This is a genomic window from Geobacter sp. AOG2 (assembly GCF_019972295.1).
Classification (GTDB): domain Bacteria; phylum Desulfobacterota; class Desulfuromonadia; order Geobacterales; family Pseudopelobacteraceae; genus Oryzomonas.
In genome coordinates this window covers 3,291,247-3,521,932 of the sequence record NZ_BLJA01000001.1, presented here as the reverse complement: position 1 = coordinate 3,521,932, position 230,686 = coordinate 3,291,247, and the positions used below count along the sequence as shown (strand labels likewise).

At 59.6% G+C, this 230,686-nt stretch carries 217 protein-coding genes, 1 tRNA gene, 1 other RNA gene and 1 riboswitch (2 of these 220 running past the window's edge); of the genes, 91 read left to right on the top strand and 128 right to left on the bottom strand.

All coding sequences use genetic code 11. The annotated features are described in order from the left end of the window. From waaC to LDN12_RS15895, 31 genes are all read right to left on the bottom strand, one after another. A protein-coding gene (waaC, locus tag LDN12_RS16045; RefSeq protein WP_223923661.1) for a lipopolysaccharide heptosyltransferase I crosses the window boundary here: on the bottom strand, positions 1–780 show its 5' portion. It extends 276 nt beyond the left edge of the window; only the first 780 of its 1,056 coding nucleotides appear in the window; its start codon is at positions 778–780; the stop codon falls past the left edge of the window. Further along, positions 777–1,919 (bottom strand): non-hydrolyzing UDP-N-acetylglucosamine 2-epimerase, encoded by a 1,143-nt coding sequence (gene wecB, locus LDN12_RS16040; protein ID WP_223923660.1) that lies wholly within the window; start codon positions 1,917–1,919, stop codon positions 777–779. The genes waaC and wecB overlap by 4 nt, the downstream gene beginning before the upstream one ends. A gap of 13 nt (positions 1,920–1,932) precedes the next feature. Beyond that, positions 1,933–3,096, bottom strand: a complete 1,164-nt coding sequence (locus LDN12_RS16035; RefSeq protein ID WP_223923659.1) for a glycosyltransferase family 1 protein — start codon at positions 3,094–3,096, stop codon at positions 1,933–1,935. Continuing rightward, on the bottom strand, positions 3,093–4,199 hold the full coding sequence (locus LDN12_RS16030) for a glycosyltransferase family 1 protein (protein ID WP_223923658.1): 1,107 nt from the start codon (positions 4,197–4,199) through the stop codon (positions 3,093–3,095). Before LDN12_RS16030 ends, LDN12_RS16035 begins: the two co-directional genes overlap by 4 nt. A 17-nt stretch (positions 4,200–4,216) precedes the next feature. Next, entirely contained in the window at positions 4,217–4,948 is a 732-nt protein-coding gene (locus LDN12_RS16025) for a bifunctional 2-polyprenyl-6-hydroxyphenol methylase/3-demethylubiquinol 3-O-methyltransferase UbiG (protein WP_223923657.1), read from the bottom strand. Continuing rightward, complete coding sequence (locus tag LDN12_RS16020) at positions 4,945–6,258, bottom strand: glycosyltransferase family 4 protein (protein WP_223923656.1); 1,314 nt, start codon at positions 6,256–6,258, stop codon at positions 4,945–4,947. Before LDN12_RS16020 ends, LDN12_RS16025 begins: the two co-directional genes overlap by 4 nt. Next, positions 6,255–7,370 carry a putative lipopolysaccharide heptosyltransferase III gene (gene rfaQ / locus LDN12_RS16015; RefSeq protein ID WP_223923655.1) on the bottom strand — a complete coding sequence of 372 codons (1,116 nt, stop codon included), beginning with the start codon at positions 7,368–7,370 and terminating at the stop codon, positions 6,255–6,257. The genes LDN12_RS16020 and rfaQ overlap by 4 nt, the downstream gene beginning before the upstream one ends. A 185-nt stretch (positions 7,371–7,555) precedes the next feature. Continuing rightward, entirely contained in the window at positions 7,556–8,326 is a 771-nt protein-coding gene (locus tag LDN12_RS16010; protein WP_223923654.1) for a glycosyltransferase family 2 protein, read from the bottom strand. A 2-nt stretch (positions 8,327–8,328) separates the two neighbouring features. Then, positions 8,329–9,405 carry a hypothetical protein gene (locus LDN12_RS16005; RefSeq protein WP_223923653.1) on the bottom strand — a complete coding sequence of 359 codons (1,077 nt, stop codon included), beginning with the start codon at positions 9,403–9,405 and terminating at the stop codon, positions 8,329–8,331. Then, a complete protein-coding gene (gene waaF, locus LDN12_RS16000) occupies positions 9,398–10,450 on the bottom strand; it encodes a lipopolysaccharide heptosyltransferase II (RefSeq protein ID WP_223923652.1) in 1,053 nt (350 codons plus the stop codon). The genes LDN12_RS16005 and waaF overlap by 8 nt, the downstream gene beginning before the upstream one ends. Then, complete coding sequence (locus LDN12_RS15995; protein WP_223923651.1) at positions 10,447–10,641, bottom strand: Trm112 family protein; 195 nt, start codon at positions 10,639–10,641, stop codon at positions 10,447–10,449. The genes waaF and LDN12_RS15995 overlap by 4 nt, the downstream gene beginning before the upstream one ends. A 47-nt stretch (positions 10,642–10,688) precedes the next feature. Further along, entirely contained in the window at positions 10,689–11,768 is a 1,080-nt protein-coding gene (gene lpxK / locus LDN12_RS15990) for a tetraacyldisaccharide 4'-kinase (RefSeq protein ID WP_374045092.1), read from the bottom strand. A 79-nt stretch (positions 11,769–11,847) separates the two neighbouring features. Then, positions 11,848–13,467 (bottom strand): hypothetical protein, encoded by a 1,620-nt coding sequence (locus tag LDN12_RS15985; RefSeq protein ID WP_223923650.1) that lies wholly within the window; start codon positions 13,465–13,467, stop codon positions 11,848–11,850. Between the two features lie 183 nt (positions 13,468–13,650). Next, positions 13,651–14,961, bottom strand: coding sequence for a 3-deoxy-D-manno-octulosonic acid transferase (locus tag LDN12_RS15980; protein ID WP_308464322.1), 1,311 nt, complete (start codon positions 14,959–14,961; stop codon positions 13,651–13,653). Then, positions 14,949–15,635, bottom strand: a complete 687-nt coding sequence (locus tag LDN12_RS15975) for a methane monooxygenase/ammonia monooxygenase subunit C (RefSeq protein ID WP_223923649.1) — start codon at positions 15,633–15,635, stop codon at positions 14,949–14,951. The genes LDN12_RS15980 and LDN12_RS15975 overlap by 13 nt, the downstream gene beginning before the upstream one ends. Continuing rightward, complete coding sequence (locus LDN12_RS15970; protein WP_223923648.1) at positions 15,629–16,546, bottom strand: lysophospholipid acyltransferase family protein; 918 nt, start codon at positions 16,544–16,546, stop codon at positions 15,629–15,631. Before LDN12_RS15970 ends, LDN12_RS15975 begins: the two co-directional genes overlap by 7 nt. Continuing rightward, positions 16,543–18,294 carry an ABC transporter ATP-binding protein gene (locus LDN12_RS15965; RefSeq protein WP_223923647.1) on the bottom strand — a complete coding sequence of 584 codons (1,752 nt, stop codon included), beginning with the start codon at positions 18,292–18,294 and terminating at the stop codon, positions 16,543–16,545. The genes LDN12_RS15970 and LDN12_RS15965 overlap by 4 nt, the downstream gene beginning before the upstream one ends. After that, entirely contained in the window at positions 18,291–19,445 is a 1,155-nt protein-coding gene (gene lpxB / locus LDN12_RS15960) for a lipid-A-disaccharide synthase (RefSeq protein WP_223924090.1), read from the bottom strand. Before lpxB ends, LDN12_RS15965 begins: the two co-directional genes overlap by 4 nt. Positions 19,446–19,499: 54 nt before the next feature. Further along, positions 19,500–20,594: a DegT/DnrJ/EryC1/StrS aminotransferase family protein gene (locus tag LDN12_RS15955; protein ID WP_223923646.1), complete on the bottom strand. Its 1,095-nt coding sequence runs from the start codon at positions 20,592–20,594 to the stop codon at positions 19,500–19,502. Next, positions 20,591–21,535: a Gfo/Idh/MocA family protein gene (locus tag LDN12_RS15950; protein ID WP_223923645.1), complete on the bottom strand. Its 945-nt coding sequence runs from the start codon at positions 21,533–21,535 to the stop codon at positions 20,591–20,593. Before LDN12_RS15950 ends, LDN12_RS15955 begins: the two co-directional genes overlap by 4 nt. Then, positions 21,532–22,311 (bottom strand): acyl-ACP--UDP-N-acetylglucosamine O-acyltransferase, encoded by a 780-nt coding sequence (gene lpxA, locus LDN12_RS15945; protein ID WP_223923644.1) that lies wholly within the window; start codon positions 22,309–22,311, stop codon positions 21,532–21,534. Before lpxA ends, LDN12_RS15950 begins: the two co-directional genes overlap by 4 nt. Before the next feature lie 166 nt (positions 22,312–22,477). Then, positions 22,478–22,921, bottom strand: coding sequence for a 3-hydroxyacyl-ACP dehydratase FabZ (gene fabZ / locus LDN12_RS15940; protein WP_223923643.1), 444 nt, complete (start codon positions 22,919–22,921; stop codon positions 22,478–22,480). A gap of 152 nt (positions 22,922–23,073) precedes the next feature. Next, positions 23,074–24,117: a UDP-3-O-(3-hydroxymyristoyl)glucosamine N-acyltransferase gene (gene lpxD, locus LDN12_RS15935; protein ID WP_223923642.1), complete on the bottom strand. Its 1,044-nt coding sequence runs from the start codon at positions 24,115–24,117 to the stop codon at positions 23,074–23,076. A 36-nt stretch (positions 24,118–24,153) separates the two neighbouring features. Beyond that, positions 24,154–24,672, bottom strand: coding sequence for an OmpH family outer membrane protein (locus tag LDN12_RS15930; protein ID WP_223923641.1), 519 nt, complete (start codon positions 24,670–24,672; stop codon positions 24,154–24,156). A 35-nt stretch (positions 24,673–24,707) separates the two neighbouring features. Then, positions 24,708–27,020 (bottom strand): outer membrane protein assembly factor BamA, encoded by a 2,313-nt coding sequence (gene bamA / locus LDN12_RS15925; RefSeq protein WP_308464321.1) that lies wholly within the window; start codon positions 27,018–27,020, stop codon positions 24,708–24,710. Positions 27,021–27,034: 14 nt separating this feature from the next. Next, the gene (locus tag LDN12_RS15920; RefSeq protein ID WP_223923640.1) at positions 27,035–27,715 is read right to left on the bottom strand and encodes an ABC transporter ATP-binding protein; all 681 of its coding nucleotides are present in this window, start codon (positions 27,713–27,715) and stop codon (positions 27,035–27,037) included. Positions 27,716–27,766: 51 nt separating this feature from the next. Next, on the bottom strand, positions 27,767–29,029 hold the full coding sequence (locus tag LDN12_RS15915; RefSeq protein ID WP_223923639.1) for a lipoprotein-releasing ABC transporter permease subunit: 1,263 nt from the start codon (positions 29,027–29,029) through the stop codon (positions 27,767–27,769). Between the two features lie 3 nt (positions 29,030–29,032). Beyond that, positions 29,033–30,511, bottom strand: coding sequence for a lysine--tRNA ligase (gene lysS, locus LDN12_RS15910; RefSeq protein WP_223923638.1), 1,479 nt, complete (start codon positions 30,509–30,511; stop codon positions 29,033–29,035). A 129-nt stretch (positions 30,512–30,640) separates the two neighbouring features. Beyond that, positions 30,641–33,109 carry an Rne/Rng family ribonuclease gene (locus tag LDN12_RS15905; RefSeq protein WP_223923637.1) on the bottom strand — a complete coding sequence of 823 codons (2,469 nt, stop codon included), beginning with the start codon at positions 33,107–33,109 and terminating at the stop codon, positions 30,641–30,643. A gap of 174 nt (positions 33,110–33,283) precedes the next feature. Then, positions 33,284–33,757 (bottom strand): ferritin family protein, encoded by a 474-nt coding sequence (locus LDN12_RS15900; protein WP_223923636.1) that lies wholly within the window; start codon positions 33,755–33,757, stop codon positions 33,284–33,286. A 203-nt stretch (positions 33,758–33,960) separates the two neighbouring features. Then, on the bottom strand, positions 33,961–34,473 hold the full coding sequence (locus tag LDN12_RS15895; protein WP_223923635.1) for a peptidylprolyl isomerase: 513 nt from the start codon (positions 34,471–34,473) through the stop codon (positions 33,961–33,963). Between the two features lie 796 nt (positions 34,474–35,269). Between LDN12_RS15895 and prmC the strand changes: the two genes are divergently transcribed. The 3 genes from prmC to LDN12_RS15880 are packed head-to-tail and all read left to right on the top strand — an operon-like array spanning position 35,270 to position 37,983. Then, the gene (prmC, locus tag LDN12_RS15890; RefSeq protein WP_223923634.1) at positions 35,270–36,133 is read left to right on the top strand and encodes a peptide chain release factor N(5)-glutamine methyltransferase; all 864 of its coding nucleotides are present in this window, start codon (positions 35,270–35,272) and stop codon (positions 36,131–36,133) included. After that, positions 36,130–36,681: a hypoxanthine-guanine phosphoribosyltransferase gene (locus tag LDN12_RS15885; RefSeq protein ID WP_223923633.1), complete on the top strand. Its 552-nt coding sequence runs from the start codon at positions 36,130–36,132 to the stop codon at positions 36,679–36,681. Before prmC ends, LDN12_RS15885 begins: the two co-directional genes overlap by 4 nt. After that, the gene (locus LDN12_RS15880) at positions 36,682–37,983 is read left to right on the top strand and encodes an NCS2 family permease (RefSeq protein WP_223923632.1); all 1,302 of its coding nucleotides are present in this window, start codon (positions 36,682–36,684) and stop codon (positions 37,981–37,983) included. Between the two features lie 260 nt (positions 37,984–38,243). On the opposite strand, the gene LDN12_RS15875 is transcribed toward LDN12_RS15880, so the two are convergent. Together LDN12_RS15875 and LDN12_RS15870 are read right to left on the bottom strand one after the other, a co-directional pair. Next, the gene (locus LDN12_RS15875; RefSeq protein WP_223923631.1) at positions 38,244–38,831 is read right to left on the bottom strand and encodes a YceI family protein; all 588 of its coding nucleotides are present in this window, start codon (positions 38,829–38,831) and stop codon (positions 38,244–38,246) included. A 157-nt stretch (positions 38,832–38,988) separates the two neighbouring features. Then, complete coding sequence (locus LDN12_RS15870; protein WP_223923630.1) at positions 38,989–39,453, bottom strand: peroxiredoxin; 465 nt, start codon at positions 39,451–39,453, stop codon at positions 38,989–38,991. 180 nt (positions 39,454–39,633) lie between these two features. Between LDN12_RS15870 and LDN12_RS15865 the strand changes: the two genes are divergently transcribed. Next, entirely contained in the window at positions 39,634–40,038 is a 405-nt protein-coding gene (locus tag LDN12_RS15865) for a 4Fe-4S binding protein (protein WP_223923629.1), read from the top strand. 245 nt (positions 40,039–40,283) lie between these two features. Here the strand turns inward: LDN12_RS15865 and LDN12_RS15860 are convergent, their stop codons facing one another. Then, the gene (locus LDN12_RS15860) at positions 40,284–40,877 is read right to left on the bottom strand and encodes a hypothetical protein (RefSeq protein WP_223923628.1); all 594 of its coding nucleotides are present in this window, start codon (positions 40,875–40,877) and stop codon (positions 40,284–40,286) included. Positions 40,878–41,146: 269 nt separating this feature from the next. On the opposite strand from LDN12_RS15860, the gene LDN12_RS15855 reads away from it, so the two are divergent. After that, positions 41,147–41,641 carry a ferritin family protein gene (locus LDN12_RS15855; protein ID WP_223923627.1) on the top strand — a complete coding sequence of 165 codons (495 nt, stop codon included), beginning with the start codon at positions 41,147–41,149 and terminating at the stop codon, positions 41,639–41,641. Between the two features lie 246 nt (positions 41,642–41,887). Here the strand turns inward: LDN12_RS15855 and LDN12_RS15850 are convergent, their stop codons facing one another. From LDN12_RS15850 to LDN12_RS15820, 7 genes are all read right to left on the bottom strand, one after another. Next, a complete protein-coding gene (locus LDN12_RS15850) occupies positions 41,888–42,817 on the bottom strand; it encodes a cation diffusion facilitator family transporter (RefSeq protein WP_223923626.1) in 930 nt (309 codons plus the stop codon). 91 nt (positions 42,818–42,908) lie between these two features. After that, on the bottom strand, positions 42,909–43,667 hold the full coding sequence (locus LDN12_RS15845) for a TerC family protein (RefSeq protein WP_223923625.1): 759 nt from the start codon (positions 43,665–43,667) through the stop codon (positions 42,909–42,911). 25 nt (positions 43,668–43,692) lie between these two features. Continuing rightward, the gene (locus tag LDN12_RS15840) at positions 43,693–43,905 is read right to left on the bottom strand and encodes a ribbon-helix-helix protein, CopG family (RefSeq protein ID WP_223923624.1); all 213 of its coding nucleotides are present in this window, start codon (positions 43,903–43,905) and stop codon (positions 43,693–43,695) included. Next, positions 43,889–44,788: a zinc metalloprotease HtpX gene (gene htpX, locus LDN12_RS15835; RefSeq protein ID WP_223923623.1), complete on the bottom strand. Its 900-nt coding sequence runs from the start codon at positions 44,786–44,788 to the stop codon at positions 43,889–43,891. The genes LDN12_RS15840 and htpX overlap by 17 nt, the downstream gene beginning before the upstream one ends. A 233-nt stretch (positions 44,789–45,021) precedes the next feature. Beyond that, on the bottom strand, positions 45,022–45,870 hold the full coding sequence (ccsB, locus tag LDN12_RS15830; RefSeq protein WP_223923622.1) for a c-type cytochrome biogenesis protein CcsB: 849 nt from the start codon (positions 45,868–45,870) through the stop codon (positions 45,022–45,024). After that, the gene (locus tag LDN12_RS15825; RefSeq protein WP_223923621.1) at positions 45,870–47,249 is read right to left on the bottom strand and encodes a cytochrome c biogenesis protein ResB; all 1,380 of its coding nucleotides are present in this window, start codon (positions 47,247–47,249) and stop codon (positions 45,870–45,872) included. The genes ccsB and LDN12_RS15825 overlap by 1 nt, the downstream gene beginning before the upstream one ends. A 138-nt stretch (positions 47,250–47,387) precedes the next feature. Continuing rightward, a complete protein-coding gene (locus tag LDN12_RS15820; protein WP_223923620.1) occupies positions 47,388–47,735 on the bottom strand; it encodes a hypothetical protein in 348 nt (115 codons plus the stop codon). Between the two features lie 277 nt (positions 47,736–48,012). On the opposite strand from LDN12_RS15820, the gene LDN12_RS15815 reads away from it, so the two are divergent. From LDN12_RS15815 to sppA, 10 genes are all read left to right on the top strand, one after another. After that, entirely contained in the window at positions 48,013–48,429 is a 417-nt protein-coding gene (locus tag LDN12_RS15815) for a heavy-metal-associated domain-containing protein (RefSeq protein ID WP_223923619.1), read from the top strand. Positions 48,430–48,626: 197 nt separating this feature from the next. Continuing rightward, positions 48,627–49,715, top strand: coding sequence for a nitrogen regulation protein NR(II) (locus LDN12_RS15810; protein WP_223923618.1), 1,089 nt, complete (start codon positions 48,627–48,629; stop codon positions 49,713–49,715). A 61-nt stretch (positions 49,716–49,776) separates the two neighbouring features. Next, positions 49,777–50,016 carry a hypothetical protein gene (locus LDN12_RS15805; RefSeq protein ID WP_223923617.1) on the top strand — a complete coding sequence of 80 codons (240 nt, stop codon included), beginning with the start codon at positions 49,777–49,779 and terminating at the stop codon, positions 50,014–50,016. Between the two features lie 58 nt (positions 50,017–50,074). Then, positions 50,075–51,439 carry a sigma-54 dependent transcriptional regulator gene (locus tag LDN12_RS15800; RefSeq protein ID WP_223923616.1) on the top strand — a complete coding sequence of 455 codons (1,365 nt, stop codon included), beginning with the start codon at positions 50,075–50,077 and terminating at the stop codon, positions 51,437–51,439. A 348-nt stretch (positions 51,440–51,787) separates the two neighbouring features. Beyond that, positions 51,788–53,068: a TolC family protein gene (locus LDN12_RS15795; RefSeq protein WP_223923615.1), complete on the top strand. Its 1,281-nt coding sequence runs from the start codon at positions 51,788–51,790 to the stop codon at positions 53,066–53,068. Between the two features lie 74 nt (positions 53,069–53,142). Continuing rightward, positions 53,143–54,546, top strand: coding sequence for an efflux RND transporter periplasmic adaptor subunit (locus LDN12_RS15790; protein WP_223923614.1), 1,404 nt, complete (start codon positions 53,143–53,145; stop codon positions 54,544–54,546). A gap of 165 nt (positions 54,547–54,711) precedes the next feature. Then, on the top strand, positions 54,712–57,849 hold the full coding sequence (locus LDN12_RS15785; RefSeq protein ID WP_223923613.1) for an efflux RND transporter permease subunit: 3,138 nt from the start codon (positions 54,712–54,714) through the stop codon (positions 57,847–57,849). Between the two features lie 199 nt (positions 57,850–58,048). Next, positions 58,049–58,528 carry a hypothetical protein gene (locus LDN12_RS15780; RefSeq protein ID WP_223923612.1) on the top strand — a complete coding sequence of 160 codons (480 nt, stop codon included), beginning with the start codon at positions 58,049–58,051 and terminating at the stop codon, positions 58,526–58,528. 90 nt (positions 58,529–58,618) lie between these two features. Beyond that, positions 58,619–59,473 carry a GerMN domain-containing protein gene (locus LDN12_RS15775; protein ID WP_223923611.1) on the top strand — a complete coding sequence of 285 codons (855 nt, stop codon included), beginning with the start codon at positions 58,619–58,621 and terminating at the stop codon, positions 59,471–59,473. 138 nt (positions 59,474–59,611) lie between these two features. Continuing rightward, on the top strand, positions 59,612–60,565 hold the full coding sequence (sppA, locus tag LDN12_RS15770; protein WP_223923610.1) for a signal peptide peptidase SppA: 954 nt from the start codon (positions 59,612–59,614) through the stop codon (positions 60,563–60,565). Between the two features lie 186 nt (positions 60,566–60,751). Here sppA and LDN12_RS15765 read toward each other — a convergent pair whose 3' ends face one another. From LDN12_RS15765 to LDN12_RS15755, 3 genes are all read right to left on the bottom strand, one after another. After that, complete coding sequence (locus tag LDN12_RS15765) at positions 60,752–61,432, bottom strand: type 1 glutamine amidotransferase (RefSeq protein WP_223923609.1); 681 nt, start codon at positions 61,430–61,432, stop codon at positions 60,752–60,754. 155 nt (positions 61,433–61,587) lie between these two features. Then, positions 61,588–62,400: a polysaccharide deacetylase family protein gene (locus LDN12_RS15760; RefSeq protein ID WP_223923608.1), complete on the bottom strand. Its 813-nt coding sequence runs from the start codon at positions 62,398–62,400 to the stop codon at positions 61,588–61,590. Positions 62,401–62,417: 17 nt separating this feature from the next. After that, positions 62,418–63,575 carry a Na+/H+ antiporter NhaA gene (locus tag LDN12_RS15755; RefSeq protein ID WP_374045091.1) on the bottom strand — a complete coding sequence of 386 codons (1,158 nt, stop codon included), beginning with the start codon at positions 63,573–63,575 and terminating at the stop codon, positions 62,418–62,420. Positions 63,576–63,793: 218 nt separating this feature from the next. On the opposite strand from LDN12_RS15755, the gene LDN12_RS15750 reads away from it, so the two are divergent. The 3 genes from LDN12_RS15750 to LDN12_RS15740 are packed head-to-tail and all read left to right on the top strand — an operon-like array spanning position 63,794 to position 65,719. Then, on the top strand, positions 63,794–65,092 hold the full coding sequence (locus tag LDN12_RS15750) for a radical SAM protein (protein WP_223924087.1): 1,299 nt from the start codon (positions 63,794–63,796) through the stop codon (positions 65,090–65,092). Positions 65,093–65,137: 45 nt separating this feature from the next. Continuing rightward, the gene (locus tag LDN12_RS15745; protein ID WP_223923607.1) at positions 65,138–65,416 is read left to right on the top strand and encodes a type II toxin-antitoxin system RelE/ParE family toxin; all 279 of its coding nucleotides are present in this window, start codon (positions 65,138–65,140) and stop codon (positions 65,414–65,416) included. 12 nt (positions 65,417–65,428) lie between these two features. After that, positions 65,429–65,719 (top strand): HigA family addiction module antitoxin, encoded by a 291-nt coding sequence (locus tag LDN12_RS15740; protein WP_223923606.1) that lies wholly within the window; start codon positions 65,429–65,431, stop codon positions 65,717–65,719. Between the two features lie 129 nt (positions 65,720–65,848). On the opposite strand, the gene LDN12_RS15735 is transcribed toward LDN12_RS15740, so the two are convergent. Next, positions 65,849–66,247: a type II toxin-antitoxin system VapC family toxin gene (locus LDN12_RS15735; protein WP_223923605.1), complete on the bottom strand. Its 399-nt coding sequence runs from the start codon at positions 66,245–66,247 to the stop codon at positions 65,849–65,851. Beyond that, on the bottom strand, positions 66,247–66,513 hold the full coding sequence (locus LDN12_RS15730; RefSeq protein WP_223923604.1) for an AbrB/MazE/SpoVT family DNA-binding domain-containing protein: 267 nt from the start codon (positions 66,511–66,513) through the stop codon (positions 66,247–66,249). The genes LDN12_RS15735 and LDN12_RS15730 overlap by 1 nt, the downstream gene beginning before the upstream one ends. Positions 66,514–66,735: 222 nt before the next feature. On the opposite strand from LDN12_RS15730, the gene LDN12_RS15725 reads away from it, so the two are divergent. Further along, positions 66,736–68,394, top strand: a complete 1,659-nt coding sequence (locus LDN12_RS15725; RefSeq protein WP_223923603.1) for a hypothetical protein — start codon at positions 66,736–66,738, stop codon at positions 68,392–68,394. Positions 68,395–68,538: 144 nt separating this feature from the next. Here LDN12_RS15725 and LDN12_RS15720 read toward each other — a convergent pair whose 3' ends face one another. From LDN12_RS15720 to LDN12_RS15685, 8 genes are all read right to left on the bottom strand, one after another. Continuing rightward, a complete protein-coding gene (locus LDN12_RS15720; RefSeq protein WP_223923602.1) occupies positions 68,539–68,922 on the bottom strand; it encodes a hypothetical protein in 384 nt (127 codons plus the stop codon). Positions 68,923–69,123: 201 nt separating this feature from the next. Continuing rightward, a complete protein-coding gene (phoU, locus tag LDN12_RS15715; protein WP_223923601.1) occupies positions 69,124–69,795 on the bottom strand; it encodes a phosphate signaling complex protein PhoU in 672 nt (223 codons plus the stop codon). Positions 69,796–69,883: 88 nt separating this feature from the next. Then, a complete protein-coding gene (gene pstB / locus LDN12_RS15710) occupies positions 69,884–70,642 on the bottom strand; it encodes a phosphate ABC transporter ATP-binding protein PstB (RefSeq protein ID WP_223923600.1) in 759 nt (252 codons plus the stop codon). An 11-nt stretch (positions 70,643–70,653) separates the two neighbouring features. Then, positions 70,654–71,496 (bottom strand): phosphate ABC transporter permease PstA, encoded by an 843-nt coding sequence (gene pstA, locus LDN12_RS15705; protein WP_274382224.1) that lies wholly within the window; start codon positions 71,494–71,496, stop codon positions 70,654–70,656. Then, positions 71,493–72,428, bottom strand: a complete 936-nt coding sequence (gene pstC / locus LDN12_RS15700) for a phosphate ABC transporter permease subunit PstC (protein ID WP_223923599.1) — start codon at positions 72,426–72,428, stop codon at positions 71,493–71,495. The genes pstA and pstC overlap by 4 nt, the downstream gene beginning before the upstream one ends. A 464-nt stretch (positions 72,429–72,892) precedes the next feature. Beyond that, positions 72,893–73,924: a phosphate ABC transporter substrate-binding protein PstS gene (gene pstS, locus LDN12_RS15695; RefSeq protein WP_223923598.1), complete on the bottom strand. Its 1,032-nt coding sequence runs from the start codon at positions 73,922–73,924 to the stop codon at positions 72,893–72,895. Between the two features lie 106 nt (positions 73,925–74,030). Continuing rightward, on the bottom strand, positions 74,031–75,794 hold the full coding sequence (locus LDN12_RS15690; RefSeq protein ID WP_223923597.1) for an ATP-binding protein: 1,764 nt from the start codon (positions 75,792–75,794) through the stop codon (positions 74,031–74,033). A gap of 2 nt (positions 75,795–75,796) precedes the next feature. Further along, complete coding sequence (locus LDN12_RS15685; RefSeq protein WP_223923596.1) at positions 75,797–76,480, bottom strand: response regulator transcription factor; 684 nt, start codon at positions 76,478–76,480, stop codon at positions 75,797–75,799. Between the two features lie 372 nt (positions 76,481–76,852). Here LDN12_RS15685 and LDN12_RS15680 point away from each other — a divergent pair, with 372 nt between their 5' ends. From LDN12_RS15680 to LDN12_RS15645, 8 genes are all read left to right on the top strand, one after another. After that, the gene (locus tag LDN12_RS15680; RefSeq protein WP_223923595.1) at positions 76,853–77,437 is read left to right on the top strand and encodes a 4Fe-4S dicluster domain-containing protein; all 585 of its coding nucleotides are present in this window, start codon (positions 76,853–76,855) and stop codon (positions 77,435–77,437) included. Next, positions 77,434–78,321, top strand: a complete 888-nt coding sequence (locus LDN12_RS15675) for a CoB--CoM heterodisulfide reductase iron-sulfur subunit B family protein (RefSeq protein ID WP_223923594.1) — start codon at positions 77,434–77,436, stop codon at positions 78,319–78,321. Before LDN12_RS15680 ends, LDN12_RS15675 begins: the two co-directional genes overlap by 4 nt. Positions 78,322–78,503: 182 nt before the next feature. Then, the gene (locus LDN12_RS15670) at positions 78,504–80,501 is read left to right on the top strand and encodes a CoB--CoM heterodisulfide reductase iron-sulfur subunit A family protein (protein WP_223923593.1); all 1,998 of its coding nucleotides are present in this window, start codon (positions 78,504–78,506) and stop codon (positions 80,499–80,501) included. 192 nt (positions 80,502–80,693) lie between these two features. Then, complete coding sequence (locus LDN12_RS15665) at positions 80,694–81,191, top strand: hydrogenase iron-sulfur subunit (RefSeq protein ID WP_223923592.1); 498 nt, start codon at positions 80,694–80,696, stop codon at positions 81,189–81,191. A 177-nt stretch (positions 81,192–81,368) separates the two neighbouring features. Then, positions 81,369–82,289 (top strand): 4Fe-4S dicluster domain-containing protein, encoded by a 921-nt coding sequence (locus LDN12_RS15660; protein WP_223923591.1) that lies wholly within the window; start codon positions 81,369–81,371, stop codon positions 82,287–82,289. 174 nt (positions 82,290–82,463) lie between these two features. Then, complete coding sequence (locus tag LDN12_RS15655) at positions 82,464–83,468, top strand: 4Fe-4S dicluster domain-containing protein (RefSeq protein WP_223923590.1); 1,005 nt, start codon at positions 82,464–82,466, stop codon at positions 83,466–83,468. 180 nt (positions 83,469–83,648) lie between these two features. Next, positions 83,649–84,017 (top strand): hypothetical protein, encoded by a 369-nt coding sequence (locus LDN12_RS15650; RefSeq protein ID WP_223923589.1) that lies wholly within the window; start codon positions 83,649–83,651, stop codon positions 84,015–84,017. Between the two features lie 115 nt (positions 84,018–84,132). Then, entirely contained in the window at positions 84,133–84,978 is an 846-nt protein-coding gene (locus LDN12_RS15645) for an FAD/NAD(P)-binding protein (protein WP_223923588.1), read from the top strand. Positions 84,979–85,022: 44 nt separating this feature from the next. Here the strand turns inward: LDN12_RS15645 and LDN12_RS15640 are convergent, their stop codons facing one another. From LDN12_RS15640 to LDN12_RS15615, 6 genes are all read right to left on the bottom strand, one after another. Continuing rightward, positions 85,023–85,331 carry a hypothetical protein gene (locus LDN12_RS15640; RefSeq protein ID WP_223923587.1) on the bottom strand — a complete coding sequence of 103 codons (309 nt, stop codon included), beginning with the start codon at positions 85,329–85,331 and terminating at the stop codon, positions 85,023–85,025. A 292-nt stretch (positions 85,332–85,623) separates the two neighbouring features. Then, positions 85,624–86,130 carry a thioredoxin fold domain-containing protein gene (locus LDN12_RS15635; protein WP_223923586.1) on the bottom strand — a complete coding sequence of 169 codons (507 nt, stop codon included), beginning with the start codon at positions 86,128–86,130 and terminating at the stop codon, positions 85,624–85,626. After that, positions 86,127–87,314, bottom strand: coding sequence for a hybrid sensor histidine kinase/response regulator (locus LDN12_RS15630; protein ID WP_223923585.1), 1,188 nt, complete (start codon positions 87,312–87,314; stop codon positions 86,127–86,129). Before LDN12_RS15630 ends, LDN12_RS15635 begins: the two co-directional genes overlap by 4 nt. After that, entirely contained in the window at positions 87,314–88,033 is a 720-nt protein-coding gene (gene ispD, locus LDN12_RS15625) for a 2-C-methyl-D-erythritol 4-phosphate cytidylyltransferase (RefSeq protein WP_223923584.1), read from the bottom strand. The genes LDN12_RS15630 and ispD overlap by 1 nt, the downstream gene beginning before the upstream one ends. Continuing rightward, a complete protein-coding gene (gene selA / locus LDN12_RS15620; protein ID WP_223923583.1) occupies positions 88,030–89,439 on the bottom strand; it encodes an L-seryl-tRNA(Sec) selenium transferase in 1,410 nt (469 codons plus the stop codon). The genes ispD and selA overlap by 4 nt, the downstream gene beginning before the upstream one ends. A gap of 205 nt (positions 89,440–89,644) precedes the next feature. After that, entirely contained in the window at positions 89,645–90,334 is a 690-nt protein-coding gene (locus LDN12_RS15615) for a GntR family transcriptional regulator (RefSeq protein ID WP_223923582.1), read from the bottom strand. 329 nt (positions 90,335–90,663) lie between these two features. On the opposite strand from LDN12_RS15615, the gene LDN12_RS15610 reads away from it, so the two are divergent. Genes LDN12_RS15610 through galE form a run of 3 tightly spaced genes read left to right on the top strand, consistent with a single transcriptional unit; the run spans position 90,664 to position 93,475 of the window. After that, positions 90,664–91,719: a TrkA family potassium uptake protein gene (locus LDN12_RS15610; protein WP_223923581.1), complete on the top strand. Its 1,056-nt coding sequence runs from the start codon at positions 90,664–90,666 to the stop codon at positions 91,717–91,719. Then, on the top strand, positions 91,709–92,476 hold the full coding sequence (locus LDN12_RS15605; protein ID WP_223923580.1) for a sugar phosphate isomerase/epimerase: 768 nt from the start codon (positions 91,709–91,711) through the stop codon (positions 92,474–92,476). Before LDN12_RS15610 ends, LDN12_RS15605 begins: the two co-directional genes overlap by 11 nt. 9 nt (positions 92,477–92,485) lie before the next feature. Beyond that, positions 92,486–93,475 (top strand): UDP-glucose 4-epimerase GalE, encoded by a 990-nt coding sequence (gene galE / locus LDN12_RS15600; protein ID WP_223923579.1) that lies wholly within the window; start codon positions 92,486–92,488, stop codon positions 93,473–93,475. A 39-nt stretch (positions 93,476–93,514) separates the two neighbouring features. Here galE and LDN12_RS15595 read toward each other — a convergent pair whose 3' ends face one another. From LDN12_RS15595 to arsB, 12 genes are all read right to left on the bottom strand, one after another. Next, positions 93,515–95,182 (bottom strand): FAD-dependent oxidoreductase, encoded by a 1,668-nt coding sequence (locus tag LDN12_RS15595; protein ID WP_223923578.1) that lies wholly within the window; start codon positions 95,180–95,182, stop codon positions 93,515–93,517. 32 nt (positions 95,183–95,214) lie between these two features. Continuing rightward, positions 95,215–95,499, bottom strand: a complete 285-nt coding sequence (locus LDN12_RS15590; protein ID WP_223923577.1) for a DUF134 domain-containing protein — start codon at positions 95,497–95,499, stop codon at positions 95,215–95,217. Between the two features lie 26 nt (positions 95,500–95,525). After that, positions 95,526–95,906 (bottom strand): NifB/NifX family molybdenum-iron cluster-binding protein, encoded by a 381-nt coding sequence (locus LDN12_RS15585; RefSeq protein WP_223923576.1) that lies wholly within the window; start codon positions 95,904–95,906, stop codon positions 95,526–95,528. Positions 95,907–96,061: 155 nt separating this feature from the next. Then, complete coding sequence (locus tag LDN12_RS15580; RefSeq protein WP_223923575.1) at positions 96,062–96,748, bottom strand: cytochrome c biogenesis CcdA family protein; 687 nt, start codon at positions 96,746–96,748, stop codon at positions 96,062–96,064. After that, entirely contained in the window at positions 96,745–97,125 is a 381-nt protein-coding gene (locus LDN12_RS15575) for a co-chaperone YbbN (RefSeq protein ID WP_223923574.1), read from the bottom strand. The genes LDN12_RS15580 and LDN12_RS15575 overlap by 4 nt, the downstream gene beginning before the upstream one ends. Next, positions 97,125–97,352, bottom strand: a complete 228-nt coding sequence (locus tag LDN12_RS15570; RefSeq protein ID WP_223923573.1) for a thioredoxin family protein — start codon at positions 97,350–97,352, stop codon at positions 97,125–97,127. The genes LDN12_RS15575 and LDN12_RS15570 overlap by 1 nt, the downstream gene beginning before the upstream one ends. Before the next feature lie 14 nt (positions 97,353–97,366). Beyond that, positions 97,367–98,320: a permease gene (locus LDN12_RS15565; RefSeq protein ID WP_223923572.1), complete on the bottom strand. Its 954-nt coding sequence runs from the start codon at positions 98,318–98,320 to the stop codon at positions 97,367–97,369. 51 nt (positions 98,321–98,371) lie between these two features. Beyond that, positions 98,372–98,683, bottom strand: coding sequence for a metalloregulator ArsR/SmtB family transcription factor (locus LDN12_RS15560; protein ID WP_223923571.1), 312 nt, complete (start codon positions 98,681–98,683; stop codon positions 98,372–98,374). Positions 98,684–98,832: 149 nt separating this feature from the next. Further along, the gene (locus LDN12_RS15555; RefSeq protein ID WP_223923570.1) at positions 98,833–99,180 is read right to left on the bottom strand and encodes a DUF190 domain-containing protein; all 348 of its coding nucleotides are present in this window, start codon (positions 99,178–99,180) and stop codon (positions 98,833–98,835) included. Between the two features lie 11 nt (positions 99,181–99,191). Then, entirely contained in the window at positions 99,192–99,569 is a 378-nt protein-coding gene (gene crcB, locus LDN12_RS15550; RefSeq protein WP_223923569.1) for a fluoride efflux transporter CrcB, read from the bottom strand. A 184-nt stretch (positions 99,570–99,753) separates the two neighbouring features. Further along, a riboswitch (Fluoride riboswitch) is annotated at positions 99,754–99,815 on the bottom strand. A gap of 37 nt (positions 99,816–99,852) precedes the next feature. Next, entirely contained in the window at positions 99,853–100,290 is a 438-nt protein-coding gene (locus tag LDN12_RS15545; protein ID WP_223923568.1) for an arsenate reductase ArsC, read from the bottom strand. Positions 100,291–100,373: 83 nt separating this feature from the next. Beyond that, positions 100,374–101,441 (bottom strand): ACR3 family arsenite efflux transporter, encoded by a 1,068-nt coding sequence (gene arsB / locus LDN12_RS15540; RefSeq protein WP_223923567.1) that lies wholly within the window; start codon positions 101,439–101,441, stop codon positions 100,374–100,376. 118 nt (positions 101,442–101,559) lie between these two features. On the opposite strand from arsB, the gene LDN12_RS15535 reads away from it, so the two are divergent. The 4 genes from LDN12_RS15535 to mutM all read left to right on the top strand — a co-directional run bounded on the left by LDN12_RS15535 (position 101,560) and on the right by mutM (position 104,402). Then, the gene (locus LDN12_RS15535) at positions 101,560–102,027 is read left to right on the top strand and encodes a MarR family winged helix-turn-helix transcriptional regulator (protein ID WP_223923566.1); all 468 of its coding nucleotides are present in this window, start codon (positions 101,560–101,562) and stop codon (positions 102,025–102,027) included. Between the two features lie 14 nt (positions 102,028–102,041). After that, complete coding sequence (gene hgcA, locus LDN12_RS15530) at positions 102,042–103,193, top strand: mercury methylation corrinoid protein HgcA (protein ID WP_274382230.1); 1,152 nt, start codon at positions 102,042–102,044, stop codon at positions 103,191–103,193. A gap of 17 nt (positions 103,194–103,210) precedes the next feature. Further along, positions 103,211–103,501, top strand: a complete 291-nt coding sequence (hgcB, locus tag LDN12_RS15525; RefSeq protein ID WP_223923564.1) for a mercury methylation ferredoxin HgcB — start codon at positions 103,211–103,213, stop codon at positions 103,499–103,501. 97 nt (positions 103,502–103,598) lie between these two features. After that, a complete protein-coding gene (mutM, locus tag LDN12_RS15520) occupies positions 103,599–104,402 on the top strand; it encodes a bifunctional DNA-formamidopyrimidine glycosylase/DNA-(apurinic or apyrimidinic site) lyase (protein WP_223923563.1) in 804 nt (267 codons plus the stop codon). An 85-nt stretch (positions 104,403–104,487) separates the two neighbouring features. Here the strand turns inward: mutM and LDN12_RS15515 are convergent, their stop codons facing one another. Together LDN12_RS15515 and LDN12_RS15510 are read right to left on the bottom strand one after the other, a co-directional pair. Continuing rightward, on the bottom strand, positions 104,488–106,068 hold the full coding sequence (locus tag LDN12_RS15515; RefSeq protein ID WP_223923562.1) for a GH3 auxin-responsive promoter family protein: 1,581 nt from the start codon (positions 106,066–106,068) through the stop codon (positions 104,488–104,490). Then, complete coding sequence (locus LDN12_RS15510; protein WP_223923561.1) at positions 106,069–107,148, bottom strand: alpha/beta hydrolase; 1,080 nt, start codon at positions 107,146–107,148, stop codon at positions 106,069–106,071. It abuts the gene before it with no gap. 486 nt (positions 107,149–107,634) lie between these two features. On the opposite strand from LDN12_RS15510, the gene LDN12_RS15505 reads away from it, so the two are divergent. After that, the gene (locus tag LDN12_RS15505; protein ID WP_223923560.1) at positions 107,635–110,610 is read left to right on the top strand and encodes an EAL domain-containing protein; all 2,976 of its coding nucleotides are present in this window, start codon (positions 107,635–107,637) and stop codon (positions 110,608–110,610) included. A 96-nt stretch (positions 110,611–110,706) separates the two neighbouring features. Here LDN12_RS15505 and LDN12_RS15500 read toward each other — a convergent pair whose 3' ends face one another. After that, positions 110,707–113,106, bottom strand: coding sequence for a glycosyltransferase (locus LDN12_RS15500; RefSeq protein ID WP_223923559.1), 2,400 nt, complete (start codon positions 113,104–113,106; stop codon positions 110,707–110,709). A gap of 488 nt (positions 113,107–113,594) precedes the next feature. Here LDN12_RS15500 and LDN12_RS15495 point away from each other — a divergent pair, with 488 nt between their 5' ends. From LDN12_RS15495 to LDN12_RS15460, 8 genes are read left to right on the top strand one after another with little or no spacing between them, the layout of a single operon-like run. Further along, the gene (locus tag LDN12_RS15495) at positions 113,595–113,906 is read left to right on the top strand and encodes a DUF2325 domain-containing protein (RefSeq protein ID WP_223923558.1); all 312 of its coding nucleotides are present in this window, start codon (positions 113,595–113,597) and stop codon (positions 113,904–113,906) included. Continuing rightward, positions 113,899–114,750, top strand: coding sequence for a transporter (locus LDN12_RS15490; protein ID WP_223923557.1), 852 nt, complete (start codon positions 113,899–113,901; stop codon positions 114,748–114,750). The genes LDN12_RS15495 and LDN12_RS15490 overlap by 8 nt, the downstream gene beginning before the upstream one ends. Positions 114,751–114,771: 21 nt before the next feature. Then, positions 114,772–115,029 carry a FeoA family protein gene (locus tag LDN12_RS15485; RefSeq protein ID WP_374045090.1) on the top strand — a complete coding sequence of 86 codons (258 nt, stop codon included), beginning with the start codon at positions 114,772–114,774 and terminating at the stop codon, positions 115,027–115,029. Positions 115,030–115,032: 3 nt separating this feature from the next. Then, a complete protein-coding gene (locus tag LDN12_RS15480; RefSeq protein ID WP_223923555.1) occupies positions 115,033–115,263 on the top strand; it encodes a FeoA family protein in 231 nt (76 codons plus the stop codon). Continuing rightward, entirely contained in the window at positions 115,260–117,473 is a 2,214-nt protein-coding gene (gene feoB, locus LDN12_RS15475; protein WP_223923554.1) for a ferrous iron transport protein B, read from the top strand. Before LDN12_RS15480 ends, feoB begins: the two co-directional genes overlap by 4 nt. Before the next feature lies 1 nt (position 117,474). Further along, positions 117,475–117,603: a FeoB-associated Cys-rich membrane protein gene (locus LDN12_RS15470; protein ID WP_223923553.1), complete on the top strand. Its 129-nt coding sequence runs from the start codon at positions 117,475–117,477 to the stop codon at positions 117,601–117,603. 11 nt (positions 117,604–117,614) lie between these two features. Further along, the gene (locus LDN12_RS15465; protein WP_223923552.1) at positions 117,615–117,989 is read left to right on the top strand and encodes a Fur family transcriptional regulator; all 375 of its coding nucleotides are present in this window, start codon (positions 117,615–117,617) and stop codon (positions 117,987–117,989) included. A gap of 18 nt (positions 117,990–118,007) precedes the next feature. Beyond that, positions 118,008–118,571 (top strand): bifunctional 2-polyprenyl-6-hydroxyphenol methylase/3-demethylubiquinol 3-O-methyltransferase UbiG, encoded by a 564-nt coding sequence (locus LDN12_RS15460; RefSeq protein WP_223923551.1) that lies wholly within the window; start codon positions 118,008–118,010, stop codon positions 118,569–118,571. A 56-nt stretch (positions 118,572–118,627) separates the two neighbouring features. Here the strand turns inward: LDN12_RS15460 and LDN12_RS15455 are convergent, their stop codons facing one another. The 6 genes from LDN12_RS15455 to LDN12_RS15430 form a co-directional block, all read right to left on the bottom strand. Further along, a complete protein-coding gene (locus tag LDN12_RS15455; protein WP_223923550.1) occupies positions 118,628–119,671 on the bottom strand; it encodes a cytochrome-c peroxidase in 1,044 nt (347 codons plus the stop codon). Positions 119,672–119,757: 86 nt separating this feature from the next. Then, positions 119,758–120,330: a rubrerythrin gene (gene rbr / locus LDN12_RS15450; protein ID WP_223923549.1), complete on the bottom strand. Its 573-nt coding sequence runs from the start codon at positions 120,328–120,330 to the stop codon at positions 119,758–119,760. 110 nt (positions 120,331–120,440) lie between these two features. After that, positions 120,441–120,812, bottom strand: coding sequence for a Fur family transcriptional regulator (locus LDN12_RS15445; protein ID WP_223924085.1), 372 nt, complete (start codon positions 120,810–120,812; stop codon positions 120,441–120,443). Between the two features lie 182 nt (positions 120,813–120,994). Further along, a complete protein-coding gene (locus tag LDN12_RS15440) occupies positions 120,995–123,142 on the bottom strand; it encodes a hypothetical protein (protein ID WP_223923548.1) in 2,148 nt (715 codons plus the stop codon). Next, positions 123,123–123,995 (bottom strand): diacylglycerol kinase family protein, encoded by an 873-nt coding sequence (locus LDN12_RS15435; RefSeq protein WP_223923547.1) that lies wholly within the window; start codon positions 123,993–123,995, stop codon positions 123,123–123,125. The genes LDN12_RS15440 and LDN12_RS15435 overlap by 20 nt, the downstream gene beginning before the upstream one ends. Before the next feature lie 330 nt (positions 123,996–124,325). Beyond that, positions 124,326–124,508: a hypothetical protein gene (locus LDN12_RS15430; RefSeq protein ID WP_223923546.1), complete on the bottom strand. Its 183-nt coding sequence runs from the start codon at positions 124,506–124,508 to the stop codon at positions 124,326–124,328. A 238-nt stretch (positions 124,509–124,746) separates the two neighbouring features. On the opposite strand from LDN12_RS15430, the gene LDN12_RS15425 reads away from it, so the two are divergent. The 3 genes from LDN12_RS15425 (at position 124,747) to LDN12_RS15415 (ending at position 128,363) form a co-directional block, all read left to right on the top strand. Further along, on the top strand, positions 124,747–124,947 hold the full coding sequence (locus LDN12_RS15425; RefSeq protein WP_223923545.1) for a hypothetical protein: 201 nt from the start codon (positions 124,747–124,749) through the stop codon (positions 124,945–124,947). A 237-nt stretch (positions 124,948–125,184) separates the two neighbouring features. Continuing rightward, a complete protein-coding gene (gene ercA / locus LDN12_RS15420) occupies positions 125,185–126,351 on the top strand; it encodes an alcohol dehydrogenase-like regulatory protein ErcA (RefSeq protein ID WP_374045065.1) in 1,167 nt (388 codons plus the stop codon). Next, the gene (locus LDN12_RS15415; RefSeq protein ID WP_223923543.1) at positions 126,351–128,363 is read left to right on the top strand and encodes a PAS domain-containing sensor histidine kinase; all 2,013 of its coding nucleotides are present in this window, start codon (positions 126,351–126,353) and stop codon (positions 128,361–128,363) included. The genes ercA and LDN12_RS15415 overlap by 1 nt, the downstream gene beginning before the upstream one ends. On the opposite strand, the gene LDN12_RS15410 is transcribed toward LDN12_RS15415, so the two are convergent. From LDN12_RS15410 to miaA, 4 genes are read right to left on the bottom strand one after another with little or no spacing between them, the layout of a single operon-like run. Beyond that, on the bottom strand, positions 128,344–129,678 hold the full coding sequence (locus tag LDN12_RS15410; RefSeq protein ID WP_223923542.1) for a DUF512 domain-containing protein: 1,335 nt from the start codon (positions 129,676–129,678) through the stop codon (positions 128,344–128,346). The genes LDN12_RS15415 and LDN12_RS15410 overlap by 20 nt on opposite strands. After that, positions 129,678–130,751, bottom strand: coding sequence for an AI-2E family transporter (locus tag LDN12_RS15405; protein ID WP_223923541.1), 1,074 nt, complete (start codon positions 130,749–130,751; stop codon positions 129,678–129,680). Before LDN12_RS15405 ends, LDN12_RS15410 begins: the two co-directional genes overlap by 1 nt. 57 nt (positions 130,752–130,808) lie before the next feature. After that, the gene (gene hfq, locus LDN12_RS15400; RefSeq protein ID WP_223923540.1) at positions 130,809–131,033 is read right to left on the bottom strand and encodes an RNA chaperone Hfq; all 225 of its coding nucleotides are present in this window, start codon (positions 131,031–131,033) and stop codon (positions 130,809–130,811) included. Between the two features lie 17 nt (positions 131,034–131,050). Further along, positions 131,051–131,980 carry a tRNA (adenosine(37)-N6)-dimethylallyltransferase MiaA gene (miaA, locus tag LDN12_RS15395; protein ID WP_223923539.1) on the bottom strand — a complete coding sequence of 310 codons (930 nt, stop codon included), beginning with the start codon at positions 131,978–131,980 and terminating at the stop codon, positions 131,051–131,053. A 205-nt stretch (positions 131,981–132,185) separates the two neighbouring features. Between miaA and LDN12_RS15390 the strand changes: the two genes are divergently transcribed. Beyond that, positions 132,186–133,811, top strand: a complete 1,626-nt coding sequence (locus tag LDN12_RS15390) for a methyl-accepting chemotaxis protein (protein ID WP_223923538.1) — start codon at positions 132,186–132,188, stop codon at positions 133,809–133,811. A gap of 129 nt (positions 133,812–133,940) precedes the next feature. Here the strand turns inward: LDN12_RS15390 and mutL are convergent, their stop codons facing one another. The 4 genes from mutL to prmA form a co-directional block, all read right to left on the bottom strand. Further along, positions 133,941–135,776 (bottom strand): DNA mismatch repair endonuclease MutL, encoded by a 1,836-nt coding sequence (mutL, locus tag LDN12_RS15385; protein ID WP_223923537.1) that lies wholly within the window; start codon positions 135,774–135,776, stop codon positions 133,941–133,943. A 279-nt stretch (positions 135,777–136,055) separates the two neighbouring features. Next, a complete protein-coding gene (locus LDN12_RS15380) occupies positions 136,056–136,622 on the bottom strand; it encodes a hypothetical protein (RefSeq protein ID WP_223923536.1) in 567 nt (188 codons plus the stop codon). Between the two features lie 61 nt (positions 136,623–136,683). Continuing rightward, positions 136,684–137,436, bottom strand: coding sequence for a 16S rRNA (uracil(1498)-N(3))-methyltransferase (locus LDN12_RS15375; protein ID WP_223923535.1), 753 nt, complete (start codon positions 137,434–137,436; stop codon positions 136,684–136,686). Further along, positions 137,433–138,365 carry a 50S ribosomal protein L11 methyltransferase gene (prmA, locus tag LDN12_RS15370; protein WP_223923534.1) on the bottom strand — a complete coding sequence of 311 codons (933 nt, stop codon included), beginning with the start codon at positions 138,363–138,365 and terminating at the stop codon, positions 137,433–137,435. The genes LDN12_RS15375 and prmA overlap by 4 nt, the downstream gene beginning before the upstream one ends. Positions 138,366–138,571: 206 nt before the next feature. Between prmA and glmU the strand changes: the two genes are divergently transcribed. From glmU to arsS, 16 genes are all read left to right on the top strand, one after another. Further along, positions 138,572–139,945 (top strand): bifunctional UDP-N-acetylglucosamine diphosphorylase/glucosamine-1-phosphate N-acetyltransferase GlmU, encoded by a 1,374-nt coding sequence (gene glmU, locus LDN12_RS15365; RefSeq protein WP_223923533.1) that lies wholly within the window; start codon positions 138,572–138,574, stop codon positions 139,943–139,945. Between the two features lie 39 nt (positions 139,946–139,984). Further along, a complete protein-coding gene (locus tag LDN12_RS15360; protein WP_223923532.1) occupies positions 139,985–142,102 on the top strand; it encodes a bifunctional diguanylate cyclase/phosphodiesterase in 2,118 nt (705 codons plus the stop codon). 3 nt (positions 142,103–142,105) lie between these two features. Further along, a complete protein-coding gene (gene uvrA / locus LDN12_RS15355) occupies positions 142,106–144,967 on the top strand; it encodes an excinuclease ABC subunit UvrA (RefSeq protein ID WP_223923531.1) in 2,862 nt (953 codons plus the stop codon). 209 nt (positions 144,968–145,176) lie between these two features. Next, positions 145,177–146,094: an ROK family protein gene (locus tag LDN12_RS15350; protein ID WP_223923530.1), complete on the top strand. Its 918-nt coding sequence runs from the start codon at positions 145,177–145,179 to the stop codon at positions 146,092–146,094. Between the two features lie 228 nt (positions 146,095–146,322). Beyond that, positions 146,323–146,889, top strand: a complete 567-nt coding sequence (gene msrA / locus LDN12_RS15345; RefSeq protein WP_223924084.1) for a peptide-methionine (S)-S-oxide reductase MsrA — start codon at positions 146,323–146,325, stop codon at positions 146,887–146,889. A gap of 140 nt (positions 146,890–147,029) precedes the next feature. Then, positions 147,030–147,581 carry a peptide-methionine (R)-S-oxide reductase MsrB gene (gene msrB / locus LDN12_RS15340; RefSeq protein ID WP_223923529.1) on the top strand — a complete coding sequence of 184 codons (552 nt, stop codon included), beginning with the start codon at positions 147,030–147,032 and terminating at the stop codon, positions 147,579–147,581. Then, positions 147,578–149,107: a mercuric reductase gene (locus LDN12_RS15335; protein ID WP_223923528.1), complete on the top strand. Its 1,530-nt coding sequence runs from the start codon at positions 147,578–147,580 to the stop codon at positions 149,105–149,107. Before msrB ends, LDN12_RS15335 begins: the two co-directional genes overlap by 4 nt. Before the next feature lie 173 nt (positions 149,108–149,280). Beyond that, a complete protein-coding gene (locus tag LDN12_RS15330) occupies positions 149,281–149,709 on the top strand; it encodes a thioesterase family protein (protein ID WP_223923527.1) in 429 nt (142 codons plus the stop codon). Between the two features lie 5 nt (positions 149,710–149,714). Continuing rightward, positions 149,715–150,407 carry a TVP38/TMEM64 family protein gene (locus LDN12_RS15325; protein WP_223923526.1) on the top strand — a complete coding sequence of 231 codons (693 nt, stop codon included), beginning with the start codon at positions 149,715–149,717 and terminating at the stop codon, positions 150,405–150,407. 307 nt (positions 150,408–150,714) lie between these two features. Next, positions 150,715–153,447 carry an N-6 DNA methylase gene (locus tag LDN12_RS15320; protein WP_223923525.1) on the top strand — a complete coding sequence of 911 codons (2,733 nt, stop codon included), beginning with the start codon at positions 150,715–150,717 and terminating at the stop codon, positions 153,445–153,447. Then, on the top strand, positions 153,438–154,856 hold the full coding sequence (locus LDN12_RS15315) for a restriction endonuclease subunit S (protein WP_223923524.1): 1,419 nt from the start codon (positions 153,438–153,440) through the stop codon (positions 154,854–154,856). Before LDN12_RS15320 ends, LDN12_RS15315 begins: the two co-directional genes overlap by 10 nt. Positions 154,857–154,981: 125 nt before the next feature. Then, positions 154,982–155,893: a restriction endonuclease gene (locus LDN12_RS15310; protein WP_223923523.1), complete on the top strand. Its 912-nt coding sequence runs from the start codon at positions 154,982–154,984 to the stop codon at positions 155,891–155,893. 762 nt (positions 155,894–156,655) lie between these two features. Next, positions 156,656–156,985, top strand: coding sequence for a hypothetical protein (locus LDN12_RS15305; protein WP_223923522.1), 330 nt, complete (start codon positions 156,656–156,658; stop codon positions 156,983–156,985). A gap of 379 nt (positions 156,986–157,364) precedes the next feature. Next, positions 157,365–159,167 (top strand): PAS domain S-box protein, encoded by a 1,803-nt coding sequence (locus LDN12_RS15300; protein ID WP_223923521.1) that lies wholly within the window; start codon positions 157,365–157,367, stop codon positions 159,165–159,167. A gap of 34 nt (positions 159,168–159,201) precedes the next feature. Further along, positions 159,202–159,534, top strand: coding sequence for an arsenosugar biosynthesis-associated peroxidase-like protein (locus LDN12_RS15295; RefSeq protein ID WP_223923520.1), 333 nt, complete (start codon positions 159,202–159,204; stop codon positions 159,532–159,534). A gap of 66 nt (positions 159,535–159,600) precedes the next feature. Continuing rightward, positions 159,601–160,539, top strand: a complete 939-nt coding sequence (gene arsS / locus LDN12_RS15290; protein WP_223923519.1) for an arsenosugar biosynthesis radical SAM (seleno)protein ArsS — start codon at positions 159,601–159,603, stop codon at positions 160,537–160,539. 44 nt (positions 160,540–160,583) lie between these two features. On the opposite strand, the gene LDN12_RS15285 is transcribed toward arsS, so the two are convergent. Then, the gene (locus tag LDN12_RS15285) at positions 160,584–161,327 is read right to left on the bottom strand and encodes a hypothetical protein (protein ID WP_223923518.1); all 744 of its coding nucleotides are present in this window, start codon (positions 161,325–161,327) and stop codon (positions 160,584–160,586) included. 214 nt (positions 161,328–161,541) lie between these two features. On the opposite strand from LDN12_RS15285, the gene LDN12_RS15280 reads away from it, so the two are divergent. The 3 genes from LDN12_RS15280 to LDN12_RS15270 are packed head-to-tail and all read left to right on the top strand — an operon-like array spanning position 161,542 to position 163,955. Further along, positions 161,542–161,967 (top strand): MarR family winged helix-turn-helix transcriptional regulator, encoded by a 426-nt coding sequence (locus tag LDN12_RS15280; RefSeq protein ID WP_223923517.1) that lies wholly within the window; start codon positions 161,542–161,544, stop codon positions 161,965–161,967. Beyond that, positions 161,960–163,528, top strand: coding sequence for an MDR family MFS transporter (locus LDN12_RS15275; protein WP_223923516.1), 1,569 nt, complete (start codon positions 161,960–161,962; stop codon positions 163,526–163,528). Before LDN12_RS15280 ends, LDN12_RS15275 begins: the two co-directional genes overlap by 8 nt. Continuing rightward, entirely contained in the window at positions 163,521–163,955 is a 435-nt protein-coding gene (locus tag LDN12_RS15270) for a universal stress protein (RefSeq protein ID WP_223923515.1), read from the top strand. The genes LDN12_RS15275 and LDN12_RS15270 overlap by 8 nt, the downstream gene beginning before the upstream one ends. Positions 163,956–163,991: 36 nt before the next feature. Here the strand turns inward: LDN12_RS15270 and LDN12_RS15265 are convergent, their stop codons facing one another. From LDN12_RS15265 to LDN12_RS15235, 7 genes are all read right to left on the bottom strand, one after another. Further along, positions 163,992–164,330, bottom strand: coding sequence for a PilZ domain-containing protein (locus LDN12_RS15265; RefSeq protein ID WP_223923514.1), 339 nt, complete (start codon positions 164,328–164,330; stop codon positions 163,992–163,994). A 193-nt stretch (positions 164,331–164,523) separates the two neighbouring features. Further along, a complete protein-coding gene (locus LDN12_RS15260; protein WP_223923513.1) occupies positions 164,524–165,447 on the bottom strand; it encodes a hypothetical protein in 924 nt (307 codons plus the stop codon). Between the two features lie 185 nt (positions 165,448–165,632). After that, entirely contained in the window at positions 165,633–166,832 is a 1,200-nt protein-coding gene (locus LDN12_RS15255; RefSeq protein WP_223923512.1) for an MFS transporter, read from the bottom strand. Positions 166,833–167,052: 220 nt separating this feature from the next. Beyond that, entirely contained in the window at positions 167,053–168,072 is a 1,020-nt protein-coding gene (locus LDN12_RS15250) for an alpha/beta fold hydrolase (protein WP_223923511.1), read from the bottom strand. An 87-nt stretch (positions 168,073–168,159) separates the two neighbouring features. Beyond that, the gene (gene glmS, locus LDN12_RS15245; protein ID WP_223923510.1) at positions 168,160–169,989 is read right to left on the bottom strand and encodes a glutamine--fructose-6-phosphate transaminase (isomerizing); all 1,830 of its coding nucleotides are present in this window, start codon (positions 169,987–169,989) and stop codon (positions 168,160–168,162) included. 19 nt (positions 169,990–170,008) lie between these two features. Beyond that, positions 170,009–170,512: a response regulator gene (locus LDN12_RS15240; RefSeq protein WP_223923509.1), complete on the bottom strand. Its 504-nt coding sequence runs from the start codon at positions 170,510–170,512 to the stop codon at positions 170,009–170,011. A 1-nt stretch (position 170,513) separates the two neighbouring features. Further along, positions 170,514–172,736: an ATP-binding protein gene (locus LDN12_RS15235; RefSeq protein ID WP_223923508.1), complete on the bottom strand. Its 2,223-nt coding sequence runs from the start codon at positions 172,734–172,736 to the stop codon at positions 170,514–170,516. Positions 172,737–172,901: 165 nt separating this feature from the next. On the opposite strand from LDN12_RS15235, the gene LDN12_RS15230 reads away from it, so the two are divergent. After that, positions 172,902–173,966, top strand: coding sequence for a hypothetical protein (locus LDN12_RS15230; RefSeq protein ID WP_223923507.1), 1,065 nt, complete (start codon positions 172,902–172,904; stop codon positions 173,964–173,966). 155 nt (positions 173,967–174,121) lie between these two features. Here the strand turns inward: LDN12_RS15230 and LDN12_RS18015 are convergent, their stop codons facing one another. The 10 genes from LDN12_RS18015 to LDN12_RS15185 all read right to left on the bottom strand — a co-directional run bounded on the left by LDN12_RS18015 (position 174,122) and on the right by LDN12_RS15185 (position 182,686). Continuing rightward, positions 174,122–174,319 (bottom strand): GSU3473 family protein, encoded by a 198-nt coding sequence (locus LDN12_RS18015; protein WP_374045064.1) that lies wholly within the window; start codon positions 174,317–174,319, stop codon positions 174,122–174,124. A gap of 129 nt (positions 174,320–174,448) precedes the next feature. Then, positions 174,449–175,009, bottom strand: a complete 561-nt coding sequence (locus LDN12_RS15225; protein WP_223923506.1) for a nitroreductase family protein — start codon at positions 175,007–175,009, stop codon at positions 174,449–174,451. A 258-nt stretch (positions 175,010–175,267) separates the two neighbouring features. Continuing rightward, positions 175,268–176,008 (bottom strand): tetratricopeptide repeat protein, encoded by a 741-nt coding sequence (locus tag LDN12_RS15220; RefSeq protein ID WP_223923505.1) that lies wholly within the window; start codon positions 176,006–176,008, stop codon positions 175,268–175,270. A gap of 41 nt (positions 176,009–176,049) precedes the next feature. Next, entirely contained in the window at positions 176,050–177,522 is a 1,473-nt protein-coding gene (locus LDN12_RS15215; RefSeq protein WP_374045063.1) for a transglycosylase SLT domain-containing protein, read from the bottom strand. A gap of 377 nt (positions 177,523–177,899) precedes the next feature. Next, positions 177,900–178,214 (bottom strand): YtxH domain-containing protein, encoded by a 315-nt coding sequence (locus LDN12_RS15210; RefSeq protein ID WP_223923504.1) that lies wholly within the window; start codon positions 178,212–178,214, stop codon positions 177,900–177,902. A 2-nt stretch (positions 178,215–178,216) separates the two neighbouring features. Next, complete coding sequence (locus LDN12_RS15205; RefSeq protein WP_223923503.1) at positions 178,217–178,612, bottom strand: DUF948 domain-containing protein; 396 nt, start codon at positions 178,610–178,612, stop codon at positions 178,217–178,219. 78 nt (positions 178,613–178,690) lie between these two features. Then, positions 178,691–179,644, bottom strand: a complete 954-nt coding sequence (locus tag LDN12_RS15200) for a hypothetical protein (protein ID WP_223923502.1) — start codon at positions 179,642–179,644, stop codon at positions 178,691–178,693. Between the two features lie 213 nt (positions 179,645–179,857). Beyond that, positions 179,858–180,427: a D-sedoheptulose 7-phosphate isomerase gene (gmhA, locus tag LDN12_RS15195; protein ID WP_223923501.1), complete on the bottom strand. Its 570-nt coding sequence runs from the start codon at positions 180,425–180,427 to the stop codon at positions 179,858–179,860. A 3-nt stretch (positions 180,428–180,430) separates the two neighbouring features. After that, positions 180,431–181,513 carry a glycosyltransferase family 2 protein gene (locus LDN12_RS15190; protein WP_223923500.1) on the bottom strand — a complete coding sequence of 361 codons (1,083 nt, stop codon included), beginning with the start codon at positions 181,511–181,513 and terminating at the stop codon, positions 180,431–180,433. 129 nt (positions 181,514–181,642) lie between these two features. Further along, complete coding sequence (locus LDN12_RS15185) at positions 181,643–182,686, bottom strand: rod shape-determining protein (protein ID WP_223923499.1); 1,044 nt, start codon at positions 182,684–182,686, stop codon at positions 181,643–181,645. A gap of 264 nt (positions 182,687–182,950) precedes the next feature. Between LDN12_RS15185 and ileS the strand changes: the two genes are divergently transcribed. Beyond that, positions 182,951–185,725, top strand: a complete 2,775-nt coding sequence (ileS, locus tag LDN12_RS15180; protein WP_223923498.1) for an isoleucine--tRNA ligase — start codon at positions 182,951–182,953, stop codon at positions 185,723–185,725. 218 nt (positions 185,726–185,943) lie between these two features. After that, positions 185,944–186,426 (top strand): signal peptidase II, encoded by a 483-nt coding sequence (lspA, locus tag LDN12_RS15175; protein WP_223923497.1) that lies wholly within the window; start codon positions 185,944–185,946, stop codon positions 186,424–186,426. A 43-nt stretch (positions 186,427–186,469) separates the two neighbouring features. Here the strand turns inward: lspA and LDN12_RS15170 are convergent, their stop codons facing one another. The 9 genes from LDN12_RS15170 to LDN12_RS15130 form a co-directional block, all read right to left on the bottom strand. Further along, positions 186,470–186,874: a hypothetical protein gene (locus LDN12_RS15170; RefSeq protein ID WP_223923496.1), complete on the bottom strand. Its 405-nt coding sequence runs from the start codon at positions 186,872–186,874 to the stop codon at positions 186,470–186,472. A gap of 197 nt (positions 186,875–187,071) precedes the next feature. Further along, on the bottom strand, positions 187,072–188,241 hold the full coding sequence (locus LDN12_RS15165) for a VWA-like domain-containing protein (RefSeq protein WP_374045062.1): 1,170 nt from the start codon (positions 188,239–188,241) through the stop codon (positions 187,072–187,074). 121 nt (positions 188,242–188,362) lie between these two features. After that, a complete protein-coding gene (locus LDN12_RS15160; protein ID WP_223923494.1) occupies positions 188,363–189,622 on the bottom strand; it encodes an amidohydrolase family protein in 1,260 nt (419 codons plus the stop codon). 169 nt (positions 189,623–189,791) lie between these two features. Next, the gene (gene panD, locus LDN12_RS15155; protein ID WP_223923493.1) at positions 189,792–190,187 is read right to left on the bottom strand and encodes an aspartate 1-decarboxylase; all 396 of its coding nucleotides are present in this window, start codon (positions 190,185–190,187) and stop codon (positions 189,792–189,794) included. 2 nt (positions 190,188–190,189) lie between these two features. After that, positions 190,190–191,041: a pantoate--beta-alanine ligase gene (gene panC, locus LDN12_RS15150; RefSeq protein ID WP_223923492.1), complete on the bottom strand. Its 852-nt coding sequence runs from the start codon at positions 191,039–191,041 to the stop codon at positions 190,190–190,192. A gap of 182 nt (positions 191,042–191,223) precedes the next feature. Beyond that, the gene (gene panB, locus LDN12_RS15145; protein ID WP_223923491.1) at positions 191,224–192,024 is read right to left on the bottom strand and encodes a 3-methyl-2-oxobutanoate hydroxymethyltransferase; all 801 of its coding nucleotides are present in this window, start codon (positions 192,022–192,024) and stop codon (positions 191,224–191,226) included. Positions 192,025–192,272: 248 nt separating this feature from the next. Further along, complete coding sequence (locus LDN12_RS15140) at positions 192,273–194,261, bottom strand: methyl-accepting chemotaxis protein (protein ID WP_223923490.1); 1,989 nt, start codon at positions 194,259–194,261, stop codon at positions 192,273–192,275. Between the two features lie 12 nt (positions 194,262–194,273). Continuing rightward, positions 194,274–194,651 (bottom strand): PilZ domain-containing protein, encoded by a 378-nt coding sequence (locus LDN12_RS15135; RefSeq protein ID WP_223923489.1) that lies wholly within the window; start codon positions 194,649–194,651, stop codon positions 194,274–194,276. A gap of 92 nt (positions 194,652–194,743) precedes the next feature. After that, positions 194,744–196,024 carry a class II fructose-bisphosphate aldolase gene (locus LDN12_RS15130; RefSeq protein WP_223923488.1) on the bottom strand — a complete coding sequence of 427 codons (1,281 nt, stop codon included), beginning with the start codon at positions 196,022–196,024 and terminating at the stop codon, positions 194,744–194,746. Between the two features lie 202 nt (positions 196,025–196,226). On the opposite strand from LDN12_RS15130, the gene mnmH reads away from it, so the two are divergent. Beyond that, positions 196,227–197,270 (top strand): tRNA 2-selenouridine(34) synthase MnmH, encoded by a 1,044-nt coding sequence (gene mnmH / locus LDN12_RS15125; protein ID WP_223923487.1) that lies wholly within the window; start codon positions 196,227–196,229, stop codon positions 197,268–197,270. A 15-nt stretch (positions 197,271–197,285) separates the two neighbouring features. Here mnmH and gluQRS read toward each other — a convergent pair whose 3' ends face one another. Beyond that, positions 197,286–198,215: a tRNA glutamyl-Q(34) synthetase GluQRS gene (gene gluQRS / locus LDN12_RS15120; RefSeq protein ID WP_223923486.1), complete on the bottom strand. Its 930-nt coding sequence runs from the start codon at positions 198,213–198,215 to the stop codon at positions 197,286–197,288. A gap of 299 nt (positions 198,216–198,514) precedes the next feature. On the opposite strand from gluQRS, the gene LDN12_RS15115 reads away from it, so the two are divergent. Beyond that, complete coding sequence (locus LDN12_RS15115) at positions 198,515–199,525, top strand: GlxA family transcriptional regulator (protein WP_223923485.1); 1,011 nt, start codon at positions 198,515–198,517, stop codon at positions 199,523–199,525. A gap of 18 nt (positions 199,526–199,543) precedes the next feature. After that, the gene (locus LDN12_RS15110; RefSeq protein WP_223923484.1) at positions 199,544–200,344 is read left to right on the top strand and encodes a DJ-1/PfpI family protein; all 801 of its coding nucleotides are present in this window, start codon (positions 199,544–199,546) and stop codon (positions 200,342–200,344) included. 101 nt (positions 200,345–200,445) lie between these two features. Here the strand turns inward: LDN12_RS15110 and LDN12_RS15105 are convergent, their stop codons facing one another. The 10 genes from LDN12_RS15105 to LDN12_RS15060 all read right to left on the bottom strand — a co-directional run bounded on the left by LDN12_RS15105 (position 200,446) and on the right by LDN12_RS15060 (position 211,424). Continuing rightward, complete coding sequence (locus tag LDN12_RS15105) at positions 200,446–201,204, bottom strand: substrate-binding domain-containing protein (RefSeq protein ID WP_223923483.1); 759 nt, start codon at positions 201,202–201,204, stop codon at positions 200,446–200,448. A gap of 48 nt (positions 201,205–201,252) precedes the next feature. After that, complete coding sequence (locus LDN12_RS15100; RefSeq protein WP_223923482.1) at positions 201,253–201,552, bottom strand: c(7)-type cytochrome triheme domain-containing protein; 300 nt, start codon at positions 201,550–201,552, stop codon at positions 201,253–201,255. A gap of 88 nt (positions 201,553–201,640) precedes the next feature. After that, on the bottom strand, positions 201,641–202,861 hold the full coding sequence (locus LDN12_RS15095; RefSeq protein WP_223923481.1) for an alpha-hydroxy-acid oxidizing protein: 1,221 nt from the start codon (positions 202,859–202,861) through the stop codon (positions 201,641–201,643). Positions 202,862–203,068: 207 nt separating this feature from the next. Continuing rightward, positions 203,069–203,839 (bottom strand): LytTR family DNA-binding domain-containing protein, encoded by a 771-nt coding sequence (locus tag LDN12_RS15090; RefSeq protein WP_223923480.1) that lies wholly within the window; start codon positions 203,837–203,839, stop codon positions 203,069–203,071. Continuing rightward, a complete protein-coding gene (locus LDN12_RS15085; RefSeq protein ID WP_223923479.1) occupies positions 203,836–205,551 on the bottom strand; it encodes a sensor histidine kinase in 1,716 nt (571 codons plus the stop codon). The genes LDN12_RS15090 and LDN12_RS15085 overlap by 4 nt, the downstream gene beginning before the upstream one ends. 172 nt (positions 205,552–205,723) lie before the next feature. After that, positions 205,724–206,980 carry a uracil-xanthine permease family protein gene (locus tag LDN12_RS15080; protein WP_223923478.1) on the bottom strand — a complete coding sequence of 419 codons (1,257 nt, stop codon included), beginning with the start codon at positions 206,978–206,980 and terminating at the stop codon, positions 205,724–205,726. Positions 206,981–207,026: 46 nt separating this feature from the next. Next, on the bottom strand, positions 207,027–207,656 hold the full coding sequence (gene upp / locus LDN12_RS15075; protein WP_223923477.1) for a uracil phosphoribosyltransferase: 630 nt from the start codon (positions 207,654–207,656) through the stop codon (positions 207,027–207,029). Positions 207,657–207,744: 88 nt separating this feature from the next. Further along, on the bottom strand, positions 207,745–208,059 hold the full coding sequence (locus tag LDN12_RS15070) for a pyrimidine/purine nucleoside phosphorylase (protein WP_223923476.1): 315 nt from the start codon (positions 208,057–208,059) through the stop codon (positions 207,745–207,747). A 131-nt stretch (positions 208,060–208,190) separates the two neighbouring features. Continuing rightward, on the bottom strand, positions 208,191–208,580 hold the full coding sequence (locus LDN12_RS15065; RefSeq protein ID WP_223923475.1) for a hypothetical protein: 390 nt from the start codon (positions 208,578–208,580) through the stop codon (positions 208,191–208,193). A 171-nt stretch (positions 208,581–208,751) separates the two neighbouring features. Further along, the gene (locus LDN12_RS15060) at positions 208,752–211,424 is read right to left on the bottom strand and encodes a CBS domain-containing protein (protein WP_223923474.1); all 2,673 of its coding nucleotides are present in this window, start codon (positions 211,422–211,424) and stop codon (positions 208,752–208,754) included. A gap of 271 nt (positions 211,425–211,695) precedes the next feature. Between LDN12_RS15060 and queF the strand changes: the two genes are divergently transcribed. Together queF and LDN12_RS15050 are read left to right on the top strand one after the other, a co-directional pair. Then, the gene (gene queF / locus LDN12_RS15055) at positions 211,696–212,127 is read left to right on the top strand and encodes a preQ(1) synthase (protein ID WP_223923473.1); all 432 of its coding nucleotides are present in this window, start codon (positions 211,696–211,698) and stop codon (positions 212,125–212,127) included. Positions 212,128–212,327: 200 nt separating this feature from the next. Beyond that, positions 212,328–212,891, top strand: a complete 564-nt coding sequence (locus tag LDN12_RS15050) for an elongation factor P (protein WP_223923472.1) — start codon at positions 212,328–212,330, stop codon at positions 212,889–212,891. Positions 212,892–212,962: 71 nt separating this feature from the next. Here LDN12_RS15050 and LDN12_RS15045 read toward each other — a convergent pair whose 3' ends face one another. After that, positions 212,963–213,766: a triphosphoribosyl-dephospho-CoA synthase gene (locus LDN12_RS15045; protein WP_223924082.1), complete on the bottom strand. Its 804-nt coding sequence runs from the start codon at positions 213,764–213,766 to the stop codon at positions 212,963–212,965. A gap of 262 nt (positions 213,767–214,028) precedes the next feature. Here LDN12_RS15045 and LDN12_RS15040 point away from each other — a divergent pair. The 17 genes from LDN12_RS15040 to murC form a co-directional block, all read left to right on the top strand. Next, positions 214,029–214,105: transfer RNA gene (locus LDN12_RS15040), tRNA-Ile, on the top strand. Between the two features lie 118 nt (positions 214,106–214,223). Beyond that, complete coding sequence (locus tag LDN12_RS15035; protein WP_223923471.1) at positions 214,224–215,342, top strand: Nif3-like dinuclear metal center hexameric protein; 1,119 nt, start codon at positions 214,224–214,226, stop codon at positions 215,340–215,342. 40 nt (positions 215,343–215,382) lie between these two features. Further along, the gene (locus LDN12_RS15030) at positions 215,383–216,102 is read left to right on the top strand and encodes a zinc ribbon domain-containing protein (RefSeq protein WP_223923470.1); all 720 of its coding nucleotides are present in this window, start codon (positions 215,383–215,385) and stop codon (positions 216,100–216,102) included. 62 nt (positions 216,103–216,164) lie between these two features. Continuing rightward, positions 216,165–216,531, top strand: an RNA gene (gene rnpB / locus LDN12_RS15025) — RNase P RNA component class A. 21 nt (positions 216,532–216,552) lie between these two features. Continuing rightward, a complete protein-coding gene (locus LDN12_RS15020; RefSeq protein ID WP_223923469.1) occupies positions 216,553–217,086 on the top strand; it encodes a hypothetical protein in 534 nt (177 codons plus the stop codon). A 25-nt stretch (positions 217,087–217,111) separates the two neighbouring features. Then, complete coding sequence (locus LDN12_RS15015; RefSeq protein ID WP_223923468.1) at positions 217,112–217,456, top strand: hypothetical protein; 345 nt, start codon at positions 217,112–217,114, stop codon at positions 217,454–217,456. A gap of 155 nt (positions 217,457–217,611) precedes the next feature. After that, positions 217,612–218,109, top strand: a complete 498-nt coding sequence (gene mraZ, locus LDN12_RS15010) for a division/cell wall cluster transcriptional repressor MraZ (protein WP_223923467.1) — start codon at positions 217,612–217,614, stop codon at positions 218,107–218,109. After that, a complete protein-coding gene (gene rsmH, locus LDN12_RS15005; RefSeq protein ID WP_223923466.1) occupies positions 218,110–219,063 on the top strand; it encodes a 16S rRNA (cytosine(1402)-N(4))-methyltransferase RsmH in 954 nt (317 codons plus the stop codon). 77 nt (positions 219,064–219,140) lie between these two features. After that, positions 219,141–219,482: a cell division protein FtsL gene (ftsL, locus tag LDN12_RS15000; RefSeq protein ID WP_223923465.1), complete on the top strand. Its 342-nt coding sequence runs from the start codon at positions 219,141–219,143 to the stop codon at positions 219,480–219,482. After that, the gene (locus tag LDN12_RS14995; protein WP_223923464.1) at positions 219,479–221,449 is read left to right on the top strand and encodes a penicillin-binding protein; all 1,971 of its coding nucleotides are present in this window, start codon (positions 219,479–219,481) and stop codon (positions 221,447–221,449) included. The genes ftsL and LDN12_RS14995 overlap by 4 nt, the downstream gene beginning before the upstream one ends. Before the next feature lie 51 nt (positions 221,450–221,500). Continuing rightward, the gene (locus tag LDN12_RS14990; RefSeq protein ID WP_223923463.1) at positions 221,501–223,030 is read left to right on the top strand and encodes a UDP-N-acetylmuramoyl-L-alanyl-D-glutamate--2,6-diaminopimelate ligase; all 1,530 of its coding nucleotides are present in this window, start codon (positions 221,501–221,503) and stop codon (positions 223,028–223,030) included. Further along, positions 223,031–224,425 carry a UDP-N-acetylmuramoyl-tripeptide--D-alanyl-D-alanine ligase gene (murF, locus tag LDN12_RS14985; protein ID WP_223923462.1) on the top strand — a complete coding sequence of 465 codons (1,395 nt, stop codon included), beginning with the start codon at positions 223,031–223,033 and terminating at the stop codon, positions 224,423–224,425. 3 nt (positions 224,426–224,428) lie between these two features. Next, the gene (gene mraY, locus LDN12_RS14980; RefSeq protein ID WP_223923461.1) at positions 224,429–225,505 is read left to right on the top strand and encodes a phospho-N-acetylmuramoyl-pentapeptide-transferase; all 1,077 of its coding nucleotides are present in this window, start codon (positions 224,429–224,431) and stop codon (positions 225,503–225,505) included. A gap of 191 nt (positions 225,506–225,696) precedes the next feature. Continuing rightward, positions 225,697–227,037 carry a UDP-N-acetylmuramoyl-L-alanine--D-glutamate ligase gene (gene murD / locus LDN12_RS14975; protein ID WP_223923460.1) on the top strand — a complete coding sequence of 447 codons (1,341 nt, stop codon included), beginning with the start codon at positions 225,697–225,699 and terminating at the stop codon, positions 227,035–227,037. Position 227,038: 1 nt separating this feature from the next. After that, positions 227,039–228,163 (top strand): putative lipid II flippase FtsW, encoded by a 1,125-nt coding sequence (gene ftsW / locus LDN12_RS14970; protein WP_223923459.1) that lies wholly within the window; start codon positions 227,039–227,041, stop codon positions 228,161–228,163. Continuing rightward, complete coding sequence (gene murG / locus LDN12_RS14965) at positions 228,160–229,275, top strand: undecaprenyldiphospho-muramoylpentapeptide beta-N-acetylglucosaminyltransferase (RefSeq protein ID WP_223923458.1); 1,116 nt, start codon at positions 228,160–228,162, stop codon at positions 229,273–229,275. Before ftsW ends, murG begins: the two co-directional genes overlap by 4 nt. Before the next feature lie 121 nt (positions 229,276–229,396). After that, a protein-coding gene (gene murC / locus LDN12_RS14960; protein ID WP_223923457.1) for a UDP-N-acetylmuramate--L-alanine ligase crosses the window boundary here: on the top strand, positions 229,397–230,686 show its 5' portion. The gene runs 87 nt beyond the window's last position; the window shows 1,290 of its 1,377 coding nt (coding positions 1–1,290); it begins with the start codon at positions 229,397–229,399; its stop codon lies beyond the right edge, outside the window.

Sequence of the window (230,686 nt, the reverse complement as noted above, 5' to 3'; positions counted from 1 at the left end):
CGGGATGAGTTCCCTGATGCGCAGCCAGGGGAGAAGCCGCACCGCAGCGCCCACCTCGCGGATGATCCGCTCCCCAATGGCCTTCTCGTCGGGGCTGCCCCAGTTTATCAGGATGGTCGCACCGGGGTACCGGGCCACAATCCGGCGCGCCAGCTCCGTCCATCCCTCGGGATGCCACAGCTTGCTGCTCCAGGTGGTCCCGACCTGAAAAAGAATGACCAACCCCTCCGGCAACTCTGCACGGTAGCGTTCCGCAGCCGCCTCATCCTCAGGGGAGGAGAAGATGGCACCCGCCAGTTCCATGCCTCGGTAATCCCGGTCGAACGGGACGCTGACCACGCGCAGATAGCGGTCGGTAACGTTGCGGTCGCAGTCCCGGAACGGGATGCGGCGTGTGGTGAAAAGGGCGTTCGCCTTTTCCTGCAACACCTCCCTGGTGAAGCCAATCCGTTCGCGGGCGCCGCTAAGCCAGGCGATAAGGCCACTCTTCAGGTTACCCTGAATGTCGAACACCAAGTCGTAGGGGCGCTCGCGCAACCCCTTCCGCAGCTCCTTCAGGTCGCTGCGGGTCTCCGCGGAAAAGGGGGCCTTGCGCCATTTCTTCGTCCTGACGGCGAAGATGCGCCGCAGGCCGGGGTTATGCTCCAGCACCGGAAGAAATTGTTCTTCGGCTACCCAATCAATTTCGATGCCGGGTGACACCTGATGCAGGTAATCTATGACCGGCAAGGCGTGGATGACATCACCGAGGGAAGATGTTTTTATGATCAGGACGTTCAATTATCGCCACCCATGCCGTGGAGGATGTCCGCGATCCTGCCTGCCGCAACGCCGTCGCCGTACGGGTTATGAGCCCGGCTCATCATGCGGTAGTCATGGTCATTGTTGAGGAGGCGAGCTGTCTCCGACACGATCCTCTCCCGGTCGGTGCCGACCAGCACGACCGTCCCGGCGGCCACCGCCTCCGGGCGTTCGGTGGTGTCCCTCATGACCAGCACCGGCTTGCCCAGGGAGGGTGCCTCTTCCTGCACGCCCCCGGAGTCGGTGATGATGAGGTGGGACCGATTCATGAGGTAGACGAACGGGAGGTAGTCCACCGGCTCGATGAGATGGATGTTGCCGAGTGCATGGGTGCCGAGCAGGCGTTTGACCGGTTCCTGGACATTGGGGTTGAGGTGGACCGGATAGAGGATCTCCACGTCGGTGAACGCGGTTGCAATATCCGCCAGTGCCCGGCAGATATTCTCAAATCCTTCACCGAAGTTCTCCCGACGATGGCCGGTCACCAGGATCAGGCGCTTGGCCGGGTCGAGGAAGTCGAAACGTTCGGCACAGGTGCCCCGGAGTCCGGGATCGGTGTCGATGCGCTCCACAACGGAAAGCAAGGCATCCACGACCGTGTTGCCGGTGACGTGGATCGCCCCATCCGCCACCCCTTCCCGCAGCAGGTTACGCCGGGCGGCCTCGGTGGGGGCAAAATGCACATCGGCCAGGACTCCGCTTACCCGGCGATTGATCTCCTCCGGGAAAGGGGCGAATTTGTTGTGGGTACGCAGGCCGGCCTCCACGTGGCCGACCGGGATGCGACAGTAATAGGCCGCCAGGGCCGCCGCCATGGTTGTAGTGGTATCGCCATGCACCAGCACCATGTCGGGACGCTCGGCAGCCAGGACAGATTTCAACCCCTGCAGCACGTTACCGGTGATGTCGAACAGGTCCTGCCCCGGCCGCATGATGTCCAGATCATAATCGGGACGGATGTCGAACAGATTAAGCACCTGGTCGAGCATCCCGCGGTGCTGGGCGGTGACGCAGACCAGACTTTGAAACCGGCCGGGATGGCGTTCCAGTTCCTTAACCACCGGCGCCATCTTGATCGCCTCGGGGCGGGTGCCGAATATGGAGAGGATTTTTTTCATGGTTGCTACCGCCTCATCCTCGTGTCAGTTTGTCGCGCAGGGTGGCTGCAAGGACACTGATCTCAAGCTGTTCCCTCCCCTTCAGTAAAGCCTGCCGCTGGAGCATATACTCATTAACGGGGGGATTGTCAAGAATCCCCCTGACGACCCGTTTGATATCCTCGTAACTGTCGCAGAGATATCCGATATTGCCCATCTTTTCAAAATACGAGACAAAAAAGGGATTCCTGAGCGCAATAAGCGGTTTGAGGTACGAAAAGGCATCGAACAGCGCCCCGCTTGCGGTAAGAGTGTAGGCATCCGCGCCGTGGAGAAATACCGCGTAGTCAATCTGCCGGGCGTGGAAGGCAAAATCGTCCGCCGAAAGGGGGGCATCCGGCGACGGGACCGTTACCGCCGTCCCGAGCAACTTGCGCAGTTTCTTGTCAATGACCGGACCTACGCAGATAAAGCGCGACTTCCAAGAGCGAGATGATGCCGCCACCTCATTTGCCAGCCGCAGGAAGGCATCGGACCCCTTAGCCTTGCGGATAACCCCCAGAGAACCGAAAGTAACGGTCCGATTCGCGAACGGTTCATGTCCGTAGGGTTGGACGAACCGGTACGGAAGGTCGATACTCGCCACATGGGGTGCCATGGTTGGAAAACGCGCTACAAGTTCGCGCTCGATGGAATCCCCCATCAGGATATAGGTCAGTTGCGGAGAATTTTGCTGCAAAAACCACGTGCGGAAGGTGTTCCGGTTCTTCCAGGGGAACAGAGAGGGGCGTTTCAGAATCGACGCCAGGACCCCGTGCAGCACCGCCGCGCACCTGATCCGCGGGAATCGTGGGATCAACAGCTTGATGGCGCGCAGCGTTTCGTCGCTGATGCAGGTGAACAGCACCAATGAGGCCCCCCGCTGCTCCGCGGTCTCAAAGAGGGTGGCGACCACCGAGAATTCGTGCTTGAAACGCTCGGGACCCGACGATTTGCGCGCGGGCAGGGACAACGATTCAAAGGCGATTCCCGCCCTGGTACCGATGATGGGGTCTGATGCGACACAGCCGATGTGTCCCTGATCTGCCAGGAACAGAATCTCCTGGTCAGGAAAGGCCTCGGCAAAGACCGACAGCATCGCTGCATTGACAAGCGCATGTTCAAAACCATGACAGACCGGTTCGCATGCAATGATCATGGCGTCCCTTTCAACTTCCTGTATCCATCGATTTCGCGGAGAAATGTGGCTGCGGTCTTCTCCCAGGAGAATTTTACAGCTTGCCGCCGTCCCTTCTCCCTCAGGGAACAGCGGAGAGCTTCATCATCCTGAACAACCACCAGCGCCTCACCAAACCCCCTGCTGTCGCACGGATCGACATACAGGGCAGCATCTCCACATACTTCCGGTATAGAGGTGCAGGCGGTGGTGATCACCGGACAGCCGACGTGCATCGCCTCCAATGGCGGCAGGCCAAAACCTTCGAAACGTGATGGATAAACCAGGGCCAGGGCATTACGGAGCAAAATGGCCAATTCAGGATCAGGAACATATCCCAGTTCTCGAACAGCCCCGGTTTGTGTCCCCTCATCAATCAGTAATTTCAGCTCATCGGAAAAATAATGGGCCTTTCCGGCCAGCAGCAGCCTGCACCTGAGTTTCTGCAGGCGGTGCAACTCCAGGAAGACTTTAAGCAGTTCTACAATTCCCTTGCGACGATCATACCCGCCAAGGTAAAGAAAATACGGGGGCTCGGAAGCGCTCTTCGTCTCTAACGCATCACCTGTGGAATCAAGGGTCGGGCCGAAATAGTTCACAACCGGCTCACTGTTCAACGTAAACTGGGCCATGAGCTGCCGCTTCGAATACGCCGAATCGGTAAAGAGTATCTGGGATCGTGCGATATCCTGCTGCTTATCGCGGCGATAGCGCAGCTCATCCTGGTCATTCTTAAAGCTACCCGGCATCTCCAGGGGAAGGATGTCGTGTATGGTTGTGGCGATGGTGCAGCCGTGCAAACCTTCCGGTACGCAGCCGTTCCAGGGGAAGTGCACCACCGTCGCCCCCTGGCGCGCCACCTGCCGGGGAAGGGTGGATAACCGCCAGCGGCTGGAGGAAAAGAACCTTCCGCAGCGCATCATGCATATCCCCGGCGGGGCAATGCCCGCCAATGGCTTGCGGTGCAGGCCTGTTATGGTCGCCTCCGGCCTCTGGGCAAGACATTCCCGATAGAGCATCAGGGATGTCTTGGCAATGCCGGTGAAGGGCAATTCCAGCACCGTGGCATCAAAAAGGATTTTCATGTCTCATATTCCCGTGGTCATTCGTCCGGTCGGACCTTGTGGGCCACGACGAAGTAGTTGCGCGGCAACAGACGGCCCCATCGCTCGAACCCGGTGGCGCAAAACAGTTTCTTGCTCAGATTGAAAAGCTTCCTGCTTACGAAACCACGAATCCCTTTTGTCAGAATCTTGCCCGTCGACTCTTCAACCTGCATCCTTGTGCCAAAAAACCACGTATGGGCAATGAAGTAGTGCGGCTGGGTCGGCAGGAATACAAGCGGTTGAAGCCCTGCTTCCCGGAGCAGTCGCCGGAGCCCCGCCTCATCGAATTCGCGCACATGACCGTAGGGATCATTCTTCATATAGTTGGGATTGATCCGCTTCAGCCACTGCTCGGAACCCTTAGTCGGCACGGTGACGACCATACGCCCCCTTGGGGCCAGATGGTCCACCAAACCGGTGAGGATTGCCTCTGCATTGGAGAGGTGTTCAAATACCTCCTGGCATAGGATCAGGTCGTACTGGCCGGAAAGCGCTCCAAGAGCGGCCGGCTCCAGCGAAAAAAGTAGCCCCTCCGCCGTCAGCCCTTCCTTGCGGCATTCCTCCGCCTGCCAGGCGATAACATCTGGGTTGCAGTCTATGTACGTCACCGAGCCGGCGCCGGTGACGTGGGCGGCAATGCGGCCGAAGGCGTTGTAACCGGGCCCGACATCCAGCAAGCGGCTGGCACGAAAACCGGCGAGGTGCTGCCGCAACAATGAATCAATCACGAATGATTCCTGCTTTCTCGAACCAGCGCGGAGACACCTGCTGTCGGTTCGGATTGTTGAACGATACCGTCCCCGATACTGATTAGTCTGTCGACCGCCCACTCGACCTCAAAACCGCCGCCGGCCGCCGGTTCCAAACAATTGGCGGACCAGCGGTCGGCCAGAGTGGTGATCGCCCCCTTGACGTCTTCGGAGTCGTCGGCCTTGACGGCTGTATGCCCGAGTTGCGACATCATCCGGCAAAGCTCGGGATTCTTGTGAACCAGCGCTAGAATCGGACGGCCGGTAAAAAAGTACTCGTACGTTTTCGACGGAATGGTCTCGGCCGAGAACTCTTCCGTATTCTGGATCAGGAGCAAAACATCACACCGTTTCATGGCGACAAGCGAGTCGGATCGGGAAATCCGCCCATGGTAGCGGACAACACCCTGGACCGGAAACGCTTCGATCAGCCGCAACGACAAGCGGTCGCACGTCCCAAAGACATCCAGCCTAACAATATTCCCAAGGTATGGGCGTTCCGCAAGCACCTCCCCGAGCGCTTCAAGGAACACCTTGAGATTGCGGGAACCGCCGAGGGAGCCGAAGTGGGCGAAGCGGCAGAAATCCCCCTTTTCATAAGCGACCTGCGGCATGGCGGCCGGGTTCGAGCCGGGATAAACGCACCACCCCCGCTTGCCGAGGCCGGTTCTTTCGTCCGCCCGTTTCCGCGCTTCGTCGGTCAGGAAGATGACGGCATCGGCCCGAGTGCAGACAAAGCGCTCCAACCAGGAAAATATCTTGAAAGCCCGCTTGCTGCGCAGCCAGTCTCCATGCACCAGCGGGTCCTGAAACTCGGCAATCCAGGGTATGCCGTGGCGACGGGCGATGACGGCCGCTGCGAGATGAGCGCTGGCCGGCCCGCCGGTAGAATAGATCACGTGGGGCCGATGCCGGTAGCAAAGTCGGCTACCGCTCCATATCGCCAGGGGAAACCACGACCACTGGCTATCCAGGTCGATGAGCAACTTCTCCAGCAGATAAAACGGCAGGAGCAGCAGGTTCAGCGTTCCCAAAACAGGTTTCAGCCACCGCATTCTCCGCTGTAGATGACGCAACTCAAAACGGATGCCCGATGGGCCGAGCGACGGCACCCGCACCGTGGTCGTATCCAGCAGAGGCTTGCCGCATATGCCGGTTAAAAGAAGCGGCCTGATTCCCTGTTTGCGAAGCAGGGGGAGACGATCATCAATATGTTGCGAGCAAGCCATTCCGTCAATACCGGCAAAGTAGGACAGCACGAGCCACTGTTTTGCCAAGGCATCACTCACCGGCCTTCTCCCTGGCTCGGGCCGAGCAACTCCGCTACCGAGGCCAGAACCTCATCGGTCCCGATCTCGAGCAGACACGGGCTTTCCCCCCCCTGATCGTCGCATCCGGACCGGCCACACGGGATACAGGGTCTGTCACCCTGGATGACAATGATGTTGCCGGTGCGCTGTTTCCCCCGGGGCAACGGGCATTGCTGCGCTAGGGGGCCGCTATTGTTCCAGGGTGACCACACATCGGCAATCGTCGGGCCATACAGCGCCACCATGGGGATACCGGTTGAGGCGGCCAGGTGGCTGATCGCCGTGTCGAGCCCGACATACAAAAACGCCCGGGAAATCAGATATGTCATCTGGTTCAGGGTCAACTCGCCGCAAACCAGGGCAGGCGGGGTGCGGCAGAGGGCGGCGGCTTGCTCCAGCGCGCTCTTCTCGGCCGGGTCGGGAGAGGATGTCCATAAAGGCTGCATGTAGTAACGTTCGGCAATGGCATCGCTCACCATGGCAAACTTCTCGAAGTCCCAGTACTTGTACCGCCAGCGGGCAAAGGGGTGGATGACGAAGTAGGGCTGAACGACCTGTTGATGTCTCAATAAGGCGCCGACCTTTTCTTCGTCATGCTTATCCCAGAAAACCTTTGCTTCCAGCTTGTCAACACTCAAACCAAACTTTTCCGCTACGACCTGACAAACGCGGGCTACGTGGATCGGATAGGGATAGTCGATCGGGTGGGTAAACAGCATCTTTTTCCAGATATCCTGCCAGAACCGGTCCCCCAAATACAAGCCGGCGCGCCAGCGCCTCCCTGCCAGAAGGACGGCGATGTTCCCCCGGTCAGAGGCATTCATATTGACCGCCATGTCGTAGCGGCGAAATATATCTATCAGATAGCTGTTCTTTTTGCGGCCGGCGGAGGTCCCCCTGCTGTCGGAATAAAGGACCCTTCGCACCCGCGGGTCCTTCTCCAGAAATTCACCCGTACCTCGATTGACTAGAAAATCTATGGCCACCCCCGGATAGGCCTCCTTAAATAGGCCGATGAGGGGGGTTGTCAGGATCACATCGCCAATCAGGCGGATATTAACGATAAGTATCGATTCAGGTAAGGACTTCATGCAACCTTTCATAGTGCCGTATGCATTGGTGCGGCCTCATCGTAGTGCACCACGTATTCATCGACGATCAGAAGAATGGAGAGGATTCCACCAGCGGAGATCCCAGCAAAACAACATTTTTGACAAAGATGAAACCGGAGGCCCTCATCACCAACCTCCATATGGGGACAACAACCTCAATGAACTCATTTCTTTGCCATTTCCCGCAGCTTGGCGTATTTGGTAAACGTCAGGAGAGCGGTGGTCAGCGAAATCTCCAGTCCTTCAACACCGTTAAGCAATCCCAGCCGCAACACGTACGTCTTGAAAAAAGCGAACAGGGGCCTGACCGTCAGGTCGAACAGAGTGCACCGCCTCCCCTGCTCGAACATCTGGCGGGCGGAAAGGTCGCTGTAGTAATTGAGCTTGGTCAGAAGCGGCCCGATCCCGCTGAAGGAATAGTGGAGCAGATGTCCCCGGCAGTGGGCAACCGGACCGTCCGCAACGACCCGTTCATGCACCAGGCTGTCGGAAAAACGCGCACTGCGGCGGTTGAACAATCTGACGGTGCGGTCGGGATACCAGCCGCAATGCTTGATCTCCCTGGTGCCGAGAAACGTCCGGCGCGGCACGGAATATGCCTGAGTGGCGTTATCCGAGGCCAGGATCCCCTGTATCTCCGCAGACAGTTCCGGCGTTACCCGTTCGTCGCAATCGATGTTGAGAATCCAGTCGTTGGTCGCCAGATCGACGGCCGCCTGTTTCTGCGGGCCAAAGCCGCGCCAGGCGACGTCGAACACCTTGTCCGTGTAACGCCGGGCGACCTCACGGGTGGCATCGCTGCTGCCCGAATCCACCACCACGATCTCGTCGGCCCACGACACGCTTTGCAGACAGTCATCCAGACGTTCAGCCTCATTCCTGGCGATGACGACGACCGACAACGGGCAGGGAGTATGCACACCATTCTCCGCCATGGTCAGATCCCCAGTTCGTGAAACAGATGTTCAGCGCTATTGTGCATCTGCAACTCCCGCCCCGCCTTCAGGGCATTGTCCCGATACCTGTCGTAATCCGCCATCACCTGCGTCACCGCCTGGTACACGCGCTCGGGCTCTGTCGTATCGATCGCCAGCCCCGCGTCGTACCTGGTTACAATCCGCGCCATCCACGTATCCGTCAGGGTGATGACGGGGCTGCCTCCCGTCAGGGCATCCAGGGTAACCCCGCTGATACGGTCGCGGAAGTCCTGTTGGGAGTACAATTGAAGACAGATCGCTCCCGCGAACAGGCCCTGATAGTCGGCTTGAGTGAGGGTTTCGGCAACGCGTCTGACATGGGGATAACCGCACCCTTCAAGCCGCCCGATGGCCTGCCGGGTGGCGTCGTCATACTTGTCGTAATGCTCCGCCGAGGTTTGCAGGGTGACGGGGAGGGAATCCCCTCTGGCGTGCAGCAGTTCCACAAGATCCACGACCGCCGGAAAGCCCTTGTCCTGGCGGGCTGCGCCGGCAAACAACAGGTGGCTGAACCCCTGGGCCGCCGTAGCGCAGGCGGCGGCCTCGCACGGCGTTATGGGATAGGGCGCAAGCCGGGTCCGGTTGAAACCGACCGAACGGAGTTCTTCGCAAACGGAGGCGGTGGGCGCCAGAATGACGATTTCCGGCTGGCGGCGTGCCAGTTTTTCCAGCTGGGCGCGTTTGCCCGGGGAAGGCCTGAACCAGTGGATATAGACATAGACCCTGCCGGGTGCGATCTGGCCTGAGGCCGCAAGGTCGAGCAGCACAAGATCCGTCCTGCCGGCCGTGGGGACAAAGATGCGTTCATGCCCCTTCAACAGCTTACGGTAGAGCCACAACGCCTGCAACCGACGTATCTTGCGCAGGAAAAACCGGTTGACCCGGACCGTTGCGGGAAAGGTCACCTCTGCCGAGCGGCCGCACCATACGGTCAAAGGCGCGTCCCCGGCGGCATTGATCAGGCTCGACACAAAACTGAAGCAGTGTCCGGCCTCGCCGGTCAGCGTCGGCTCAATGATATGGAGGCGGTCAGCCATGACGCTTTTCCACCAAGGCCAACGCCGCCGCAACCACATCGTCCGCCGTAACCGCCGTCATGCAGCGATGGTCGGTCGGGCACTCCCGCAATTTGCAGGGGGCGCACGCCACGCCCTTGCGGACGATGGTCGCCTTGACGGTATAGGGTGCGGTGCCGGTGTGGTCGGTCGGCCCGAAAATAGCCGCCAGGGGCACCCCAAAGGCGGCGGCGATGTGCATGGGGCCGGAATCGTTGGTCACCATGAAATTGCAGCGTTTGATAAGCGCCATCAGTTCGCGCACGGTGGTCTTGCCCGCAATGTTAAGACAACCACCTTCCAGACGCTGCTCGATGTCGGCGGCAATGCCCGCCTCTCCGAGGCTGCCGAAAATCACGATCCGCGCCCGCCACGCTGAGGCAATCCGGCCGGCAACCTCGGCAAACCGGTCCGGATACCATCTTTTGGCCGACCCGTAGGTTGCACCGGGGTTGATCCCGATCACGTTGTCCTTTGCCTGTATGCCCTGCCCTGCCAGCAGGGCCTCTACGGCACGGTCTTCCTCCGGCGTGGTGCACAGGCGGGGCAGCACATCCTTGCCCATAATGCCGAAATGGCGCACCAGGTTGCGATAATACTGGACCTCATGGCGGAGCGGCGACGTTTCACCTTCCGAATAGCGGCCGGTCAGGAGCAAGCTGCGGCCGTCGCTGCCCTTGCCGAGTCTGACCGGTATGCCCGCCAGCCAGGGCACCAGGGCCGAATCGAAGGAGTTCGGCAGAATGATCGCCATGTCAAACGAGCACTTTCGCAATTCGGCAGCCAGCCGAAGCCTTCCCCGAACCCCTTGATGCGCTCCCTTGCGGTCGAAGACCATCACCTTATCCACCCACTCGTGGGGCGAAAAGACCTCCGCCACCAGGGGATTGGCCAGCACGGTGATCTCGGCCTGAGGGTAGAATTCGCGCACCGCGCCGATGGCCGGCGTCGTCATGACCGCATCGCCGATCCAGTTGACCGCGCGGATCAGGATGCGACGGACCTTGTTGTGTTCCGGGAGTTTCACTGGCTATCCTTGCCGTGATCGAGGTGCGTCACTGCTTCGGCTTCGTCCGTCAGCAGGACCGGGATACCGTCACGGATCGGAAATTTCAGGCCGCAGGGACGGCACAACAGGTACCTGCCCCCGTCAAACGGCGAGAGTTCCCCCTTGCAGACGGGACAGGCGAGTATGGATTGTAACTGTTCGGGCAACATCGTGTATCTATCCTGTAATAAATTTGTTTATTTTGACACAGGAGCGGTTATTTTTGAAGCAAATTACTCAGCAGGTCCGTCAAGGGGGTGGGATCGTCAATGACGAGTTTAAGCCGGGCAAGCATGACCCTGTCGGCAAACTCCGGCGCCAGACGGCGCAGTTTCACCCCATCCTTTTCCGTCGTTATGGCGCTGTCGGCGCCGCAGGCCCGGAAGGTCGTCGCCAGCCCGGCCAGTTGGGCCGGGGTATAAGCGGCATGGTCGGGGAGCGGGATGGTGCGGACCACATCCAGTCCCAGAGTGCGCAGTTCCCCGAAAAACGGTTCAGGCTCCCCGATCCCGGCAAAGGCCAGAACCTTCCTGCCCCGCAGATTGTCGAAGAAGACCGGCGGCCCGCCCGCCAGGGGCACGGCGTCGCCCAGGCGATGGCGGGCGGAGCAGACCGGTTTTCCCGCCAGGGGTGCAGGAGGGTAGCCTTGGGGACACCGGGTGTACATGACCAGGTCGGCCCGTCCCGCGGCTCTCTTCGGCTCCCGCAGCAGCCCGGCCGGCAGCGTCCAGCCATTGCCGAAGGGGCGTGCGCAATCCAGCAACAGGATGTCCAGATCGCGCCGGAGGCGCAGATGCTGGAAGCCGTCATCCAGCAGGAAGATATCGGGCGACAACTGTTCCATGGCCAGCATGCCGGCCCTATGGCGATCGGTACCCATCACCACCATCAGGCCGGGCACCGTGGAGGCCAGCAGGTACGGTTCGTCGCCGCACTGCCCGGCATCCAGACGGATCGTGCAGCCATCGGAGACAATGGCGGTCTGTCCCTCCATGGCGCCGCCGTATCCACGCGACAGGACTGCCACCTTCATGCCCCGGTCGATGAGAAAGCGGGCGATGAAGGCTGTAACAGGCGTTTTCCCGGTGCCGCCCACGGTGATGTTGCCCACCGAGATCACCGGCCGGGGCAAACGTTTGGCCGTCAGGATCTGCTTTTGGTACAGAATGCTGCGGATACTTTGGATGCAGGCATAGACGAGGGCAAGAGGAGAACAGACGAGGACGGGCAGGCGCCCTGAAAGCCCTTGTCGTGACCCGGTGGCGACGCTGCGCCAGTATGTGGGGAAAGAGCCGATAATATGTCCACCCTGACAAACGAAAGCTCCGGGCCGCCGGGAACGAAACCGGCGGCCCGGACCATGACCATCAGGCTACCTAGTTATAGATCCGCCGGATCGTATAGTTCAAGGAATCCGCCACAAAGAGACTGGTGCCGTCCGTGGTGATGCCGGCGGGGCAATAGAAATAAACACCCTGGGTGGTCGTGATGCCGCCCGGGTCGGGAAGATTGTCGCTACTGTCCCTGACATTAACATGACCCGACACACCGGCTATCGTCGTAACGACATAGTTACCGGAAGCCAGCTCTATCTGGCGAACGGTCTGCCCCACCACCGGGTTGCCCGAGACCACCCGTCCCCAATCGGTTACATACAGATAGGTCCCGTCCGTGGTGATGCCTTCGGGGCCGCTGAAGGTCGCGCTGACCCCAGCATCATCATGATAGCCGGAGGTACCGACGATGCCTGCTATCTTCGTAACTACTCCCGTGGCGATCACGACTTTGCGGATGGCGTAATTATTCACATCCGTCACATACAGGTTCGTCCCGTCCGTGGTGATGCGGTTCGGAAAATTGAAACGGGCGGCGGTACCCGTGCCGTTATCCGAGCCGGCCGTGCCGGGGGAACCGGCAAGGGTCGTAACCTCGCCGGTGGAAATGACGACCTTGCGGATCGCATGGTTGTCCGTGACGTACAGGTTCGTCCCGTCCGTGGTGATGCCAAGGGGGTAGGCGAAACGCGCCGTGCCGGTCGTCGTCGTGGTGTTTCCCGTGCCGTCCACCGAACCGGAAGCGCCGGTTCCAGCCAGCGACATCATGGTCCAACTGCCCGTCGGAACTTGATTGGCGTCAACATCGGGTGTTATCTTGCGGATCACGTAGTTGCTGGTATCCGCCACATACAGGTTGGTCCCGTCCGTTGTGATATCGGTGGGGCCGTTCAGTGTGAGGGCCACCCCGCCGCTGGTTTTCAGCGTCTTGACCTGCATGACCCCGTTCGAATCGGGCTTAAGCATGCGGATATAATTATTGCTGTAATCCAGCGCGAAAAAGGTCGATCCGTCCGTAGTGGTAATGCCGACCGGCCTGCCGAATTTTGCAGGCGGCCCATTCGCGGTGCTATAGTCGCTGAATCCGGATGTGCCGGTGACGCCCGTAACCGTCGAGACATTGGCAAATGTCGTGGCAAGCGCGGTTTTTTGGATCGCCCCCCCCATTAAGCCGTTTTGCACAACCGCAGACGCTATGTAGGTACTCGCTTTTGTCTGATCAAAATAGACCCTGCAATTCTTTTGAGTCTTTTGTTCGTAGACCAGCCAGTAATCCAAACTCGACTTGTCGGCGCCAAGGGTTGCAGTAGCGGGCTCGACCTGAACACGAGTGAATGTGTAAACGGGGTTGCCGGAGGTATCGTTAAACGAGAGGGTTCCATCCGTCGAAGATACTGACCACGTCCCCTGTTTGGTAGCAAGGTCCGGAGGGTTGCTGAGGCTACTGTACCAATCATGGCTTGTGGCGCCCGAATAGGTCTGGAAAGCCGTATAGGACTGACTTTTGAGCGGCACAACGTAAAACGTCTGCCCGGAGACCTCCGTAGCGGTGATCGCCTTGGTAGTGCTGGCGACAACGCTTGTGGACGCACCTCCGCCGCCGCACCCGGAAATGAACAGCGACAGCACCAGCGCCGCCATCAACAACATAGTTTTCTGCATGGAATCCACCTCATCGGATTGGTAGCGGTACTATTCAGCCGGTTATTATACGTCATCCGGCTTTTTTATTAACCTAAAAACAGCACTTGTTCATCCAAAAAATGCAAAGGCCACAAAGAAATCATAATCTTGGCCCATGGGCAACGGTTGTTTCAAGGGGCAACCATCTTCCGGCCGCAAACTTCACGCATACCCGGCTATGACCGCCATGTGCCGCTCGGTGGCCCCCCCGTTGTCCCGCACCATGGCCAGCCCGTTTGCCCCAATCTCCCGGCGGCGCCGTGTATCTTCGAGCAAGGTGCGGCAAGCCGTGGCCAGGCCTGCGGCATCATCCACCTGGACCCCGGCCCGGTATTTCAGCACCAGTGCGGCAATCTCCCTGAAATTGGTCATGTGGGGGCCGAAGACGAACGGGATACCCAGGGAAGCCGGTTCCAGCAGGTTATGGCCGCCGGTCGCCACCAGGCTGCCCCCCACGAAGGCCAAGTCCGACAGGGCGTAGATGTCCATCAGTTCGCCCACCGTGTCCACCAACAGTACCGACCCGCCGGAAAACAAAGGGAGCCCGTCCGCCGCCAGGGCCGTGCGCCGCAGGAACGGCAGGCCGGCCTTGTCCAGAAGGCCCGCGACCTGAACGGTCCGTTCGGGATGGCGCGGCACCAGGACCAGCATGAGTGGGTCGTGGGTCGCCAGGAGTTCCCGAAAGGCGTTCAGGACCGGTTCCTCTTCGCCGGGATGAGTGCTGGCGGCCGTGACGACGGTCATCCCCTCGGGAATGGCGTAGCGCGCCCTCAGGGTTGCCCGTTCATCCGGCGACACCTGGCGGCAGGGGATGTCATACTTGAGGTTGCCCGTTGTCAGCACCCGCTCCGCCGGCGCTCCGATGGCAACGATCCGCTCCCGGTCGGTGGCGGTCTGCATGCATAACGCGGAACAGAACTCCAGGGCGTGGCGGAAGAACCAGGCAAACTTCAGGTAGCGGCCATAGGAGCGGTCCGAGATGCGGCCGTTGGCCAGAATGACCGGTATGCCGCGTCTGGCCGCCTCCCGGTTGAAATTGGGCCAGATCTCGGTTTCCATGATGACGACCAGCGCCGGCTTAATGGCGTCCAGGGTGCGGCGCACGGCCGGGAGGAAATCAAAAGGGAAATAGATGCACAGGTCTTTTTCGGGAAAGCCGGATGTGACCCCGCGTCCGGTCTCTGTGGTGTTGGAGACCACGATGGCATGGCCGGGGTACTGCCGGCGCAATGCCTTGAGTAGCGGCCGGGCGGCAACGGATTCGCCCACCGACACGGCATGAAGCCAGATCACCGGACGGTCGGCGATCAGGGCGAGTTCCTGCGGGGAAATATGGCCGAAGCGTTCGCCCAGGGCTGCCGGACGGCCGCGGCTGATAGAACGGTACAGATGGTAGAGGAGCGCCGGTACCAGCAGAACAAGGGAGAGTATATTGTAGGCCGTGTAGAACATGGCGGGGCTCAAGCCCCGCACTCGGGAATCTTCTCCCGGTCGAGGCCCATCAGGTAGTAGAGTACCACCGCAGTGAGGTGAACCACCCCCCAGGCCCACAGGATATCGCTGACAAAGTGCCCCCCCTGGGCGACACGGGCCACCCCCATCGCGACGCCGTAGAGCATGCCGAGCGTGAATACCCGCCGGGCGATCCGTGGTGAACGGCGGCGCAGCACGAAGAACGGCATGGCCAGGTAAAAGGCCGATGCGCCGTGCCCCGATGGAAACGACTTCCCATTGTTCGCGGCCCCCTCTACCCACGGGTTCTGGAAGGTTCTTTCCCCCCCGAACAGGGTAATGTCCCGTGGACGCGGACGCCCCCAATGGTCCTTGAGTACCGTGTTGACCAGCAGGCCGGGCCCCAGCATCAACAGGAGCACCAGGAAGGCGGCTCCTTTTCTGAAAGGCGCCAGCCGGGGTTTGGCGAAGCCGGCCGCGAACAGCACCAGGGCGGCCCCTCCCAGAATATAGGCGGGGTAAAAGCCGTAGAGGTACAGAAAGTGCCACGGCTGGGCGTCTCCCACAGGCCAGGCGCCGTTGATGTGGAAAAACGCCGAAACCTTCAAATCCGTCCCGGTAAGCGCGATCAAGGCGCTTGCCGCAGCCAGCGCAGCAATCGGCACTCCGAAATCGACAAGCTTGCTGTTCAACATGACGGCTCCCCGGCCCGCTTCCAGCGTCGATGCACCCAGTACCACTCCGACGGGTGCGCGACGGCAAAGTTCTCCACATAGCGCGACAAGGCCTGGACGTCACGCTGGACGCCTTGTTCGGACGTGTCGCTGCCCAGTTCGTATTCCGGGTACAGGGTGATGACGTTCCTGCACCCTTCGCGGTGAATGAAAATCGGTATCAGGGCCGCTCCGGTCTTCCGGCCGATGATGACCGGCGCCTTGCTGGCCCACGCTTTTCTGCCCAGGACGTCGATCAGCGCCCCATCTTCGGGGAAGACGGCCTGATCCGCCAATATGCCGATAATACCGCCCTTTTTCAGGACGCCGAGCATCTGCCGCAGGCCGCCATCTTTGTAAATGACCGTGTTGCGGTAATGCAGCCGCATTTTTTCCACCATGACGTTCAGGTAGGGATTGTTCTGCCGGCGTGCCACGACCGAAACGGGCTCGTCATACGCTCGGGCGAAGGCCAGAGCCATCAATTCCCAGTTGCCGCAATGACCGGTGACGAAGATGATCCCTTTGTGGCGTGTCCGGGCGTGCTCAAAGTTTTCCCGGCCCCTGATCTCGACGTTGCCGATGATGGCGTCACCCCCGCCGTGATACAACCGGCTGACCTCAAGCAACGAAATCCCCAGGTGCCGGAACAGTTCCCGGGCAATTGCCTCGGGGGCGTCCAGGGGGCACGTCCAGTCGGGGTGCTTTGTCATGAACGGAAGCGCCCGGCGAATGTTATCGACGGCGATGCCGCGCCGTTTGCGCAGAAACAGGGCCATGAGGCCGCCGATCGCTTTTCCGGCCGGAGGAATGAGACTCCCCGGGATAGCTGCCGCAGCCAGGGTAAAAAGATAGAACAGGGCTGTCTGGACTGACCAGAAAAGGCGTTTCATGGCTCGTTAACGGGGGCACCGGCGTTACGGTCGCTGAATTGCAGCGAGTGAAGCCTGCTGTAGAGACTGCTGTTCTTCAGCAGGTCGTCATGGGAGCCTCGTTCCACGATACGACCATTTTCAAGAACGATGATGGTGTCGGCATGCAACACGGTGGAGAGGCGGTGGGCGATGACAAAAGTGGTACGGTTGATCATCAGGTTGTCCAGGGCCTTTTGCACCATCTGTTCGCTTTCCGTGTCCAGGGCGCTGGTGGCCTCGTCCAGTATCAGGATCGGCGCATTCTTGAGAAGCGCCCTGGCGATGCAGATGCGCTGGCGCTGTCCCCCGGACAGGCGCAGCCCCCGGTCTCCGATGTTGGTGTCGTACCCGTCGGGCAACTGCTGGATGAAATCATGGGCAAAGGCGGCCTTGGCAGCCTCCACCACCTCTTCCAGGGTGGCGCCCGGTTTCCCGTAACGGATGTTGTTGGCGATGCTCTCGTTGAACAGGGTGGTTTCCTGATCGACCAGCGCGATTTGGGATACCAGGGATGATATGGTTACATCGCGGATGTCGCGGCCGTCGATAAAGACGGCACCTTCGCTTACGTCGTAGAAACGGGAGATCAGGGAGACCAGGGTGGACTTCCCGCCTCCCGACGGCCCCACGAGGGCGACCATACGGTTGCTTTCGGCGGTCAGGGAAACATCCTGAAGGACCGGCTCACCGCCGTAACTGAAGGAGACATGGCGAAACTCGACCTGCCCGGACGAACGGCCGATGTCCACCGCTCCGGGACGATCGACGATGGCCCGTCGCTCGTCCAAGAGATCGAATACGCGCTCCGCGGCGCCGGCCGAGCGCTGAACCACATTGTACGATCCCTGCAGTTTTTTGATCGGCGTGAACATCATGACCATGGCGGCGATGAACGAAAAGAATTCCGAGGCGGTCATGCGGCCCGACATGACCTGGTTGCCGCCGAAGTAGATCACGCCGGCCACCCCCAGAGAGATAATGGCCTCGGAGACCGGCATGGCCAGGGACTCGTACTTTATGTAGCGACGGATCTGGCGGAAGAACTCCAGGTTGGTCGCGTGGAAGCGGGCGATGGTGCGATCTTCCAGGCCAAACGCCTTGATGACCTTGACGCCGGAGAAGGTCTCCTGGAGGATGGACGTCAGGCCACCCATGACATTGAGGCTGCGTCCGGAGGCGTTCTTGATCTTTTTGCCGATCAACTGGGCAGGGTAGGCCGTGGCCGGAATTACCACGAACGAGATGACGGCCAGTTCCCAGTTACGGTAAAAGACCACCCCCAGCAGCGAAACGGCCGAGATCATATCGCGGAACAGTCCGGTGACCACCTGGCCAATCCCCTCCTGCATCTGGGCGATGTCGTTGGTCATGCGCGACATCAGCTCGCCGGTAGCTTGACGGTTGTAAAATGCCATATCCTGGCGCATCGTGGCGGCGTAGAGGGAATTGCGGATGTCCTGGATCGCCTTCTGGCCGGCCAGCTTGATGGTGGTATCGTAGGTAAAGCGGGCCAACCCCCTGACGACGAACAGAACGATGATCCCCACGGGAACGAGCAGGAAGATGCCGGTATCCTTGCCGGCGAAGATTTTCTTCAGAACCGGCTCGACCAGATAGGCGAAGGCACCGTCCATGCCCCCCACGATTGCCGAGCAGAGCGCTGAGATTACCAAAAGCCTCCAATAGGGCCTGAAAAAACCGAGCGTGCGAAACAGTGTTGATTTCATTGATTGTCCATTGTTGCCAGTATCAGTCGTGCCACATTCGCGGAGGCGCCGCCACCGCCTAACCTCTCCCGTACGGCCGCCAATTCTTCCCTGATTGTCCCCGCGTACCCCGCATCCGTCAGGATCAAACCTATCTCGTCCGCGATCCTGGCGGGATTGGCCTCTTCCTGAATGAGTTCCCTGACGACGGTTTTCCCGGCGACGATATTGCAAAGTCCGATATTGTCCACCTTCACCAGGCGTTTTGCCAGTTGGTAGGTGAGGGGCGAGAGCTTGTAGATGATGACCATGGGCGTACCGACCAGGGCAATTTCCAGGGTGACGGTGCCCGAAACGGAGATGACGGCATCGCTGGCCCGGATCAGGTTGTGAATCCGTTCGCGGGTGATGACGACCTCAAGCCCTGCCGCCGCAAGTTGCGGGGTTATGTCCTCATCGCGCAACGTGGATGCCAGGGGCAGCACGAACTGGACGTCGGGGAAACGCTTTTTCAGCAGGACGGCGGCGTCGATGATCACCGGCAGGAGGCGTTCGATCTCGTTCCTGCGACTGCCGGGGAAGAGCCCGACGATCCTGCGGCCGGGGTCCAGCCCGAAGCCGGTGGCCGCCTCGTCCCGCCCGGCGGCAACCTTGACCAGGTCGATCATGGGATGCCCCACAAACGACACCGGCACGCCGGCACGCTCGTAAAAAGGCGCTTCAAAGGGGAGGATCACCGCCATGTGATCCACCAGCCGGGCGATCTTTCTGACCCGCCCCTGGCGCCAGGCCCAGATCTGGGGGCTGATGTAGTACAGCACCCTTACCCCGGCCTTGCGGGCCGCCTTGGCCAGGCGCAGGTTGAATCCGGGGTAGTCGATCAGGATCAGCAAGTCCGGGCGGTCGGAAGTCAGGATGCGTTTGAGTTTGAGGAAGGCTCCCGAGATGACGTCGAAATGCTTGAGCACCTCCACAAGGCCTACCACGGCCATATCGGCCGAATCCACCAGGGTTTCGACCCCCGCCTCGCGCATGCGCGCGCCGCCGATGCCGAAGAAACGCAGCGACGGGTCCAGCTTGAGCGCTTCCCGGGCCAGATCGGCACCGTAGATGTCGCCGGAGGCTTCGCCCGCCACGATCATAATGTTCCGTCGCGTCGTCGATGGAGTCATGTCGGACATCAGGCACACATCCCTTCAACAACAGGGGGGACACATACACATAAATTATCCAACCAGTACCTCTTTGACGGTTTCCGCCACCAGGCGCACCGACGCATCGGGCATTTCGGGATAGACGGGGAGCGACATGCAACGACTGGCCACGGCCTCGGCCACCGGCAGGCTGACACCTGCGCAGGCTTGGGCAAAAACGTCCTGCTTGTGGAGCGGGATGGGGTAGTAGACGGCAGAGGCGATCTGCTGTTCGGAGAGTTTGGCCATGACGGCATCGCGCCGGTCGGTCAGGATCGTGTACTGGTGATAGACATGCACCCCTTTGCCGTCCTCGTGGGGAACGGTCGCCACGTCTGCCAGCAGGGAGGAGTAGAGCTGCGCCACGCGGCGGCGGCCGGCGTTGAATTCGTCGATCCGCTTGAGCTTCACCCGCAGGATGGCGGCCTGGATGTCGTCAAGACGGCTGTTGAAGCCGATCATACTGTGGTGGTAGCGTACCCGGCTGCCGTGGTTGCGCAGCACCTTGACCTGTTCGGCCAACTCGGCCGTGGCGCAGGTGACCATGCCGCCGTCGCCGTAGCATCCCAGATTCTTGCTGGGGAAAAAGCTGAAACAGCCCAGAAGGCCGATGGTGCCGGTCATGCGGCCATCGATCGCGGCGCCGAAGGACTGGGCGCAATCCTCGATGAGGAGCAGGTCATGCTTCCCGCAGATGGCCGCGAATGCAGCCATGTCCGCCGGCTGGCCGAAGAGGTGCACCGGTATGATCGCCTTGGTACGCGGTGTGATGGCTTTTTCGACCATGGCCGGGTCGAGGTTGAAGGTTTGGGGATCGATATCCACGAATACCGGCGTGGCGCCGGCATAGCAGATGGCCTCGGCCGTGGCGATAAAGGTGAACGGAGACGTGATGACCTCATCCCCCGGACCGATGCCGGCCGCCAGAATGGCCAGGTGCAGGGCGTCGGTGCCCGATGCGCAGGTAACGGCATGGGGAGAGCCGAGGTAGGCCGCGGCCTCCTGCTCCAGGGCGGTCACATTGGGCCCCAGGATGAACTGGCTGCTCTCCAGGGCGGCGAGAACTGCCGTATCGATCTCCGCTTTCAGGGTGTGATATTGGGTTTTGAGGTCTACCATCGGTATCATGGGTGTGTCCTTTTCAGGCTTACGTTGATTTTGAGCGCCGTCTCCAGCGCCATCTTCCCTTCCCTGCCGCTCACCTGCGGCTGCTTCCCTTCTCTTATGGCCTCGATGAACGATTCTATCTCGTTTTTGAGCGCATCGGCCTGCCCCAGTTCCCGCTCGTCGACCTTTACGTTGGGGACCCCGGGAAACAGCTCGCCGCTCCCTTTCTGGGCCACCAGCAGCTTGCGGTTCTGGAAGTCCAGGGTTATGTAGGCATCCCGCTGGAATATGCGCATTTTGCGTTCGCTCTTCAGGCTGATGCGGCTGGCGGTCACGTTGGCCACACAGCCGTTCTCAAAAACGATCCGGGCGTTGGCGATATCCTCCTCGCCGGTGAACACCGGCGCGCCGACGGCATCGATGCGCTCCACCGGAGAGCCCACGATGTGCTGGATGATGTCGATATCGTGGATCATCAGGTCCAGGACCACGTTCACATCCGTACCGCGCGGTTTGAAGGGAGCGATGCGTACCGACTCGATGAAGAGTGGCTCGCGGAGGATGTCCCCCAACGCCACCAGGACCGGATTGAAGCGTTCCAGGTGGCCGACCTGAAAGACCAGCTTGCGCTCTTCGGCAAGGGAGATCAGTTCGTCGGCCTCAGCCGTGGTGACCGTGATCGGCTTCTCTATCAGCACGTGGACGCCGGCTGCCAGGAAATCGCGGGCAACAGTGTGGTGGAACTGGGTCGGGACGACCACGCTGACCGCATCCACCTTGCCGATCAGGTCCCGGTGATCGCTGTAGGCGGTTGTCCCCAAGGCCGCTGCAATCTCGGCGGCTCGCTTCGGGTCGTTGTCCACGACACCCACCAACTCCACATCGGGGATGGCGGCGTACTTCTGGGCATGGAAGTTACCCAGGTAGCCAACGCCTATGACGGCCGTCCTGAGGGCGGTCATCCGCGACAAACCCCGCGTTCGGAGCGTTCGATGAAAGCCAGCAGATAGTCCACCTCAGGGCACCCCTTGATCTCCCCCTTGAGACGGGCAACAGCGTCGTCAAGCTTCAGACCTGCCATGAAAAGCGTCTTGTAGGCCTTTTTCAGGTTATTGATCGCCTCGTCCGTGAACCCTCTCCGCTTGAGGCCGATCAGGTTCAGCCCCCGCAGTTTGGCGTCACGCTTGCCCGAGGTGGCAATCATGTACGGCGGGATATCCAGGCCGATCAGGGTGCCTCCGCCGATCATGGCGTGGGCGCCGACCGTGGCGAATTGATGTACCGCCACCAGACCGCCCAGAATGACATGGTCCTCGATCGTAACATGCCCGGCCAGGGTCGCCACGTTGGCCATGACCACGTTGCTGCCGATGCGGCAGTCGTGGGCCACGTGGGAATAAGCCATGAAGAGGTTGTTGCTGCCTACTACGGTCTCGCCATGGCCCGAAACCGTGCCGCGGTGGATCGTGGCAAATTCACGGACCATGTTGTTGTCGCCGATGCGGGTCCAGGTTTCTTCACCCCGGTATTTCAGATCCTGGGGCGGGGCGCCGACCGAGGCCTGGTGGAAGATCTGGTTATTCTCGCCGATCTCCGTCCAGTCGCCGATCACGGTATGGGCACCGATCTTGGTGCCCTTGCCGATGATGGCATGTTTCCCGATGATCGCATAGGGGCCTACTTCGACGTCGGACGCCAGTTGTGCGCTCGGCTCTATTATCGCGCTTGGGTGTATCATAGGAACTCTCCCCGCTGATTTTCTAAGAGGTTGTTCAAAAACAGCCATCTCGCCGCCATCCTCGAAAGCCCTTTTGTGCGGCGTAGCCCTGCTACGCCTCCGCAGGGCTTTCTGCGGGTGCGACGATCTGACTATTTTTGAACAACCTTGGTCTGTTAACGTTTTACTACGCGGCCTTGTCGGCAAAGGTCGCCTTAAGGGCAGCCTCGGTGACCAGGGTTTCGCCCACGAACGCCTTGCCGTCAACCCCCCATATTCCGCGGCGGTTGAGGGTCGTTTCGATCACGATGCGCAGTTGGTCCCCCGGGAATACCGGCTTTCTGAACTTCGCATTGTCGATGGACATGAAATAACTGACCTTCTTTTTCGTTTCATCATCAGAAGCCAGGTAGGCCATGATACCGGCAACCTGGGCCATGGCCTCAATGATCAGCACCCCCGGCATGACCGGATGGCCGGGAAAGTGCCCCTGGAAAAAGGGCTCGTTGATGGTGACGTTCTTGATTCCGACGCAGCGTTTGCCGTGCTCCAGCTCAACGATCCGATCGACCATGAGGAAGGGGTAACGGTGGGGAAGGATCTTCATGATTTCATTGACGTCCATTAGCATGGGAAACCTCGTTGAAATTGAAATAGGTACCACAAAAATCATCTGCCACGGAACCACAGAGACGCGGAGAACGTCAAAGACGGAATTCTATTCAAAAACGCCTGTAACTCTGCTTCTGATTTTCCTCCGGGCCTCTGTGGCTCCGTGGCAAATCAGATCTTATTTTTTATCTGCTCTTCCAGTTCGGCAATGCGTTTCTCCAGACTGCTGACCGTTTTCTTCAGGGTCGGCAGGTTGGCGACAACCGCCATGGACTTGAGCCACTCCTTGTGCGGCTGGGCCGGATAGCCGCTGTAGCCGGCATTGGCGGCCAGGGAGTTGGGCACCCCCGACTTGGCCCCCACCATCACGTTGTCGCCGATGGTAAGATGGCCGGCAACGCCGACCTGTCCGGCCAGGGTCACATGGTCGCCAACCGTGGTGCTGCCCGATATCCCCACCTGGGAGACGATCATGCAATCGTTCCCGATCTGGCAATTATGGGCGATCTGCACCAGATTGTCGAGTTTGGTGCCCCGCTTTATCAGGGTCACCTCCAGGGCGGCCCGGTCGATAGTCGTATTGGCGCCGACCTCCACATCGTCTTCCAGCACCACGATGCCGATCTGGGGAATACGATAGTAACCGCGACCATCCGGGGCATATCCGAACCCGTCGCTCCCTATGACCGCTCCGGGCTGGATGATCACCCGGTTGCCGAGACGGCACCGTTCGCGGATTACCGCATTGGCGTGCACCACGCAGTCATCGCCGATCACGGCCCCCTCGTAGATGACGGCGCCGCTATGGATGACGGTCCGGTCACCGATGGTGACGTTGTTCCCGACGCAGGCGCCGGGGTAGACACTGATCCCTTCCCCCAGCTTCACGCCGGTTCCCACGTTCGATTCGGGCAATATGCCCAGGGGGGGATGGGGAAATGTATAGAAGAGGGTCAGAAGCTTGGCGAATCCCAGGTAGGGGTTGGCCACCTCGATCACATTGCGGCCATAGCCCTCGCCTCCGGGCGCCATCAGCACCGCTCCGGCCTTCGTCTGGGCGACCTTGGCGGCATATTTGGGGTTTGCCAGAAACGTGACCGTGTCGGGCCCGGCCGTTTCCAGGGGGGCAAGTCCGCCAACACGTACCGTTTCATCGCCCCTGACCGCACCGCCCAGGTAATCGGCCAGTTCCTTCAATGTTTTGCTTTGTTGCATATCACGGTCCTGTAATAGAGCGGTACAACATGTCCGCTATTTCTTTTTGGTGGTATTGAAGAGTTTCAGCACGTCCTCGGTCACATCGCTCTTATCGTCCACATACACCATCAGGTTGTCGTTCTTGGCAAAGATAAAGGCGTAACCGTTGGCGCGGCCGTATTCCTTGATCACCTTCTCCATCTCTTCGAGGATCTTGCGGGTAAATTCTTCATCCTTGCCCTGAAGCTCGTCCTGGGCGTCCTTGGTGAAACGCTGGAACTCCTTCAGCTTTTGCTGATAGTCCTTCTCCTTGCTGGCCCGGGCCGTTTCGGACAGGAGCATGCCCTGTTTCTCGAGTTCGTCCTTCAGCTTCTTGAGTTCGTCCTGCTTGCCGTTGATCTCGTCCTGGTATTTCTTGAGTCGTGCCGCCAACTGTTCCTTGGCCTCTTTACCCGCCTCGGAATTGTTGAGCGCCCGCTGCATATCCACGTAGCCGATCTTGACATCGGCAGCAGACGCCGTCCCCGCAGCAAAGGCAAGAGCCATGATTCCCGCCACTATAAACCTTCTCATGATTGACGTTCTCCTTTTTTGGATTGTGAGGCAGCCTAAAAGAGGCTGCCGATCGAAAACTCTAATCTGCCGCTGGGGCTATCCAGATCGTGGCGAGGGTTGACGGGAATACCGTACTCCAGACGGAGCGGCCCCAAGGGCGAAGCCCACCTGATCCCACCACCGTAGCTCATCAGAAGCGAACTGAACATCTTGCTGTAGGAATCGTCGATTGCGTTACCGTAGTCGAAGAACGCGACCCCCTTGACCCCCACATCGGAGAGGATGGGGAAGGTGAATTCCGTATTGCCGTAGAACTCCTTGTTACCTCCCAGATAGACTTTCTGATCGGACGGCGACATGGTTCCGTGGTCCACGACCAGAAGGGGATTAACCGGGGAAACCGTGCGGGCCTTATAGCCGCGGAGCGAAAAGATGCCGCCCAGGTAGAACTTCTCGTCGATCGGCACCTTCCGTCCTCCCACCTTCTGGACATATCCCATGGCCAGCTTGGTGGAGAATATCAGCTTCTTGTAGATCGGATGGAACCAGGTATTCTCCAGGGTATACCGGGCAAACTTGTTGTTGCCGCCCAGACCGGCAAATTCCGCCGTAAGCGAATTGATGAAGCCGGTTGAGGGATCGAGACGGTAGTCGGTATTGTTATGGGTGATACTGGCCATGATGGAACTGGTCGTGGTTACCCCCAGCGGATAATTGTCCGGGTCGGTCACGTTGAAATCCAGATAGGCCTGCTGGGGGTTGTAGATGTCCTTGATCTCGTACTTGTACATGAAAAAGGTCCCGACAAAGTCGTTGATCGGATAGCCGCCCTTGATATCGCCGCCGGTCAGACGCCGGGTGTAGTCGCTGTAATCGCGTTGCGTCCGGTAGACGTCGGCCCCCAGGGTCCACTTGGTGTCGAGGAAGTAGGGGTCGGTGAGACCGAGGGAATAGGTCTGGGACTTTCCGCCGAGGGAGCCGGAAACATTCGCCTTGAGCCCCAGGCCAAGGAAGTTGGATTGCTGCACGGAGCCCTGGCCGATGACGCCGTCCAGGGAGCTGTAACCGCCGCCGATACTGAAAGAGCCGGTCGGCTTCTCTTTGACATCCACGTTGACATTGAGTTTGTTGCTGGCGCTCCCCTTGGCCGTCGCAAGGTTGGCTTCCTCGAAATAACCGGTATTCATCAGGTTTTGTTTGCTGCGCTTGATGCCGGTGGCGCTGTAGAGATCACCCTCGGTGATGCGCAGTTCGCGGCGGACCACCTTGTCGCGGGTCTTGGGGTTGCCGGCGACGTTGATCCGCTCGATGGAAACCAGCTCGCCCTTTTCCATGTCGAAGGTCAAATCAATGGTAAGTTTCGTATTGTCCGCCTTTGTCAGCGGATTGACATTGACAAAGGCATAGCCCTTGTCGGCATAGACGTCGGTCAGGGCCGCGATGTCGCCGCGCAGGACACTCCGGCTGAATATCTGCCCCGGCTCGTCCTTGATCTTCTTGCGCAGCTCGCTGACCGGTTCCAGGAGATCCCCTTTGAAATCGACGTCGCCGACCCGGTACTGTTCCCCTTCCGTGATACCGATGAACGCCTCCAGGGCATCCTTGGCCTCGGTCAGTTTGACGACCGGCTCCCCCACCTTGACGTTGATGTAGCCGTTATTCATATAGTGGTCGGCAATCAGCAAGGCGTCGTTTTTCAGCACCTCCTCCTTGTACGTGCCGGCCCCGGTCAGCCACGACAGGAACCATTTCTCCTTGGTTTCCATAACCTTGCGCAACTGCCGGTCGCTGAAGGCCTTGTTGCCGTCGAAATGAATGGTGCGGATGAGGATCTTCTTTCCTTCCGTAACCTTGAAGGTAATCGCAAGGTCCGTGGGCGTACGCTTTTCAACCACCGGATCGATCTCGGCCAGATAATATCCCTCGTCGCCGTAGAGCTTTTTCATCTTGGCGACGCTCTTGGCAAGGTCTTTAGTGGAAAGTATGGAGTTCTGGCGGAACTCCAGGGCGTCCTTGAGCTTGTCGTTGCTGAGTTCCTTGTTTCCCTCGAATTTTATGTCGCGAACAACCGGCTTTTCCTGCACCGCATAGACGAGGACCGTTCCCTTGCCGGTGTCCTCCACTTCCGCCTTGATATCCTGAAACTGACCGAGTTTATAAATGGCGCGTATATCGGCGTCGATCTTGTCGTCCCGCATGGTATCGCCGGCCTTGGTTGAGATGACATTGAGGATGGCAGCCGATTCGATACGGTGATTACCCGTGATCCGCACCTCGACGATCTTTTCGCCTTCAGCCCTCGCCACACCGGCAACCATAAGCTGCAACGCACAGATGATCAGCACTAACACACGAAATATGGGCACTCTTCCCCCGAGACTCACAAAGATTGTTCAAGCCGTCCATCGACCAGCCGTACGGTTCTCCCCATGGCGGCGGCCAAACTTTCATTATGGGTGACCACCACCAGGGTCAATCCCTTTTTCTGCTGCAATTCGGCCAACAGGGCATGGACACCTTCGCTGGTCTTCATGTCCAGATTGCCCGTCGGTTCATCCGCCAGGAGCAGTTCGGGCGACAGGGCAAGAGCGCGCGCAATCGCCACCCTCTGCTGCTCGCCGCCGGACAGCTCGCCGGGCCGATGGCTCAAGCGGTGCCCCAACCCCACATCGTTCAACAGTTCCTCTGCCGCTCCCCGCGCCTTGTCGTGAGCCGTCCGGGCGATCAGGGCCGGCATCATGACGTTTTCCAAGGCCGTGAATTCGGGCAGTAGATGGTGGAACTGGAAGACGAAACCGATGCTTTTGTTGCGAAAGAACGCCAGCTCACGGTCGCTCTTCCGGAAGATGTCTTCGCCGCGGAAACTGACGCTGCCCGATGACGGCCGGTCCAAAGCCCCCAGCAGGTGCAACAGCGTACTCTTGCCGGCACCCGACGCCCCCACCAGGGCCGTGGTGGTTGCCGCTTCCAGTTCGAGGTCGATGTCGATCAGCACCTCAACCCGATTCGGGCCGGTCGTGTAGGTTTTGCACAGGCCGCGCACCTCAAGCAGGTTGCTCACAATATCACCTCTTGGCGGAAAACGCAGCAGGTTGAAAAAAATTCACATTTCCTACTCATAGCGCAACGCCTCGGCGGGCAGCATTCTCGACGCCTGCCACGACGGGTAGAGGGTGGCGATAAACGAGATCAGCACCGCCGTTACCGATATCAGGACCACATCGGACGGCACCACGAGCGACGGGAAATGGTCCAGGTAGTAGACGTCCTTGCTGAAAAAGTTCAGACCGGTGACCTTCTCGACGACATTGATGATCGGCTCAAGGTTGAGCGCGATCAGAAGTCCCGAAACCACTCCCAGGACAGTGCCGATAACGCCGATGATCAGCCCCTCCAGGACAAAAATCTTCATGATGCTGAGGCCGGTGGCCCCCATGGACTTGAGGATGGCGATATCCCTGGTCTTTTCCATCACCACCATGAACAGGGTCGAAGCGATGCCGAAGGCCGCCACGAGCACGATCAGGGTCAGGATGATGAACATGACCATCTTCTCCGTCTTCAAGGCAAAGAGGATGTTGCGATTCATCTGCATCCAGTCGCGGGCGTAGTAATCGGGTCCCAGGGCCTGATTGATGGCGCGCGCCAGTTCGCCGGTATGGTAGACGTCGTCCACCTTGAGCTGGATGCCGGTGACGGTGTCGCCCAGATCGAAAAAGGCCTGGGCCTGGGCCAGACTGATGTAGGCCAGGGTGGAGTCGTACTCGAACATGCCGGTATTGAATATCCCGACCACGCGAAACGGCTTCATCTTGGGCATCATGCCCAACGGCGTAATGTTCCCCATGGGGGAAACCACGTTGATCGTGTCGCCCACAAACAGGTTCAGATTCTTGGCCAACTCCTTGCCCACCACCAGCCCCGGCTTGGCGTCGGAGCCTTTCCCCATGACGGGGTCGAGTTTGTCGATGGACCCTTCGATGATCGACTTGCTCAACTTGGTGACCAGGCGATCCGATTTGACGTCGATTCCCCTCAGCACCACGCCGGAAACGTTCTTGCCGGAGGACAACATAACCTGATTGTAGATGAACGGCGTGGCGGCCTTCACCCCTTTGAAGCCCTTGAGCTTCGCCATGACCTGATGGTAATCCTCCATGGGGCCGCCGTTGTGGATGACCACCACATGGGCGTTGGTCCCGAGGATCTTCTCCTTCAGGTCTTCCTCGAAGCCGGTCATGACCGCCAGCACCACGATCAGCGCCATGACGCCCAGGGTGACCCCTGCGGTGGAGATGAAGGTGATGATCGAGATGAAGGTAGACTTGCGCTTTGCCTTCAGGTAGCGCAACCCGATAAATAGTTCGAAAGGCATCGACTATTTCGTTTCCTTCCGCAATTGGGGGAACAGGATCACGTCGCGGATCGAGGCGGAATCCGTCAGGAGCATCACCAAGCGGTCGATGCCGATACCTTCGCCGGCCGTGGGAGGCATGCCGTACTCCAGGGCGCGGACATAATCCTCATCCATGTAATGGGCCTCCTCGTCCCCCTTGTTCTTCTCGGCCACCTGTGAGAGGAAACGCTCCTTCTGGTCTACCGGGTCGTTCAATTCCGAGAAGGCATTGGCGATCTCGCGTCCGCCGATGATCAACTCGAAACGGTCGACGATATCGGGGTCGTGGTCGTTTTTGCGTGACAGCGGCGAGACCTCGGTCGGATAGGCCGTGATGAAGGTCGGCTGGATCAACTTGTGCTCGGCCACCTCTTCGAAGATCTCCATTATCAACTTACCGTAGCCGATGTCCTGCGGCAGGTCGAGGCCCAAGCTACGGGCATAGGCCAGGGCAAGGTCGCGGTCGTCCAACTGCTTGGCATCGATATCGCCGTACTCCAGGATCGCCTCGCGAACGGTCAGGCGTTTCCAGGGGCGGTTAAAGCTGATCCCGTTCCCCTGATAGCTGAAATCCAGGGTACCGAGCACCTCCTGGGCCACATGGCAGAAAAGCTCCTCGGTAAAGTCCATCAGCTCTTCATAGGTGGCGTAGGCCTGATAGAACTCCATCATGGTAAACTCGGGGTTGTGACGCACCGAGATCCCCTCGTTCCTGAAGTTGCGGTTGATCTCGAAAACCCTTTCGAAACCGCCCACCACCAGGCGTTTCAGGTAGAGTTCGGGGGCAATGCGCAGGAACAGCTGCATATCCAGAGCGTTATGATGGGTGATGAACGGCCGGGCCGTGGCGCCGCCGGGTATCGGCTGCATCATGGGGGTCTCGACCTCCAGAAAGTCCCGGCCGGCCATGAAACCGCGAATCAGGTTGACGATGCGGGAGCGCTTGATGAAGACATCCCGCGATTCGGGATTGACGATCAAGTCCACATACCGCTGGCGGTAACGGGTCTCCAGGTCGGTGAGACCATGGAATTTCTCCGGCAGGGGATGTAACGACTTGACCATAAGACGGATCTGCTTTGCATGAAGCGACAGCTCACCGGTCTTGGTGCGGAACGCAAACCCCACGACGCCGACGATATCGCCGATGTCGAAGCCGTCAAAGGCCTCGAAGGCCTCTTCGCCGATCTCGTCCTTTTTGACGTAGACCTGGATGCGGCCCTTACGATCCTGAAGCTGGATAAAGGCGGCCTTGCCAAAGGAGCGCCGGGCAAGGATACGACCGGCCACGACATACTGATCGTCGGCGGCATCGAACTGTTCCTTGTCGCCGTAGGCGGCAAAAATATCGGCAGAGGTGTGCAACGGCTTGAAATCATTGGGGTAAGGATTAACACCCGCTTCCCAGAGGGCGTCAACCTTGCGACGTCTCTGGAGCAGGAGTTCGCTGAGTTCTTCCATGGTATCTGTTCAACCTTTCGTGAGAAGCGTATCCGTAATTCGGTGCGGGCAAGACTGGTAAAAATATCGCCAACACCCTGTCAGGTCAAGAAAAAAAGCCCTTCGCCGCCGAGCCGCGCCATAGGCGGCTTAGTGGCTTTCTTCGTCTTTTTTGGCACTACGGGTCCGGCTCGTCCGTTTCTTCGGCGCCGCAACCTCCGCTGCCGGTTCGGGCGCAGGCTCGGCAGTCTTTTTAGCTGGAGCCCGGCGAGCTTTTGCCGGTTTCAACGGTTCAAGGGCCGTTTCAGCCGGAAGAGACTGCGCGGCCACTGCCGGTTCGCTCTTTTTGGGGCTACGCGGCGCCCTGGCCCGTTTGGGCTTTTCCGCTGCCGGTACGACCCCGGACTTCTCCGCACTGGGCGGCTCGGCAATAACGGTTTCGGGCTGGACGGCGGCAACCTTCTGCTCCTGTTTTCCCTTGCGGCCGCCGCGCCGTGACGTGGCAGGCTTTCCGGGCGACCGTTCTTCGGCCGGTTCCACGACAGAAGGAGCGGCAACAACCACTCCATCAGCAGGTGCGGCTATGGTCTCCGCCACCACCTGCGGCGCCTTGCCCCGCCGGGACCTCTTGGAGGCCGGAGCGAGGGCAGGCTCAACCGCGACCGGCGGCTCCAGAGGCGTCACCGGGGCGACTTCTCCATCCTCCGGCGTTGCGGTTTCAACTGTGCCCCCGTCCTGCGCCTTGCCACTCTTGCGCCGGCGGCGTTTACGTTTTTTAGCTTTACCCTGCGTCTCCGGCGCGGCGCCTGCGCCCTGGTCCTGTGCTTCATTTGCCGACGGCGCTGCTTCCTGCCGAGGCTCGTGGGAGACTTCCTCCGCCGGCGGGATTTCTGCGGACGGCCCGGCCACCAGGGCTGCGCCCTCTCCGGCAGGCTTTTTCTTTTTGCGGCGGCGCTTGCGCTTCTTGCCTCCCTCGGCGACGCCTCCTTCTACAGTGCTGCCTTCAGCGGCCTTCTCCTCCGCTACGGCGGGCTCGGGGCGCGCCTCTTTCCGCTCCGACGACTTCGGCGCTTCAGCAGCCTCGGCCGCGGAGGCCAGGACATCCTCCATGCGCGGCTTTTCCCGCTTGACGATCTCCAACTCGAGCTGATTCATGGTAAACGAGGGTTTCCCCTTGACCGTTACCTCGATCTCATAATCGTTTTCGATCTGGGTCAACTCCCGCTTCTTGCGATTAAGCAGGTAGTAGGCAACCTCCAGGGGGAGGGAACCACGCACCTCGGCCACGGTCCCCTTGGCGGCGGCGGCATGCACCTTGCGCAGGAAGGAGACGGCCATGGCCTCCACCGATTTGACCTTGCCGCGCCCCTCGCAATGGGGACACGCCAGGTGAATGGCGTCGTTGAGGGTCTTGGCGATGCGCTGGCGCGACATCTCCAGCATGCCGAATTCGGAAATCCGTCCCAGGTTGACCCTGGCTTTGTCCATCTTGAGGGCCTGCTTGAGGACCTTCTCCACCTCGATATTATGCTTCCGTTCGCGCATGTCGATGAAGTCGATCACGATCAGGCCGCCCAGGTCGCGTAGCCGGAGCTGGCGGGCCACCTCTTCGGCGGCCTCCAGATTGGTCTTGAAGGCGGTATCCTCGATCCCCCGCTCGCCGCTGGATTTACCCGAATTGACGTCGATGCTGACCAGCGCCTCGGTCGGTTCGATGATCAGCGAACCGCCGGAGGGCAGGGAGACCCGTTTTTCATAAATCTGGTCGATCTGCTCTTCCAGTTGGAAGCGGGAGAAGATGGGACGCTTCTCCTTGTGCAGCTTGACGCGCTTTTCGCACTTGGGCATGGTCTCGCGGAAGAACTCCTTGGCATCCCGGTAGGCGTCCTTGCTGTCGACGAGCACCTCGTCGATATCGTCGGAAAAATAATCGCGAATGGAACGGATGATCAGCCCGCTGTCGCGGTAGACTTCGCCCGCCCCGCTGATTTCGGCCGCCCGCTCCTTGATATCCCGGTACAACTCCAGCAGGTTTTCCAGATCCTTCTGCAACTCCTCCGGGGTACGCCCGACCGCCTCGGTGCGGATGATGTAGCCGATCCCTTCGGGGATATTCAGGCCGGCCACGATCTCCTTCAGCTTCTTGCGCTCCCCCTCCTGCTCCACCTTGCGGGAGATGCCGGTGGAGTCGCTGCCCGGCATGATCACCATATAGCGCCCCGGCAGGGAAAGGTAGCTGGTCAGGGCGGAACCTTTGGTGTCGCGTTCATCCTTCTCCACCTGCACCACCAGTTCCTGGCCCCGGCGCAGCACCTCCTGAATACGGGGACGCCGCTTGCGCTGGTCCTCCGGCACATCGTCGCGCCACTGCCAGAAGTCGGGGTGCAATTCTCCCATCTGGAGAAAGCCCGGCTTGGCCCGCCCGATATCGACGAAGGCGGCCTGGAGGCCCGGCTCAACCCTCAGTACCACCCCTTTATAAATATTACCTTTGGTCTGTTCCTTGCCGGTGATCTCGATGTTGAGTTCCATCAGGCGGCCGTCATGCACGATGGCCACCCGCGCCTCTTCGGGGTGCATGACGTTGATCAGCATCTTCTTGCTTATGGTAGTGCTCATTACGGATATCCCTTTCAAGTGAGACATGCCCACACGACTGCATTTAAATGAGTGATTATATAGATTTCAACACCGAAAGCAAAGAAAAAGGGACGCCCGTCGGAAATTGGCTCCCGTCGGGCGTCCCTATGCTGAGAAAGATGGGGGACGGGCATCGCCGGGCCCCGTCCGTTATCAATTTTCCGTCATGAAATGCTGTTCGTAGAGGTCTTCCAGAGCCTGAAGATGGCGGCTCTCTTCCTTCAAAAGCTGCTGAAAAAGCTGCCCCATGGGGGCTCCGCTACACCCGGACGCCACCTTGCCGTAAAAATCGACCGCACCCTTTTCCAGATGGATGGCATACACCAGCGCCTCACGCACACCCGACTCGGGACCAAGCTCCTGTTTTTTAAAAACATAATCCAGATGCATGGTGGGAATGGGCTGGTCAAGGGCCTCGCCCCCCTCCATGCGCCCTTCCAGCAACGCCTTTTCCAACTGATGCTTATGATCGAGTTCATCCAGGGCGTTATCCCGCAGGAGTTCCCGCGCACCCTTGTTGGTCAACCTGCGGATGGCGGCGAGGTAATTGCGAAAACCTTCATTTTCCATTTCGATGGCCATCTCCACGGCAGCGTCGAAGGTATAACAGACCTGATCGTTACTCATGATGTACTCCCCTCCTCTATCTGGTATGGGCATTAGCAAGTTGTCGAAAATCTACATGGGTCGTCATTGCGGTTCATACTGTAACGTATATCGTATACAGTTTCAAGAATGCAATTCCGCGACAGATCTCCCGGCAGAAAAAAAGAACGCCCCGATTCCGGCGGGGAAACGGGGCGTTCGGGGGCGACAAGCGGTGCGCGGAGCTATTCCAGGACCTTCGCCGACGTAATGAAGACCGGTTCCACGGGGACATCCGAATGGCCCTTATGAGTGCCGGTCTTTACGGCGCGGATGTCGTCGACCACTTCCATCCCTTCCAGCACCTGGCCGAAGACGCAGTAACCGTAACGGTCCTGTTGTTTGCCCTGATGGTCGAGAAAGTCGTTGTCAACCACGTTGATGAAGAACTGGGAGGTGGCCGAATCCACGACGGCGGTACGGGCCATGGCCAGGGTGCCGCGTTTGTTGGAGAGACCGTTGTCCGCCTCGTTCTTGATGGCGAACTTGGGTTTCTTCTGCTCCAGGTTTTCGTTCAGGCCGCCCCCCTGGATCATGAAATCCCTGATGACCCGGTGAAATATCAAACCGTCGTAATAGCCATCCCTGACGTAGCCAAGAAAGTTCTTGACGGTGATGGGCGACGTATCCTTGAACAATTCGATCTTGATGGACCCCTTGGATGTTTCCAGCATGACCTGCGGATTCTGCTCGGACATCTGCAACCTCCCGATGCGTAACATTCTGATTTTATCTCGTCAAGTGGCTGTTTAGCATACTCTGGCACAAAATTAAACCTTCTTTTTCGGAAGAAACCCCGATCCGGGCAGAACCGGATGACCCCAAAATCAAAGATCAAAAAAATACACATTTGTTGCACACATATCATGCTAATATAATTGCTATTTTTAAATAGTGTTAAAAAAATTAACATTCCAACCATGATCATAATATATTAATTTTATTTGATTATTTTATAGATGTTAAAAATATTACCATTTCTGTACCGTCAAAACAGTCTCAGTTCAGAAGGGATGAACGGATATTTCCATTAACAGGCTTAACATATTGATGTTTTTTATATGGCACGGAATTTGATTGATCCTTTTTAATTCGATATTTTTTTCGAGACATGGAGAGACCGGACAGCCCCCACAAGAATAAGATGCATTCAGAGAAACAGGGAGGATGAAATAAATGAAAGAGGATTCGGTAACCGTTTTCTGTATCTCCTGCGGCTTTGTCAGTACCGTATCGCGCGGGGAAATGCCTCGAAAAATGCAGCGGATGGTATGCCCGAAGTGCCGGTACTCGTTTCACCTCGCCAACCGCGTCGCGGAGGAGCACATTTGTTCCGTGCCGGCCAGCGGGCTCACGGCGTGACGTTCCGGCCGCATCGGGGTCCGCAGGCAAGGCGACAAAAACCGGCAAGACACGTCTCGAAGGCTCCGCTTTTTTTCTGGAGCACAGCAGCATAATAGGTTAGTATTCGCCCATTCTTTTCGGAATGGCGACATGACACCTCAGGAAACCTGGACAACCATCAAGGTCCTTACCTGGACTAAAGACTACCTTTCCGCCAAAGGCATAGAGAACGCCCGTCTCGAAGCGGAGTGGCTGCTGTGCGCCGCCACCGGACTGGACCGGGTCGGACTCTATCTGAATTTCGACAAGCCGATGAGCGACAACGAACTGGCGTCGTTTCGCGCCATGGTGGCCCGCCGGGCCCGGCGCGAACCGCTCCAGCACATCCTCGGCACCCAGGAGTTCTACGGCCTGGAGTTCGAGGTTTCCCCGGACGTGCTGGTTCCCCGCCACGACACGGAACCCCTGATAGCGGAGGCGCTGGCCCACCGGCCGGACGCCCGGAGCGTGCTGGACATCGGCACCGGCAGCGGCTGCATCGCCGTTGCCCTGGCCCGCCACCTGCCCGACGCGGCGGTGACGGCCACCGACATCTCCACCGCCGCCCTGGCGGTGGCGCGGCGCAATGCCGAACGCAACGGGGCTGCCGTGGAATTCCTGGCCGGGTCGTTGCTGGAGCCGGTGGCCGGACGCCGTTTCGACCTGATCGTTTCCAACCCCCCCTACATTCCCACCGCGGATATCGACGGACTTGAACCCGAGGTGCGGGACTTCGACCCGCGCGGCGCCCTCGACGGCGGCGCGGACGGGCTGGACGCGTACCGGGCGCTGGTTCCGGCAGCCCCGGAATATCTGAACCCGTCCGGCTGGCTGCTGGTGGAGGTGGGGATCGGCCAAGCCCCTGCGGTTGTGGAGCTATTCCAAAAGACGACGGATTACGACCAGCCCGTAACGGCGCGCGACCCCGGGGGGATCGAACGCGTGGTGGGCGCACGACGAAAGGATATGCCATGACGGTGAATGAAGCGAATCAGGTGCTGGCGGATGCCGACCTGCTGGTCGGTGAGGCCGGGGTAACAGCAGCTATCGGGCGGCTGGCGGGAGAGATTACGGAACAGCTTGCGGAGGCAAACCCGGTACTGCTCTGTGTCATGAACGGAGGACTGATCTTTGCCGGGCAGCTCGTGACCAGGCTGGTATTCCCTCTGGAGATCGATTATTGCCATGCCACCCGCTACGGCCACGAGACCGCGGGGGCGGGCCTGAACTGGATCGTCCGGCCACGGCTGGAGTTGCGCGGCAGAACGGTGCTGCTCCTGGACGACATTCTGGACGAGGGCATTACCCTGGCCGCCATTGCCGACCATTGCCGCGAGCAGGGGGCGGCCCGCGTGTTGATGGCGGTCCTGGTGGACAAGCGCCACGACCGCAAGGTCTCACCCGGCTTTCGAGCCGACTTCACCGGCATGGAAACCGAGGACCGGTTCCTGTTCGGCTATGGTCTGGATTATAAAGGGTATTGGCGCAATGCGCCGGGAATCTACGCGGTGAAAGGGCTGTAAATGAAAACTTTTTTCCGGTTCGAACAGTACGGGACGAGCTATCGCCAGGAGACCCTGGCCGGGATCACCACCTTTCTGACCATGGCCTACATCATCATCGTCAACCCGGCCATCCTGGAGAACGCCGGCATCCCCAAGGGACCGTCGGTCACGGCCACCATCCTGGCGGCGGTGATCGGGACCGTAATCATGGCCTTATGGGCGCGTCGACCCTTTGCCATCGCACCCTACATGAGCGAGAACGCCTTTATCGCCTTTGTGGTGGTCAAAGTGATGGGCTACCCCTGGCAGGTGGCCCTGGGAGCCGTGTTCATCGCCGGCGCCCTCTTCACGCTGCTGACGGTATTCAAGGTTCGCAGTTGGCTGGCGGAATCGATCCCCCTGTCTCTCAAGGCCAGCTTTGCCGTGGGTATCGGCCTGTTCCTGACCTTCATCGGCCTCAATGAAACCGGGCTGGTGGTGCTCGGTGTGCCGGGGGCGCCGGTCAGGTTGGGCAATATCGCCCAACCATCGGTACTCCTGGCCGTGGCCGGTTTTCTGCTGGTGGTGGTACTGATGGCCCGCCGTGTCCACGGCGCCCTGGTGATCGGCATCATCGCCACCACCATCGGCTCCATAGCCCTGAAGATCACCCCCCTGCCGGCCCAGATCGTCAGCCTCCCCCCTTCCCTCTCACCCATCCTGTTCAAGCTGGATATTGCCGGCGCCCTGACCATGCGCTTCTTTCCGGTGGTGATGGTGATCTTCATCATGGCCTTCCTGGACACGGTCGGGACACTCATCGGCCTCTCCATGCGGGCCGACCTTCTGGACGAGAACGGCAACCTGCCGGAGATCGAGAAACCGATGCTGGCCGACGCCCTGGCCACCATGGCGGCGCCGCTTCTCGGCACCACCACCACCGGCGCCTACATCGAGTCGGCCGCAGGCATCGAGGAAGGGGGGCGCACCGGCTTTTCGGCCCTGGTGGTGGCGGCTCTGTTCGCCCTGTCCCTGTTCTTTGCCCCGCTCTTCACGATCGTGCCGCCTCACGCTTACGGCATCGCCCTGATCGTCATCGGTTCCTTCATGATCCGCCCCATTACCCAGCTCAACTTCGACGACTTTACCGAGCTGATACCGGCCTTTCTGACCGTGGTGTTGATGATCTTCACCTACAACATCGGCGTGGGCATGACCTCCGGCATGATCACGTACGTCCTGCTCAAACTGCTTACCGGGCGGGCCTCCGAGGTCAAGGCAGGCATGTGGGTGCTGGCGCTTTTGTCCCTGTCCCTGTTCTTCTTCATGCCCAAGATGTGAGCCGCAGTCGCTAGCTGAATACAAAAAGAGGCGAAGGCCGTGGCCTTCGCCTCTTTTTCTTTACCCTGAATCCGTGCCGCCTGAGCGGTGGAGCGAGCGACATGCCGGAGTCCAACGCCGCCCATGAAGCGACATGCCCCTTGTACCGCGGGCCCTCCGTCTTGGTGGAGATACGACCGGCATTGCCGGGGCTGAGGCATGCCAAGCGAGTGGAACCGTTCAGGCGGCACGGGTTCAGGTTTATGAAAGCGTCGGTCCCGCTATTTTTTGACGAACTCCACCTCCAGCTGGATCGCCACATCCTCGCCCACCACCGCACCGCCGTTGTCCATGGTCTTGTTCCAGGTCAGGCCGAAATCGTGACGTTTGATGGTGGTGACGGCGGAGGCGCCGCGGCGGAGGCCGCCCCACGGGTCCCTGATCTCGGGGGTCAGGCCGTCAACCGTCAGGACCACCGGGCGGGTCGTCCCCTTGATGGTCAGGTTGCCGGTGATCTTCAACCCGGTGCCGCCCGTTTTCTCCACCTTGGTGGAGGTGAACGTCATGGTGGGGAACCGTGCGGCATCGAAAAAATTGGGACTGCGCAAGTCATCGTCACGCAACTTGATATTGGTGTTGACCGATGCCGTGTCGATAACCACCTCTACCTTGGACTTGGTGATGTCCTTATCGTCCAGATCCAGGGTCCCGCTGAACTTGTCGAAGCCGCCCTTGACGTTGCTGATCATGAGGTGGCGCACCTTGAACTGCATGGTGGTGTGATTCGGGTCGATCTGCCAGGTCGAAGCCAGGACGGTGAGCGGGGAGAGCAGCGCCAACCCCACGAGGAAACAGATAAAGCGTTTCATGGCATCCTCCTCTTGAGTAACTCGTGTACTGTCCGGTTAATTCGTTGTCATAATTCCGGCGCTTTTGCCTGCTGCCTGCGTTTCGGCCCCCTGATGCAGACCCTGCTGCACCTGCGTCGCCGTGCCCTGGCATCAGACCAACTAACCGGACAACGCACTAGTGTGTTTCGATAAACTTGAGCACCTCTGCCGGGTGCTGCTCCGCCTTGGCCACCTTGGCCCAGTGTTTCCGCACCACGCCGTCCGGGCCGATGACCACGGTGGAGCGGATGGTGCCGGTTGTTTTTTTGCCGTACAGGACCTTTTCTCCAAACGCCTGATAGGCCTGCATCATGGCGGTGTCCGGGTCGGACAGCAGCACGAACGGCAGATTCTGCGCGGCAATGAATTTCCCGTGGGAGGCGATGCTGTCCTTGCTGACGCCCAGGAGCACGATCCCCCGGTCGATCAGCTTCCGGTAATCATCCCTGAAACCGCACGCTTCCTTGGTGCAGCCGGGGGTATTATCCTTGGGATAAAAATAAATGACCAGCGTCTTTCCGGCATATTCCTTCAGGCTGTGGCGCTTGCCGTCGCTCCCCTCAAGGTCGAAATCAGGGGCCTTCTTCCCTTCCAGTGACATGACGCATCTCCTCCTTTGTGTTAGGAAAACAAACAGGACTTATTGAGTCTAATTTACCATGCCGTCACAAAACGGCAAGCCCAATTTGGTCGTGATTATTCCGGGGGAAACATTTGCGGATGAATTTCAGTCGTTTATTTCTGAACGGGAATCATGTAAACTTTTTACAAGGACACGGAAATGGATATCAGCCGCAAAGAATTTTTCAAAAAGAGCCTGTACTCCCTCGGCGAGGCGATCACAACGATTACCGGCGCCCTGAGGGAGCCGGAGGCTGAACGCCCCACCATCCGCGACACCGCCGATTTCACCCCGGCCAAGGATGATAGCATGAGTGCGGTAGCCTGCAACGAACGGTGCCTGGCCAAAAACTGCGGTTGCTTCGCCTGTTTCGAACGGTGCGAAGCCCAGGCCATCACGGTGGTCATGGGCGAGGGAATCAGGATCGACAAATCCAGATGCACCGGCTGCGGCACCTGCGAGTATGTCTGCCCGGCGACGCCCAAAGCGGTCAGGCTGCAGCCGCGCAATGAGCCGGAAACGGCGACACGGGACAAAGCCCCGTCAACACTCGGTGGAGAATGATCCGGCCCGCGAAGCAACCCGCTCCCCGCCCCTGCGGATAAAGCCCCTCAACGAAAAAGCCCGGTCCTTCCGGACCGGGGCCAAACTACTAAAAAACCCAGGTTGTTCAAAAATGGTCAGATCGTCGCACCCGCAGAAGGCCCTGCGGAGGCGTAGCAGCGCTACGCCGCACAATTGGGCCTTCGAGGACGGCGGCGAGATGGCTGTTTTTCAACAACCTCGCGCCGGCAGAATCGGGACGCGACCTATGCCGTCAGCAACCCGAACAGGCTTTCCTGGATATTCGAGATATCTTCCGACGTGGGCTGCACGTTGCCGATCCGTTTGAGCCAGAAATGGTCCGATGCGGTCGTTCCCTCGGTCTCGAGCTTCATCTCCACCGGAAACAGGGAAAAATAGCTGAGCTGCCGCAGGATTCCCACCAAAAACCCGATCTTGTCGGCCCCCACGATCCTGGCGTAGAGCGAACCGCCGTGGCGGGATGAAACTTCGAGATGATAGTCTTTCAGGCTTATGCCGGGGGCCGACCGGTAATCCGCCGGTTTGCCGAAAATGGATGCCACGTCCAGCGACACCAGATCCTCCGGGCGCGCCGTGAGCGGCCTGATCACGAACTGGGCCGACCATTTCAGCGCGCTGGTCTTGACGGCACTGCCCCGGATAATGCTGATGTCCTGTTGCGTAAGTGCGGACGCCAGGCAGCCGGCCCAACCTGACGCAAGGGCTCCGTCGAGTTCCAGGAGCGCCGTCCCGCCCTGGGGAGTGATGGCGTACTCCAGTTTTTTTGCCGGGGATATGTGGTGCCGGGTAGTGCCGGCTTGAGCGGTGCTCGTCGTCATTGGTCACCTCGCTTCGTTGCTTGGTTATGCAAACACTCTAAACTTGCAATTTGCTTGCCTATGCTCACCCGCCGGAAGCCCGATTGCGTCAACGGACAATAGCGCCCGGTTTTATTACGTTTTCACCTGCCCCGCCCCCCATGGCCGCCCGGACATGCCCCTGAAAAAGCATTGCCGTGTGACTAAAGAGCCTGCACGATGCATGAATTTGCGGCATCGTGCCCTTTGCTATTGTGATATAATTACGCTATGCAAGGGAGGTGAATGATATGAACGCAATCGAATTCATGACACGTTTTGAAGAAGACGGTCTTCGTTTTTTTGAAACCCTCCGCGCCGAAAGCGGCGATGCGGAACGAAAAGAGCTGTTCGAAATCCTGGCAGACAACCAGAAACGCCATTTGGACTCCCTCGGAAAACTGAGCGAAAACCTGCACGGCATAGAGACCGATACCACGTTGGTTGACCGGGCCGGACAGGTGGTCAACGGTTTCCGGCGGACCCTTTACAGCCACGACATCATCAAGGAATTTAAGCAGGACACCGACGCCTTCGACCATATCGTGAAGGCCGAGGAGGAGGTCATAGAACTACTGGACGGGATGGCCAAGGCCGAAACCGAGGAGAATACCCGCGAGTTGCTGACATTGCTGGCGGAGGAGGAAAAACAGCACCTCAGCAGAATGGAGAATATCTACGAATTCATCGAAGCCCCCCGCAGCTTCCTGGAATGGGGCGAGTTTTCAAACCTGCAACCGCTATAAAACACAATGTGACGGAAGGAACGTGGGGCGTCTGTGAAAGACGCCCTATTTTTTTGAGGGTCACCTGAATCCGTGTCGCCGGAATGCCGTAGCGTCCGGAAGGGCCGGGGCCCGCACGCCGCCATGTCGCGACAGCTCACTCACCCGGCTGGTCCTCCGCCTGACGGTCGTACACCCTTTGAGTGCAAGGGCAGAGGCCTTCCCGACGAGCGGAGGCAGGGAGGCGTCGCGGACTCAGGTGTCATGTCAATGGGCGTGGCCGTGATGGTGGTGGGTTGCGTGGTTCAGATCCTTGATGATCGGCCGGGTCTGACAGGCGCTGCATTCCACTTGCAGGGTGGTATGGGTGATGTGGTAGCGGTCCAGAAGCATGTGTTCCACCTCGTGGATCACATCGGCCTGTTGCCACTTGAAGTCGTCGCGCACGTCCAGGTGGGCCGAGAGGGCCACGATATGGGAACAGATGGACCAGACGTTGAGGTGGTGGATATCCTGCACTCCCGGCACGCTACGGATGCTCCCGGCGATCTCGCTCACCTGCAACCCGCGGGGCACCCCCTCCAGCAGGATATGGGTCGATTCCCGCAATACCCGCCACGCTCCGAAAAAGACCACGCAGCCGATGCCGATGGAGATGAGCGCGTCGAGCACATACCAGTGGGAAACGTACATGACCACCCCGCCGACGATGACGCCCACCGAGGCGGCCGCGTCGCCGATGACGTGGAGGAAGGCGCTGTGCACGTTGAGATCGTCATGGGAATGCTGGTGGAGGGCCGAGGCGGCGATCAGGTTCATGATCAGGCCGATTACCGCGATGACGAACATGGGGAGGCTGTTGACCGGCTCCGGGTGCAGCAGACGCCCGGCCGCCTCGTAGAGGATGCCGAAGGCGATCAGGAAGATCGATACTCCGTTGATGAAGGAGGCGAAGACCTCGGCCCGGTGCCAGCCGAAGGTTCGGGTCTCGGACGAGGGGAGCCCGGCCAGCTTGATGGCGCCCAGGGAGAGCAAGAGGGCGAACAGGTCCAGGAACACATGGGCGGCATCGGACAACAGGGCCAGGGAGTTGGTCCAGATGCCACCAACGACCTCGGCCACCAGGGTGACCAGCGTGAGCACGATGGCGTAGCGGAACCGGGTGGCGATGCTTTTGTCGGGATTGTGCGGGGTCATGGTAACTCCACCATACCACAGGAACGGGCGAAATTCAAAAGCTACGGCGGCGCCACGAAACCCGCGGCGGCTTCATCCATGCCTTCGGCGCTCACGGAGTGCCCTCATCGGCAGACCCCTCGCAGGCAGAGTGGAGCGTTACCGGCACGCCCCGGCGAAGCCGCAGGTTGAGCATCTCCACCGCTACCGAGAAGCCCATGGCGAAATAGATGTATCCCTTGGGCAGGTGCATGTCCAGGCCGTCGCCGATCAGCGCCACGCCGATCAGGATCAGGAAGCTGAGCGCCAGCATCTTGATGGTGGGGTGACGTTCCACAAAGGCGCTGATCTTTCCCGAAAAGAGCATCATGAACCCGACCGCGACAACCACCGCCGCAACCATGACCGCCAGTTTGTTGGCCATGCCCAGGGCCGTGATGATCGAGTCGAGGGAAAAGACCACATCGAGCATCAGGATCTGGATAATGACGCCGCCGAAGGTGGTTCCGGGGCAGCCCGAGGCGGCATGCCCCTCCCCCCCTTCCAGCTTTCCGTGGATCTCCATGGTGCTCTTGGCCAGAAGGAACAGGCCGCCGGCGATCAGGATCAGGTCGCGGCCCGAGATCTCGTTGCCCAGCAGCGAAAAGAACGGCTTGGTGAGCCCCATGAGCCAGGTCAGGGAAAACAGAAGGCCGATCCTGATGAACATGGCCAGCCCCAGCCCCACAATCCTGGCCCGCTCCTGCTGATGGGCGGGCAGTTTGCCGGCAAGGATGGAGATAAAGATGATATTGTCGATGCCGAGCACGATCTCCAGTGCGGTCAGCGTAGCCAGGGCCAGCCAGACCTGGGGGTCCGTGAGCCACTCCATTGATGCTTCCTCCTTGTGAGATTACCTAGTCAAGACACACTTTGCGCCTTCGGGCGCTCCACAGGTCCATTGCTTCCCGCATGATATCGGAAACATTCTTGGACGTCGCCTTTACGAGGCGTTCCAGCGCTTTTCTCTCCTCATCCGTGATCCTCAGGGAGATCACGTTGCCCAGCGCGACCTTGCTCTTTTTGGGTTTGCGCGGTTCCCGCGCATAATTCCTAACGAAACGCGGCATGGACGTATTCCTCCTTTGCGGGTTTATAGCGACCAACCATGGATTCGAGCCGGGCGATGCGCTCCTCCATGGGGGGATGGGTGGAGAAGAGGGACATCAGCCCCCCGCCGGTCAGCGGGTTGACGATGAAGAGATGGGCCGAGGCGGGGCGGGCCGTCTCCAAGGGGATCATCTGCGATGCGTTGTGCAGTTTGCGCAGGGCGTTGGCCAGGGCCAGCGGCTTGCCGCAGATCTCCACCCCCGATGCGTCCGCAAGGTATTCGCGGGAACGGGAGACCGCCATCTGGATGAGCATGGCGGCGATGGGCGCGATGATGGCCATGGCCAGGGAGCCGATCAGGCCGCCGGCACCGCCCTCTTCGTCATCGTGGCGGCCTGCGCCGAACAGGGCGCCCCACTGGAGCATGTTGCCCAGCATGGAGATGGCCCCGGCAAAGGTGGCGGCAATGGTCGAGACGAGGATGTCCCGGTTTTTCACATGGGCCAATTCATGGGCCATAACCCCTTCCAACTCCTCGGGGGTCAGGATCTTCAGGATACCTTCCGTGGCGGCCACGGCGGCGTGACCGGGATTGCGGCCGGTGGCGAAGGCGTTGGGGCTGTCCGAGGGGATGATGTAGACCCGCGGCATGGGCAGGCCCGCCCGGCGGGCCAGACGTTCCACCACGCCATGGAAGGAGGGGTTGTCGCTCGCGGAAATCTCCCGGGCGCCGTACATGGCCAGGACGATCCGGTCAGAAAACCAGTAGGAAGCGAAGTTCATGACGACGGCCATGGCAAAAGCGGCCACCATGCCGGTCTTGCCGCCCATGGCGCTGCCCATGGCGACCATCAGCAGGGTCAGCAGGGTGAGAAGCAGGGTTGTTTTGAAACGGTTCAACATGATTGTGGTACCTCCGACGATTGAGTTGTCGCCGGGGGTAATAAAAAAGACCTTTATCCCCGGCGTGAAACGCCTGGATAAAGGTCTTGCTGTCGAATCTCATCGTCCCCAGCCCGGGTCTTGCGACCGTATTGACGGGCCTGGGGCCGGCCATGTCTCCGGCCGGTAGCTACTCCCCTTTATGCTGGTATCACTATACGCAAGCTCCGGGGACTTTGTCAAGCAGATTGCGTCTACCTCCCCCCGCCGTAGCTGTGGAGGCCGGACAGGAACAGATTGACCCCCAGGTAGCAGAAGATGGTGGCGGCAAAACCGATGATGGAGAGCCAGGCCGCCTTTTTCCCGACCCAACCTCTGGTGAAGCGGGCGTGGAGGAAGGCTGCGTACACGAACCAGACGATCAGGGACCAGGTTTCCTTGGGGTCCCAGCTCCAGTAGGTGCCCCAGGCGTAGTTGGCCCAGGCCGCGCCGGTGATGATCCCCAGGGTCAGGAGCGGAAAGCCGACCATGATGGCCCGGTAGTTCAGATCGTCCAGGACCCTGATGGGGGGAAAGAGGGCCATGAGGCCCGAAGAGGCGTCGGCCCGTTCTTCGCCGCCCGACTTGATCAGGTACATGATGGAGATGCCGCAGGCCACGGCGAAGGCCGCGTAGCCCAAGAAGCAGGTGACGACGTGGTACAGGAGCCAGTTGCTCTGGAGCGCCGGGACCAGCGGTTCGATGCCGCTGTGCAGCCCGAGCTGGGCCCAGGCCATGCCCAACAGGGCAAACGGCATGACAAAGGCGCCGATGACCCGGTATTTGTACTTGAGATCGAGCAGGGCAAAGATCAGCACGATGGTCCAGGAGAAGAAGACCACCGACTCGTACAGATTGGACAGGGGGGCGTGCCCGAACCCCAGGTCGTAGGACTCCTTCCAGCGCAGCAGGATCGCCCCGCTCTGGGCCGCAAGACCGGCATAGGCGGTCACGATGCCGGCCGTGCCGAGCGCCGCGGCGCGGCTGGCGAGAAAGGCGAAGAACAGCAGCATGGAGACGAGATAGGCAAAGGTGGTGACATTGAACAGAAGTGAGCTTGTCATTATCTTTTCTCCCCCGAGCATTCCGTTTTGAGTTTTTGGGCCAGTTGTTCGAAGACCTGCTGGAAGGCCGCCTGGTTCTTGCTGGCGTTGCCGCCCATGGTGACGGTCCCCTGCTGAATCCGCACCCAGACGCGGCGGTGGGACAGGAAGAATGCGGCAAAGATGCCTACCACCATGAGCAGGCAGCCGAGCCAGACAATCCCGACACCCGGGTCCTTCGCCACCTGCAGGCCGGTGTACATCCGTTTTTCTTCGCCCTTGAAGTAGAAGACCGGACCCTTGCCGTGCTCCTTGGCATGGGCGAGGTTCAACTCGGGGTGATTGGCGTAGACGACCACCCGCTCCGAACGGCCATCGGAGGTGTGAATCTCCAGGTGAGCCGCCGGGCCGGAGAGGCCGGGGGAATAGGGGGCGATGTCCGGGGTGGTCTCAAGCACATGCATGCTGCTGCCGTCTGGCAAGGTCACCGAGCCGTCGGCGGGCACCGTCACCGGGACGGCGTTCTTGCCGTCCAGGTCGGTGACCAGAAAACGGCATTCTCCGGCATTACCGTAACTGGACTGGTAAAAGGTGATCCCCTTGTAGGTCAGCGGATCGTTGACGATGACCGACTTGTGCTCGTAACCCGGCACCGGCTTGCCGTTCTCCAGCACGGTCAGGACGCTCTTGAACTCCTTGGGTGCGCCGCTGTCGTACAGGGAGACGCTGAACTTCTCGCAACGCACCGAGAAGCCGAGGGGGATATCCTTGCCCGAGCGGGTCGTCACCTTGGAGATGCTGTCGCCCTCCATGATATTGACGAAGCCCTTATAGCCGAAGAACGAGCCCACGATGGCGCCGATAAAGATGACGATGACGCTCAGATGGACGAAGTAGACCGAAAGGCGGCACCAGGGGGTTTTCTGGGCGAACAGGTGCCGGGCGCCGTCACGCTCCGTCGCCACCGGCGCGGCGAACTCGGCCGCAAGAAAGGCCGCCACCTGCTCCTGAAGTTTCTCCGGGGCGCCGTGAGCCTTGAAGGAGACCACGTTGGCAAGCGACCTCTCCAGCCCGTTGTCCAGTATCGTCACCGGCCGGGTGATGATCTTCCAGATGTGGGGCAGGCGCTTGATGGAACAGGCGACCAGATTGACCGTCAGCAGGTAGAGCAGCAGGATGAACCACCAGGAATGATACATGTCGAAGAAGCCCAGTGCCTGGTACAGCTTGAATTTAAAGGGGCTTATCTGCTGCAGATACTCCTGGGGCGGCGGGCCCTGAGGGACGATCGTCCCGATGATCGAGGTGATCGCCAGGGTGATGAGCAGGAACATGGTAAGCGTCAGGGAACAGAAAAAATTCCATAGTGAGTTCAGAAAACCACGCTGATTGGTTGTCACGTTGACATACTCCTTTATTGTATATCCTCTGCCGCGGACGCCACAAGGTGAACGCAACGGAGGAATTTCGTGATGTAAGCGATAGCTGCACGGGATGGAATGCGGAAGCGGGGTGCAGCATCCCGATGGATGGCCGGATCAGGCGGTATGGTTCTGCGGAGGTACGAAGATGGGAAGATAGACCTGGGGTAGTTCCTCGAGGATTTCAGGGCTGCTTTGGAACGTGACCATGGGTGAATAGGTGATGGTGACGCGCTGGCCAAAAGGGGCGTGACAGGGGCAACAACAGGCGCTTTCGCAGCAATCGCCGTGCGGCGCGCCCGAACAGGGGCACGAACCGCACGGTGCATCGTCGGCGACCTGCACGACCAGCGTCCCGGCAGCGCAGGGCTCAGGGGCGTCGCAGTGGGCCAGAGCCCGGGCCGGCAAGAGCAGATACAGGGCCATCACGATGATGGCGAATGGATAATAGACAGGGTGACGCATGACTGGTTCACTTCGTATAGAATTCAGGCGCTCCTGTCAACGATTAATCGTCGGCGGTACAGCAGGCCTTGTTGATGCACATCCCCAGATGAAGAATATTCCACACCTCTGACGGATATTCTTCATACGCAAAATACATTCCACCGGCAGCCATTGCACTATTTACAAATAATTCAAGCATGTTAAACGACGCAACGCCACTGGCATGCTCTTTGAAACCGGCAAAATACCGTGGGGCGACCGGTGAAATAGCCGCATACTTCCGGATGGAGCGAATATGAAAAACAGCATCATAAATACGACCCTCATCTTGACCGCCATACTGTTCCTTGCGGCCCTGGCGGTACGTGTCAGGACCGGGGCAACCGCCGACTCGGTGGCCGTCCTGAAGACGGCGGGCATGACCTGCGGAAGCTGCGCAGACAAGATCTGTGAAGTGTTGCAGGGTGTCCGGGGGGTTGCCTCGACCCAGGTGGACCTGGACGGCGGGCGGGTCATCGTCGGGTACGACACCAAAGCGGTCAAACCGGAGATATTGGCGGAGAATGTTAAAAAGGCCGGATTCGACAGCACCGTGCAGCAGGTGGTGACGCCGGATCGATACCGGCAGATGACCGGCAAGGATTTCGGCACGGCTGGCGCAGCCCGGTCAGGCGGTTGCATCTGGTGCGAATCGGGTACGAAACCCGAATAGATGCACTGTCTGCGTCGACAGGCTCTCATATCCGAGTTTACCAACTCTGTCGCGGCAGCGAGAAGGACATCGAAAAACCGCGCAAGGCAGGTTGCGGGTAAACCAAAACTCCTTCCGATTTTCCCCGTATCTCCGCGGACTCCGCGAGAAACGGATTCCGGTTTAATTTTCCCCAAGGTTGCGCTATATAGGTACCCATGAAATCAACCATCCTGCGCATCGGCCTTTTGGGCCTCTCCATCCTTGGCATCAGCCTGCTCCACTACCTGACCCCGCTGCACCTCCACTATCTGCACGACATCTTTCAGCGGTTCTACTACCTGCCGATCATCCTGGCCGCGCTCTGGTTCGGTTTCCGGGGCGGCTTGCTCTGTTCCCTGACGGTCAGTCTGGTGTACGCGCCTCACATCCTCTTCCAGTGGGGCGGCGGTCTGACCCTGGAGATGGAGAAGTACCTGGAGATCGTCATGTATAATGTGGTGGGAGGCGTCACGGGGCTCCTGGCGCAGCGGGAGCGCACCCGAAGCCTGGAACTCCAGCGGACCGCCCGAGGGCTGGAGGAATCCTACAACAAGCTGCAAGCCCAGTCGCAGCGGATCATGACCGTCGAGGAGCAGTTGCGCCGGGCGGAGCGGCTCTCCACCATGGGGGAGATGGCGGCGGTGCTGGCTCACGAGATCAGGAACCCCCTGGGCTCCATCCGCGGCACGGCCGAGATCCTGCGGGACGACTACCGGCCCGGCGACCCCAAGCACGAGTTCATCGAGATCCAGATCAAGGAGACCGAGCGGCTGAACCGGGTGGTGGAGGAATTCCTGCGCATGGCCCGCCCCCAACCGGCGGAGATGCGGCACTGTTCCCTGCGGGAAGAGCTGGAGACCATCGCCACCCTCGCCGCCAACGATGCCAGAGCCCGCAAGATCAAGCTCACCCTGGAGCCGCCCGCCGCCGATATCTTCGTCAACGCCGACGGCGAAAAGCTGCGCCAGGCCTTCCTGAATATCGTCATCAACGCCCTGCAGGCCACGCCGGAGGGGGGCACCATTACCATCGCCACCCAAAAGACGGACTCCCTGTACGAGATCCGCTTCAGCGACAGCGGTCCGGGGATAGCGGCCAGTGCCCTGGCCCGAGTCTTCGAGCCGTTCTTCACCACCAAGCCGGACGGCACCGGTCTGGGCCTGGCCATAACGAAAAAGATCATCGAGGCCCATGGCGGCATGCTGGAGATGGAGAGCGAGGTTGGTAAAGGGACGACGGTTATTGTCAGGCTGCCGGCGATGTAGAGGTTGCATTCAATGATGGACTGCGTAAAATAGTGGATAGACAGAGTAACGGGAGGTTGGAATGCTAGCCTACAAACAATACGTAACCATCAAGGATCCTGCCAAAGTTGAACTCAACGGCCTCCCTTTCCGGGCCGGTCAGCGGGTGGAGGTTGTGATGATCGCCGAAAACGACGACCAAGCCACACGGAGTGAAGAGTTGCGGGCACTCTTTCGCGCAACCCAAGCCCTCCCACAAGCGCAGGCCATCACGGACGAGACGATTGCAGAAGAGGTCGAGTCATACCGAGTTGGACGATGAGGGCCGTATTTAACAATCTGGTATGCGCACGAATTCTCGAAACCGGGATGCCCCAACCATGAAACCCAAAATCCTCATCATCGACGACGACACCTCGCTCCGGCGGGTGCTGGAATACAACCTCCAGGAGGCCGGCTACCAGATAGTTGCCGCGGCCAGCGGCGAGGAGGGGTTGCGGCTGTTCGGGGAGGAAGCGCCCGCCCTGGTCATCACCGACATGAAGATGCCCGGCATGGACGGGCTCCAGGTGTTGAAGGCCGTCAAGGAGCGGTCGCCCGAGACCCTGGTGATGATCATCACCGCCTTCGGCACCGTGGATATCGCGGTGGAGGCCATGAAACTGGGGGCCTACGACTACATCACCAAGCCGTTCAACCGGGACGAACTCCGGCTGACCGTGGGCAAGGCCCTGCAATTCACCGGCCTGGCCGCCGAGAACAAGCGCCTGAAGAACCAACTTGCCGACCGTTCCGACTTCCGCACCATCGTGGGTGCCTCGCGGCAGATGGAGCGGGTCTTCGACATCGTCCGCAAGGTGGCCGACAGCGAGGCGGCGGTGCTGATCACCGGCGAATCGGGCACCGGCAAGGAGTTGGTGGCCCGCTCGATCCACGCCCACAGCGGACGCAGGGATGCGCCTTTCGTCGCCATCAACTGTGCCGCCATCCCCCGCGACCTTCTGGAGAGCGAGCTGTTCGGCCACGTCAAGGGGTCCTTCACCGGGGCGGTGAAGGACAAGACCGGCAGGTTCCAACTGGCCGAGGGGGGCACCCTGTTCCTGGACGAGGTTGGGGAGTTGCCCCTGGAATTGCAGCCCAAGCTGCTCCGGGCCTTGCAGGAGAAGGTCGTGGAGCCGGTGGGAGGGACCACGGCCCACAAGCTGGACGTGCGCCTGGTGGCCGCCACCAACCTGGACATGGAAAAAGCGCTGGGCGAGGGCACCTTCCGGGAAGACCTGTACTACCGGCTTTCGGTTATCCCGATCCACCTCCCCCCCCTGCGGGAACGGCCGGACGACATACCGCTCCTGCTCCGCTATTTCTGCGCCAAGCACGGCAGCCCCCAGGTCGGCTTCGACCGCCCGGCACTGGATACGCTGGTGAACTACGGCTGGCCCGGCAACGTACGGGAACTGGAGAACACGGTGGAACGCCTCCTGATCATGCGCAACGGGGATACCATCACGCACGAGGACCTGCCGGACAAGATCCGCTTCGGGAACGGCGCGCCATCCGGGGCAGCGGCGGTGATCAACCTCCCCCCCGATGGCTATTCCCTTGAACAGTTGGAGCACGAGGTGGTGGTGGCGGCCCTGGAGCGCAACCACTGGAATCAGACCGCCGCGGCCCGTTTTCTGCGCATCCCGCGCCATACCCTCATCTACCGCATGGAGAAATACGGCATCATCCCGCCGGAAAAATAGCCCTGGAAAAACTGAAACATCCGCCACAGAGACACGGAGACACAGAGGAAAAGCAGAGAGAAAACCAATACCTTTTGGGGTGAAATCAAAGGATTTTTCTTTCTCTCTCGCTTTTGCCTTTCTCTGTGAACCTCCGCGTCTCCGTGTCTCTGTGGCGGATTGTTTTACGCCCTACCCTCTGCTGTCGCTGGAGAATATACTCCCACCCCTGTAGGATATTCCACAACCTTTAACCGCCTCACTCGCTGTACATCGCAAACAACCGCTGTATAATCGGTATATTGCATCTTTGGCATACCCCTTGAAACAGATTGAAGCATGACCACGAAACAAACACCGAGGCTCCTTATGAAAACCCGCATCGCCCTTCTTGCCCTGCTCGCCACCGCCATGCTTCCGGCGGGCTTCAGCCGCGCCGGGGAGACCAAACCGGCGGAAAATCTCCCTGAACTGGTGAACACCGCCCTGGCGAACAACCCCGACCTGAAGTCCTCCGAAGCACGCTGGACGATGTTCAAAAACCGCATCGCCCAGGCAGGTTCCCTGGACGACCCAATGCTGATGCTCAAGATCCAGAACGGCGTGGTGAACGACCCCCTCAATTTCAGCAAGGAGGCCATGACCGGCAAGGTGATCGGGCTTTCCCAGCAGATTCCGTTCTGGGGCAAGCGGGGACTGAAGGAAGAGATGGCGCAGAAGGATGCCGAGTCGTACCGCTGGCAGGTTGAGGAACGGAAACTGGAACTGGCCCGCATGGTGAAGGAGACCTGGTATGAGATCTACTTCACCGACAAGTCCCTGGAGATTGTGGACAAAAATATCCACATACTCGACGATTTCATTACCATTGCCGAAACCAGGTACTCCGTCGGCCAGGGTACGCAGCAGGACGTTTTCAAGTCCCAGGTCGAGCGTTCCAAACTACTGGACATGAGGATCTCCCTGGAACAACAGCGCACGAGCCTTGAGGCGGCCCTCAACGCCCTGCTCGCGCGTCCGGCGGAAACCCCGGTGGGCAAAATCCCCGACTTCGAGATCAGGCCGGTGACCCTTTCGGCCGAGTCGTTGCGGAAGACGGCCAATGACAACCGCCCCATGATCAAGAGCCTGAAGGCGCTCATCGACAAGGGAGAAGCGGGACGCAAGCTGGCCCGAAAGGAGTCGTATCCCGATTTCAACGTCTCCATGGAATACATGCAGCGCGATCCGGCCATGGGCAGCGACGGGGCCGATATGTACAGCCTCGGCGTCACCTTCAACCTGCCGCTGCGGCGGGAGCGGCGCCACGCCATGGTGGCGGAAGCGAATTCCGCAACCAACATGGCCGGCCAGGACTTGAACAGCCTTAAAAACAGCATCGATGCCGGCATCTCCGACCTGATCGCAAAACTCGACAAGCGCCGCAAACTGGCGAACCTCTACAAGAGCGGCATCATCCCCCAGGCGGACCAGTCCCTGGAATCGGCGATCATCGGCTACAAGGTCGGCAAGGTGGATTTTCTGACCCTGCTGGACAGCCGGACCACCTTGTTCAATTACGAGCGGGACTATTACGAATCACTGGCCGAGTACCAGATACGGATGGCGCAGCTCGAGGCGATGGTCGGCGTGGAGTTGTCGAACAAATAGCTATCATGGCGGGGCGCCTCTTATAGGCGCCTATTACCGGGCAGACACGAACGTTAGCCCTACGGAGACAAAAAATGGCCCTGAACAAGAAGATTACCCTCCCCCTGACCCTTCTGGTACTTGCCATCGTCGTCGCCAGCTGGCTGTACAAAAGCGGCAAGCTGAACAAGGTGAACGGCTGGACCAAAAGCGACGGCACGGCCAAACAGGAGATGAGCGCCAAACCGCTGTACACCTGCCCCATGCACCCCTTCATCATCAAGGACAAGCCGGGGGTTTGCCCGATTTGCGGCATGGAGTTGATCAAGAAGATCAACGACGCCCAGGCCGCCACCACCCAGACCGCGGCGGAGAAGAAGCAGGCCGCGATGCTCGGCAATGTCTCCATTTCGCCGACCCAGCGGGTGATGGCCAACGTGGCCACGATGGAGGTGAGGCTGGAAGATATGAACAAGGAGATCAACGCCGTGGGCATCGTGCAGTACGACCAGACGCGCCAGGCCAAGGTAACGGCCTGGATCGCCGGACGCATCGACAAGCTCAACGTCAGCGAGGTCGGCGCCTACGTCGGCAAAAACAGGCCGGTGGCCGAAGTCTATTCTCCCGATCTCCTGTCGTCCCAGCAGGAATACCTGCTGGCGGTGAAGAGCCGCGGCCAGTTGAAGAACTCGCCGATCCCCGCCATCTCCCAGAACGGCGAGGGACTGGTGCAGTCGGCCAAGCAGCGCCTGATGCTGTACGGGGTCAAGGAGAGCCAGATAGCGGAACTGGAAAGGGCCGGCAAGCCCAACATCCGCCTGCCGATCTACACGCCCCTGTCGGGGGTGGTCATCGACAAGATGGTCCAGCAGGGGCAGTACGTCAATACCGGCGACGTGTTGTTCAATATCGCCGACCTCTCCAGGGTATGGGTCGAGGTCGAGGTCTACGAGAACGAATTCCCCAACATAAAGATCGGGCAGAGGGTGGAGATCCAGTCCCAGTCCTTCCCCGGCAAGCCCTTCAGCGGCAGGATCGCCTTCATCTATCCCTTCCTCGATCCCAAGACCAGGACGGTCAAGGCCCGGGTGGAGATGGCCAACCCCGGCATGAAGCTCAAACCCGACATGTTCGTGCGGGCGTCGATCAAGGTGGGGTTGGGCAAGGCCATCGTCGTGCCGGTCACGGCGGTGATGGATACGGGTAAGCGTCAGGTGGCCTGGGTCGAGACCTCTCCCGGCATGTTCGAACCGCGGGACGTGCAGTTGGGCCAGCGCACCGACGACCGGGTGCAGGTCATCTCCGGCCTCAAACCGGGGGACAAGGTGGCGGTCTCCGGTGCCTACCTGATCGACTCGGAGTCGCAGCTCAAGGGAAATGGCGGCGGCTCGGAAGCCATGCCCGGCATGAAGATGGACGACAAGAAACCGGCGCCAACGACACCGGCCCCGGCACCGGCAAAGAAGGATTCGCTGAAGATGGACGATATGAAGATGTGATTTGAATTCTATTTTGCCACGGAGCCACAGAGGCTCAGAGAAAAGCAGGAGTACGGCAAACAAAAGACAGCAATTCTAACGACGATTTACGCAAAAGATTTTTGTTTTTCTCTGTGATTCTCTGTGTCTCTGCGTCTCTGTGGCAGAAGATAAGGTTTTCTCCCCATGATCGAAAAAATCATCGAATACTCCGCCAGAAACCGCGTCATCGTCCTGATGATCTTTGCCCTGATCATAGCCTTAGGCGTCTGGTCGGTGTACAAGACCCCGGTGGACGCCATCCCGGACCTGTCCGACAACCAGGTGATCGTGTTCACCGACTACCCCGGCCGTTCGCCCCAGGTGGTGGAGGACCAGGTCACCTATCCCCTGGCGGTCAACCTGCAGGGGCTGCCCCAGGTCAAGGCGGTGCGCGCCTCGTCGGCCTTCGGCTTCTCCATGATCTACGTGATCTTCGAGGACAAGGCGGACATCTACTGGGCTCGAACCCGCGTTCTGGAGCGCCTCAACTACGCCGCCTCCCTGCTGCCCGCCGGCGTGGTGCCGACGCTTGGCCCGGACGGCACCGGGGTGGGACATGTGTTCTGGTACACCGTCGAGGGCAAGGGGTACGATCTGGAGCAGTTGCGCACCTTGCAGGACTGGTTCGTGCGCTACCAGTTGAACACCGTTCAGGGGGTGGCCGAGGTCGCTTCCATCGGCGGTTATGTCCGGGAATATCAGATCGATCTGGACCCCAACAAGCTGTTCGCCTACAACATGAAGATCGGCCAGGTGATGGAGGCGGTCAAGCGCTCCAACAACGACGTGGGGGGCAGGCTGATCGAGCAGGCCGACGCCGAATACCTGATACGCGGCCAGGGCTACGTGAAATCCGTGGCCGATCTGGAGAATATCGTGGTCGGGGCCGACATGCGCGGCACCCCGATCTACGTCAGAAACCTGGGCACGGTCCAGATGGGGGGCGCCATCCGGCGCGGCCTGCTGGACGAGAACGGCCAGGGAGAGGCCGTGGGCGGGATCGTGGTCATGCGCTACGGCGAAAACGCCAAGGACGTCATCGACCGGGTCAAGGAGAAGATCACCGCCCTTGAGAAGGGGCTCCCTCCGGGGGTGACGATCAAGGTCGCCTATGACCGCTCCGACCTGATCGAGCGGGCCATAGAGACCCTGAAAAGGGCCCTGACCGAGGAATCCATCGTGGTCTCTCTTGTGATCCTGGTATTCCTGCTCCATTTCCAGAGCGCCCTGGTGATCGTACTGACCCTCCCCATCGCGGTGCTGATCTCGTTCATCACCATGAAGTTGATGGGGGTCACCTCCAACATCATGTCCCTGGGAGGCATCGCCATAGCGATAGGCGTTCTTGTGGACGCCGGTGTCATCATGGTGGAGAACTGCTACCGCCACCTTTCCGAATTGCCCCCGGAGGAGAGGAAGGAGCGGCACCTGGAGGTGATCATTACCTCCGCCAAACAGGTGGGCCGGGCCATCTTCTTTTCCCTGGCCATCATCGTGCTCTCCTTTGTGCCGGTATTCCTGCTGGAAGGACAGGAGGGCAAGCTGTTCCATCCCCTGGCCTTCACCAAGACCTTCTCCATGATGGGCTCGGCCATGATCGCCATCACCCTGGTGCCGGTGCTGATGTACTACTTCATGCGCGGCAAGATGCCGCCCGAGAGCGCCAACCCGGTTTCCTCCTTCTTCATCCGGCTTTACTCGCCGGTCATCCGCTGGGTGCTGAAATGGAAGAAGACCACCATTGCCCTCAACCTGGTGGCGCTGGGGATCGCCATCCCCCTGTTCATGCACATGGGGAGCGAGTTCATGCCGCCTTTGGATGAAGGGTCGCTCCTCTACATGCCGGTCACCCTGCCCAACGTCTCCATCACCGAGGCCAAGCGCCTGATCCAGGTGCAGGACACCATCATCAAGAGCGTTCCCGAGGTGGAGAATGTCCTGGGCAAGGTCGGCCGCGCGGAGACCTCCACCGATCCGGCGCCGGTTTCCATGTTCGAGACCATCATCATCCTCAAGCCCAAGGACCAGTGGCGGCCGGGGGTGAAGAAGGCCGACATCGTGGCCGAACTGGACGCCAAGCTCCAGATCCCCGGCGTGCGCAACGGTTGGACCCAGCCGATCATCAACCGCATCAACATGCTCTCCACCGGGGTGCGCACCGACCTGGGGGTCAAGATCTTCGGCTCCGACCTGAACGTACTGAAAAGCCTGGCCGTGCAGGCCGAGGGGATACTGAAGACCGTGCCCGGTGCGGCGGACGTGGTGGCCGAGCGGGTCACCGGCGGCAACTACATCGATATCGACGTGGACCGGGAGGCGGCGGCCCGGTACGGCATCAGCGTGGGCGACATTCAGGACGTGATCGAGACCGCCTTGGGAGGGTCGGCACTTTCTACCACGGTTGAAGGAAGGAACCGCTTCCCGATCCGTATCCGCTACGAGCGTGATTACCGCGACAATATCCCGGCCATCCGCCAGATCCTGGTGGGGAGTGCCGACGGCGCCCAGGTGCCGCTGTCGCTGGTGACCAAGCTCAAGATTTCCACCGGTGCGCCGGAGATCAACAGCGAAGGGGGGCTGCTGCGCTCCATCGTCTTCCTCAACGTGCGCGGCCGCGATATGGGCGGCTTCGTCACCCAGGCCAAGGAGGTACTGGAAAAGCAGCTCAAGCTCCCCGCCGGCTACTACGTGGCCTGGTCCGGCCAGTGGGAGAACCAGGTGCGAGCCAAGGCCCGCCTGAAGATGCTGGTGCCGGCCGGCATGCTGATCATCTTCATCCTGCTCTACTTCACCTTCCACTCGGCCCTGGAGGCCAGCATGGTCATGCTCTCGGTCCCCTTTGCCCTGGTGGGCGGGGTTTACCTGGTGGCGGCCCTGGGGTACAACCTGTCGGTGGCGGTGTGGGTCGGCTTCATCGCCCTCTACGGCATCGCCGTGGAGACCGGGGTGGTGATGGTGATCTACCTGCACGAGGCCCTGGACCGGAAACTGATCAACGGTCCCTGCACGGAGCAGGACATCTACGACGCCACCTTCGAGGGCGCCGTGCTCCGCCTGCGGCCCAAGCTCATGACCGTGGCCGTGGCGCTTTTGGGCCTGGTGCCGATCATGTGGTCCACCGGCACCGGGGCCGACGTGATGAAACCGATCGCCGCCCCCATGATCGGCGGCATGATCTCCTCGGCAGTGCATGTGCTGATCATGACGCCGGTGATCTTCGTGCTGATGAAGAAGAGGGAGCTTCGGAAGGGGACACTCAAATACAGCGGTATGAAGCATTGAGATCAAAATCATAATCCGCCACGGAGACACGGAGACACGGAGAAAACCGGGAGCAGGCAAAACAGAAAAATTTAGATACTGATTTAACTCTTAGAGCATTTCTGGTTTTCTCTGTGTACCTCAGCGTCTCCGTGCCTCTGTGGCGGATGTTGATCCTAAAGCAGTAAAAAAACTACTCAGCAACAAAAGGAGAACAACGATGAAAAAGCAACTACTGATCCTCGCAGCAGCAACCCTGGCCCTGGCGGCCCCCTCGGCTTTCGCGGCCATGGACCACGATTCCATGCCCATGGACCACGGCTCCATGAAGATGGAACATGGCGGCGGCATGATGTCCATGGGCAAAAAGGTCCATGAAGAGGTCGTGGACGGCGTCAAGGCGACCTTCAATGTCATGGACATCCAGAAAAAGATGAAGGAGATGGGGATGAAGGAAACCCATCACATCATGGTGATGTTCACCGACGCCAAAACGGGAAAGATGATGAGCGGCGGCGAAGCAAAGATCAAGGTCATGGGACCGGGCAAATCCGAACAGGTCAAGGACCTGATGGGCATGGAAGGGGGCTTCGGCTCCGATTTCACCCTGGCGAAGAAGGGCAAGTACGGCGTGATGTGCAAATTCAAGCTGGCCGACGGCAAGGTGCGCAGCGCCAAGTTCTGGTACACGGTGAAGTAATCGGCGCTGCCTGAAATACGAGCGTGATTGGACCCACCGGCGGAGGCGCTTCCGGAAGGAGCGCCTCCGCCAACCCGCCGGGAGCCGCCCATGAAAAAGATCAACCTGCTCATCCCGATTCTTCTCACCGCCCTGCTGTCCGCCGGTTGCACGAAGAAGCAGGCGCCTCCGCCGCCTCAACCGGCCAGGATCTCGGCGACAGCCGCCTACGAAAAGTATTTCGGCCCGGCTCCGACCACGGACAAGGGGACCTGCTTCGCCTTCGTGATCTACTTCCCGTCGGCCAGGGAGGCGGGCAAGGTGGTGCCGTTCCCCTTCTTCACCTTTGACGAGGCCAGCATCAGGAAGGTGGCCGTCGAACGTCTGCTGAGCGGCATGGACGTCGGCAGCTACAGGGGCGAATTTCTCCAACCGTTTCCGGCCGGAACCCGCATTGTGTCCATGGACGAAGCCCAGGGCACGGTGACGGTGACCCTGAGCCGCGCCATGCAGGATAAGGCCGCGGAACCGGCGGCGCGGGCCATTGCCCTGACCCTTCGCCAGTTCAAGGGGATAGCCGCCGTCCGGATCAAGGTGGAAGGCGTCGAGCGGCCGTTGGACGTTCAGGCCGATGAAAGCGTCGTACTGCCCCCCGGTCCGCCCCGCCTGCTGAGCGTCACGGCCGTCAAAGACAAGGGGGCCAAGGCTGTCGGAGAGGTGAACGCCTTTTTCGACCGCCCGGTGGAAATAACGTCGCTGAACATCATGGACAACGCGGGAAAACCCTTCGAGGGCGACGTGTACCACTCGGTCTTCGACATGGCGGCCGTAATGAAGCCGCGGCAGCCGGAACGCTTCACCGCCGGGATGCCGGTCCGGGTACGCTGGGACGTGAGGGACAAACTCGGCCGCACGGCCCAGGGTACCGACACCCTTCCCCTGGAGGTCAGGGAACATGTCGAATAAGGAAATTGAAACCTGATTCGATGCACCGCCCACGGCCGCCCCTGCTCCGGCGCAGCACGCTGGACGGAATCAGCGCTTGAATCAAAACCAAACGCTGCTATCATAGGGCAATCATGCTGTCCGACCGGGAGGTTTTGTATGCGCCGTGCGTTTCTGTTGCTGTCACTGTTCCTGATGCTGCCTGGCTGCGCCTTTGTCAATGTACCGCTGATCCCGCCCCCCAGCCCCCTGGCCGAACAGGTCCTGGAAGGCGACGGAGCCAAGAAGATCCTGCTGCTGGACATCAGCGGCACCATCTCGGAGGAGGAAAAATCGGGCGGCCTGCTGGGGCGCTCCTCCCCCTCGCTGGTTTCCGTGGTCCGCGAATCGCTGCACAAGGCGGAACAGGACCGGGATGTCGCCGGCGTCATCCTGCGCATCAACTCCCCCGGCGGCACCGTGACCGCCAGCGATATCATCCGCCACGACATCAACATGTTCAAAAAACGCAAGAAGGTCCCGGTGCTGGCCTGCATCGTGGGCACCGGCGCGTCGGGCGGCTATTACGTGGCCACGGCGGCCGACGAGATCACGGCGCACCCCACGGCCATCACCGGCAGCATCGGCGTGATCCTGATGAAATTCAACGTGGAAGGGTTGATGGGCAAGATCGGGGTGGAAGAACAGACCGTCAAGTCCGGCGACAAGAAGGACATCATGTCCCCCTTCCGCAAGGCCACGCCGGAAGAGGTGAAGCTGGGGCAGGAGATCATCGACCAGCTCTACGGCCGGTTTCTGGATGTGATCATGGAACGGCCCGGGAACAGCCTCACGAGGGATGAACTACGCAAGGTGGCCGACGGCCGGGTCTATACCGCAAGCCAGGCGCTGGAGGCAAAACTGATCGACCGGATCGGCTACCTGGACGACGTCATCGCCGAGATCCGCACGGCCGCGGGCGACGGGAAGGCGCGGGTGGTGAGCTATTACCGCCCCGGCAGCTACAAGGGGAGCATCTATGCCGGCGCAGCCGAGAAGGCGGGGCTGGCCGAGGCGTTGAGCGGTTGGGATGCCTTTGGAGCCAGCAGCTTTATGTATTTGTGGCGGCCTTAAAAATCGATGGGACTTAGGGGGTAATAGACTGATAGGACTTAATAGGACTGATGGGACCAATGGGACATATGGGACCAATAAGTTATTTTATAAGTCCTATAAGTCCTATCAGTCCCATTAGTCCCATTAGTCCCATTAGTCCCATTAGTCCCATTAGTCCCATTAGTCCCATTAGTCCCATTAGTCCTATTTATCGCCTGCCCCCACGAAGTTCTCCAGCAACCGCCGGGCGATGAGATCATAGCCCCCCTCCGCCTCCCAGGCGGCGACCAGCTCGTCGGCGCGCCCCCTGGTGGCCGGGTCCCAGGCGCACCAGGCGCGGATGATCTCTTCGGTCACTTCGGGATGGAACTGGGTTCCCCAGGCGCACGGCCCGATGCGGAAGGCCTGGTGCGGGCAGGCCGGCGAAGCGGCCAGAAGGACGCCCCCGGCGGGGATATCGAAACTGTCGTGGTGCCACTGGAAGGAGCCGAACCGGGAAGCGAGACCCGCGAAGAGCCGGTCCTCCCTGCCCGCCGCAGTCAGTTCAACCTCCAGCGTTCCCAGCTCCTCCCAGCGGTTTGCCACCACCCTGCCCCCCAGGGCCGCCGCCAGCAGTTGCCCCCCCAGACAGATCCCCAGGTACGGGACGGACTGTGCCACCATCTCCCGGATGAATCCCTTTACCGGTACGAGAAAGGGATGGCGTTGGTCGTCATTGGCGCACATGGCGCCTCCCAGGACGATCACCCCCTGGGTCTCTTCCGGCAGGGGCAGCGGTTCGTCGCGGTAGGCATGGCAGACCGTGACCGCCACGCCCAGGTGCCGGAGGTGCCCGGTGATGTTGCCCGGCGGGACTTCAGGGTCGTTCTGGATGATGTGGAACATGTGAAACTCCTCTATGAGGTTGTTGAAAAACAGCCATCTCGCCGCCATCCTCGAATGCCCTTTTGTGCGGCGTAGCGCTGCTACGCCTCCGCAGGGCCTTCTGCGGGTGCGACGATCTGACTATTTTTGAACAACCTGAGGTTTTCAACAACCTTTTACTTGAGCGGGTAGTCGGACATGCGGACGAAACGTAAGCCGCGGTGCAGCAACTCCGGGACAGCGGCCATGATGCCGGCCCCCGTGCCGCTTTCCGGGTGGTTCATGTGGCAGATGATGATGTCTCCCGGACCGGCCTTCAGAAGCGCCGCCCGGACCTGGGCCGCGCTGTAGGTCGCTCCGGCGTCCCCCAGGATGCTGAAACCGGCCACCTCGTGGCCCAAGGCGTTGGCGACCTCCACCGCAACCTCGTCGTAATAGGCCGTGCCGGAACGGTAGAGCTTCGGCCGTTTCCCGGTGATCGCTTCGATCTTGCGGGCGTTCCGCTCGATCTCCTCCACCAGTTCGCCGGTATCCTTCGTGCCCTGGATGCCGTACACCGACCTGCCGTCGACCGAGGCCGGCTTGTGCCACATGCCGTGGTTGGCGATCTCGAACAGCGGGTTGGCGGCCAGGCGCTTGAACAACTCGGGGTTGGCGTCGATCCAGCGGGCATTGATGAACAGGGTGGCAGGTATCCGCTCCCGCGCCAGAAAATCCATCAGTTTGGCATCGACCCCTTTGCCTTTCCCGCTGCCGCAGGCATCCAGGGTCAGGGCGACCACCTTGTCCCGTGTGTCCAGCCGGGTGCGCACGCCGCGAACCGTCTCGCCCCACTGGAGCGGAACGCGCCCGCCAAAGCGTTCGACCACCTGCTGTTTGACGCTGTCGAGGGTGGGCAGGGGCTCTGCGGCGCATACCGGCAGAACCGCACACAGCAGAACCGGCAAGACCAGAAAAGCCGCCTTCGCCTTCCCGGACAACAACCTCACAGGATTCCTCCCCCGATTCATTTGTGCCTCCTGATCCCCAGGAGCCGCGCGGCCGCCAGCCCGATTCCGGCCGAAGCGATACTCAGCATGGCCCCCATCTTGGCGGCTCCCTGGAGGGTGGGATCGGCGAAGGCCTCTCCCGCCACGAACAGGGCCACGGTAAAACCGGTACCGGCAATGATGCCGGCCGTCAGGAGATCGGTGCGGTGCATCCCCCGAGGCAGGGCGAAGCCGAACCGGGACGCCACCCAACTGAAAGTGAAGATGCCCAGGGGCTTGCCGCAGAGCAGGGCCGCCAGAACCAGCCAGGTGACGGTCCCCATACTGGAGAACTCGACCCCCGCATTGGCCAGTCCGAACATGAACATTCCCATGTCCACCAGCACCTTCCACTCGTGTTCGAATTGGGACAGGGGCGTATGGTCCGCCAGGTCCTCTTCGAAGAGCCCTTTGGTCTCACGGCGGCCGTGTGGCAGGAAGGGAACGATGAAGACCAGGGCCAGGGCCGGATGGAGGTGGGCATGGTGCAGGCCGCTCCAGCTCAGGGCGCCGCCGCAGATAACGGCGGGCCAGTAGCTTTTGACCTTCAGGCGGCGCAGGCCGTAGGCGACCAGCATCCCCAGAACGGTCAACAGCAGCCAGATCGGCTCCACCGGCAGGTTGGGATCGGGATAGAAGATAGCGATGATCGCCAGGCCGACGGCATCGTCGGCCACGGCCAGGAGAAGCAGATAGGATACCGCCGGATGGGCCGCGCCGAAGACGGCGCGGGCGGCCAGCCACGCCAGGGCGATGTCGGTGGCGGTGGGGATGCCCCACCCGGTGTGCAGTTTCGGGCCGCCGATCACGGCGTTCAGCCCCAGGTAGACCACAACCGGCCCCAGCACGCCGCCCAGGGTGCCCAAAAGCGGATTGACGGCTCGGGACGGAGGGTTGAGGGCGCCCCCCGGCAGGCAGCTCTTGGTGATCTCCACCGCGGCGATGCCGAAGAAGAGCACCATGAACAACTCGTTGGTGATAAAGTGGAACGAGCCACCCAACACAAGCGGTTGTTTGAGAAATGCGTGGTACCCGGACGGGTCGAGGTTGACCCAGGTAAGGGCCACTACCACACCGGTAAGCATTGGGACGGAAAATTCGAGCAGCAGGTTGATGCGTTGTTTCATGAGGATCATCCAGAGGTTGGTTTTCGGCGAAGTGTAGCACCGTTTGAGCCGGGTGTGAAGCGATACCTGCTGTTTCTTGTTGACCTGTGCGGTGAAGCGGCTATGATTTGGCATTGTCCCGAATTCGCAACGCCTCCCCGGCTTTTCCGGACGCCGGGGCTGCCGGCGTCGCGAACCCGGGATTACCGGAAGAACGAGGAGAGCCCGTGCCCAAGCGCCTGCCGAAAATGCTGTACGCCGATGAAAAGGGGAACATCTACGACCATCCCGAGCTCTGTATGGCCGGGATGAACGGGAACGTGCCGGTGCTGCCCGAGGATGTAGAGCTGATCCCGCTGCCCGAAGACAGCCGCCTGTTCACCATGCCCGCCATGCCGCCCATTGCCTGGGACGAGCGCCAGCAGAGCTTCGTCACCCTGGACCGCATCAGGGAGGGGAAACGGCAGCGGCGCATCCAGGCGGTGTCGGCCTTCATGGCGCCCGGCTACGTGCGCACCCTGCTGCCCGCCTGCGACTATTCCCGCAAGACGGCCCACCTGCCCCTCTGGTCCTACACCGCCGTGGGGTGGGACGAGGAGCGGGACTGTTTCGTGGTGGCCGCGTCCAAGGTGGACAACAACAGCAACTGGAACCCGGTCAATTACGACGACCGCACCCTGGACCCGCTGGTGCGCCAGCGGCTGGCGGAGATGCCGGGCAACCGTCTGCTGGAGCAGCTATCCCGCTGCGCCGTGGACTACCACTGCTTTGCCGCGAAGAACCTCTTCTACCGCCGCTGGGAAGCCCCCCTGCCCACCTCGCCGGTGTGCAACTCCGCCTGCCTGGGGTGCATCAGCCTGCAACCGTCCGAATGCTGCCCGGCCAACCACGAGCGCATCGGTTTTGTGCCGACCCCGGAAGAGATCTGCCAGATCGCCCTCCCCCACCTGGAACAGGCCGAACAGGCCATCGTCTCCTACGGCCAGGGGTGCGAGGGGGACCCGATCCTCCAGGCCGACACCATCGCCGAGGCGACACAGCGCCTGAAAAAGGCCACCAGCCGCGGCACCATCAATTTCAACTCCAACGGCTCCATCCCGGAGCGGGTGCAACTCCTGTGCGACGCGGGCATGGACTCCTTCCGCTTCTCCATGAACTCGGTGCGGGAAGAGCTGTACAACCGCTACTACCGCCCCAAGGGATACGCCTTCGGCGACGTGCTCCGCTCGGTGGAGATCGCCAAGAAGGCGGGCCGCTTCACCATGATCAACTACCTGGTCTCCCCCGGCGTCAGCGACGCCCCGGAGGAGGTGGAAGCGCTGCTCCGCTTCCTGGGCGAGACCGGCATCGACATGATCCAGATGCGCAACCTGTCCATCGACCCGGATTTTTACAACCAGGAGATGGGGGTGAGCGGGAAGGGGATCGGCATGTACCGGCTGTTGGAGCGCTTGAAACGGGAGTTTCCCAAGGTGCAGTTCGGGTACTACAACAGGACCAAGGAGAATTTCTTTCCGGAAGGGTATGAGCAGGGGTGGCCGATCTAGTATTACGCTTGACGTAATACCATGTTTCAGTTAGGATGATCGCATATGATAAAGAGTTTCCACGACAAAGACACCGATGTGCTCTTTGATGACCGGCTGGTAAAGCGTTTTCAGGCTTTTGAGAGACCAGCGCGGCGGAAGCTGATGTACCTGCACAGAGCAAGGACGTTGCAGGATTTGCTTGTACCACCCGGTAACAGGTTGGAGGCCCTGAGCGGCAACCGTGACGGTCAATACAGCATACGCATCAATGATCAATGGCGTATCTGCTTCACATGGCTCGACGGCGACGCATATGATGTCGAAATCGTGGATTACCACTGAAAGGAACATTCGATGAGAGAATACCTTGATCCCATACACCCCGGCGAGATTTTGCTGGAAGATTTTTTAAAGCCGATGGGGATCAGCATCAACAAGCTGGCGCGTGAAATTGACGTACCGCCGGGGCGGATAAGCACCATTGTCAACGGCAAACGATCCATTACTGCCGATACTGCATTGCGCTTGGGAGCTTACTTCGGGGTGTCACCGGAGTTGTGGTTGAATCTCCAGGCTGATTATGATCTGCGGGTTGCTCGACGAACGGTCAAATTGCACATCGTACCGCTGAAGCTTGCTGCATAAATTCAGCAAATGGTAGGTCCATGACATGCCGGGCAATGCCTGGCCCCACGGCATTCTCCCAAGCACCTCATCCCCTCCCAATTGTAGTCAACATTCAAAAACAAGCCGAGACGGGAGCGACGCACGCCCCTATTTCCCCGGAACCACCAAGACCTGCGGCGTCGCCCCCTTGCCCTTGCGGACAAAGCGCTCGTCAAAGGTATAGAGTGCTTCCGTTGCATCGCCGGAGGCCAGGTGCAAGGCATCGGCGAAATCGAAGCCCTGCGCGTGGAAATCAAGTGCGGCAGTCACCTGCCCGGCAGACTCGGCAATCACCATGGGCAGCCCCAGGATGTGCAGCAATGATGTGTGTATGACGGCCGGCTTTATCCCGTATGCCGCCCGCAACACCCACTCCAGTTCCAGCAGCACGGTCTTGGGCAGAAACACGGCGTCCGCCTGTTCCAGAAGCTTCATGGCGCGGCGGGCCTGAAGCTCGTCGTCGTTGGTCAGGTAGCGCACCCAGACGTTGGTATCGAGGGTAATCATCAACGCCGCCCCTTGCGCCAGATGCGCGCCAGCTCGTCATCGATTGCCGCCTGCATCTCGTCAAGACTTTTCGCCGGGCCTTTATAACCGGTGCAGCCAAGACCGCTCTCCAGATCGGTGGCGGGAAACACGTTCAACGGCTTGAGCAAAACGCCGCCCTGCACATCTTCGACGACAAAGCGCGTTCCCGGCTGCCAGTGATGGCTGGAACGAATGGTTTTGGGAATGATCACCTGACCCTTGCTTGACAGCAGTGTCGTTTCCATAAGGGACCTCGCGTAAGATTTGGTAAGACAATGATACCTGGGTCGGGCAATGGGCGCAAGGGGAATCTGAAATAACCTCTTGAATATTCTGGGGGCAGAATGCAATTATAGTCTTGGCCGAAAACAATAAATTGTATTATGCACCCGGAATAATCCCAAAGTGAGATATCAATTTACGTATGCTCCCTGGAATTCTCCAGCAGCTTTCTATAGGAAAATTGTATGTTTAGATCCGTTACTTACTCTTCTTCTGATAGGTACTGTAGGTATTTGGATATCTCTTTATGCCATGGATATTGTTCTGGCGTCTGTGGCGGACGATTTGGGTATTATCTGAAAGATAGTTTTGCCTTAGAAAAACTCCCTTATGACCTTAAGCTATCTAAGCTAATCATAGCTGGTGCGCTATCTCCAGATTTATTTGTAAGGTTACCGAACTCATTTTTTAAAAAATGGACCAACTTCCCAGAGCATAGAGCCATTTGGCAGGGTAATAAAAGCAAGACTGACGAAGCAGCCAGTAAATATGATATTCATTTGAATCCTTTGGGTGATTTGTCCTTGAGTAATTTGTTGCATCCATATGACATTGAACCTCTAAAATCAAAATTTGTAGAAAGCTTTAAAACCGGCATACCCAAAGGACTAAATGTAATCAGAATGGCAGAAAGCAGAAAATTTCTGCCATATGAAGCATATTTCGCTTATTGGCATGGTTATGTTATTGTTGATGCACTAATTGGCTACCTCGATATAGATCGGTTCTTGTCGGAAAAACAAGGATTGACAAAGATAATTAAGAGGATTTCTGATGTTAATATAAATTGGCATCAAAGATATAGAAGTCTTTTTAACAGATTATCGTTATACCGAACTGCAATGTCTGTTATTGTGTATCAGAATACTAAGTGTGATTTGCCTGATAAGCATATTTCTAAATTTTTACTTGATTTTTCAGAATCGACAGAAGAAACACTAGAGACTGATTTAGAGCAATTATTGATATTGCATGATAGATGGCAACGTGAAATTTGTGGCAATGGCAGAGTTCATCTTAATAAAGCATTTGACTTGTTAAAGCAGGATATATATCTATTATTTGAATGGCTTTGCATTGCTACTGGACTTGGTGAGGATTACTATTTCAAAAAATGGAGTTATGAATATTGGCGTACTGCTGAATGGACCCAGCTAAAAGATATCATTGCTTATGAGGATTTCGAATTACGGAAAACTTTTTTAAGATTTATGCGGTTTTATTGCAAAGAAATTGAAGTATTTGGATATACTGATAGCCTCGATATCACCTATACAAATTTATGTGAAATTAGTAGTTTTGCACCTTGGACACGTTCCTTTAGCGAAATGCACAAGAGTATCAATAATAATTCAATTATTAATTTTAAACAGCCGAGAATATTGGACTATCTGATTATTATTACGATAAGAACAGAAATTGTTATACGGGATATGTATATTAAGTCCATTAATAAAGAAAAATCGCCTGACAATTTACTGAATAATTTTATTGGCTTTGCGACGGTATTAAAAAATAAAAAATATTCAAAAGTGCTTGAATCGCTTAGTGCTGATTGGAAAAAGACAAAGCTTAATGACATGCCTGAAAATATTCTTGCCCATATAGATTCAATAGAGCATAAAAAGGGCTGGACCAAAGAAATGATGTATTTTTATAAACAGATATTGAAATTTGTAACTTCTAGAAACTATTTTGCGCATCATTCATATAAAGACGAGGCGATCAACACAAGAACCGGGGCAATTACTGCTGATGTTTTGAAATCATGCATACAGTCCTTAATTTTTTTAGAATCTATATTACGAGATAGTTTTTTTAGTCTGCCCTCAAAAAATATTTGAGGTAAGCACTACTATAAAGAGAAGCAAGGGGATCAAGCAAATCCATGGGGGTCGGGTCTACATTCTACACAAAATGTAGAATGTAGACCCGACCCCAGGTAGACTTCCGATAAATTGCATCGTGTCCACCTAATATCCCTAAAATTATGCCTTAAATATTGAAATTACAGCAGCTATCACACCTATTAACGTAATGAGTATACCTATAATCGTTATTTCATGCCGCCTTTGTATGGCGGCCCATCCTGAATCTGTTAGCTTCCAAATATGTTTTTTAGAGTCAAATGGCATACCCATAGTAAACGAGCCATCAGAGTTTAGGTGGCCTGTTGGAATAGATTCATGTAGTAATTCCACCCAGCCCCTCAACTGACACGTATAAATAAGCGCTTGATTTACTTCGGTATCCTGGACTGCAAATTCAAGTACCCATACATTACCGGGTTGCAATACCCCTCTAACGCGCTGTTTAGCCAACTGACGAAGCAATCGATGTATTTTCCAATTATATTCAATCAATTCGAACATCGCTCACTCCTATTCGGGGAATTCCGGGGACATCCATGATACTTAATTGCCTTCCCGTCAATTTTGGCCACGTCTGTCACAAACACGACAAACGCCAAAACACGTCTCTCGCCCTTCTACACCCCGTAAAAACAAATTTCAACGCAAAAAAAGCCCGGAGAGTATCCGGGCTTGCGGGTGCATTTTCTATATCCATCTTACTCAGGCAATAGTATGCCGAATATCCTTCCCCTTGACCATGAAGATCACCATCTCGGCGATGTTGGTGGCGTGGTCGGCGATGCGCTCCAGGGATTTGGCCACGTAGTTGAGCTTGATGGAACGGGAGATGGCGTTGGCATCCTCCAGCATGAAGGTCAGGAGTTCCCGCTGGATCTGCTCGTTGATCTCGTCCACGAAGTTGTCGTCCTTGCAGACCTTGATGGCCAGATCGGCATCGCTGCGCACGAAGGCGTCCAGGGCCTCCTTGACCATCGTCTCGGTCCAGTGGGCCATGCGGGGGATGTCGATGTACGGCTTGAGCGGCGGTTCCTGGTTCAGCTCGCTGGAACGCTTGGCAATGTTGGCGCACTTGTCGCCGATCCGCTCCAGGTCGGTGACGATCTTGAGGGCCAGGGTGATGAAGCGCAGGTCGCGGGCGATCGGCTGGCGCAGCGCCAAAAGCTCCAGGCACTTCTCGTCGATGGTGACCTCCAGGTGGTTCACCTCGTGGTCCATGGCGACGATCCGCTCGGCCAGGGGGGTATCCCGGTCCACAAGCGCCTTGACCGACCCGGAGATCATCATCTCCACCTTGCCTCCCATGGCAAGGAGCATGGTCCGCAGTTCATCCAGCTCTGCGTCGAATGTTGCACTGAAGTGTTCACGTTCCATTTATCTCTATCCTTTCCATCCCCGCAACCTGTTCTGGTTTTCTTTGTATTCAGGGCCGCAAGCCCTGGTCCCTCTGCCGGACAGCCTGTTAGCCGAATCTCCCCGTGATATAGTCTTCGGTCTGTTTTTTCTCGGGATTGGTGAAGACCTTTCGCGTATCGCCGATCTCGACCAGTTCGCCCAGGTAGAAGAAAGCGGTCACATCCGATACCCGCGCCGCCTGCTGCATGTTGTGGGTGACGATGACAATAGTATACTTCGATTTCAGTTCTTCGATCAACTCTTCTATCTTGAGTGTCGAGATGGGGTCCAGCGCCGAGGCGGGCTCGTCCATCAGGATCACTTCCGGTTTGACGGCGATGGTCCGGGCGATGCAGAGGCGCTGCTGCTGCCCCCCCGACAGTTCCACGGCCCCGGTGCGCAGGCGGTCTTTTACCTCGTCCCACAGGGCGACCCGCTTCAGGCTCGACTCGACGATCTCGTCGGCATCGCCCTTTTTCAGCACGCCGTTCAGTTTGTAGCCGGCGATCACGTTGTCGTAGATGGACATGGCCGGAAAGGGGTTGGGTTTCTGGAAGACCATGCCGACCCGGCGGCGGATCGTGACCGGGTCCACGCCGCGGCCGTAGATGTCGGTGTCGTCCAGCATGATGGTGCCGGTCACCCGCGCGGACGGCGTCAGGTCGTGCATCCGGTTGATGCTGCGCAAAACCGTGGACTTGCCGCAGCCCGACGGGCCGATGATGGCGGTCACGCTGTTCTCGGCGACCTCCATGGCGGCATTTTTGACGGCGTGGTTCTCGCCGAAGTGGATGTTAAGGTCACGTATGGATAGTTTGCAATTCATGAAAGCCTCTCTCAGGAGTGTTTGCTTCTGCCGACCCAGCGAGCCGCCAGGCTCAGGCCGAACATCAGTACCACCAGCACCAGCGCGCCGGCCCAGGCCAGACGGTGCCAATCCTCGTACGGCGATATGGCGAAATTGAAGATCTGCAACGGCAGGGCGGCCATGGGTTCGGTAAGCTTTTTGCTCCAGAAATGGTTGCCCAGAGCCGTAAAGAGCAGCGGCGCCGTTTCCCCGGCCACGCGGGCGATGGCCAGCAGAACGCCGGTGATGACGCCGGTCATGGCGCTTCGCAGGGTGACCTTGATACTGGTGCGCCAGAGCGGTACCCCCAGGGCCAGGGACGCCTCGCGCAGCGTTGCCGGCACCATCTTGAGCTGTTCCTCGGTGGTGCGCAGCACGATGGGGACCATGATGAGCGACAGCGCGAAGGAACCGGCCAGGGCCGAAAACCCTTTCAGCGGCACGACCAGCATGCTGTAGGCCACCATCCCGGTAATGATCGAAGGGATGCCGGACAGGACGTCGGCGCAGAAACGGATCGCGGTGGCGAGCTTGCCGTTGCCGTATTCCGTCAGGTAGACCGCGCCGAAGATGCCGACCGGCAGCCCCAGGAGCGACGCCATGCCGATCATGATGGCGGAACCGGCGATGCCGTTGGCCATGCCTCCGCCCGCCTCGCCCGGAGGCTGGGGGATGTTGGTGAAAAATGCCGGGTTGACGGAACTGACACCCATCTTGATGATGTGGTAGAAGATGATAACCAACGGCAAAAGCACCAGGACCGTTGCCGTTCCCATCAACGCGGTGGCCACCAGGTTGGACGCCTTTCGGGCGGCGATCGAACGCAGGTTCATGCTACGTCTCCCTTCCATTTGCGGGTGACGCTCCAGAGGAGCATGCGGGCCAGGAAATTGATGAACAGCGTGACGACCAGCAGGATCAGGCCGATCTCCATCAGCGCCGCGGAATGCAGTTTGGTGGTGGCTTCGGCAAACTCGTTGGCGATGACGCTGGGCATGGTGTATGCCGGCGAGAGCAGCGAGAGCGAGATCTGGGGCGTATTGCCGATCACCATGGTGACCGCCATGGTCTCGCCGATGGCCCGGCCGAGGCCGAGGATCACCGCACCCAGGATGCCGGAACGACCGTAGGGAAGCACGGACATGCGGATCATCTCCCAGCGGGTCGCCCCCAGGGCGATGGCGGCCTCCTTCTGGCTGGACGGCACCGCCATGAGCACTTCCTTGGTGATCGAGGTGATGATCGGGACGATCATGATCATCAGGATGAAGACGGCGGCCAGCATGCTGACCCCGTAGGGCGCTCCCTTGAAAAAGGGAAGGAATCCCAGGCGCTTGATCAGAAAGGGCTCCACGGTGCTTTGCAGCCAGGGGGTCATGACCAGGATGCCCCACAGGCCGTAGATGACGCTCGGGATTGCGGCCAGGAGTTCAACGAGCGAGGCCGTTACGGCGCCCACCCTGTGGGGGGCCAGTTCGGTGATGAACAGTGCGGTGCCGACGCTGAGCGGGGTGGCAAGCAGGATGGCCAGGATCGATGAGACCACCGACCCGTACAGATAGGGCAGGGATGCAAAACTGCCCTGCACCGCGTCCCAATCGCTTCCCGTTACGAACCCCCACCCGAATTTGCGTAGCGACGGCAGGCTTTCCGACACCATCTCAGCCGTCATGATCAGCAGGATGACGAGGATGCTGAGCGCGAAGATGAGGGTGATGGCGCGATAGATGCGGTCACCGTATTTCTTCGTGGTCGTGGTATTCACATGGTCCTCCAATGCGACGCTTTCTCAATCAATCTGTATCGCTATAATCTACCAGCAAAGTGTTACATCCCTGTTACAGCGAAGGAACTATCCGGCAACATTTTCATACCTGTAACAATGCGTTAATGATTGGAATAACGGGAAACAGGCGGGGTCAACCCCGAAGCAGACCTGAATCCATCCTGCACCGGCCCGGCTCCGGTCCTGCCGGGTTGTGGAAACGTCCCGAGGAATACCGGGTGCCCGAAAGGCGCCCGGAACGGAGCGGCCGCGGCATGATGCGTCTCCGGTGCAGGCGCAGCGCTTCGCCGCCGGCGGCCCTCCGCAGTGCTATGTTCCTCCAGCCTGCCGCGGTTTGGACCGGCCGAGGAAAGGCCGCAGCACTGCCGTTTCGGACCGTGCGCCGAAAAAAAGCGCGGCCCGTATGAGGGGCCGCGCGGTGAATGTCGGTGAAGGACTGTTCGTTACTTGATGGTTCCGATGGTTTTTTCCACCATCTTGGCAACGCTTGCCGGGAGGGGGGCATAGAGCAGCGGAGCAGCCATTTTCTGCCCTTTGTGCAGTTCCCATCTGAGGAATTCCACCAACTTCTTGCCTTTGACGGCATCCTTCTGGTGCTGATACACCAGGAGGTAGGTGAAGCCGGCGATCGGGTAGGCATCCTTGCCCGGCTGGTTCACGAGGCCGATACGGTAGTCGGCGGGCATATGCTTGACGGCGCCGGCAGCGGCAGCGGATGTCGAGGCGATCGTCGGTTCGATGAAGTGGCCGGACTGGTTTTGCAGGAACGCGAGCGGAAGTTTGTTCTCGAAGGCATACGCCAGTTCCACGTAACCGATGGAGTATTTGGTGTTCTTGACCTGGCCGGCGACGCCTTCGTTACCTTTGCCGCCCAGACCGATCGGCCACTTGACCGAGGTGTCGGTGCCGACCTTGCTTTTCCACTCAGGGCTGACGCTGCAGAGATAGGAGGTGAAGATGGCGCTGGTGCCGCTGCCGTCGGAACGGTGTACGACGATGATCGGCTCGTTGGGGAGTTTCACGCCGTGGTTGTCATCGGCAATACGCTTGTCGTTCCACATAGTGATCTTGCCGAGGTAGATGTCGACCACGTCGGCGGCCTTGAGCTTGAGCCCCTTGGGGATGCCGGGCAGGTTGTAGGTGATTACGACGGCGCCCATCACGGTCGGGATGTGAAGCAGTTTTCCGGGTGCGGCGGCGAGTTCGGCATCGGAGAGCGGCTTATCGCTGGCGCCGAAATCCACGGTACCGGCGGTGATCTGCTTGATGCCCCCGCCGCTGCCGATGGACTGGTAGTTGAATTTCACCGAGGTGTCGATCTTGGCGTACTCGCTGAACCATTTGGAGTAGAGCGGATAGGGAAAGGTCGCGCCCGCGCCGTTGATCAGCGTCTCGGCGGCAGCCTGGCCCGCGACGCAGACCGTTGCCAACAGGGCGAGCGTCAGAAAACTTTTGCGGATGGTCGAAAACTTCATGTAAACCTCCTAGATTTTTTGTAATCGTTACTGCACAAACAATACTAGGAAAATATTACAGACAGGTTACAAACAGGATAATTATCCGTAACAGAATCGCGCCGGATCAGGCGATGGGGAGCGTGAACGAGAATATGGACCCCTTGCCGATGTCGTTGTTCGCCACGGAGATCTCGCCGCCGTGCAACTGGACGATGTGCTTGGCGATGGCCAGCCCCAATCCGGTGCCGCCCTGGTCGCGGCTGCGGGCTTCATCGACCCGGTAGAAGCGCTCGAAGATGCGGGCGATATCCTTGAACGGGATGCCGATGCCGGTGTCGGCGACGGAGATCTTCAGGAAACCGTCCTTGTCGCCCTTGCGGACCGAGAGGGTCACCATACCCTGGGAAGGGGTGTATTTAATGGCGTTGTCCAACAGGTTCACGATCACCTGTTCCACACGCCCCTGATCGGCCATCACCCGCGGCAGCCCCGCCGGGATATCCATCTGCATCCTGATTTCCTTCTTGTGGGCGTTTTCCTCCAGCAGCATATAGGTCTTGCGCATGGTGCCGGAGATATCCAGCGGGTGGAGGTCAAGCAACATATCCCTGGATTCCAGGGTCGAAAGGGTGAGGATGTCGTTGATCAGGGCCGTCAGCCGTTCGGAATGGCTGAGGATGATCTCCACGAAGCGCACGGCCCGGTCGGCATCCGACTGAAGAGCCCCGTCCAGCAGCGTCTCGGCGTAGCCCTTGATGACCGATACCGGGGTACGCAACTCGTGGGAGACATTCGCCACGAAATCGCGGCGGATATTCTCCACGTGCTTCATATCGCTGATATCGTGGAATACCGCGACAACCCCGCTTTTCCTGCCATCCACGGTGAGCGGCGCCCAGTGGGTGAGCAGGGTAACCTCCCCCGGCTGGATGGTGATCTCGCGGACGAGCTCCTCGCCCTCGGCAGCGCCCAGCGCGGTAAAGGCATCCAGGAGATCGGGATGGCGGGAGATTTCGATCAGCTTTTTCCCCTCCACCTCGCCCGAGAGGGAGAACAGCTTGCGGAATGCAGGGTTCACCAGGGAGATCACCCCCTCCGGCGACGTGACCATCACCCCTTCGCCCATACCGCGCAGGATCGTGTCGAGCTGCTGCTTTTCCGAAGAGAGCCGTTGCATCTGCTGGTCGATCCGCTCGCTCATGTCGTTGAGCACGCGGGCCAGCTTGCCGACCTCGTCATTGGATGACTCCGGTATCCTGACCGGCAATTCGCCGCGTCCGATGCGGGCGGCGGCGGCCGCCATGTTCCGCAGGGGGCGGGACGTCAGGTTGGAAAGGAAATAGCTCAGGACCAGGGCGGCCAGCACGGTCAATAGCGTGGCGATGCCCACCAGCCGGTGCAGGGCGTTGATGGAATTGGTGAGGTAGGACAACGGCAGGGCCACCCGGACAAAACCGTCCGTCCTGCCGCTCCCGTAGGTCATGGCCACATAGAGCATGTCGGTCTTGAGCGTCTCGGAATAGCGCATGGAGATGCCGGTCCCCGTGGCAAGGGCGGCCTGCACCTCGGGGCGGTCCAGATGGTTCTGCAGCTCGCCGAGTTTCCCCTCCGCCACTTCCGAATCGCCGACCACCCGCCCGTCGGGGGCAATCAGCGTCAGCCGGTCCCTGATGGCGGAACCGACCGTCTCCGCCAGCTTCTGGGGAGGCTGCTTCATATTGTCGTACATCACCAGCAGGCGGGCCAGCTTGGCCTGGCTGAGCAGGTTGGCCCGGCTCTCCTCCACCAGGTTCGTCTCAAGGACATGGTCCATGTAGAAATAAAAACTGCCCGCAATCGCAACGATCAAAAGCAGATACGACAACATCAATTTCAGGCGGAATCCCATTGTTACTCCTCTATCTTGTAGCCGAAGCTGCGCACGGTCTTGATCAGATCCCCCGGCTTGCCCAGTTTGCCGCGCAGCCGGGTGATATGCGTATCGACGGTCCGGGTATCGCCCACATTGTTATAGCTCCACACGTTCTGCAACAGCAGTTCCCGGCTCAGCACCCGGCCGGGGCGTTCCGCCAGATACAGCAGCAACTTGTATTCCGTGCTGGTCAGTTCCACCTCGCTCCCCGCGCTCAACACGCGGTGCCGCTCGGTTTCTATGGAAATTCCGCCGATGGAGAGGACCCCCTCGACCGAGGCCGCCGACTGGCTGTCGCAGCGTCTGAGGATCGCCCGGATGCGCAGCAGCAACTCCCGCATGGAAAACGGCTTGACCAGATAGTCGTCCGCCCCCACCTCGAAACCGACGACCCGGTCGATCTCCTCACCCTTGGCGGTCAGCATCAGAACGGGAATCTGGTTGGTGCGGCCGTCCTTGCGGAGTTCCTTGCACACATCCGTTCCCATCATGCCGGGCAGCATCAGATCGAGCACGACCAGGTCCGGCACGTCGCGGCGCGCCATCTCAAGACCTTCGAGGCCGTCATACGACCACTGCATCTTGAAGCCTTCCTTCTCCAGATTGAACACGAGCAATTCAACCAGGTCTTTTTCATCCTCGATAATAAGGATGTTTTTCATTGGAGCCTCCCTGAGGCACAACACAAAAATTTGTTGTATTTTACCCTTTTTTGCCTTCTTGTAACATAGCTTTATTACAATCGTGTTACGATAAGCTAACATGTTTGTGTGTAACGAGGCTTTATTGTCCGATTTTCGTTTTGAATGCCCTGCGCCTGCGGATGCAGGCGGGGAAGAACAGCTATTTTTACTCTTCCTAAATACCTCATGCTTACTGAAATTTTGACTTGCATTTTTCAAAGCATTTGTGTAAACAATGATAAATATATTAGTGTTATTGCAACCCACGCGGTCAGACACATGGTACCGTTACCACATCCACCAGTCAAAGGCAGACTGGTGGAATTTTAGTTTGACTAAAAAGGCGCCCGAGTGAAAAAGAAAAAAATGCTCCTTTCGGCCGAAACCATGGACGTAAGTTTCGTCCGCAAGGTCGAAGCCCTTTCCGGAACGTCGGTCCGGCGTTGCTTCCAGTGCGGCAAGTGTTCCGCCGGATGCCCCATGGCCACCTTCATGGAACACCCCCCCAACCGGGTCGTGCGACTGCTCCAGCTGGGCCAATGGCGCCGCATCCTGGAAGGGCGCTCCATCTGGTACTGCGCCTCGTGCGAGACCTGTTCCACCCGCTGCCCCAACAAGGTGCACCTGGCCTCGATCATGGACGCCTTGCGCAAACTTTCCTGGGATGCCGAAGGGCCGTCCAAGGAAAGCTACGTGCAGTTGGCCAACAAGCTTTTTCTCCAGAACATACGCACCTACGGCCGTCAATACGAGATGCGCCTGGCCGCCGTGTTCAACGTCAAATCCGGCCAGTTTCTGAAAGACCTGATGCTGGGCCCCAAGTTGATCACCAAGGGGAAGCTGAAGGTATTCCACCAGAAAAACAAGAATATGACCGAGATCGAAAAGATCTTCAGCCGCATTGAACGGATGCGGGAGAACGGGGAGGCGCTGTGACCCCCAAGAACATCCTCAAGTATGCCTACTATCCCGGCTGCTCCCTCCATGCTTCGGCCGGCGAATACGACCTTTCCACGCGGGAGCTGTTCAAGAAACTCAATATCGGCCTGACGGAGGTGCCGGACTGGTTCTGCTGCGGCGCCACCCCGGCCCACAACGTGGACGAACTGCTCTCCCTCTCCCTGTGCGCCAAGAATCTGGAACTGGCCGAACAGGTCGATGGCGACCTGGCGGTCGCCTGCGCCGCCTGTTTCTCGCGGCTCAAGACCACCCAGCACGTACTGGGCGAAAGCGACGTCAAACGCAAACAGGTGGAAAAGGCGATCGACGCCCCGGTGCCCCTGAACGGCAACGTCAAGCACCTGCTGGACATCCTGGCCCGCGACCTGGGGCTGGAACGTCTGGAACAGGCCGTAACCAAGCCGCTCGCCGGCCTGAAGGTGGCCTGCTACTACGGCTGCCTGTTGACCCGGCCGAACGACGTGCCGAACCTGGACTGCGTCGAGGCGCCGACCATCATGGAGGACGTGCTGAAAGCCGTGGGCGCCGAAACCGTGGCCTGGAGCCACCGCCTGGAGTGCTGCGGCGCCAACTTCACCCTGTCGCGCCCCGGCGTGGTGGTCCAACTCTCCCACGCCATCCTGGACTCGGCCAAGTCGGCAGGAGCAGACTGCATCATGGTGGCCTGCCCCCTGTGCCACGGCAACCTGGACATCCGCCAGAAAGAGATCGAAGGGGTCTACAGCACCCAGTACGCCATGCCGGTCTTTTACATAACCCAACTGGTGGGCCTGGCCGCCGGCCTGGGAGCCGACAAGCTCGGTCTGGACGCCCTGATCGTCAACCCCATGCCGCTTTTGAAACAGAAACAGCTTTTATAGTTTGCCACGGAGCCACAGAGACACGGAGAACATCAAAGGCATAAATGCGACGGGAAAAACAAAAGGCTTTTCGGGTAACACCAAAAAAGATTTTTTGATTTTGTTTTTTTCCAAAGTTTTTTGTTTTTCTCCTGCTTTTCTCTGAGTCTCTGTGGCTCCGTGGCAAAAAAAGGAAGTGATCGATGTCCAGAATAGGCGTATTTATCTGCCATTGCGGTGAAAACATCTCCCGGACCGTGGATGTGGAGCGCGTCGCGGCCCAGGTCGGCACACTGCCCGGCGTGGCCTTCTCCACCGACTACAAGTACATGTGTTCCGACCCCGGCCAGGGGCTCCTGAAAAAGGCCATCCAGGAACAGCGGCTCTCCCACGTGGTCGTGGCCGCCTGCTCGCCCCGCATGCACGAGAAGACCTTCCGCAAAGCGGTGGAATCGGCCGGGCTGAATCCCTTCCTGTGCGAGATGGCCAACATCCGCGAGCACTGCTCCTGGGTCCACGAGGACCGGGACGAGGCTACGGCCAAGGCCATCGAGATCGTGGGCATGATGGTGGAGCGGGTCAAGAAGAACCGGGTGCTGCCCACCATCACCGTGCCGGTCACCAAGCGGTCCCTGGTCATCGGCGGCGGCATTGCCGGCATCCAGGCCGCTCTGGATATCGCCGACGCCGGCCACGAGGTGGTGCTCGTGGAACGCGAGCCCTCCATCGGCGGCCATATGGCCCAGCTCTCCGAGACCTTCCCCACCCTGGACTGCTCCCAATGCATCATGACCCCCAAGATGGTGGACGTGGCAAACCATCCCCGGATCAAGCTCTACACCTATGCCGAGATCGAGCATGTGGAGGGCTACATCGGCAACTTCCAGGTTACGGTACGCAAGAAGGCCCGTTCGGTGGACGAGGACAAGTGCACCGGATGCGGGGTTTGCATGACCAAGTGCCCGGTAAAGAAGATCCCGAACAAATTCGACCAGAACCTGGGCATGCGCCCGGCCATTTACGTGCCGTTCCCCCAGGCGGTGCCCAATACGCCGGTCATCGACCGGGAGAACTGCACCAAGTTCAAGACCGGCAAATGCGGGGTCTGCCAGAAGGTGTGCGGACCGGGCGCCGTGGACTACGAGCAGGAAGACCAACTGATCGTCGAACCGGTGGGCGCCATCGTGGTCGCCACCGGCTTCGACCTCTACTCCATCGAGGAGAAGCCCAAGGGCTCCGCCATCAAGGGGTACGGTGAATTCGGCCACGGCAAGATTCCGGACGTGATCGACGGCATGACCTTCGAACGCCTGGCCTCGGCTTCCGGCCCCACCGGCGGCAAGATCCTGCGCCCCTCCGACGGCAGGGAACCGAAGCAGATCGTCTTCATCCAGTGCGTCGGCTCCCGCGCCCGGGAAAAGGGCATCTCCTACTGTTCCAAGATCTGCTGCATGTACACCGCCAAGCACACCATGCTCTACCACCACAAGGTGCATGACGGCCAGGCCTACGTCTTCTTCATGGACGCCCGCACGCCGGGCAAGAGCTACGACGAATTCTGGCGTCGCTCCATCGAGGAGGAAGAAGCGGTGTACATCAGGGGCATGGTTTCCCGCCTCTATCAAAAAGGGAACAAGATCGTGGTCATGGGGAGCGACATCGCCGTGGGCGTGCAGGTGGAGATCGAGGCCGACATGGTGGTATTGGCCACGGCCGTGCAGCCCCAGAAGGGGGCCGATACCCTGGCCCAGAAGCTGGGCATCTCCTACGACAAATACCATTTCTACTCCGAGGCCCACGCCAAGCTGCGTCCCGTGGAATGCGCCACGGCCGGCATCTATCTGGCCGGAGCCTGCCAGGGACCCAAGGATATCCCCGACACCGTCAGCCAGGCCTCGGCCGCCGCGGCCAAGGTCATGACCCTCTTTGCCAAGGACAAGCTGGAGCGGGAGCCGATTGTGGCCCGCGTGCGCGAGGCCGGCTGCGTGGGGTGCTTCTACTGTCAAAAGGTTTGCCCCTACGGTGCGGTGGAGGAGAAGGAGATCCGCGACCGCCAGGGCAACCTGGTGAAGGTCGTGGCCTACGTCAACCCCGGCGTCTGCGGCGGCTGCGGCACCTGCCAGGCCACCTGCCCGTCCAAATCGGTGGAGTTGGATGGGTATACCGACGAGCAAATAGTAGCGATGATCGAGTCTTTATAAAAACTTCATTTTGCCACGGAGCCACAGAGGCTCAGAGAAAAACAAAGAGATAAAACCAAGTGTAAAACCAAAGGCCGAGATCAATAGGGGAAAGTCTTCAAAACTATCTGTTTTGCTTTTCCCTCCGGCTTCTTGCCTTTGCCGTTCTCCGGGCCTCTGTGGCTCCGTGGCAAACCGCCTAAGGATTTCAAAATGCATCATAAAGAAAAACACGCATTCGAACCGAAGATCATCGCCTTTGTCTGCACCTGGTGTACCTATGCCGGGGCCGACCTGGCCGGCACCAGCCGCATGCAGTACCCGGCCAACGTGCGGGTGCTCAAGTTCCCCTGCACCGGGCGCATCGATCCGGTCTTCATCCTCAAGGCCTTCCAGCAGGGGGCCGACGGTGTCCTGGTGTCCGGCTGCCACCCCGGCGATTGTCACTATATTGCGGGCAATTTCCACGCCCGCCGCAGGTTCGCCGCCTTCAGGAAGCTCCTGGAGTTCGTGGGGGTCGATCTGGGCCGGCTGCAATTCTCCTGGGTCTCGGCCGCCGAAGGGGGCAAATGGGTGGAGATGGTTACCGACCTGACCGAACGGGTGAGGGGCATGGGGCCGATGCGGGAATTCAAGGAACTGGGCCTGGAAGAGCAGTGGTCCGGGGCTATCGACACACCGGAGCTGCGAGAGGCGTACGACTCTATCTAAATAATATCTGCCACGGAGCCACAGAGGCCCGGAGAACGGCAAAGGCAAGAAACGAGAGTGGAAAGGCTGCAGACATACACCACTTTTTAGTCTTTGACATTACCCCGGAATGGTTGATTTTCTCTGTTTTTGCTTTCCTCTGAGCCTCTGTGACTCCGTGGCAAAAGGTTTAACGATATGACAAATACCATCGATACATCCATCTACGCCGCCGTCACCGAGGCCATACAGGGCGAGGTGCGACGCATTCTGTCGGAAGGCAGCGTCTCCGCCGTGGTCGGCTATGCCGCCGCGCGGCGTAAAGGCTCTGCCCAGCCGATCGTCATCACCGATGCCGCCCGGGCGGAAGAGCTTGTCTTCTCCGCCGCCTGCGTCAACAACCTGGCCGTCTACCTGACCAAGGCCAAGAAGGAGATCCCCAAGACCGGGAAGATCGGCATCGTGGTCAAGGGATGCGACCTGAAGGCGTTGGTGGGGCTGATGGGGGAATCCCAGCTCAAACGGGAGGACCTGTATCTGATCGGCGTTCCCTGCGCCGGGGTGCTGGCCTCCACGGCCCAGCCGTCTCAGGAGTTGACCGGCGACACCATCGCCCCCAAGTGCCGCGAATGCGACGCCCGTTTGCCGGCCGGGTGCGACTTCGTGCCGGACCAGCGGCCGGTTTCCATCGAGTTGGCGGGAAAATACAGCGCCGAGATTGCCCGCCTGGAGGCCATGACCCCGGCCGAGCGCTGGGCCTACTGGAAAGAGCAGTTCAAAAAGTGCATCAAGTGCTACGCCTGCCGCCAGGTCTGCCCGTTCTGCTTCTGCGAGCAATGCCTGTGCGACCGCAACAAGCCCCAGATGGTGGAAACCACGCCCCGCCCGGCCGGCAACACGGCCTGGCACATCGTCCGGGCCATGCACCTGGCCGGCCGTTGCGCCGGCTGCGCCGAGTGCGAACGGGTCTGCCCCATGGACATCCCGCTCAACCTGTTGAACCGCAAGATGGCCAAGGAGTTGAAGGAGCTGTACGACTACGAGGCCGGGTTCGAGGTGAGGGAAAAGGGACCGTTGGCGATGTACGACGAAAAGGATGACCAGAGCTTTATAAAATAATTATTTGCCACGGAGCCACAGAGACCCGGAGGAAAAGCAAAAGGGAGAAAAACAAAATCGGTCAGGGTAACGACAAGGAACGATATAAGGCTTTGAAGCTTTTTGTTTTACCCTCGTTTCGTCTTTGAATTTCTCCGTGTCTCTGTGGCTCCGTGGCAAAACCTAAAGGTCTTTATGCAAACGTACTTATCGGAAAACAACCTGAAGACACTTCTTGATCGCTTGATCGCCGGCGGCAAGCGGGTCATTGCGCCGCGCCTGGACGCCGGCACCCCGCTCTACGGACCGCTTGCGGACGCCGCCGGGGTCGTGCTCGACCAGTTGCCCCGCCGTTCGGCCAAGGAGGCCTTTTTCCCCGTCTGCGAGGACATCATGTCCTACGATAAGGAAGGGCAGCAGGTCACGCTGACGGACGTAAACCCCGCAAGCTTCCCGGAAACGGTGCTGGTGGGGGTGCGCCCCTGCGACGCCGCCGCGATCCCGGTACTGGACGCCGTATTCTCCTGGGATTACAAGGACGAGTTTTTCCTGGAGCGCCGCAAAAAGACCACTATCATCGGCCTGGCCTGTACGCAAGCCGACGACGCCTGCTTCTGCACCGCCGTGGGGCTCTCCCCGGCCGATCCCAAGGGAAGCGACCTGTTCCTGACCCCGGTGGAGGGGGGCGGCTACGCCTGCGAGACCTTCACGGAAAAAGGGGAGACGCTGGTCAACGGCAACAGGGAACTGTTCGCCGAGCCGAACGGTGCACCGGCCCTTCCCCCGGCCGAACCGCAGACGGAGAAGTTCGACCTGAAAAAGGTCAAAGCCTGGCTGGACGACCATTTCGAAGACCCGGCCTGGGACGGCATCGCCGTGCGCTGCGTCGGTTGCGGGGCCTGCGCCTTCCTCTGCCCTGCCTGCCACTGCTTCGACATCGTGGACGAGGGGACCGAGAAGGCGGGCAAGCGCCGCAAGAGCTGGGACGCCTGCGGTTTCTGGAAATTCACCCACCACGCCTCGGGCCATAACCCGCGCGACCTCCAGCCCAAACGGTACCGCAACCGCATCATGCACAAGTTCAAATACTACGACGACAAGTTCGGCCAGACCCTGTGCACCGGCTGCGGCAGATGCATCCGCTTCTGCCCGGTGGGGATCGACATCGCCGCGATCGTTTCGGAGATCAGCAAAAAATAAGAAAACACCATATTTGCCACGGAGCCGCAGAGGCACGGAGAAATTCAAAGACACATCGAGAGAAAAGCAAAAACCTCAACGCCTTATGTAGTTTTTTGCCGTTACCCTGATTGATTTTGTTTTTTTCTCTTTTGCTTTTCCTCCGGGTCTCTGTGGCTCCGTGGCAAAAACGAGGTTCGAATGGAACGATTCATCAATATACGGCACGTCATCGCCGCCCAGATGACCACCCCCGAGGACAATCCCCTGGTGTCGGATACCACCCGCATGATGGATGTGTGGTTCGGCGGCCCGGTAGTCAGGAAACAGCTCTTCAAGAAGGTGTCCAAGGTGGAGCAGGAGGCGTTCGTGGCTGCGCTCCGCGAGCGGGGCTTCATCCAGTCCGGCAACCTGTTGGTCGATCCGGCGGCGGTCCTGTTCGCGGAGATGGAGCATCAACTGGTGGGGGGCGTCATCACCATCGGTTTCGGCGACAACAACCGGCCGGTGGAGTTGAAGGTCAAGGCGCAGGCCTTTACAGAGATGGCGGCGAAACTGCAAACATCATAATCTCAGATAATCTGCCACGGAGACACAGAGACACGGAGAAAACCATAAAGCAAAGCGCTTTTGCTTGTGACGTTCTCCGAGCCTCTGTGACTCCGTGGCAAAAAAGGTTTTCTACATGTGTGATCACAACAAAAACATCTACCTCCCCCACCTGGCCACCGTTGCCGAGGTTATCGACGAAACGCCGGATGTGCGCACCCTGCGGCTGGTCTTTCAGGACGAGGCGATACGGGACGGCTTCGACTTCCGGGCCGGGCAGTTTGCCGAATATTCCGCCTTCGGTGCCGGCGAGTCCACGTTCTGCATCGCCTCCTCACCGACCCGCAAGGGTTCCATCGAGTGCTGCTTCCGCGCCGTCGGCCGCGTGACCGAAGCCCTGCGGCGCCTGGAGCCGGGGGACACCATGGGGGTGCGCGGTCCCTACGGCAACTCCTTCCCCATCGAGGAATTCTTCGGCAAGAACCTGGTCTTCGTGGCCGGGGGTATCGCCCTGCCGCCGCTGCGCACCCTGATCTGGAACTGCCTGGACTGGCGCGACAAGTTCGGCGACATCACCATCGTCTACGGCGCCCGCACCGAGGCCGACCTGGTCTACAAGCGGGAGTTGCAGGAATGGCAGGAACGGGACGACGTGCGTTTGGTGAAGACCGTCGATCCGGGGGGCAACGGGGTCAACTGGGACGGCAAGGTAGGTTTCGTGCCGACCATTCTGGAGGAAACGGCCCCCGGCGCGGAGAACACCATCGCCCTGGTATGCGGCCCGCCGATCATGATCAAATTCACCCTGCCGGTGCTGGAAAAGCTGGGATTCAGCGACGAGCAGGTCTACACCACCCTGGAAAACCGCATGAAGTGCGGCCTGGGCAAGTGCGGGCGCTGCAACGTGGGCAACGTCTATGTTTGCAAGGACGGCCCGGTGTTCACGGCGAAACAGGTCAAGGCCATGCCCGCGGAGTTTTGAAACAGGTGAGCCGTGAGGACCCCCGGCTCACCTCCGTATGTCCTTCAATCGTGACAGCAATCCCGAATATCGTGTTTTTTCGCCGCAACACCGATCCTGTCCTTGAGTTCTTTAATCTCGGTTTCAAGCTGGCGCGCTTCAATGATCCTTGAATCATAGCCAAGCAGTTCGGACAGTTGCATCTCCTTGACCCTCACGGCATCGGCCAGCGCAGCAGTCTCCTGCCGGTACTGCTGCTCAGACGCCTTATCGAAGCAGGCGCCCTCGGCGGCGATGGCGGCCGAAGCGGATACGGCGCCGGTTGAAAGCATCCCCAGCGCAATGGCAATTCCCATGACCATATTCCTTTTCATTGTGAAACTCTCCTTTTCTTGCACATGTGATCGTATTTCTCCACTGTCATGGGGTAATTCAATGACCATGCCAGGATGGAGGCGTTGGCGCAACACCCCTTGACAACGGCACTATTACCCTGTTATCCCTCTTTGCCTTCGCTTGTGCCGTTAACGAATATGCGACACGTTGTGGAGAAAATCCTACAGACAACCGTTTCCTGAAAACGATACGGCAAGCCTGATGAAAAAACGGGAGCAGGCTTGCAAGCCCGCTCCCGTCGACGTATCTGCCTTAAAAAAACCCGCGGATTTACCTCCCCAATGCCTCTTCGATCTTCTTCTGATCGAACCCTTCGATAATCCTGCCGAACAGCATGAAGGTCGGTGTGGCAGAAACCTTGCTCTTTTTTGCGATCTCCGCCTGTTCTTCCTGCAACTTTATTCCCGCGGGCGTCGCGGTAAAAACCTTCTGGCCGTCCAGTCTGCCCGACATCACCTCGTGGTAGGCCTTGGCCTTGTCATGTTGGGAAAGGACGTACCGGGCCTTTTCCCTGGCCTTGGGATGCCGGGGAAGCGGCCAGAAAAAGATGTACTGGGTTACGTCGCTACGCCCCGCGAAATACTTGGCCGCCCTGCGGCAGAAGGGGCAGTCGGGGTCGGTGAACTCAACAACCGTCTTGGGCCCGGAGCCGATGACGATCGCCTTGCTGAAATCCATATCCGATGCAGACACCGGACCGGCACACAACAGCAATGCCGCCACCATCACCACCAGCGCCCCGCAGAAACACCCTGTGAAACGTTTTCCGTTGTTCATTGTCCGTCACACTCCGCGCCATTAAAATGGCAGGGCAACAGGATGATGAACTCGCTCCCGGCCCCGGCCTCGCTTTCCACCCAGATGATCCCCCCGCAACTCTCCACCGCCATCTTGCAGAAGGCCAGCCCCAGGCCGGCTCCGCCCCGTTCCCGTCCCACGCCGCCGCGCGATTGGACATACCGCTCGAAGATACGGCCCAGGTCGTCGGCGGGGATACCGCTGCCGGTGTCGCGAATGCTCACTCTCACGAGACAACCCTGCTCCATAAAGCCATCGGGCACCGTCACATAGCCCGGCACGGGGGACAAGGGCGTCTCGGAGCTTTTGACGCAGCGGCAGGACACCACGATTTCGCCCCCCTCGGGGGTAAATTTTACGGCGTTCGCCAACAGATTGCCGATAACCCGGCTGAAGGCGTTTTTGTCGACGGCAATCTGGGGCATTTCGTGGGAGAACCGCTCCTTGAGCCTGATGCCGTCGTGTTCGGCGATCCGAATGAAGCGCCGGGTGACGCCCCGCAGAATGTCCGCCACGCTGTACCCGGCGATCTTTATCTGCATCCGGCCCGCCTCGAAGCGATGGATGTCCAGCAGGTTGTCGATCATGGCGATGACTTCATTGCAACTGTCGATGGCGGCGTGAAGGTATTCCGCCTGTTCCTCGTTCACCGCTCCCAACCGCCCCTCCCGTATGATGTCGATGGAGCCGATCACGGCGGTCAGGGGGTTTTTCATGTCATGGGAGAGCATGGAGACGAAATCGTCCTTCTCCTGTTCGAGGCGTTGTTTCGCCAACAGCACGCGCCGGTTGACGGTGGCGCGCATGACCCTCTGGAGCATGTCGTCCATGGCAAAGGGCTTGGAAAGGTAATCCACGGCTCCGGCCTTCATGCACTCCACGGCAAGGTTTTCGTTACCGTGGGCGGTCATCATGATGACCGCCGTATCCTTCCCGGTTTCCCGAATATGGCTGAGCACTTCGATCCCGTTGGCCTTGGGCAGCCTGAGATCCAGCAGCGCCAGCGAGTAGCCGTCCGCGTCCAGCATGTTGATGGCCGCCTCGCCGTCACCTGCCCAGACGGCGACAAAGCCCGCTTCCTGCAGTTGCAGGACGATCAGCCGGGCAATGTCGGCCTGGTCGTCCACCACCAGAATTTTTTCGACAGGCTGTTGCACGGCCATCAGGGGACTCCATTCTGCCCGCTACCGGCCAGGAACGCCTCGGCCAGGAGAATGTCTTCGGGCGTCGTGATCTTGATGTTGCGATAGTCTCCGCGTACAATGCGGACCGCGCCGCCGCGCCGCTCAATCAGGGAAGCGTCGTCGGTCCCCATGAATCCTTCCTGTTCCGCAGCCGCGTGTGCCGCGAAAATAAGCCCGAACCGGAAAGCCTGGGGTGTCTGGGCCTGCCAGAGGGTGTCTCGATCCGGGGTTCCGATGACGACCCCTTCCCGGACCGTCTTGATGGTATCCTTGGCCGGCACCGCCACCAGGGCTCCGTCGCAAACGCGGGCCACGTCGATGGACTCCCTCAGCAGTTCCGGGCTGATGAGCGGCCTCACCCCGTCATGTATCAGCACCACATCATCGTCGTCCGCCCGGTCCCGGAGCGCCCGCAACCCGTTCATGACGGAGTTCTGGCGTTCCCTGCCGCCCGGTACGATCTCCACGACCTTGCGAAACCCGTGGGCCTCAACCACCTGCTCGCGGCAGTAGGGAATCTCGTCGGCCGGGGTGACCAGAAAGATGCCGTCGATGAAGGGGGCGTTTTCGAATACGGAGATGGTGCGGGCCACGATCGGCATGCCCGCCAGGTGGAGGTACTGCTTATTGATGGAGGCGCCCATGCGCTTGCCCATGCCGGCGGCGGGGATCAAGGCAAAGGATTTAAAAGCGGTCATTGGCCACTCTCCGACAATAAGGCCGCCGCTTCGCCGAGCGAGAGCGCCAGGTTGGGAAAATCGTGATCGAGGATGGTGCGGACGTCCAGCAGAAACCGGTCCCGCTGGATACGCCCCACTACCGGGGTCGATGTCTGCCGCAGGCGCTGTTCGATCTGCTGCGCTGACGCGCCGCCGATGCGCACCTCGATGAGGCTCGTGGGCAGCCCGAGCAGGGGAAGCGATCCGCCGCCGGCGCTCGATTCACCCTGCTGCTTCACCAGGGTGACCGTCTTGGGAAGACGCCTGCGCAGCATCCCGAGGATGCGGTCGGCACGCCGCGACAGGTCGGCCGGAGTCGCCGTCAGCATGCGGAGCGTCGGGATTTCACGGACCGCGCGGCGCTCGTCGCGGTAGAGCCGCAAGGTCGCCTCCAAGGCCGCCAGGGAGAGCTTGTCCATCCGCAGGGCGCGCAGGAGCGGGTGGCGCTTCATGGGCACCACGATCTCCCGCTTCCCGGCGATGATCCCGGCCTGGGGACCGCCCAGGAGCTTGTCGCCGCTAAAGGTAACCACGTCGGCGCCCGCAGCCAGGTAGCGGCGCACGGTCGGTTCACCGGCAATGCCGTAGGCGGCCAGATCGATCAGGCAACCGCTGCCGGCATCCACCATGACCGGGACCCCGGCCTCGCGCCCCAGGGCCGACATCTCTTCCGTCGTGACCTCTGCGGTAAAGCCGACCACGGCAAAATTACTGGTATGCACCTTGAGCAGGAGCGCCGTGGCGTCGTTGATCGCCCCACGGTAGTCCCGGACGTGGGTCCGGTTGGTCGCACCGACCTCCACCAGATGGGCCCCGCTCTGCAGCATCACCTCGGGGATCCGGAACGACCCGCCGATCTCCACCAGTTCCCCCCGCGAGACGATCACATCCCGCCCCTGGGCCAAAGACGACAGGGCCAAAATAACCGCGGCGGCATTGTTGTTGACCACCAGGGCCGCTTCGGCGCCGGTCAGTTCGCAGATCAAGCCCTCCACGTGGGCATAGCGCGTACCCCGCTCCCCGGTGGTGAGATCGAATTCCAGGTTCGAGTAACCGCGGGAGGCCCGGTGGATGGCCTCTTCGGCATCATCGGCCAGGGGAGAGCGCCCCAGGTTGGTGTGAATCACCACGCCGGATGCGTTGACCACATCCCGCAAGCTGGGCGTGCAGCGACGGTCGAGCTCGGCGCTTACCAGGGCAACGACACCCTCCTCGGAAAGGTCGCAGGAAACCCCGCTGCGGGCGGCGGCACGCAACCGTTCCAGTACTTCACGGATCGCCGTCACCAGTTCCGGGCGCGGATGGGAAGCGACGAGCGAGGCCGTCCCGGCCCACGCCAGGACACGGTCAACCTTCGGTATCTGTCTCAATATCTCTTGTGGCACGATGGCATTCCTGATCGTTTTTTATCATGGAATTATGGACAAAACAGGGAAATAAGCAGGACACTGGGAATGGGGTCGATTAAACCATACAAACAGGGAAAGTGCAAAAAAAAACAGGGTGCTGCCCTAAGCGGGGAGAACCGCCGGGGAAAAACGGAAACGGGAGATCTCTGACCGCGTTACCGGGACGACGGAAAGGCCAGAACTAAAGGTCCATCTGCATAGCCGCGGCCTGGGAAGAGCCAATGCCGCCATCCATAAGCACCTTGCCGCCGTACTCGGCATTCTTGCGCACCAGCAACTCGGCGGTTTCCCCGTCCTTCCGGCGGAAGGCCTCGATGATCTTCTGGTGTTCCTGCACCGAGATGTCCATGCGGCCGGGCAGGGAGATCGACATCAGGCGCAGGCGCTGAAATCGCGTTACCAGGCTGGCGATCAGTTCCCGGAGCTTTTCATTGTCCGCAGCCCTGATGAAGACGTCGTGGAAATCGCTATGGGTCTTGAAAAAAGCCTTGATATCGTTATGCAGCGCCAGTTCGGCCAAACGGTCATTGATGGCCTGAAGCCGTTCCACTTCCTTGGCCGTCAGTTTCTCGCAGGCCCGGCGGGCGGCATATCCCTCCAGGATGCTCTTTATGGCGTAGAACTCTTCCACATCCTTCTCGCTGAACTCGCTGACCACCGCCCCCCTGCGGGGGATCACCGTCAGGTACCCTTCCGATTCCAATTGACGGAAGGCTTCGCGGATGGGGGTCCGGCTGATACCGTAACGCTCCGCCAGATCGGGCTCGGAAACCCGGCTGCCGGCCTTGAGAGCCCCGGAAATGATTGCGTCGCGAATGTTTTCCAGAATTTTTTCCCGCAAGGTAAGATGCTTTTCCATCGGCTTTTTCATGGATGACGGGCTCCAAATAATATTTTAACGTATTGTATACAGTATGCACCATTTGTCAACCGTAACCTTACGGTATTGCAGTTTTTTGTGTGTTTGCCTCCACCAAAAAAATATTTTGAGCCGGTTCCGGCGCCGCCGACACCGGGCCCTCTCGTGAGAAAAGAATAATCATCCTTGAATTTTACGGGTTCTGCGGGTAATCTTCAGAAAATTTGGCAGGTTGCCGGGAATCGTCATGGGCCGGAAGATCGGCGGGACGCAAGCGAACGATAAGGCGGCGACGCCGTGCGACCCTGCGGCAGATTTCGGCAACCCGCTCGAGGAAATCCATGGACCCTGTACGGCACCTTAAAATATCGGTGTTGGTGCTTCTGCTGCTGGTATCGGCAGGCACGGCCGGCTTCATGACTATCGAGCACTGGCAGCCGCTCGATGCCCTCTACATGACGGTCATTACCTTGAGCACCGTGGGATTCAGGGAGATACACGACCTGTCCGATAGCGGCAAGATCTTCACCATGTGCCTGATCGTGGTGGGGGTGAGCGTCCTGGGCTACATCGTCGGCAGCCTGGCCCAGATCATGTTCGAAGGACAGATCCAGCGGGTCATCGGGAGGAAAAAAGTGGAGAAGAAGATCGAGGCGCTCCGGGACCATTACATCATCTGCGGCTTTGGCCGGATCGGCTCGCTGATCTGCCGGGAATTCAAGGCCAACGGCCTCCCGTTCGTGGTGGTGGAAAAGGATGGCGACACCCTTACGAAGATCCAGGACGAAGGCTATCTGCACATGAGAGGCGACGCCACCCTGGACGAAAGCCTGCTCAAGGCCGGGATCAAGCGGGCCAAGGGGCTTATCTCGGTGGTCACCTCCGATACGGAGAACGTCTACATCACCCTCACCGCCCGAGGCCTGAACCCCGAACTGTACATCCTGGCCCGTTCCGGCGAGGAGGGGTCGGACATCAAGCTCAAACGGGCCGGGGCCAACAAGGTGGTTTCCCCCTACCTCATCGGCGGCAGCAGGATGGCCCAATCGGTCTTGCGCCCCAATGTGGTGGATTTCATCGAGATCGCCACCGGCAGCGAACACATGGACCTGCAAATGGAGGAGATCACCATCCCCCCCCAATCCGCCTTTGTGGGGGAGACCCTGGTCAGCTCCGGATTCCGCAAGGAGATCGGCGTCATCATCGTCGGCATCAAGAAGGGCCACGGCAAGATGGTCTTCAACCCCCATTCCCAGGCCAAAATCGAGGAAAACGACACCCTGATCGTCCTGGGAGAGCCGGGCGCCATCGCCAAGCTGAACGACCTGGTGGTACGTCCCGCCACGGACAGCATCATCAAACAACACCGGAAAGAGCACAGCGACCATGAAAAATAAGATCCACGCCCACGTCCCCTATCCCCAACTGTCCGAACACCTGGATTATCTTGTCGAGCAGCGTATCAACCCCGAGATCTATCTGCCGGCGGAAGCGCTGGACCGCATGATTTGGGAAGAATTGGCCGCCCAGGCCCGTGTTCTCCATTCCGCGGGGCTTGCCGTCACCATCCACTCTCCCTTCATGGATTTGAATCCCGGCGCCCTGGATGCCAGCATCCGCGAGGCGACCCGGCAGCGGATCCGGCAGGTATTCAAGGCGGCGGAACTGCTGCGGCCGCGGGTGATCGTAGTGCACCCCGGTTTCGACGAGTTGCACTACGGCGAGAACCGGCTGGTCTGGCTGAAGAACAGCATCGACTTCTGGCGGGAGTTCGTCCCCTGCGCCAGGGACCTGGATACGGTGATCGCCGTGGAAAACATCTTCGAAAAGGAGCCCTCCACCCTGCGCGCCCTGCTGGAAGCCATAGCCGACCCCTGCTTCCGGCACTGCTTCGACGGCGGGCACTGGAACATGTTCACCACCGTGCGGATGGAGGAGTGGTTCGCCGAACTCGGCCCGTACATTGCCGAAACCCACATCCACGACAACCACGGCCAGACCGACGAACACCTGCCGCTGGGCGAGGGGGAGATCGACTTCGACCTGCTCTTCGGCCTGCTGAAGCATTATGCCCCCGACGCCGTCTGGACCATCGAGGCCCACAGTACCGCGCACCTGCAACGGGCGCTGAAGAATATCGAAAACTACCTGTAAGGAGGCATCATGCCTGAAACCATTCTCGTAAGCGGGGGCTGCGGCTACATCGGTAGCCATGTCGTCCGGCAGCTCAGCGAAGCGGGCCGCAAGGTGGTCGTCTACGACAACCTCTCCACCGGTTTTCGCGACGCCCTGATCCACGGCGAAGAGCTGATCGTGGGCGAGTTGGCCGACCGCCAGGCCCTGGAGGCGGCCTTTGAACGCCACCGCTTCACCACGGTCCTGCACTTCGCCGCCTCCATCGTGGCCCCGGAATCGGTCTCCCTGCCGCTCAAGTACTACGGCAACAACACCCGCAACACCTTGGGGCTTTTGGAGACCTGCACGAAGTTCGACGTGCGGCGCTTCATCTTTTCCAGCACCGCCGCGGTCTACGGCATTCCCGACGGAGGCGCCGCCTCCGAGGAGAGCGCCCTGGCCCCCATCAATCCCTACGGCACCTCGAAGCTGATGAGCGAGTGGATGCTGCGGGACACCTCCGCGGCTCACGGCATGCAGTACGTGGCGCTGCGCTACTTCAACGTGGCCGGCGCCGATCCCCAGGCCCGCATGGGGCAGCGCACCCCCGAGGCGACCCACCTGATCAAGGTGGCCTGCCAGGCCGCCCTGGGGATGCGGGAGAGCGTCGCCATCTACGGCACGGACTACCCGACCCCCGACGGCAGCGGTATCCGCGACTACATCCACATCGAGGACCTGGCCGCCGCACACCTGTGCGCCTTGCAGTATCTGGAGAACGGGGGCGAGCCCACCGCCATGAATGTCGGCTACGGCCGGGGGGGCAGTGTGCGGGAGGTGCTGAAGGTCGTGAAGGAGATCAGCGGTGTGGATTTCACGGTGGTGGAGGCGCAGCGCCGTCCCGGCGACCCGGCCTCGCTGGTGGCGCAGGCCGACAGGATCAGGCGACTCACCGGCTGGCAGCCGCGCTACGACGACCTGCGGAGCATCGTGGCCGATGCCTGGAGATGGGAGAGCAAACTGGCGGGGAAACGATAAAACAGGGCGGCCATACCGCGCCGCCCCGTTTTTGCTTTGCTAACTCTCCAGTTCGTAGGGCCAGGTGAGGATGCCGCCATCCATGAACCGGACGTTGGTGAAACCGGCGGCATCGAGGATTTTTTGCGCCTCATAGCCCCGCAGGCTGATCTTGCAGAAGGCGATGATCTCCTTGTCTTTGGGGAGGCTGTCCAGTTTCTCCCGCAGCACGCCGAGCGGAACCAGCTTTGCCCCGGCGATCCGCGTCGCCTCGTGTTCGCCCGGAGAGCGGACATCGAGCAGGATGAAGTCCTCCTCCGCCTCCATCTTTTCTCTGACCTCCCGGGGGGACACGCCCCTGGCATGGCCGGAGAGTTTGTTTTTCAGAATATCGGCGGCGACGATCAGGTTGTCCATGGCCGCGGCAAAGGGCGGCGCATAGCCGAGGTCGAGCTGGGAGATCTGTTCGGCGGTGGCACGGAAGGTAATGGCGGTGGCCGCGACATCTATCCGTTTATCGACGGCGCCGGGACCGACCGCCTGAAGGCCGAGCAGCCGGCCGTCCTTCCGGTCGGCAACCAGTTTCAGCGCTATCGGCTTTGCTTCGGGATAGAAATGGGCCCGGTCCGGGGCGGGAGACAGCACGGTCTCGACGTCGTAGCCCGCGGCACGGGCGGCTAGTTCGGTCAAACCGGTCTTCCCGGCATTGAATTCAAACACCTTGACGATGGTCGTCCCCACCACCCCGGCAAAAACGGCATCGCCTCCCGCCGCGTTGATCCCGGCAACCCGCCCCTGCTTATTGGCCGTACTTCCCAGTGGCACATGCATGCTTTTGCCCGTTACCAGGCTCGTGGTTTCGCAGCAGTCGCCGCAGGCATAGATGTCCGGCACGGAGGTCCGCAGGCGGTCGTCCACGGCTATGGCGCCGGATTCCCCGATCCGAAGCCCGGCATCGCGGGCAAGGCTCACGTTGGGCTTCGCTCCGACCGCCAGCACCACCAGATCGGCCGTGATTTCGCCACGGTCGGTCATGACCTTTTCCACGTGCCCGGTTCCGGCAAAACCTGAAACACGGCAGGACGTCATCACCTGGACGCCGTGGGTCCGTATATGCCGCTCAAGGAGCGTCGCCATCTCCTCATCCAGAACACCCGGCAGGACCTGATCGCACATCTCGACCACCGTTACCTGCATCCCGCGCAGCGCCAGAGCCTCGACGGTCTCGAGACCGATCAGGCCCGCGCCTATGACGCACGCCCGTTTGCCGGAAATCGCCTGCTGCTTCAGAAGGGTGGCGTCCTCCATGCTTTTGACGGTCAGGATACCGGGAAGTTCGCATTGCTCAAGCGGCGGGACAAGCGGCGAGCTTCCGGTGGCCAGGATCAGACGGTCATAGTCGAGGAAGGAGGTCGTACCGCTCTCGGCGGTCCAGAGTTCAACCTTCTTATTCCGCCAGTCGAGCGCCACCGCCTTGGTTTCGGTAATGACCTCAACCCCTTTGACCTTCCGGAAAAAGGCAGGGTCACGAACCACGCCGACCGGCGTGCTCATGAGCTCCTTCTCATCGCGCACCGTATCGGCCACAAAGTACGGTATGCCGCAGGCGCCGTACGAGATAAAACTTCCCTGGTCGATGACCGTTATCCCGGCCTTCGGATTGATCCTCTTGGCCTTGGCCGCCGCCTTGGCTCCGGCGGCATTGGCCCCTATGACCACAATCTTCATGACGTGCCCACCTTGATCGTAAAATAGCGGCGCTACTTGATGCAGAGCGCCTTGTTGGTGACCAGCGCCTGCGCAACCTTGGCTCGTGCCGCGGCCAGCAGGCGCTGAACGGTCCCCCGGGAAACGCCCATGCGTTCGCCGGCCTCTTCCTGCCGGAGGTGCTCGCCATCGCACAGATAGAGCGCTTCCAATTCATCGTGGTACAAGATGACCTGTTCCAGCTGTCCGAGCGGGGTACCGGCAGGTTTGAAAACCTGTTCGTATTCAGCCCGCAGCGGACAGGTACAGGTACGCGGTTTTTTGTTTCGTGGTGACATATGGCTCCCGGGTTCCCTGTGTCGGCCTAGTGACAGCAGCCGCCTCCTTGCGCATGCCCGCCGCAGGTCTGCTGGGGAAGAAACTCGGGCAGCCCGCCCTTCACGAACAGATCCACATTCTCGGCAATGGTGCCGTCAAACGCCTGAAAGACCTTGAGCCCCATGCGGTGCAGGCCGTTCAGCGCCCCCCCGCCGATACCGGTGACCACGATACCGTCGAACCGGTCCGTGCCGAGGGCTTTCAGGGGGCTGCAGGCGCCGTGCTGGTGTTGCTGGTCGTTGTTGTGCAGCGCCTCTGCCTGGCGGGTCTCGGTGTCGACCACCACAAACAGCGGAGCAGAACCGAAATGGTTATAAACAGGGCTTTCCAGGCCCGCATCCTGAGCGACGGGGAAACAGATCTTCATGACACTACCTCCTTGTATTTTGTGTATATGCACAGAATACAATCCGCATATTCGCATGTCAACATAAATTTTCCAAGGGAGAAGGGGACCCCCGCCAGGCGCCCTGCGCGGCTAATCCACCCCGCGGAACAGGGGATCGGCCGCGGCGGCAGACATCAGAACGCCTGCCACATAAACCAGCCGCCCCCCAGGGCGACGATCCCGCCGCTGACCCGCCTGGCCCAGAGAGAAAAATTGACGATACCGCTGGTCTTGGCGAACCCCTCCACGAAGCCGGTGAAGGTACCGGCAAACAGCATCAGCAGACAATGTCCCAGGGCGTAGGAAAAGAGCAGCGTGACGCCGTAGAGCACCTTGCCCCCGCTGGCCACCAGCGTCAGCAGCACCACCAGTACCGGCGTGGCGCACGGGGATGAAACGACGCCGAAAAACAACCCCAGCAGGAACGCACCGGCAATGCCGCCCCGCTTGGGTTTGAAGTCGGGGCGAACCGGCAGGCGCAGTTCGTACAGCCCCATCATCTGCCCCCCCATGACCAGCGCCACGGTGCCGGCGATCAGGTACCAGGGGCCGCCGAGGGTGCCGAACATGGTGCCGAGCAACCCGGCCGCCGCGCCGAACGCGGTGAAGGTCAGGGAGAGACCGAGGACGAAGGCCAGAGAATAGCGAAACGCCTTGACGCGATTGCCGTCGCTGTAGCCGCCGACGAAACCGACCACCAGCGGTATGGTGGCCAGGACGCACGGCGAGGCGGAGGAAAGCACTCCCGCCAGGAAGGCCGCACCAAAGGCCGCCAGCGGATGGAGGGCGACGATCTGCTCCATGTTATCGAGAAAGGTCATTTCATCCCCAGGGCCTTCAGCTCCTTCAGGATGGCGGATTTTTCCATGAAGCCCATATGACGTTTTACCTCCCTGCCCCTGATATCGAAGAAAATCTGGGTCGGGATCATCTGCACATGATACCGTTCGGCAAGGTCGGGGGATTCCCGGACATCCGTGAACAGGACGTTGCCCCTGCCCTTCAGCTCGCCATTCAATTCGGCCAGGATCGGCGCCATCTTTTTGCAGGGGATGCAGGTTCGGGCGCCGAAATCGGCCACCGTGGGCCTGCCCGAGGTCAGGGCGGCGCGGATGACGCTCTCGCCTGCCGATGGCAGCTCGGCCCGCGCGGCGGTCACCGTGGCACACAGGACGACACAGACAACGAGCGGGCGCATCACAGCAGTCCCCCGATCTCTTCCGCCGTGGCGGTCCTGCCGGAGAAGACCACCTTGCCGTCGATCACCAGCGCCGGGGTGCTCATGACGCCGTGCCCCATGATGGAGGGAATGTCTTCCACCTTGACGATCTCCGCCTCGACCCCCTTTTCCCTGACCGCCGTTTGCACAGCCTCGTGGAGCGCCTTGCATTTGGCGCAGCCGGTACCCAGAACTTCGATCTTCATCCTCGTATCTCCTTTCAGGTTGCGAGTATGGCATTGAACAGATACCCGACGATAACGATAGCGGTCGCCACAATGCCGAAAAAGGTGACCAGCAGCCGGGTCTTGAGCACATTTTTGAGGATGACCGCCTCGGGGAACGACAGGGCCGTTACCGCCATCATGAAGGCCAACACCGTCCCGACCGCCATGCCCTTCTCCATCAGGGCCTGCACGACCGGGATGATGCCGGCGGCGTTGGAATACAGCGGCACGCCGATCAGCACGGCCAGCGGCACGGCAAAGGGGTTGCCCCGCCCCGCGTATTTCAGGAGGAAATCGGCCGGGGCATAGCCGTGGATAAAGGCCCCCATGCCGACGCCGATCACCACGTAGGGCCATATTTTCTTCAGGAGTTCACGGGTATAGTTCCGGGCATAGTCGATCTTTTCCCGGAAGCTCTGTTCCTGGATCCCCGCCTGCCCGACCTTGACCTCCCAAACGTAGTCCTGCACATATTTTTCCATCCTGAGTCTGCCGATCGCGATCCCGGCCGTGACGGCCACCAGCAGGCCCGTGCCCACGTAAATCATGGCTATTTTCCAGCCGAACAGTCCCCAGAGCATGATCAGGGCGATCTCGTTGACCATGGGCGAGGAAATCAGGAACGAAAAGGTCACCCCCAGCGGGATGCCCGACTCCACGAATCCGATGAACAGCGGCACCGCCGAACAGGAGCAGAAGGGGGTGACGATCCCCAGGAGCGCCGCCAGCACGTTGCCCACGTATTCGCGATTATGGGAAAGGATGCGCCGGGTCCGCTCCGGCGAGAAATAGGAGCGGATGATGGCCACCACAAAGACGATGGTGGTCAGGAGCAGAAAGATCTTGAGGGTGTCGTAGACGAAGAAATCCAGCGCCTCGCCCGGACGCGAACCGGGGGCAAGCCCTATGAGGGTGAAGACAAGATAGTCGGCGAACTGTTTCAGCATGGCTACTCCATGATTAGTTGAGCAGGCAATCATATACCTGCGCAAAAAAAACTATTTTCCCTTCAACGCCCTGGTACGGTGTTTGGTTTCTCTGGCGCAGATGGAAGCGGCCAGGTCGGCTATCTGAAAAACCTCGGAATGCCTGACGACGTAGAGGATCTTCACGCCGTCCTTGCGCCGGGAGAGGATGCCGTGGTTATGCATGTAGTTGAGATGCCGGGAGGTGTTGGATTGTTCTTCGCCGATGGCGGGGAAGATCTCGCAAACGCACTTCTCCCCCTCCCGCAGGAAGTCGATGATCTTCAGCCGGGTCGGCTGGGCAATGGCCTTGAGAACATCGGCCAGATAGTTGGCGGCAACCATGAGAACGCTCCGGATATATATGATTAAATAATCATATACTCAACCGCCGGGAAGATGTCAAGACACAAAGGCGGTACGTGCAGAAACAGCGACGGCGCGTCCGGCTTCCCTCCGCAAAAACCGGAGCGCCAAGCGGCTCGGGGGCCGGGCTACTCCGCCTGCTGCTTGTGGCTGTAGCGGATGACCGTGGCCTTTTCCAGGGTGATCATGCCGCCGCCCATCATCTCGTCGATGCGCGGCATGATGGCGTTGATCTTTTCCTGGGTATCCACGACCTCGACGATCAGGGGCAGGTCGGCGGACAGGTCCAAAAGCTTCTGGCTGTGATAGACGCTGTGGGCGCCGAACCCGCACACGCCGCGCAGGACCGTTGCCCCGGCAAACCCTTCCGTGCGCAACAGCTCCACCAGTACCTCGTAGAGCGGCTTGTGACCGTAGCGGTCGCTTTCCCCGATAAAGATCCGCATCAATACATTCTCGCCAACCAGTTTTGTCATGACCGCCTCCCCTACGAAATCGAACGGATGGTAAAAATACCGAGCCACGTAAAGACCAGGCAGACCGCCACGTTCGCCAGGACATTCACGAACGCCACCCCGAACTGGCCGTCCTCCAGCAGCTTGAAGGTCTCATAACTGAAGGTGGAAAAGGTGGTCAGTCCCCCCATGAAGCCGACCGTCAACCCTACCCGCAGGGTACCGGAGATCGCCGTGCCGGTCAGGCCCAGCTCCATGACCAGGCCGATAAGGTAGGCTCCGACGACGTTGACGGCAAGGGTGCCGTAGGGAAAGGCCCGGCCCAGGAAGCCGTAGACCCAACCCGAGAGATAGTAGCGGGCAAGCCCTCCGCCGGCGCAGAACAGGGCAATCGTAGCGGCTGTCTTCATCGGGAACGTTCTCCTTGTCGGTGGCCCGTACGGTTGGTTGCGGGACACCAGGTAGTATACCGGGCTTCCGGGAGATGTCACCCCCGGATCGACGCCCGGCGCGCGAGGGCGGCCGAAACCCATACATACATGATTGCGCGCGCCAAACAAACCATGAAAATGAAAAAACTCCCGCCCTTGTGTGTAAAGAGCAGGAGTCATCAGCTTTGGCAAGCGGTTGCGGCGAACTCCATCGCCATAGGATTTCGGTCAAATTACCTTGTCAGGTCCCCATTGTCAAGAACTATGGGGCGCCCTGCTCCGTGACGAACGAAGCCACGGCGTCCCGGATTTGGTCCCTGATCCGGCGGACCGCCTCCAGCTTCTCCGCGTGCGTCCCCGCCAGCGCTGCCGGGTCTTCGAAACTCCAGTGCATCCTGTGGGTGATGCCGGGAAAGATGGGGCAGCGTTCGGCGTTGGCGCCGTCGCAGACCGTTACGACATAGTTGAAGATGGCGCCGCGTTTGAAGAAATCGAAGACACTCTTTGTCCGGTTGGCGGAGATATCGATGCCCGCCTCGGCCATGGCCTCCACCGCCAGCGGATTGAGCGTGCCCGGTTCCAATCCCGCGCTGTGCGCCTCGAAGCGGTCGCCGGCCAGGTGATTGAGAAACGCCTCGGCCATCTGGCTGCGGGCGCTGTTATGGACACACACGAAGAGCACCTTGATCTTTTTTTCCATGAACCATATCCTCCCGGTCACCGATGTTGCGACATGTTATCAAAAATCTGTGAAGGCCTGATTGCCGATCGGTCACGATGACGTTACAGGTTCCGGGACGGGACCTCGTCGGCGAACAGGCGTTTTTGGAACCGGAAGGCCACGTTGACCAGGCCGATCATCACCGGCACCTCCACCAGCGGACCGATCACGGCGGCAAAGGCGGCCCCGGAATTGAGCCCGAACACCGCCACCGCAACGGCGATGGCCAGCTCGAAATTGTTGCTGGCCGCGGTAAAGGCCAGGGTGGTGGTCTTGCCGTAATCGGCCCCCAGCCGCTTGCCCATCCAGAACGATACCAGGAACATGACCACGAAATAGATGAGAAGCGGCAGGGCAATGCGCAGCACGTCCAGGGGCAGGCGCACGATCAGTTGCCCCTTGAGGCTGAACATGACCACGATGGTGAAGAGCAGCGCAATCAGGGTGATGGGGCCGATCCTGGGCACGAAGTTCGCGTGGTACCGCTCCTTGCCCACCAGCTTCAGGCCGACGAGGCGGGTCAGGGCCCCGGCGATGCAGGGGATGCCCAGATAGATGAAGACGCTCTTCGCAATCTGGCCGATCCCCACAGCCACCACCACCCCTTTGAGGCCGATCAACGGCGGCAGCACGGTGATGAAGAACCAGGCGTAGACGCTGTAGAACAACACCTGGAAGATGCTGTTGAAGGCCACCAGCCCGGCGGCGTATTCGGTGTTGCCCCTGGCCAGTTCGTTCCAGACGATCACCATGGCGATGCAGCGCGCCAGGCCGATCATGATCAGCCCCACCATGTACTCCGGCTTGTCCGGCAGAAGGAGCGCGGCCAGCACGAACATCAGGAGCGGCCCGATGAACCAGTTCTGTACCAGCGACAGGCCCAGGATTTTCTTGTTGCGAAAGACCTGGGGCATCTCCTCGTACTTCACCTTGGCAAAGGGCGGGTACATCATCAGGATCAGCCCCGCGGCGATGGGGATATTGGTCGTGCCCACCTGGAAACGGTTGATGAAGCCCTCCATCCCCGGCACGAACCAGCCGAGCCCCACGCCCAGAACCATGGCGGCAAAGATCCACAGGGTCAGCCAGCGGTCGAGGAAGGAGAGTTTTCGGGACAGGTGTTCGCTCATGGTCTGTCTACCTGAAAATTGAATTTTTCGAAGCTATTGACTACAATCGTAGCTATACACATATTAGTTGCAAAATGCAACTTAATTGTGTAGCCTGAACACCCGGGAGAACCGTTCTATGGATTCAGTCAGGGAAGAACTACAGCTATTCGTGCGCCGCTTCGGCCTGCTGAACGCGTCCTGCTGCGACGAGTGTTGCGGCGAGCAGGTATCCATGGCCCAGAGCCACATCCTGTTCGAGATCAGGAGGATGGGCAGCCCCTCCATGCAGCAGGTGGCCGAGGAACTGGGCATGGACGTGACCACCTTCAGCCGCCAGGCCAAAAGCCTGGAAGGCAAGGGGCTGATAACGCGGCGGGTCTCGGCCGGCGACCGGCGGGTCAGCCTCCTGGGCCTGACCGACGCGGGCAGGCAGGTACTGGAAAAGATCGACCGCTACATGGCGGCCACGGTCGAGCGCATCTTCTCCCACATGAGCGGGTTCGAACGCGAGACGGTCGTCAGATCCCTGGGGCTTCTGAACGAGGCCGTGGCCAAGGCCGGCAACGACCCGTCGCAGGGAGGTAAAATTGCATGCTGCAACTAAATAATGGTGGAGCCATAAAGATCAAGAGCATCCGCAGGGCCACGGAGACGGAGCATCGCCCGCCGGCCGCCGCATGCGGCACCTCCTCCGACGGCCCGGACAAGCCGCCCTGCTGAGGTCCCCCCACCTCCGCCGGGGGCGGAGAGATCACCGACAAGGTACCCGGTTTCATGGAGTGGCTGGAGACCCCGGCCGGCCGGGTGCCGGTAATTTCATCGGAGCTTGGGTTCAGGGACCGGCTGGGGGCCTGCAAAGCCCGCTGGGGCATCGGCCGGATGAGCTACATGGTGCCGCCGGGCCTCTACGCCATTGGCCGGCCGACACCGGAGGCGCCGGTGCTGGTGACCGCCAACTACAAGATGAGTTACGACATTATCCGTCGTACAGCTACGGGACGAAACCTTTGGCTGCTGGTGTTGGAGACCTACGGGATCAACGTCTGGTGCGCGGCGGGCAAGGGGACCTTCGGCACCGGCGAAGTGGTGCGCCGGGTCGCGGCCACCGGCCTGGCCAAGGTGGTCAGCCACCGCCGCCTGATCCTGCCGATCCTGGGCGCCCCCGGAGTGTCGGCCCACCAGGTGGCCCGGCGTTGCGGCTTCTCGGTCGACTATGCCTCAATCCGGGCCGCAGACCTGCCCGAATACCTGGATAACGGCATGGTCACCACGCCAGCCATGCAACGACTGACCTTCACCTTCTACGAACGGCTGGTGCTGATTCCGGTGGAATTGGTGATGGCCCTCAAATCCGGCGCAATCATCGCCGGTATCGTATTTCTACTCGCAGCCGCGCTGGGGGGCCTTTCGGCGGGCATCACGGCCTTTCTGGCCTACGCGGGCGCGCTTGTGACCGGGGTCGTGATCGGCCCCCTGCTCCTCCCCTGGCTGCCGGGCAAAAGTTTTTCCGTCAAGGGGGCCGTGGCGGGGCTGATCTGGAGCGGGGCATTCTACCTTCTCGCCGGAGGGCCCGCCTGGGGCATACCGGCGACCATGGCGCTCTTTTTGGCCCTGCCCGCGGTGAGCGCCTTCCATACCCTCAATTTCACCGGATGCAGCACCTATACCTCCCGTTCGGGGGTGAAGAAAGAGATGCGCATCGCCCTGCCGGCCATGGGCGGCGCGCTGCTGGCGAGCGTGGTGTTGCTCCTGGCGGGAAGATTTTTGTAGGCACAAAGGAGCGGACGATGGAAGGCTTCAGATATTTGCGCGACGTGGTAACCCTTGAGCTGGACCGGGCGGCCTGCATCGGCTGCGGCAGGTGCCTGGAGGTCTGCCCCCACCAGGTGTTCTCCCTGGCGGAGAAGAAGGCCGCCCTCCGGGACCGGGACGCCTGCATGGAGTGCGGCGCCTGCGCCCTCAACTGCCCGGTCAAGGCCATCACGGTGGACGCCGGGGTCGGCTGCGCCTCGGGCATGATCAACGAATGGTTCCAGGAACGGAAGCTGCGCCTGCCGGGCGGGAACTGCTGTTCCTGATCACTACGGGGGGTCGGTACGCAAGAGTTGAGTACCGCCGCGGCCTAAGGTAGTGTTGGGTGGAAATTTTACGGCGGAAACGCCGCTGGAGGCAAGAGTGCCGGAACTCCCCGAGGTGGAACTGACCCGACGCAGGCTGGAGCCGGATCTGGTGGGCAAGAGGATCGAACGGGTGGAGGCGCGGGTGCCGAAACTCCGCCTTCCCATCCCCGAAGAGCTGGCGAACGTGCTGCCGGGGCGGGTCATCCGTTCCGTGGGGCGGCGGGGCAAGTACCTTTTGTTCGACTGCGAAGCCGGTTGGCTCATCCTTCATCTGGGCATGACCGGATTTCTCCGGTTCCTCCCCCACATCACGCCGTCCGGAAAGCACGATCATCTGGATATCCACCTTGCCGGCGGTTCGCTCCTGCGCTTCCACGACCCGCGCAAATTCGGCACCGTGGCCTGGACCACGGACGCCCCCGCCGGGCATCCGCTCCTGGCCGGCATCGGCCCGGAGCCGCTCACCTCCGCCTTCGACGGCGATTATCTCTTCCAGATGAGCCGGTCCCGCAAGGTTTCGGTGAAACAGTTTATCATGAACTCGGCAACGGTTGCCGGGGTCGGCAATATCTACGCCAACGAGGCGCTGTTCCGCGCCGGCATCCGCCCCGACCGGCCCGCCTCCTCCCTTGCCGCCCCGGAGTGCGGCCGGCTGGCCCTCACCATCCGGGAGGCGCTGCAGGAGTCCATCGACCAGGGGAGCACCTACCGGGTGGCGGAGGACTCGGTCGCCTACCACCCCCTGGAGTTTGCCGTGTACGGGCGGGGCAAGGCAACCTGTGGCCGCTGCAACGGGGCCCTGGAGGAGATCCGGCTGGGAAACCGGAGCACGGTCTACTGTCCCCGCTGCCAGCGCTAGTGTCCCGTGTGGACACCTCCCTGCGCCAACGCAAAAAGGGCTGCCGATCGGGCAGCCCTTACGGTTCCGGGCGCGACCATCCGCTTCAGCCCCGCCCGGCAAACTCCCGCAGGCTGGCGATCATGGACGAATCGGCGGTGGGGTCGATATGCGGTATCTTGGTTTGGCCGCCCAGCTTGCCGCGCACCGTTTTGGACCATTCGTAGATCGCCCCCTCCCCCGCCACCAGGACCTGGGGCGGGTTGATGCGCCCCTGGCTGCGGAAGGTGGCGTAGTCGGCGTTCATGCCGCACAGCGCGGCATCCAGCACATCCGCGGCCTGGTCCACGTTCCCGCCATCCTCTGACGCGGCCAGCACCCACACGTGCCGCCGGGCCTGCACGTCGGCCCCCACCATGAACTCCCGCACGTTCCACCTTCCGAAGTCGTTCAACTCCGCAATGGCCCGTTCCACCTCCCCCTGGGTCACCTTTTCCTCCAGCTTGTCCAGAAAACGGTCCCGGCCGGTGAACTCGATGAAATGCGGCGCGAGCGAGGTAAAGCGGATGGTGTCGCCGATGTGGTAGCGCCACAACCCGGAGCAGGTGCTGAGGATCACGGCGTAGCGCTGTCCCACCTGCACCTGTTCCAACGGAATCGCTTCGGCATCCCTCGGCGGCCGCCCCTGCCCGTCCAGATCCTCGAAGCGCACGAACTCGAAGAACGCACCGTAAAAAGGGGTCAGGCGCATCTGTTCATCGCCCTGCTGCTGAAAGGCCATGAAGGCCTCGGAGGAAGGCAACAGTTCCAGAAGATTGGGGAGCCGGCCGTCGAAGAGCGCCTCGAACTCGCTGCGATAGGGCTTGATGCTGGTGCCGCCGTGGATGATCAACTCCAGGTGCGGCAGCAGTTCGCCAAGCGGCCTGCCGCCCAGTTCGGCGCAGCGCTTCAGGAGCAGGATGATCCAGGGAGGCACGCCGGAGATGACCCGGATGTCCGGGTCGTTGATCAGCAGTTCGGCCATGGCCTGAAGCTTCTCTTCCCAAGGAAGGACGGAAACGTGCGCCTGTGGCTCCACGAAGGGATTCAGCCAGCGCGGGCGAAAACGGAGCGTGATGGCGCTCATGTCGCCGGAGCAGATGCCGTCGCCCATGTCGTTCAGCTCGGTGGAACCGGACATGTAGAGGATCTTGCCGGAACCGATGCGCGATGTGCTCTGGGCGGCGAGATAGCAGGCGATCATGTCCGTGGCCGCCCGGCGGTTTTCGTCGAACATCTGGCCGGAAAAGGGGATGTACTTGGTCGGCGCGGTGGTGCCGGAGGTCTCGCAGAACATGCTCATCCTGCCGGGCCAGGTGACATCCTCCAGGCGGATGCGCTTTTTGCCGTCGATACCGGTGCGGCAACCGGCCTGGAAGTATTCGTCCCAGAAATCCTGGTAGGTGCGGATCGGCACCCGCTGCCGGAACCGGTCGTATGCCTGGTCATAGGGGAGACGCGCCAGGACCGGAAAGTCGTGGTCGCGGCCGAAGCGCGTCCCGTCCGCCGCGCAGACGAGCCGCTGAAAGATGGCCCGCTGGGCCGACAGGGGGTCGCGCTCCAAAAAGCGTTGGGCGCGGAGGGCGGCCGAATGCCTGATCAGCCCTTGCAGGGGCGGCGTCCACAATGCGCGTCGGATGAGAGCCATTTAGACCGCCATCTGCAGAAGCGGCGCCGAAAGTTTGCTGTACCAGCTTTCCAGCAGGGGATTGTAGGCGTCGTAGTGAAAGATCATGGAGGCATGGGGCACGTTGTCACCCTCGTTCTTGGAGATGACCTTCTTCACCCGGCAGTTGGGGAACAGCCTGGTATAGCGCTCCGAATCGGCAAAAAGGGCGAGGGTCGGCGACCGCGGCACCAGGATATCCTCCTCGTTCTCGGCCATAAGCGCCAGAACCGGGCCGGCGAAGACCGAACCGGCGAGCGCGGGGAACTCAAGCTCCCGCAACGCCTTGACCCGCTCGTATCCCCCCAGGGCCGAGGTATGGGCCAGTACGTCCATGATCTTGCGGCGGATCGCCAGATGCTTGCTGCTCAATACCCGGTTTTCGGCGCCGGCGGCGAACAGGGCCTGGAAACAGCGGCGCGAACGCTCCACCTGTTTCTCCAGTTCATCCTGTTTGGCCGGATCGGCGGTGATGATCTTCTGCAGGCTGCTCTCCAGAAAACGGATGCCGTCGCGTTTCTCGCCCTTGGGACGGATCAGGTCGTCGGTGCAGATCACCGGGCTGACCAGGAGCAGGCCGCGGATCTTTTCGTGGATATGCTCGTCGGCCCGCCTGAGAAAATCCACCAGCAGGCCGGAACCGAAGCTGATGCTCATGATCAGCGGCTTGTTCCCCCTGGCGTGGATATCGTCGATCAGGTCGGACAACTGGGCGGAAAACATCTCCACCGAGAAGCCGTTGCGGGGATAGTTGAGATAGTAGATGCTGCCGTGCCTGCGCAAAAGCGGGCGCTGGAATTCAATCGTCTCCGTGGCGTCGGGCACGAAACCGGCGATCACGATGGTCGGCATCGATCCGGCGCTCTTTTCGCGGAACACCTGGCAGCGGATGCTGTGCATGCTGTGGAAGCTCTTCATCAGGCCGAACTCGCGGCGGCGGTTTTTCGGCGCATAGGGCTTGATGGCCATGGAACGCATGAAGCCATGGGCCATGGTCGCTGCCGAAACAAGTACGGGGTGGGCCTCTTTTACCGGGCTGGTCTTTGACGAAACGGGTTTCATGTCGCCTCCTGATCTCTCGTGCAAGCTTTCGGCAGTAAAGCATGGCGACGTTACATCCGGGGTGCGGATTGGAAACAGTTGATGAAGAATGCGTTGCGGTTGTGAAAAATCTGCCGGGGACGGCGGGGAGAGAAGAAGGGAAGAGGTCCCTTGCCCTGGGGAACGGCTCCCGGAGCCGGTTCCGGATGTAAAGGCCGATCGGGGAAACGGGGTCCGCCGGCTTTGGCCGGAACCGGATATGAACCGGCGGACGTGGCGCCGGGCAGCCCGTACCGGCATGCCAACCGAGATGTTGCACGTTTGGGACAAACCTCCCGGACCGGCCTGTCATCGCAAATGCAGGAAAAACCAGGGCGCATTTAGCACAAAAACGCAACAGGGCCGTAACACCCTTGTCACCATCGAATGTTATGCTACGGCAGGAGCCGGCCCATTCGACTCAGCGTGCACGGCACGGCATCAACCTCTCTTCACCACGGGGTCCCCATGAATGAAAACGGCTCCACATTCTTGATACTTTCCCCCGGCAGGATCGTCATCCTGTATGCGGCCATGGCTGTGGGCCTGATCATGGCTTCCAACCCGATGGTGCTGAAAGCGGCACACCCCCTTACGTTCGTGCTGTTCGAGGGCAGCCTCTTTGTCGTATTGACCTCCGCTCTGCTCTATGTCCTGATCAGGCATTACACCGGAGAGGTACAGCTCTCCCGCGACCTGTTCTACAAGGCCTTCCAGATCTCCCCCGATTCCATCAACATCAACAGGTTGAGCGACGGCGCCTTCATCCATGTGAACGAGGGATTTTCCCTGATGAGCGGTTACGGCGAAGCCGAAGTCATCGGCAAGACGCCGCGCCACATCAGGCTCTGGAAAAATCCCGAAGACCAGTTTGAACTTGCGGCATTGCTGGAGCGCCACGGCTCGGTCGACAACCAGACCGCCACCTTCAGGAAAAAGAACGGCGCACTGGTCACCGGGATACTGTCGGCCCGCCTGGTCACGCTGAACGGCGAGAAATGCGCCATAACCATTGTCCGCGATATTACCGAGCGGATCAGGGCCGAAGAAGAAATCCAGCAACTGGTCTACTATGATGCCGAAACCGGCCTCCCCAACCAGAACCTCCTCATGGACCGGCTCAACCAGATCATTGCCCTCGGCAGCCGGGAGCACCGCAGCTCCGCCATCATCTACATCGGCTTGTCCGGCGTCACCAGCATCGTGGATGCATTCGGGCACGGAGGAAGCAGGGACATAGCCAGGGCGCTTGCGGAACGTTTCCAGGCGCTGCTGCGCCAAAGCGATACCGTCGCGCGCATCAGCCGCGACGAATTCGTCATCGTGCTGGGCGGGTTGGTGCAGGAACCGGATATTGCAACCATCTTGAGCAAACTCCAGACCATGTTCAGCGAACCGGTGGCCCTGCCCCAGGGGGAGATGATGGTGACCGCGGCCATGGGAGTGGCCTGCTTCCCGGCAGACGGCTTCACGACGGATATCTTGCTGCAGAACGCCCACATCGCCATGAATCAGGCCCGCGAACAGGAGGCCGCCAACCGCTTCCAGTTCTTTTCCGGGGAGTTGAACAGCAGGGCCTTCGAACGGCACCAGATCGAGGCCAGCATGCTGCGGGGCATCGAGGACAACGAGTTCTACCTCTGCTATCAGCCGAAAGTCTCCGTCGAGAGCGGCAACGTCACGGGTATGGAGGCCCTTCTGCGCTGGAAACGTCCCGGATCGGGCGTCATATCCCCCGCCAAGTTCATCCCCATTGCCGAAGAAAACGGGATGATCGTGAAGCTCGGCGAATGGGCGCTCAGGTCGGCGTGCAGCCAGTGCAGATCCTGGCAGGATGCAGGCCTCCCCCCTTTGCAGGTTTCGGTCAACATCTCCACACGCCAACTGCGCGACAACCTGTTTGTGGAGAAGGTCCTGGCCATCCTGCTGCAAACCGGGTTCGCCCCCGAAAATCTGGAACTGGAGCTTACCGAAAGCGCCCTGATGGGCGACATGGACGACACGGTCACCAAACTGCTCAAGCTCAAGGAGAAAGGGATCACCATATCGATCGACGATTTCGGCACCGGCTACTCGTCCCTCTCCTATCTCAAACACCTGCCCATCGACAAGATCAAGATCGACCGGTCGTTCGTCAGCGAGATCGTTTCCCGGAGCGATGATGCCGCACTTGTGGACGCCATCATTGCCATGGCCAACTCCCTGCACCTTGCGGTTGTGGCCGAGGGGGTGGAAACGGCGGAACAGCTTGAATACTTCAAAAGGAGAAAATGCCGGGAGATACAGGGGTTCTTCTACTCCAGGCCGCTCGAAGCGCACCTCTTCGAGGATTTCATCCGTACCGGGACGGCCCTGCCCGCACGGGACGCCTCCACCGGCGGAACCGCGAACCCGGGCCCGGCAGGGACGGAGACGGGGCCGCTTCCGCTTCCCCTGGCGAGTTCCCCGCCCGCCTCTCCGGCGGCGCTGGCGGAACACCTGGGCGAGATCCTGCTCCACCCGCTTCCCGTGGCCCCCTCGGATACGATTCCGGCCGCATTGAGCCGCTTCCAGAACGACCGGGAACTGCTCGTCCTGCCGGTGGTGGAAAACGGCGGCGTGGTCGGTATCCTCAACCGGGCGACGTTCCTCGAGGAGCATGTGATCGGGCGGCACGGTTTCGGCTTTCACATCAACCATTCAAAGAGGATCAAGGATCTCATGTCGCCCGTCGAGCTGATCCTGGATGCCCATACGAGCATCGAGGAGGCGGCGCGGGCCATCCAGCTGCGGGAGTGCCGTCTGGCGCGCATCGACAACATCTGTGCCACCATGTCGGGGAGATATGCCGGTGTCGTCGATGTAAAAAAACTGGTGAACGCCATGGCGGAGATCAACATCTCCCTGGCCAAGGGGGCCAACCCTCTGACCGGACTGCCGGGCAACGCAAGTATCCAAAGGGAGATCACCGGGCATCTGGAGTCCGGCAGGGCCTTCGATATCGCCTATATCGACATCGACAACTTCAAGCCCTTCAACGATTGTTACGGCTTTCAGCGGGGGGACGTGGTCATCAAGGCCCTGGCCGAAATTACGGAACGCGTCGTGAAGCGCTCCCCCACGAACGACAACATTTTTTACGGCCATATCGGCGGCGACGATTTCATCCTCATAACCCCTCCCCACGGCGCCCAAATACTGGTGAACGAGATCGTCAGGGAATTCGAAGGCCACCTGCCGCTCTTTCACGGCGATGCGGATTACGGGGCGAAGTGCTACAACGCCGTCAACAGAAAAGGCGAACAGGAGACCTTCGGGCTGCTCTCCCTCTCCATCGGCATCGTCAATACCCTCCTGATGCCGATCAACTCCTACGCCCAGCTCGCCTCCCTGGCCACCGAAGTCAAAAAGGCCGCCAAGAGCCTGCCCGGATCGGCGGTGGTGGCGAACAAGCGGCTCCGGTAGGAAAGCGGCAATCGGGGCAAAAAAAATCGCCGGGACAAGAACGTCTGTCCCGGCATAACAGGGGGAGGAACTACGGGTGAAAAACTCGATCTGCCGTCAGGCCGCCCGGCCGCTCTGGAGGATGGTATTGTAGACGTCGCCGCTGTCGGGGGCCTTGAGCAGGGTAAAGCTTCGGGCGTTGCGGCTCATTTCGGCCAGCACCGACCGGTTGGTGAGGAAATACCTGATGGCGTCGGCCAGTCCCGCGCCGTTGCCGGCGCTGAAGACCACGCCGGTCTCGCCGTCCACCATCAGCTCTTTCGGACCGCCGGCATCGGAGACGATCACCGGCAACCCCGAGGACTGGGCCTCCAGGACCACATTGCCGAAGGTATCGGTGGCGCTGGGGAAGACGAACAGGTCGGCCGAGGCGTACCCGTCCTGCAACTCCTCGCCCGCCAGATAGCCGGTAAAATAGACCGGATACCCCTTCAGATACGCCTCCATCTCCCGGCGGTACGGTCCGTCGCCGACGATCACCAGCGAGGCCTCGAAGCCGGAGTCGATCAGGTCGCGGAAGGTTTCCGCCAAAAGCTCCAGCGCCTTTTCCCGCGATACCCGCCCCACGTACAGGAGCCTGATCCCTTCCGGGATGCCGCGCCCGGTCCAGAAATCCGCCTTGCGCCTGACCGGCGTGAACTGTTCCGTGTCCACCCAGCGCGGCAACGGCTTCATCTTTTCCTCAGCCAGACCGCGGGACAGGAGCTGCTGCCTGGTGCCGTTGGACGGCACCATGACCTCTTCCATCTGGTTGTAGAACCAGATCATGTAGCTCCAGGCCGCCTGTTCCAGGAATTCGTCGTTGGTCAGGCTGCGCACGTACTGGGGGATGTCGGTGTGATAGGTCCCGGCCACCGGGATATCCATGATCCGGCCGATCAGGAGCCCCAGCAGGCCGACGGTTCCGGGCGTGCTCACGTGGATGCGGGTGAAGCCCCCCTGCTCGATGTAGTCCATGACGTCCAGGATCGGCGGGAAGGAGAGCTTCAGTTCGGGATATTCCGGCAGCACGAAATCGCCCACCGACTCGAACCGTTTGACCCCTTCGGGGATCGGTGCGTCGGCGGCGCCGGCGGTGATCACCGTCAACGCGACACCCCGGTTGCGGGCGGTCTGGATCAGGCGGCGTATGGTAATCGCCACCCCGTTGATCTCGTCCAGGGTGTCGGTGAACAGGGCGATCTTCTCGTCCCCTTCCCCGGCGCCGGCATCGGGGAAGGTTTCCCTGAGGCCGCGCATGATATCCTTGCCTTTGTGCTGGTGGTGGAAGGCCAGGTAATACGGCGTCACCAGGAGGTGCACCAGGCCGATGGTGGAGAGGGTGGTGACGTAGTCGAAGAAACCGGCGGAGAGCGGCAGGGACATCAGGCGGTTGGTGTAGATATAGATCATCCGGTTGGCCAGATAGCTGGTCACGGCGAAGATGGTGCGGTTCTGGTCCGCGCCCTTGAGGGTGGCCAGGAACACGCCGTCGTTCAGCAGCACCCGGGCCTCCCGGTCCAGGACCTCCTCGAAACTCCGGTCGCGGTGGCTCCGGGATTCGGGGATGTTCTTCAGGATGAACAGCCTGATCTTTTCCACGAAGGACTCCCTGGCCGAACCGACATTGAAGAAACGATTCATCAGGGCGCTGATGAAGGGGGTCGAACTGCGGCGGCGTTCGCCGAAGCGCTCCCGGTAGAAGCTGTGGGCGATGCCGTACATGCTGTGGGCCATGGTCAGGGGGCCGCCGTTATCGCCTTCGGCGCGGCTTCGCCCCGCCTTTATGCCCTGGATGAACCCGTCCACGTCGTCGGCGCCGTCGACGGCCGTATGGGCCCGGCTGATGAACAGCCCGCCGTGGTCGTCCGACCCTCCCACCATCCCCTTGATCCAGGGTGTCGGGCCGTAGGGCCGTACATCATGCCGGTCGGCGAGCAGCTCCAGGGTCTCGCGGTCGAGCCCGGCGACGATCTGCTCGGTAAAGGCGTTGAACCGCCGCGCCCGGCAGCCGTTTCTGACCTCGAAGGTGGTGAAGAGCACCAGGGATTTCTCGATGATGGCGGTGGTCAGCTTGTCGTTCTGGGCATAGAGCGGATGGGCCAGGAAGTGGGCGATCCCCTCCCGGTGGAGGTAGGCCACCATCTCGTAGATGTTTTTGCGCAGCTCCATGATCTGGCGGAACTGGGCTTCGGTGATGTGCAGCACCACCACATGGACCTTGCAGTCATTTTCGGGAAAGTAGGCGGTGATCTCCGAACTGACGAACGCCCCCGGCAGATGGGCGATCTCCAGTGCGCCGTTGATGCTGTTGTGGTCGCTGATGGTGACGAAATCCATCCCCCGGCTTCTGGCGGTCTGGTAGAGGTACTCGGGAGAGGTGTAGCTTTCGGGGCAGTTGAACTTGCGCATCGCCCAGTAGGTGGGCTTGTTGGAGTGGCTCGAATGGACGTGCAGGTCTGCTTTGTAGGCTCTCATGTTTGCTATATGTAGCAGGGAAAGATTACAACCGTGTTGAGAGTGTGCAATAGTTTTGTGGCTGTTGCGCGGAACGGTCCGGCCGGCGGATTTTTTCCGCACCCTGCTTTTTTTATGCTTGACAGCCCGGATGTCGATCCGTATATTGATTTCAGTTTTCAATATCAAATCAGACGGCACCGGCACCACCACTACCCCACGCAGAGGAAACGGCACGCATGGTTCGCCACACAGGGAGTCCCGCATATCCGGACCGGGCGGGATACGCGCCGGGTGTGCCGGCCACGGTAACGCCCCGCAGCGGACAACCGGCGGCGGAAGTCCGCCCCCCTGTCGTACCCGACGCTTTGCGAACATTCATCTCACCGTTGAGAATCCGGAACAGTTGAACTGACCATACACAGCAAAAAGGGCGTCACCGCCCCTCTTTTTTGCTCTCATATTGATAACGATTATCAATATCTATTACACGAAAAAAGGAGAGGACCATGAGCGTTGTGCTGATCGGCGGGATGGACCGCCTGGAGCCGCAGTACCTGAGGGAGGCCGAGCGGGCCGGCGTGCAGTTGAGCGTCTTCACCACCGCCCAAAACGGCATTGCCGCGAAACTGAAACACGCCGATGCCGTGGTGATCTTCACCAACAAGGTATCCCACCGGGCCAGAAACGAGGCCGTGACGGCGGCGCGGGCCAACGACATCCCGGTCTTCATGCACCACGCCTGCGGGGTCTGCACGCTCCGCGAATGCCTGAAATGTATGCATATCATCAACCACACAGGAGGAAGGAACGATGTCTGAGACCACCATCACCAAGGGGAAGAACACCAGGGGGAACACCATGCGGCGGGGGATCGCGGCGGCGGCGCTGTCGGCCGCGGTGGCCCTGGGAGCGGCACCGTCCTTTGCCGGCCCGCCGCTCGTCACGGACGATACCGGGACCGTGGAGCCACGCCATGCCGAGGTGGAGCTGAACGGCGGCTATACCTGCGACAAGGAGTCGGATAACGGGGTCTCCACGCGCAGCGAGGCCTTCGACGGCGAGATGAAGATCACCACCGGCGTCACCAGGGATCTGGGCGTGTCCCTGGCGGTTCCCTACCTCTTCAGCGAGCGGGTCAGGGAAGACGGCCAACTGGCCGGGACCAACGACGGCTTCGGCGACATGACCCTGGAGCTGAAGTACCGCTTCTTCGAGCACGAGGGGCTGAGCCTGGCCGTCAAGCCGACCGTCATCCTGCCCACCGGCAAGTACGGCGCCGGGCTCTCGGACGGCCGCTGGGGCGCCGGCGGCACGCTCATCGCCACCAGGGAATTCCTGGAGGGGACGTACCTGCTCCACGCCAATGTGGGCTACGAGCACCACGGCTTCCGCACCGACCTGCAGCGGGAGGAGAACCGCTCCGACCTCTGGTTCGGCTCCCTGGCCGGCGAGGCGCAGGTCATGAAGGGACTGACGCTGGTGACCGACTTCGGCCTGTCCACGACCCAGGAGCGGTCGACCAGCGAATTGTGCAGCTATGGCCTGGTCGGCGCCCGGTACGAGGTCGCCGAATTCCTGGATGTGGATGCCGGCGTCAAGGTCGGGCTCACCAGACCCGAGGACGATCTGGCCCTGCTCTACGGAGTGGTGCTCAAGTTTTAACAAGGAAAGGAAGTCATGCCGATGATGCCGTTGGGACTGATGGGCCCCGGGGAACGGGGCGAGATCGTCGAGGTGGGACAGTGCACGCCGGAGTGCGGCGGATGCCGGTGCAAAGAGGAGCGCAAACCGGGTGACGTGCGGGTGGAGGATATGGGCCTCAGGGTCGGCAAGCAGGTGGAGATGCTGAACAACAGCGGCAGCCTGGTGCTCCTGAAGGTGGATGAATCGCGAATTGCCGTCGATCGCGGCGTGGCCATGAAAATAAAGATACGGAGGTAGGTGATGCATCTGGCAATGATGAAACCGGGGCAGCAGGGGAGGATCGTGCGCATCGGGACGGCTGTCGGCCCCATGAAGCGGCGGCTGATGGACATGGGGGTGCTGGCCGGCGAGCTGGTCAGGGTGGAAAAGATGGCCCCCCTGGGGGACCCCATGGAGGTGACCATCAAGGGATACAACCTTTCCCTGCGCAAGAAGGAGGCGGAAGGGATCGAAGTGGAGGTGGCGCCATGACGGAAGAGACGCGGAACACCGGCCGCGACGCCGTTTCCCCCGCGGAGGCGCGCCCTCTCGTGGTGGCCGTGGCGGGCAACCCCAACGTGGGCAAGTCCACGCTGATCAACGCCATTGCCGGCACGCGGCTGCAGGTGGGCAACTGGCCCGGCGTGACCGTGGAAAAGAAGGAGGCCCTGTTCGAGCACAACGGCCGGAAGATCCGGCTGGTTGACCTCCCCGGCACCTACTCCCTCTCCCCCTACACCCAGGAGGAGATCATCGCCCGGGACTACCTGGTGAAGCAGCGGCCCGACCTGATCGTCAACGTGGTGGACGCCACCAACCTGGAGCGCAACCTGTACCTGACGGTGCAGCTCATGGAGCTGGGCATCCCGGTGGTCATGGCGCTGAACATCTACGACGAGGCCACGGCCAAGGGGTACCGGTTCAACATCGGGGACATGGAAACGATGCTGGGCGTCGGCGTGGTGCCCACCTCGGCCACCCGGAAGAACGGCCTGGCGGAACTCCTGGACAGGGTGCTGGAGACGGCCGCGCGCCCGGCGGAACATGCGCCGCGCACCCTCAACTACGGCGACGACATCGAGACCGCCGTGGCCCTGCTGGGCGACACCCTGCGCCGGGAGCACCCCGCCCTGTTCGGCCTGTACCCGGAACGCTGGCTGCTGCTCAGGCTCATGGAGGGCGACGAGCGGTTGCGCCGGGAGACCAACCTGGCCCAGGACGCCCTGCCGGAGGAGATCTTCCACCACCTGCGCCGGGGGCACGGGGAAGACCTGGAGGCGGTCATGGCCGACGCCCGCTACTCCCAGGCCGCCGGGCTGGCCCGCGAGGTGCTCTTCAGGAAGGAGGGGCGCCGGGTCGAGCTGACCGAACGGATCGACCGGGTGGTGCTCAACCGCTTCCTCGGCATCCCGATCTTCCTGGCCGCCATGTGGCTGGTGTTCAAGCTGACCTTCGACCTTTCCAAGCCCTTCGGCGACTGGATCGGCGACATGGCCGGCGGCCCCTTCAAGCATTGGACGACCATCGTCCTGGGGCTGGTGGGCGCCCCGGACTGGACGGTCTCACTGGCCACCGAGGGGGTCATCTCCGGAGTCGGTTTCGTACTGGTGTTCGTGCCGGTCATCTTCATGATGATGTTCTTCATCACCTTTCTGGAGGGGAGCGGCTACATGGCGCGGGCCGCCTTCGTCATGGACCGGGCCATGCACGCCATGGGGCTCCACGGCAAGTCGTTCATACCGCTTTTGCTCGGCTTCGGCTGCAACGTGCCCGGCATCTACGCCACCCGGACCCTGGAGAACCAGCGGGACAAGGTGCTGACCGCCCTGCTGATCCCGCTCATGTCCTGCGGGGCGAGGCTGCCGGTCTACGTCCTCTTCGTGGGGGTCTTTTTCCCCAACAACCCCGGCACGGTGATCTGGTCCCTGTATGTGATGGGCATCGCCCTGGCCATCGCCATGGGCGTGGTCTTCAAGCGCACCCTCTTCCGGGGCGAGGCCCCCATGTTCATCATGGAACTCCCCCCCTACCGGATGCCCTCCTTCACCAGCCTCTGCCTGCACACCTGGGAGAAGGGGAAACACTTCCTCATCAAGGCCGGCACCTACATCTTCGCGGTCTCCATCTTCGTCTGGTTCCTGCTGAACCTCCCCTGGGGGGTGGAACACAAGAAGGATTCCTACCTGGGACAGGCCGGGCAGGTGATGGCCCCGGTCCTGAGCCCTCTGGGGTTCGGCACCTGGCAGGCGGCATCGTCCCTGATCACCGGCGTCATCGCCAAGGAGATCGTGGTCGGCACCATGGGCGAGATCTACGCCCCCAGGAAGGAGGAGGAGAAAAAGCCCGAGGCGAGCTTTGGGGAAGATCTGCGGGAGATTGCCGTCTCCTTCGGCAAGGCGGCCGGGGAATCGGTAGCCAACGTGGTCTCCACCTTCGGCGTCTCCAGCCTGGCGGCGGACGAGAAGGAGGATCGGGGGCCCCTGAAGGCTACCATCCGGCAGACCTTCACCCCCCTTTCCGCCTATGCCTTCATGGTGTTCGTCCTGCTCTACATGCCGTGCGTGGTGGTCGCCATCGCCATGCGCCAGGAGTTCGGCGGCTGGAAATGGTTCGGCGTGGCCTTCGCCTACCAGAGCGTGTTGGCCTGGGGCATGGCGATGATCGTCTACCAGGGGGGACGGCTCCTGGGATTGGGGGTGTGACATGGGAACAATGGATATCGTGCTGATGGCCGCCATACTGGGCGGCGCCGCCTGGGTGCTCTACCGCTCGCTCTGGAAGAAAAAGGGGCATTGTCACGGTTGCGACGGCGGCGGGTGCAACGACAAGTGAGGACGGATGGGATGGCTGCCCGGCGGCGGAATGACGACGCTTCGCCGCCGGGCGACGGGAGGCCCGACTGCCCGCCCGGCCACGGCACGACACGGGGGAGAGACGCTGTGATGCCGGACCATAACCAGCAATTTTGCGATTACCTCGGCACCAGGGGCCTCAAACTGACCAGGCAGCGGCGCCTCATCCTGACGGCGTTCCTTGCCCACGGGCACGGCCTGAGCGCGGACGAGCTCTTCCGGGAACTTCGCGCCCACCACCACGCCGTCGGTTACGTCACGGTCTACCGCACCCTGAAGCTGCTCGCCGGATCGGGGATCGCCGGAGCCGTCCGGGGAGACGGCAGCCCCACCCGTTACGAGCACGCCGCGGATGACAGGTCCTGACGGGAGGAGATCGTTTTCATGTGCGCAGCAGCCGAAAGCGTCAGACGCTACAACCGTTTCTTCAAAAGCCGGAACGCCCTGACGGTGCTGGACTACGGCACCGGCACCATGCGTAATGCCCGTTATCTCTCGGAACAAGGCTTTACCGTGTATGCCGCGGACCTGCCGGAACAGGTGAAAAAGCTGCGGTGCCGCCCCGAAGCCCGACAGGTGCGGCGCCTGCTGGCCACGGACGAGCTTCCCGGCAGCCGGTTGGGCGTCGACCTGGTGCTTTCCACCTATGTCCTCAATATCATCATGGCAGAGGACGAGCGGCATACCTACCTGGAGACGGCCGTCGCCAACCTCAAGCCGGGCGGCTACCTGATGATGGAAGTGCGCTGCCGCCGACCGGACGAGGCATGCGACGATTCCTGCGGCGGCTGCCTTTCACCCGGCGCATGCGCCAAGACCCTCAGCCACGAGGAACTGGACGCCCTGCTTCTGCCCCACGGCATGCGGCGAGTCAGCCACTACTACCGCCGGCACGCCTTGGCGGCCATCTACCGCAGGGACGATACGATCAACGATCGGGGGATGTGAAGTCCGTCCCGTTCCTGCGCCGGCAGCGGGCAGGAACGGGACGGACCGTGGCGGGACTACAGCGTGGGGCGAGGTGTTGCATCGGTGCTGGCCGGCAAAAGGGGATAGACGAGCTTGGGCTGTTTACCGGTCAGGCTCCCGAGAAACGCGACGATGTCGCCGCTTTCCTCATCGCTGAGGTGGATGCCGAATTGGGCCGACCCCATGACGTCAACAGCCTCTCTCAGGCTCCAGACCACGCCTGAGTGGAAATAGGGGGCCGTGACGGCGACGTTTCGCAGCGACGGCGCCCTGAATACGTACTCATCCGCCGAGGTATTGGTGACGGCAAGCCGCCCCTTGTCCTTCCGCGGCAGGATGTTCTCGGCCGGTTTGGCCACAACGCCGAAGGGGTAGTAACCGGAACCGCCCAGGTTGAGGCCGCCGTGACAGGCGACGCATCCCTTTTCGATGAAGAGTTTGAGCCCGGCGGTTTCCCGTACGCCCATAGCCTTGCGGTCCCCTTTGATGTAGCGGTCAAAGGGGGCATCCGGCGTGATCAGGGTCGCCTCGAAGACCTCGATGGCCTTGGCCATATTATCGAACGTCAGAGGTTCCTTCTCACCGGGGAAGGCTTTTTTGAACAGCTTCACGTACCCGGGCATGCTCTTCAGGGTCTGCAGTACCAGGTCAGGTGTATTGTTCATCTCGACCGATGCCTGCACCGGCCCTTTGGCCTGTTCGGCCAGGTCCTTGGCCCGGCCGTCCCAGAACTGTGCAATATTGTAGACGGAGTTCAGCACGGTCGGGGCGTTGCGCGGCCCTTTTTGCCACCCGTGGCCGGTCGAGGTCACCTGCAGATCCGTTCCGGCCAACCCCGCATTGTGACAGGTGTTGCAGCTGATGAGCTGGGACCTGGAAAGACGCGGATCGAAGTAGAGCTTGGCACCCAGTTCAACCCTGGCGGGTGTGGCCGGATTGCCTTTCAGAACGGGCGGTTTGGCCGGGATCGGCTTAAAAAGGGCCTTGGCGCGGGCCTGCAAATCCTCCGCGGCAACGGCTTGGCCAACGCAAACTGCCAGCGTCAGCACCACAACGAGCGACATGCGGAAACGTTTCATCGGCATTCCTCCTTGGGTTGGGATAGGGTTGGCTCGATCCGGACCGCCGCGGTACCCTGCAAGGGAGCAAGGTGTGCGCATGGCGGTCAGTAATTCTCGGCCAGCAGTTCGAAATGGGCCTTGGGATGGGCGCAGGCTGCGCACAACTCCGGGGCGGCAGGCCCCTCGTGAAGGTAGCCGCAGTTGCGGCATCTCCAGACCACCGGCTCGTCCTTGCGGAAGACCCGGTCGTTCTCGATATTGGCCTGCAGGGCCCTGAAACGTTTTTCATGCTGCTTTTCGGCAACGGCTATGGCCGTGAACACGGCGGCCAGCACGGGGAATCCTTCTTCCTTGGCGATGGCGGCGAATTCGGGGTACATCTCGGCCTGTTCATGGTGTTCCCCCTGGGCGGAGGCCAGCAGATTTTCCACGGTGGTCCCGATCTTCCCGGCCGGGAACGCGGCGCTGATCTCCACATCGCCCCCCTCCAGGAATTTGAACAGCCGCTTGGCATGCTCCTTCTCCTGGTTGGCCGTTTCTTCGAAAATCTCGGCAATCTGCACGTAACCGTCTTTCTTCGCCTGCGCGGCGAAATAGGTATAGCGGTTGCGAGCCTGGCTCTCCCCGGCGAATGCGGTGAGGATGTTCTTCTCGGTGCGGGTTCCCTTCAGTGACATGTCTCTTGTTCTCCTCTCTGTGGTTGGCGGATGTCCCCTCCGGGGACGCGGAATGTCGCGCCGGCCAAACAGGAACGATTCCTGATTGTCCGGCAAAAAATATATCGACCCTACTTACGGCACTGCCTGCACAACCCGTAATACTCGAAACGGATATCGCGGGCCGCAAAGCCGGTACGTTGCTCCACCACCTCGGGCGGCACCGGAACGGCGTCGGCGAAGTCCTCGATCCTGCCGCAATTGGTACAGATCAGATTGAGGTGATTGGCCGTATCCATATCGTACCGGTTGTCCATGGCCTCGAACTCCAGTTCCCTGATCAGCCGGTGCTTCTTGAGCAGGGCCAGGGTATAGTACACCGTGGACAGACTGATGGCGGGATACTTCTCGCGGGCCTTCTTGAAGATGGACAAGGCGGAGGGATGGCTTTTGTCGCGGGTGAGCACATCTATGATCTCAAGACGCTGGGAAGTGAGCTTCAGCCCCTTGTCCCTGAGCCCCTGGATGATGCTCTTTTTGATCTGTTCCCGTTTGATGATAATCTCCTAACCAGGAATAATTCCTGTTTGAGAGACAATACGTCCTTGCCGGGCTCCTGTCAAGAGTCAAAATCATTCTGACGGGTTACGTGCGCTGCGCGGCGCTCCCCATCAAGCCGCACCGGTCAATGAAAGAGGCTCTCCAGCCCGAGCGTGCGCCGGAAATCCCACAGGTTCATGAACAAGGCGTCGAAGCGTCCGCGCCTGACCTGCTCCTCCTCGCGCTCCCAGAAGAACAGGCGGCTTGCCGGATAGAGGTAGCCGAAGGGGTAAGCCGTCAGGTTGGGGGTGCGGCGGGCGATCCGTTCCAGGGGATAGCGGTAACCCGACTCCTGCAGGGTTACCAGCGTCAGGGCCTCCATCCGCACCGCGGCGGCCCTGGCGAGAAAATCCTCCCCACGGCCGCGGGCAGCGTCCCGCCCCGCCCGTTTTGCCGCAAGCGCCCGCAGGGTCAGGGCCCGATGGCGGGCGCGCAGGGCGGTCACGCGCAGCCCGCGGTTCAACTCGCGGGCCACCCGGAGCGGGTCGCGAAAACGATCCCCCGGCGCCGCTTCGAGCTGCGCCAGCCGGGAATCGATGCGCGTTGCCAGGGAGGTCATGGCACGGTCGTAGGCCTCCATATCGGCCACCGGCCCCGCGAGCACGGCCCGCACCTCCCCGTCGGGCGCATCGTTCAGCAGCCAGGAGTAACGAAAACCGGGGTCGGGCTGGAAGGGACGGTCCAGGGGGTGGGGCAGTTCGGAGAAGGGGGTCAGCGCCGCCAGGTAGCGCATGAGGCCGCGTTCTTTCAGGTAATGGTTCTGCAGGCGCAGCGCTCCATCCCACAGCCCGTGCAGCCGCCGGTCGGGCAGGAGATCGTCGAGCGGGCCGAGGGGGCCATTGCCGCGCAAGCCGCCGTTGTCGTCAAAGCGCCACGACCAGCGGGCGATGCTCCAGTCCATCAGCCAGTACCCCCACTCCCAGCCCGAGGTGAAGGTGAGATGCCCGGCCACCCCCAGGCGGGCCATCAGGTCCATGTCGCTCCAGCGACTGTCCAGATACGGGAGCAGCAAGAGCGGCACCGGACTGTCGAACCCCACCCAATAGGACGATTCCGGCCAGTACCAGGTTTCCCGGCGGCGCACCTCCTCCCGGGCCGCATCCAGCATGAAGCGCTGGTTGACGTTGCCGTAGACCGGGGCGTGGGGCTCCGAGACGGAATAGCACATGACCGTATGGATCAGGATGCCGCTGGTCGGTTCCAGGGGGCGGCGCACCTTCCGGCCCCGGTCGGAGGGGATGACATGGGTGGCGAACATGAGCTTCGCTCCATAGCGCCGCACCACCAGGCGCTCCATGTGGCGCTGTACGCCGGGAAGCAGGCGGCCCAGAAAAGGAAGGTGCTCACCCATGGTCGGTTCGAGGGTGACGAAGTCCCAGGGGACCCGGAACAGCCAGGCCAGGGTGGCATCCACCTGCCTGGCGTAGGAGGGATACGGCCGCAGCAGGGCCAGGCACTGAAAGGCCTGCTGCTGGATCATGGCCAGGGAGACCTCCACCCCGCAGCGCACGCCGCGCCGGTGGGCGTACTGGACGATGCGGACGGCATGGTTGATCCAGGCCTCACGGTCGATCTCCCGCAGCAGGAAGAATTGCATGGTGTTCTGACCGTTGCGGGCCAGCCAGTCGATGTATTCCTTGACCTCATCCAGGCCGCCGGCCAGCGCCGGGTTCATCAGCGGTTCGGTCAGTTCGACCGGATGCAGGGTATGGAGATGGAAGCCCCTCGCGGGAAACCGGGGGGTTCCCGCAAAGGTGAAGACCGGTGGCAGCGGCCAGGAACCATAGAACGGGTAAAGCGTCTGCCGGGGGTGGATGAACCGGAAGGCGAGTTTTTCCTGGAGCAGGCCGTAGAGGCCGCTTGCCACCCCCTCCGGGGTCGAGGCGGAAAGTTCCAGGGTGATGACGCCGTTGCGGCGGGTCGACCGCCAGCGATAGGAATCTTCGGGTGGTGCGGCGGGATGGGCGGCGGCGGGAACCGGCGGCAGGCGGATGACCACCTGGGCGCGGCCCCGGCCGGGACCGATCAGGGCAGTGGGGAAGGCGCGGCGCAGCAGGACGATGGTGTCGTCGATGGCCAACCGCGCCGGCGGGCGGCCGAGAAGAGATTGGGGCGCACGGATCGTGATCGCGAGCGGGCGGCCGGAGGCGGCCGGGGCGCGGGCGGGCCACGCGGTTACGGCAACAAGGCCGCATAACAGGAGAAGCAGGCGGCTAAACGATGAGCCGGGCAAAATCGGCCACCGCCGTGATCCTCGCCGGACCATGCCCGACAAAATCCCCATCGAGCTGAATCGGCTTCGTTCCCCGCAATTCGACCTCCGTGGCGGTGAGCCGGGTAACGACCGTCTCCGGCATCGGTTGGCCCATGAGGAGTTTTTTTGCGATCGTCAGGTACCCCCGCCGGTGGCTGCTCGTGACACAGGCGACCTCAAAGCCGCGGCGGAACAGGTCGCTGCCGGGCGAGAGCCGGAACGGGCCGCCGTAGCGCGAGGCGTTGCATACCACCGCCGTATGGCAGAGGCATCGTTCACCGTCCGCCACGACCTCCTGCATGCCCTTGTCCCACCCCAGCGCCGTCCTGAATGCCGACAAGGCATAGGCACCCTGTTTCAGCACCCGCTTCTCCCGTGCCCTCACGCCCTCCACCACGGCCCCGTCCAACCCGCTGCCCGCCATCAGGGCGAAATAACGGCGGCTTGCCGCCAGTTCCAGAAGCCCGACCGACAGCGGCATGGTCCGGCCCGCGCAGATCCGCGCAATCCCGTCCGCAAGGGACGAGATCCCCACCTCCGCCGCCAGGACATTGGAGGTGCCCAGCGGCAACACCGCCAGGGTCGCCGGTCCGGGACCGAGGCCGTTGATGACGGCGTTGAACGTGCCGTCTCCGGCGGCAACGATAATGAACGGGTGTTCCCGCACCCGGCGGATCGCCTGGCAACACGGGAGCGCCTCGGCGGGATTCCGGATCGGATGGATGACGGGAGGCAGACCGCAACGCCTGAGGCCGTCCACCACCTGCGCAATGCGCCTGCGGCTGAAACTGCCGGAATCGGGATTTATGACCAGGAAGGGGCTGGTGTACATGGGGTCCGGATATTTCGCCGTCCGCCCGGTGCGGCGGACGGCTCACCTTTGGGAGAGTAAGCGCCCCCCGGGATGCGCATCCCGGCAGGATGTCACCCTCGGGCGCTCTTCATGATAGCAAAGTCGCAGGTTATATCCAGACTTTTAACCTCGAAAAAGCATGTGCCGCAGAGATACGGATACACTGAGATAACCATTTCACAGAGCCGGACACTCTTCAGGTCTCATTTCCCGTCGCCATTGCGGATCTGAGAATGTTTGACCAGTCTCTGCGGCGGAAGTGCCGTTTTCAGATAAAAGCGAATGTGCGGTGCAGCGCACGCCTTGGCTTCAGCACAACCCCGCGGCAATCGAGTTATCAACGGCGATGCCGTGGGGATCGGCAAGGCTCACGGGGCGATGGCAGGCGCCGCAGTAGGCTCCGGTGTGCAGCCGCGCCCAGAGCACGAGGTTTTCGGTGTCGCACCAGTCGCAACACCAGTAGTAATAATCTTCATCGAGGCGAATTGTCATGTCAGCCCTCCTTTGGACGTGGCAGAGGTATCCGGGGTTCTTTTTGTATAAAATACCGCACGATTGTTACAGGCGGATGGAGACGGCATTAAATCTATGCAATTTTAGCGGCAGGGCGGGAACCGCCCGCAACGGCCGGGGCGGGTCGCCCCTGAAGGCGGGGCTTGCGGCGCGTTGCCCAAGGGCGTATACTTGGTATGAGTAGCCAGGAGTAAAAAACGGAAAGGGGGGAGAAAGCATGGAAACAAAGCAATTCGAACATGTGTGCAACTGGACCGAACGGCGCGAAGAACACATCCCCCTCCGCAACCTGAAGAGCGGGCGGATAGGATACTCGTTCGGCTGCACCTATGAGGGCGAAACCATTCAGGTACGGTTGGAAAACGGAGAACTGGATTCGTGGGAGCGCAAGGAATGCACCGAGGTCACCACCCACTGAACTGGATAGAGAAGAAGCCGGGTTTTGCAAAAAGGGCGTGCCGTAAGGCAGGCCCTTTTTTTTATGGCCCAAACCTTTACCGTAGTCCAACAAATATCGGAGAGGCGACTTTATAGATGGATTTTAATGTAACAATGTTCTATATTGTCAAATACACACTACGGCACGCATTTGCTTTAACAGCGTAACATCCTGCATTCATAATCTTTCTTCCGAAAGACGGGTACATGAAAGGAGATGCGGATGAGTGCGATTGAACTACGAAAGTTCGTGGCACCCGAGATCATCTTCGGGTCCGGCGCGATTGAACGGGTCGGCCAGTATGCCGCCCTGTACGGTGCCCGAAAGGCCCTGGTCGTATCGGACCCCGGCGTGATCGCGGCCGGCTGGACCGGACTTGTGTTTGCGGCGCTGAACGAGGCGGGCATCGATCACGTGTCGTTCTCGGGCGTTTCGCCCAACCCGCGGACCGACGAGGTGATGTGCGGGGCCGAAGCGCACCGGAGCGGGGCCTGCGACCTGATTGTGGCGGTGGGGGGCGGCAGCCCCCTGGATTGTGCCAAGGGTATCGGCATCGTGGTGTCCAACCGGGGAAACGTCCTGGACTACGAGGGCATCGACAGGATCCCGGTGCCCATGCCGCCGCTGATCTGTATCCCCACCACAGCCGGGACATCGGCCGACGTTTCCCAGTTCGCCATCATTTCCGACCGGGCGCGCCACACCAAGATCGCGATCATCAGCAAGGCCGTGGTCCCCGACGTGGCCATCATCGATCCCCGGACCCTGACCACCATGGATTCCTACCTGACCGCCTGTACGGGCATGGATGCCCTGGTGCACGCCATCGAGGCCTATGTGTCCAACGCCCATTCCCCCCTGACCGACAACCATGCCCTGCAGGCGATCCGCCTGATCCGCAAGCACCTGCTTCCCTCCATCGCCGCACCCCACGACCTGGATCATCGCAGCCAGATGATGCTGGGAAGCCTTGAGGCCGGGTTGGCATTCTCCAATGCGAGCCTGGGGGCGGTTCATGCCATGGCGCACAGCCTGGGGGGCCTCCTTGACCTGCCCCATGGGGAGTGCAACGCCATGCTGCTCGAACATGTCATCTCATACAATTTTGCCCAGGCGGGAGACCGTTACCGCGATGTGGGGTGCGCGCTCGGGCTCGACGCGGAAAAAATGGACCAGGCGGAATGCCGGGCGGCGGTATTCGGCGAGGTGCGCCGGTTGCGCACCGCTGCGGGCATCTCCGGCGGCCTGGGGGATCGCGGCGTGCGGAGCGGCGATCTGGGCGACCTGGCGGCCAATGCGTTGCGGGACGCCTGCATGGTCACCAATCCCCGCCATCCCCGCCATCAGCGGGATATCGAAGTCATCTACGAAGAGGCGCTCTGATGGAGCAGGACTGGCAACAGCAACGCGATGCCGTTATCGGCCTGGGCAACATGTCGGGGCGAAAGAGTTTTTTCCCCGAACTGCAGCGCAGGCTCGAAGAGATTGAGGAAAACCGCGAGTTGCTGGCCAGCGTCATCGACTCCATCCCCAGCCCGGTCTTCTACAAGGATCTGGACGGCGTCTATCTCAACTGCAACGAGGCCTTTGCCCGCAGCATGGGGATCCCCCGGGAGAGGATCATCGGCAGCACGGTCTACGACGTCGCGCCCAGGGAACTGGCCGAGATTTACCATCGCGCCGATGCCGACCTGATGGCGCGCGGGGGCACGCAGGTCTACGAGACCGCCCTCCGCCACGCCGACGGCACGCTGCACGACGTGTTGTTTTACAAGTCGGTCATCCTGCGCGCAAACGGCGAACTGCGCGGCCTGGTCGGCGTGGTGCTGGACATCAGCGAGAGGAAACAGGCAGAGAATGCCCTGCGGGAAAGCGAAGAACGCTTTCGCACCATCTTCGACCTGATCGGCGATGCCGTCTTTATTCATGATCTGGACAGCGGGGCGATCCTGGACGTCAACCAGACCATGTGCGACCTGTTCGGCTACAGTCGTGAAGAGGCCTGCCGCCTCGACGTGGAGGCGCTCAGCGCCGGCGAACCGACCCATTCCCAGAACGAAGCAATGGCCTGGATGCGGCGGGCGGCAGCCGGCGAACCACAGGTATTCGAATGGCTGGGCAAGCGTAAAAACGGTGAGCTTTTCTGGCTTGAGGTCAATATGCGCCGGGCCATGATCGGCTCCGCCGAACGCCTGATCGTTGCCGCCCGGGACATCAGCGACCGCAAGCAGGCCGAAGCGGAAAACAGGATCTTGTCCGAACAACTGGCCCAGGCCCAGAAGATCGAATCCGTCGGGCGGCTGGCGGGCGGGATTGCCCACGACTTCAACAACCTGCTGACCCCGATCATCGTCTACGTTCAACTGCTGATGAAGGATTTCCCGGACAACGAGCGGGCGAACAAACGCCTGGAACAAGTGCTGCTGGCGGCATCGCGGGCCAAGGAGTTGACCCAGCAGCTTCTCAGCTTCGGCCGGAAGCAGCAGTTGACGATGAGGGTACTTGACCTGAATGCGGTCATTTCCGGTTTTTGCGATATCCTGCGCAGGACCATCAGGGAAAGCATCGAGATCAGGGTATATCCGGGCCAGGGATTACCATGCATCCGCGCCGACCAGACCCAACTGGAACAGATCCTGATGAACCTTGCCATTAACGCTCAGGACGCCATCGCCGCGAATGGCGCCATAACCATCGAAACGGCCCTGGTATCGCTTGATGGGACCTATTCCCGGCAGCACGCCAAGATCATGCCGGGAGAGTATGTCATGCTTTCCGTGAGCGACACGGGGCACGGCATGGCGCCCGAGACCCTGGAACAGATCTTCGAACCGTTTTTCACCACCAAGGAAAGCGGACTCGGCACGGGCCTGGGCCTGGCAACGGTGTACGGCATCGTCAAACAGCACAATGGGAACATCTGGGTCTACAGCGAGCCGTCCCGGGGCACGGTGTTCAAGGTCTATTTTCCCTGTGTCGAACAAAAGCCCGAGGAACGTAAGGAGCTGCCGGGTAAAATGAAAGAGGTGCGGCGGGAAAACGGCGTCATACTCCTGGCTGAAGACAACGAGATGGTGCGCGCCATGGCCTTTGAACTGTTGAGCGAGAGCGGCTACGAGGTGCTGGCCGCCGAGAATAGCGACGCAGCCGAGAAACTGGCGGCGGAAAGGCAGATCGACCTGCTGCTGAGCGATGTGGTCATGCCCAAGGTAAGCGGTCCCGAGCTCTACGCCCGTCTGTCGATGATCCAGCCCGGCCTGCGGGTGCTCTACATGTCGGGCTATACCGACAACGGGGCTGTCCACCACGGCATCTTCGACGAAAAGCTGAACTTCATCCAGAAGCCCTTCACCGCGGACGCACTGCTGACCAAGATCAGGGAGATGCTGGCGTAGAGAGTTTTGCGGCCAGGCGGGCCAACCGCCGGAGCGCCCGGTAGCAGCCGCGGGGCGTGCAGTCGAAGGTCAGCACCGGCCGGCCGAGGCGCCTCTGCAATTCTTCAAGGGACACGTCGTCCAGAAACAGCCCCTCCCCCTCCTTGAGCATCACATCCGGCACCAGAAGTCCCGCACCGATCTCCCGCCCCTCAAGCGCGGCCATGATGTCGTTGCCCGCCACCAGGCCGCTGACCGTGACGCTTGCTCCGAACAGGCGGTTTTCCACCGCCACCGGCACGATCTCCGCGCCGGTCCGCTCCCGCAGCCGCGCCAGGAACTCCCCCACGAAGCCCACGGCCGAGACGCCGGTCACCAGCGTGCCCCGCACGTCGCCCACCGGCCGGGCCGTGCGCAGCACCTGGGCGGCATCCCGCTGGAACAATGGAACCATGCCGACCCCGTTCTCGATCTGGGGCAGGTCTCCGTACTCCCGCAAGGGGGGGAACGGGACGTTTCCCTTGAGGTAAAACTCGTCGGCCAGAAAGAGGAACGGCTCGCCCAGGCGCTTCTTCAGAGCCTTGGCCCGCGGTCCCCAGGTGGTGACGAAGTCCCGCGCATAGTCGGCGTCCACAGGCTTTAGCTGCGGCAGACGCCCGCGGTGGCGGGTCAGCCCCAGGGGCACCACGGCCAGGGATTGCACCGCCGGATAGAGGCCGGCCAGGTCGTCGACGGTCCGCTCCAGTTCAAGGCCGTCGTTGAGGCCGGGGCAGAGCACCACCTGGGTATGCATGCCGATGCGGCCGTCGGCCAGGTCCCGCAACTGGTCGAGGATGGCCGGGATGCCCCGGCGGCCCAGTAATTGTTCGCGCAGCGCCGGGTTGGTGGCATGGACGGAGATGTACAGGGGCGAGAGACGCTGGTCGATGATGCGGGCCAGTTCGGAAGCCTTCAGGTTGGCCAGGGTGACGTAATTGCCGTTGAGGAAGGAGAGGCGGTAGTCCTCGTCCTTGACGTAGAGCGGCTTGCGCAGTCCCCTGGGAAGCTGGTGGACAAAGCAGAAGACGCAGTTGTTGCGGCACCGGGCCGGTTCCGGGGCCGGAAAGGTGAGTCCCAGCGGTTCTCCCGGCTCCCGCTCGATCTCCAGTTCCCATATCTCGCCGTCGGGCTTGGCGACCTCCAGCAGCAGTTCGTCGGCGGCCGCGGTGTGGTAACTGTAATCGATGAGGTCCCGCAGGGGATGATGGTTGACGGCCACGAGCCGGTCCCCCGGCTCCACCCCCATCTCCTCGCTGATGGAGCCGGGCGCAACCGTTTCGATGACAAGCCCGCTCATCATACCCCCCGGTAGAAATCGGACTCGCGGTACCAGACGGCCAGCGAGCGCAGGAAGACCTGGAGCACGGCGGTCACCGGCACGGCCAGGAGCATCCCCATGATGCCGAACGTCTGGCCGCCGATCAGGAGCGCAATGATGGCCACCAGCGGATGGAGACCGACCGTATCCCCCACGATCTTGGGGGTGATCACGGTCCCCTCCAGGGCCTGGACCAGGCAGAACCAGCCCAGGCAAAGCAGGGGATGGAGCATGTCGTGGAATTTGAGCACCGCCATGACGACCGACAGGCAGATGCCGATGATGGTGCCCACGTAGGGGATGATGAAGGTGATCCCGGCCAGGGTGCCGATGGCGACGGCCAGGTCGATGCCGATGAAATACAGCCCGATGCTGTAGAGCACCGCCAGGATGGCGCAGACCGAGAGCTGGCCCCGGATGAACCCGCCCAGCACCGCGTCGATCTCCCCGAGCTTTTCGTTGTAAACCCCGCGGTGGCGCTCGGGGATGAACGACTGGACGAACTCCTTCAACCGGGGCAGGTCGGCGAGCAGGTAGAAGAGGTAGACCGGGATGATGAAGTAACCGAGAAGCGCCAGAATGAAGGCCACCGTGGAGGTGAACGCCTCCCGGAGGAGGTTCAGGATCGGCTTGACGATATCCGGCGTAATACCGCGAGCCTGGGTAATGACTTCATCCAGACGCAGGGACAGCCTGGTCGGATTTTCTATCCCCAGGTACGACTTGACCGCCGCCGGCGTGACCTCATAGAGGTGTTGGGCGTAGGCGGGCAGGTTGAGCTGCATGCTGGAGAGCTCGCTGCCCAGGGACACCACGAAAAAGACGACGATACCGACGAAGACCACCAGCGCGGCGGTGAAAACGATCAGGATGCTGAGGACGCGCCCCACCCTCTTCCGCTCCAGGAACACCACCGCGGGGTTGAGCATGTAGGCCAGGGCAAAGGCCAGGAACAGTTGCAGGAATACGGTGGACGAAGTGTAGAGGATGACCGCCGCCAGGAACACGAGCGACAGAAGGGTTGCGAGAAGGATTTTTGTGCTTTTGTTCATGGGGTTCGGGGAGGGGGCCGCCTCCGGGGGCGTAACGCCCCGGAGGCGGTTAACGGGTTATTGATGCAGACGGAAAGCGCCGTCGGCCGAGGTTATGGTGGAAATGGCGTGTTTGTAGATCAGGATGTCGCCGTTGAAGTCCAAAAGCACGGAGAAGTTGTCGAATGACTTGATGTGGCCTTCCAGCTTGTCGCCCGACATCATGGTCACGACCACGCGTACGCGTTCCTTGCGGGCCTGGTTGAGATACTGGTCCTGAATGTTGAAAGGTGCTTTTGCCATGAGGGGCGTTCCTCCCGTTATTCAAAAAATTCAATAGCATGCTGTAAAATACTACCAAACTTTCCCGGATATTCAAACCATAATATGTCCGGGTCGGCATTGAACCACGTCAATTGACGTTTTGCGTAACGGCGCGTGTCCCGCTTCATGAGTTGGACAGCCTCTTCCAGGCTGCATTCGCCGGCCAGGTACGCGGCCGTTTCCTTGTAGCCGATGGCGCGCATGGCCTTCAATTGACGGTCATATCCCTTCGCCAGAAGCCCGCGGACCTCGTCCACAAGCCCCTCCGCCAGCATCCGCTCGACCCGCCCCTCGATACGGGCGTACAGTTCCGCGCGGTCAATGCTGATGCCGACCTGGAGGGCCTCGTAGCGCCTGGCGCTGAAGGCGTGCTCCTCCTGGTGGCGGGAGAGGGGGACGCCGGTCAGGCGGTGCACCTCCAGGGCGCGGATGATGCGCACCAGGTTGTTGGGATGCATGCGGGCCGCCAGTTCGGGGTCCACCAGGCGCAATCTCTCCAGCATGGCCTCGTTGCCCAGTTGGGCGGCCTCTTCCTGCAACGCCTTCCTGACTGCGCCCGCGCCGCTGGGGGAGTCCACCAGCCCCTTCAGCAGGGCGCGGATGTACAGCCCGGTGCCGCCGACCACGATGACACGCTTGCCGCGGGCGGTGACGGCACGAATGGCCTCGTCGGCCGCCTCGGCGAAATCGGCGGCGGAGAACAGCCGGTCCGGTTCCGCCACGTCGATCAGGTGGTGGGGCACGCCGGCGCGCTGCTCCGGCGTCGGCTTGGCCGTGCCGATGTCCATGCCGCGATAGACCTGCATGGAATCGGCGTTGACGATTTCGGCATCCACTTCGCGGGCCAGGCGCAAGGCCAGTTCGCTCTTGCCCGTGGCGGTCGGGCCGACGACCGCCAGTAGTTTTGGCTTGCCCGATACGCTCATGTCACCCGCCCGCCCTCACCAGCCGCCCCGCGTTCTCCAGGCACCGCTCCCTGCCGGGTAAGCACCATAGCAATTATTAAATAGGTTTTCATGTGTTTTTTTTGGTGTTATAAACTTCCCTAATTTTTCCCACATTCATCAAAATCGGATTAACGTCCCCGGCTAGCCCGCTTCATCCCGCTTACATTATACTGAAGGAGGATTTATGTGGCTCAAAAATCTCTCAATCGGCGCCAAACTCATCATGTCGTTCCTGCTGGTCCTGCTGCTGACCCTCATTCTGGGCATCTTCATGATCGGGAGGCTGAACCTGGTCCGCAACAATGCCGAGGACGTGGCCCAAAAGCAGGTGCCGGGCATCCTCTCCATCGCCCGCATCAACGACCTCTTCGGCAGCTTCCGGCGCGGGGAGTTGCTCATGGTCCTCTCCAACAACCCGGAGGATATCAACAAATACATCAAACGCAATCAGGACGCCGCAGAAAAGCTCAAAAAAGAACAGGCGGCCTATGAAAAAATGATCGACTCGGATGAGGAGCGGAAACTCTACGCCGAGTTCAACAAAGCGTTACAGCTCTACCTGGCCGAGAACCCGAAGATTGCCGAACTGGCCCTGCAGAACAAGGACGCCGAGGCCAGCGAACTGGTGCGGGGGGCATCGAGCAAATACTTCAACCAGGCCCTCAAGGCCATCGAAGCCACCGTCGAAAACCAGAGCAAACAGGCTACGGCAGAGAGCCGGAACATGGCCACGATCAGTTCCGCGGCCCGAACCTGGGTCATCATCGCCCTGGTGGTATGCATCGTCATCGGCCTGCTTGAGGCGATCATCCTGGCGCGCCTGTTCAGCGCCCCCCTGAAGGATCTGGCCCGCAAGGCGGACCAGATCGCCGCCGGCGACCTGAGGGTCGAGATCGAGCTGGACTCCCGCGACGAGATCGGCCAGTTGAGCGCCGCCTTCGGCGTCATGGTCAAGAACCTGCGGGAACTCATCAGCAGGGTCATCGAGACGTCGGCGCAGCTGTCGACGGCCGCCGCCCAGGTCAACGCCGCGGCCGAGCGGATGTCCACCGGCACCGAAGAGGTTGCCGCCCAGGCCGGCACCGTTGCCACCGCCAGTGAAGAAATGGCGGCCACCTCCTCGGATATCGCCAACAATTGCCACATGGCGGCGGACGGGGCCCAACAGGCCGCCGCCACGACGAACAGGGGGTTCGAGGTCGTCAAGCATACGGTCGACGGCATCCGCCAACGGGGAGACGGCACCCGCGCCAACGCCAGGATCGTCGAATCGCTGGGAGAGCGTTCGGACCAGATCGGCGCCATTGTCGCCACCATCGAGGACATTGCCGACCAGACCAACCTCCTGGCCCTGAACGCCGCCATCGAGGCGGCCCGGGCAGGCGAGCAGGGACGCGGCTTCGCGGTGGTGGCCGATGAGGTGCGCGCCCTGGCGGAACGCACCACCCGCGCCACCAAGGAGATCGGCGACATGATCAAGGCGATCCAGAACCAGACCAAAGAGGCCATCGTTTCCATGGAGGAGGGGGTCAAGGGCACCGAGCGGGGGGCCACGGAGGCGGCCCAGCTCGAGACGGCCCTGAACGAAATCCTGGAACAGGTCAACGCCGTCACCCTGCAGGTCAGCCAGATCGCCACGGCCGCCGAAGAACAGACCGCCACCACCAGCGAGATCACCAACAATATCCACATGATCACCCAAGTGGTGCACGACACCTCCCGCGGCGCCCAGGAGTCGGCCACGGCCGCTTCGCAGATGGCGCGGCAGGCGGAAAATCTCCAGACCCTGGTCCGGCAGTTCAAGCTGTGATCATCGGCTCCGCCGAAGCGGAGCCGCGCACAAACACGAAGGTTAAAAGAACCCCCATCAAACGCGCAAACGCGATTGGTGGGGGTTCTTCGTTCGCCGTTCCCGAAAACCCGCGCCGACGGCGGGGGATCAGGTCCGTTTGAAGATCTTTTCCAACTCTCCCAGGGTGATGGTGTGCGATACGGGGCGGCCATGGGGGCAACTGGCGGCGAAGTCGGTCTCGTCCATGGCCCGCAGCAGTTCGTTGATCTGGCGGCTCTCCAGGGGATGGAAACCGCGCACCACGGAATGGCAGGCGATACGGGCCAGCAAGGCGTCGACGGCACTCTCGAAGGCGCCGCTGGTCCCCAGTACGGCAAGCTCGGCCAGGATATCCCGCACCAGGCGTATGCCGTCCCCGCCCGCCGCCAGGCGCGGCAGGGCGGCGGCGATGACGGTGGCGCCGCCGAACGGTTCCAGCTCGAAACCGACGCGGGCGAGATCGTCGCGGAAACGCCCCACCAGGGCCGCCTCGCTGAAAGAAAGCTCCAGGGTCTCGGGAAAGAGCAAGCGTTGCGATTCCACCCCGCCGGCCCGGAATTGTTGCCGCAGACGCTGGTAGGCGACCCGCTCGCTGGCGGCGTGCTGGTCGATGATCACCAGCTCGGCGCCGGACTGGCAGAGGATGTATTCGCCGTGAAACTGGCCGATGACCGCCAGGGCGGAAAAATAGCCCGCGGCTTCGGGAGGCGTGGGCTCCGGGCGGAACGGTTCGGCGGCCTCCCGGACCGAAACGGGTCCGCCGGAGGGTGGGGCGGACGGCTCCGCGCCCTTGCCGACGCCGGGGACGGAAGTCGCGGGATACGAGCGGTGCGCCGCCGGCTGCGCAAGCGACAGGGACGCCTGGGCCGCGGCGGCGATCCGCTCCCGATAGGCCTGGCCGGCGGGCGGCGCGGCCGGGACCGCGGCTGACGGCTCCGGACGGTGGGCCAGCCAGGGGGAACGGCGCAACACCTCCTCCAGGGCGGCCTGGAGGGCGTCGTGCACGGCCGCCTGACGGCGAAAGCGCACCTCGTGCTTGGTGGGGTGGACGTTGACGTCCACTTCGCCGGGCGGCAGTTGGATGAACAGGGCCAGGACGGGATAGCGGCCCCGGTCGATCACGCCCCGGTAGGCCTGCATGATGGCGTGCTGCACCACCTTGTCCCGGACGAAACGGCCGTTGATGTAGGTGAACATGGCCGATGTGGCCGAGCGGACGGTCGCGGGGCCGGAGATGAAACCGGTGACGGCGACCTCGCCCCCTGAACCGGAAACCTCGTGGAGGCGGTCCGCGGCCTCCTTCCCCACGGTCTGGGCGATACGCCGCCGCAGGTCGCTGCGTTGCACCCGCAGCAATTCCCGGCCGTCGCTCACCAGGCTGAAGGCCACGTCGGGACGGGAAACCGCCATGCGGGCCACCGTGTCTCCCACGTGTCCCGTCTCGGTTTCGACACTGCGCAGGAACTTGAGACGCGCCGGGGTATTGAAGAACAGCTGCTCCACCGTGACGACCGTGCCGGGCGCCATGCCGCAGGCCTTCACATCCCGGACCCGCCCCCCCTCGACGATGATCTCGGTCCCTTCCAGGCTGTCGGCTTCACGGGTCGCCAGCCGGAAACGGGAGACCGAGGCGATGGAGGGGAGCGCCTCGCCACGGAATCCCAACGTCAGGATGCCGTCCAGGTCGCTGTCGGTCCTGATCTTGCTGGTGGCATGCCGTTCCAGGGAAAGAAGGGCGTCCTCCCGGGACATGCCGTGGCCGTTGTCCGTGATGCGGATCAACCGCCGCCCTCCCGCCCCGATCTCCACGGCAATATCCGTTGCGCCGGCATCCAGGGCGTTTTCCAGCAACTCCTTGATGACCGAGGCGGGCCGCTCGACCACCTCGCCGGCGGCAATCTTGTTGGTAATGGTTTCGGGCAGGATGGCGATACGTTGGGACACGTGGAACTCCGTGTATCAGGCTGTTGAAAAACCCGGGTTGTTCAAAAATAGTAGGATCGTCGCACCCGCCAGGCAAGCCCCGCGGAGGCAGGCCCTCCCTCCAGCTCTCCCCCGGAGGGAGAGGGGTTGGGTGAGGGTGCAGCGCTACGCAGCACGAAAGGGCTTTCGAGGACGAAGGCCTGATGGCTGTTTTTCAACAACCCGATGGATATGACAAGGCCCGTCCGCCCGGAAGAGAGAGGGGGAACGGGCCCTGGCGGCTATCGTGGCATGCCGGGGTTACTTCTTGCCGCCGCCGAACAGGCTGTCGAAGTCATCCTCGCGGGGTTTGGCGGGCGTCCCGTCACCGGCGGGGTCCGGGGTGTCGTCCCAGGAAAAATTCTCCAGGTCGAACTCGTTGTTCGCGGCGGCCGGCTTGGCTGCCGGAGCGGCAGCGCTCTTCTGCGGGGTTGTTTCCAGGAGGCTGGAGAAGGCTTCTTCTTCGGCCTGCTCCTGGGCCGTCTTCCGTTCCTCGCCGAAGGGGAATACGTCCGCAGGGCCGGCCGGTTCGACGTCGAAGTCGAAGGGATCGCGAGCGGGGTCGTCTCCCCCCTGGGGGGATTCCAGCTCGTCATCGCCGAAATCGAAGGAGAAGATATCGGAGGCCGCATCCGCGTCCTCCCCGGAATGGCTGTCCGCAGGGGGGGCATCGACCGCCATCGACTGGGCCATGTCCATCCGGGCCGCCAGGGGCAGCGCCATGGCCTTGAGCCCGTAGGTGGCCTTGTAGCCGGTGAGGTCGTTCAGGCACTTGGGGCAGTTGTCGTTGTACTCGAAGCTGTTGTATCCGCACTTGGGGCATTTCATCGGCGGCTCCTTGCGACCTCAAGATTGAGAACTCGGTCCGTATCTGCGGATGAGCCCTTAGCTACATGGCGTCCCAAATATACTGTAAAATTGCGGTAATGGCAATAGCGGCGGTTTCGGTCCTCAGGATCCTGGTCCCCAGGGAAACCGGCAGGTATCCCTGCCGGAGAAACTGCTGCACTTCCAGCGGATCGAAGCCCCCCTCGGGACCGACGGCCACGACGACGGAAGCGGGACAGGCCCGGTCGGCAAGGGCCGATTTCAGGCCCTGCTTTTGCTCTCCCTCCCACAAGAGCAGGCGGAGTTCCCGGGGCGTCGCCCCGGCCGCTTCGGCCGCCGACGGCGACCACGAGACCGCGGGGATCGAACGCCGGTTGCATTGGCGGGCGGCCTCGGCCGTTATCCGTTGCCAGCGCTCCAGCTTTGCGTCCCGTTGTTCCGGGCGTACCCGCGCCACGGAACGGAGCCCCCCGAACAGGTGAAAATCGTGAACCCCCAGCTCCGTCCCCTTTTGCAGGATCAGGTCGATCTTCTCCCCCTTGGGCAGGGCCTGGCAGATGGTGATCTCCACCCCGCGGTCCCCGGCTGCGACGGCTGCCGGCCGACAGGGCGCTTCGACCCTGACGGCGACCCACTCCTTGGACACCTGGTCGATAACCCCCTGATGCTCATTGCCCGCCTCATCCACCAGGGTCACGCCATCGCCGGTGCCGAGCCGCAGCACCCGCACCATGTGATTGAAGAGATCGCCGTTAAAGGACGCGTAACCGTCGCGGATATTCCGGGACGATATCATGAAGCGCCGCCGGCTCATGCCGCTCCGCCTTCCCTTCGGTAGAGCATGGCCACCCACTCCCCTTCATGGGCCGTGTGCAGGTAGGCCAGGGGCTGGGAGGCGAATCCGCTCCGCACGAAGGCCTCCTTCTCCGCCAGGATGCCGGACAGGATCAGCATGCCGCCGGGGGCCAGCCGCGCCGTGAGCTGCGGGGCCAGCCGGACCAGTTCCTCGGCCAGGATATTGGCCAGGATGATGTCGTAGGGTCCGTCCAGCGCATCCAGGGGGGTTGCGCTGCACTCGATCCGTTCCGCCAGGCCGTTGATCGCCATGTTTTCCCGCGCCACTTCCACGGCCTCGGGGTCGATGTCCACGGCGCAGACACGACCCGCGCCCAGGCGTGCCGCAGCCATGGCCAGGATGCCGGAACCGGTCCCCAGGTCCAGCACCGAGGGGGGGGACGCGGCCGGGCGGCCGGGCAGGATCGCTTCCAATTGCTCCAGACAGAGCCGGGTGGTCTCGTGGCCGCCGGTGCCGAAGGCCATGCCTGGGTCCAGGCTGAGGACGATATCGTCCGGCCCGGCCTCCGCCCGCTCCCAGGAGGGCACGATCAGGAGCCGCCGCCCGATGCGGAGCGGCTTGAAGTTGACCTTCCAGCTCGTGCTCCAGTCTTCGCTTTTCACCGTCGCAACGGACGGTTTCCCGATGGCGACGCCGGGATTGGCGGCGGCCAGATCGTCCAGAAAGGCCGTGATCTCAGCCAGGCGGGCCTCCATATCGTCGGCGGCGCTGAAGTAGGCCTTGACGGTCATGAGCGGACCGTGGGCTATTTCGGAATGGGAAAAGGCGTCGACATTCAGGTTTTCGACGCAGACGCCGGCGCCCGAGACGCCGGCCAGGTACTCCGCCAGAATGTCGGCCAATTCAGTGGGCAGCTCGCAGGCTACCTCCAGCCAGGTATCATGCATATCGGTCGGGGACTCCTCGATTATTTTCACGTTATTTCGGAAGGTTAGCAGAACACCCGGCCATTGGCAATAAAAATGAGGCCGCCGCTGCCGACGACGCGCCCGTCGACAGTGGTGGAACACATAGAATACTTGACGCCGTTTCCGGCATCACATAAAGTGTACGGTCAGGCGTTGCATACCCTCATAATCGGAGTACGACCCAGATGGATCACGTTGCCGCAATACTCCTTGCCGCAGGCAAGGGAACCCGTATGAAATCAGGCCTGGTAAAGGTGCTGCACCCCGCGGCCGGGCAGCCGCTGATCGATTACCCCGTAGCAGCGGCCCGGACGGTGGGGGCAAAACCGGTGGTCCTGGTGGCCGGACACCAGGCGGAGGCGGTGCAGGGGCATTACCGCGGGGCGGAGGACATCCGCTGCGTGCTCCAGAAGGAGCAGTTGGGCACCGGCCATGCCGTGGCCTGCGCCCGCGAGGCGTTGGCCGGTTTCGACGGAACCGTGCTGATCCTGTGCGGGGACACCCCCCTCTTGCGGGCGGAGACGCTGGAGCGGCTGATAGGCTTCCACCAGGCCCAGGGGGCAACGGTGACCGTCCTGACCGCCGCCCTGGACGACCCCTACGGTTACGGCCGGATCGTGCGCGACGGCAGCGGGGCGGTGCTGCGCATCGTCGAGCAGAAGGACGCCGACCCGGAGGAGCAGGAGATCCGCGAGATCAACAGCGGCATCTACTGCATGGATGCGGCCTTCCTCTTCGGCAACATCGACAGCGTGGGAAGCGACAACGCCCAAAAGGAGTTCTACCTGACCGACCTGGTGGCCGTGGCCGTCCAAAAGGGCCTGACCTGCCTGGCCCTGGAGAGCGACGACCCCGAGGAGATCATGGGGGTCAACGACCGGAGCCAGTTGGCCGAAGCCGCGCGCATTCTGCGCCGGCGCTTCAACCGCGAGCTGATGCTCTCCGGCGTGACCATCATCGATCCCGACCAGACCTACATCGACCGGGGCGTCGTCATCGGCCCCGACACCGTCATCCACCCCAACTGCCATATTGGCGGGAAAACGATCATCGGCTCCGGCTGCACGATCGATAACGGCGTCACCATCTCCGGTTGCCGCATCGCCGACGGCTGCCACATCAAGTCGGGGTCGGTCCTGGAGGATTCCGAACTGCATGAAGCGGTGGCCGTGGGCCCCATGGCGCACCTGCGCCCCGGAACGGTGCTGCACGCCCACGTCAAGATCGGCAATTTCGTGGAAACCAAGAAGATCGTCATGGGAGAAGGCTCCAAGGCCTCCCACCTGACCTATCTGGGAGACGCCGAGATCGGCCGCGACGTCAATATCGGCTGCGGCACCATCACCTGCAATTACGACGGGGTCAACAAACACCGCACGGTCATCGGGGACCGGGCATTCATCGGCAGCGACGTCCAACTCGTGGCCCCGGTCACCGTGGGACGCAACTCCCTGGTGGCGGCCGGGACCACCGTCACCAACGACGTGCCGCCCGATTCCCTGGCCATTTCCCGCGTGCCGCAGGTAAACAAGGACGGCTGGCGGCTGAAGAAAAAATAGCCCCCAAACAGGTTCCACGGAGTAACGAAAAGAGAGCGCATGACGGGTTCGCCCCACACTATAAAGGCCGGCAGCACCATCCTTATCATCGAGGACGACATCGCCTTTGCCGAGCTGACATCGGCCACCGTTCAGGAGCACGGCTTCAAGGCCATCGTAGCGGCCAGCGGCCGGGAGGCCATGGAACTGCTCGCCGCCACGATCCCCTCCCTGATCATCCTCGACTATTCCCTGCCCGACATGACCGGTATCGCCATCCTGGAGCAGATCTCCGGCCGGGGGCTGTCCGTGCCGTTCATCATGGTCACCGGACGGGACGACGCCCTCCTGGCGGTCCAGATGATGAAGACCGGCGCCTGCGACTACCTGCTGAAAGACACCAGCTTTCTGGACCGCCTGCCCGCGGCGGTCCTGCGCACCCTGTACGATGCCGAAACCCGCGAACGGCTGCGGCGCGCCGAAGAATCCCTGCGCCAGAGCGAAACCCGCCTGGCGCGGGCCCAAAAGATCGCCCGCATGGGGAGTTGGGAATGGAATCCCCTGACCGGGGAAACCTACTGGTCCGACGAGTTGTACCGCATCCTGGGATTCACCCCCGGCGACCCGGCGCACGTGGAGATGGACTGGTTCATCGACCTCATCAACGAGGCGGACCAGGCGGCCTTCAAAAAGGTCATCAACAGCGCGGCGCGGCAATGCCAGCCATTCAGCCTGATCTACCGCATCAAATCGCAGAACGGCGACGAACTGGTCGTCAACAGCCAGGCCGAGGTGGAACGCGACGGCGAAGGAAGGGCGCAGCTCGTCTCCGGCACGACCCTCGACATCACGGCCCGCATCAGGGCCGAGAACGAGATCCAGCAACTGATCAACTACGACACCCTGACCAGCCTTCCCAACCGGACCCTGCTCCATGACCGGCTCAGGCACGCCATCGCCCAGGCCGTGCGGGACCGCCAGATGGTCGGCGTGCTGTTCCTCGACCTGGACCGCTTCAAGGGGATCAACGAGACCCTGGGCCACCGGGCCGGCGACAAGCTGCTCAAGACCATCGCCAAACGCCTCAAGGCCTGCGTCCGCGAGACCGACACCCTGGCCCGCATCGGCGGCGACGAGTTCGCCATCGTCCTGATGGGGGTCTCCAGCGAAGAGGTCGTCACCGCCGTCACCAAGAAGATCCTGGGGCTGATCTCGGAACCGATCTTCATCGACGGCCATGAGATCTACACCACCGGCAGCATCGGCATCGCCCTCTACCCCATGGACGGGGAGGACGGGGCCACCCTGCTCAAACATGCCGACCAGGCCATGTACCAGGCCAAGGAGCGGGACGGCAACAACTTCCAGTTCTTCTCCAGCGAGATGAATATCAAGGTGCTGGAGCGGATGATGCTGGAGAACTCCCTGCGCAAGGCCCTGGAACGCGGGGACCTCTTCCTCCTGTACCAGCCCCAGGTGAATACCCGCACCGGCACGATCATAGGGCTGGAGGCGCTTATCCGGTGGAACCACCCCGACCTGGGGGTGATCCTCCCGGACAAGTTCATCTATCTGGCGGAAGAAACCGGCCTTATCATCCCCATCGGGGAATGGGTCCTGCGTACCGCCTGTTTCCAGGCGAAATCCTGGCAGCAGCAGGGGTTTGCTCCCATGCGCATGGCGGTCAACCTGTCGGCCAAGCAGTTCGCCCAGAAGAACCTGGACGATATCGTCGCCGCCATCCTGCTGGAAAGCGGGCTCGATCCCAATTGGCTGGAACTGGAGATCACCGAGAGCACCATCATGAAGAACCCGGACAGCAACACCCGCATGCTGCACAGGCTCAAGGACATGGGCATCAGCCTGGCCATCGACGATTTCGGCACCGGCTACTCGTCCCTCTCCTATTTGAAGCACTTCCCCATCAACCGGCTCAAGATCGACCGCATGTTCGTGCGGGACATCGCCATCAACCCGGACGATGCCGCCATCGTGGAGATCATCATCTCCATGGCCCACACCCTCAAGCTGAGCGTTACCGCCGAAGGAGTCGAAACGCGCCCCTTGATGGAATTTCTCTCTTCCCGCAACTGCGCCGAGATGCAGGGCTACCTGTTCTCCCGTCCGGTCAGGGCCGAAGAGATCACCAAAATCCTCGAGAACGGACTGAAATACTGACCCATGGCCCACTCCAGCATAATCGTCAAAGGCGCCTGCGAACACAACCTCAAGTGCATCGATGTTGAAATCCCGCGGGACCAGCTCGTCGTCATCACCGGCATCTCCGGCTCGGGCAAATCCACCCTGGCCTTCGACACCATCTACGCCGAGGGGCAGCGCCGCTACGTGGAATCCCTCTCGGCCTACGCCCGCCAGTTCCTGGAACAGATGGAAAAACCGGACGTGGAGTCCATCGAAGGGCTCTCCCCGGCCATCTCCATCGAACAGAAGACCACCAGCAAGAACCCCCGCTCCACCGTCGGCACGGTCACCGAGATCTACGACTACCTGCGCCTTTTGTTCGCCAGGGTCGGCCATCCCCACTGCACCTCCTGCGGCAAGGAGATCACCTCACAGACGGTGTCCCAGATGGTGGACCAGATCATGGCCCTGCCCGCCGGCGCCAAGCTGACCCTGCTGGCCCCCATGATCCGCGGCCGCAAGGGGGAGTACAAGAAGGAACTCAACCAGTTGCGCAAGGAGGGCTTCACCAGGGTCGTCATCGACGGGGCCCTGCGGGAATTGGCCGAAGAGATCGAACTGGACAAGAAGAAGAAACACGACATCGACATCGTCATCGACCGCATCGTCGTCAAGGAGGGGATTCAGCGCCGCCTGGCCGACTCCCTGGAGACCGCCCTGCACCATGCCGAGGGGGTGGTGAAGGTGGAGACCGTGCTGCCGGCCACGGATGAGCCGGACGAGGGCGGCGGCAGGAAAACCCCAAAGCCGGTGACCCATATCTTCTCCGAAAAGCTGGCCTGCGTGGAGTGCGGCCTCTCCTACCAGGAGATCACCCCGCGGCTCTTTTCCTTCAACAACCCCCACGGCGCCTGCCCGGACTGCACCGGCCTGGGCACCCGCATGTATTTCGACGCCGAACTGGTGATCCCCAACCCGGAACTGTCCCTGCGGGAAGGGGCCATCGCACCGTGGGAGAAACGGCTCTCGGGCTGGTTCCACCTGATCCTGGAGGCCCTGGCCAAGGCGTACAAATTCGACATCCGCGCCCCGTTCAAGGACCTGCCCGAACAGGTGAGGGACGTGATCCTGAACGGCTCCGGGGGCAAGAAGATCGAGTTCTGGTGGGAAGAGGACGGCGGACGCCGCCATACCTACCAGAAGGAGTTCGAAGGGGTACTGAACAACCTGGAGCGGCGCTGGCGCGAGACCGAATCGGACGCCTCCCGGGAAGAGCTGGAAAAGTACATGAACGTCATGCCCTGCCCCACCTGCCAGGGGGCGCGCCTGCGGCCCGAAGCGCTGCACGTGCTGGTGGGGGGGCGCACCATCCGCGACGTCACCGCCTACTCCATCCGCGACTGCCTGGCCTTCTTCGATGAGTTGCAGTTCTCCGACAAGGAGAAGGAGATCGCCCGCCGCATCCTCAAGGAGATCCGCGAACGCCTGTCGTTTTTGGTGAACGTGGGGCTGGACTACCTCTCCCTGGACCGCACCTCGGGCACCCTCTCCGGCGGCGAGGGGCAGCGCATCCGCCTGGCCACCCAGATCGGCTCGTCCCTGGTGGGCGTGCTCTACATCCTGGACGAACCTTCCATCGGCCTGCACCAACGGGACAACGCGCGCCTTCTGGACACCCTGAAAAGGTTGCGCGACCTGGGCAACACCGTGCTGGTGGTGGAGCACGACGAGGAGACCATCCTGGAGGCCGACCACCTGATCGACATGGGGCCGGGGGCCGGGGTGCACGGCGGCGAGGTGGTGGCCCAGGGGACACCGGCCGAGGTCATGAAGAATCCCGACTCCCTGACCGGCAGGTACCTGTCCGGGGAGCTGTCCATCCCGGTGCCGAAGAAGCGCCGCAAGGGCGTCAAGCACCTCAAGATCGTCGGCGCCTCCGAGAACAACCTGAAGAACGTGGACGTGGAGATCCCCCTGGGCGTCATGACCTGCGTGACCGGCGTCTCCGGCTCGGGGAAATCGACCCTGGTGATCGACACCCTGCACAAGGTGCTCAGCCAAAGGCTCTACCGCAGCCGGGAGAAGGCCGGGGCCGTGAAGGACATCCGGGGGCTGGAGCACCTGGACAAGGTCATCAATATCGACCAGTCGCCCATCGGCCGCACCCCGCGCAGCAACCCGGCCACCTACACCGGCGTGTTCGGCGACATCCGCGACCTGTTCTCCAACCTGCCCGAATCCAAGCTGCGCGGCTACAAGCCGGGGCGCTACTCCTTCAACGTCAAGGGGGGCCGCTGCGAGGCCTGTTCCGGGGACGGCATCATCAAGATCGAGATGCACTTCCTGCCGGACGTGTACGTGGAGTGCGAGGTCTGCAAGGGGGCGCGCTACAACCGGGAAACCCTGGAGGTGCTCTACAAGGGCAAGTCCATCGCCCAGGTGCTGGACATGACCGTTTCCCAGGCCCTGGAGTTCATGGGGGCCATCCCGCGCATCAAGAACAAGCTCAAGACCCTGGAAGAGGTGGGCCTGGGCTACATCAAGCTGGGGCAATCGGCCACCACCCTCTCGGGGGGCGAGGCCCAGCGGGTCAAGCTGGCCAAGGAGCTCTCCCGCCGCGCCACCGGCCGCACCATCTACATCCTGGACGAGCCGACCACCGGCCTGCACTTCGAGGATATCCGCAAGCTGCTGGAGGTGATCCAGCGCCTGGTGGACACCGGCAACACCATCGTCATCATCGAGCACAACCTGGACGTGATCAAGACCGCCGACCACATCATCGACCTGGGCCCCGAGGGTGGCGACCGGGGGGGCGAGATCATCGCCAGCGGCACCCCGGAGCAGGTGGCCAAGGTGACCAGGTCCTACACCGGCCAGTACCTGCGCAAGATGTTGTAGCGGTCGTTGAAAAACAGCCATCTCCCCGCCGTCCTCGAAAGCCTCCTTGTGCGGCGTAGCGCTGCTACGCCTCCGCGAGGCTTTTCTGCGGGTGCGACGATCTGGCTATTTTTGAACAACCTGATTTTTTTCGATACTAACCGCTGCGACGCCGTTCACCGTTTGTCCCGTACATAGCCGGCGCCGACAGCCATGACGGATACCCTACCATGACCACCCCTGCCTCCGAACAATCCCCCTTCCGCATCGGCATCGACCTGGGGGGCACCAAGACCGAGGCGCTGCTCCTGGCGCCCGACGGCGCGGTCCTGCTCCGGGAGCGCCGGGCCACGCCCCTCGACCGGGGGTACCACGCCGTGCTGGCGGCCGTGGCCGCCGCCGTCCGCGAGGCCATGGCCCAGGTCCCTGCCGGGGCGCGCTGCGCGGTGGGGATCGGCATCCCCGGCTCCAGCGACGAGCACACCGGGCTGGTGCGCAACGCCAACTCCACCTGCCTCATCGGCAGGCCCCTTAAGAGCGATCTGGAACGGGAACTGGGCCGGGCCGTGGCCCTGTGCAACGACGCCGACTGCTTCACCCTGGCCGAGTGCCACAGTGGGGCGGGCCGGGGGTACGGGCTGGTCTTCGGCGTGATCATGGGCACCGGCTGCGGCGGCGGGATCTGCATCGACGGCGTCGTGCGCCAGGGGCCGCACCGCATCGCCGGGGAATGGGGGCACCTGTCGGTGGACCCGGCCGGGGCGGCGTGCTACTGCGGCAACCGGGGGTGCGTGGAGACGAAGATCAGCGGTTCGGGGGTCGAGGCGGCCTTTGCCCGGCAATACGGCGAAGCCCTGGCCATGGAACGGATCGCGGCGGGGACGCGGGAGGGTGAGCCGCGCTGTTGCGCCGCCTTCGACCGTTTCCTGGACGACTTCGGCCGCTGCCTGGGCGGCCTGATCTCGATCCTGGACCCCGATGCCGTGGTCCTGGGGGGCGGCCTGTCCAACATCCCCGAGCTGTACACCGCCGGAGTCGAACGGGTGCGGCGCCATGCCTTCCACGACGACCTGCGCACCCCGATCCTGAAAAACCACCTGGGCGATTCGGCCGGGGTCTTCGGCGCGGCCTGGATCGGCAGCGAGTAAGTAACGCATATCTCCGAGCGCCATCGCCCTCTTCCCCGTTCGTCCCGCATCGTTCCCCCTCTCCGCACCCCGCGCTTCATCCCCTTATGGCAAAAAAGGACAAAAGAGGTATAATTACTTCCATAAGTACCGGACGAAAGGAGCAGGCACATGAGGCGACCGTTACTCCAGGCGATGATCGGGCTGGTGCTCGTATTCACGGCGGCCCAGGCCCTTGCAAGCTACAAGATGCCCCAGGGGGCGGCGACGCTGCCGACCGGCAGGCTGGAAAAGGCCACCTTTGCCGGGGGCTGTTTCTGGTGCATGGAACATCCCTTCGACGCGCTCCCCGGCGTGATCTCGGTGACCTCCGGCTATACCGGGGGCCAGAAGAAGAACCCTACCTACGAGGAGGTTTCCGCCGGCGGCACCGGCCATGCCGAAGCGGTGCAGATCGTCTACGACCCGGCCCGGATCGGTTACGACAAGTTGCTTGAGGTCTACTGGCACAACATCGACCCCACCGTGAAGGACCGCCAGTTCTGCGACAGCGGCCACCAGTACCGCAGCGCCATCTTCTACCACAACGAACAGCAGCGGCGGCTGGCCCTGCAATCGAAGGAAGCGCTGGAAAAGAGCAAGCCCTTCCGGGAGGCCATCGTAACCGAGATCACCCCGGCCGGCGTGTTCTATCCGGCGGAGGAATATCACCAGCACTATTACAAGAAGAATCCGATCCGCTACCGGTTTTACCGCGCCAGTTGCGGTCGCGACAGGCGATTGAAGGAGTTGTGGGGCAACACGGCAGGACACTGACAGGTTGTTGAAGATCTACTGCGGGGCTGGTCTGCGGCGTTGCCACTCGCTCAAAAGCTCAACGTACCAAGGGGTACGCCTCGCCTTCTCGCGACGATTTTCAACAACCTGACACGAGCGCAACCGCACGGGGGTATCCCATGAAACGCACGCACATCTTCGGGGCCGCCGCCATGCTCTGCCTGCTGGCGGGGGCATGCAGCGCCGGAGGCGACAAGCCGCACGCCGCGGCAACGGTTGCCGCCGCAACCTCCAAGGTCCGTCTCTACTCCGTGGAGAGGAAAGGCTACATCATGAGCGACAAGGTCATCAAGAGCGAGGCCGAGTGGCGTAAGCTGCTCACCCCGGAGCAATACCACGTCACCCGGGAACAGGGCACCGAGCGGGCCTACACCGGTGCCACCTGGAACAACCACGAAAAGGGGATCTACCGCTGCGTCTGCTGCGGCAACGATCTCTTCAGCTCGGACGCCAAGTTCGAATCCGGCACCGGCTGGCCCAGCTTCTGGGAACCGGTCGCCCCGGAAAACGTCACCCTGCGGCCGGACAACAGCCTGTTCATGAAACGCACCGAGGTGGTGTGCAGCCGCTGCGAGGCGCACCTGGGCCATGTCTTCGACGACGGCCCCCAACCGACCGGGCTGCGCTACTGCATGAACTCGGCGGCCATGCAATTCGTCAAAGCGCCATGAGCGGGACGCCGGTCATAGCGCCCGACACCCCGGAAAACCGGGAGTTGCGGGATAACGTCCATCCCGGCGGCTGGCCCAACCCCCAACCCGCCGGGCGCTACAACCTGGTGGTGATCGGGGGCGGGACCGCCGGTCTGGTGTGCGCCGCCGGGGCGGCCGGGCTGGGCGCCAGGGTGGCCCTGGTGGAGCGGCACCTCATGGGGGGCGATTGCCTCAACTACGGCTGCGTCCCGTCCAAGGGGCTGATCCGCGCGGCCCGGGCGCTGTTCGACGCGCGCAACGGGGAGAGGTTCGGCGTCCGGGGGGGCGAGGGGATCGGCTTGGACTTCGACGCGGCCATGGAGCGGATGCGGCAGGTGCGCAGTTCCCTGAGCCGCCACGATTCGGCCCTGCGGTTCCGCGACGAACTGGGGGTCGACGTCTTCATGGGCGAGGCCCGCTTCACCGGCCGCGATTCCGTGGCGGTGGACGGCCGGGAACTGTTCTTCGCCAAGGCCGCCGTCTGCACCGGCGCACGGGCGAGCGCACCGCCGATACCGGGCCTGGCCGAGGCCGGGTATCTGACCAACGAGACCGTGTTCTCCCTGACCGCACTGCCGCCGCGCCTTGCGGTGATCGGCGCCGGTCCCATAGGCTGCGAACTGGCCCAGACCTTCTCCCGCTTCGGCAGCCGGGTAACGCTGATCGAAGCGGCCCCCCGGATCATGGGGCGCGAGGATCAGGACGCCGCCGAAATCCTGCACAACGCCCTGGTTCGCGAAGGGATCGACCTGCTGACCGGCGTGAAGATCCTGAGCGCGGCACAGCGGGGCAGCGACAAGATACTGCGGCTGGAACGGGACGGCGCGGAAACCGAGGTCGCGGCGGACGCCATCCTGGTGGGTGCCGGCCGCGCCCCCAACGTGGAAGGGCTGGGGCTGGAGGCGGCCGGGGTCGCGTGCGGACCGGGGGGGATCGCGATCAACGACACCCTGCAAACCTCCAATCCCCGCATCTATGCCGCAGGCGACTGCTGTTTTCCCTTCAAGTTCACCCACACCGCCGACGCCCTGGCCCGCATCCTCATCGCCAACGCCCTGTTCATGGGGCGGCAGAAGGCCTCCGCCCTGACCGTCCCGTGGTGCACCTACACCGACCCGGAGATCGCCCACGTGGGGCTGTACGAGCGGGACGCCTGGGAAAAGGGCATCCCGGTCTCCACCCTGACCGTGCCCCTGGCCGAGGTGGACCGGGCCGTGCTGGACGGCGAAACCGACGGCTTCGCCAGGGTCCACCTGCGCACCGGCACGGACAAGATCATCGGGGCCACCATCGTGGCCCGCCACGCCGGGGAGATGATCAACGAATTCTCCCTGGCCATCACGAACGGCCTCGGCCTGGGGGCCATCGCCCGGACCGTCCACCCCTACCCGACCCAGGCCGAGGCGATCAAAAAACTGGCCGACGCCCATAACCGCACCCGCCTGACGCCGCGCCTCAAGAAGATACTGGGCGGATGGCTGCGCTGGCAGCGGGGCGGCAGCTGAGTGAACGGCATTTTGCCACAGAGCCACAGAGACACAGAGGAAACCGCGGAGTTTTTTAAACAGGGAATGACAGGGAAAGTCAGAACCCAACGTAAGTGCGATGTTTATCTCCGTGCCTCTGTGGCTCCGTGGCAAACGTGTTTCCGTGATTATTCCATATACGAGGAGACGCCATGAAAACAACACTTGCAGCAGGATTGGAACACACCTTCCGCTTTCGCGTGCCGCGGGAGAAAACCGTGCCCTTCCTCTACCCCGAGTCGGACCTGTTCCGGGAGATGCCCGAGGTCTTTGCCACCGGCTTCATGGTCGGTTTCATGGAGTGGGCCTGCATGGAGGCGTTGCGCCCCTATCTGGACGAGGGGGAACGGACCCTGGGGACCATGGTCAACATCACCCACCAGGCGGCCACGCCCCCCGGCATGGAGGTGACGGCCCGCGTCCGCTGCATCCAGGTGGACGGCAAGCGCACGGTGTGGGAGATCGAAGCCCGCGACGAGGTGGACGTCATCGGCACGGGCACCCATGAGCGCGTAACCGTCAACATGGAGAAATTTTCCGCGCGGGTGGCGGCCAAAGGGCAGGCGGCCAAAGGGCAGTGACGAACATGTCGTGGCAAAAGATCCTGATCGTCCTTGCGGGCTGTCTGGCGGTGGGGCTCTTCCTCTGGTTCGACCTGGGGCGCTTCCTGACCCTGGATGCCCTCAAGGCCAACCGCCAGAGCCTGCTGGAGTACCACGCCGCCCACAGGGCCGCCACGGTCGCCGGTTTCATGGCGGTCTACATCGTCCAGACCGCCCTCTCCCTCCCCGGCGCGGCCATCCTCTCCCTGGCCGCCGGGGCCATCTTCGGCTCGGTCATGGGGACGGTCTACGCCAATATCGCCGCCACCATCGGCGCGACCCTGGCCTTTCTGGTAACCCGCTATCTGCTGCGCGACACGATCCAGAGCCGCTTCGGCCCACGGCTGGAATCCCTGAACCGGGAGCTGGAGGCGCGCGGTTTCAACTACCTGCTCTTTCTGCGGCTGGTGCCGCTCTTTCCCTTTTTCCTGATCAACCTGGCGGCCGGTTTGACGCGGCTGCCGCTGCGCACCTTCGTGCTCGGGACCATGATCGGCATCATCCCCGGCGGCTTCGTCTATGTCAACGCCGGGGCTAGCCTGGCCACCATTACGTCGCTCTCCGGCATCGCCTCGCCGCGGGTGTTGGGTTCGTTTGCGCTATTGGGGCTGTTTGCGCTCGTGCCGGTGGCGTATAACCGGGTGAAGGCGGGGAAAAAGGCGCCGGGAGGGCGCTAGGCTTTGGGGGCGGAGTATCCCTGTTTCTACCATCTTTCGCGCTTCGCTTGCGTGACCTGTTCCGTTGACAGGTTGGGGGGTGACGGAGTAAGGTGGGTTGTTTTTTATGCTATGGAGTGGGGATGGTTGGGATGGGAGAATCGGGAGAGTTATAGGGGCCGCTGAACCGGGGAGGATGACGGTTGGGCGGTTTTTGGAACTATATCCAAGAGATTAGGCTCATTGCAATAGAATAATCAGCAACCACCGGGAAAGTTCAGGACATTACATAAGACAATCAAACAAATATATTTTTTAGGGGTAACAAATGACCTGGAAAGATAAAGTACTTAAATCAATAAAGAAGTCAAAAGATAAAGTTGTTGAAATAGATCTTGATAAAAAACTCATTACCTATAATAAAATTAATAATCCAAGAGGTATTAAAGTTATTGCAGGTGATGAAGAAATTGTAAGAGCATACCTTGTAAATCATTTAGTGAATGAATTGGATTACAGCCCTGAACTAATTGACATTGAAGTAGAATATGAAATAGGAAGACCCTCTGTAAAAAAAGCACGTATTGACGTTTTGGTCAGAGACAGAAAAGGGGAGGTTTTCTTTTTCATTGAAGTGAAAGCACCTGACAAGTGGGAAGCCGATAAAGAATTTATTGAAGGTCAGCTTTTCAAATTAGCTAAAATGCAAGGCGATAGCAAATATCTTGTATACTACACTACAGATTTTAAAGGTGGTGAACTATTAGACCAAGCAATAATTATTGACTATAAGCAACATAAAGAGTTTGAGCAATGGGATGCTGCTGGTAGACCCTCAATTTCAAATGAACTCTCAGCGGGATACGGAAAACCGAAAAAACCTTTATTTATAAAAGGCGATAAAAAGTACGATTTAAGAACAAATTTTACACGCGATGAAGTAATAAGTTTAAGCAGAAACTTACACAATGTTTTGTGGGGTGGTGGTGGCACTACAGACACAGAAATTTTCAATTCATTGGTAAATATCATATTGGCAAAAATACAAGATGAAGATGAAAAGAAAAAAGGGCAGGAATATGAGTTTCAGGTCAAAGGTTTTGATGATGGGAAAGGAAATACAGAAATTGAGAACCCTGAAAAAGTTTTTGAAAGAATAAATCAATTATACCGAAGAGCATTAGAGAAAAAGTTAAATATAATAGACCCTGCAAAGCTTGCAAAAACTTATGTAATTAATGAAGAAAAGTTTCCTCTATCAAAGCTAATATATACAGTTCAGGAGATAGAGGATATTTCTTTGATTGAAGGAAGAAGCTCAGTCGATGGAACGGATATTTTAGGTGATTTTTTTGAAAACATTACCCGTGATGGCTTTAAGCAGACAAAAGGGCAATTCTTTACCCCAATAAATGTTGTTCGTTTTATTCTTTTTGGTTTACAGCTAGATAACCTTGCTCTTTATCGTTTGAATGAGAAGCAAGATTTGCCACATATTATCGACCCATCTTGCGGAAGCGGCACGTTCTTAATTGAAGCTATGAAAACAATTACAAAGGAATTAAAGCACAAACGCAACGACGAAGTGGCATCGAGTAACGAAGTGCAAAGATGGTTTCAAGTCTACTTTCCAGAAGTTCACGAAAATAACTGGGCAAGAACTTTTTTGTATGGAGCAGATAGTAATTTCGATTTAGGCACAGCAGCGAAAGTCAATATGATTTTACATGGAGATGGTTCAGCAAATTTATTTGTTCAAGATGGCTTACTCCCCTTCACTTTCTACGCAAAAAATTCAGGTGGTACAAATGTTTTAATACTGCAAGAACCAGAAGAAGTTTATGGGAACAAACTCATAAATGGCCAATTTGATGTTGTAATAAGCAATCCACCTTTCAGTGTTGATTTAGACTCCGTAACCAAACAAAAAACAGAGAGGACTTTCATTTTTCATAAAAAGAAGAATTCTGAAAACCTTTTTATTGAAAGGTATTACCAGCTTCTAAAGGAAAACGGGCGGTTGGGGATTGTTTTACCAGAAAGTGTTTTTGATACTACTGAAAACAAATATATTCGCCTTTTCATTTTTAAATACTTCACTGTTAAGGCAGTGGTAAGCTTGCCACAGGTAACTTTTGAACCGTTCACTTCAACTAAGACAAGCCTATTATTCGCGCAAAAGAAGCCGGCTACAGATGTTGTTAAATGGAATTTGGCTTGGAACAAATACCTGGGTGAATGGGGCAAACTGAAAACAAAAATAGCAAACTATCAATCTGTATACATTAATGGCGCAAAAAGAGAAAAATATCCATCCATAAAAACAGATGATGATAAAACAACACTAAAAAATATCCACTATTTTTTGAAAGATTATTTAGAACCTCGAGATGTAACACTTCCAGTAAGAGAACTTTTAGAAAAATACAAATCAGAAATTGAGGATGTCAGCAGCATTGATAAAGATACCATTGATTTATTTGGTTATTGTAATTCATGGTGGGTGTTTGGTGAAGTAAGCAAAGAAATGGACTACAATATTTTTATGGCAGAGGCTGAGAATGTTGGTTACAAAAGAACCAAAAGAGGGCCTAAGCCTATGCCAAATGATTTGTTTGATATTGAAACTGCCCCATTAATTCTGCCTTCTGCACCGATTTTAAAGTATTTTGATGATATGGTTGCAGAGCTGATAAACAGTATTAATGAAACTGAAAAGGCCGTAGCAGCTAAAGTTAAAAAAGTAATGAACCAGAATTCAAATGGGATAAATACTGATAGAATCGACAAAGACATTGAAAAAGAAAATAATAAACTTTTAAAAATTAAGGCGGAATATGCCGTACATGTAGAAAATTTAAAAAAAGCAAAAATAGCTTTAGATAAATACTATAAAGATGATTATCTTAAAGCGAAGTATTATGAAAGAACTGATAAATCGCTAATTGAATTATTTACAACCGGAATATTTTCTATTTGGAAATGTGAGGATGTTTTGCTTCGTAAAAAAGAAAAGATAAAAATACTTGATAGCTTGAGGCAGGACGTAAAATGGGATTAAATACAAATTTTTATAATTTTAACACATTGTCTGTTGATCCTTTTTTGAGGATGGATGTCGATTATTTTGAAATAACTAAAGAATTAAATATTACTCGTAATGCGCCGCGTTTAAAAAAGTTTATTACACTTCTTGAGACAGGGCATCCTATTACTAAAGAAGATTATTATTTGGATGGAAATACTGACTACATCCATATTGTCGTAAGGAATATAAAAGACGGGGAATTGTATTTATCAAATCCAATTTACATCAATGACGACAAGGGAGAAGAGCTTAATAAGTACAAGCTTTTAAAAGGTGATATTGTAATTGCAATTTCAGCTAATTGTGGTGCATCTTTTATTTACGGCAATTATCAAGATAATATTCAGTTGACTCTATCCCATTACTTGGCGAAGCTAAATGTTGATGAGACGAAAATTAACCCTACACTTCTTGTGTATTACTTGAATTCTGAAATAATGCAAAAATACTTTAGAAGTGTTGAAACAGGTAAAACACAAAAAAACTTATCGAAAAACTACATAAGAGAGTTACCAATTCTTATTCCACAAGACGTCAAAGAACAGCTAAAAATTGTTAACAAAATAAGCCCCTTAGATCTTGAAATAAAAGAACTAAAATCTCAAATAAAACCAGATTCAGAAATAATCAATGAAATATTCACGAAGAGGTTTGGTTGGGATAAGACAGTTTTTGATGAACTAAAAAACACTAAGTTAATGACTCGCACTCTCAGTGCATTCTCTCAAAATATTGATAACCGCTTCAGCTTTAAATTCCACAATAAAGCTGGGGAGTATGTCTTAAATACATTAAACTCTCAAACTTCTAGACGCATAAAAGATTATTTAGCAGAAGATATTACACTTGGTAAAAGCATATCTCCCACTGATTATGATGAAAACGGGGATCAATATTATGTCTCTATGGCAGATATAAAAAGATGGTGTTTTGAGAAAGAAGGGGCAAAGACGATTTCGCGATCCTACTTTTACTCAAACCAAAACAAAACGATTGCATTGAATGATATAATAATGGCAAGAAGCGGTGAAGGGACAATCGGTAAAGTAGCTATTATTGATAGCGATGGATATGATGCCATTTATGCTGACTTTACAATGAGAATTAGACTAATTAATTACAATCAAACTTTTGCCTACTACTACTTTATGACAGATTATTTTCAATATCTTATATATACTCACAAAAAAGGTTTAGGTAATAATACAAACATTTTTCCAAGCCAAGTAAGAGAATTACCTATTCCTGAAATATCTCTTACTGACCAAGCTAATGTAGTAAATGAAATTAAAGCCGAAACATATAAACAAAGAGAATTTTATAATAAAATTAAAGAGAGAAAAGATAAAATAAACCATATCATACAAAATGCTCTAGCATAATTCTTGAAGCAGTTCTTTGGATTGAATATTCTGGTGATCAAAAAGGACTAGGTCGTTTTTGGATGAGAGGCAGAGCATGTCAGGTTTCTTAAAATGTAGTTTTAATTTTTTCTCGGAGACCCACAATGCCAATCCCCGACTTTCAAACAATCATGCTCCCGCTCCTCACCTTTACCGCCGATACCCGCGAACACTCCCTGCGCGAATCAATCGAAGCCCTTGCAGAGCAGTTTGCGTTAAGCGATACGGAAAGAGCAGAGCTGTTGCCGAGCGGCAGGCAGGCCATGTTCGATAACCGGGTGGGGTGGGCGAGCTTTTATCTGAAAAAGTCAGGGTTGTTGGAAAGCACGAAGCGCGGCTCCTTTCGAATCACGGAACGCGGCCAGGATGTGCTGCGCCAAGCGCCAAGTATTATCAATATCCGTTATCTGGACCAATTCCCCGGATTCTCTGAGTTTAGAACCTCTTCCCCTGAAAAACAAAGCGCAACGAACAATCAAACCGGGACATGCACCGAATCAACGCCGGAGGAGATGCTTGAAACCGCCTATCAGGGCATGCGCCAGGGTGTTGCTGCGGAACTCTTGCAGACGATCAAGTCTTGCTCCCCTGCATTCTTCGAGAGATTGGTCATTGATGTGCTGGTAACCATGGGCTACGGCGGTACACGGAAAGATGCCGGTACGGCGGTGGGTAAGAGCGGGGACGGCGGTATAGACGGGATCATAAAAGAAGATCGCCTGGGCTTGGATACTATTTATATCCAGGCCAAGCGCTGGGAAAACCCGGTGGGCCGCCCGGAAATCCAGAAATTTGCCGGGGCATTGCAAGGCCAACGGGCAAAGAAAGGGGTCTTCATCACGACCTCTGCCTTTACCAGCGAGGCGCAGGACTATGTATCGCGCATCGACAACAAGATCGTGCTGATAGATGGCAACCTCCTCGCCAATCTGATGATCGACCATAACGTGGGTGTGTCTCCCCTGGCGTCCTATGAGCTGAAACGGGTGGATACGGATTATTTTACGGAAGAGTAGAAGTAGCTATAAGGGCAGCCCCTTGACACGACCCACCACGTAACCCGACAGCCACCCCCTCCCTAGCCCTCCCCCGCTGGGGGAGGGAAGAATGTTTTCGCAGAAGGTGAGTTGGATGAAAAAAGCAATGTGCAAAATATGCACTTTGCTTTTTCCGACAAGCCGGTGGCCCTGTACAAACTTGATAATCCCGGAACACAATGCAACTATAGTCTTGGTCGAGTCAGACAAACTGCCCTATCCCCAGATTACATCCCCATTATGCTCAGATGTGGATGTCTCTGTTTTAAATCCTTTTCCCCTCTTGCCCCTGTTAGCGCTGTTCCCGCCGCTATATAACTCATTAAAAACAGGCAAAACCCCTCCCACTCCCTCCCTCTAAAAGCTAACCTTCTGATTTTTATTGCATTACCAACAACATATGAACTAAAATCCCCCATGATCAGGACCAACGGCCATCCCGGCCGGTCGAACGGATAGGACCAGCAATGGTTGTGTCGGCACAAAAACAGCGGTTTCCGGGCACACATGCCCTGGCAGCGACGGCCGCAACGTTGGGGATAATCCGGGAACACAATACAACTGTGACCTTGACCGAGGCAGATAAATTGCACTATTTCCCCAACTTACAGAGCGATTGACTCAAAATCAACAGCCTGTTTGTACCAACAATTTTATGATTTGGCACTTAAGTTGGTACAACTTTTTGTACCACAATTTATGAATTTATGTCATATTATTGGTACAAGTGGAGGCTGTGCCATGCTGGCAAAGAAAAAGGATGAAAGCGTGTTCGGGATGTTGCGGTCGGAACGTGACCGCTGCCTGCTCGTCATGGACAAGATAAACCGGGAACTCGACAAGCTGCCCAAGGGGTCGTTGGGGGAACGCAAGGTCCGCAGCCACGGCAAGGAGTACGTCTATCCTTGCCTGCGCTACCGTGGCAAGTCGGGCGTCGTCTTTGAGCACCTTTCCCCTGCCAAGGCCAAAGAGATCAAGCCGGAGTTGGAGAAACGGAAGAGACTGCAAGCCGATCTTAAGGCGAACAAAAAGCGCATCGCAACCCTGAACGCCATTCTGCACAAGGGGTAACAGCCGTGGAAATCGCCTTTGCCAAGTCGCCTTTTGTTCAGCCTGTTACGGACCTTTTTCGGGAACTGGACCGCATTGGGTTTTTCTCCCATGGGTACTGCTCGGGGTCAAGTTTGATATTTAAACATTCCTAACCCTCTTCTCTCCCAAAAACCAAGCAGGCCACAGCCAACCCCATGACCCACCTTTCCCCTCTTGCCCCTGTTAGCGCTGTTCCCGCCGCTATATAACTCATTAAAAACGGGCAAAACCCCTCCCACTCCCTCCCTCTAAAAGCTAACCTTCTGATTTTTATTGCATTACCAACAACATATGAACTAAAATCCCCCATGATCAGGACCAACGGCCATCCCGGCCGGTCGAACGGATAGGACCAGCAATGGTTGTGTCGGCACAAAAACAGCGGTTTCCGGGCACGCATGCCCTGGCAGCGACGGCCGCAACGTTCGCCCCCCTCCTCACGAGTGTCCGGGGCTGGTGCGGCGATAGCGCCGGGGCGCACCAGGGGTGCGGGTGGGAGTTGGCGCTCTTGGGCTTTGGCGTCGCAGCGGTGACGCTGGCGGGCCTGATCCCGTCGTACATCGCGCTGAGACGCCGTTCCGCGGAGCTGCAACAGGAGATCGAGCTGTACCGGGACTCCGAGGCGGAGCTGCGCACGAGCGAAGAGACCTACCGGGGGCTGGTGGAGCAGGCCAATATCATCATCCTCAGGCTGAAACTCGACGGCACCGTCATGTTCTGCAACGACTACGCCCAGTCCTTTTTCGGCTATACCCGCGAAGAGCTGATCGGCCGGAACATCATCGACACCATCGTTCCCGAGACCGACAGCGACGGCAACGACGTCCGGGCACGGATTCGGACGATGCTGGCCACGCGGGAGAGTTGCTACAGCGAAAACGAGAACATCCGCAAGAACGGCGAGCGGGTCTGGGTCGGGTGGTCGAACAAGCCGATCCTGGCGCACGGCGAGCCGTCGGAGATCCTCTGCACGGGGCAGGACATCACCGAGCGAAGACGGCTGGAACACCAGATCGTGCAGCAGCAGAAGCTGGAGAGCATCGGCCTGCTGGCGGGGGGTATCGCCCACGATTTCAATAATATGCTCACGCCGATCTACGGGTATGCCGAGATGATCGTGATGAAGGCGAAACCGGACGATTCGGCGGCCAATTATGCCTCCCTGATCCTGGAAGCGGCCAACAAGTCGAAGGATCTGGTCCGGCAATTGCTGACCTTCGGCAGGAAGCAGGCGCTCTCGATCCAGCTCCACGATCTGAACGAAATCATCACCAATTTCATGAATATCCTGCGGCGCACGATCCGCGAGAGCATCGAGATCCGCACCCTGCTCAGCGAAGCCCCCTGCCCGGTCCGGGCCGACTGGATCCAGATCGAGCAGGTGCTGATCAACCTGGCCATCAACGCCCAGGACGCCACCGACGGCACCGGACAGATCACCATCGAGACCGGCTGCCTGGTGCTGGACGACGAGTATTGCCAACTGCACCCCGGCGCCTGTCCGGGACGTTACGCCATGCTGGCCTTCAGCGACCTGGGCAGCGGCATGGACGACGAGACGCTCTCCCACATCTTCGAACCGTTCTACACCACCAAGGCCTCCGGCAGCGGCACCGGCCTGGGGCTCTCCACGGTGTACGGGATCGTCAAGCAGCATAACGGTTATATCGATGTCCACAGCAGGGTCGGCCGCGGGAGCGTCTTCCGCATCTATCTGCCGCTGTTCACCCCGGAAGCCGGCCCGGAGACCGGCAAGCCCGGCCCCGATGCCGTGGAGAGCATGGGCGCCGCCACGGTGCTTCTGGTGGAAGATAACCGCATGGTCATGGAGATGGTGAAGGAATTGCTGGAAAGCCACGGGCATACCGTGTTCGCCGCCAATACGCCGAAAGAGGCGATCGCCATCGCCCGCGAAAAGACCCGCTCCATCAACCTGCTGGTTTCGGATGTGGTCATGCCGCAGATGAACGGCCCCGAACTCCACGGGTGCCTCTCGCAATTCATCCCCGGTCTGAAGGTGCTCTATATGTCGGGCTATGCCAACAACGTGGCCGTTCACGGGGGGGCGCTGGAGGAGGGGGTGAATTTCATCGCCAAGCCGTTCACGACGGAGGCGTTCATGAAACGGATGTCCGGGATAGTGGCCGGCGGGCGGCAGTGACGGGCGGGACGAACTTTACAGGGGGAAGAAATCCATGGAAACCTATTACGACCCGGCCGACCTGGCCGCATTCGGCGATATCGGCAAGAGTGCCCCCGACTTGGCCTCGAAGTTCTTCGACTATTATGGAGCGGTCTTTGCCGAAGGGGCGCTGAGCGAGCGCGAGAAGGCGCTGATCGCGCTGGCCGTGGCCCATGCCGTGCAGTGTCCCTACTGCATCGACGCCTATACCACCGCGTGTCTGGAAAAGGGCTCCAACCTGGAGGAGATGACCGAGGCGCTGCACGTGACCAACGCCATCCGCGGCGGGGCGTCGCTGGTGCACGGCGTGCAGATGAGGAAGATCGCCGAAAAATTGTCGCTGTAGCCCTGGGGCGCGGGGACGCGGCGCAGGACTTATCCGGGAACGGGAGTTTCCGCAAAGAACCGGACCATGAATCCTTCCAGATTTTCAGAAACCCTCCAACGGCACGGCCTTGAGTTGACCCGCGGCACGACCACGACGTTGCAGATCAATGTCGGCCTGGCCTGCAATCTGGCCTGCCGCCACTGCCACCTGGAAGCCGGGCCGGACCGGCGGGAGGCGATGAGCCCCGAGACGGTGGAGGCGGTCATCGCCTGCGCCGCCCGCCTCAATTTCTCCGCCATCGACATCACCGGCGGCGCACCGGAGCTGTTGCCAAGTCTCCCTCGTCTGATCGAAGGCCTGGCACCCCTGACCCCCAAACTGATCGTTCGTACCAACCTGGCGGCCCTGATGCGGCCCGATACCGTAACATTACCGGTAGTCTACCGTAAGCATAACGTAACATTATCGGCATCGCTTCCGGCCGTTAATTCCACACAAACAGAGGCCCAGCGAGGAAGCGGAACCTGGGACGCCAGCATCGAAATACTGAAGAAACTCAATGGGTTGGGCTACGGCTTGGAAGGAAGCGGCCTGCAACTGGACCTAGTTTGCAACCCCACCGGGGCGTTCCTCCCCGCCCCCCAAGGGCAGGCGGAGAAGAAGTTCCGCCAGGATCTAAAGCGGCGCTACGCCGTCAGTTTCAACCGCCTCTACACCTTTGCCAACGTGCCGTTGGGCCGTTTTCGCGACTGGCTGGAGCGCTCCGGCAACCTGGAGGCCTATCTGGCGAAGCTGGAGAAAAGCTTCAACACCTGCACCCTGCCCGGCTTGATGTGCCGTTCACTGATCTCGGTAGACTGGGACGGCTTCCTCTATGACTGCGATTTCAACCTGGCGACCGGACTGCATCACGGCGGCCGGCGCCTCCATATCTCCGAGCTCTCCGAGCTGCCCCCGGCAGGCACCCCCATTCCGGTAAGTGACCACTGTTTTGCCTGCACGGCCGGTTCCGGCTTCACGTGAGGCGGCAGCATCACGGCTCTGGAGGGGCTGTAAGTAAAAAACCGTCACTTCTTTTCGACATTCTCCATGACCACATCCGAAAATCCTTCAAGAGGCTGCCGGGGGTTATCCAAGGTGGCCCTAACCGGCTCAGGGGAAGGGTCCTGCTGCCAACCGGGCATGACCGAGGTTGATTTCACGGGGATAACAAACTCTTGGCTGAAGGTTCGGCTCCCCGAGGCGTCAACAACCACAAAGCGGTAGCGGAGGAGCGCGGCCATCCCCGGTTCGAGCGCCGGCAGCGTCGCAACATAAGTGAATTGGCTCCCAGGCGCCTTAGTCATCGCCACAGAAGCATAACCGCCCCGCTCCAGGGACCGGAACCGGCACCGGACGGACTGCACGGCTTCACGGCTGATGACGACCTTGACGACGGTACGTTTGCCGGGCACTACATAGCTGTAAGGCTCATGGCTGATGTGGGCGCTGTCCGGCGCTTCCATGAACTCCGCCCCGTCTTTTTCAGTTTCAGACAACAAAGGAACAGGCCGTTCGGGAACATCGGTTGCCCCAGACGCTTCATGCTGAGTTTCCTGGCGTGTGGCATGGGTCTTCTTTCTTTCCGTGCGCCTCCTGGTTTCCGCTTTCTTCGTTTTTTTCTTCTCCACCTTTTTGAGCTCAGCCAAAGGTATCTCGTAGTCGTCGCCAGTTGCGGCGGAATACGCCGCCGGGATGCAGAAAACCAGTTGGACCAACATGGCCGTCACCAGCAGGCGGATGGCAACCAGCCGCTTTGAAACCATACTCATACGCCACCTCTTTTTGCATGTGCTACAAATTCGTGTCAGGATAGCTCAAACAGTCACAATTCAAAAACAAAAATTTTCAAATGTACCGCATGTGTCGAAAACAGCCTCTCGCCCGTCAGGCAGACTTCGGAAAACATCGGGATGAGCGAATACAGCCATATTGACAATTATTGTTGTGACAATTATATTACTAGCATGACACCGGAGGAATTCCATGGATCAAACACTCGAAAATAGCGTGGGATTCATCATGACCCGAACCACATTGCGTTACAAAAACGAATTGGGACGGCGCCTCAAACCCTACGGCGTAACGCCGGAACAGTGGGTCACGCTCCACCGGCTCAGGGAACAGGATGGTCTGACCCAAAAGGAACTGGCGGACCAAATATTCAAGGATCAGCCCACCATCACCCGCATCCTGGACAAACTGGAGCAGAAACAATTGATCCGTCGAAGCGCCAGTCCGGAAGACCGACGCGTATTCCGCGTCCATCTGACCGATCAAGGCAGACATCTACAGGAACAGCTCATGGCCGTCAGCCAGCAGGTGCGGGAAGAAGCAGGCCAAGGGATTACCGAGCGGGAACTGACAGCGCTCAAGGCAACCCTCAACAAAATCTGGAGCAATCTTGCATAATGAAGAACCAAGCCCCGGTAATTCCGGGCAGATGAACAAACATCACCATCTTGGTAGCGCCGACAACGCCCCCGCACCGCTTACAACGCCTCCGCTCGACGCAATGTTCCAAAAATACGGTCAGCGTTACCGCTGGCTGGTGGTTCTGACGGTCATGCTCGGCACCACGTCCATGGTGCTCGCCACCACGATCGTTAACGTAGTCATTCCAGATATCATGGCGGCCTTCCACATGGGGCAGGATCGTGCCCAGTGGCTTTCCACCGGCTTCCTCGCCGCCATGTCCACGACCATGCTGATGACGTCGTGGTGCGTCAAGGCGTTCGGACAGCGCGCCACCTACCTGACTGCCATGGTCCTTTTCATCGTCCTGTCGCTGCTGGGAGGCATGAGCAACAACTCCGGGGTTGTGATCGTGTCACGGATCATTCAGGGGGCTGCGGGCGGTATCATCCAACCGCTGGCCATGATCGCCATTTTCCAGGTCTTTCCCGCGCATCAGCGGGGGCGTGCCATGGGTATCTATGGCCTTGGCGTCGTATTGTCGCCAGCCATCGGACCCGCGCTGGGCGGTCTGCTTGCCCACTATTTCGGCTGGCGTGCCGTATTCTTCGTTGTTCTCCCTTTCTGTCTGCTTGGCGCCGCAATGGCCGTCTTCTTTCTCACCGGCCGCGATACTTCCGATGAACGGCCCGCCTTCGACCGACTAGGGTGTACGCTCTTGGTCGTATTTACAGCCTCGCTTCTGGCCGGACTCACATCGGGGCAGAAGACCGGCTGGAGCTCGGCTCGGACGCTGCTGCTGTCGGGAACCGCCTGCCTTGCGTGCTTCGGCTTCATCCGGCAGGAATTATTCTGCCGTCACCCCCTGTTGAACCTGCGTATCTTTGCCAACCGGCAGTTCAGCGCGGCCGCTGCCGTCTCATTCGCTTACGGCATGGGCATATACGGCTCCACCTACCTGATACCACTCTTCGTCCAGACCATATGCCACTATACCCCGGTAAGATCAGGGCTGCTGCTCTTCCCGGGAGGGGTGGTGCTGGCAGGAGCTATTACCGTTGCGGGGCGACTCACCGACAGATACTCGGCCCATGGCATTGTCACTGCGGGTCTGGCCTGTTTTGGCGTCTCCTTCTACCTGTTCGCCGGGGTAAACGCCGCGACCACCTTCCAAACCATGGCGTGGTGGATCGTGCTAGGCAGGCTCGGTCTCGGCCTGGTAATCCCGGCTCTGAACGCGGGTGCGGTCCAGACTCTGAAACCCGAATTGCTCAACCAAGGCTCAGGTGCGGTCAATTTCGTACGCCAACTCGGCGGCGCATTCGGGGTCTCCATGGTATCGTCATTTTTGGATTGGCGTAGCGCCACCTCCTATGAAGCCATGAAGCTGACGAGCAACATCGTTTCGCCGGCCACGCTGCATACCTTGGAGGGTGGTACGCGCCTGCAGGCCCGCATAGCCGGTTTTGAGGCCTCATTCATGGCTGTTGCCGCCATCTTTGGCCTGGCACTTCTGCCAGCATGGTTCATGCAAAGAAAAGGAGGTCATCATGCATAAAAAAATCCTGCTTGCTTATGACGGCACCGAGGAAGGCCGGGTCGCGCTGCTCGAATGCGCGGACATCGCGCATCTGCTCCACGCGGAGACCCACCTGCTGGCGGTCATGCGCATGCCGTCGGGAGTATTCCTCGCCGAGGGATTTGTCCCCGATTCCGTGATGGAGGAGGAAGAGCAGCGCGTACGGAATACCATTGACGACGGGGTCGCTTTGTTGTGTGAAGGCGGGTACAGTGCGTGCGGCCATCTGGCCTACGGAGAGCCGGTTGAAGAGATTTGCCGTATGGCAACAGAATTGGAGGTGGACTTGATCGTGCTGGGGCACCGGAAGCAGACATCGTTTGCCTCACGCTGGTGGAAGGGTTCAGTGGGCATATCGCTTCTGGAGCGGGCGCCATGCAGCATCCTGGTGGCGGTAGGCAGGTAAGTGCCGATTCATACCGGCCCCGGCTCGGAAGCGGGATTATACGACCTCGCCCAGAAGGCCGCGCAACTGGTTCTGCTGGTGGGGATCGAAGACATGCATACCCAAGTATATGCTGCCGTCCGGGTTATAGGCGGAATAGATACACCGGCACGTGAGACGAAAACTAGATGTCTGAAAAACGACATCCACGGTTTCAGCCTTCCGGGGGATTGCCAGGGGTACAGGCTGGGGAGGAATAGAGAGCTTCAGCCCCTGGCTGCTGATGTCAACAAGCCGTGATTCAACCTCAGACTTGTCGGGCAGGATGACCAGGACGGCGAACATGGCGTCCGATAACTGCTCGGTGTTGTGGCGGGTGACAAATCGATTTTCCATGGTAGAAGTCCGCGGCTGTTCCCTTACGCAAGAGTAGCTGGCATTTTCCTTCGGTTGATGACAAAGGAAACATGTGACGATGATCGGATGCCAGCATGCATGATATTTCAAGAGTTTATCGCATAGCCGGGCTCATACGGCAATACTAAAATGCTCTTTGGACCTATTTTCTTATTTTTCTAGCGGCACAACGCTACTTTCCGGCGCCCGGGTGCTGAACGCGCGGCCCATAGTCTCCCGGAGTGAGCTGTACCGGGCCAAGTATGGAATATGGCTCAATACGAGAATATAGCCATGTGGCGTCCTTGGTCAGCCAGACGAAATAAACCGGTTTGGTGCTCGTCATTCGCAGAGCAAGCGAATTGGTCGTTCCGGAGCGATCTCCGGTGAACAGCAAGTGTCCTCCCATGGTGTTCAATTCTTTCAGGGACAGTTCCTTCAGGGTCGGCGCGGGACGCTCGCTGAATATGAACAGCGCATCAACTGCTCTTCGCGACTGCTTAAAAGAATTGATGGCAAAGACAACTTTGCCGTTTGTTGTGGTACGCATCAAAGCCGCAGGAGGAAAAAGCGGGAGCCGGGCCGCATCCGTCAACGCGTTAGCCGAGTGGTAATCGATAGTGCCATAACCCGACTTTTGCGGGTCGTAGCCGCCCGAAAAATTCGAAGCCGTCGATCGCAAGGCGGCCTTTATGTCGAACCAGTTCCAATCGGGATGATGATACTTGAGGCTTGCCATAAGGCCAGCTAATTGCGCCGTGACCCCTGAGGCCGTATCGCTTTGTCCCTGTCCGCCCATATACCCCTTGGGGACGCCGAACTCGATGCCGTCGCCTGTTTTTCCCCCATACAGATTCACGGTAACAAACACCGCCGGAGGGGGGGCACCGGGCGGTTGGCCTTTCCTGGGCTCATATGCGTAAACATGCACGAGACCGCTTTTCGACAGTTTCAGATACAGCGTCGGGTCGAAAAGGTAATCCCAGCCCGAAAAACTCGACGACATGATGGTGGCCTGTGCCGCCTGGGCGTCAAGAATAAACTTGTCCGGAGGGAGAAATGGGTACCCGTTGAATTCCGATGAGGGCGTGACAATCACATCCGCCGCAATGCTCAACCCGGCATCCTTCACCGCTCCAAGAGCATTTCCGAGTCCGTGGGCCGTATTAATCCTGAGCCGGACCGAAGAGCCGGCGGCGGCAGGAGAAGATACCATTGTCAGGGCAACGAGAGAGAAGCAAAGAAACCATCTGCATATGATCATGTCAATACCCCCCGCCAGAGTTCCCCTGTGACAAAGGACTATTTTCCCTTATCTGAACTCTGAAACCCAGGTTTTTCAGGGCGCGGATTCCCCAAACGCTCCCCCATAAGCCAACGCAGGAGGATCAGCCCCCCCATGAAAGCTCCGCAGGCCGATACCGCCGACCATCCGCCCCACGCATAGCTGGCACTTGCAATGGTGGATCCCAAGGCTCCCCCGACGAAGTACGAGGTCAGGTAAACCGTGGTTACCCTGCTACGGGCGTCGGGATTGCCGCGATAGATTACCCCCTGGTTGGTAATATGCAACCCCTGCACACCGATGTCGAGGAGAATCACTCCGGCGATCATTGCAGTCAGGCTGTGCCCGCCGAGCCAGATCAGCCCGTATGACGCTGTTATCGCCGTCCCAAAGAGGCCAGTGGCTAACCGGCTTCGCCCCTTATCCGCCAAGCGTCCGGCACCAGAGGCGGAAAAGGCCCCGGCGGCACCGGCCAGCCCAAAAAGTCCGATCCGGCTCTCGCTGAAGCCGTAGGGCGGCGCGCTGAGTACGAACGTCAGCCCGGTCCAAAGCACGCTGAAGGCGGCAAATGCAAGAGCTCCGTAAAAGGAACGCTCACGCAGTGTCGCGTCTTCAAGCGCCATCCGTCCAGTCGATCTGAGGAGTTGTAGATACGGAGTATGGGGTCGTGGCGAATCCGATGGCAGCATCTTTCCCAACAGGGCTATCAGGACCGTCATGGCGCAAAATGCGAAGATATAGACGGCGCGCCAGCCAGCAAGCCCGGCAATAAGGCCCGATACCGTCCGCGCCAGCAGAATTCCGAGAAGGAGACCACTCATGACCGTACCCACGACGCGTCCTCGCGTCGCATCGGGCGCCAGGGAGGCAGCAAAGGGAACGAGCACCTGGACCGCGCACGATGAAAGTCCGACCATCACCAACGCAATACCGAGCATGTGGTATGAAGGGCTCCAAGAGGCGGCCAAAAGGGCGACCGCCGTCAAGGCGCAAAGGTATATGGTTAAACTGCGCCTGTTGACCGTGTCCCCCAAAGGGACAAGGAAGGCAAGACCACAGGCGTACCCTATCTGCGTCACGGTCACCAGCAGGCCGGCCCTGGCGGCCGTTATCTGAAATTCTGCTGCAATACCGGCCAAAAGCGGCTGGCTGTAATAGAGATTTGCAACAACACCGCCACAGGTAATGGCAAAGATCAGTGTGAGAATTCCCGACAAACCTTTCTCCTTTTGGTACGCCTGTTCCACCCCTTTATACTTCCCCAAAATGAAGAAAGCCACCCCTAAGGATGGCGGCAATGCCTACCGGCTCTGTTTTGCCAAGAGGAGAGTGCTGGCGAATTACTTTTCGGGTACATCGGCTCAGTCTTGCGGCATATCTTCCGGAACAGAGCAGGGTATGGGACTCCTGCGAGGTACATCTGACTGTTATTGGTACTTAGTTTTTTACTCCTGCCAACTCATCAAGCAAGGCCTTATGGAACATTGCCGGGTTCTCAATCTGTGGCGCATGCCCAAATCCGGGAAATTCTATTAAACGGCCGTGTGGAATGGTCTTGATAACTTCCTTACCCAGCAGTTTATAATGACCGATTTTTGCTTTGACCTCTGGTGGTGCGATGTCACTGCCAATAGCGGTGGTGTCGGCATCTCCGAGCATCAGGGTAGTGGGCACTTTCAACAGGGAAAACTCATACACGACCGGTTGGGTAAAAATCATGTCGTAGATGAGCGCCGAATTCCAGGCGACCAGTTTGTGGCCCGGTCCTTGATTGAGTCCGGCCAGCATATCCACCCAGCGGTTGTATTCTACTTTCCAGCGGCCACCGTAATAGACCGACTTCTCGTACCGGCGCACGCCCTCAGCCGAAAGCTTTAGCTCCCGCTCATACCATTGGTCAACTGTCCGGCCCGGCACGCCTAATGCTTTCCAGTCTTCCAGCCCAATAGGGTTGACCATAACCAGTTTTTCAACAGTTTCCGGATACATTAAGGTAAAACGGGTCGCCAGCATACCTCCGGTTGAGTGCCCAATCAGTATGGAACGGGACACTCCCAAACGCTGTAACAATGCCTTGGTGTTGAAAGCAAGTTGCTGGAAGCTGTATTGGTAATGGGCGGGCTTGGTTGAAGTGCAGAAACCGATCTGGTCGGGGGCGATGACCCGGTATCCCGCGCCGGTCAGAACCGCAATTGTGGCCTCCCATGTCGCACCACAAAAATTCTTCCCATGCATCAACACGACCGTGTGCCCGTTGGGTCGCCCTTTTGGTGGCACATCCATATACCCCATCTGGAGGTCTTGACCTTGTGACGCAAACCGGAAGTGTTCCACCGCGTGGGGATATGGAAACCCCTCAAGCTCTGCCCCATAACCAACGGCGGTACCCTCTGCACAGGCAGTGCCGGCAGCAGCGAGCAACAAAAACGCCACGTGTAGGTAAATTAAATAACGCATCGATGCCCTCTTATAACATTCTGAATGCAGTCTCTGGGGAAGGGCCTGAAACTATCGGGGCAGATTCATGTCCAGCCCCTTCCTCCCCTACTCCACGGTAACTGATTTGGCCAGATTCCGCGGTTGATCCACGTCCGTCCCCTTCAACACGGCGATGTGGTATGCCAGGAGTTGCAACGGCACGGAGAGCAGGAACGGGTCCAGGTCCTCGTCGATACGGGGAATCTCGATCGTATCCTCGGCCCGCGTCTTGACCTCGTGATCACCTTCGCTGCATAGTGCAATGACCCGGCCGTTGCGAGCGATGACCTCCTCCATGTTGGACAGGGTCTTTTCAAAGGCGCTGTTGAGCGGGACGAGCATGACTACCGGCATATCTTCGTCGATCAGGGCGATGGGGCCGTGCTTCATCTCGCCGGCCGGATAACCTTCGGCGTGTATGTAGGAAATCTCCTTGAGTTTGAGCGCTCCTTCCAGAGCGATGGGAAAATTCTTGCCCCGCCCCAGATAGAGGAAGTCGCGGGCGTTCATATACTTGCGGGCGATCTTCTCGGTGTCGGCATTGAGCTTGAGAGATTCCTCCAGCAGGGCCGGAACCTTTTTGAGGGAGGCGATCATGCGCTGGCCCGTGGCGGAATCGATAGCGCAGACGGCCCGGCCCAGGCGGATGGTGAACAGGTATAGGGCCGTGAGTTGGGTGACGAAGGCCTTGGTGGAAGCGACCCCGATCTCGGGACCGGCGTGTGTATAGATAACACCGGCGGATTCCCGGGCGATAGAGGAGTCCAGTACGTTGCAGATGGCCATGTTCATGGCGCCTCGGGATTTTGCCTCGCGTAAGGCCGCCAGGGTATCGGCGGTCTCCCCCGATTGGGAGATGACCATCACCAGCGTGTGCTCGTCGATAACCGGGCAGCGGTAGCGAAATTCCGAGGCAATATCCACCTCCACCGGGATGCGACAATACCCTTCGATGTAGAATTTGCCCACCAGGGCAGCGTGCCAGGAGGTACCGCAGGCCACGATGACAATCCGTTTCACGGCCGCCAGCTGTCGATCGCTGAACTTAAGGTCCTCCAGGTACACATCCCCTTCCTTCTCCAGAAGCCGGCCGGCAATGGTGTCACGCACGGCGCGGGGCTGTTCGTGAATTTCCTTGAGCATGAAGTGCCGGTAGCCCCCCTTTTCAGCCATAAGCGGCGACCAATCGATGTGCCGCGCCTTCTTGTTCAGCAGGACGCCCGCAATGGTGGAAAAGGCAACCGTGCCGGCACGGAACACGACCATTTCCCCATCCTCCATGAAGACCATCTCACGGGTATGAGCAAGGATGGCCGGGATATCCGAGGCGACGAAGAACTCCTCATCTCCCAGGCCGACCACCATCGGGGACCCCAGTTTGGCAGCGACCAGGGTGCCCGGCTCGCGTTCATTGAGGATGCACACGGCGTAGGCTCCCCGCAGCTCGGCCAGCGCTTGCCGGACCGCCTGCACGAAGTCCGGGGTGCTCTTAAGTTTTTCCTCCACCAAATGAGAGATGACCTCGGTATCGGTCTCGCTCTTGAAAGTGTGGCCAGCCTGTTTGAGTGTTTCTCTGAGCGACAGGTAGTTTTCGATGATGCCGTTATGCACCACGATAACCGGACCCGCCTTGTGGGGATGGGCATTGATCTCCGATGGGCGACCGTGGGTGGCCCATCGGGTATGGCCGATTCCGATCACCCCGAAGAGCGGCTGCTCGCGCAACAGCTTTTCCAGATTGACCAGTTTGCCTTCGCTGCGCCTGATGCCCGACTCACCGCCCGCCAGGGTGGCGATGCCGGCCGAGTCGTAGCCACGGTATTCCAGCTTCTTGAGCCCATCCAGTATGACCGGCGTTGCCTCTTGCCCGCCAATATAACCTACGATTCCGCACATAGCAGATTTCCTCCAATGTTTAGGTTGTTATCCCTCGCCCTACCCCTGCATCCTGCCCATCCTCCCCCATAAGGTCCGGCACCTGCACCACCAGCAGGAACAGTCCCAGCCGGCTCAAAATTTCGGTAAACTTTTGGTAGTCAACCGGTTTGGTGATATAACAACTGCACCCCAGACCGTAACAGGTGCGGATCTCCCGGGGGTCGTCGGTAGTAGTCAGCATGATCACCGGCATGCTCTTCAACTCCGGGTCCGACTTGATTTGTCTGAGCACCTCCACGCCGTCAACCTTGGGCATGCGGATGTCCAGAAGCATCATATACGCCTGCCCCTTCTCGCAACGCGGCGCATCTCCGTCCGGTTTACCGTAGAAAAAATCAAGGGTTTCCTGGCCGTTGCAAAAACGAATAATCGTGTTTCTGAGCCCCGACTCCTGAAGGTTGTCCTGGATCAGTTCGGCATGGCCGTCGTCATCCTCGGCAATCAGGATGATGACCTCTTTCTTGAACCTGTCGCTGATCATCTCATGCTCCTGTGGTCAAATTTTCATCCGCTTTCGGTATTGTACGCGGCAGGACAACGTAGAAACGGCTACCAACCCCCGGTTCGGACTCAACCCAGATCGTTCCCCCCAGGCGGTCAGCGATGCGACGCGCCAAGGTCAGGCCCAGCCCTTCTCCCTGGGTATCTCCCGGATTGAGACGATGGAATATCTCCCAAATCTTATCCTGCTGCTCACGGGGGATGCCGATACCATTATCCTCGACGCAGTAGCGCACCCCCTCGTCAAGCATTTCGCTTCCAATGTGAACAACCAACGGCCGATCAACTGCGCGGTATTTCAGGGCGTTATCCAACAAATTGCTGAATATCTGGGTAACCTGAACGCTGTCGCCAAGGCAGGGGGCCAGCCATGGAGCAACCTCGACTTGTGCGCCCGTTGATTCGATCTGATAGGTTACGGAAGCAATAATATTTGATATCAAAAGGCGCATGTCAAGGGTTTCGAAGCAAAGCGCCGTTCTTCCCAGGCGGGAGAGCCGAAGCAGGCCACCCAGCAAGCTGTCCATCTTTTCAATGCTGCGGGTGATGAAGCCGAGGGATTTGGGGATGCTTTCCCTGAGTATCAGTTCGACACGGGCCTGCTGAGCCTCATCCATGGCCAACTCGGCCATGAGCTCGTCCAGATCGACGCAGCTCTTGGCCAGCTTCCGACTGAATCCCTGTACGTTGACCAGTGGAGAGCGCAGGTCATGGGACGCTACATAGACGATCCCCTCCAACTCCTTGTTCTTTTTCTGCAACTCCACCATCAGGCCGTCGCGCTGGCGCTCGGTTATTTTCCGCTCGGCGATCTCCCTCTGCAACTCCTCGTTGGCCCTGGTCAACTCTCCGGTACGTTCCGCAACGTGGTGTTCCAGGGTTTCGTTGGTGTAGGTGATCTCCTGGAAACGCTGGCTGAGCGCGATGGCCATGACCTTGAAATTGCCGATCAACTGGTCGATTTCGCTGACCATGCTTTCCGGCCAGGCGCTGATATTCTCCCGCAGCAAGCGTTTGGGTAGGTCGGTCGTCACCTGCGACAGTCGGTAGAGGGGTGCGGCCAGGCGATGGGACAGGGAGAGCGACATCATCAGAACAAACATATTCAGGCCGAGCACGATCAACAGCGATTTGATATGATCGCGAAGCAGGGCTCGCTGATAAGGCGCAAACGGAAATTCGACGGCTACGCTCCAGGGGGTGCCGCCTCCAAGGGGGACACGGCGGATGAAGATTGCGTCATGCATCCGCTGCAAGAGCGGCACCGGTCTGTCCACGGTGGGCATACAGCGGTATATGCCGTCCTCCCTAACCTGTTGTGGAGAGCCGTTGCGGCATGGGTCGAATATGGCCCCCGGAAGGCTGTCGGTGCCGGCAATAACGTGGCTGGCACCGTCGATCAGGGCGATCCGGCACTGCTGCTTGCCACGCGCCTCCAAGAGGATGCCTTGCTCGACACCGGTGACCACCGGTTCCCACGACGCGTCGCCGCCGGCTTTCGTGGCCGGTTTCTGGAGTCTGAGGCGCGTTTCGTAGCTGACGACTTTCAGACTATCGTCGATGCTGGCATACATTTCCTTGAGGTAGCGGCCCTCGGCGCCTTTGCCGTAGATGATCATGACCACGATGGACGGTATCAGCACCACAGCCATCAGTATGTTGAAGATCAGGTGGTGGATCGGAATAGTGCGGGACATATTCAGACCGTAGAGGGGGGCAATGCGGGGGATATAGGTCAAAAGGAGGCTGGCGATCAATGCATTGGTGATGCCGATCACCCAGTAGGTCAACATGGCTGCGACTGTTCCCAATACCGTCACATGCATGACATATCGGAAGAACAGCCACACCAGAGGAACCCCCACCAGCGGCCAGTAGAAGGCATCATAGAGCAGAATGTTACGTTTTTTCCCCTTGCGCAACAGCCAACCAACAAAGAGCGGTTCCCCGCACAGCCAGATCACGGCATAGGGGTGCCCGTAAAGCGGGATGGTCCACAAGGAAGCGACCAATCCGGCCACAAGCCCCCATCGGATACCAAACAGGCGGACCACCAGGAGTACCGCGATGCTGCCGAACAGGAAGTTGATGCCCGTGAAGAGGCCCAAGGAAAAGAAGTTTCCGGCAAAACCGGCAGCAACCAGAGCAACCAACAGCAAAAAGGATTTGCCGCTGTATGTGAGGCGCCACCCCTGTTCACTCATGACTGTCTCCCCTGGTGCACTACCCTATGAAGTCGTTTGTCTATACCACACTTTACGCACCATGATAAGGCGTTTCCAATATGTTGCCCCAAAAACGTCAGCGGGCTTGAAGCGCGGACCATTTGCGGCTATGATTAGAAAACTTATCGCCCAAGAGGGACGTTTGTGAATATCGCCCAAATGAAGCTGGTCCTGCGAGAAATCCTCGCAAAAACCGATCTGACGCCGTGTGTCGTTGGGCACCGGGGCGTCGGCAAAACTGCTGGCATCATCCAGGTCTGCCGCGAGGACAACTGGCACTACGCCTCCCTACGCCTTGGACAAATGGAGGTCGGCGACCTTGTCGGCATCCCCTATCGGGACGGGGATGTCATGCACTGGTCGCGCCCGTCATGGTGGCCGGCCGACAACGACCCACCTACGGTGGTCCATTGCGACGAGTTGAATCGCGCCCAACAGGAGGATACCCTCCAGGCAATTTTCCAGTTCGTCGAACCGCCCATTGAAGGAGAGCCGCGCGCCCTGCATACCCATCGGCTGTCTACCCGCCACAAGGTGGTGGTGACCATCAATCCGCCCGACGGGAGCTACCAAGTGGCCACCTTGGACCGTGCGCTGATCGACCGGATGGTGATGCTGTACGTGGAGAGCGACCATGCCTGCTGGTCCCGCTATGCCGCCGAGCGGGGGTTGGATGAAGGGGTCCGGCAGTTCCTGTCCGCCAACACCAACCTGCTGGCCAGCCAGGGGACTCCCATGGACCTCCAGGTGGAGCCAACCGAGCGGGCCTGGGAGATGATCAGCGTCCTGCGCAGGAACTGCCGCTTTCCAGGCGACCTGGAGATAGAAGTCTATTCCGGCATCGTCGGCCGGGAGGCGGCCATTATGTTCATGCGCTGGCTGGCCGACTACCGGCATCGCCCCCTGACGGCCGCCGATATCCTCAACAACTGGTCGGAGGTAGCCGAAAAAGCGGCGGCCCAGCGCGACGACATCCAGGCGGCCACCATGACGGACCTGGCGACATCGCTCCAGGTTTCGCCGCTGCTAACACCGTCTCAGGAAGAAAACCTGATGGCTTACATTGCCGTCCTGCCTCGTGACCTGCGCTTCGCCTTCGTCAAGACCCTGCTCAAGATTCCTGCGGTTGCCTTGGCCATCAGCCAAGATAAATACGACACTGTGGTCTTCGACGCCATCCGGGCCACCAGTGAAGAAGCGCGACGCTGAAAAACGCAAATAGCCCCCCCTAACGCGACACCCCGCCGGAATATCTCCGGCGGGGTGTCGCAGAACGCAAATTTCTTTTTTTGTTTTTTCTGGCGTCGCTGCCCAGGAGCCGCACCGTCGGGCGCTTACGCTCTCGCTTCTTCGCTGTTCATCCCTTAGGCATTTGTGCCGCCTCTTCGCTCAACTCCATTATAATTTGGGCTTCTTCTCCACCGAACAGGATCTACGCCGACGGTGACCCACCCCGTACTACGCTTGAACCGTTGGACCTTTTTCGTTTCCAACAGCCGATCAAGCTGGAACCCCTTGACGTAATCATACCTATTGTCGTCATAGAGAACATGGATAAGCATGGCTGCCTCCCTGCGGGCCACACCCGCTATTCGTTAAAAAACTTTTATTTTTCTATAGTTACACCAAAAGCTCTCTATCTATATACCAAACTGCCGGTGTAAATGCAAGGCGCTCTTGCTTTTTCGGCTTTATGCCCCCCATTTTTCGTAATGTATGATTTCAGACAATGGCTTGCGCAAAGGTACGCTCTCCGGGATCTCTTGCGGGTAGCCCAACGGTATGAGCCCCACGATGCTGATGTAGGCCGGAATACCGAGCAGACTCCCCACCTGTTTTTCGTCAAAAATCCCAACAAAGACGCTTCCCAGACCCAGACTATGGGCGGCCAGCATCAAACTTGCCGCGGCGAACCCCACGTCGGTCATGTAGTACTGCTGTCCCCGCGTGTCGCCCGATTGATTGCATTCGGCGCAGGCGGCGATCACCACCGGTGCATCGGCAAGGGCTCTTTGAGAAGGGTTAGACTTGTACCCCTTTGTTGTGAAAACGGAATCCGCCCCTGAAAGCTCGCTGATTCTTCGCTTCAGGGCAGGCTCCTGGACAACCACAAACCGCCAGCACTGCATGTTAGCCCACGAAGGCGCCATGCGGGCCGCCTCCAGAATGCTCTGGAGTTTCTCCACTTCCACCGGCCTGTCGGAAAATCTGCGAACGCTCTTCCTGGTCCGTATCGCTTCAAGAGTTTCCATCGCCCCTCCGTTCATAATCGTTTCATTTGGTGAACCTGTACACACAGGCACCCTGCACACATCTCATCATCGTGCGGGTGATATATCCCACCCTGATCAACAAACGATCCCGCGAAGCCGGCGGAACACCTCTGATACCGAGGTGGAATTCACACTTTTGTCAATATAGTACGATATTTCGGCAAAAATGATTACAAAAAGAAAAGCCGTCTCGCGACGGCTTTCAAAGGTGTGGTAAGGGGTTAGTAAAAGAGGGGCCTACCTTCTGGCCACCGTGCGACGTTGCATACGACCGCCCATGGCCGCCATCTGGTGTTTCTGCAGGGCTCCAAGGCTCTCCAGGTGGAACTGGAACCACATGTCGCCGTAATTTCTCATCTTCATCTTCTTGCCCTGTTCCAGGCAGTCGAGGTTATCCTTGAGCGGACCATTGCCGGGCAGCTTTTTCAATCCTTTTGCCAGAACATCCTTGGCTTTCGACACGTCGCCGCACTCGTTCAGGCAGTAGGCGTATAAGCCCCAAAGTAACGACTCCTTGCCGTTCCACTGGACCGCCTTCTCAAAGGTGCTGATCATTTTGTCCTTTTTCTGGCGCTTCATGTAACAGATGGCCAGCATCCCCATGGCCGCCCAGTTTTTGAAAAAAGATTTTTCGAGATACGGGAAGGCATTGGAGAAATCGCGCTTCATGTAGTAGATCATGCCTATCTGGGAGTTGACCTGACCTTCCACGTAGATTTGCCATTTACCATATTGCAGGGCCTCCTTCAACTCGCGAACGGCCTTTTCAAAGCGTGGCGGTTGCGCTTGGAGATCCCTGCCGGCAGTTTCAATGGAAACCATGACCTTCTTCATGATGACGCGGGAGATGAGTATGAAGGCAACGGTGAATACCACCAAACCGAGTAAGAACGACGCCCACCAAGGGAGCTTGACGGCGAAAAGCAGCAGTAGAAACAATGCCACGCCCGAGGCGGCGGAAATGAGGATATTATACATCAATACTTCCTTTCATTAATGATGCTGCTAGGACAAAAATATCAGCTTTTCTGTGCTTCGGGCACCATTTCCCCATTTTTCTCGATAAACTTTGCAATGATAATGCGCCGTCCCGGCTTAAGGGCAACCCGTTCCTTCAGGTTATTCCATACCGAGAGAAGCTTTGAGGAAACGTTGAAGCGTCTGGCGAGCGACCCCAAGGTGTCGCCTTTCTTCACAGTATAATATTTGGCATACCCACCCTTGGCCGTATTAGCGGCTGAACGCCCCTCATGACCGAAATCAACCGTCTGACGAACCGGTACCACAAGGGTCTTGCCAGCAATGCGGCTCTTTTTGGAGAAACCGTTCAATTCGGCCAGCATGTCCGGGGTTGTGTTGTAACGACGGGCAATTCCCTTGAGTGAGTCTCTTTTACGGGCGCGGTAGCGGGTATAGAGCACCTTTTCAGTGAACCGCTGATCCTCGGGAATCTTGGCGTAAGCGGCCTCGAATTGCAGCTTTGTCCCCTTGGGTATTTTGAGTTCGTAGTCGGGATAATTGGGGGGGGTGCACCAATGGCGCAGGTCGGGATTCAATTCCTTGATCGTTTCATAGGTAGTGCCGATCAGTTTGGCCGCTAGCTCCAGATCGGTACGCGAAGGAAGCTTGACGGTATCGAATTCGATCGGTGACAGGTAGGCCACGTCGGAAAAACCGTAACGGGCGGGGTCCTTGGCTATTATGGCGGCAGCCAGCAGCTTGGGGACATACTCCTTGGTCTCGCGCTTGAGATAGGAACCTCGGGAAATCTCCCAGAAGTCATTCGTATTGTACATGCTGATGGCGCGCAGAATCTTGTTTTCACCGGCGTTATAGCCGGCGGCAGCCAGATACCAGTCTCCGTTGAACATGCCGGAAAGTTCTTTCAGGTACAAGGCGGCGGCGACCGTCGCCTTGAGCGGATCCTTACGTTCATCGATCCATTGGTCGATGCGCAGGGAATACCGCCGGCCAGTGCCGGAGATAAACTGCCACGGCCCCACGGCATTGGCCACCGAACGGGCATGCAGGTGAAAACCGCTCTCGATCATGGCCACATAGACCAAATCTTCCGGCATCCCTTCGCGCTTGAATACCTCTTTCATCATCGGGATATAGCGTGATGAGCGAGAGAGCCAGCGGGAAAAGGATTGTCTGCCCCTGGTCTGGAAATAGTTAAGAAAATATTCAACTTTACTATTGAGGGTAAGGGGGATATCGGCCTGGGGCAAATCAACGTCGGGCAGAGCTAGTTCGGTGCCATCATCCGTTTTGTCCTTAAGCTCCTCAAGGGTAAAGAGTCCGCTGGTGTTCTGCTGCGGTTCCGCTTCGGCCGTCAGTTCGTCGCGCGGGACGAGTGCCACCTGTTCCAATGCGGGCAGCGCCGGAGCCGTAGGACTCGTTAATTCGGCCAGCAGGGGTTGAACCGGCTCCGTCGCACCAGCCGGAAACGCACACAATACAAGGAGTATGGCTATGACGATATGCTTCACACGATTTCCCGGTAGATACCGCACGGTGGCTTCACGCCAGCAACAGGAATTTTCAAGACTTCGCGATACGGAGGACTAATCCGCACGGTCGCTTTCAGCCCTTGCCCTGCCACCTGATTCCAATGCGGTACCCAATAAAAGTTCGTGGATTATAAAGGAATTTGAAGAGAAAGTCAATGGCGGGCAAAGCCTTGCGGCGTGGGCATCTGCGAGGTACGACACCATGTTTCCTTTTTGCCGTTGGGACTACAGCAACGGTTGCCGATGAATTTTCCGACCGACCCCCGGTCCGTAGCCTTTGTTCCAAACCAAAGCCCTGGGAGGTATCATACAAAAAAGCCCACCGTAGTGGGCTTTTTTGTATTCGAAAAATACCATCAGGGCGTGGAGGTACGCTCCTTCTCCCGATGCATCGCTTCCCGGCCGGCTTCGATAGCCGACGCAAGGATGGATTTCTTCTCCACGATCGTTTCCTTACCATCCTCGATGGCCGTTTTGATCTTATCCTGGGCATCCTTGGCATATTCCTTGATCTTGTCTACCGCATCCTCGGTCAGATCGGCAATGGTTTCGCGCATCTCCTTGCCGCTTTTCGGTGCATACAGCAGTGCAAGTCCAGCGCCGAGAGCCGCTCCGGCCAAAAAAGACACCATTACCGTTCCAGCGGAAATTCCTTTTTCCTCGTCAGACATGGTCATTTCCCTCCCCGTTTCTTGAGATAGCGTTCAATCAGATATTTCCCCGCCACCTTGGCGCCGATCGCCCAGGTCGAGGTGGCGTTGAGCACCCCGGCAACCATTCCCACCGATCGGTTTATGGTGTTAAGGTTATCGCCGGTTTCGCCCAGTGCCGTCATGAAACGTTTGACATCGTCTGCATGGTCGGCAGCGCCCGCGCCAACAGTTTTCAACTCGGTCAAGACCGCCGTCAGTTCATGGAGAGCCGGTTTCAGTTCTTTATGGACCATATCCGACAGCGACCCCAGGGAGATCGCCGCCCGCTTCACGGCCAGAAGGGTCGGAATAAAGGCCAGCACCATGATGCAGAGCGCCGCCGAGATAACAATCAGCACAATTCCGGTCAAGGTCATTTTTTTCTCCGGATAACGTTTTCAGGGCTTCCACGGTACTTCACAGTATAAAACAAAATGGGAATAATTCAATCTGTTTCAGGCAATGCCGATTTTATCCAGAACCCCAGCTGCAAGGAGTGGAACCATGATTTCGTGGTGGCCGGTAATCGCCAAGCCGCGGCTGTCGCCGGCGGTCGGGCGCTTGACCACGTTTTGCAACGGGCGGTAATGTTGCTGCATATCAAAGTTGACGGTAGTGAAATGGTCCACGTGAAAGCCCATATTCTGCGCGATGGAAAGCGCTTTGAGAAACACCTCCGGCATGACCACGGCGCTACCGATATTAAGGAAGACCCCTCCGTCCCCCAAGGTTGCCACCACAGAGGTGAACAGGCGGAAATCGGTGAATGTGGCTTCCCCCAGCACGGCGCCGTCAGCCTCCGGGTGTTGATGGATAATATCGGTGCCCATGGCCACATGTACCGTGGCCGGAATGCCTTTGGCACGGCAGGTGGCCAGCAGGCTGGCACCTGCATGGGGGTTGCCGTTTTCAACGATAAAGCGACCGAGGGCCTCACCGTAACCCATCCCCTCGGCAACGCCAGCCTTGAGCGCCCGGTTGATGTCGCGCCCGGTCTCCTCAGCCATGCCAAAGGTGCCGCAGTGAAGTACAGCACCCACATCCTCGCTGGTCTCACCGATCAGCGAGATCTCATAGTCATGGATCGAGGCGGAACCATTCATAGCTACCGCCGTCACAACGTCGGCGTCGATCAGCGCCTTCAGCACCGGTTGCAGGCCGCACTTGATCACGTGACCGCCAATGGCGATCACCACCGGCTTACCCTTGCGATGAGCCGCAACAATCGCCTCAATGGCCGCATTGAGGCTCTCCGCACCCAACTGATTGGGCATGGCCGCCAAAAGGGCGCTGACGGTCATTCCGGGGGTAACGGCGCCAGCAAAATCAAGGGCAAGAGAGACCTTGTTCCGACGCTCAGCGATGGGGTAGGTCTTGACGGAGGAGAGATCGATTGGCTGGAGCTTCATGGTGGGTGCCTTTCTTTATACGTACAATCTGCCACAGAGAGACAGAGGGAAAACGAGGATAGAACCGAAACAACTCCTCCCCAAGCGAGGGGAGGGGCCTTGGTTTTACCTCTTTCATCCTGCCAAGTCATATTGATAAAAGGGCCTACTTATGACTTTCCCTGTATCCCCGTGACTCTGTAGCAGAATGCTATTTGGACATTTTTCCCGTGGTTATCCAAACAATGCCTTTTCCACCAGATCGCAGACGATATGGATGATGGCGATATGCCCCTCCTGGATGCGGGGGGTGTCGTCGGACGGGACGACCAGCGCCAAATTGCAGGCGGCCTTGATGCCGCCACCGTCACGCCCCAGCAGGCCGATGGTGCAGCAGCCGCGCTCACGCGCCAGTTGAAAGGCCTTAAGTACGTTGGGAGAATTGCCGCTGGTGGAGATGCCGACCACCACATCGCCCGGTGCCGCAAGGGCCTCGACCTGACGGCTGAAGACAGCCTCGAAGCCGTAATCGTTACCGATAGCGGTCAGGATAGAGGTATCGGTGGAGAGCGCCACGGCCGGCAGTGCCCGACGTTCCAGCTTGAATCGTCCGACGATCTCGGCAGCAAAGTGCTGAGCGTCGGCCGCCGATCCGCCGTTGCCCATCACCAACAGCTTCCCTCCTTTGGTGAGGGTATCGGCCAGAATGGTGGCCATCTCGGTAATCAGCGGCACCATCTCCCGTTCCATAACCTCGAACAGTTCACGATGGGCCTGCAACTGCGCCGTCACATCTGCAACCATGAACTACCTCCGTTCCGGCCCCGCTGGGCCGGCGTCTTGCTCGTGTTGCGTTTCTCCACCCCAGATCGTAGCAGCCATCCCGTCGAAGGGGATGGCCATCTCCATGCCTGCAGCAGGTGCATCATCCTTCCAGCGCACCATGATCATCTCAGGGGCAGTTTCCCGGAGCACGCCTATCTTGCGTACAAGATCCCGCTGCGGCATGAGCATCGACAGCCGTACCAGCTCTATGCCGGTATGCAGGGAATTCCAGCCACAACGGTGGAATTCCCTGGCTTGGCGATGATGTAGCAGCAGGGTGAAGCGATGCCCTCGACGGGAACCTTCAAGGATAGTTTCCACGGCATCGGCAAGGGTAACGGCATCCGTATCCTGGCCAAAGTAGACGCCATAATGGAGGCTGACGCCCCATTGCTCCAGATAGCGCTCCCTGCTGATGCGAGCCTGGGTCTGCCGGCGCTCGTCCGAACCAAAGACGGCTTCCTGACCACAGACCAGTTGGGAACGTGACGTCGTACAGGTACGATATCCCTTGCTCCATGCACGACGGATGTAATCGGTCAGACACCATTCGCCGCTGTCCAAACCCTCGTCGAAGCAACCGATCTGCATGCGCATCTCGGCTTTCAGAAGTAGGCTCGAAAACGATACCGTGAAGGTCTCGAGCGACGAGCTATCACGTCTGTTATTGACCGAAAGGCGCAATGGAGCCCCGCTGCCGCTGAAAACCGGCGAAACGATGCCGACCGGGGCATCCTGAGTGGCATCCCTGAGGGCTTCCAGCCAGCCGGATGTGACCAGCACATGCGGGCGGACAATAACGGCAAAATCACCATCGGAACGCGCCAGTCCCCTGTTGATCGCCGGCACCAGCCCAATATTGCGCTCGGATTTTATGAACAGGCCGCGCTCCCCCAGCGGTTCGGAGAACTCTTCAAGCATTAATTCGGTATCCCGGTTACTGCCGTTATCGACAATGATCATGCGAGCCTCGGGGGAGTACCTGAGGATCGCGGCCAGGCAGGCGCGGGTTTCGAAAGGACTGTTCCAGACGGGGACGATTATGTCGACGGGGGGATTTGTCATATCAAGGCAATGAAACACGTACGGGGATGGACAGGAAAAGCAGGATCGACTATTCGCGGCACATCCTGAAGGCCCTGTTCATCCCCGTCAGTAAAAAGTTTCTTCACGCCGCTTTGGGCACAGGCACGGTTAGGACGTAACAGCGACCCGGCGGAGAAGGTTCAATTCATCAAGCACCTTGCCGGAACCGAGAACAACACAGTCCAGCGGATTCTCGGCGATCAGCACCGGAACCTTGGTGACTTCGCGCAGCAACATGTCAAGATTACGCAGTTGAGCGCCGCCGCCGGCCAGGAAGATGCCCTTGTCAACGATGTCGGCCGCCAATTCGGGTGGCGTCTTTTCCAAACAGATCCGCACCGTATCCACGATAGCGTTGACTGCCTCTTTGAGGGCCTCGCGGATCTCGTCCGAGTTTACCTCGATGGTTTTGGGGATACCGGATACCAAGTCGCGCCCCTTGACGCTCATGGACAAGACGTCGGGACCGGGGTAGGCCTCACCGATTTCGATCTTGATGCTTTCGGCCATGCGCTCGCCAATTTGGAGATTGTATTTCTTGCGGATGTACTGGACGATGGCCTCGTCCATCTTGTCGCCCCCCATACGCGTGGACTGGGCATAGACGATGCCGGCCAGAGAGATTACCGCCACCTCGGTGGTGCCGCCGCCGATATCAACGATCATATTGCCCGAGGCCTCGGTAATGGGCAGGCCGGCCCCAATGGAGGCGGCCATCGGCTCCTCGATCAGGTACACCTCGCGGGCACCGGCCGATTCAGCCGATTCCTTGACGGCACGCTTCTCCACCTGAGTGATGCCTGAAGGAACGCAGATGACGATGCGGGGGCGTACCAGGGTCTTGCGGTTATGCACCTTGTGGATAAAGTAGCGCAGCATCTCCTCAGTGATGTCGAAGTCGGCGATGACACCGTCCTTCATGGGGCGGATGGCGGTGATGGAGCCAGGGGTGCGGCCCAACATCTGCTTGGCTTCCATACCAACTTTGAGCACCTTCTGCTGGCCGTTGTGCATCTTCTGGACCGCAACCACCGAAGGTTCGCGAACCACGATCCCTTTGCCCTTCAGATAGACCAGGGTGTTGGCGGTTCCCAAGTCAATGGCCAAGTCATTGGAAAACATACCAAACAGGTAATCAAATATTTTCAACATTATTCTGGCGATCCTTTCGAAGTTATGTCTGGCTCTAGTCCGGAAAAAGACTAATTATGCTAACAGACAAGGGCAGTAAATGCAAGGGGAATATGGTTATTTGGGCGTAGTCCCTGAACTCGGCGGCGCCCTCGACATTGCAGGCCAAAAGACGGCCCTCTGCTTGCCGCCCGGCAAGCAGAGGGCATTCCTTGACATTTCTCAACTATCACGCTACTTTTGTAAAATTTGCAACCACGCAGAAGCCTGTGAGGAGACAGCACCATGGATTACAAAGACACTCTCAATCTGCCCCAAACCGACTTTCCCATGAAGGCCAACCTGAACCAGCGGGAACCGGAAATTCTCGGCAAATGGGAAGCGGAGGGATTGTATGCCCGCATGGAGGAAAACAGCAAGGACAAGCCGCTCTATATTCTGCACGACGGCCCCCCCTACGCCAACGGCCATATCCATATCGGCCACGCCCTGAACAAGATCCTCAAGGACGTGATCCTGAAGAGCAAGCGCATGGAGGGTTTCCGCGCGCCCTACGTGCCGGGCTGGGACTGCCACGGCCTGCCGATCGAACTCCAGGTGGAAAAGAACCTGGGGTCGAAAAAGCACGAGATATCCAAGCTGGATATGCGCCGCGAATGCCGGAAATACGCGGAGAAATTCATCGCCATCCAGCGGGACGAGTTCAAGCGCCTGGGCGTACTGGGCGACTGGGACACCCCCTACCTGACCATGAACTATGCATACGAGGGGCAGACCGCACGGGAACTGGCCAAGTTCGCCAAGAACGGCGGGCTGTACCGCGGCAAGAAGCCGGTCCATTGGTGTTCCTCCTGCGTCACGGCCTTGGCCGAGGCCGAGGTGGAGTATGCCGACCACACCTCGCCGTCCATCTACGTCCGTTTCGCCCTGCAGGACGACGTTTCCGGCGCCATCCCGGCCCTGGCCGGCAAGCAGGCCTATGTGGTGATCTGGACCACGACCCCCTGGACCATCCCGGCCAACCTGGCCGTGGCCCTGCACCCCGAGTTCGACTACGTGGCCCTGGAGACGGAAAAGGGCGTCCTGATCGTGGCGGAGGGGCTCAAGGACACGTTCCTCAAGGCCGTCGGCCTGACGGGTGAGGTCATTGCCACCTTCAAGGCGACCGCCCTGGAGCGCAAGCGGTGCAAACACCCCTTCTACGACCGCGATTCCATCGTCCTTCTGGGCGAGCACGTAACTCTGGAGGCCGGCACCGGCTGCGTCCACACCGCCCCGGGCCACGGCCAGGAGGACTACGAACTGGGCCTGAAGGAGGGACTCGATATCTACAATCCGGTGGACAACCACGGAAAGTATATCCAGAACCTGGAATTCTTCGGCGGCCAGTTCGTCTTTGCCGCCAACCCGGCCGTGATCGAAAAACTGACCGAGGTGGGGGCATTGCTGGGGCGGGCCGATATCGTCCACTCCTACCCCCATTGCTGGCGCTGCAAGAAGCCGATCATCTTCCGGGCCACCGAGCAGTGGTTCATCTCCATGCAGGCCGCCGACCTGCGCAAGAAGTCCCTGAAGGCCATCGATCAGGTACAGTGGATTCCCAAATGGGGCAAGGAGCGCATCTACGGCATGATCGAAAACCGGCCGGACTGGTGCATCTCGCGCCAGCGCACCTGGGGCGTGCCGATCACGGCCTTCTCCTGCAAGGCCTGCGGCGAATACCTGGCCGACGGCGCCATCATGGACCACGTGGCCGACCATTTCACCCGGCACAGCGCCGACGTCTGGTTCAACTGGGAGGCCGCTCAACTCCTCCCCCAGGGGACGGAATGTCCAAAATGCGGGGCAACGGAGTTCGAGAAGGAGATGGACATCCTGGACGTGTGGTTCGATTCGGGCGTCTCGCATGCGGCCGTGCTGGAGCCCAATCCGGAACTGGCCTCGCCGGCCGACATGTACCTGGAGGGGAGCGACCAGCACCGCGGCTGGTTCCACTCCTCGCTGCTGGAGAGTGTCGGCACTCGCGGCCGCGCCCCCTACAAGAATGTCCTGACCCACGGTTTCGTGGTGGACGGCTCCGGCCGCAAGATGAGCAAGTCGGTGGGCAACGTGGTGGCCCCGGAAGAGATCATCAAGAAGTACGGCGCCGAGATTCTGCGCCTGTGGGTGGCTGCCCAGGATTACCGCGACGACATCCGCATCTCCCAGGAGATCCTGAGCCGTCTGTCCGAATCCTATCGCCGTATCCGCAACACCAGCAAGTACATCCTGGGGAACATCAATGACTTCGACCCGATCAAGGACAGCGTGCCGTACGCGGCAATGCCGGAGATCGACCGCTGGGCCCTGCACCAGTTGGAACTGCTCAAGGAAAAGGTGCTGGCCTCCTACGGCGAGTACGAGTTCCATGTCCTGTACCATGCCGTGAACGGCTTCTGCACCGTGGAAATGAGCTCGTTCTACCTGGATATCCTCAAGGACCGGGTCTACACCAGCAAGAAAAACTCCCTGGAGCGGCGTAGCGCCCAGACCGTCATGTACCGCATTCTGGACACCCTGCTGCGCCTGATCGCTCCGGTGCTTTCCTTCACCGCCGACGAGGCCTGGCAGTACCTTCCGGGCGAACACGAGTCAAGTGTCCATCTGGCAGCATTTCCCAAACTCCAGCCCGAGGTAAGGGACGACAAGCTGGTGGAGCGCTGGGAGCGGATCATGAAGGTACGGGCCGAGATTTCCAAGGCCCTGGAGCAGGCCCGCGTGGCCAAGACCATCGGCCATTCCCTGGATGCCGGGGTGACCATCTGCGCCGAGCCGGAACTGTTGGCCTTCCTCCGGGAATACGCCACAGAACTGGCTGCAATCTTCATCGTCTCCAAGGTCACGCTGGTTGACGCCATGGAAGGCGACAGCTATACGACGGAAGCCCTCTCCGGTTTACGGATACAGGTGTCGGCCGCACCGGGCGAAAAATGCGAACGCTGCTGGTGTTACAGCGAGGATCTGGGACAGGATACATCGCATCCTGCCATCTGTCCAAAATGCACCAAGGCGGTAGTCTAGGAGGTTGTTGAAAAACAGCCGTCTCGCCGCCATCCTCGAAGGCCCTTTCGTGCGGCGTAGCGCTGCTACGCCTCCTCAGGGCCTTCTCCGGGTGCGACGATCTGACTATTTTTGAACAACCTGAGTTTTTCGACAGCCTGTTAGAAATGGGGAATGCGGCTTTTTCGCAGGCTCTCCCTGATCTTGCAAAAAATCCACATTTCTCAGGAGGTTATGCAGTGAAAAGTCGTTGGGTTATTTTTTCTGTTATAGCTGTTATCGGACTGGTCGCCGATCAGATCACCAAGCTGTACATCGACCGGAGCATGCAGGTGTTCCAGTCGATCCCGGTCGTTGACGGCCTGTTCAACATCACCTACGTGCGCAATAGAGGGGCCGCCTTCAGCTTCCTCTCCCACGCCTCCTGGCGGCTCCCTTTCTTCATCGCCATCTCGGTCATTGCGGCGGTGGTGATCGTGGTAGCTTTCAACCGTCTGCGCAACGACCAGCAATTGGCCCAAGTCTCCCTCGCCATGATCTTCTCGGGTGCCGTGGGCAACCTCATTGACCGGGTCCGCCAGGGTGAGGTCATCGACTTCCTCGATGTGTATTGGAGAACGCACCACTGGCCGGCCTTCAACGTGGCCGATTCGCTGATCTGCGTCGGCGTGGCCCTGCTGGCGCTGGACATGCTGCGGGAGGAACAACGGCAGAAGAGGTGAATGAGAACGGATGGGAGATGAGAGAAAAATCTCTCATCCCTCATCACAGATCCCCGGTCATCTCCTGCAACAGGTAGAGCTTGGGGTTCAGGCCGCCGACGCAGGCGATCACCGCCTTGAGACGCTCCTCATCCAACCCGCACTCCTCATCGACCCCCTGAAAATAGTCGAAGCCCTTCGGCAAGACGGAATAGCTGCCATCACGCAGCAGCGACACATCGACCATGTCGTTGATCCTCCCCTGGGCCTCCCAGGGGTCGCGGTAGTTGAACTGACGCGCCACCACGTGCAGCCCCATGCCGTTGGGAAAGGCCGCCTTCACCTCGAAGGAAAACTCCCGCGGGGCGCTATAGCTCTCGCTCCTCCCGGAACGCACCATCACCTCGGCCCCCGCCTCTTCCAGCAGTTTCCCGACCGATTCAGCGGTCATCGGTTTGAATTCGTCCATAAAAAGTTCCCTTCGAAAAAAATCTGCCACAGAGACACGGAGACACAGAGAAAACCTAAAGTAAGGCCCTAAAAACTAGTGATTTTGATTCTGGTCAACTCTGTTCTTTTTGTTTTTCTCCGTGTCTCCGTGTCTCCGTGTCTCTGTGGCAGATTATGATTTTTGTGCTTCCGTGTCTCTGTTATGGACTTTTCCCGTCACACATCCAACCGCAGTTCCACTCCCCACGGTACTGGCCGCTCACCCTCACGGGTCAACACCCACAGGGTGGGGAACGGCATCGTATCCGGGGCCGGACCGATGCCGTCGGTCAGGTAGATGACCGCGGCCGGCAGGGGGTGCATCCCCTTGGCATACTCGAAGACCGGCCGCAGATCGGTGAAACCTCCGCCGTCGTAACGCTGGGTTACGAACGACGAGCTGTCGAAGGCCTCCACATGCTGAATGCGACTGTTTGCGTACAATACCGTAATATGGGCGTCTCGCCCCCGGGCGATCTGTAGCAGTTCGCGGGCAAAGGAGTCGCGCAGTTCCACGATGTTGGTGGAATCGCTGACATCGATGCCCACCAGCAGGTTGAGGCGTCGCCGTTTTTGGATACCAGGGGTTTCGTGGCTGAAACGGCGGTGCTCCCGCATCCAGGTACTCTTCCGCCCCACCCGCCCGGCTGTGGCGACAAACTGTCGCAGCAGTTGACGCCAGGGGATGGGCGACGGCCGCAACAGCCCCTCCACCAAAACCCGGATATCTCCCGGCGCCTCGCCGTCGCTCCCCCGCAAGCTATCCCGCGTGATGCTCCGCACCATCTCCTCACCCAACGGCAGCGGCGTACTGTCGGCATCGCTCCAAATCTCGTGTTCGTCCAGGGTTGCGGCATCCTGAACAGCGTCACGCCCCTGGCCGGCCGCCCCCCGGTCATCCTGTTCCCCATCTCCGTAACCGCTGCCATCCAGGCTTCCGGTATCGAATGGTGGAACCAGCAAGGCATAATACTCCTCGGCCGCCAACCCCGCTTCCAGACCGTACTGCTCCGGCATGAGCGCATCGTCCGGCAGCCCTTCGATGCCGGGGTTGATGGCCAGATCGCAGGCAACGTCCCAATCATGGCCGTTGCGCTGCTTGCGCCGCAGGGGATGGAGATGGAGGAGATGCTTGACCAAGTGTTCCAGCAGGGCCTGCTGCCCCTCGCGGGACAGGGCGGCAAACAAGGGGGGATTCAGAGAGAGGGTCGGCACACCGTCCCGGATGGTCACGCCGGCGGCGTGATCGGTTGAAGGCTGGTCCATGCGGCGCAGGTTAAGGATGAAATGGCCGTAGAACGGCTTTTCCCGCAGCAGGCGGACAATGGCGGTTTCAAGGGTGTTCATGGAAGACATGGGATACATGATATCGCTGAGAGTCTGAAAAATTCAACGTAGTGCCCGTAAACCGGCAAACGACAAAGTACGCGCCACATACAACAACAAAGGCCAACGGCAAAGCGTTTCCTCAGCCGTCGGAACCCGCATATCGCTCCCCGCCCGCATAGACCTCCTGGACCGTCCCCTCAGCCACGAGCCGCTCCAGCACCTTCTCCGCCGCTGCCCCTCCGTTTCCCACCACCTGAAAATCGGCGCGCTTGCCCGGCTCCAGAGAGCCGCAGAGGGCAGACAGGCCCAAGGCGGCGGCCCCGCCAGCCGTAACCATGCTGAAGGCCTCCGCAGGCGACAGGTCGTGGCGGAACAGGTCCAGGGCGAAGCGCATCTCCTCCCACAGGGAGAGGGAATCATTGCTGGCCAGGGAATCCGTACCCAGCGCCAGGGGAATGCCGAGCGATTTGAACAGGTGCAACGGCGCCATACCCACATCGAGACGTTCGTTGCTACGAGGACAGAGCGCGATGGAACACCCGCGTTGTTTGAGGATCTCCCCATCCGATGGGGTGACGTGGACGCAATGCACGGCCAGGGTAGCGGGCGTCAGCAGGCCGTAGCGGTCCAGGAGTTCGGTGGAGCTGCAGCGACGGGGCGGCATCAACTGTTCCTGCCAGCCCACAAAGGGGTAGAACTGCTCCGCCAGGGGGCCGGCGGTGTCGAAGACGAAATCGGCCTCCTCCCTGGATTCGGAGATATGGATTGCCAGGGGAATGGATCGGGCAGATGCCGCCTCGCGGATTTGCGCCAGGTTTCCCTCGCCGATGGTATAGGGACTGTGGGGCGACAATCCGGCAGTGAGCCGGTCACTACTCCCTTCACAGGCGGCAAGCGCCTTGTCCAACATACCGCGAAGCCGGTCCGGGTCATGGCCGAGCAGTTCGAAGAAGAGACGGCCCCCAAGAGGCGATGCCTGGTAATGTGGCGCCAAGGCTGGGTTGGAGACGATCTCCCCCACGGCCGTGGTGCCGGACTCCAGGCACATGCGGACTCCCTCCCGCAGCGAAGCGAGAATATCGTCATCCTTGAGGCCGCGCCTGATCTTGATCAGTTGGATGATCCAATCCACGAAGCGGCGCGGGTTATACTCCACATGGGTACGCAGCCTCCAGGAAGAGAAGTGGGTCAGTTCCAGGTGGGTGTGGGCATTGACGAAACCGGGGATGATGGCGCTGCCGGGAAATTCCACCACCGGAGCGGCATGGGTGCTCTGCAACTCGGCGAGCGTACCAACGGCAGCTACCGCGCCACGACGCACCAGGAGCGCTCCGCCGGCAACAGGGGGGGCATCGGGGTTGATCAGCCATGAGGCGGCGTAGATGGTGGATTCGGACATATTCAACCCCCAACGCGGTGTCCGCCATGAAGGCGTATGATGCCTTCGGGCGGGAATCCGTCATAAATCGGGACGACGGTGGTTAATTATACCCACAACCCGTACAAAAGGAAACAGGCAGAAAGCCGAAGCTGCCTGCCTGGATCCCTCCAATCCTATCCAACTGCGGTTAGTGCACGCACTTCAATTTGGACTGCCCCGCATCTTCCTTACGGGTCGGCAACATACGGTTCTGTTCGTCCACGAAGACAAGCTTCGGTTCGTGGGCGATAGCAGCTTCGTTGTCCATGTTGACAAAGCTGGCAATGATGACCAAATCCTTGGGGGCCACCAGCCGTGCGGCGGCGCCGTTGAGGCAGATCACGCCCGAACCGCGCTCGCCCTCAATGGCATAGGTCTCCAGGCGGCTGCCGTTGGTCACGTCCCAGACCGCCACTTTCTCGTAAGAAACAATGTCGGCCGCATCCATCAGGTCGCGGTCTATGGTGACGCTCCCCTCGTAATGGAGATCGGCTCCGGTCACGGTGGCGCGGTGGATCTTGCTCTTCAACATGATTCTCTGCATGGTTACAACTCCTCTCCAAGTAAGGTATTATCGATCAGTCGAGTCTGTCCCAGCTTGACCGCCAGCGCCACGAGTGTTCCGCTGTCCACGGTCTGCAACGGTTCCAGCGTAGTGCCGTCGCGCACTTCCAGATAGTCTATGGCGGCCAGCGGTTCCTGGGCGATAACGGCCATGGCCTCGTCTTTAAGGACGGCTGCGGAGCGTTCCCCAGTGGCATACCGGTCCCGGACCCGCACCAGGGCACGGGAGAGACAGAGGGCAGCCTGACGCTCCACGGGTGACAGGTAGCTGTTCCGTGAGCTCATGGCCAAGCCGTCCGCCTCCCTGATAATCGGCATGCCGACCACCTGCACCGGCAGGTTCAGGTCGGCCGCCATGCGTCGGATAACGGCCAATTGTTGGTAATCCTTGCGCCCGAACAGGGCCACGTCCGGCTGGACGATGTTGAACAGCTTGGTCACCACCGTGGCCACGCCGTCGAAGTGCCCCGGACGGCTGGCGCCGCATAGGTGCTGTGAAAGTTCCCGTACCGCCACACCGGTCTGAAACCCGGACGGGTACATGTCGGTGGTCGCGGGGGTAAAAACGATGTCAACGCCGCATGCCTCCGCGGTGCGGCAGTCCCTCTCCCGGTCCCGGGGATAGCTGTCCAGATCTTCGTTTTGGCCGAACTGGATCGGGTTGACGAAGATGGAGAGCACCAGGATATCGCCCCGTGTGCGCCCCTCCCGGAGTAGCGAGGCATGCCCTTCGTGCAGGTACCCCATGGTGGGGACGAAGGCGATGGTCTTCCCCTGGCGCTTGAGGCCCAGGGCGGTTTGCTGCATTTCATCGATGGCGGAAATAATTTTCATAGGCTTTCTGATGACCTTCTTTCAACTTGCGGCGGCGAAATGGCTGTTTTTCAGCCATCCAGGTTGTTCAAAAATAGTCAGATCGTCGCACCCACAGGAAGCCCCGCGGAGGCGTAGCAGCGCTACGCCGCACAAGGTGGCTTTCGAGGACGGCGGCGAGATGGCTGTTTTTCAACAACCTGCTAATTGAACGAATGGTCGGCGGTGGGAAACTCCCCCGCCCGCACCTCGTCCACATAGCTTTTGACCGCTTCGGAGATGATCGGAGTCAATTCGGCGTAACGTTTGACAAATTTGGGCGAATACTTTTCGCACAACCCCAGGATGTCGTGGATCACCAGCACCTGACCGTCACAATCCGGTCCCGCGCCAATACCTATGGTGGGGATGGATAGTTCGGCCGTGATGCGGGCAGCCAGTGGTGCCGGTATCCCCTCCAGGACCACCGAAAAGGCGCCGGCCTCCTGAACGGCCCGGGCATCCTCCATGATCCGCTCGGCTTGGTCTTTGCGTCCCTGCACCTTATAGCCACCCATGCGGTGGATTGATTGAGGGGTCAGGCCGATGTGGGCCATGACCGGGATGTCAATGCCGGATACCGCCCGGATGACGTGGGCCATATTCACGCCCCCCTCGATCTTCACCGCTTCGGCGCCCCCCTCCTTGATCATCCTGCCGCAGGTGCGGCAGGCATCCTCGATTCCGGTCTGGTACGACATGAAGGGCATGTCGGCCACCACCAAAGCTTTGGGATCGGCGCGCCTGACGGACTTCACGTGGTAAAGCATCTCATCCATGGTTACCGGCAGGGTCGTGTCGTGTCCGGCCACCACGACGCCGGCCGAATCCCCCACCAGGATCATGTCCACGCCCCCCTGATCCACAAGACGGGCAAAGGGGAAATCGTAAGCGGTCAGCATGGTGATGCGATGACCTTCGTCCTTCATCTGGAAGATATCCGGTATGGTGATTTTCTTGCGCATGCAACCCCTCTTTCCAAAAACAAAAAACGCGCCGGGAAGGCGCGATATCGTTCAGTGCAAAAGCCATGCAATGCACTGGCGGGTATTCCCTTCCGTCCCGGTTCGTTGCCGAATCCTGGCGGTATATTGATCGTACTTTCCGGTCCCGTGCCTGATCGACCCCCAGTGGGTAGCCGTCATGAAAACCGAGCGTTTATTTATATCAAAAAACCTATAAAAGGGCTACAAAAAAAATCCTCTGCGCCTACCTAACTGTTCAGGTTCCTCATGGACTCCAGTTCCTTAATCACCTCTGCGCCCTGGTCGCGGCGGGTTTCCATATTGTCGAACATCTCTTTCACCATCCCGCCGACCGACTCGACGATCCGGCTGATGCGGAGGCCATCTTCCACCTGGCGGGAGGTGGAATCGACCATTTCATGGGCCATCTCCTTGATGGTTTCGATGGAGCGGGCGATACTTCTGGTGGCCTTGGACTGATCGGTGGAAGCCGCAAATATTTGGGTCGTCATGGCGCTGATGTCTTCCATGGACTTTGCGACCAGATGAACGCTCATGGCCTGCTCTTCCGTGGCCTGCTTGATCTGCTGGGTCATGTCCATGGAACAGACTGAGCGGTCGTAGATGGCCTTGAGGGTTTCACCGGTCGAGTTGCCCAGTTCGACGCCGCGTTGCACCAGCCCCTTGGTGGCGGTGATATTATTGGCGGCGGTTTTTGATTCGCTCATGATCTGTTCGATAATGGAGGTGATCTCGCTGGTGGAATGTCCCGTCTGGAGCGAAAGAGTCCGGATCTCCTCGGCAACCACGCCAAAACTCTTGCCGTACTCGCCCGCCTGGGCGGCGATGATTGAGGCATTCAGAGCCAGCAGGTTGGTGCGCTTGGTGATGTCGTTGATCACATTGACGATATTCTCGATCCTGTTGCTGTTCTCGGACAACCGCGTGATGGCATCGTAGGAGAGCCCGACCGATGTCTGAATTTCTGCCAGGGAGTCGATTGTCTCGGCAACCACGGCCCGGCTCTCGTCCGCATGGGATTTCACCTGACTGGACACCTCATGGGAGATGGCTGCGCTTTGTTCCACATTGCCAATGGTACTGCTGATCTCCTCCATGGCGGATGCCGATTGCAGCACGATGCCGGTCAGGTGGTCCAGGTTGCGAGTGACCTGCTCAATGGTTACCGATATCTCGCTGACCGCGGTGCTGGTTTCATCCACCGAGGCCATCACCCCTTCGGCAGCCGAGGCGATGACGGCTGCGCCGTCGGCAACCGACTCGACGCTTTCTTCGAGATTTTTGACATTCTTGAAATGCTGCTCGCGGCTGCTCAGCAGGAAAGCAAACGAGTTTTCCATCTCCGTCGTCAGGGTGTCGATGGAGGCCAGAAGGTTGATACGCGTGATGGTCGACGCGATCTGGTCGGCAAAGAGCATGATCGTATCGACGTCAGAATCATTCAGAGGACGGCGGCTGGATTTATTGTCGATGCCGAAAACGCCGACGGCCTCGCCCTTGACTACAATGGGACAGAGAACAAAGCTCCTGGAGCGTAACGGCTCCAGGCCGTTGTAGGGCGGCTGCAGATGATATTCTTCGGGGTAGTGGGTGATATTATCAACCAGAAATACCTTTTTTTCGACCAGACACTTATGAATCACGCCAATTCTCTCGTCGAGCGGCAACGTCACTCCGGCAGCCTCGTAATTATCAGTGCCGGCGGTCGTGACAAAACGGAGTTCCGTGCCGTTCTGGACCATGAGAATGTTGACCCGCTCATAGCCCAGCACCTCATGAAGTCCGGCGGCGCACAGCCGCAGGATTTCGTCCAGGTTGAGGGACATCTGCATCTTGCTGCTGATCTGATGAAAGTTTTTTATATTGTTGTCGAGCACCTTGTAACGGTTCTCGAATATCTCTTTCTGGGATGCAACTTCCTTATGGAGAACATCCAGCTCCGTGGCCCGCTCGCGCAGTTCATCGTCGTTCTGCCCGATCAGGTACCCCAGGCCAGCCAGGACTATGGCGGTCCCGAATCCCATGTAATTATACAGAACAAGGTGTTCGGACGAGGCAAGAATATCATCGAGGATCTGACCAATCAGCGGTTTTCCACTATCGTAAAACAAGAGCGTGCGGATAATGATCCAACCGATAGGTGCGCTGCTGCCGAGCAGAAAACCGGACAGCGCTAGTGCCTTGGAGCGCTTTCTCGCAATGAGTTCTTTACGCACGATGATCTTTTCTCACTTTTCTGTGGCAAACTTTTCGTCGATGGAGTGGTAAATTTCCTCCATTGCCTTCTCTGCATCGTCGCTATTGTAGGCAATGATATTCTTAAGGTGGGTATAGGAGTCCAGGTCTATCTTCTCGAAGGTAAAGGCAATGCCGTTCTCGGCCTCCCGGCTTACCCTGCCGCTGAAGCCGACAAACAGTTCCGGAGACGTTCCCGTAAGGACGATGGTGATCTCCACCGGTTCGCCTTCCGGCAAACGCTCCTCGGTAATAAGCAGCATGCCGCTCATGCTGAGGTTCTCCACATTTCCATAAAACTGGCGGTCTGCTGTCTTCACGGTGGCATTAACACGGAAGGGGACGCGGGAAAACTTTCTCGTACTACTCATGGAAGTATCTCCTGAATTCGTGCGGCGGGACCTGTGCATCTAAAGCGCAGGTCGCACCTTTGCAGGTAGTTACACCGAACCGTGCCTTTCGATCAGTCCTCGAAGTTGCCTTCGGGACCCTTGTTGCCGGCGATGGATTTTGCCCGCTCTACGATATGCTCTCTGGTCCAGTGGGCCGGGTCCTCAACCTGACTCCCTTTGGGGCCAAGGTCGTAGGAACCTGCTTTGAGGATGGCCTCCACGGCCAGCGGCGCCGTGTCTCGAGCATTGAACACCTCTGTCATGATCTTGTAGGCGAAATCCTCGACCCGTTTGGCCATCCGCTCCCTGATCGCCTTGGGCTGTGCCAGGAGTTTGTTCTCAAAGGGAAGGTTCAGGTTTTTGTAGTCACCTTTTTTCCATCCTTTGGATTCGGCATAGGCAACCATCTCGGCCCACAATTCCTCGGTCATCCCTTCGCCCGGCACCTTGATGAAGTTGCCGTTCCCGTCCAGTTGAGCGTTTCCGTAGTCGTTTACCTCCAAGCCCCAGGAAATCATCTGCAGGGCAGTGGCGACATTTGCCTTGGTGGTAGCGGTATTCTGGGCGATCTCCCGCAAGCGTTCGGAGCTGTTACCCGAGGTGCCATGCTGGGCGCCACTGAGCTTGTACGGGATAAGGGCGTGGTGAATGTCGGCGGTCAGGCCGACCTGGATGCCGGCGTCGCTCGCTTCGAGACCGTGGGTAGTTCCGTTGTTGAGGGCGATCCAGTCGGGGAAGATTTCATGGGCGTTCAACCCTTGAATCAGGAACTTTGCCTCGGGAACGGTGGAAAGCCCCTCTTTCCCCTTGATCTCGCCCACCTCGGTCTCAAGACCGGCCCACTTCGGAATGAAAGGATTGATCTCCAGGTTGGCCAGCAGGTTCTGGTCGTCGGGGAGATGAGAGGCATCGATGGCAATAGACGTGATCCCTGCCTCGAACATGCTCGGCACCTCAACCTTGGCGGCAGCAAGGTCCTTGTCGTTCTTGATACCGTAATGATCTGCATGAATGGCGACCGGCACGGTGATCCTCATTTCATTGCAGAGGGCATCAACGATGCGGGCCATGTTCCAGTAATTGACGGCGCAATAGGCCTTTTGGCCCCCTTCCGACTTGGCGATTTCGATAATAAGCGGGGCATTGGCGCGCTGGGCGGCGGCGAGCGCCCCGCGGATGACGAAGTAGTTACGGCCATTGGCGGCCAAGGTCACCGCCTTGCCCTTGGCAAGCATGGCCCGGTCAATGACCTTGCCGCTGACGATCAGAGCCTTGGAATTGGGAAAGAGCTCACAGATCGTGGGGGGGCGCCCCACCTGAAGTGCTTTTTCGAAATCTGCCTCGTAAGCCATACCACCCTCCTCTTATCGATAGTATCTGTACCCCGCCGTTGAATATCAGTGTTGTATTCTTTTGAAATAACGATGTTTTTTAATCAGTATACGGCCGTTTATAAATATCATGTAACCGCACCGGAATCAAGGAGTAAACAGTGCACTTCCCTGTTGCCAGACCGGGATGCATCACCTATAATCAACCATTCGGAGCCGAGCCATGCCTCAAACCATATCATTCACCACGTCACTGTTGGACACGCACTGCATCATCGACGTCCGCACCCCGCTGGAATTCGCCGAGGACCATCTGCCCGGCGCAGTCAATATACCCATCCTCACTGATGAGGAGCGTGTAGAGGTCGGCACGCTCTATAAACAGACTGGTCCCCAAAAGGCCCGCATACGCGGCCTGGAACTTACCTGCGGCCGTTTTGCCGCCATGGTGCATGACGTCATCGACCAAGCGGCCGGCAGGCCGGTATTGGTCTACTGCTGGCGCGGCGGCCTGCGCAGCCTTTCCATGACCATACTGCTGGAGATGAGCGGCTACCCGGTGGTACAGCTCAAGGGTGGGTACCGGGCCTTTCGTAATCAGGTTATCTCCTACTTCGAAGATTTCAACCCTCCGGGACAGCTGATCGTCATCCACGGCATGACCGGCACCGGCAAGACCACCTTTATCAACGGCCTGGACCGGGAATCATGGACTGTGATCGACCTGGAAGGATTGGCCTGCCATCGCGGCTCCGCCTTCGGCGAGGTCGGGCTCGTCCAGGCAATCAGCCAGAAACGCTTTGATACCCTCCTGTGGGACGCATTCCGTAACGCCCCCGACGGCCGACCGGTCATTGTGGAGGGGGAAAGCCAGCGTATCGGCAAAATATCACTCCCCGGAAGAGTCTATGAGGCCATGGGCGATGGGTGCAAGATCTGGTGCCATGCCTCCCTGGAGACCCGGGTGCACCGGCTATCCGTGGAGTATGCATGTGATGAGTACCGGGAGGCCATGACCGTGGCCTTGGAACGGATCAGGAAGAAGCTGGGGGGAGTACGGTACGCCGAGATCAAGGCGCTCTTGGAGTGTTGGGACGTGGAAGGGGTTGCCCGGGGGTTGATTGAACACTACTACGACCGGCTCTACTACAAAAACCGCCCCTGGATTCCGGACGTGGAGATTGACCTGGAAGACTTCAGCGTGGCCGGTCAACGCCTGGCCGAGTTCTGGGGCGAACGACAGGGCCACGGGCCAGCCCCGCAGTAGAATCCCACCGGCCTTCTAGATGGCCAGTTCCCCTCCTATGGCCGGCAGACTGGTGGCATCAAAACAGCCGACAGCCCAGCGGAGAATCTCGTCGCATGGTGCACCGCTCATCCCGTGCGGCAGCCCCTGCCCAAGAAACCGGAGTACAGCCAGCAGCAAGTATCCCTCTTTGCCGCGCCAGTTCCCCAGATGATGGGAGACCAGGTTATCCCGCTTGCTGAGCTTTGCCCCACCTGGTCCGGTCACCAGGGGGATGTGACAGTAGACGGGCCGCTCAAGCCCGAGCAACCCCTGAATGTAGACCTGTCTCGGCGTCGAGGGGAGCAGATCCTCACCTCTCACCACTTGGGTCACCCCCGTGAGGTGGTCATCCACCACCACCGCCAATTGGTAGGCGATCTCCCCATCCCCGCGCCGCACCACGAAATCCCCGCACCGGCCCCCCAAATCCTGGCAGATCATCCCCTTGTGCAGATCGTGAAAACAGGCCTGCTCGTCCGGCACGCGCAGGCGCCAGGAACGGACCGTCGTCCCTGTCCGCATCCCGCACCGACAGGTACCGGGGTAAGGGATGCAGTCATCATCCGGATGGGGCGCCGAGGCGGACTGAGCGATCTCCCGGCGCGAACAGCCGCAGGGATAGACCAGGCCGGTTTCGCACAATTTGCTGAAATAATGTCGGTAGGCCTCCCGATTGGAACTCTGCCGGGAGACCTGGCCATCCCAGCAGAGTCCGAAAAGCTCCAGAGTCTGCATGATGTCGTCGGCCATGCCCGGCACCTGGCGCGGGGCATCCAGGTCGTCGATGCGCAGCAGCCAGCGCCCACCCGCGCTCCGGGCCATGAGCCAACTGGCCACGGCCGTCGCCAGGGAGCCGGTATGCAGGGCGCCGGTGGGTGACGGGGCAAAGCGACCCACGGGCAGTTTGGGGGTTTCGTCAGGCATGGGGGTATTCCGTTTTTGAGGTTGTGCCGACCGGTGCAGAAAGCGACCACAGTCATCCATCCTGCCCTTCAAGCACGACACTTGTATCATATTTCCCCGTCCATTGCGAGATTCGCCGCCGTGCTGCGAGCTTTGTTTTTCCCGATCGACGCCCATCCAGCTCCCGATGAAGAAAGTGCCGCCGGAAAACGGCCCGTGGCGTTTTGGCCACTGAGGGCACGATAAACGTTTCCCCATTTGGCCGAAATTACGTGTTTATTGTCATTGTGCCAGACATATTCCTGCGCTAAGGTGGCGCCATGAAACATCAGCCCCGCACATCCACCACCATCGACACCCCATTGCTCGTGACGATGGCCGTTTACGACGGCGCCGAGATCCTGGACATAACCGGCCCGCTGGATGTTTTCGTCCTTGCCAATGCCGTACACCGGGAAAATGGCGGCACGGGGACGCTCTATCGGGTAGAAATCGCGGCCGGCGCCAAAGACGCCGTTGTGGTGACGTCGTCTGGAATCAGGCTTTTGGCCGATACATCCTGGCCGGACTGTTCCGGAGCGGATACGTTTCTGGTGGCCGGCGGCCCGGCGGCAGAGCAGGCGCCGGAAGATCTGGTGGACTGCCTGCGCCGGACGGCGCCTCTGGCGCGGCGGGTCGGGTCCATATGCACCGGCGCCTTCATTCTTGCGCGGGCAGGACTGTTAGAAGGGCGGCGAGCGGCCACCCATTGGGCCGGTGCCGAACGGCTTCGCCGCCTCTATCCACATGTTGACGTCCATGAGGATGCCATCCATATCAAGGATGGTTCCATCTACACCTCGGCCGGAGTAACGGCGGGAATAGATCTGGCGCTAGCGCTGCTGGAGGAGGATTTCGGCCGCATGCTGGCGCTGGATGTGGCCCGGCTGATGGTGTTGTATTTCAAACGACCCGGGGGGCAGTCCCAATTCAGCACCGGTCTTCTGGCCCAATTTCATGAAGTGGGTCCCCTCGCTCCGACCATTCAGTGGATTCGCGACAACTATCGACGTAACCTGAGCAATGAAGCGCTGGCCGAACATGCTTCCATGAGCCTGCGCAATTTTGCCAGGGTCTTCAAACGGGAGACCGGCGCGACTCCTGCCCATTTTATCGAACGAGTTCGCCTTGAAGCAGCGGTCAAACACCTCGAAGAAACATGTCATACACTGGAAACCGTCGCCCGGGAGTGCGGTTTTCAGTCTGGCGAACACTTCAGGGTGGCTTTTGTGCGCTTCTTCAGGATCACCCCCGGCCAGTACCGGGACCGGTTCCGCTCAGGGACCGAATAATCAGCAAGGGAGGTTACTATGAAATGGATACGCCTTCGGGGTATCGTCATACGAATGTTGATCATGTCGGCGTTCATTGCCGCGGCTTTGCCCGCCGCGGCCGGGGCGGACAAACCGTCGGCGGCGCAGGAGACGCCCTATGAGCGGCAACCAGCACCGGCCGCCAGGCAGGTAACCGTCGGGGTGCTCATTTTCCCCGGCTTCGAGATGCTCGACGCCTATGGCCCCATGGAGATGTGGGGCACCCTGAAGCATGCGCCGGCCCGGGTATGGGGCGGCGAGGAGAAAAGGGTCGGCGTGCGCCTGGTCACCATCGCCGCCAAACGGGGCGAAATCCCCTCGAACCAAGGGCCGAGGACCCAGGCTGATTTCGGTTACGACACCGCTCCGACGCTCGATTTTCTGGTGGTGCCGGGCGGTCTGGGGGTGCTCCCCCTGCTGAAAGACCCGGCAACCATGAACTGGCTGCGGGCGCAGGCGGGGAAGGCCCGGATCGTCATGTCGGTCTGCAACGGAGCCTCACTGCTGGCTGCAGCCGGCATTCTCGATGATCGGCCGGCAACGACCAACAAGATGGCCTTTTACCCTTCGACCGCGCCGGGACCCAAGGTGAAATGGGTCAAGAAAGCGCGCTGGGTGGACGACGGCACGGTTGTCACGTCTTCCGGCGTCTCGGCAGGGATGGACATGAGCCTGGCGGTCATCTCACGTCTGTACGGCAATGACATTGGCGCCTGGCTTGAGCGCGTCACCGAGTACGACGCGCATCGCGACCCGTCGTGGGATCCTTTTGCCGCAATGGCGGGCCTGGTGGAGTAGCTGCCGCACAACACGGGCGCGGCAGGCCGGCGCCCACAAAACAACGAGGCCGCTCCCGGAAGGAGCGGCCTCGTTTGCTCATGATAATGAAACCATACGCCCTATTTGCTGCTTGCCGCCTTGAAGGCGTCCATAACCTTCTGCATCGGGGGGGACGGTGCGCCAACGGTGATGAAGCCCAGCGGACGCTCGATTTTCTTGGTAGCGACGATGGTCACTTGGGCCGGATCGACGAAACCGAGACCGAGACCACCGATACCGCTGGCATCCATAGCCACCTTATCATTCACCTCTTTCACGAAACCAACCGCCTTGGCGCTGGCCTCATATTCGCTGTTAGCCATGACGACCTGCTTGATCAGCCCACGGGTGGCGCTGGCCTTGGCATCGGTATATACGGTAATCGGCAGGTCTTTGCCCCCCACATCCTTCCAGTTGGTGATCTTGCCGGTGTGAATGTCCTTGATCTGTTCCCAGGTAAGACTCTTCACCGGGTTGGAGGGGTGCACGACAAAGACCACCTCGGATTTTGCGATGACATGCAACTTTAAGTCCGGCACCGCCTTGGTGAGTCCGGCCGACTTGGCTGCCTTCACGGTGGCGTCCAGGGAAGCCGACGCCATGGCAGCGTCGCATTTCCCATCGATAAGGTCGATCAACCCCTTGCCGGCATTGCTTTTGCTCACAACCAGCTTGTAGCCGGTGGCCCTTTCCACGGCGGCCTGGTGCGGCGCAACAAGGTCCGTGACGACGCTGGCCGCCCCATTCAGTTTGACCTCCTGGGCAAAGACCGCTTGGGTCAGGCAGAAGGTTATTACGACAGCCAGAATGTTACTTTGCAACCGAAAAACATTGTTCATCGATCATTCTCCTTTTTAAGTTGAATACCATGGCCACGGGGCGCGGCATCAGAATCTTCGGTGACACTTCTCGCAATCGTTGAACACCTTTGCGCCATCGTGGCAGGTAAAGCATGCCACGGCTTTGAAGTGGTCATCCATGGTCATCAGGGCCTTCTTTTTCGTATCGAAGATCGAGCTGTGACAATCCTTGCATACCAGCCCCTTTGATGCATGGAGTCTCCCGTCAAATATGACCCTGCCCTGCCCTGCCCCTCCGTACAGCAGCGCCTTGTCACTGGTGGCGAACACCACGGTGCCCAGGGTGTAGAGAGCCAGGGCGATCACACTTACTAACACGTTTCGCATGGTTATCTCCAGACGATGGGCATGACGGGGAGTTCATCCAACAGGGTGTCCCCCGATGCCCCGCCCTGCCCATCGTTTAATGAGTGATTTATACCAGAATATTCCTGCTCGCCTTTTTCACGTCGGCAGTACCGGTGAGGGTCATTGCCACGACCAACTCGTCCCGCATCTTTTTAAGCATAAGCGCCACACCCTCGGCTCCACCCCCTACCGAGCCCCGGACCAGCGGGCGGCCGACCAGCACCGCATTGGCGCCCAGGGCCAGCATCTTCAGCACATCGGCACCGTAGCGCACCCCACCGTCGGCCAGGATGACCATCCGCCCCTTTACCTTGTCCGCAATTGCGGGCAATACCTGGGCGGTCCCCGGTGTGTGGTCCATAACCCGGCCACCGTGGTTCGAAACGACGATCCCGGCTGCGCCCACCTCAAGCGCCATGGCCGCTTCCTCAGGCGTCATGACGCCTTTAATCAGAAACGGGAGTTTGGTGGATTTGACAATCTCTGCGAGCTGCTTCAAGGTTTTGGGCTCGACGGTTTTGCCCGGCAGGGCGCGCGCGGCGCGGCCGGCCGAATCGATATCGATGGCAAAAAACGGCGCGCCGGCCTTTTCGATCAGACGTATGCGTTCGATGATTTCGGCCTGGGTGCGCGGTTTGATCTGAGCCACGGCATGTCCCCGGTACTTGGCAACAGTCTTCAGCCTGGTCTCGTAGACGGAGAGCGGGTCGCCGATACCGTCCGCCGCAAACCCCAGGGTGCCGGCCAGGACGCAGCCGCCAATGATTCCCTCGGCGTATTCCTCTTCGCTGACTTTGCCTCCCAATCCCATATTATAGGTCACGCCCCCGGTTATGCCGGAAAGGATCGGCATGGACAGCGTGGCGCCGAACAGGGTCAGGCTCGTATCCGGTTTTTTCACGTCGTGGAAGGTGCGCATGTTCAGGTCGTATTTGGCAAGGGCCTGGAGATTATTCCTGAAGGCCTTGCCCGAATCGATCCCGCCCATGCCCGGCACCTCACCGGAACAGGCAACCCCGTCGCACTCGGGACAGACGCGGCAGCGTGGATACATCTTTTCGCGGGCGACCTTAAGCACGTCGGAAAGCTTCTTGGCACCGCCGCCGGCAGCGGCTGCCGAGGCCGCCTTGGCTTCCTTCTTCGCATCTTCTGCCGCGTGGGCCTCGGTGCGGCCAACTGCCTGCACCGCCAGCACACTGGCCCCTACCACTGCCGCTGTTTTGATGAAATTACGGCGACTTACCCCTGTGCTTTCCTGTTCTGCGGATTCGATCAACCCTTCATACATAACAGCCTCCTTCGATTTGTGGTGACGGAGTCCCGGCCCATGGCCGTTCCCCCAACAATCGCCTTATTGCCTGCGACGATACTCGATAGCGGTGTTATGGATAAGTCAATTATGGTGAATGGCGCAAAATGAGGGATGAATGACAGAAATCCCCGCTGAATGGTCCTGTGTTCCAGGCAGTAGAACAAAACCGAGGGAGAGAAGCTGCTATTTACCTAAAATAAGGCGGTGTTTCAGGTCCTTGGCATTGTACCTACTGACCAGTACCTCGCTACTGCAACTGTCGTTCATGATCAGTTTGCAACTGCCGTTGAACCAGGGGATGATCTCAACGATACAGTTCAGGTTGACCAGCGAGTTGCGGTGGACCCGGACGAAGGAGTAGGGGCCCAGGACGCTTTCCAGGGTGTTGAGGGTGTTTTTCGAGGAAAAGAGGCCATCCGCCGTGTGGATCAGGGTTTCCCCTTCCGCGGCGCGGATAAAAACGATGCTTTCGGGAGGTATGGGGATCATCTTCCCCCCCCGGTGCACCAAAATCCGCTTAATGTCGGGCCTGTCAAGACCATGGGGCATCTCCGGGGGGGCTACGGATACTTTTGCCTTCACCTCTGTGCAAAGGGTTTTCCCAGCCTTATGAATGGACCTGGCCACCCGCTCCAAGGTGAATGGCTTGAGGATGTAATCGAAGGCATCCACGTTAAAGGCCTGGACGGCAAACCGCTCGAACGCGGTGGCGAAGACGACCAGCGGCTTGTCGGGCAGCGCCCTTATCACCTGGGCCAATTCTATCCCGCTCAAGCCGGGTAGTTGGATGTCCAGAAACACCAACTGCGGCTTGGTTTCGCGAATACCCTGCACTCCCTGGGAAGGGTTGGACGCCTCCCCCAGAATGTCCACATCCCCCACCTGTTCAAGCAGGTAGCGCAACTCCCGGCGGGCCGGCGCCTCATCGTCGATGATAAATACCGTAATGGTCATGCGCCCACCGGTACACAGAAATGGACCGTGGTGCCCTCGCCCGGTTCACTCTCGATCTTCAACCCTTTGTCGCTACCATACAGGGTCGCCAGGCGGCTGTTGACGTTCTTGAGCGCCAGCCCCAGCCCCGCGCCCGCATGAGGCAACGCCGCCTCCGACAGGAGACTTTGGATACGCTCCCGGGATATGCCGACACCGTTATCCTTGACAGAGATGATGATGCCGTTGTCGGTCTTTCTGGCTCCGATACGGATCACACCGCCACCCTCCTTCGGTAAAATGCCGTGACGCACTCCGTTCTCCACCAGCGGTTGAAGGATCAGCGAAGGAACGTTGCACGACAGGGCCTCCTCGTCTATATCGTAAACAATGGAGAGCCGCTCCTCGAACCGGGCTTTTTCGATGGCAATATAGGCCTCGCAATGCTCCAGTTCGACCGACAGCGGCACCTTGTTGGCTGTTGGGTTGATATTCTTGCGAAAAAACTCGGCCAGCTTCACCAGCAGACAGGAGGCGGTCTGCGGGTCGGTTCGGGTATAACTGATGATGGTGGAGATGGCATTGAACAGAAAGTGGGGATTGATTTGGGCTTGAAGCGCCTTGATCTCGGCCTCAGCCACCAGCTTACGCTGGAACTCGATCTCACCGAGTTCCAGTTGGTTGGAGAACAGGTGGGCAAGACCGTTGGCCAACTCCACGTCCAACCTGCTGATGGCATACTCCTTCAGGCGGTACAACTCCATGACTCCTACGGTTTTGCCCCACTTTTTGAGAGGCACGACAATTGCCGAGCCGAGCTTGCACCCCTGCCCCCCACAGCCGATATCGCTCTTCGTGGAGGCAATGACCACCGTGCCCGTATCAAGGGCGCGCCGCGCGGCAGAAGACAGTGTGTGCCGACCCGGCGCATGCAGTTCACCATCCAGTCCTTCATGGGCCAGGATTTCATTCTCGCTGGAAAGGCATACCGCATCCAGGCCGGTCATCTCCCGGATGATATGCGCCGCCTCCTCAGCCGACTCGCGATTCAGGCCGTGGCGCAGATACGGCAACGTTCTGAAGGCGATATTGAGCGTTGTCTGGGCTTGTTGCGCCACGGCCCGCTCCTGCTCACGAGTCACGGACGCAAGAACCTCCACGAGCACCGCGATGCCGAAGGCGTTGGAGAGAATGCTGGGGAGGCCGATGGTATGTACCACGCCTAAAGCCGCAGCCTCAGGTTGTGCCACAAGCAGAATCAACCCCATTTTGATCGACTCGGCCACGATACCGATGAAAAAGGCCAGTAACGTGTCGAATGTCTTTCGATGCAGTCTGCGGTAGAGCAGGCCCGCCGCGACCCCGGCCAGCGGTGTCGCAATAGCGCAGGAGAGCGAGGTCACCCCGCCTATATCGTAGAAATAGCGGTGCACCCCGGCGATGATGCCGGCGAACAGGCCAACCAGGGGGCCTCCCAGAATACCGCCGATGACGACCGGAACGGTACGCAGATTGGCGATAGCGCCATGTACCGGGAAGCCGTAATAGGTGGCAATGATGCCTGCCAACCCGAAATAAACGGCATGGAACAGCTTCTCTCGGCTGCTCGCCGTGGCTACCTTACCGGTCAAAAGTCGCCGGAATAACTCGAATCTCAACATAAGGAAAAAAAGAACGACAAGAATTCCCAACCGCTCGAAGAGATCAAGACACAGACTGATCATTTCATCCATGCAATCACCGTGCAGTCCCACCTGTATTCAGTAACGAGAAGAGATTGATCCATAACATAAATCACTCCGGCCGAGCGAGTAAAAAGCAGATATGCCCACCTCCGCGAACGGCACGGCTACCGGTTCTCCGGAGTGCGTTTTTTCAAGGCCGCGGCCCGCCGCCCACCCTCGGTCAGGAGGCGTGCTGCTGTTCCGACTCGTGCTCCTTGTCCCGCGGCAGGATCAGGTTCAGCAGGATGGCGCTGATACCGCACAGGCTGACGCCCTGCAGGCTGACGCCGCCCAGATGGAGCGTCAGACCGCCGATGCCGAACACCAGCACCAAGGAAACGATGATCAGATTGCGCGGGCGGTGCATGTTGACCCGTGCATGGATCAGGGTGTTAAGGCCAACTGATGCGATGCTGCCAAACAGCAGCATCATGATCCCCCCCATGACCGGGACGGGGATGGATTGCAGGATGGCGTTGAACTTACCGAAAAACGCCATAAGGATGGCGAAGCAGGCAGCCCAGGTCATGATGACCGGGTTGTAGTTGCGGGTGATCATCACCGCCCCGGTCACCTCGGCGTAAGTGGTCACCGGCGGTCCACCGATGAGTCCCGCGCAGCATACCGCCAAACCGTCGCCCAGCATGGTGCGGTGCAGACCGGGGTGCTCCGTGTAGTCCCGCCCCGTGACGGCACCGATAGCAACGATGTCCCCCACGTGCTCGATGGCCGGGGCCAGTGCGACCGGGATCATGAACAGCACCGCAGACCAGTTCCATTGGGGTGCCACCAAGTGAGGAAGTGCGATCCAGGGGGCGGCGGCGATCTTGCTGAAATCCACCAACCCCAAGGATACGGACAGGCAATACCCTACCGCCACGCCGGAGAGGATCGGCAGGAGGCGGAAAAGCCCCTTGGCCTTGGTCGCCACCAGCGCGGTGGTCGCCAGGGAGCCGCCCGCTATCAGCAGGGCGGTGGTGTAATCCACCAAAACCGCCTTACCGTCGCCGGTCTTGCCCATGGCCATGTTGACCGCTACGCTGGCCAGCCCCAGGCCGATGATCATGATAATCGGCCCCACCACCACCGGAGGCATGATCCTGTGGATGAACCCGACCCCCTTGAGGTAGATGACGGCACTTAACGCCAGGTAGAGCCAGCCCGCAGCAAAAAGCCCCGAAAGTGTTGCGGGAAAACCCCACGTCTGGGTACTGTAGATGATCGGAGCTATAAAGGCAAAGGACGATCCGAGATAGATAGGGACCTTACGCTTGGTGCAAGCCTGAAAAATCAGCGTACCGATGCCGGAGCCCAGAAGGGCCATACTTGGGCTCATGCCGGTGAGGATTGGCACCAGCACCAGAGCGCCGAAGGCCACGAAGAGGATCTGGGCGCCAGCCAGCGCCTGGCGCCAGACCGGTTCAGGGGGAAGATGCATGCTGCATGCTCCTTTAAAGGGTGGGATATTAAGAGATGGATGCGTATTACTTAGTGCCGAATATCTTGTCGCCGGCATCCCCCAACCCGGGCAGGATGTAGCCGTTGCGGTTGAGCCGCTCGTCGATGGCCGCCACATAGATATCCACCTCGGGATGGGCCTCTGCGATGCGGGCGAGGCCTTCCGGCGCAGCCACCAGCGAGAGGACGCGAATCTGTCGGCAGCCGTTCTTCTTCAGCATGACGATGGTGGCGTCGAGGGAGCCGCCGGTGGCCAGCATGGGGTCAATGATCAAGGCCAGACGTTCATCCAGGCGCCCGACAAATTTTTCGTAATAGGTATGAGCCTCCAGAGTCTCTTCGTTGCGCGCCAGCCCCACCACGCTCACCTTTGCGTTGGGGATCATATCCAACACTCCGTTGAGCATGCCGATCCCGGCCCGCAGGATAGGCACCACGGTGACTTTTTTGCCTTTGATCTGCTGAATCTGCACCGCACTGCCATCCCACCCCTCGATACTCTTGCCCTCCAGGGGAAAATCACGGCAGGCCTCGTAGGAGAGAAGGGAGGCGATTTCAGCCGTCAGTTCGCGAAACTTTTTGGTGCTGATGCCGGCCTCGCGCATCAGGCCGATCTTATGTTTCACCAGAGGGTGATTGACTTCGTGGACGCTCATGAAATGATTCCTTTGAGATGGGGATTCCGTGTCTAGTGACATGTCCGGTTAGTTCACCGAACGGGACGCTCGTGTTTGTACAGACCGGCTACGGCAGGAAAGAGCAGCAATAATCCACCACCGTTTCCATCCTCATCAGGAACGTGGAGTGGGCGGGCACGTTGAACGCCTGGCCGGCCGCAACCCGTTTCCATTCCTTTTCACCCTTCAACTGCCATTCCAGTTCACCAGCCAGAATATCCATCTCTTCGGCGGCTCCGGTGGAAAACTCGTAATCCCCCGGCTGCATGACACCCAGCGTCTTCTTGCTGCCGTCGGGGAACAGTACCGTCCTGCTGACAACCTTGCCGTCGAAATAGATATTGGCCTTTTTAACTACCGTAACATTTGTGAACTGCGACATAACATCCTCCCTGATTTTTTTGTGGTATTTACTCACAACCCGCCAGGGGACGCAAAGAAAAAAATGCCTGTTGCAATTTTGCAACAGGCATTGGTTTTCAGTTGCTATAAAGCGGTGCGGAAAAATTCTTATTAGAAGGTCCCCCGCAATAACTCGGCGCGCCAAGTGATGTTTGTCTGGTGCGAGGCAGGTGACTCGGCGAGGTCGGGCAGAACAGTGGGAAGGGCGAACTTGATGCTCCCCTTGTCAATCTGCGCCAGGGAGTGAGCGGATTTGGCTAAGCCATAGGCGGAACCGACCAGGATACCGGAAGCGGCTCCGTAGCCCATGTAATCCAGATGATCTGCAGGTTTCTTGGTAAAGGCCATCAACGCGGCTCCCACCAGTGCGCCGGCGGCGCCGCCGTAAAAACCGTCCTCAAACACCTCACGAAAGACATTATCACCGGCAAAGGCAGATACTGCCGAAGCCAGTATGGCACAGCAGGTGATCAGTGTGACAAAACGTGCCATTGATTTCATATACCACCCTCGCTACGCTGGATTTGTCGTCCTCAGTAAAATGCAGGGATGGTGCCAAAGACCACCAAAAACCCTCCAAATTAAATAATAACCATATTTACAACATGTTAGAGATAAAAACAGGGGCTATTAAAAGAAAACCCGGGGGCAGGACTGGAGAGCACCTCCATGTCAATGATGCGTTTTTGCAACACAACTTCCGTTATCTGACGAAATAAGCAGCAGTGCCAAGGCACGCTCCTGCTCATCATTGACGACCTCTCCGTCGAGGCGGGCCACCAGAAGTCGATCCATGATCCTGCGGAACCGCGGCCCCGGTGCCAGCCCCAACGCAGCCAATCCGTTTCCGTCAAGGGAACAGCGGAGCTGCCGCAGATGGGAAACGTAGTGGGAGATAAAACGCCTGACCTCCTCGCGACTGGCGCGCGCGGCCAGGTAGAGGAGCATCTCCAGTGGCAACCCGTGGAACCATGAATAAATTTCGCTATTACGAACTTCAGGGCTGCGTTTCAATCTCCGTTGAATGACGTCCAAGATTCCTAACGCCCGCCGACGGTGGCAGAAAACCTTGACGGAGACACGCCCTGGCACCGCCAACCGGCGGCAGGCGTCGTGAAACTCGTCGTTGGTGAGCCGGTCACCCAAGGCCAGAAAATAGACCTGCCACTGTTCGCAGATGTCCGGCAGATACAGCAGACGGAACCAGGCAAGGATCCGAGCTGTTTCATCCACAACCCGCCTGGTTTCGGGGGGCAACTTGAGGGCAGGATGGATGAACGGCAACAGGCCGAAACCGGCCATACGGATAATGGCCCCGGCCGGTTCCTTTTCTCGCAGGATCTGGATCAATTCATTCAGAAGGCGCGGCCCTCCCACCTTGTCCAGGACATTCATCCGCACCGCGCTGCGGATCAGGTTTTCGGTATGAGGGGCAATATGAAAACCGAGGCGTTGCTCGAAACGGATCGCCCGAAAGACCCGGGTAGGGTCCTCCACGAAGGAGAGATTGTGCAGCACCCTGACAAGCCGTTCCTGAAGGTCCTGCTGGCCGGCAAAGTAGTCGGTCAGGCGCCCGAACGACCCGCTGTTCAGACACACCGCCAGGGTATTAATGGTAAAATCCCGCCGATACAAGTCGTGGCGCAATGAGGAGCGCTCCACAGTGGGGAGCACGCCGGGCGATTCGTAGTATTCCAGGCGGGTACTGGCCACGTCAATCTTGACGCCGTCCGGGAAGATTACCACCGCCGTGTTGAAGGTCCGGTGACTGCGAACCCTACAGCCGTGGCGGGCCGCAAACTGTTCGGCGAAAAAAATGCCGTCCCCCTCCACCGTGATGTCGATATCCAGATTCGCCACACCCAATAGCAGGTCGCGCACGAATCCGCCGATTGCATACACCGCCAGTCCCAATTCATCGCCGATGGTCCCCAGGTCGTGTAGGAGCTTACAGGCGGCCGCGGGAAGCCGCTTGCCCAGCAGGCCGGCTATAGAGCGGTTTTTTGGGGAAAAGCTGAGGGCTTCCACATCGTACAGCGCCCCCGGTTCGCCCCGGCGACCACCGTACATATGGCGTAACAAGTCCGTGCGCGTCACTGCTCCGGCAAGCTCCTCCCCCCTGAATACCGGCACGAAGCGGCGGTTGCCCTCCACCATATATTCCTGAATGTCGACGATGGGGGTGGTGGGAGCAGCCCGCATGAATTCTGTGTGCATAAAGTCGGTGGCCGGAGCGGCCCCCAGGTTGTGGTAGAGCGCCTTCTCCACGATCTTGCGGGAGATGATCCCGATCATCCGTTCTTCGGACACAACCGGCATGGCGTTACAGTTGTAGCGGGTCAAAAGGTCCCGGGCTTCGGCGATGGTAACATCGTCCGACATGGTCTTGACTGGGGCGGACATGATATCCCCGGCGCAGAATCGGGGGCTGACCTCGATCCGCAGTTGTTCATCCAGACGTTGCAGCACGTGCTGCAACGTCTGGTCCCGGACCACGGCCGATGCGGCGGTTGCGTGGCCTCCCCCGTGGAAACGACGCAGGATATCCCCCACGTTCACCTCCAGGATGCGGCTGCGCGCCACCAGATAGACGCGGCTCTCCATGGAGACCACCACAAAGAGGGTATCCAGATTCTCCATGTCCCGCATCAGGTGGGCAAGGGCGGCGATGTCACCCACATACCGATCACTCGTGGCGTGGGCGATGGAAATATTGACCCCGTTGATTGCCGTGGTCTTGAGTGTGGCCAGCAGCCGTTTCAGGAGTTCCATCTGCTGGCTGCTCAACTCTTGGGAGAGGGCCTCGGCCACCACGTTCACCCGTGCGCCCCGTTCCATGAGCCAGGCTGCCACGCGATAGTCGTCCCGTGTGGTCGAGGCAAACAGCAGCCGACCGGTGTCCTCATGGATGCCGAGCATGATCAGCGTGGCCTCTTCCGGCGTAAGCTCTACACCCTGTTCCATCAGGAGCCCGCCCAGGATGGTGGATGACGAGCCGCAGGTGCAGATCATGCCGCCGGTCGGCCGGATGCTCTGTTCCGTAATCGGGTGATGGTCATAAATATGGATTTCAAGGCCGGGACGCTCCAAGAGGGTTGCAAAACGGCCGATGCGTCCTCCATGCTGACAATCGACGACAATCAGCCGGGTAACAGCATCCAGGTCGATATCTTTGGCGCGAACGACACCGGGAAGATACTCGGGACGGACGCCCAGAAAATCGCGCACCGCCTTTTCCTGGGAGCCGGGAAAGGCGATCAGGGCGCCGGGGTAAAGCCGGGCCGCGGCGACCATGGCGCCCAGACAGTCGAAATCGGCATTGGTGTGGGTGGTTATGACGTCCATTAACGCTCCATCCCCCGAAGATGTGGTATCGCTTGGGAGTCGTATCTCCGCAAGTATACACGCTGTTTATCCAGTTAGACATACTGTTTTGCATTCGCGGCCAATCTGCGCGGCCAGTGCGTTTACTTCATCCTTTGTAATACCGGTCTTTAGCCTTCCGGCGGCGCCTCCACCGCGGAACCCGGTGGGGGCGTTGCAAAGGGTTGCCTGAAACACGACGTAATGGTATTGTGTCGCTCGTTTCGGACCGATCGCAAGGGAGATATATACTATGGCGCTTCACGAAAATCTGAAATCATTGGGAGCCGGGGCGACGGCCTACCGCTACGACCAACCCGACGCCGGGCTTCTGGAATCATTCCCCAGCCCTTTTGCCCAACCGGACATGAATCCGGCCGGGGCCGTGGGCACGTTGCACATCGAATGCCCGGAGTTCACCTGCCTCTGCCCCATGACCGGCCAGCCGGACTTCGCCAAGATCGTCATCGACTACCAGCCTGACCGGCTCTGCGTCGAGAGCAAGAGCCTCAAACTCTACCTTGGTTCCTTCCGCATGCACGGCGAATTCCACGAGGCCAGCGTCAACCGCATCTGCAACGACCTGGTCAAGCTGCTCGAACCGGCTTGGCTGACGGTGCGGGGCGAATTCACCCCCCGTGGCGGCATCCCCTTCTGGCCCACGGCCGAATACCGCAAGAAATAGCACGAAACTACGGCAAATCTGCCACGGAGACACAGAGACACAGAGACACAGAGAAAACCTGGAGTAAGGCAAACAAAGAGCAACAATCCTTATCTTAGTTTACCCCCATGATGTTATGCTTTTCTCTGTGAACCTCTGTGTCTCCGTGTCTCTGTGGCAGATGTTGATTTTGAAAGACTATTATTAACAAGGAGAATCCCATGTTCACCACATCCGACTTCAAAAAAGGGCTCGTCATCCAGTTGGACGGCGCGCCCTGCCTGATCCTTGACGTCACCTTCCAATCACCGTCGGCCCGGGGAGCCAATACCATGGTCAAGACCCGCTACCGAAACCTCATTACCTCCCAGGTTCTGGATAAGACCTTTCGTTCCGGAGATAAGGTGGACGAGGCGGACTATGGCCGCAACAAAGGCCAATTCCTCTATGCCGACGGTTCAAAGGGTGTTTTTATGGATTTGGAAACCTATGAACAGTTCGAGGTGGCCGAGGAGGAGTTCGAAACGCTGGCCAACTACCTGCTGGAGGGCACCGAGGTTGTGTTGGGGCTCTTCGAAGGGCGGCTGGTCAATGTGGAGTTACCCATGACTGTAGAGCTGACCGTCACGGAGACCGCGCCAGCGCTTAAGAACGCCACCGCCACGGCCCAAACCAAGGAGGCCCTCCTGGAGACCGGGCTCAGGTTGCAGGTCCCGCCGTACCTGGAAACCGGAGAAAAAATCAAGGTGGATACCCGCGACGGCAGGTTCATTTCGCGAGCGTAACATCCGGGAAAAAGCGTCACATCAAGCGGCTCCGGAGACCTTACGCAGGATTCCGTCGGCCGCTTTTGCGTTCAAAAGGAGTTCCGTCCCGGAACGCCCAAGAGGCATCCGCAGGCGAGCAGATAGCCGTAGCAGAGTCCCAGCATGTCGGCCACCCCGCCCATGGTAAGATTCATCCTGACATACTCCCTGTTAAGAGCATAAAGAAACGGTTCGCAATCCTCCCCCAAGTCGATGATCCGTTCGAGGTGCCGACCATCCCTCCTGATACGAGAAAGGCCCATGGTGCCACAGCGGTGGAGTGTGGTGGTGTCGTCCACGCATTGCATCAGGCGAGCCAGCATGACAAACGAGGCGATCTTGGGGTGGCCGTGGTGCTCAAGAGCCGTGAGGTACACCGGGACCGCCTCGTCAAAAAGTGCGGGCAGACCGTTCAAGGTCTCCCTCACGATCCCACCCGCGCCGTATCGAACCCTCTGCCGTCGCCCATGGGTGTCCTGTTCCCCCTGGGCGTCAAAGAACTCCCACGCCAGGGCGGCAACCCATTCCCGCAGGCCCTGTTCATCTTCAGATCGCGCATGCCAGCGCGCCACGAGCAACAGACCGCTCAAGAAGAGGAACCCCTTGTGGGTGTTGGTGCCCAGGTCGTTGAGCATGGTCTGTTCGGCCCGCCTGCCAATGGCGGCCTGACGGGTGAAGTCCTCGCCGGAGGCAAGGGAGCCGCACAGTTGGTGGAGATAGCCGGCAATAATCCGGATCGAGCCTTCCATTGTGGCTAAGGACAGGTCGTGGTGGGAACCGCAATCCTCCATGTCCACCAGGCCCGGCTTGGGGGTCATGTACAACTCCATGGCAACCCCCTTGACCAAAAACATGGCCCACTGTTCAATCTCTGAAATTCGCGAGGAGATCATCCGTACTTTTCACCACCATCACATTATCCTCAGGCATTGTTCATGAACATACCAAAGTTTGCCCACCTGTCCAGTATGCTTGCGGTATACAAGCTGTATACAAACGAGGAGGTGGCACATGGTGAAAGCAAGACGTTCTGGGAATATACCGGTCCCTCTGGTAAACAGAAAGTCAAAAGTTCTTGACAGCCTCGACACACTTCCGTAGTATTAGCTCCTCCACGGGCCTATAGCTCAGTTGGCTAGAGCCACCGGCTCATAACCGGTTGGTCCCAGGTTCGAGTCCTGGTGGGCCCACCATTTCACTTACAAGGAAAATGCGCCGGATGCCGGCAAGACTACTACGAACGGGACGCCCCGTACCATCAATTTCTCAAGAGTGCACACCGCAGGGTTGCACTCTTTTTGTTTGTACGCCATGAATACACCAAAACTCTCGGATATACTTGGAATAATTAATAAAATTGCCCCTCCGGATTTGGCTGAATCATGGGACAACTCGGGATTGCAGGTCGGAGACCCGGATGCCGCAATAGAGCGTATCATGGTCGCGCTTGACGCCACTCCGGCCGTCATGGAAGCAGCCCAAAACGCATCCTGCCAACTGCTCGTCACTCACCACCCCCTGCTGTTCAAGCCCCTGAAGAACCTTTCAACCGCCACCCCGCAAGGAAAACTCGTGCATGCCGCCATCAAGGCCAATCTGGCGGTTATCAGCATTCATACCAGCTACGACACGGCTGACGGAGGTTTGAACGACCTGCTGGCCGCACGCCTGGGAGTCTCCGGCTGCCGGCCACTCCAGGTCGCGTGCGGCCGAGAGTTGTGCAAACTGACGGTCTTCGTGCCAAACGACCATCTCGACCGGGTCCGCACAGCGCTGTTTCCCTGGGCCGAAACGCTGGGCAACTACCGCGATTGCTCCTTTAGCGCGTCCGGTGAGGGCACCTTTACCCCGCTGGCCGGGGCAACGCCCTTCATCGGCGCCGTGGGAAACCGGGAACAGGTTTCCGAACAACGCCTGGAACTGCTCATGGACCGCCGCAATCTGCCGCGGGCCATAAGAGCCCTTCTGGCCGCCCACCCTTACGAGGAACCGGCCTTTGACATCTATCCCCTGCTCAACGAGGGCAAGCCACTCGGACTGGGCAGAGTCGGCTCCCTGGCGGAGCCGACCGACTTGGCCGGCTATGCGGCCCGGATCAAAACAGCGCTGAATGCGCCGGGCCTTCGCTATGCCGGTGATCCCACGGCCGTGATCAAAAAAGTGGCACTGTGCAGCGGCAGCGGGGCATCGCTCTTGCGCGAGGCGGCCCGTCACGGGGCCGACGTATTGGTAACAGGCGATGTGAAATACCACGATGCCCGCGATGCCTACGACCTGGGCATCGCCGTGATCGACGCCGGACATTTTCCCAGTGAGATCATTATGGTGGACGACGTGGCCGAACGCTTAGGCCGCATGCTGTCCGAGTCGGGCTACGGAAACTGTTGCACCGTACCGTGCCGTATCGAATCCGACCCCTTGAGAGTCTGATTGACATACACAATATTTTAGTACCGGGAGGAAGCTGATTTTGAAAAAGAGACTTGAGATGTTGGAACAACTCCAGGAGATCGATTACCTGATCGACAACCTGAAAACCGCTCGAAATGGGCTGGCGGAAGAGATGAGCGGGATCGAACAGGCCCTGATCGAAGCCCGTCAGGAACTTGCCGGACTGGAAGGCCGCGTGGCACAGATCGAGCAGGAAAAAGGAGAACTGGAGATCAGCCAGGCCGCCGAGCAGGAAAACATCCGGCGCTCCGAGACCAACATGAAGGAAATCAAGACCAACAAGGAGTACCAGGCCGTTGGCCGGGAGATCGCCGCTGCCCGCAAGCAAGCTGCGGAGATTGAAGAGCAAACGCTGCAGAAGATAGGCCAGATCGAAGAGTTGAATACGGAGATCGCCAACCGCAGAGAAATTCTTGCCGAGTTGGAACAGAACACCTCTCAGCGCCGTGACGAGAAGCAGGCCGAGATCGACAAGGTCCAGCAGGACATCGATACCGACGCCGCCCGGCGCGAGGCCATCACCAAGGAGTTGCCGACCAGTCTGGTCAAGCGCTACGACGCTCTTCGCCAGCAGCGTCGCGGCCAAGCGGTCGCAGTTGCCCGTGACGGCTACTGCCTGGGCTGCAACATGAATCTCCCCCCCCAACTCTACAACAGCCTCTTTAAGGGCGACGAACTGATCAGTTGCCCGCACTGCCAGCGGGTGTTGATCCTGAAACTGCAACCCGCGGTTCAGTAGCCAAAGCGTCGCCGAAGCAATAAGGGCTTTGTCCACCACCGTGGACAAGGCAGCAGTTTGGTTGAAGCAGGACAGATGGCCGCTCTTGTTTACAAGGGAGGAAAGTCCGGGCTCCATAGGGCATGACGCTGGATAACGTCCAGCGGGGGCGACCCCAGGGCAGAGTGCCACAGAGAGAAGTCCGCCTGCCACGGCAGGTAAGGGTGAAAGGGTGAGGTAAGAGCTCACCGGGTCCGACGGCGACGCCGGATGCCAGGTAAACCCCGTCAGGAGCAAGGCCAAATAGGGAGGCGTTAAGGGCGGCCCGCCCGTGCCTCCGGGTTGGCTGCTTGAGGCTGCCGGTAACGGCAGTCCCAGATGAATGACCATCGCCCGGCGAGGGGTAACCCGACCCGGGAACAGAACCCGGCTTATGGACTGCTTCAACCAAAATTTTCACAAGAGATGCAGATGAACGACCAAAAGGCGTGGGAGCGGGGAGTGTGGCTCATGGAGGATATACACGGCCGGCTTCCTCGCCACGCACGACAACAACTCGGGGACCTGCTCGCAGACTACCGGCGGTACAAGTGGGAGATGCTGGCCCTGACCCTGACGGCAGGCAGCGCCGCAGTCTGCCGCGACTGCGGCGGGCAATGCTGTCAGAACGGGAAATACCGCTTCAGCGGACTGGACCTGCTGGCCCTGCTTGACCGGCAGGTATCGGCGCCGACGCCCGATTTCTCCCGGAAACCGTTCTGTCCCTACGGCGATGCCGACGGGTGCCGCATGGAGCCACTCTTCCGACCGCTTGACTGTGTGCTCTTCATCTGCACGGCTGTCGAAGCCCGATTGAAAAATACGGTAATAAACTCGCTGGCCTCTTTGGAACAGAAACTGCGCTGCAACGTGAAACAAGCAGAAATCCTGTTGGAAAGACCGCTCGGCCAGCCGCTCCTGCTGTTGGCCGAACATCCCGTCGACACGCCGGAAGTTATTTCTTGAAACTTGAATATTACGAGGACACGCCATGGTCACCACCCACGATATCGTCCTGATCCACGTTGACAATAAGCCGGGCTTCTACGCCCGCATCGAGGACCTCACCACCGACGTAAAGCCGGGATGGTGGCAGGCACGCCTGATGGTGTTCACCTTCCCGCTCCAGATGTTTACCTGGATACTGGACGAGTCCCAACTCGACGGCGCCCCCTTCACCATGGGCGGCACCCCCATCCGCATGGAGAGGATCGTCTCTCCGGTGGAGCAGGAACGCATCCAGCAAGAGCAGGGGGAAAAGGAGCAGCGGGAGCACTCCGGTCGGCATCCCGGCAACCCTAAGGTCATCTCGCTTTCGGAGCGCCGGAAGAAGTAGGGATTCCGACATATTTGCAACAAAAAACCTCCCCCGTTTCAGGGGGAGGTTTTTTGTTGCAAAAACCTTTACAACTTCACGTTTTATCTTGACATAGCCGTTGACCGCCGCTATAAATTTCCCATAGTGTGGAAAAAAGTGGAATCAGGTGGAAGATGGGTGATGCAATCGACATTTTCGGGGGGGAAACTCCGAGCACCATCGACGGCAAGGGGAGGACCTGCATCCCGGCTAAATTCAGGGATGCGCTCGCCAGCCTGTCGGAGGATGCGCGCTTCATCATCACCAAATCATCCCCTGTGGACCTGGGCGACGGCACCTTTGGGCGCGGCCTTTCCGTGTATCCCTTGGATGCCTGGTCCGGGATAAAAAAGAAGATCCTTGCCAATGAGGGCGGCTTCACGTCGGCCCAGTTGAACAGCATAAAGCGGCAGATCATCAACCCGGCGGAGGAGTGTACCGCCGACAAGCTCGGCCGGGTACTAATCCCCTCATCCCTGCGTCTGCACGCCGAATTGGAGAGGGATATCTGGTTTGTCGGCATGGGTCAGCGCTTCGATATCTGGAGTAAGGGGACCTACAGTCGCATCAATACGCAGGACGAGAAAAACTTCCCGCTGGATTCGGAAGCTCTCGCCGCCATGGGCGTCTAGATGGTCTCCTTCCATCACCTGTCGGTCATGCCGGACGAGGTCATTGCACTCCTGCAACCCCGACCGGGCGGGATCTATCTGGACGGAACCCTGGGGGGCGGAGGACACACGGAGCTGATTGCCGAGCGATGCAGCGCCGATAACGGGATGGTGATCGGGATCGATCAGGACCGGGAAGCGCTGGAGGCTGCCGGCCTCAGGCTGGCCGGGTTCGGTTCCGCGGTCCGCTTGGTCCACGGCAACTTCGCCAACCTCGACCGGCATCTCGATACCCAGGGTATTACCTCACTGGACGGGTTCATCCTCGATTTGGGGGTTTCCTCCCACCAGTTGGACAGCGGGGAACGCGGCTTCAGTTTTCAGCAGGATGCCCCTCTGGACATGCGCATGGACTCAAGGGGCACGGAAACCGCCGCCGATCTGGTTAACGAACTGCCGGAGCAGGAACTGGAACGGATCATCCGGGACTATGGCGAGGAGCGTTGGGCAAAAAGGGTCGCTGCATTCATCGTCAAGGCCCGTGGCGAACAGGCGATCCTTACCACGCTGCAATTGACGGACGTCATCAAGGGGGCTATTCCACGGGCCAAGTGGGAGGAGCGCATCCATCCCGCCACCCGCACCTTCCAAGCCCTGCGGATTGCCGTCAACAGGGAACTGGAAAGTCTGGAACAAGGACTGCGGGCCGCCCTCGACCGCTTGAAACCGGGCGGGCGCGGGGTGGTTATTTCGTTTCACTCGCTGGAAGACCGGATCGTCAAACACATCTTCCGGGAGTACGCCACCGGCTGCATCTGCCCGCGCCAACTCCCGGTCTGCATCTGCGGGCAGAAACCGCGGGTGAAGGTACTGACCAACCGGCCGGTAACAGCCACGGAAACCGAAATTTCCCGGAATCCGCGGGCGCGGAGTGCCAAGTTGCGGGGCGTAGAGAAAATAGCACTATCCAGTTAGCGCACGTGTTTTAGGACGCCCGTTTTGAGCAGGTGGCCCAGGAGAGTTTTCAGATACAGGATTTACGGAGGTACCGCATGGCACAGGCAAGAACCGAATACGGCAAGGTCGTCGCACCGCGTCCCCTGACCGGGGCCGAACTGGTCACCCAGCGGGTGGACATGTTCAAATTCCTGATGATCTGCATGATCCTTTTCACAATCGTCTCGGTCTTTCATGTCTGGTCACGCTGCAAGCTGATCGACCTGAATCTGCGCATATCCGAGACAAACCGCCAGCTCAAGGATGCAGAACAGGAAGAGAAGCGGCTCAAACTTGAGGCGGCGTCCCTCAAAACCCCGGCCCGCATCGAAACCATCGCCAAGAGCGACCTGGCCATGGGCCTGCCCACAGAGCAGCAGGTGATCGTCGTAAAATGAGGGATGACCGGGAAAAATGGGCGCGCGTCCGGATCGTCATGATCGGGACCATATTCGGCCTGTTGTTCCTGAGCGTCACCGGACGAGCGTTCTATCTCCAGATACTCCAGCACGAGGAGTTGGTCAAGAAGGCAGAGCGGCAGCACCAGCATATCGTGCAACTCACCCCAGGGCGAGGCGTCATCATGGACCGCAATGGCACTCCTCTGGCTGTGTCGGTGGATATGGACTCATGCTATGCCGAACCGCGCCGCATCAAGGATATGGACGGAACGGCCGGTGTGCTGGCGCCGTTTCTCGGAACATCAAAACAGGAACTACTCAAGAAACTGAACAACGACAGAGGGTTTGTCTGGATCGAGCGTCGCCTGACGCCAGAGGTCGCGGCCCGCATCAAGAACCTCAAGTTGACTGGCATCGGGTTTGTCTCCGAATCGAAGCGTTTTTATCCCAATTGCGAGGTTGCCTCCCATGTGGTCGGATTTACCGGCGTGGACCCGGTCGGATTGGAAGGAGTTGAGCGCAAGTACGATTCCGTCATTCTGGGCAACACCGGCTACATGGTAACCGAGCGCGACGCCTTGGGGCGCGACATAGCCCTCATGGATACCGTCATCAAAAATTCTTCGCCGGGCAAGAACATCGTTCTTACTCTGGACAAGAACATCGAATACATCGCCGAAAAGGAACTGGCCAAGGCGGTTACGGAGAGCGGCGCTAAAAATGGCATGGCCGTGGTCATGGAGTCGGATACGGGCAGGATCCTCGCCATGGCCAATTATCCAACCTTCAACCCCAATGCCTATTCCCATTATCCCCAAGCTCTGCTGCGCAACCGTGCCGTGAGCGACAGCTTCGAGCCCGGTTCAACCTTCAAGATATTCTTGATCTCCGCGGCGTTGGAAGAGAAGGTCGTCAGGCCAACCGATGCCATAAACTGCGAGAACGGCCGCTATATCATCGCCGACCGGACCATACACGATACCCACAGTTTTGCCCGGCTGTCCGTAAGCGATGTCCTCAAGTATTCGAGTAACATCGGTGCTGCCAAGATCGGCTTCAAACTGGGGGATGAACGTCTTTTCCGCTACCTGAGGAATTTCGGATTCGGAGAGCGCACCGGCGTGGACCTTCCGGGAGAATCCCCCGGCAACCTTCGGGACAAGCGGCGCTGGTACGGGGTAGATCTGGCCACCATCTCCTTCGGCCAGGGGGTCTCGGCCTCGGCCATCCAGTTGACCAGTGCGGTTTCCGCCGTTGCCAACGGCGGCACACTCTTCAAACCGTACATTGTGGAACGAATTCTGGATGACAGCGGCCGCGAGGTCCAAAAATTCGAACCTCAGGCGGTGCGCCGCGTGATCTCCGCGGATACGGCACGTAAGGTCACCAAGATGATGGAAAGCGTCACCAGTGAGGGGGGTACCGGCCTCAACGCCGCCATCGACGGTTTTCTCGTGGCCGGCAAGACCGGTACAGCCCAGAAAGCGGACCCGGTGACCCATGGTTATTCCGCTACCCGGAGGACCGCCTCCTTTATCGGTTTCGTGCCGGCTGATAAGCCCAAATTAACTATCCTGGTGGTGGTAGACGAACCGAAGACCAGCCCCTACGGCGGCGTTGTGGCGGCTCCGGCCTTCCGCTCCATCGCCGTGAATGCGTTGGCCTACCTGAAGATCATGCCCAAGGGGGAGGTCGGCAAAACACCCAGGACCATTGAGGTCCAAGCCCCCCCTCCAAAGGCGGTTGCCATGTCGGAGGGAGATGCCCTGGATGCGGCCACCGGTGTCGCCGTCATGCCGGATTTCAGGGGCATGAGCATGCGCCAGGTCATGCAGGTGATGGAGAAGCGCGGCATCAATATCAAGTTGATGGGAAGCGGGCGGGCTGTGGAACAGAATCCGCCTCCCGGCCAGACGATTCGGGGAGCAGACGAGGTCTGGATCAAATTTACGCCTTCCGCTTGATCGTCACAACCTGTACCTGTCGGCAGGTTGTGTCATTTTTTGGAGAATAGCATGATACTTTCCCACATCATCGCCTCGGTACCTGACGCAGAACTCCACGGCAGCGGAGCGACCGAGATCACTGCCTTGAGTTGCGACTCGCGTCAGATCAAGCCTGGCACGATTTTCTTTGCACTACGAGGCGTGGCGGCCGATGGTCACCGTTTCATCCCACAGGCGGTTGAGGCCGGCGCCTCCGCGGTGGTGCTGGAAGATACCGCCTGCGCCCCTACCTGCATCCCCTGGGTCATGGTAACGGACGGCCGTCCCGCCATGGCCCGCATGGCGGCGGCGTTCTACGGCGACCCCACCGCGGACCGGCCGCTCATCGGCATTACCGGCACGAACGGCAAGACAACAACAACCTACCTGATCGAGGCGGTCTTGGGGGCGGCGGGCCTGCCGGCAGCGGTGCTCGGCACCATCAGCTACCGCTTCGGCGCAACCACCATCGTGGCCTCCCATACCACGCCCGAATCCACTGAATTACAGGCCGCTTTCCGCCAATTGGCCGATGCCGGCGCCAAAGCCTTCGTGATGGAGGTTTCATCCCACGCCCTGGAGCAGAAACGGGCCGATGGCTGTCATTTCGATGTGGGGATCTTTAGCAACCTGACCCGCGACCATTTGGATTATCACGGCAGCATGGAGCAGTACCTGCACGCCAAGCAGCGCCTCTTTACCGAATTGTTGCAGCCAACCGCGGCCAAACCGCGCCGCAGGGCCGTGATCAACCTAGATGACGACTATGGCCCCCAGATAGCTGAACGAGCCGCCTGCCCTGTGATCGGTTACGGGATAGATCATCCCGGCGACGTGCGGCCGGTGGAAGTGGCCATCACCGTCAACGGGATCAGCGGGACCCTGAAGACACCCAAGGGTGAATTTCCATTTACCTCCAAACTGCTGGGACGCTTCAACCTTTCCAACATCCTGGCGGCCGTGGCAGCCGGCATCGCGCTAGACCTGCCGCTCACAGCCATCAAAGCCGGCATCGAGGGACACGCCACAGTTCCGGGCCGCATGGAGCGGGTTGACAATAACTTCGGCATCACCTGTCTGGTTGACTACGCCCATACCGGCGACGCCCTGCATAACGTACTTGCAACCCTGAAAGAGATAGCGACCGCCCGCATCATTACCGTCTTCGGCTGCGGCGGAGACCGCGATCCGGGAAAACGCCCCATCATGGGGAAGATCGCCGCGGAGATGAGCGACCTGGCCATCGCCACCTCGGACAACCCCCGGACCGAGGACCCGCTCGCCATACTTGCCCAAGTCAGGGCCGGCATCACGCCACTCAACATACGGGAATATACACACGGGGAGCTGGCGGCCCAGGCGACATTCGACGAGAAGGGCTTCGTCATGTTGGAAAACCGCCGTGAAGCAATCCGTCTGGCAGCAAGCATGGCGCAGCCGGGAGACATCCTACTCCTGGCCGGGAAGGGTCATGAGGATTACCAGATCATCGGTACGACCAAACACCACTTTGACGACCGCGAGGAGGCCGCCGCGGCATTCGGGGAGAAAACAGCCTAGATGTTTACCGTAGCAGAGATAGCCGCCGCTACCGGTGGCCGCGTCGCGGGCAGCAGGGAAGGCAGCGTAACTGCCGTGTCCACCGATTCGCGTAGCGTTGCGCCGGGCGAGCTGTTCGTGCCGCTCAGGGGGGACCGCTTCGATGGTCACGACTTTATCGTTGAAGTAACCGCTAAAGGCATAACCACGGTACTGGCCGAAGAAAAATGGTTTGCCCATCATGCGCTCCCGGCCGGGTGCACCGGCGTTGTTGTCAAGGAGACACTGCGGGCGCTGGGCGATCTGGCCGCGGCCTACCGGCAGCGCTTCGACATACCGGTTATCGCCGTGACCGGCAGCAACGGCAAAACCACCACCAAGGAAATGCTGGCCACCATACTGGAAAAGACCGGACCGGGTCTGAAAACCGAGGGAAACCTCAACAACCTGATCGGCGTGCCCCAAATGCTGTTTCGCCTGAGGCCGGAACACCAATGGGCGGTACTGGAGATGGGCATGAGCGAACCGGGCGAGATCGACCGCTTGGCCGAAATCGCCCGGCCCCGTACCGGCATCGTGTTGAATGCCCTGCCGGCGCACCTGCAGAGCATGGGCACGGTCGAGGCCGTGGCCAGCGCCAAGGGAGAACTGCTCCACCGCGTCAGCGACGGCGGTCTGGCTGTGGTAAACGGCGACGATTCCCGGGTCAGCAGCCTGGGGCAGAACGCTTCGGCCCGGCGCATCAGCTTCGGCATCAGCCGTGGGGAAGTACGGGCCAAGGAGATCGAGCACCTGGGACTGGAAGGGGAATCATTCCAGATTGTCACTCCCAAGGGGGAGATTCAGGTGCATCTCAGGGCATTCGGCCTGCACAACGTCTCAAACGCCCTGGCAGCCACAGCGGCCTTGCTGGACAGCGTGCCGCTTGCCATCATCAAGGAAGGACTCGCCGCATTCAGACCGTACAGAGGGCGTTTCCAACTGGAGCAGGTCGGAGAGGTCACCCTGGTGGACGACAGCTACAATGCCAATCCGGCCTCCATGAAAGCGGCCCTGGAAACACTGGTTCAGATTGCCCCCGCGGGACACCGGGTCGCCATACTGGGGGACATGCTGGAGTTGGGCGAACACGAAGCCGAGGCCCACGAGGGGGTCGGTGCGGTCGCAGGGCGAAACGTGGACCGGCTCTTTCTGCTCGGCAGCCTGATGAGCCGTCATGCCGCCCAGGCAGCCATCCAGGCAGGTCTGGCACCCGACTCGGTCCGGTGCGGCCAAGGCCACGACGAGCTCGGCGCACTGGTGATACAATCCCTTCTGCCCGGCGATGTGGTTGTTCTCAAGGGCTCCCGGGGCATGGCCATGGAACGGACGGCAACTATCCTGAGGCAATACCTGTCACAGAAAGAAAAAGGATAAACCATGCTCTATCACATCTTTTACCCGTTGGCGGCCAACGTAAAATTATTCAATATATTCAGATACCTGACCTTCCGCACCATCTATGCCATGATCACGGCGCTGGTGGTCTGCTTCGTGCTCGGTCCCTGGATCATCCGCAAGCTTGAGAGTCTGCAGGCCCGCCAGGTGATCCGTACCGACGGCCCGGAGTCCCATCTGCAAAAACAGGGCACCCCCACCATGGGTGGGGTGATGATCCTGTCCGCCATCGTCATCCCGACACTCTTGTGGGCCGACCTATCCAACCAGTATATCTGGGCGGCCCTGTTCATCACCATTGGCTACGGAGTGATTGGATTCGTGGACGATTACAAGAAGGTGGTGGAGAAGAATACCAAGGGGCTTTCGCCTCGCCAGAAGATGTTCTGGCAGGTGCTCTTGGCCGGAGCGGTGGCCGTGTTCCTGTTCCTTAAACCGGGCTTCAACGAGGAACTCTACTTCCCCTTCTTCAAACGTTTCCACCCCGACCTGTGGATATACTTCATCCCGTTCGTGACCATCGTGATTGTGGGCGCCAGTAATGCCGTCAACCTGACCGATGGCCTGGACGGCCTGGCCATCGGTCCGGTGGCCATCAATGCCGCCACCTACATGCTCTTTGCCTATATTGCCGGTCACGCCACCCTATCGGCCTACCTGCAGGTCCCCCGGGTGCCGGGGGCGGGCGAGTTGGCCGTCATGTGCGGCGCCATGGTGGGCGCCGGCCTCGGCTTTCTCTGGTACAACTCCTACCCGGCCGAGGTCTTTATGGGCGATGTGGGCTCCCTGTCTCTAGGCGGCACTCTGGGCGTCATCGCCGTGCTGACCAAGCAGGAAATCCTGCTGGTGATCGTGGGGGGTGTATTCGTGGTCGAAGCGTTGTCAGTCATCTTCCAGGTCGGCTCCTACAAATACCGGGGAAAACGCATCTTCCGCATGGCGCCGATCCACCACCATTTTGAGTTGAAAGGGGTAGCGGAACCCAAGATCATTGTGCGCTTCTGGATCATCACCATCATCCTGGCGCTGGTGGCGATCTCGACGTTGAAGATGCGCTAGATTCAATTCAACTTTGCCACGGAGCCACAGAGGCGCAGAGAAATGCACGGGAAAGCCCTCTGTTGAACACATGATAGCTTATGTTGAGATGAACGAATTACTATCAGCGTTTAAGAGACAAGAAGAACATAGACTTATAAAATGACTTGTTCCGAGCCTCTGTGGCTCCGTAGTAAAATGAAGGTTTAACTATGGAACTGAACAATAAAAATATTCTCGTCGTCGGCCTAGCCAAAACCGGCGTGGCCTGCGCCCGTTTTCTGGCCGGGAGAGGTGCCCGCGTCACCGTGACCGACATGCACGATGAGGCGGTTCTGCTTCCCCAACTGGCACAGTTGGCGGCCTGGAATATCAGGAAAGTGCTGGGACGCCATGATGAGGGTGACTTCACCGGCGCAGACCTGATAGTGGTCTCCCCCGGCGTCCCCCAGGACCACCCCCTGCTGGTGAAGGCCAAGGCCGCTGATCGGGAGATCGTCAGCGAGATCGAACTGGCCGCGCGTTTCATCGACGTACCGTTGGTGGCCATCACCGGAACCAACGGCAAGACCACCACCACGACCCTGGCCGGCGAAATCTTCAAGGCCAACGGCTACCGTACCTTTGTGGGTGGGAATATCGGCAACCCGCTGATCGAGCTGCTAGAGTCGGGCGAGCTGGTGGACCAGGTCGTTGCGGAAATCAGTTCGTTCCAACTGGAATGGATCACCGCCTTTCGTCCCCAGGTGGCGGTCCTCCTGAACTTGAGCGAGGACCACCTGGACCGCTATGCTGACTATCAGGAGTATATCGACGCCAAGCTACGCATCTTCAAAAATCAGGATGAGTCGAACTTTGCCGTGGTCAACCGGGATGATGAGTTGGTCTGGAAATACGCCCAAGGGCTGAAGGCACAGTTATTCCCCTTCAGTCGCAGGCAGGAGTTGGCGGAAGGGATATTCCACAGGGACGGCGTAATCGTCTACCGCCACAATGGCCGGGAAGAGTGCTTCCCCACCAACGCCATACGCCTCCAGGGGGTACACAATCTGGAAAACATTATGGCCGCCCTGGCCTGTGCACTGCTCTCGGGCTGCCGCCCGGACGACAGCTTCGAAGCCGTGCAGGGATTCACGGCGCTGCATCACCGCATGGAGTTCGTAGCAGAGGTGAACGGTGTCCGCTACTACGAGGACAGCAAAGCCACCAATGTGGGCAGCGTGGAGAAGGCCTTGGAGAGCTTCGATAATATCACCCTGATCGCGGGAGGCAAGGACAAGGGAGGTTCCTATACCCCCCTGGCGCTCTTGGTGAAGGAGCGGGTACGGCATCTGGTCCTGATCGGCGAGGCCGCCGGCCGCATGCAGGCCGAACTGGGGCACCTGACCGATACCCGCCTGGCTACAACGCTGGAGGAGGCGGTGACTCTGGCGGGCCACATCACGGAGCCGGGTGGAATCGTCCTCATGTCACCGGCCTGCTCCAGCTTCGACATGTTCCGCGACTACGAGGAGCGGGCAGAACGGTATATTGCCGCGGTGAAGAGGCTCTAACATGTTCAAGAAACTCGACGAATACGACCTCGTGATCATGTTGATGGCCATTGCTCTGACCTGCTTCGGGGTGGTCATGGTCTATTCGGCGTCGTCGGTTATGGCTGCAAAGCGGTTCCACGACGGCTTCTTCTTTCTCAAGCGCCAGGGGCTGTTCGCCCTTTTGGGTTTTGGCATCATGCTGCTAGTGATGCGGGTCGATTACCACACATGGAAACGGGTGGCCGTGCCGGGGCTCCTGCTTTGCCTGGTACTACTCGCTCTGGTGCTGATACCGGGCATCGGCGGCAAGGCAGGCGGCTCGTCACGCTGGATCAAACTGCCCGGCTTCAACCTGCAACCGTCGGAGATGGCCAAGCTGGCCCTGATCATGTACATGGCCTATTCCCTGGACAAAAAGCAGGACAAGGTCAAATCCCTGACTGCCGGTTTCATCCCCTACATGATTGTGCTCGTGTTCCTGATCGGCTTCCTGGTACTCCAGCCGGACCTGGGGGGTGCCCTGACCCTGGCGTTCGTAGCCATGGTGATGCTCTTTGCAGCCGGCACACGGTTGGTGTATATCTTCTCCATGCTGCTGTTGGCCATGCCGTTTCTGATGTACAAATTAAGCAGGGGCTACCATCGGGGACGCATGGAAGCGTTTCTCAACCCTTGGAGCGACCCGGAGGGGAAGGGCTTTCAGATCATCCAATCCTGGCTGGCCCTGGGGACCGGGGGTGTCTTCGGCCAGGGACTGGGCGAAGGAAAACAGAAACTGTTCTATTTGCCCGAGGCCCACACCGACTTCATCCTATCCGTAGTGGGCGAAGAGCTGGGGTTTCTAGGGGTTATGGTGATCATCGGCATGTTCTTCCTGCTGGTACAGCGCGCCATGCGCATCGCCGTGGCCGCGCCCGACACCTTCGGCCGCTTCCTGGCCCTAGGGATCGCCGTACTGTTCGGCATCGAGGCCACGGTCAACATGGGGGTCGTGACCGGCCTGCTCCCCACCAAGGGGCTGGCGCTTCCCTTTATCAGCTACGGCGGTAGTTCGCTCCTGATCAGTCTGTTCGCCGTGGGTATTCTGCTCAATATCTCCTCGGGACTGAAAATCTCGGCCATCAACCTGAAGGAGGAGCCATGAGACTGCTGATTGCCGGCGGCGGCACCGGCGGCCACCTCTTCCCCGGCATCGCCGTAGCCGAGGAATTCCTCGCTCGTGACTCGGCCAACGAGGTGCTGTTCGTCGGTACCGAGCGGGGTATCGAGGCCCGCGCCGTCCCGGCAGCAGGTTACCGGTTGGAGCTGATTTCGGCGGCGGGCATTCGCGGCAAGGGTGGCTTGAGCCAGGTCAAGGGTCTATCGATGATGCTCTACGGTTACGCTCAATCCCGCAAAATCCTGAAAAAATGGCGCCCCGACATGGTGCTGGGCGTGGGGGGCTACGCCTCGCTGCCTATGGTACTGGCGGCCCGCGGCATGCAGATACCCTGCTCCATCCACGAACAGAACGCCATCCCCGGCCTCACCAACCGCTTGCTGGCAAAATTCGCCGATCGGGTATTCATTACCCTGGACGAGTCGACCCGTTTTTTCCCCACAGATAAGACGCTCTTGACCGGCAACCCGCTGCGGCGGCAGATTCTGGACGTGGTGGCGGGACAGAATCCCCCCAATCTTGCGACTATCCCGCTTCAACAAAGCGACAGCGAGGAGAATGCACCCTTTCGCCTCTTCATCTTCGGCGGCAGCCAGGGGGCCCACGCCATCAATATGGCCATGCTCGCGGCACTGCCCCACCTGGAGCGCTATGCAGCAAGATTGGAGATTACCCACCAGACCGGCGAAAAGGATGCGGACGAGGTGGCTGCGGCATATCGCAAGCACGGTTTTAATGCTGCCGTGATGCCGTTCATCCAAGACATGGCTGCGGCATACCAGCCAGCCAACCTGGTAATCTGCCGCGCCGGGGCCACAACCATCGCCGAGGTGACAGCTTGCGGCAAGGCCTGCCTCTTCATCCCCTTTCCCCACGCGGTGGATGACCACCAGCGCAGGAATGCGGAGGCATTCCTTAAGAAGGGGGCCGGATTCATGCTGCTGGAACGGGAGTTGTCGGGGGAGCGGTTGGCCGGAATCATCCACGAGCTGGCCGAGAACCCCGAGACGGTGCGCCGCGCCGGGGCGTTAGCTTTCGGACTGGCCCGGTTGGACGCGGCTAAAATTATCGTGGACGAGATGATGAAGAAACTATAAATCGAAAAACATTAAATCTGCCAAAGAGATACGGAGACACAGAGGAAAACATAAAAGCGAAAAACGGCTGGTTTAGGTGTTTGTTTTTCCTCCATATCCCTGTAGCAAAAAGGTGTTCATTATGTACGGAAAAATTGAAAGAATCCACTTCGTCGGTATCGGCGGCATCGGCATGAGCGGCATCGCCGAGGTGCTCATCAACTTGGGCTACAAAGTGTCCGGTTCCGACCTGCGCAGTTCCGACACCACGGAACGCCTCGCCTCCCTGGGGGCCGAGATCGGCATCGGACACAAGGCCGAAAACCTGAAAAGCAGCGATGTGGTTGTGATCTCCTCGGCCGTGCATGACGACAATCCCGAGGTAGTGGAGGCCAAGCGGCTGCACGTGCCGGTCATTCCCCGGGCCGAGATGCTGGCAGAGTTGATGCGCATGAAATACGGCATCGCTATCGCCGGCACCCACGGCAAGACAACCACCACCTCCATGGCCGCCTCGATCCTGGGCCATGCCGGCATCGACCCCACCATCGTCATCGGTGGCAAACTGAACGCCATCGGTACTAACGCCCGACTCGGACAGGGGCAGTTTCTAGTAGCCGAGGCCGACGAATCGGACGGTTCCTTCCTGGTGCTCTCGCCCACAATCGCCGTGGTGACCAATATCGATGCCGACCATCTGGACCACTATTCCGGCGGCATCGACGAGATCAAGGACACCTTTGTGGAGTTCATCAACAAGGTGCCGTTCTACGGTTTGGCCGTGCTCTGCCTGGATGACAAGAACATCCGCGAAATTCTGCCGCTGGTGAAGAAGCGCTATATGACCTATGGCCTCTCCTCCCAAGCCGACATCCGCGCCACCCATGTCAGGCACGACGGTTTCAGCACCTCCTTCGTGGCCCATTACAAGGGGTACCGGCTGGGGGAGATTACCTTTCCCATGCCCGGTTCCCATAACGTGCTCAACGCCATGGCTTGCATTGCGGTGGCTCTGGAACTGGACATACCGTTTGCCGCCATCCAGGAGGGTTTCGCCGCCTTCGGCGGGGTGGGCAGACGCTTCACCGTCAAGGGAGAACCCCGCGGGATTATGGTGGTGGACGACTACGGGCACCACCCGGCCGAGATCAAGGCGACCCTGGCGGCGGCGCGCCAGGGGTGGCCGGAACGGCGCATCATCGCGGCCTTCCAGCCCCATCGCTACAGCCGTACCCACGAGCTGTTCAATGAGTTCGTCACTGCTTTCTACGACGCCGACGTGCTGGTTCTGACCGACGTGTATGCCGCCGGCGAACAGCCGATCGAAGGCGCGAACGCCGAACGGCTTTCCCAAGAGATCCGGCGCCATGGCCAGAAAGACGTCACCTATATCGCTGACCGTGAGTTGATCCCCGAACACTTGGCCGGAATC

Excerpts from the sequence above, each read along its gene's own strand:
- LDN12_RS15535 (WP_223923566.1), top strand. The coding sequence starts at position 101,560 with ATGGATTCAGTCAGGGAAGAACTACAGCTATTCGTGCGCCGCTTCGGC.
- panB (WP_223923491.1), bottom strand. The coding sequence starts at position 192,024 with ATGCGCAAGAAAATCACCATACCGGATATCTTCCAGATGAAGGACGAA.
- htpX (WP_223923623.1), bottom strand. The coding sequence starts at position 44,788 with ATGTTGAACCGTTTCAAAACAACCCTGCTTCTCACCCTGCTGACCCTG.
- feoB (WP_223923554.1), top strand. The coding sequence starts at position 115,260 with ATGACGGAAGAGACGCGGAACACCGGCCGCGACGCCGTTTCCCCCGCG.
- LDN12_RS15405 (WP_223923541.1), bottom strand. The coding sequence starts at position 130,751 with ATGAACAAAAGCACAAAAATCCTTCTCGCAACCCTTCTGTCGCTCGTG.
- LDN12_RS15860 (WP_223923628.1), bottom strand. The coding sequence starts at position 40,877 with ATGACGACGAGCACCGCTCAAGCCGGCACTACCCGGCACCACATATCC.
- lpxB (WP_223924090.1), bottom strand. The coding sequence starts at position 19,445 with ATGACTCCATCGACGACGCGACGGAACATTATGATCGTGGCGGGCGAA.
- LDN12_RS15875 (WP_223923631.1), bottom strand. The coding sequence starts at position 38,831 with ATGAAACGCTTTATCTGTTTCCTCGTGGGGTTGGCGCTGCTCTCCCCG.
- LDN12_RS15460 (WP_223923551.1), top strand. The coding sequence starts at position 118,008 with ATGTGCGCAGCAGCCGAAAGCGTCAGACGCTACAACCGTTTCTTCAAA.
- LDN12_RS15660 (WP_223923591.1), top strand. The coding sequence starts at position 81,369 with ATGACAAATACCATCGATACATCCATCTACGCCGCCGTCACCGAGGCC.
- LDN12_RS15610 (WP_223923581.1), top strand. The coding sequence starts at position 90,664 with ATGGACCCTGTACGGCACCTTAAAATATCGGTGTTGGTGCTTCTGCTG.
- pstA (WP_274382224.1), bottom strand. The coding sequence starts at position 71,496 with ATGAACCTGCGTTCGATCGCCGCCCGAAAGGCGTCCAACCTGGTGGCC.
- prmC (WP_223923634.1), top strand. The coding sequence starts at position 35,270 with ATGACACCTCAGGAAACCTGGACAACCATCAAGGTCCTTACCTGGACT.
- LDN12_RS15775 (WP_223923611.1), top strand. The coding sequence starts at position 58,619 with ATGAAAAAGATCAACCTGCTCATCCCGATTCTTCTCACCGCCCTGCTG.
- LDN12_RS15350 (WP_223923530.1), top strand. The coding sequence starts at position 145,177 with ATGACCACCCCTGCCTCCGAACAATCCCCCTTCCGCATCGGCATCGAC.
- LDN12_RS15115 (WP_223923485.1), top strand. The coding sequence starts at position 198,515 with ATGAAACATCAGCCCCGCACATCCACCACCATCGACACCCCATTGCTC.
- LDN12_RS15845 (WP_223923625.1), bottom strand. The coding sequence starts at position 43,667 with ATGGAGTGGCTCACGGACCCCCAGGTCTGGCTGGCCCTGGCTACGCTG.
- LDN12_RS15305 (WP_223923522.1), top strand. The coding sequence starts at position 156,656 with ATGCTGGCAAAGAAAAAGGATGAAAGCGTGTTCGGGATGTTGCGGTCG.
- LDN12_RS15360 (WP_223923532.1), top strand. The coding sequence starts at position 139,985 with ATGACGGGTTCGCCCCACACTATAAAGGCCGGCAGCACCATCCTTATC.
- LDN12_RS15410 (WP_223923542.1), bottom strand. The coding sequence starts at position 129,678 with ATGAGCGGGCTTGTCATCGAAACGGTTGCGCCCGGCTCCATCAGCGAG.
- LDN12_RS15635 (WP_223923586.1), bottom strand. The coding sequence starts at position 86,130 with ATGAACAACGGAAAACGTTTCACAGGGTGTTTCTGCGGGGCGCTGGTG.
- LDN12_RS15200 (WP_223923502.1), bottom strand. The coding sequence starts at position 179,644 with ATGAAGCTCCAGCCAATCGATCTCTCCTCCGTCAAGACCTACCCCATC.
- LDN12_RS15585 (WP_223923576.1), bottom strand. The coding sequence starts at position 95,906 with ATGAAGATCTGTTTCCCCGTCGCTCAGGATGCGGGCCTGGAAAGCCCT.
- LDN12_RS15505 (WP_223923560.1), top strand. The coding sequence starts at position 107,635 with ATGAATGAAAACGGCTCCACATTCTTGATACTTTCCCCCGGCAGGATC.
- glmU (WP_223923533.1), top strand. The coding sequence starts at position 138,572 with ATGGATCACGTTGCCGCAATACTCCTTGCCGCAGGCAAGGGAACCCGT.
- panC (WP_223923492.1), bottom strand. The coding sequence starts at position 191,041 with ATGAAAATTATTTCCGCCATCGATGAAATGCAGCAAACCGCCCTGGGC.
- LDN12_RS16005 (WP_223923653.1), bottom strand. The coding sequence starts at position 9,405 with ATGGCTGACCGCCTCCATATCATTGAGCCGACGCTGACCGGCGAGGCC.
- LDN12_RS15090 (WP_223923480.1), bottom strand. The coding sequence starts at position 203,839 with ATGACCATTACGGTATTTATCATCGACGATGAGGCGCCGGCCCGCCGG.
- LDN12_RS15485 (WP_374045090.1), top strand. The coding sequence starts at position 114,772 with ATGATGCCGTTGGGACTGATGGGCCCCGGGGAACGGGGCGAGATCGTC.
- LDN12_RS15560 (WP_223923571.1), bottom strand. The coding sequence starts at position 98,683 with ATGGTTGCCGCCAACTATCTGGCCGATGTTCTCAAGGCCATTGCCCAG.
- LDN12_RS15780 (WP_223923612.1), top strand. The coding sequence starts at position 58,049 with ATGAAAAAGCAACTACTGATCCTCGCAGCAGCAACCCTGGCCCTGGCG.
- LDN12_RS15645 (WP_223923588.1), top strand. The coding sequence starts at position 84,133 with ATGTGTGATCACAACAAAAACATCTACCTCCCCCACCTGGCCACCGTT.
- ercA (WP_374045065.1), top strand. The coding sequence starts at position 125,185 with ATGCGGATGAGTGCGATTGAACTACGAAAGTTCGTGGCACCCGAGATC.
- LDN12_RS15315 (WP_223923524.1), top strand. The coding sequence starts at position 153,438 with ATGGGATTAAATACAAATTTTTATAATTTTAACACATTGTCTGTTGAT.
- glmS (WP_223923510.1), bottom strand. The coding sequence starts at position 169,989 with ATGTGCGGAATCGTAGGTTATATTGGCGGGCAAGAGGCAACGCCGGTC.
- sppA (WP_223923610.1), top strand. The coding sequence starts at position 59,612 with ATGCGCCGTGCGTTTCTGTTGCTGTCACTGTTCCTGATGCTGCCTGGC.
- LDN12_RS15070 (WP_223923476.1), bottom strand. The coding sequence starts at position 208,059 with ATGTCGCAGTTCACAAATGTTACGGTAGTTAAAAAGGCCAATATCTAT.
- LDN12_RS15380 (WP_223923536.1), bottom strand. The coding sequence starts at position 136,622 with ATGAAATGCCCCAAGTGCGGATACAACAGCTTCGAGTACAACGACAAC.
- LDN12_RS15630 (WP_223923585.1), bottom strand. The coding sequence starts at position 87,314 with ATGGCCGTGCAACAGCCTGTCGAAAAAATTCTGGTGGTGGACGACCAG.
- LDN12_RS15515 (WP_223923562.1), bottom strand. The coding sequence starts at position 106,068 with ATGGCTCTCATCCGACGCGCATTGTGGACGCCGCCCCTGCAAGGGCTG.
- LDN12_RS15320 (WP_223923525.1), top strand. The coding sequence starts at position 150,715 with ATGACCTGGAAAGATAAAGTACTTAAATCAATAAAGAAGTCAAAAGAT.
- LDN12_RS15235 (WP_223923508.1), bottom strand. The coding sequence starts at position 172,736 with ATGAGTGAACAGGGGTGGCGCCTCACATACAGCGGCAAATCCTTTTTG.
- murF (WP_223923462.1), top strand. The coding sequence starts at position 223,031 with ATGTTTACCGTAGCAGAGATAGCCGCCGCTACCGGTGGCCGCGTCGCG.
- LDN12_RS15205 (WP_223923503.1), bottom strand. The coding sequence starts at position 178,612 with ATGACCTTGACCGGAATTGTGCTGATTGTTATCTCGGCGGCGCTCTGC.
- arsS (WP_223923519.1), top strand. The coding sequence starts at position 159,601 with ATGAATCCTTCCAGATTTTCAGAAACCCTCCAACGGCACGGCCTTGAG.
- LDN12_RS15335 (WP_223923528.1), top strand. The coding sequence starts at position 147,578 with ATGAGCGGGACGCCGGTCATAGCGCCCGACACCCCGGAAAACCGGGAG.
- rfaQ (WP_223923655.1), bottom strand. The coding sequence starts at position 7,370 with ATGAAGTCCTTACCTGAATCGATACTTATCGTTAATATCCGCCTGATT.
- LDN12_RS15670 (WP_223923593.1), top strand. The coding sequence starts at position 78,504 with ATGTCCAGAATAGGCGTATTTATCTGCCATTGCGGTGAAAACATCTCC.
- LDN12_RS15750 (WP_223924087.1), top strand. The coding sequence starts at position 63,794 with ATGCTGTACGCCGATGAAAAGGGGAACATCTACGACCATCCCGAGCTC.
- LDN12_RS15810 (WP_223923618.1), top strand. The coding sequence starts at position 48,627 with ATGAAATCAACCATCCTGCGCATCGGCCTTTTGGGCCTCTCCATCCTT.
- LDN12_RS15425 (WP_223923545.1), top strand. The coding sequence starts at position 124,747 with ATGGAAACAAAGCAATTCGAACATGTGTGCAACTGGACCGAACGGCGC.
- LDN12_RS15790 (WP_223923614.1), top strand. The coding sequence starts at position 53,143 with ATGGCCCTGAACAAGAAGATTACCCTCCCCCTGACCCTTCTGGTACTT.
- LDN12_RS15085 (WP_223923479.1), bottom strand. The coding sequence starts at position 205,551 with ATGGATGAAATGATCAGTCTGTGTCTTGATCTCTTCGAGCGGTTGGGA.
- LDN12_RS15900 (WP_223923636.1), bottom strand. The coding sequence starts at position 33,757 with ATGAGTAACGATCAGGTCTGTTATACCTTCGACGCTGCCGTGGAGATG.
- LDN12_RS15100 (WP_223923482.1), bottom strand. The coding sequence starts at position 201,552 with ATGCGAAACGTGTTAGTAAGTGTGATCGCCCTGGCTCTCTACACCCTG.
- murD (WP_223923460.1), top strand. The coding sequence starts at position 225,697 with ATGGAACTGAACAATAAAAATATTCTCGTCGTCGGCCTAGCCAAAACC.
- LDN12_RS15465 (WP_223923552.1), top strand. The coding sequence starts at position 117,615 with ATGGCTGCCCGGCGGCGGAATGACGACGCTTCGCCGCCGGGCGACGGG.
- LDN12_RS15740 (WP_223923606.1), top strand. The coding sequence starts at position 65,429 with ATGAGAGAATACCTTGATCCCATACACCCCGGCGAGATTTTGCTGGAA.
- LDN12_RS15020 (WP_223923469.1), top strand. The coding sequence starts at position 216,553 with ATGAACGACCAAAAGGCGTGGGAGCGGGGAGTGTGGCTCATGGAGGAT.
- LDN12_RS15605 (WP_223923580.1), top strand. The coding sequence starts at position 91,709 with ATGAAAAATAAGATCCACGCCCACGTCCCCTATCCCCAACTGTCCGAA.
- ftsW (WP_223923459.1), top strand. The coding sequence starts at position 227,039 with ATGTTCAAGAAACTCGACGAATACGACCTCGTGATCATGTTGATGGCC.
- LDN12_RS15575 (WP_223923574.1), bottom strand. The coding sequence starts at position 97,125 with ATGCGCCCGCTCGTTGTCTGTGTCGTCCTGTGTGCCACGGTGACCGCC.
- LDN12_RS15185 (WP_223923499.1), bottom strand. The coding sequence starts at position 182,686 with ATGTTGAAAATATTTGATTACCTGTTTGGTATGTTTTCCAATGACTTG.
- LDN12_RS15735 (WP_223923605.1), bottom strand. The coding sequence starts at position 66,247 with ATGATTACCCTCGATACCAACGTCTGGGTGCGCTACCTGACCAACGAC.
- LDN12_RS15015 (WP_223923468.1), top strand. The coding sequence starts at position 217,112 with ATGGTCACCACCCACGATATCGTCCTGATCCACGTTGACAATAAGCCG.
- LDN12_RS15110 (WP_223923484.1), top strand. The coding sequence starts at position 199,544 with ATGAAATGGATACGCCTTCGGGGTATCGTCATACGAATGTTGATCATG.
- LDN12_RS15640 (WP_223923587.1), bottom strand. The coding sequence starts at position 85,331 with ATGAAAAGGAATATGGTCATGGGAATTGCCATTGCGCTGGGGATGCTT.
- LDN12_RS15685 (WP_223923596.1), bottom strand. The coding sequence starts at position 76,480 with ATGAAAAACATCCTTATTATCGAGGATGAAAAAGACCTGGTTGAATTG.
- LDN12_RS18015 (WP_374045064.1), bottom strand. The coding sequence starts at position 174,319 with ATGCTTATCCATGTTCTCTATGACGACAATAGGTATGATTACGTCAAG.
- LDN12_RS16030 (WP_223923658.1), bottom strand. The coding sequence starts at position 4,199 with ATGAAAATCCTTTTTGATGCCACGGTGCTGGAATTGCCCTTCACCGGC.
- hfq (WP_223923540.1), bottom strand. The coding sequence starts at position 131,033 with ATGGCAAAAGCACCTTTCAACATTCAGGACCAGTATCTCAACCAGGCC.
- LDN12_RS15270 (WP_223923515.1), top strand. The coding sequence starts at position 163,521 with ATGCATAAAAAAATCCTGCTTGCTTATGACGGCACCGAGGAAGGCCGG.
- LDN12_RS15390 (WP_223923538.1), top strand. The coding sequence starts at position 132,186 with ATGTGGCTCAAAAATCTCTCAATCGGCGCCAAACTCATCATGTCGTTC.
- LDN12_RS15745 (WP_223923607.1), top strand. The coding sequence starts at position 65,138 with ATGATAAAGAGTTTCCACGACAAAGACACCGATGTGCTCTTTGATGAC.
- LDN12_RS15435 (WP_223923547.1), bottom strand. The coding sequence starts at position 123,995 with ATGTACACCAGCCCCTTCCTGGTCATAAATCCCGATTCCGGCAGTTTC.
- lpxA (WP_223923644.1), bottom strand. The coding sequence starts at position 22,311 with ATGATACACCCAAGCGCGATAATAGAGCCGAGCGCACAACTGGCGTCC.
- LDN12_RS15500 (WP_223923559.1), bottom strand. The coding sequence starts at position 113,106 with ATGAGAGCCTACAAAGCAGACCTGCACGTCCATTCGAGCCACTCCAAC.
- ispD (WP_223923584.1), bottom strand. The coding sequence starts at position 88,033 with ATGACCGCTTTTAAATCCTTTGCCTTGATCCCCGCCGCCGGCATGGGC.
- LDN12_RS15690 (WP_223923597.1), bottom strand. The coding sequence starts at position 75,794 with ATGGGATTCCGCCTGAAATTGATGTTGTCGTATCTGCTTTTGATCGTT.
- LDN12_RS15915 (WP_223923639.1), bottom strand. The coding sequence starts at position 29,029 with ATGCCTTTCGAACTATTTATCGGGTTGCGCTACCTGAAGGCAAAGCGC.
- LDN12_RS14990 (WP_223923463.1), top strand. The coding sequence starts at position 221,501 with ATGATACTTTCCCACATCATCGCCTCGGTACCTGACGCAGAACTCCAC.
- LDN12_RS15800 (WP_223923616.1), top strand. The coding sequence starts at position 50,075 with ATGAAACCCAAAATCCTCATCATCGACGACGACACCTCGCTCCGGCGG.
- LDN12_RS15080 (WP_223923478.1), bottom strand. The coding sequence starts at position 206,980 with ATGCATCTTCCCCCTGAACCGGTCTGGCGCCAGGCGCTGGCTGGCGCC.
- uvrA (WP_223923531.1), top strand. The coding sequence starts at position 142,106 with ATGGCCCACTCCAGCATAATCGTCAAAGGCGCCTGCGAACACAACCTC.
- LDN12_RS15855 (WP_223923627.1), top strand. The coding sequence starts at position 41,147 with ATGAACGCAATCGAATTCATGACACGTTTTGAAGAAGACGGTCTTCGT.
- LDN12_RS15220 (WP_223923505.1), bottom strand. The coding sequence starts at position 176,008 with ATGTATAATATCCTCATTTCCGCCGCCTCGGGCGTGGCATTGTTTCTA.
- pstS (WP_223923598.1), bottom strand. The coding sequence starts at position 73,924 with ATGAAGTTTTCGACCATCCGCAAAAGTTTTCTGACGCTCGCCCTGTTG.
- LDN12_RS15970 (WP_223923648.1), bottom strand. The coding sequence starts at position 16,546 with ATGAAACGCCTTTTCTGGTCAGTCCAGACAGCCCTGTTCTATCTTTTT.
- LDN12_RS15325 (WP_223923526.1), top strand. The coding sequence starts at position 149,715 with ATGTCGTGGCAAAAGATCCTGATCGTCCTTGCGGGCTGTCTGGCGGTG.
- LDN12_RS15840 (WP_223923624.1), bottom strand. The coding sequence starts at position 43,905 with ATGCCGCGTTTCGTTAGGAATTATGCGCGGGAACCGCGCAAACCCAAA.
- phoU (WP_223923601.1), bottom strand. The coding sequence starts at position 69,795 with ATGGAACGTGAACACTTCAGTGCAACATTCGACGCAGAGCTGGATGAA.
- wecB (WP_223923660.1), bottom strand. The coding sequence starts at position 1,919 with ATGAAAAAAATCCTCTCCATATTCGGCACCCGCCCCGAGGCGATCAAG.
- LDN12_RS15785 (WP_223923613.1), top strand. The coding sequence starts at position 54,712 with ATGATCGAAAAAATCATCGAATACTCCGCCAGAAACCGCGTCATCGTC.
- LDN12_RS15160 (WP_223923494.1), bottom strand. The coding sequence starts at position 189,622 with ATGTCCGAATCCACCATCTACGCCGCCTCATGGCTGATCAACCCCGAT.
- LDN12_RS15225 (WP_223923506.1), bottom strand. The coding sequence starts at position 175,009 with ATGGAAACTCTTGAAGCGATACGGACCAGGAAGAGCGTTCGCAGATTT.
- LDN12_RS16035 (WP_223923659.1), bottom strand. The coding sequence starts at position 3,096 with ATGATCATTGCATGCGAACCGGTCTGTCATGGTTTTGAACATGCGCTT.
- LDN12_RS15870 (WP_223923630.1), bottom strand. The coding sequence starts at position 39,453 with ATGTCACTGGAAGGGAAGAAGGCCCCTGATTTCGACCTTGAGGGGAGC.
- lpxD (WP_223923642.1), bottom strand. The coding sequence starts at position 24,117 with ATGCAACAAAGCAAAACATTGAAGGAACTGGCCGATTACCTGGGCGGT.
- LDN12_RS15190 (WP_223923500.1), bottom strand. The coding sequence starts at position 181,513 with ATGACAAATCCCCCCGTCGACATAATCGTCCCCGTCTGGAACAGTCCT.
- LDN12_RS15065 (WP_223923475.1), bottom strand. The coding sequence starts at position 208,580 with ATGAAATCAATGGCACGTTTTGTCACACTGATCACCTGCTGTGCCATA.
- LDN12_RS15250 (WP_223923511.1), bottom strand. The coding sequence starts at position 168,072 with ATGCGTTATTTAATTTACCTACACGTGGCGTTTTTGTTGCTCGCTGCT.
- ileS (WP_223923498.1), top strand. The coding sequence starts at position 182,951 with ATGGATTACAAAGACACTCTCAATCTGCCCCAAACCGACTTTCCCATG.
- galE (WP_223923579.1), top strand. The coding sequence starts at position 92,486 with ATGCCTGAAACCATTCTCGTAAGCGGGGGCTGCGGCTACATCGGTAGC.
- LDN12_RS15590 (WP_223923577.1), bottom strand. The coding sequence starts at position 95,499 with ATGTCACCACGAAACAAAAAACCGCGTACCTGTACCTGTCCGCTGCGG.
- LDN12_RS15865 (WP_223923629.1), top strand. The coding sequence starts at position 39,634 with ATGGATATCAGCCGCAAAGAATTTTTCAAAAAGAGCCTGTACTCCCTC.
- LDN12_RS15650 (WP_223923589.1), top strand. The coding sequence starts at position 83,649 with ATGGAACGATTCATCAATATACGGCACGTCATCGCCGCCCAGATGACC.
- LDN12_RS15730 (WP_223923604.1), bottom strand. The coding sequence starts at position 66,513 with ATGGAAACGACACTGCTGTCAAGCAAGGGTCAGGTGATCATTCCCAAA.
- LDN12_RS15170 (WP_223923496.1), bottom strand. The coding sequence starts at position 186,874 with ATGGACGAATTCAAACCGATGACCGCTGAATCGGTCGGGAAACTGCTG.
- mraZ (WP_223923467.1), top strand. The coding sequence starts at position 217,612 with ATGGGTGATGCAATCGACATTTTCGGGGGGGAAACTCCGAGCACCATC.
- rbr (WP_223923549.1), bottom strand. The coding sequence starts at position 120,330 with ATGTCACTGAAGGGAACCCGCACCGAGAAGAACATCCTCACCGCATTC.
- gmhA (WP_223923501.1), bottom strand. The coding sequence starts at position 180,427 with ATGGTTGCAGATGTGACGGCGCAGTTGCAGGCCCATCGTGAACTGTTC.
- LDN12_RS15210 (WP_223923504.1), bottom strand. The coding sequence starts at position 178,214 with ATGTCTGACGAGGAAAAAGGAATTTCCGCTGGAACGGTAATGGTGTCT.
- LDN12_RS15165 (WP_374045062.1), bottom strand. The coding sequence starts at position 188,241 with ATGAACACCCTTGAAACCGCCATTGTCCGCCTGCTGCGGGAAAAGCCG.
- lysS (WP_223923638.1), bottom strand. The coding sequence starts at position 30,511 with ATGGAAGAACTCAGCGAACTCCTGCTCCAGAGACGTCGCAAGGTTGAC.
- LDN12_RS15955 (WP_223923646.1), bottom strand. The coding sequence starts at position 20,594 with ATGATACCGATGGTAGACCTCAAAACCCAATATCACACCCTGAAAGCG.
- LDN12_RS15795 (WP_223923615.1), top strand. The coding sequence starts at position 51,788 with ATGAAAACCCGCATCGCCCTTCTTGCCCTGCTCGCCACCGCCATGCTT.
- LDN12_RS15545 (WP_223923568.1), bottom strand. The coding sequence starts at position 100,290 with ATGGAAAAAAAGATCAAGGTGCTCTTCGTGTGTGTCCATAACAGCGCC.
- LDN12_RS15765 (WP_223923609.1), bottom strand. The coding sequence starts at position 61,432 with ATGTTCCACATCATCCAGAACGACCCTGAAGTCCCGCCGGGCAACATC.
- LDN12_RS15495 (WP_223923558.1), top strand. The coding sequence starts at position 113,595 with ATGAGCGTTGTGCTGATCGGCGGGATGGACCGCCTGGAGCCGCAGTAC.
- LDN12_RS15430 (WP_223923546.1), bottom strand. The coding sequence starts at position 124,508 with ATGACAATTCGCCTCGATGAAGATTATTACTACTGGTGTTGCGACTGG.
- LDN12_RS15095 (WP_223923481.1), bottom strand. The coding sequence starts at position 202,861 with ATGTATGAAGGGTTGATCGAATCCGCAGAACAGGAAAGCACAGGGGTA.
- mnmH (WP_223923487.1), top strand. The coding sequence starts at position 196,227 with ATGCCTCAAACCATATCATTCACCACGTCACTGTTGGACACGCACTGC.
- gluQRS (WP_223923486.1), bottom strand. The coding sequence starts at position 198,215 with ATGCCTGACGAAACCCCCAAACTGCCCGTGGGTCGCTTTGCCCCGTCA.
- LDN12_RS15060 (WP_223923474.1), bottom strand. The coding sequence starts at position 211,424 with ATGGACGTCATAACCACCCACACCAATGCCGATTTCGACTGTCTGGGC.
- LDN12_RS15755 (WP_374045091.1), bottom strand. The coding sequence starts at position 63,575 with ATGATCCTCATGAAACAACGCATCAACCTGCTGCTCGAATTTTCCGTC.
- LDN12_RS15240 (WP_223923509.1), bottom strand. The coding sequence starts at position 170,512 with ATGATCAGCGACAGGTTCAAGAAAGAGGTCATCATCCTGATTGCCGAG.
- ftsL (WP_223923465.1), top strand. The coding sequence starts at position 219,141 with ATGGCACAGGCAAGAACCGAATACGGCAAGGTCGTCGCACCGCGTCCC.
- LDN12_RS15570 (WP_223923573.1), bottom strand. The coding sequence starts at position 97,352 with ATGAAGATCGAAGTTCTGGGTACCGGCTGCGCCAAATGCAAGGCGCTC.
- LDN12_RS15130 (WP_223923488.1), bottom strand. The coding sequence starts at position 196,024 with ATGGCTTACGAGGCAGATTTCGAAAAAGCACTTCAGGTGGGGCGCCCC.
- LDN12_RS15655 (WP_223923590.1), top strand. The coding sequence starts at position 82,464 with ATGCAAACGTACTTATCGGAAAACAACCTGAAGACACTTCTTGATCGC.
- LDN12_RS15965 (WP_223923647.1), bottom strand. The coding sequence starts at position 18,294 with ATGAAATCAACACTGTTTCGCACGCTCGGTTTTTTCAGGCCCTATTGG.
- LDN12_RS15555 (WP_223923570.1), bottom strand. The coding sequence starts at position 99,180 with ATGACAAAACTGGTTGGCGAGAATGTATTGATGCGGATCTTTATCGGG.
- LDN12_RS15720 (WP_223923602.1), bottom strand. The coding sequence starts at position 68,922 with ATGTTCGAATTGATTGAATATAATTGGAAAATACATCGATTGCTTCGT.
- LDN12_RS15455 (WP_223923550.1), bottom strand. The coding sequence starts at position 119,671 with ATGAAACGTTTCCGCATGTCGCTCGTTGTGGTGCTGACGCTGGCAGTT.
- mraY (WP_223923461.1), top strand. The coding sequence starts at position 224,429 with ATGCTCTATCACATCTTTTACCCGTTGGCGGCCAACGTAAAATTATTC.
- LDN12_RS15895 (WP_223923635.1), bottom strand. The coding sequence starts at position 34,473 with ATGTCCGAGCAGAATCCGCAGGTCATGCTGGAAACATCCAAGGGGTCC.
- LDN12_RS15050 (WP_223923472.1), top strand. The coding sequence starts at position 212,328 with ATGTTCACCACATCCGACTTCAAAAAAGGGCTCGTCATCCAGTTGGAC.
- LDN12_RS15045 (WP_223924082.1), bottom strand. The coding sequence starts at position 213,766 with ATGTTTTTGGTCAAGGGGGTTGCCATGGAGTTGTACATGACCCCCAAG.
- LDN12_RS15035 (WP_223923471.1), top strand. The coding sequence starts at position 214,224 with ATGAATACACCAAAACTCTCGGATATACTTGGAATAATTAATAAAATT.
- LDN12_RS15565 (WP_223923572.1), bottom strand. The coding sequence starts at position 98,320 with ATGCTGAAACAGTTCGCCGACTATCTTGTCTTCACCCTCATAGGGCTT.
- LDN12_RS15300 (WP_223923521.1), top strand. The coding sequence starts at position 157,365 with ATGGTTGTGTCGGCACAAAAACAGCGGTTTCCGGGCACGCATGCCCTG.
- LDN12_RS15135 (WP_223923489.1), bottom strand. The coding sequence starts at position 194,651 with ATGAGTAGTACGAGAAAGTTTTCCCGCGTCCCCTTCCGTGTTAATGCC.
- LDN12_RS15975 (WP_223923649.1), bottom strand. The coding sequence starts at position 15,635 with ATGTTGAACAGCAAGCTTGTCGATTTCGGAGTGCCGATTGCTGCGCTG.
- LDN12_RS15885 (WP_223923633.1), top strand. The coding sequence starts at position 36,130 with ATGACGGTGAATGAAGCGAATCAGGTGCTGGCGGATGCCGACCTGCTG.
- msrA (WP_223924084.1), top strand. The coding sequence starts at position 146,323 with ATGCCCCAGGGGGCGGCGACGCTGCCGACCGGCAGGCTGGAAAAGGCC.
- LDN12_RS15330 (WP_223923527.1), top strand. The coding sequence starts at position 149,281 with ATGAAAACAACACTTGCAGCAGGATTGGAACACACCTTCCGCTTTCGC.
- LDN12_RS15285 (WP_223923518.1), bottom strand. The coding sequence starts at position 161,327 with ATGAGTATGGTTTCAAAGCGGCTGGTTGCCATCCGCCTGCTGGTGACG.
- LDN12_RS15265 (WP_223923514.1), bottom strand. The coding sequence starts at position 164,330 with ATGGAAAATCGATTTGTCACCCGCCACAACACCGAGCAGTTATCGGAC.
- LDN12_RS15490 (WP_223923557.1), top strand. The coding sequence starts at position 113,899 with ATGTCTGAGACCACCATCACCAAGGGGAAGAACACCAGGGGGAACACC.
- LDN12_RS15310 (WP_223923523.1), top strand. The coding sequence starts at position 154,982 with ATGCCAATCCCCGACTTTCAAACAATCATGCTCCCGCTCCTCACCTTT.
- msrB (WP_223923529.1), top strand. The coding sequence starts at position 147,030 with ATGAAACGCACGCACATCTTCGGGGCCGCCGCCATGCTCTGCCTGCTG.
- hgcB (WP_223923564.1), top strand. The coding sequence starts at position 103,211 with ATGGAAGGCTTCAGATATTTGCGCGACGTGGTAACCCTTGAGCTGGAC.
- LDN12_RS15805 (WP_223923617.1), top strand. The coding sequence starts at position 49,777 with ATGCTAGCCTACAAACAATACGTAACCATCAAGGATCCTGCCAAAGTT.
- LDN12_RS15905 (WP_223923637.1), bottom strand. The coding sequence starts at position 33,109 with ATGAGCACTACCATAAGCAAGAAGATGCTGATCAACGTCATGCACCCC.
- miaA (WP_223923539.1), bottom strand. The coding sequence starts at position 131,980 with ATGAGCGTATCGGGCAAGCCAAAACTACTGGCGGTCGTCGGCCCGACC.
- LDN12_RS15415 (WP_223923543.1), top strand. The coding sequence starts at position 126,351 with ATGGAGCAGGACTGGCAACAGCAACGCGATGCCGTTATCGGCCTGGGC.
- LDN12_RS16010 (WP_223923654.1), bottom strand. The coding sequence starts at position 8,326 with ATGGCGGAGAATGGTGTGCATACTCCCTGCCCGTTGTCGGTCGTCGTC.
- pstB (WP_223923600.1), bottom strand. The coding sequence starts at position 70,642 with ATGAATTGCAAACTATCCATACGTGACCTTAACATCCACTTCGGCGAG.
- LDN12_RS15950 (WP_223923645.1), bottom strand. The coding sequence starts at position 21,535 with ATGACCGCCCTCAGGACGGCCGTCATAGGCGTTGGCTACCTGGGTAAC.
- LDN12_RS15995 (WP_223923651.1), bottom strand. The coding sequence starts at position 10,641 with ATGTTGCCCGAACAGTTACAATCCATACTCGCCTGTCCCGTCTGCAAG.
- LDN12_RS15930 (WP_223923641.1), bottom strand. The coding sequence starts at position 24,672 with ATGAGAAGGTTTATAGTGGCGGGAATCATGGCTCTTGCCTTTGCTGCG.
- LDN12_RS15470 (WP_223923553.1), top strand. The coding sequence starts at position 117,475 with ATGGGAACAATGGATATCGTGCTGATGGCCGCCATACTGGGCGGCGCC.
- LDN12_RS15850 (WP_223923626.1), bottom strand. The coding sequence starts at position 42,817 with ATGACCCCGCACAATCCCGACAAAAGCATCGCCACCCGGTTCCGCTAC.
- LDN12_RS15665 (WP_223923592.1), top strand. The coding sequence starts at position 80,694 with ATGCATCATAAAGAAAAACACGCATTCGAACCGAAGATCATCGCCTTT.
- LDN12_RS15595 (WP_223923578.1), bottom strand. The coding sequence starts at position 95,182 with ATGAAGATTGTGGTCATAGGGGCCAATGCCGCCGGAGCCAAGGCGGCG.
- prmA (WP_223923534.1), bottom strand. The coding sequence starts at position 138,365 with ATGCATGATACCTGGCTGGAGGTAGCCTGCGAGCTGCCCACTGAATTG.
- LDN12_RS15725 (WP_223923603.1), top strand. The coding sequence starts at position 66,736 with ATGTTTAGATCCGTTACTTACTCTTCTTCTGATAGGTACTGTAGGTAT.
- LDN12_RS15580 (WP_223923575.1), bottom strand. The coding sequence starts at position 96,748 with ATGACCTTTCTCGATAACATGGAGCAGATCGTCGCCCTCCATCCGCTG.
- LDN12_RS14995 (WP_223923464.1), top strand. The coding sequence starts at position 219,479 with ATGAGGGATGACCGGGAAAAATGGGCGCGCGTCCGGATCGTCATGATC.
- upp (WP_223923477.1), bottom strand. The coding sequence starts at position 207,656 with ATGAGCGTCCACGAAGTCAATCACCCTCTGGTGAAACATAAGATCGGC.
- LDN12_RS15510 (WP_223923561.1), bottom strand. The coding sequence starts at position 107,148 with ATGAAACCCGTTTCGTCAAAGACCAGCCCGGTAAAAGAGGCCCACCCC.
- LDN12_RS15375 (WP_223923535.1), bottom strand. The coding sequence starts at position 137,436 with ATGAGCCGGCGGCGCTTCATGATATCGTCCCGGAATATCCGCGACGGT.
- LDN12_RS15815 (WP_223923619.1), top strand. The coding sequence starts at position 48,013 with ATGAAAAACAGCATCATAAATACGACCCTCATCTTGACCGCCATACTG.
- LDN12_RS15880 (WP_223923632.1), top strand. The coding sequence starts at position 36,682 with ATGAAAACTTTTTTCCGGTTCGAACAGTACGGGACGAGCTATCGCCAG.
- murG (WP_223923458.1), top strand. The coding sequence starts at position 228,160 with ATGAGACTGCTGATTGCCGGCGGCGGCACCGGCGGCCACCTCTTCCCC.
- LDN12_RS15820 (WP_223923620.1), bottom strand. The coding sequence starts at position 47,735 with ATGCGTCACCCTGTCTATTATCCATTCGCCATCATCGTGATGGCCCTG.
- LDN12_RS15295 (WP_223923520.1), top strand. The coding sequence starts at position 159,202 with ATGGAAACCTATTACGACCCGGCCGACCTGGCCGCATTCGGCGATATC.
- queF (WP_223923473.1), top strand. The coding sequence starts at position 211,696 with ATGGCGCTTCACGAAAATCTGAAATCATTGGGAGCCGGGGCGACGGCC.
- fabZ (WP_223923643.1), bottom strand. The coding sequence starts at position 22,921 with ATGCTAATGGACGTCAATGAAATCATGAAGATCCTTCCCCACCGTTAC.
- LDN12_RS15480 (WP_223923555.1), top strand. The coding sequence starts at position 115,033 with ATGCATCTGGCAATGATGAAACCGGGGCAGCAGGGGAGGATCGTGCGC.
- LDN12_RS15280 (WP_223923517.1), top strand. The coding sequence starts at position 161,542 with ATGGATCAAACACTCGAAAATAGCGTGGGATTCATCATGACCCGAACC.
- crcB (WP_223923569.1), bottom strand. The coding sequence starts at position 99,569 with ATGAAGACAGCCGCTACGATTGCCCTGTTCTGCGCCGGCGGAGGGCTT.
- LDN12_RS15105 (WP_223923483.1), bottom strand. The coding sequence starts at position 201,204 with ATGAACAATGTTTTTCGGTTGCAAAGTAACATTCTGGCTGTCGTAATA.
- LDN12_RS15615 (WP_223923582.1), bottom strand. The coding sequence starts at position 90,334 with ATGAAAAAGCCGATGGAAAAGCATCTTACCTTGCGGGAAAAAATTCTG.
- arsB (WP_223923567.1), bottom strand. The coding sequence starts at position 101,441 with ATGAGCGAACACCTGTCCCGAAAACTCTCCTTCCTCGACCGCTGGCTG.
- panD (WP_223923493.1), bottom strand. The coding sequence starts at position 190,187 with ATGCAGAGAATCATGTTGAAGAGCAAGATCCACCGCGCCACCGTGACC.
- ccsB (WP_223923622.1), bottom strand. The coding sequence starts at position 45,870 with ATGACAAGCTCACTTCTGTTCAATGTCACCACCTTTGCCTATCTCGTC.
- LDN12_RS15985 (WP_223923650.1), bottom strand. The coding sequence starts at position 13,467 with ATGCAGAAAACTATGTTGTTGATGGCGGCGCTGGTGCTGTCGCTGTTC.
- rsmH (WP_223923466.1), top strand. The coding sequence starts at position 218,110 with ATGGTCTCCTTCCATCACCTGTCGGTCATGCCGGACGAGGTCATTGCA.